Below are 175,973 nucleotides of genomic sequence, written 5' to 3'. Positions count from 1 at the left end.
ACCGAAACGCCCGCCTCATCCGAGGCGGGCGTTTTGCGTTTCAAAGTCGCTTTCCTTACCGGATGGTCATGATCCGGCCAAAGGGAGGTAAGGCGAGGCTTGGCACAGTCCCCTCCTGTCTCAGAAGAGGGGAGGGGGCTTCGTGCCGATCCAAGCTCAAGCGGCTTTCCCGCGCATTCCCGACCACGTATCGTCCGGCCCCATGCGTCTTCTCATCATCGAGGACGACCGCGAGGCGGTCTCCTATCTCGTCAAGGCTTTCAAGGAAGCCGGTCACGTGCCGGACCATGCGGTCGATGGGCTGGATGGCTATGCGATGGCGCGGGAGGGCGATTACGATGTCCTGATTGTCGACCGCATGTTGCCGAAGCTCGACGGATTGTCGCTGGTTCGGTCCCTGCGCGAGCAGGAGGTCACGACGCCGATCTTGATTCTCTCGGCGCTCGGGCAGGTTGACGACCGGGTGAAAGGCCTGCGGGCCGGCGGCGACGATTACCTACCGAAACCCTATGCCTTCTCCGAGCTGCTCGCCCGCGCCGAGGTGTTGGCGCGGCGCCGTGCATCCACACCCGGCACCGCCGAGGCGACCTCCTATCATGTGGGGGATCTGCATCTCGATCGCCTGTCGCACCGCGTCACCCGCGGCGGCCATGAAATCCTGCTCCAACCGCGCGAATTCCGTCTGCTCGAATATCTCATGCGCCATGCCGGGCAGGTCGTGACCCGCACGATGCTACTCGAACATGTCTGGGACTATCATTTCGATCCGCAGACCAACGTCATCGATGTCCATGTCTCGCGCCTGCGGGCCAAGCTCGACAAGGATTTCGACACCGCCCTGATCCATACGATCCGCGGTGCCGGCTATATCCTGCGACCGGACGATTCCTCCCGCTCGTCCGACACGCCGTGAGCGAGGCCGACGGTCTGCCCGCGCGCATCCGGAACCTGTTCCGGACGACCGCCTTCAAGCTGTCCTTCGCCTATCTGGTCGTCTTCGCCACCTTCGCCTTCCTGGCTTTGGGCTATGTCGCCTGGAATGCGAGCCGCGTGCTCGACGATCAGATGGTGTCGACCATCGAGGCCGAGATCAACGGCCTGTCGGAGCAGTACAAGGCCGGAGGTTTGCGCCGGCTGATCTCCGTCGTCGAACGCCGGGCCGGCGAACCGGGAGCCTCCCTCTATCTGGTGACGACGGCGGCGGGAGAGCGCGTCGTCGGCAATGTCGGAGCGCTCGCCGACGGAACCCTGGCCCAGCCCGGTCAGACCGAGGCCGCCTATGCCCGCAGCGGTCAATCCGACGTGCTCGACCGCCACGCCATCCTGCAGGTCTTCGTTCTCCCCGGAGGGTTCCGCCTCGTCGTCGGACGAGACGTGGAGGAGCGTGACCGCCTGCGCTCCATCATCGCGACGACCTTCGGCTCTTCCGTGGCCCTGGTCGTCATCCTCGGGGTCGTCGGGGGATGGTTCGTGGCCAGCCGCGTTCTCCGGCGAGTCGATGCCATGACGGAGACGACGCGCCGGATCATGGCCGGCGACCTCGATGGGCGGCTCGCGGTGGCCGGAAACGGCGACGAACTCGATCGCCTGGCGAGTAATCTCAACGAGATGCTCGAGCGTATCGGTGAGTTGATGCGCGGCTTGCGCGAAGTCTCCGACAATATCGCCCACGATCTCAAGACCCCGCTCACCCGGCTGCGAAACCGCGCCGACGAAGCGCTTCACGGCGCCGATACGCCCGAGCAATTGCGTGCCGCCATGGAGGGCGTCATCGAGGAGAGCGACGGCCTGATCCGGGTTTTCAATGCCCTGCTGATGATCGCGCGGCTGGAGGCCGGAAACGCACAGGAGATCATGGCCCGGTTCGATCTCGGCCTCGTGGCGCAGGGGGTGGGCGAACTCTATGAGGCGCTGGCGTCCGAGCGGGGGATGGAACTGGCCATCGAGGCGCCCGAAGGGCTCATGATCCGTGGCAACCGCGAACTCGTGGGCCAGGCCCTCGCCAACCTCATCGACAATGCGGTGAAATATGGCGGCACCGGCGGAACGGTGCGTGTCACCGCCGAAGAGCGCGGATCCGGCATTGCGGTCATCGTTTCCGACAATGGTCCGGGCATTCCCGAGGAGGCGCGCGGGCGCGTGCTCGGCCGGTTCGTCCGCCTGGAGGAAGCGCGCTCGCTGCCGGGATTCGGTCTAGGGCTCAGTCTCATCAATGCGGTGGTGCGCCTTCATCAGGGCACGCTCGCGCTGGAAGACAATCGGCCGGGACTTCGCGTCGTCATGACCCTCCCGGCCTGAAACTGCCTTACAAAACTTACCGTCACCGTCGTCCCTCGCTCACCGCACAACGACGCAGCGGGAGTTTTTTTGAGAGATACAAAGCAGGTTCGCGTTTGCGAGCCCATGCTCCATCTGGTGATCGACATCCGACGGATGGAACCGACGGCCTGTGTCCGTCCCGACCCCCTTGCCGATTCTCGAAAGGTCCGCTCCCAGGTTGTCGAGGCAAAGGCCAACGACCGGGTTGGGGTGGATTTCAGAATGTCAGCTTGCTGACGTGGATCTTGAAAGGCCGACGTTGTTCGAACGCAGACTTGAGCTTCCCGCCGGGCGTTTGCTCAGGCGAGCGCTGCAAGCTTAAGCGCATGGTCTCGTATGTTCGGGGGCCATGCCGTCATGTGGCTGGCAAAGCCTTTGGCATCCCCGGCGAACAGCGCCCGGATTGCCTCCTCAAACCCGGGTAGATCGCCCGCCAACGCTGAGAGGAAGCGGTATGCGGCCTCTTTCGCTGCCTTCATCCGGGTTTGCCCACCATCTGCCCTCCGCGCTTCGTCAACGAGGCGCCTCAACGCTTGCGATGCGCCGCCCGGCTGGGAGGCAAGCCACTCCCAATGACGGGGAAGCAGCGTCACCTCGCGAGCGATGACCCCGAGCTTCGGGCGACCACGGTTCCTTGGTGCACCATCGGGATCCGGTCGGCTCTCGACGGTGCCCGCGGCGTCTCCCGCATCCGCGAGTTCGGCGAAACGTGCGACGATCTCCGCCTCGGTTCCACGCAGATCGAGGTCAATGACGGCGCCCGTCCTGTCGTCGAAGGTCAAGATCGGATCGCCTTCTTCCGCCGCCTGCGCTTTCATGGCGAGAGCCACGTCTATCAAGCGACCGCTGGCGAACCGCCGCACCCCCACAAACGCGGTGAACGTCCTCATCTGGTCTTCTGACATGGCACCTCCATCCTGACCGTCATAGCCACAGCGAACCCTTGTCGTCAATTTTACCCGGATGATATTGCGCGTAAGTATCGGCTTCGATAGCGTCGCTGCCGATCTACGAGGGCATGTGATGAGAACCGAAGACAGAAAGGTGGCTGTTAACGCCTACAAGAAGCGGGAGGTCGAAGGCGGCATCTACGCCGTCCGCTGCGTGGCGTCCGGTGAGGTTTGGGTTGGTGGGTCGCCCGACCTCTCCAAGATCCAGAACCGCCTCTGGTTTACCCTCCGGCAGGGCATGAACACGCACCGTTCGCTCCAGATCGCTTGGAATGCGCATTGAGCAGAGGCGTTCAGCTTCGAGATCGTCGAGCGGTTGGATGCTGAAGAGATCGGATACGTCCGCGACCGAGTGATGAAGGAGCGTCTTCTCCTATGGGCAGAGCAGCTTCGGGCTGTCCGGATATGAGCACAGAACCCAGTCCAGCACGTTTGACGGCCAACGGCGTCACCCTGGCCTATGACAGCTTCGGAGACGAGGCGGCTGAGACGATCCTTCTGATCGCGGGGCTCGGCACGCAGATGATCCGCTGGGCCGTCCCCTTCTGCCGCGAGTTGGTGACGCGCGGCTATCGTGTCGTGCGGTTCGACAACCGGGACACAGGACGCTCGACCCACTTTACCGAGCACGGCGCGATGGATTTCGCGGCCTTGGCCGCGACGCTTGCTGAGGGGCGACGGCCGGAACTCGCCTACACGCTCGACGACATGGCCTCAGACGCGCTCGGCTTGCTCGATGTCCTGTCCATACGCCGAGCCAACGTCGTCGGTCGCTCGATGGGCGGCATGATCGCCCAGATCATGGCAAGCGAGCACCCGTCCCACGTTCTCTCGCTTACCTCGATGATGTCGAGCACAGGCAACCCGTGTCTGCCACCGGCCGCGCCCGACGTGTTGGCAATGATGATGCGTCCCGCTCCCGATCCCGTCTGGGACGAGGCGGGCTTCCTCGATCACGGCGTCACCTTCGCACGCCGCATTGCTGGCACTGCTCATCCGTTCGACGAAGGGGGCTTCCGCGCTCTCCTCCAGGAGGAGATTCGGAGAGGCCGTGCGCCGGGTGGGTTCGGACGACAGGTCGCGGCGGTTGGGGTGGCTGGCGACCGTCGCTCACGGCTTGCCGCGATCACGGCGCCGACACTCGTCATTCACGGGACGGACGATCCTCTCTTTCCTCCTGCCTGCGGCGAGGACACTGCAGCTTCAATCCCGGAAGCGGAGATGATGTTGATCGCCGGGATGGGCCATGATCTGCCGCCATCCTTGTACCGAGCCATTGCCGATGCGATCGAGCGAACCGCTCGTCGTTCGGCCAGCTCGGCATCAGGAGGGTAGAAGAGTACCATCTCGAGGGTTCGAACGACCGCTTTCGAGAAGGCAGCCGCGCCCATCCTATGACGTTGTCGGGTCGAATACGGAACGTCCGATTCCGGGCGGAGAGCGAAAGCCCGCTTCCCACCCATCGCGGATGCTCAAGGCGGGCACCATCCGTCAGATTTCCACCACGAGCTTGAGCTTTTGAAGTGTCGCGCGTTTTCTGACGTAAAATCAGTGCCCGCTTTTGCTGAACCCGCTGAGCCGGGAAAGGACAGCCTGTGACCGAGGAAGCGCCTTTGACCCAGCGCCTGACGAGGGCGCCCGTCCTGATGGATCCCGAGCGTGCGGCGGCACGGCTCAAGGAGGTCGAGGCCGCGTTCGGCCATCTCGACGAGGCGGGACGAGCGCTGCTTCTCGGCCTCGCCGACCATTCTCCCTTTCTATGGCAGCGTGTCGTCCGAGACCCCGGGCGCGTCGCCGCGATGCTGGATCGACCGCCCGAACGCGTGGTGGCCGACCTCATCGCCCGGCAGCGCTCTGCCGCACGCCAGGAATCCGGAGAGGTCCGCGATCTCGACGCCGTTGCCGCCGAGCTTCGACGCAACCGCGGTGATCATGCCCTTTTGGTGGCCCTCGCCGATATCGGCGGGCTCTGGCCCCTGGCGACGGTGACCGAGGCGCTCTCCGATTTCGCCGATGCCTCCGTTCATGCAGCAGCCGAAGCTCTTTTGTTGCAGGCGGCCGAAGCCGGGCGGTTTCACCCCCATGACGTCGCGAACCCGCAGCTCAAATCCGGCCTCGTCATCCTCGGCCTCGGCAAGCTCGGGGCCGGTGAGCTCAACTATTCCAGCGACATCGACCTCGTCGTGTTCTTCGATCCCGATATCGCGCGGTTGAAGGAAGGCCTGGCTCCGACGCCGTTCTTCTCCAAACTCGCGCAGGGGATCGCCAAGCTGCTGCAGGAGCGCACTGCCGAGGGTTACGTCCATCGCGTGGATTACCGCCTGCGCCCCGATCCCGGATCGACGCCGACGGCCATCTCGCTGAACTCCGCCTATCTCTATTATGAGAATCTCGGCCAGAACTGGGAGCGCGCCGCCTATATCAAGGCGCGCGCGATCGCCGGCGACATCAATGCGGGCGAACACTTCCTGGCGGGCTTGCGGCCCTTCGTCTGGCGCAAGTATTTCGACTTCGCCTCCATCGCCGACGTCCATGCGATGAAGCGCCAGATCCATGCCGTGCGCGGGCACGACACGATCGCGGTCGCAGGGCACGACATCAAGCTCGGGCGCGGCGGCATCCGCGAGATCGAGTTCTTCGTCCAGACCCAGCAGCTCGTCTTCGGCGGGAGACGGCCGGACCTGCGCGGCCGCCGCACCATCGCTATGCTGGCGGCGCTCACCGAGGAGGGCTGGATCGACGGCACTGCGCGCGACGAGCTGGGGCAGGCCTACGATTTCCTGCGCACCATCGAGCACCGCCTGCAGATGGTGAATGACGAGCAGACGCAACGATTGCCGACCGAAGAGGCCGGCCTCGAGAGCTTCGCCCGTTTCGCCGGTTTCGCCGATGCCAAGGCCTTCGAGACGGAACTGCTCCATCACGCCCGGCGCGTGCAGGCGCATTATGCCCTGTTGTTCGAGGCGGAACCGGACCTGTCGGCTTCCGTGGGAAATCTCGTCTTCAGCGGGACGGACAACGATCCCGCGACCCTCGCCACCCTCCGGACCCTGGGGTTTGCCGATCCCGAGCGCGTGGCCGAGACGGTGCGCGGCTGGCATTTCGGTCGTCGCCCCGCTGTGCGCACGGCGCGTGCCCGCGAGGTTCTCACCGAGCTCGTCCCGGCCTTGATGCAGGCGCTCGGCGGCACGCCAAACCCCGATGTGGCCCTGGATACCCTCGACCGCGCCTTCGCGCGGATGCCGGCGGCGGTGGAACTCCTCACCATCCTGCGCTCGAACGATCGTCTGCGCCTGCTCTTCGCCGACCTGTTGGGAAGCGCTCCGCGCCTGGCCGAGACCGTCGCCTTCAGTCCCCATGTCCTCGACACGGTCATCGACCCGGCCTTCGTCGTGCCGAAGGTGGATGCCGAGGACATCGCCGCGCAGTATCACGGGCTGGTCGGTAAGCCCGCGGCCTATGAGGATTTCCTCGACCGCAGCCGGGACGCGGCGCGGCAATTGCGTTTCGTCACGGGGGCGCGACTGCTCACGGGCATCCTCTCGCCGCAGGCGGCGGGGCGGGCCTATGCCGGTATCGCCGATGCCGTCGTGGCGGCAAGCCTCGATGCGGTCTCACGCCAGTTCTTCGCCGAGCATGGAGAGGTGCCAGGCGGGCGCTGTGTGGTCCTCGGCCTCGGTCGGCTCGGCGCCAACCAGATGACGGCGGAATCCGACATCGACCTCGTCGTGCTCTACGATTTCGATGCGGAGAACCGGACGAGTCTCGGGCCGAAGTCCATCGACGCGGTCATGGCTTACAACCGGTTGACGCAACGCCTCGTCGCGGCGCTGACCGCACTGACCCGGCGCGGCGGTCTCTACGAGGTCGATCTTCGCCTGCGTCCCGGCGGCGGGCAGGGGCCCGTGGCGGTGCAGATGCGGAGTTTCCTTCCCTATCAGCAGGAGGAGGCCGATCTGTGGGAGCACATGGCGCTCACCCGAGCCCGGGTCATCGCCGGGGATCGGAGTCTCGGCGACGAGGTGATGGGGCAGATCCGGACCATCGTCGGGATGAAGCGCGAGACGGCGGAGGTCTTCCGCGCGGTTCGCGACATGCGCCAGGTCGTGGCCAGTGAGAAAGGGTTTGCGGGGCCGCTCGATCTCAAGCTGGCCCCCGGAGGTTTGCTCGATCTCGACTTCATGGCCCAGGCCCTGACCCTGGCCCATGCCGAGCGCCATCCCGGTCTCGTCGGCCTCGATGCATCCTCCGTCTTCGCCGAGGCTGGTAATCGGGGCCTTCTGCCGGTGAACGAGGCGCGGCGGCTCGGCGAGGCCTATCGCCTCTTCGACGACGCGCTCCATTGGCAGCGTCTCATGGGCGAGGCGGCATCGAAGGCGGGCGCGTCGGTGGCGCTGACGCGGCTCGCCATCGCCATGGGCCTGCCGGATGCCGCGACCCTGGCGGCGGAACTCGATGAACGCCGGGCCGAGGTCAGATCGATGTTCGAGCGCCTGCTCGGTTGAGCCTCGCAGGCCCGCTTTCGCGGGCCTGCCGCACCGGAATCGGACCCATCTACCGCTTCGTCGTAAATCGCGTCCGATGGCGGTCGAAAGGGGGGTGCTATGGCGGTGATTTCAGAGGAGGCCGCGCGCCTTGGCCAGGGCCACGAGGTCGTGCTGCGGCCGGGCACCAATATGCTGGATCACCTCCGCCGCCGCCAAGGCTCCGAGCCGGGCGCTCGACACGTTGTCGAGGCCGCGGGCATGGCCGGCGAGGAAACCCGCCGCGAACAGGTCTCCGGCGCCGGTCGTATCCACCACTTCGGTCACCGGCGCGGCCTCGATGGCGCGGATCTCACCGCCCTTCACCACGATCGCGCCCTCGGCAGAGCGGGTGACGAGGCCGAGGAGATGCATGCCGCGCTGGTTGCGCTCGTCGCGCAAAGCTTTGATGGCCGCTTCTTTGTTGTCCGTCTCGTAGAGGCTCTTCAGCTCGCCAATATTGGCGAACAGGATATCGATGCTGCCGTCGCGGATGAGGCCCAGGAACTCCTCGCGGTAGCGGCCGACGCAGAACGCATCCGATAATGTGAGTGCGACGGCGTTGCCGGCATTGTGGGCGATCTTGGCGGCCTTGCGGAAAGCTTCCTTGGCCGCCGGCGGGTCCCAGAGATAACCTTCGAGATAGACGGTGCGGGCGCTCGCCACGGTGGCCTCGTCGACATCGGCCGGAGACAGACCCTGGCAGGCGCCGAGATAGGTGTTCATGGTGCGCTCGCCATCCGGCGTCACCAAAATGAAGCAGCGGGCGGTGGCAGGCCCTTCCAGCGCGGCCGGCACAGTGAAGGAGACCCCCGTCGCCTTGAGATCATGGGCGAAAAGCCCCCCGAGCTCGTCGTCGCGGACCTTGCCGATGAAGCCGGTCTTCGCGCCGAGGAGAGCCGCGCCCACCGCGGTGTTCGCGCCAGAACCGCCGGAAACGATGGTGGCCGGTCCCATCACCGAGAACAGGCTCTCCGCCCGGTCCTCGTCGATGAGCTGCATCGCGCCCTTAGGGACGCCCTGCTGTTCGAGAAACCCATCATCCGTCCGCGCGATCAGGTCGACGATGGCATTGCCGAGGACGAGAAGGTCGAGGGGAGCGGACATCGGACATCCTGTCTGGCGCTGGCGATGCCGCAGGCTGTGGCATCGCACCCAAGGAGGGTCAAGCGAGGGAAGGCGTCACGGGTCCGCGAAGCCCCCACTATTGCAGCGATTTCACCTCACACTGCGCGTAGTCGCCGCTCGCTATTACATAGGCATTCAGCGCCTTCACATAGGCCTCGGCCAGGGGACGATAGGCCGCGATCTGGAGATTGTAAGCCTTCACCGCGTCGTTGAACGTGTATGCCTCCCAGCCGGGGCATCCTCCCTTGGCATCGAGGCAAGCCGGCTTGGCGGGGGCGGTCGGCTTCGTCGGGCGCGTCGCCGGGTCCGGCGGAACGGCCTTCGCGCATTCCGCCATGGCGAAGGACGGGAGAAGGGCCGTCAGAATGAGAGCCGCTCCAAGAAGCCTGACACGCATCACTGGAAACTCCTCACGTTCCAAACGCCCGCACCAAGAGGGCGCTGAGCTTGTGCGCGAGGGATTCGCCGGTCGCAAGCGCTCAACTCGCCTGGACCGCTTCCCGCCCGGACTGATGGGGGACAGGCCTGCCCTTGCCGCCTCTGGTCATGGCGGGACGCATCACGTTGAGCAGGGGCAGAGCGATGCCGGTGACGAGCACCCACCAGGCCGGGCGCAGGCCATCGTAGAATTCGAGATTGGCTCCGAGCACCGCGCTGGCGGGCACGCCGCTCTTGAACCCATACCACGCCGCCTCCACCAGGGCGGTGACGAGGGAGGCCGCGATGGCGAGGCCGAACAGGGTGATCGCGTTCATCGGCAGGCGGAAGCGCTGCATTCCCCGCCAGCCCATGAGCAGAAGAAACAGACCCGTCCAGTAGACCGGCGCCGACACGTCGATCTTGGCCTGAAGGAAGTAGTGGAACAGGCCGAGCACCGCGATGACGTAGACGGTTTTATGCAGGCGCGGCCAGGCTTTGCCGAGACGGCGTATCATCCCGTCCGTGGAGGTGATCCCCAATACGGTGAGACCGAGCAGGGCCACGAAGCCTATGGTGAGGTAGAACCGCGAGACGATCTCGCTCACCACCTTCGACAGGATGAAATTCTGGTCCACGACATAGAGACCGAGATGGACGAGCCCGTAGGCAAGGACGGTGAGGCCGAGCATGCGCCGGACCAGGATCAGCTTCGGATAGTTCGCGATCCGCCGCAGCGGTGTCACTGCGAGCGACAGCAGCAGGAAGCGCACTGCCCACTCTCCTGTGCTGTGAATGAGGGCGGTGATCGGCTTTGGCCCAAGGGCGTCGAGCCCATAGGCGGCGGCGAGCCAGAGGCCTGGCGCCAGCGCGAACAGGAAGGTCGCGAGTTTCAGGCCCGAGACACGACCGGCGCGGTCACGCCAGGGAGCGGAGAAAGCGGGTGTGGCAGGCATGAAGGTCCGTCAGCGGAAAAGTCTTCACCCTCAAATAGGCGAGCGTGGGGACGATATAGGGTGGCCAGTCACACGTTCGCGCGAGACTGCCTGTTCCATTCGTATGGCTTCCGCCGAAGGTTACCTCTCCACCGTGCCGCTGCGGCGCATCCGTGGGGCCTCCCGTCGCCGTGCCTGGCTGTGATAAACCCCGTGATGCCCCAGCCAAAGCCGCGAAACGTGTTCATGCCAGCATCCGCCTTGCCCGACCCGATCGATGCCATGAGCGCCGAGGAGGCTCGCGCCGAGCACTCTGCCCTGTCAGAGCAGATCGCGGAGGCAGACCGGCTCTATCACGGAGAGGACGCACCCGAGATCACGGATGCGGAATACGATGCCCTCCGGCGCCGCCTTGAGATGATCGAGACCCGCTTTCCGGATCTTGCCGGCACCGGACAGGCAAGCGCCTCCGTCGGCGCAAAGGCCTCGGAAAAATTCGCTAAAGTTCGGCATGCGGTGCCGATGCTGTCGCTGGGGAACGCCTTCGCGGATGAGGAGGTCCACGATTTCGTGGGCCGGGTCCGTCGCTTCCTTAACCTGCCCGATGAGCCGCTTGCCTTCACCGCCGAGCCCAAGATCGACGGCCTGTCCCTCTCCCTACGCTATGTCGAGGGTAAGCTTATCACGGCGGCCACCCGCGGCGATGGCGAGGTCGGCGAGGATGTGACCGCGAATGCGAGAACCGTCTCGGGCATCCCAGAGGTGCTGGCTGGGACGGGTTGGCCGGAGATCTGCGAGGTACGCGGCGAGGTTTATCTCTCGCACGGGGATTTCGCCGCCATCAACGCTCGCCAGGAAGCGGCAGGGAAGGCGCTTTTCGCCAATCCGCGCAATGCGGCGGCTGGGTCCCTGCGCCAGCTCGATTCCCAGATCACCGCCTCGCGGCCGTTGAAATTCTTCGCCTATGCCTGGGGTGAGATGTCGGAGATGCCGGAGACGACGCAGCACGGCATGATCGCGGCCTTCGCCTCCTGGGGATTCGCGGTGAACGACCGCACAGTGCTCTGCGCCGACGCGGATGCCATGCTGGCGCATTACCGCACGATCGAGGAGGATCGCGCCGGCCTCGGCTACGACATCGACGGTATCGTCTACAAGGTCGACGATCTGGCTCTTCAGCGACGCCTCGGCTTCGTCTCGCGCAGCCCGCGCTGGGCGCTGGCGCATAAGTTTGCGGCGCAGAAGGCCTTCACGATCCTCGAGGCCATCGAGATCAATGTCGGCCGGACCGGGTCCTTGAATCCGCTCGCGCGGTTGAAGCCGGTGACGGTGGGCGGTGTCGTTGTTTCGAACGCGACGCTTCATAATGAAGGCTACGTCCAGGGCGTTGGCGGGGACGGCGAGCCGATCCGCGACGGTCGCGACATCCGCGTCGGCGATACGGTCATCGTGCAACGTGCCGGCGACGTGATCCCGAAGGTGATGGATGTCGATCTTGCGCGGCGGCCGCCGGATTCGAAGCCCTATGTCTTTCCGGAGACCTGCCCCGCCTGCGGCAGCCGCGCCGTCCGCGAGGTCAATCCACGCACCGGACAGCGCGACGCGGTACGCCGCTGCACTGGCGGGCTCATCTGCCCGGCGCAGGGACTGGAACGCTTGAAGCATTTCGTCTCGCGCAACGCCTTCGATCTCGAAGGCTTCGGCCAGACCTATATCGAGGTGCTGTTCGAGGCCGGACTCATCAAGCAACCCGCCGACCTGTTCCGCCTGGAATTCGCGCCGTTGAAGGAGGCCATCGTCGCCCGTCGAGAAGCGCTTTCGGCCGAGCGTCGCGCCGAAGGTGAGCCGCCACCGAAAAAGGCGAAGAAGAAGGGGGACGACGAGGACAAGGCCATTAAGAACCTGCTCGCCTCCATCGACGAGCGCCGCAGCCTGGCCCTCAACCGGTTCCTGTTCGCCCTTGGCATTCGCCATATTGGCGAGTCCACCGCCAAAGCCCTGGCCAAACGCTTTCCGGATATGCCGAGCCTGATGCAGGCCCTTGCCGCCGCTGCCGCCGCTCAAGCTGGACCGGACTGGCTCGAACTCTCGGCGGTACCGAGGGTTGGGCCGACGACGCGGGACCGGTTGCTCGAATTCGGTTTCGTGGGCGAGGCGGAGGGCAGCGAGATCGGGACGGGCCGGCGCCCGACTACGGCGCAGCGGGCTAACCTGATCGCCCATTACGGCGACGAGGCCGCCGTGGAAGCAGCCGTCGCCCGCGCCCGTGACCAGCGTCCGGGCGATCCCTATCGGGTCTTCGCCGACGATGGCGAGATCGGCCCCGTGGCCACCGATTCCCTCATCGCGTTCTTTGCCGAACCGCACAATGCCGATGCGGTCAACGCCCTGCTCGGAGAAGTGAAGACCGAGCCGATGGCGGTGGCCGCCACTGCGACCGCTTTCGCCGGCAAGACCCTTGTCTTCACCGGCACCCTGGAGCGCATGACCCGAGGCGAGGCCAAGGCCACGGCTGAACGCCTCGGCGCCAAGGTCTCGGGCTCCGTCTCGGCCAAGACGGACCTTGTCGTCGCGGGGCCCGGCGCGGGCTCAAAGCTGAAAGATGCCGAGAAGCACGGGGTCAAAGTGGTGAGCGAGGAAGATTGGATCGCCATGGTGGAGACGGCGTGACGACGCTCGCCATCGATTTCGAGACGGCCAACGAACGGCGCGACAGCGCCTGCGCGGTCGGGCTCGCATGGATCGAAGGTGGTGCGGTGGTCCGGCGTGAATCACGCCTGATCCGGCCACGTGAGATCCGGTTCTCGCCGGGCAACATCCGGGTCCACGGTATCCTGCCGGCTGATGTCCGCAGGGAACCTGAGTTCCCGGATGTGATGGCAGAGTTCCTTCCCGACCTCTCGTCCGGGCTGGTACTCGCTCACAATGCCGGCTTTGACATGGGTGTGCTCCGTGCCTCGCTCCACGCCTATGGCATGACCGTTCCAGCCTTCGCTTCGCTCTGCACACTTCAAATCGCGCGAAAAGTGTTTCCCGCACCGGAGGGATGCGGCCTCGGCAAGGTCGCCGCCCGGCTCGGTATCCGTTTCGAACATCACGATGCGGGTGAGGACGCCTATGCCTGCGCGGAGATCGCCCTCGCTGCGGCGAGGCAGCACAAAGCTCCCGACATCACTGCCCTGGCGAGGGCGATCCACCTGCCGGTCACCCGACTGCCGGCCGGATATGTCGAACGGGAGACAAGGTCGTTCGAGTCACCCGTCTCGCCAATCGGGGCGATGCGGTTCTCCGTGCGGGGTAGCAGCGGCAATCTGTACGCGGTGACCCTGGAGGACCGCCCGAGCGGCCCGCGTCTGCGATGCACCTGTATGGCGGGACGCTACGGTGTCACCTGCCGCCATACCAAGGCGCTTCTCGTCGGCGACATCACCGATCTCGTATCGGGCAACCACGCGGACGTGGTCGTCCTCAGCCGGATGTTCGACGAGGCCGCGATACCGCGACCCCGGGACATGTGACCGTTCAGATGACCTTGAGCAGGGCGTCGACGCCGGAAATCTCGGTCTTGGCCGGGGATTCTTCGACGTTCAGGACGCGCACCACGCCGTCATCCACCAGCATGGAATAACGCTTAGAGCGCGGTCCGAGACCGAAGCCGGCCCCGTCCATGTCGAGGCCGATGGCCTTGGCGAACTCGGCATTGCCGTCGGCGAGGAACTCGATCCCGTCGGCATTGCTGGCCTTCTGCCAGGCTTCGAGAACGAACACGTCGTTGACGGAGGTCACCGCCACTGCATCGACGCCGCGTGCCTTGATCTCTTCCTGCTTCTCGACGAAGCCGGGCAAGTGGTTGCGGTGGCAGCTCGGCGTGAATGCGCCTGGTACGCCGATCAGCACGATACGGCGCCCCTTGAAGATATCGTCGGTGGTCTTAGCCTCGGGGCCCCCGGCGCCATTCACGCGAAAGGTCACCTGTGGAAGGTGGTCGCCAACCTGGATCGTCATCCGTCGTCTCCTCAGATCGCCTGGAGCCCATGCCCGGTCTCGATGACCGAGTTCTGACACCACGACGCGCGAGAGCTCATGGGCCAATGGAGCCATGATGGCCCCCTATAGGTGGAAACGGTCTAGCCCGAGCCCAGGGGCGTGTCGAGGCGAGCCTCTGAGAAGCGGGGTCCGTCCACATTCCATTGACGGAGGGCGATCGTATCGAGCGGGTACGGATAGGTCGTCGTCCTCAGCCCAGTCGGGTTCGAGCGAAAAGCGGGATGTGAAAGGTCGTTCCGGTTTCCCGAACTAGCACGGGCTGAAAATCCATGGGGAAGGATGATGATTCAGCCCTTCCCGACGCCGTGGACCTCCAACTCCCCGCTTCGATCCTTAGGTCATCGAAGCTTAGGAACTGCGAATTTTCCAGCGATGCATCCTTCACGCGCCGCCGCTTCAGCAGGGACAGGGAGGTCGTCATCCTTCTTATCGATGGGCTGGATCGCATCCCCGCTGGACAAGCCATCACGCCCAGGTAGCATGATGCGATGCGACATGATCCGGTCTCCGCCTATCTCGACGGTCAGTTCCTCGTGGCGATGCCCGGCCTCACGGACGAGCGCTTCGCAAGGTCTGTGATCTATCTCTGCGCCCATTCCGCCGATGGTGCGATGGGGATTATCCTGAACAAGCCGGCCAGCGACCTGAACATGCCCGACCTCCTGGTCCAATTGGACATCGCCAGTGAGGGCGACGCGATCCGCCTGCGTGAGAAGGTGGGCCATATTCCGGTGCTCATGGGCGGTCCGGTGGATGCCAAGCGCGGCTTCGTGCTTCACACCGACGACTTCCACATCGATCAGTCGACACTCATCATTGATGATGGGATCTGCCTCACCGCGACCGTGGAGATTCTACGGGCCATCGCGAACGGGGCGGGGCCTGCCAGCGCAGTTCTCGCCCTCGGTTATGCAGGGTGGCAGGCAGGCCAGCTCGAGAGCGAGATTCTCGCCAATGGCTGGCTCAACTGCCCCGCAGACCCAGAAATGATCTTCAATGCCGCGCTCGAAACGAAGTACGAACGCACTCTGCGCAGCAACGGTATCGACCCGGCAATGCTATCCTTCAGCGCAGGGCGAGCCTGAACGGATCGGCTCGTATCGCTTCATTCTCCGATCGGCGAACCGTCACTGTCTGGGTTCATACCCTCCACCGGCGGCTTCGCCTTACGCGGCCTGGGCATCGTGCTCGCGGTCGGTGTGCTCGTATTAGCGCCAAGCCTTGCCGCGAGGGAAAGTGCCCGCGCCTCGGTGAAACGTACGTTGCAGAAGCCGTGGGCGCCCTCCCGGGCATAGGTCCGGCACGTTTGCTCACGGTCGGAGGAGAAAGCCGCCTGTTCGGTGACGATGGTGCGGACGTCCTGCCCGCGGGCGCGCTGGGTCATCACCTTATAGTTATCACGCACAGCCTTGTCGGCGACGCCTCGTCCAGAGTCGAATTCGGCGGAGCGAGGGATTAGGGTCGCTGCTGCAGGACCCCATAGGCCGCCCGGATTGGTGGCGCAATCTGCCGATGCGAAGCTGCAGACACGGCCACCGCTAATCGGTGTCACCAAGACGCTGCCTTCGAGGATTTCGAACCGAAGCGGGCATTCACCGCCCGTGATCTCGTAGCGCGCCACGCCCTGGGGACGTCCCTCGGAGGAAAGAGAGATCGGCGAGCCCCCGGATAGCGGTACCTTGCAGGTCTCGCTCGGCTGCGAAATCTTGGTGCCGGGCAAGGTGATCCGCGCGGTGGCCGCATTGCCAGCCTTGTCGATCTTGAGGCTGCCAGTCAGGCCATTGAGCAGGAGTTCCTGGCCAAGGATGTTGTCGTCGCTCGGTGTTTTCAGGACGACGGGGCGCGGGGGCGTAGGGGCCGGCCTTGGAGCTTCAGGGGCTGTTTCTCCTGGTGCGCCCGGCGGCAGCAACGTCCCCGGCTGAGGCGCTCCGGCCGGAGGTACCCCGCGAGGTGGTACTGGAGGCTTAGCCGCCTTGCCGATGCCGAACAGCTCCTCGAAAAAGTTCTGCGCCCCGGCTTCGTTCGCCGGAAGGGCGACGAGAGGCAGGACGAGGAGTGCAGGGAGCAGGTGGAAGGCGCGGGATGGACGCATCAAGTCTTTCATGCCTTTGGAGCTCTCGGCACCGGACTGGTGAACGGTGAATGTGCGTCGGGCTCTCGTTCTTGCATCAACTGTTTCGAAACCCTGATGTCACATCCGGGGCTGATGCTTTCGCCGACAAACTGACTTTTGACCCGCTTTGACGGCCCGGAAGCCCGTCTTCCACGTTCCAGACTAGCATGTGATGGGTGGCGCGGACGTGGCGTCCCTGCAACATTTTTGAGATCCATGCTGCCGAATATCGATCATCCCCCGTGCAAACATCCCGATTCGCGAAGGAGATAGGATCGGCGTGGCAGTTCGGAACGCTTCGCCTTGCGGCTCCGCATCACCCTTCTTATATCCGGCGGGACGCGGGATTAAGACCTGGATTGGCGCGTTTCAGGCGCTCTGGCTGGTTCGAATTCCGCTCTCACAATCTTTCGTTCTTCACCGCCATGGGCCGGGCCGCTTCGGGGCTCGGCGGTCTGCTTGACCAAATGACATGAGAGGGATCCCGCCATGGGTAAAGTAATCGGCATTGATCTGGGCACCACCAATTCCTGCGTGGCCGTCATGGAAGGCACGCAGCCCAAGGTCATCGAAAACGCGGAAGGCGCGCGCACCACGCCGTCGATCGTCGCCTTCCTCGACGACGGCGAGCGTCTCGTCGGCCAACCGGCCAAGCGTCAGGCCGTCACCAATCCGGAACACACGTTCTTCGCCATCAAGCGTCTCGTGGGCCGTACCTACGACGACCCGATGACGCAGAAGGACAAGGGTCTCGTGCCCTACAAGATCGTCCGCGGCGACAATGGCGATGCCTGGGTCGAGGCCGACGGCAAGAAGTATTCTCCCTCGCAGATCTCGGCTTTCACGCTTCAGAAGATGAAGGAGACTGCTGAGGCACACCTCGGTCAGCCGGTGACGCAGGCCGTCATCACGGTCCCCGCCTATTTCAACGATGCACAGCGTCAGGCGACCAAGGATGCCGGCAAGATCGCCGGCCTCGAAGTCCTGCGCATCATCAACGAGCCGACAGCGGCCGCCCTGGCCTACGGCCTCGATAAGAAGAAGACCGGCACGATCGCAGTTTATGATCTCGGTGGCGGCACGTTCGATGTGTCGATCCTCGAGATCGGTGACGGTGTGTTCGAGGTGAAGTCCACGAACGGCGATACCTTCCTCGGCGGCGAGGATTTCGATAACCGAGTCGTCGAGTACTTGACCTCCGAGTTCAAAAAGGAGCAGGGGATCGATCTGACGAAGGACAAGCTCGCCCTTCAGCGCCTCAAGGAGGCCGCTGAGAAAGCGAAGATCGAGCTGTCTTCGGCTACTCAGACCGAGATCAACCTGCCTTACATCACGGCCGACGCCACGGGGCCTAAGCACCTCGCTCTGAAGCTCAGCCGCGCCAAGTTCGAGTCCCTGGTCGACGACCTCGTCCAGCGCACGATCGAGCCCTGTCGCAAGGCTCTCAAGGATGCGGGCGTCTCGGCTTCCGAGATCGACGAGGTCGTGCTCGTCGGCGGCATGATCCGCATGCCTAAGATCCAGGAGGTCGTGAAATCCTTCTTCGGCAAGGAGCCCCACAAGGGTGTCAATCCGGATGAGGTCGTGGCCATCGGTGCGGCGGTCCAGGCCGGCGTGCTCCAGGGCGACGTCAAGGATGTGCTGCTTCTCGACGTGACCCCGCTGTCGCTTGGCATCGAGACGCTGGGCGGTGTCTTCACCCGTCTGATTGACCGCAACACCACGATCCCGACGAAGAAGTCGCAGACCTTCTCGACGGCCGAAGACAACCAGAACGCGGTCACCATCCGGGTCTTCCAGGGTGAGCGCGAGATGGCGGCTGACAACAAAATGCTCGGCCAGTTCGATCTGATGGGCATCCCGCCGGCCCCGCGCGGCATGCCGCAGATCGAGGTGACCTTCGACATCGACGCCAACGGCATCGTCAACGTGACGGCCAAGGACAAGGCGACGAACAAGGAGCACCAGATCCGCATTCAGGCTTCGGGTGGTCTGTCGGATGCCGATATCGACCGGATGGTGAAGGACGCCGAGGCCAATGCCGAGGCGGATAAGAAGCGTCGTGAGTTGGTCGAGGTGAAGAACCAGGGCGAAAGCCTGATCCACGCCACCGAGAAGTCGGTGAAGGAGTACGGCGACAAGGTCTCGGCCGACGACAAGGGCGCCATCGAGACCGCTATGACTGCCCTTCGCACGGCCCTCGAGGGTGATGATGCCGAGGTCATCAAGTCCCGCACCACGGATCTGATGCAAGCTTCCATGAAGCTCGGTGAGGCGATGTACGCCGCCAGCCAAACGCCGGAAGGCGGGGCGGATGCCGCTGCCGGTGAGGAGACTAAGAAAGACGATGTCATCGACGCCGACTTCCAGGAAGTCGATGACAAGGACCAGAAGAAGCGGGCATAAGGCGCACGCTGCATGCGGGGCCGGAGTGATCCGGCCCCGCATCACGTCTGGTTACCGACAATGGCGTGATTCCCGTGACGATGGGTGAGATCCGCCGGGGACTTTTGAGGACGGGGAATGTCGAAGCGGGACTACTACGAGATTCTTGGGGTCTCAAAGACCGCGACCGACGGCGAGATGAAGGTCGCCTTCCGCAAGCTGGCAATGACCTATCACCCGGATCGCAATCCGGGGAATGCGGAAGCAGAACTCAAATTCAAGGAAATCAACGAGGCCTACCAGACGCTCACCGATGGGCAGAAGCGCGCGGCCTACGATCGTTTCGGTCATGCTGCCTTCCAGCAGGGGGGAGCGGGTGGCCCCGGATTTGGAAACGAGTTCGGCGACTTCATGTCGGACATTTTCGATAATTTCTTCGGTGATGGTCGAGGGGGGGCAGCAGCCGGCGGCGCGCGAGGCGGTCGCGGTGGCGCGACCCGTGAGCGCGGCGCAGACCTGCGCTACAATCTAGAGATCTCTCTTGAGGATGCGTTCGCCGGCAAGACCGAAACCATCACGATGGCGACGGCGGTAACCTGCGAAGTCTGCTCCGGCAGCGGTGCGAAGGCCGGGTCCAAGCCGAAGCCCTGCCAGACCTGCGGCGGCTACGGCCGCGTGCGGGCTGCCCAAGGGTTCTTTGCCATTGAGCGTACCTGCCCGGCTTGTCACGGGCGCGGAGAGATTATCGATAATCCGTGCGGTAATTGCTCCGGCGCGGGGCGCGTCACACGGGAACGCACGCTGTCCATCAACGTCCCGGCGGGGGTGGATGACGGTCTGCGCATCCGTCTGGCTGGAGAGGGCGAGACGGGACTGCGAGGTGGGCCTGCAGGCGATCTCTACGTCTTTCTGTCGATCAAACCGCATACCTTCTTCCAGCGCGATGGTGCCGATCTTTTCTGTCGCGTCCCGATCTCCATGGTGACAGCCGCTTTGTCGGGCGAAATCACTGTGCCGGTGATCGATGGTTCGCAGACGGAAGTCCGTATCCCCGCGGGGACGCAGACCGCCAAGCAGTTTCGCATAAAGGGTCGTGGCATGCCGGTCCTGCGGTCGCGGGATGTCGGCGATCTTTATATTCAGGTCTTCGTAGAGACCCCGCAGAACTTATCGAAGCGTCAGCGCGAGCTCCTCCAAGAATTTAATAGTACGGCCTCCGAAGAGAACCACCCTGAGAGCGCAGGCTTCTTTTCTAAGGTGCGGGACTTCTTCGACGGTCTCAGCGGGGCAGCCCGCTCGTGACCGGCGTCTTCATCCGCGACGGCGGATCGAAACGGGCTCTTCGCCGTTGTAGCTGTGGCGGTGTTGCATCGCCGCCGCGAGCACGCTCCGCCCTTCCTGATGATACGAGGCTTGTGTCTTGACGGACATCGCTCTTTTGTCGTCTAGCCTTAGCCTCCCACGCGTGATCTGAGGATAGTGGATCTTGTTGCCGCTACGCCGACCCAGCGCCAAAGCCTACGCCGCTACCGGTTCTGTCCGTGAACGGCGGGAGCCGCTGGAGGATGAAGCTCGCTTCCTGCGCTCTTGGTTCGAGAGGCCGCTCGTTACCGGTTCGGTGACGCCGTCGGGCAAGATGCTCGCGCGGATGATGGCATCCTATGTCGATCCTCGTACGCCGGGCCCCGTGATCGAACTCGGACCCGGTACCGGTCCGGTGACCGAGGCACTCATCCGCCGGGGCATCGAGCAGGAACGTCTCGTGCTCGTGGAGTACAATCCGGATTTCTGCAAATTGCTGCAGAAGCGTTTTCCTCGCGCTACGATCCTGCGCGGCGACGCCTACAACATGAAACAGACGATCGGTGAGTTACTCACTTCAAAGGCCGCGGCAACTGTCTCCAGCCTGCCGCTGTTCACCAAACCTCTCGAGCAACGTCTCGATCTTCTCAATGCCGCGCATACGATGATGCATCCGGGTTCGCCCTTCGTGCAGTTCACTTATGCGGTGGTGCCGCCGATCCCCGAACGCTGCGATGCCGGGAGCTATACAGCCAGCCGCTCGAGCCGTGTTTGGCTCAACCTTCCGCCAGCACGGGTCTGGGTTTACCGCCGTCCCTGAGTCATTGCTGCCGAACGTTGGCTGAAGAGCCGGCTCATCCACGGTTCAGCCCATCGCTCCTACGGTCTGGCTACAGCGCCGGGATCGCCCTGGCGTAGCAATCGACGGAGGCTGACATGGCGTTTCGCGCATTCGCACATCGGATGAGAGGTTGGTTTGCCGCTGCGGCCCTCGCCGTCGGCGTTGTTGGCATGTCACCGGGCATCGTTCAGGCAGCACCCCTTTCCCCTTCCGTAGCCTTGGTCGATCCGGCACAGGCCGGTATCGTTCCTGTTCAGTACGGTTGGGGCGGGCACCATCACCATCACCATCGTAGGCACCATGGCTGGGGTGGACATCATCGCCATGGCTGGGGCGGGCACCGTGGGCACGGCTGGGGCGGTCATGGTCATCATGGATGGCGCCCGCGACATCACGGTTGGGGCCACCATCACCATCACGGGCATCGCCACGGCGGTTACTATCGCTTCTAGTAAAAAAAGCCCCAGCGGGCTCGTCCGCTGGGGCTTCTTCTTGGTTTCCCATAGGACCAATCTATCCCATTCCAGGGCTTAAAGAATTTCGCCTTCGGCATGGGCATCGGTGCCATTCACGACACTCGCGTTCTCTGGCGAGGCCGGCCAGTTCTTGAACTTAAACGGCGCGGGCCGTTCCTCTTTCAGCGCCAGCCGTCGTGCTCCTCAAGCGATCCGTTGGGCAATGTCCGGAGGCGGTTGAGGGGCATCGGGGGCGATCCGGTAGGCAGCACGGAGGGCTACTTCAGCGGTATCGGCCTGGGCTTCTGTCCGCGCATGAATGATGCCGAGGAGATCGGCTGTATCTCCCGGGCGGGCGAGTGATGAGAAGCCGACTGCCGGGTCGATATCGTCTTGTGGCCGGGTACGGCCGCCGCCGAGTGAAATGACGGCAAGCCCGAGTTTGCGAGTCTCTACCCGAGCGACTGTACCGGTCGTGGTCATCTTCACCCGGCGGATCACCGGTGCGACGGAGCAATATTGGTCGGTTTTTTCGATGAAATCCGCAGGCCCCCCCAACTCAGCCAGCATCCGTCCGAAGATTTCGAGCGCCCGTCCGGAGTCGCGTGCCTGCTCGACCCTGCGGGATGCGTCGTCGAAATCCTTGGCAAGGCCGCCCAGCATCAGCATCTCGGCACAGAGCGCCACGGTTACGGCATGGAAGGCTGGTTCACAGGAGCGACCGGCGAGGTAATCCACCGCATAGGAGACTTCGAGGGCGTTGCCGGCAGAGGAGGCCAGGGGAGCGTCCATGTTAGTGATAAGCGCGACGGTTTTCAGCCCAGCGCCCTTGGCGACGGTAACGATGCTTTCTGCGAGAGCCTGTGCCTCCTTCGTCCCCGCCATGAACGCTCCGGAGCCCGTCTTCACATCCATCACGAGACCGTCGAGCCCGGCCGCGAGCTTCTTCGACAGGATCGATGCCGTAATCAGGTCGAGGGATTCGACCGTGCCGGTGACGTCACGGATGGCGTAGAGCCGCCGGTCCGCTGGAGCTAGGTCGGCCGTCTGTCCGATGATGGCGCAACCGACGGAGTGGGTGACGCTGCGGAAACGATCGAGGCCGGGTGTCGCGTCGTAGCCGGGAATGCTCGCGAGCTTATCGAGGGTTCCGCCGGTATGGCCCAGGCCGCGGCCGGAGATCATCGGTACGTAACCACCGCAGGCAGCCACCATGGGTGCCAGAGCGAGGCTGACCGTATCGCCGACGCCGCCGGTGGAGTGCTTGTCAAGCACCGGGCCGGGCAAATCCCAATCCAGCACTGAGCCCGAATGAGTCATCGCCCGCGTTAGGGCCACGCGCTCGGCCAGTGACAGGCCACGGAAAAACACGGCCATGGCGAAGGCGGCGGCCTGCCCCTCGGTCACCCGCCCATCGGTGAGACCGGAGATGAAGTCGGCGATCTCGGCATCAGCGAGAATGCGTCCATCCCGCTTGGCCCGGATCAGCTCCTGCGGCAGCATCAAGCGTGGCCTCCGAGGCTCGCAGTCAGCGCGTCATGTAGGCTGCTCGCCCCAATGCGGAAAGTCTGCGGCTCGACCCAGCCCGGCCCCATGATCCGGTCGGCGATGGCGAGATACAGAGCGGCATCGGCCACGGTTCGCAATCCGCCCGAGACCTTAAATCCGACAGGGCGATCGCTGTCCCGGATGGCGGCGAGCATCGCCTCCGCGGCCTCCGGCGTTGCGGAGATGACGCTCTTGCCCGTTGAGGTCTTGAGGAAATCCGCCCCCGCGGCGATGGCGAGGCGGCTTGCCTCGGTGACTTGGCCGAGCCCCGGCATCGCTCCGGATTCGAGGATCACCTTGAGAATGGCGCGCCCTGCAATCTCCCGCACGGCCTCAATCATCCCTGCCGTAGTCCTCGTGTCACCGGCAAGGTACGCCCGATAGGGTAGGACGAGATCGATCTCATGCGCGCCGTCATCCAGCGCTTCGGCAGTATCCTCCACCGCGCGCTCGATATCCGTGCCTCCGGCTGGGAAGTTGATCACCGTGGCGATACGCACCGGAGTCCCGGCCAGCAACTCGACGCAGCGCCCGATATGCTGGGGCCAGACGCAGACAGCGGCAACACGGCTTGCCCGGGCCTTGCCGCAGAGCGTCGCTATGGCCTGATCCGAACAAGAATCGCCGAGATCGGTGAGATCGAGAAGGGGCAGCGCGCGTCGCGCAACGGCGGTTTCGGAATGATGGGGATCGTCGCTCATGCTCTTTCCTACAGCCGTGCGACGAACGCGTCGATGAGACGGGCGAGGTCGAACGCGGCAGCGACGGCCGCGCGCTTGGTCTCGTCGTGGTGCGGATCGCCGTCTCCGATACCGGCGGCAAGGTTCGTAACCACCGAGATGGCCGCGACCCGCAGGCCGAAGAAGCGGGCGAGGATCACCTCCGGAACTGTCGACATGCCCACCAGATCGGCGCCGAGGCGCCCCGCCATACGGATCTCGGCCGGAGTCTCGAAGCTTGGCCCCGAGAACCATGCATAGACTCCGTGATGCAAGGGAATCCCGCATTCCCTTGCCGCTTCGTGGAGGGTTTCGCGCACAGCCGAATCATAGGCGCCGACAAGGGGGACGAAACGACCATCACCCGTCTCGCCGATCAGCGGATTGAGGCCCGACAAATTGATGTGGTCTGCGACAGCCACAAGGCTGCCCGGGCCCGCCTGCGCCATCAACGATCCAGCCGCATTGGTGAGGAGTAGGAGCGGGACGCCAAGCGCCTTTGCAACCCCTAGAGGCACCTTCATGACGGCGGCGTTGCCGGTTTCGTAGGCGTGGCTCCGTCCTTCGAAAACCAGCACCCGTCGCCCGGAGAGGCGCCCAGCATGGAGGGTGCCGCCGTGACCGGTCACGCCAGGGGAGGGAAAGCCTGGAATCCCCGAATAGGCGAGGGAGATGCTGTCTTCGAGCTTGCCGGCGACCAGCCCGAGGCCCGTGCCGGTGACGATGGCGGCATCGTAGGGCCCGCCGAAACCGTGGCGACGCACCGTGTCGGCGGCGAGGGAGATGGTTGTGTCAGACATCGGCGCACGGCTTGGTACGGTGCAGATTGTCCGGCCCGAAAGACTGAGGGAGTAGTGCCTCCAGGGTGAAGCTGTGTCGGATACCCTCCGGGCCGGCGATGTGGATCGGCGTTCCGGGCTCCGCGAACTCCCTGATGCGCTGGCGGCAGGCGCCGCATGGCGTCACCAGAATTGGGCCGTTGCCTGTGATGAGGATGGTGGCGATGGCGCGTCCGCCGGCCGCGATCATCGCGGCGATGGCGCCCGCCTCGGCGCAGGTGCCGACGGGATAGGCCGCGTTCTCCACGTTGCATCCGGCATGCAGGCGGCCGTGCTCGTCCCTCAGGGCGGCGCCGACGGAAAAGTTCGAATAAGGCGCGTAAGCGCGGGCCTTCGCCGCGCCGGCGGCATCGAACAGAGCAGCGAGATCCGCGTCGATCGTGTCCGCCATCGCATGGGGTCCGGTAGGAGGATTCGACGGCTGTTAGAACAGGAACGCGACCGGCCTGTCGAGCGCCATCGGACGTCATCAAGCGCCATCGACACGGCGCCGGCGCGATCCTAGAACCCTCTTTCGATAGTCGCAGTTGAAAAGCAGGCGAGACATGCTGGGTCGGTTCGAACGCAAGGCCTCCGGCGAGGCGACGGTGGAGTACGGCGACGGCACCATGCGCGTCGTCAAGCCCGGAAGCTTCGTGCGCTGCGCGGTCACCGGCGAGCCGATCGCCCTCGACAATCTTCGTTACTGGAGTGCCGAGCTCCAGGAGGCTTACATCACGCCCGAAGCGGTGATGAAGCGTCTGGCCGAGCTCGGTCGTTCGGCGGGCTGAACATCTCGACGACGCGGCTCACCTGCGCAAGCAGTAGGCTCTCGTCAACGAACCGAAGGGTCACGCCGAGCGCCGTCACCCCCGCGGCGAAATCCGCGGGCAGGCGCACAATGTCCTTCTCCGTCGTTACCAGCATCGCGCCCAAAGCCTGGGCCCAAGCCGCAAGGCCAGCGACATCCGCGGCGCGATAGGGGTGGTGATCCGGGAAGGACCGGGTCTCGACTAGGGTCGCTCCGGCCTCCACCAGCGTATCGAAGAATTTCCGCGGCCGCCCGATCCCTGCGAAGGCGAGCACGGGCTTTCCCGCAACCGCAGCGGGCACTGTCGGGACCAGCTTGGCTCGATGGACCGGCAAGCCTCGCGACGCCGCCTCCATTGTTAGAACCTCGCCCCGGCCGCCATCGCCGATGACGACGAGGCCGTGGACGTGACGCCATTGCCGCGAGAGCGGTGCGCGGAGAGGACCTGCCGGAAAAGCGAGGCCGTTGCCGATTCCGCTGACGGCGTCGACCACGGCGAGGGAAAGGTCCTTGGCGAGACTCGGATTCTGGAGCCCGTCATCCATCACCACCACGCCGGCACCGAGCACGCGGCAGAGTTCCACCCCGGCAGGCCGGTCGCGGGCCAGGATCGTTAAAGCGCTGCCGGCTAGCAGGAGTGGCTCGTCGCCGACATCCGCCGATCCATGCCGAGACGGATCGACGGCGATCGGCCCGGTCAGACGTCCGCCGTAGCCACGGGTCAGGAAGGCTGGCTCCAGGCCAATTCCCCGCAGCATCGCTGCCAAGGCGAGAGCGGTCGGGGTCTTGCCCGCGCCGCCAAGGGTGAAGTTGCCGACGCAGATGACGGGGCAGGCCGCCTTGTTGCCGGCGCGGTCCATGCGGGCGGCGACGCGCGATCCGTAGATTTCCCCGAGCGGCGCCAGCAATCGGCCGAGGGGATGGCCGGGCAAGTCCCAAAAAACCGGGGCTCGCATCAGGAGGCGATCAGGGCGGAGAGTTTCATCTGGGCGATGAATGGATCGAGGATCGCAAGGGTGCGTTCCACCGCCCCTTCGAACGGACGCAAGGCGGCATTTCCGGCATCGGCCATGGCGCGGGACCGTCGGGGGTCGAGGAGGAGTGCGCCGACAGCCGCTGCCAGCTCCCCGGCATCCGCCACCATCAGGGCCCCGCCGGCCTCGTCCAGGGCGTGGTAGACCTGTGCGAAGTTCTGCACGTTCGGCCCATGCAGAATCGCCGCATCGAGACGGGTCGGTTCGATCGGATTCTGGCCGCCGCGCTGCGTCATTGAACCTCCAAGGAAGACCAGCGGCGCGAGGCGATAAAACAGACCCAATTCCCCGAGCGTATCGGCGACATAGACGTCGATGTTGCCGTGGGGGCGACCGCCGCGGGAGCGAAGCGTGCTTCGAAGCCCGAGGGCGGAGGCGCACGCCGCCACGTCCTCGCCGCGCTGGGGATGACGCGGCACCACCACGGTGAGAAGATTCGGCACTCTCTCCTGCAAGGCGGCGTGAGCTTCGGCGATCGTAGCATCCTCGCCAGGATGCGTGCTGGCCGCGACCCAGACCGGACGGTCGCCGATGACGTCGCGCAGATAGGCTAGCTGCTGATCGTCTGCAGGGGGAACGGCCGAATCGTATTTCAGGTTGCCGGCGATGCTCACGCGCGGTGCGCCGAGCCTTTCGAAACGCTCGGCATCGTCCCTGGTCTGCGCGAGGCAGATGGCGATGCGCGAGAGCAGGGCTTCGGCGGTGCGCGGCGAGCGAACCCAGCCCTTGAACGACCGCTCCGACATGCGGCCGTTGACGAGGAGCAGCGGGATGCCGCGCCGGTGCAGGGCGATGACGGTGTTCGGCCAGATCTCCGATTCCGCCACCAGCGCCAGGTCCGGATGCCAGTGATCGAGGAACCGTTCGATCCAGCGCGGCGCGTCGAGGGGCATGTATTGATGGACCGCGCCCGCGGGCAGGCGCCGCCCGATCAGTTCGGCGGCGCTGCGCGTCCCCGTCGTGACGAGGACGCTGAAGCCCCGCGCGATCATGCCGTCGACCAATCCGACGAGCGAGAGGGCCTCGCCCACGCTCGCTCCGTGCATCCAGACCAGGGAACCGCTCGGGCGGGCTCGTCCGGCAAGGCCGCGACGCTCAGGCAGGCGCCCGGGATCCTCCTTGCCCTGGCGGGAGCGCCAGGCCAGAAGGCCCGCCACCGCCGGTTCACCGACATAGAGGCCGAAGCGATAAGCCCGGAGAGCGATGGTGAGCGGGGGAGCCTTCACGAAAACGGCCCGAGGGCCAGCGACCCGGCCACCGGATCGACGACCCGGTCCGGGCGGCCGACGAGGGTGTAGGCCCGATCGTGAACCCGGTTCATCTCGTTCTCCAGGCGCTGACGCAAGCGCTCCAATTCCTCCGGATCGACGTCGCGCGGGACGAGGACCGGTTCACCGAAGACCATGGCGCCCCTGCCGAAGGGCAGCCCGAAACAGGCCTTGTCCCAGCTGTCGAAGCGCAGATGCCGGCTCGTGACGACCGCGACGGGAATGACCGGCCGACCGGAGAACCGCGCCAGTGTCAGGATGCCGAGATCGCAGCGGCGTGACACCTTCGGCACGTCGGCGCTGAAGGCGACGCTCTCGCCATCCTTCAAAGCCCGGATCATGGCGCGCAGCCCTTCCGCGCCGCCTTTCGCCTTGGCATCCCGCACGGCGCGTCCGCGTGCCCCGGAGGCCCGGATGACGCGGACACCCATCCGGGTGAGGGCAATGGTGTTGATGTTGCCATCCGCCGACCGCGAGATGATCGTCGCGATCCTGTCCTGCGGGCGGCGCATGAACGAGATCATCGTATGCTGACCGTGCCACATGCCGGCGATGAACGGCGATTTCCCGTCGAGCCAGCGGTGCGGCTCGGCCGGTTCGACCGTGAAGCGGTTCGTCGCGCGCACCAAGCGCAGATAGTGGAAGGCGACGAAGCCGAGGCTTTTCTGAACCGGTGGCGACCGGCCGACGCGTTTGAGAAGGCTCATACACTCGGTTCCGCGGGCCGGACGTTCGGCCCTTCGTCCGGTCGGCCCTCAGGGCGCACGCGCGGCCGGTTGCGTCGTCTGCGCATCCGCCGAACGGCGCTCGCTCGGGAGCATGGCCGGTCCCGCGTGGTCTAGCGCCGTTCGAATTACCGGCGCAACCTCGCCGGGGCGGGCCCGACCTCATCCATTCGACGGAACGGCCATCATGTAAGGGAGGAAGCACCGTATCGGAGCGCCGGCGCGGTCCTCTATGACGTGCGGGCTTACGCCGTTGCGATCCTGGATTCGAAGGCGCGAGCGACGATTTGCGAGGCTTGACGCGGCAGCCGCCAGTGGCGAAGGCGAGGCCCTCATCCGAAACGGAGACCGATGTTTCGCCTCGCTCATCTCACCGATCCGCATGTCGGCCCTATCGCACGTCCTCGCTTGCGCCAGCTTTTGGGCAAGCGCGCCACCGGCTATGTGAATTGGCGCCGCGGGCGCAGCCGACACCACGACATGGAGATCCTCGCGGCGCTGGTGGCCGATCTGCGGACGCAGCCCCACGATCACATCGCCTGCACCGGCGACCTGTGCAACATCGGTCTGCCGAGTGAGTGGTCGACGGCTAAGGTCTTCCTCGAAGCGCTCGGCGCTCCAGACGATGTGAGCTTCGTTCCGGGCAATCACGACGCCTATGTGCGCGGCTCACTCGAAGGGCTGTTGAAGGCGTGCCGCGCCTGGACCTCCGGTGACGATGGCACCGACGGCATCTTCCCCTATCTCCGGCGCCGTGGACCGCTCGCCCTGATCGGGGTCTCGTCCGCGATTCCCACCAAGCCCTTCGTCGCCAGTGGGCGCCTCGGCCCTTCTCAGATCGAGGCTGTCGAGACCATTCTGAAACGGCTGGGCGCCGAGCCCGAACCACCGTTTCGCGTGGCGATGATCCATCATCCGCCGCAGCCAGGGGGGGCGTCGCCCGGGCGCGAATTGAAGGACGCGGATGCGTTCACGGCGATGATCGCGCGTGCCGGCGCGGACCTGATCCTGCACGGGCACAACCATGTGGGGAGCATCGCCTTCGTCGAAGGCCCCGGTGGTGCCGCCGTCCCGGTGGTCGGAGCGCCTTCGGCCTCGGCGGTGTCGCACGGCGGCACCTTGCACCGCCGCGCGAGCTATCATGTCTATACGGTCAGAAAGGCCGACAACCGCTACGTGATCGAAGCCAAGGAACGCGGGTTGACGGAGGCCGGGGCGATTGCCGACCTCCGGGTGTTGCAGCTGACGCGAAGATGACCGCTCACCTGCCGGCGATGCCGGATCAGGCCGTCAATCCCACCAGGGGGCGCTGGGCCTGGCGGGAGATGCTGGCCTGATACAGCTCTGCCTGAAGCCGCGTGAGGCCGCTCACGAGGGCCGTCGGACCCCGATAGACCGTATAGGTGCCGTCATGGGTCGGTTTGACGTGGATCGTCTGGGACATGGACTGTCTCCCGGCCTCGAGGAATCGGTCGATTCATTCTTTCGGAGTAGGTAGTGTTAATCGGGCGTTCATCCGCCGCAAGTGTGGCAGACGCCTATTCAGTCTACATTCGTCATTGCATCGCACTCCGACCCGAGCGGTGCTCACTCACCTCCGGCACAAGAACACTTTCACGATCAACGACGGACAGCAGATTGGTGCGTCGCACAACGATGCATATTCCGCGTCGGTAGCGCCCTGTGCTCAGGCCGATTTGGGCAGTGGCGAAAACTCTTACGGATCATGAGAGCGACCTGACGGTCCACCCTGCGCTGAGCAAGCTGCCGGGCGGAGGCCTCGTCATATCGATGCGGATGAAGCCGTGAGGGGATCACGTAGGCCGCTGCCGGCGAGGTGCGGCGATGGGCTGTCAGAACACCACTGGAAACGACATCGTCACTACCGTGCCGCGCTCGAACCGCGACGCGATCTCGAACTCGCCCGACCAACCCATGACGATCCCCTTGACGATGGCGAGGCCTAAGCCGGTGCCCTGACCCTCGGTCTTTGTGGTGAAGAAAGGATCGGTCGCACAGGCAGCGACCTCTTCGGACATGCCACACCCATCGTCGATCACCACGAGCTGAAGGCATGGCACCTCGGCAGGACCCGCGGTGAAGCGCCGGTTGCAACGGTCGACCCGCACCGTGATGCGCGATGCCTCGGCCTGCATGGCGTTCTGAACGAGATTGAGCAGGATCTGGGTGACCTCGCTCTCCGTGGCGAGAACCGGGCTCTCGGTATCCCGAATCGCGACATCGAGAGGCGGACGCAGCATTGGCTGGAGGAACGCGCAGGCATTCTCCACCGCATGGCCCAAGGATATGGCTTCGGGTACCCTGCGCTCCTGTCTGACATAGGCCAGGATGTTGCGGATGACCCCGACCGCCTGATCGGTGCAGGCGAGGATGGTTTCGAGGTCTGCCCGCTCGGGCGCATTCGCCTCGAAATCCGCGAGCATGATCTCCGTCATGCCATGGACCGGCTGAAGCAGGTTATTCAGTTCGTGCGCCACCGAGCCGACCATCTGGCCGAGGGTCTCGAGGCGCTGACGCTCCCGTTCCGTTCGCTTGCTCTCCTCCTGCCGCTGCCGTTCAAGCAGTTCGAGCTTGCTCCCGAAGGCAATGGCCGCCGCGATGGCCAGGGCGCTCAGACAGGCCGACATCCGGCGGATCATGGCCGGCTCGCTGATGGCGATTCCCATCTCCGAGAGGGATAAAGTGGCCCCCTCGTGAAGGCCGACAATGTCTTCGAGCGAGACACCTGTCGCGATGGCCTCGCGGCCAAGCTCCTCGATATCGACGAGAGCGGCCTCCCCCTCGGTCATCACGTAGGAGGCCATCCCAGCGGCATATCGGTCGAGGAAGGCCTTCACACCACGACTCCGTCGAAGGCGACGCAGAGGACGGAGCAATCGTCGCTCTCGCATCCGAAGCGCGCGAGCAGGCAATCCGCGAGCCTTTGTGGTTCGTCGCGAAACCGCCAGCAGGTCTCGTCGATATCCACGTGCCGCAGGCCGTCGCTCCATAGAACCAGCACATCCGCCGGATCGAACGCGAATGTGAGGGGGCGGATCGCTCGGATTCCCGCCCCGACGATGCCTGCGGCCCCGTCGAAGCGCCGCGTTCGAGCGCCGAATATCCCGCCCTGAATGTTGCCGACCCCCGCAACGGTCAATGTCATCGCGGCAAGGTCGATCTGCACGAGGGTGGCCGCCACGCCCCGTGTGCGCACGATCGCCCGATCGGCCCGTTGCATCCGTTCGGCCAGGCCGAGGCCGGAAGAATCCTCCACGGCGGCCATGAAGGATTCGGCGGCGAGCCGCGCGGAGGTGCCATGCCCGAGGCCGTCCGCCACGGCGATGAGCGTCGCGTCATTCTCCCGCCACCAAGCGACGACGTCACCGCAAGCGGTCTCACCCGGGAATGAGCGCAGGGACGAGGCGATCTTCATATGCGGGTCAGGCTGCAGGCGATGCGGGTTCCCTCGCCGGGACGCGTCGTCACCGCGAAGGTGTCGACGAGGCGCCTTGTCCCGGGCAACCCGCATCCCAGGCCTCCGAGGGTCGAGTAGCCATCCTGCATGGCCAGAGCGAGATCGGGTATGCCGGGGCCGTCGTCCTCTGCGGTGAAGCCGATGGTTGGAATACCGTTCACCAGCGCGGCTATCAGGTGGATGACGCCGCCACGGTCGGCATGGAGGACGAGATTGGTCGCGATCTCGGACACCGCCGTGGCGAAGCCATAGGCCTGCACCGTCTTGAAGCCATGTCGGCCGGCTATATGCCGCGCGGCCCGCCGGGCCTCGGCCACGTCGATCTCCGCGATGATTCGGAACGTCATCGTTTCGAGGGGGGCCTCGTCCGGACGTTCGGATCCGATGGGCGTCGTCATGTATGCCGCACCATCTGCGCCCGGATCATGGTTCGTCCCGGCCGCGTCTCCACGACCATGTCGTCCATCAGCCTGAGGACGGCGGACATGCCGAGACCGAGTCCTCCGCCGGTCGAGAAGCCCGGGGTGAGGGCGGCGGTCACGTTGTCGATGCCGGGTCCCCGATCCTCGATTTCCAGCACGATGGTGCGGGTCAGGGCCGCCACCTGTGTGGTGATGCGGCATTGGCCACCGCCGGCGTATCGCAGGGCGTTGCGGGCCAGTTCGGAGATCACCGTGGCGAGGCGGGTCTGATCGACGGTGCCGAGCCCTATGTTCCGGGCTGCGTCCCGCCCGGCCTGACGCGCGATCAGGATGTCTTCCTGTCCGTGAATCTCCACGACCGATACCAGGATCGCCGACGTCTCGTCGGAAAATTCAGACCTCAGGTGGTTCGTCACGATGACCTCCGCGGGTGGCCATCGCCCTCTGAACCTTCGCGACGCCGCCTTCGAGGTCGAACGCCGTTTCCATCTGAATCAGGTTCTGGCCCATCTCCACCAGAGTCAGCGCCACGGCGGGGCGCATGCCGACGAGTACCGCGACACCGCCCATGATGCCGACCATCTTGGCGGTCTCCGACAGCACCCGCGCCATGTACGAATCCACTACGTCGACGGCGGTGATGTCGATGACGAGCCCATCCGCGCGGTCGTCACGGAGCAGGGCCAGCGCATCGATCTGCAGATCCATGACCTGCTGGTCCGTCAGGTCGGCGGGCAGGGAGGTCAGCAGGACGCGGCCGAGCTTCAGGATCGGGACGCGCATCAGAACCCCGCCTTGCTGGGTGGTGCCTGGCCATCGGCGGAGAGCAGGCGGAAAGCTTCGCCGAGGCCGGCCCGCAAGGTGCCGCGGGTGATCATGCTCGTGAGGTTCACATCGAGCTTCACCAGGGTCTGCGCCGCATCCGGGCTGATGCCGGTGACGATGACCTTGGCGCCCAGAAGGCGCGCCGCCTCCACGGTCTTGGTGAGATGGAGGGCGACGCGGCTGTCGATCACCGGTACTCCCGTCACGTCGAGGATGGCGATGTGGGCTTCCTCCCGCGTCAACGCTTCGAGCAGCCATTCCATGATCTGTCGCGCCCGCTGTGTATCGACGATGCCCACGAGCGGCATCAGCACGATGTGGCGCCAGATCGGCAGGGCCGGTGTCGCAAGGTCGAGAAGCGCACGGCTCTGGCGCTCGATCAGCCGCTCGCGGGTCTCGACGAAGGCCGAGAAGGTCACGAGGGCAACTCTGTCCACCGTGGCATCCAAGTGCGCGAGAGTCTCGAGGAGTTCGGACGAAAGACCGCCGGCTTCGCGCTGGATGACCGCGCTGACGACGGGTTTGAGCGACATGACGAGGGTCGCGGTCTGGGCGGGGGTGTAGCCGTCCCGAGCCCGCGCCGAGCTGATGATGGTGGCCTGTGAGGCGACCTCGCGGAAGCTGTCCTCGGTTCCTTCAATGCCGCTGAGGAAGAACGCCGTCAGCGCGTCGAGAAAGGCGGCGAGCTCGATCCGCAGAACGCGGGGTGAAGCACTCGGTGTCACGCCGGCACCGCGATCGTCGCGTAAACGCTCGATCCATGAATCGATCACCGCATCGCGGTGCTCCGACAGGATACGTCCGAGACTGTGCATCAATTCACTCCCTTCAGACGGGCGGCGAGCAGTTCCGTCACGCAGTTCAAGAGCTCTTGCATGCCCACGGGCTTCATCAGCACGCGGTCGGCTCCGGCCCGGATCGCCTCTTCGGTAGAGAAGAGCTGGGGCATCCGTGGCGCCCCGCCCGTGATCGCCACCAGGGGAAGCGGCCGGGTGCGCGATTTCACGTGCTGGATCAGCGTCAATCCATCCTGTCCCGGCATCCAGAGATCGGTCACGATCAGGTCGAATAAACCCGATCCAAGCGCCTGTTCCGCTTCGCCCACGGAACCGCATTCGGTCACCAAATGACCGCCGCGTTCGAGGAATTTGCGGATGGTCCGCCTGACGACAGGGATGTCGTCCACCACCAGGACGGTTGCCATGCGCGCGTGATCACTTTCTGCTTGTAGACGGTACCAGCGGAGCCAAGAGACCGGACGTTAATGTAGGTTACCATTATCCCGCTCTAGGCGCAGCACGGTGACCCATGGTTTGTGGCTCAGGCCCCATGCGTTTCATATGCAGGGAGCCTAGAAAAGCTCGATCTCGTCGCCGCCTCCGACAACGAGTTTGCGCGGTGGAGATGGGCCATCGGCGTTCGCCACGGCGGCGAACTGATCGAGATCGGGCAACTCGCCCGTGGACTGGGCGGCGTTGCCCAACGCATCGAGATTGTGGCGTGCCGCCGCGAAGATCGTCTCGAGATGTTCGAGACGCTGGCGCGTGACATCCTGGAACTGAATCGAAGCCATAAGCTCGACCACCGGCTGAGCGATGCGTGCGCTTTCGTCCTGAACCTTCACCAGTGTGTCGCGCTGATGCGAGATCAGTCGCTCCATGTTCTCGGTCAGGTCCGATATTGCCGTCGAGATCTTCCCGAGTTCCACACGCTCACCCGCGATGCGGTGACTGACGAGGGTCGTCAGGTTTTCCCGAATCGAGCCACGCAGCGTCATCAAACCCTCGTTGATGCGGGTCGCCGCCTGATCGGAGGCTTGCGACAGCTGCTTGACCTCGGATGCGACAACGCCGAAGCCGGCCCCGAACTCCCCAGCGCGCGCCGCCTCGATAGCGGCGTTGAGAGCGAGGAGATTCGTCCGCCTTGCTATGTCGCGGATACCGCCGACCAGGCCGCTCAGTTGATCCGTCGCGGTTTCCACGTCCTCGAGCCGGACGCGGCACTCTTCGATGTCCCGATCACGGCTTTCGAGAAAGGCCGCGATCAGGTTCCGGTTCGTCACGAGTTGCCGGTCGGTCTCCTCCACAATCTCGATCACGCGGGTGTTGGACCCGGACGAATCGAGGAAGCTCAGAAGGTCCGACATGGCGATGTCGACCGCTCGCAGGCTCATCATGATGTTGTAGGCCGCCGCTTCGGTCTCGGATGTCACCGAAGCGGTGTCACGCGAGGCCCGCGCGAAGAGCTGATCGTAGACGCCGAAATGCTGCGTCAAGGCATGGTTGAATGGCGGAGGCTCGGTGCCGGACGGCCCGTCCGGCGCCTCCTCACCCGCCTTCGCCTCAGCCTGCTCATGGACATCGTCGTCGGCGGCAAGGGCGGAAGCAGGATCGTCGGTTCGACGGCGGGACAGACGTGTCGCAGTGGAAGCCAGCCACGTCGTCGCGAACCCTGCCGCCGCGATGGCGAGGAGGGCCGGGGTGAGGCCGAGCGTGGGCAATCCGGCCGCGCCGACGACGAGGGCCGAAAATCCGGCCGCGAGCGGTGCGATTCGCTCCGGCGGTGGAAGGATGGCTTCCCGCCTCATGATTCAGGCGCCCGGCACGAGCTGGCGAATGACCTTGATGAGAGCGGTCGCATCGACTGGTTTCACAATCCAACCGGTGGCTCCGGCCGATTTAGCCTCGTTCCGTTTGTCCTGCTGCGACTCCGTCGTCAGCATCAGGATCGGCGTGAATTGAAGGCCACGAAGCTTACGCACACGGCGGATCAGCTCGATCCCGTCCATCGCGCCCATATTGAGATCGGTGATGACGAGAGAAGGCTTGGTTCCGGTCTTTAAAGTCTCGAGGGCCTGCTCACCGTTCGCTGCTTTGACAACGCCGAGTCCAGCTTTGGTCAGGATTCCCTCGATGCTCATGAGCATCGTAGGGGAATCATCGACGATCATGATGGTCGCTGCCATGAATGCTCCTTAGACAAATTATAGAAGTCGAGTTCAGACATAATTTTCTGGAAACCACTCAATAGGTGGCAAATCATTGATTAGTGGTTTCATTGTTCCAGATCCATCTTCTTTTCCCCAGCGCATCTCAGGATAAACGGGTATCAAAGGCCTGATCGGGGTTGAGTTCAGGCCAGAGTCCCCCCAGTTCATCCGCCAGCACGCGATAATCGGCCGCACCACGACTGCGCGGGGCGTAATCGTGGATTGGCCGCCGGGCAGCGAAGGCCTCCGCGAGCTGAATGTCGGATCGGATCCCGCTGAGCAGGCGGTCGAAGCCGAACTCTGTGCCGACATCCTGCAGGGTATCCCGGTGATGGCTCGTGCGCGGATTCAGCATCACGGGAAGCAGGCCCGCCAGCGTCAGCCCCGCATTCACCGTCGTGGCGATCCGGAAGAACAGTCGCGTCAGTTGCCGCACGCCTTCGGCTGACAAGGCGTGGGGGATCATTGGGATCAGGACGCTATCGGCGGCCGCCAGGGCATTGACCAGGACCATGTCGAGAGAGGGCGGCGTATCGAGGATGACGAGATCGAACCGCTCGGCGATGGCGGGGGACCGTAAGTTACGTCGCAGAGCCGAGACACTCCGGTCGGCTACGCCCGTCCCGTCGAAGAGCGGGTCGGCGGGCGCCACCGCGACATTGGCCGATACGCTCGGCCGGATGGCCTCCTCGAGCGAGAAGCCCGTCTTGGAGAAGATGTGATGCGCCGTCGGCTCGTCCCGACCCGCCACCACGCCGAATCCGAGCCCGGCATGCCCCTGTGTGTCGAGATCGACGAGCAAGATGCGATGGCCGCGTGCCCCCCACTCCGCCGCGAGGTTGACAGCCGTCGTGGTCTTGCCGCTGCCTCCCTTCCGGTTGGAGATGGCGAGAATGGCGGTCACCTGTCGGCTCCGATCCCGCTGAGGAACGGCATGATTGCCTGGGCGAGCGTGGGATCCGACGGCGGCGCGATGCTGGCCGGCCGTGCGGCCGCCAGCACTTGGAGCAGGGCCGTGTGCAGGCCGGCGCATTGCGTCAGCACGACCTTGGGCACCTTGACCCGGCCGAAGAAGGCCTGGAGGTCGAGGGCTTCCTCCACCGAGCAATGACCTTCGAAATGCACGGTCGTGCGAGCAATTCTCAGCGGCATCAGAGCAATTCCTTGAGGTCCAGGATGAGCAGGACGCGGCCGTCTCCCAGGAGCGCGGTCCCCGAATAGCCCCGCATGCCCGCCAGGGCGCCCTGGAGGGGCTTGAGGATCACGTCCATTCCCTCGCGGAAATCGTCGATGACGAGGCCCACATGACGGCCGTCGATCTGGCAGACGAGGACCGCCTCCTCGGCTTCCTCGTCGCTGCTCCGCTGGCGCGCCGGCACGCCCAGCAGGGTCGACATCCGCATCAGAGGGATGACGATGTCGCGCAGGACAAAGGCTTCGGCGCGCTTGATCCGCTGGATCCGGCTTTCCGGCACCCGGACCGTCTCGGCGATCATGTCCATGGGCACGCCGTAGACGCCATCCGCGGCCTCCACGACCATCACCCGCGTCACCGCCATGCTGAGCGGCAGTGTGAGTCGGGTGGTGGTGCCTTCGCCCAGGCGCGATGTCACGGAGACACGGCCGCCGAGCTTCTCGACCGTGGTCAGCACCACGTCCATGCCGACGCCGCGACCGGACAGGTCAGAGATCTCTTGCGCCGTGGAGAAGCCCGGCCTGTAGATCAGGTTGATCGCCTCCTGATCGGACAGGCGGCCGGCCTCCTCGGCATCGATGACACCCTTCTCAATCGCCGCGGCGCGGATCCGGGCCGGATCGATACCGCGCCCGTCATCCTGCACCTCGATGACCACGCCGTCGGCTTCCTGGCGGGCCCGCAGACGCAGGCTCGCCGTGCGTGCCTTGCCGGCGGCCTCGCGTATGTCGGGCTGCTCGATGCCGTGATCGAGGGAGTTGCGGACGATATGCAGCAGCGGGTCGCCGAGCGCTTCGATGATCGTCTTGTCGGCCGCCGTGTCTTCCCCTTCCACGGACAGGTCGATCTGCTTGCCGAGCTTGCGGGCGAGATCGCGTACAAGACGTGGGAATCGATCGAAGATGTCCGAGACCGGAAGCATCTGGACCTGCATGATCGCGCCCTGCATCTCCTGCGCGAGGCGGTCGATGACAGCGTATTGCTCCTTGATCTCCCGCGACATGTCACGGGAGCCGTAGGTTTCCTCCGCCCGTTTGGCCAGGAAGGGCAGGCTGTTCTTCGAGACTACGAGCTCGCCGATCAGATTCATCAGCAGATCGACTTTGGCTTGCTCGACCTTGAGGGTCTTCTGCGGCGCGCGCACCTCCGAAGCTGCATTCCGTGCGGCTCCGTCCGGCACCGGTGCGGTACTCTTTGGGAGATCGGCAGCCTTCGGCAGGTCGGTTGCCGAGGTAATCGAGGGGAGTGGATCCGAGGGGGGGAGGGTATCCGGCGTCCCACCGCTTTCGAGCACGTCCAGGAAGATCAGGAGCGGAAGCGTCGAGCGGCTCTCATGAGTATCGACGATCGCCTGCTGGAACGCATGACGTTGCGCGTCCAGGCCGAGGCCGACGAGCAGGTTGCCGACCACCGCCGCGACGGAGGCCAGCCGAATCTCGTCATACCCGTCCTTGCCGAGGGCTTGCCGCTGGCCCGCAAGAATGCTGCGTGCCACCGCGCCGTTGGGGCCGTCCAATAGCGTAGTCGGAGCCCCCGACGCAGTAGCGGATACGGTGGAATTCCCTACGCCGCCGAAACGCCCGGTTCCGGCCGCGTCGATCAGGGCGCGGACGAGGTCGTGGTCCGGAGCGGTGGCGGAGGCTGCGTCTTCGAGCCAGGAAAGGGCGTCGTTGCGCCATAGACCCGGCCCGGTGAAGCTCCGAAGCGTCGCCGCGCTGGCACGGATGGCCGCGAGATCGCCCGCGGCGTGCTGGGCCGAGGCGGCCTCGTAAAAATCGTCCCAGACCGGTCCGTCGCTCGGCTCGCCGGCAATCTGGACGAGGTCACGGGCAGAGACCGGACTGAACGAAACCTGATCCAGCTCGTAGCGTATCGCCTGCTCCACCTCGGTCCGGGGGGCGTCCGTGAGGATGTGGAAGCGTAGGTTGCAATGGTAGGGGTCGAGATCAGCTACCGGTCCCCAGGGCGCCACCGCCTCGATGGTGAAGGCCATGGCCTCGGGAACCTGGAGGGCGGCCTGAAGCGGGTCGGTGCCCGCATAGAAGCAGCCAGGGTCGGGCTCGTAGCACAAGGCCAGAACGGTCGCGCCTCGACAGGCACGACGGAATCCCTCCCGAAGGGATTCCACGGGCAGGCGATGCAGCCAGATCGGCGGCGCTTCGGCCGGCAGCGTTGCGTCAGCCGTCGTGGCGGTTTCCGGCGAATCCTTGGAGGCGACCCGAGCACGCAGGCCCGATGCCATCCGGCTGGCTACGCCATCGGCATCGGCGGGAAGCTCGGCGTCGCCTTCGAGACGGTCGACCCAAAGGCTGACCTGGTCCAGGCTGTCGAGCAGCATGTCGACAAGGCTCGAATCGAGAACGATTTCCTGCGCCCGAACCGCACCGAGCAGATCCTCGGCGGCGTGGACGAGACGGGTCAGCGCGGTCGCGTCGAACAGCCCCGACGACCCTTTCAGGGTATGGACGGCCCGAAACACTTCATTGATCGCAGGTCCGTCCTGCGGGTTCTTCTCGAGCCGCAGCAGGCCGCCGGCGGAGGCCTGCAACAGTTCCCGCGCTTCCGGAATGAAGCGCTGCAGCAAGGGGTTGTTACGGCTCGGGTTGCTCATGCCGCTGCACCGGTGAGAAGGCGGGCGGTCTGGACCAGAGCGACGGGATCGGCGGGCTTCACGAGGTAGAGGTTGGCGCCTGCATCATAGGCTCTGGCGGCATCCTGGTCACCGGCTTCGGTACTGATCGCCACCACGGGAATCGCCCGTAGTGCCGGCTCGTTCCGAAGGCGAGACAGCAACTCGTAGCCGTCCATCTTCGGCATGTTGATGTCGACGATCAGCATGTCGAAACGGCCGAGAAGCGCCCGCTCCAATCCCTCGAATCCATTCGCCGCCTCCTCGACGACGAAGCCCGCCCGGCTGAGCACGTCGCGGTAGAACATGCGCATCGTCGCGCCGTCCTCGACCACGAGGATCTGTTTCTGTTCGGCGCTCATCTCAATCGTTCCCGAGAGGCTTCTGATAGACGATCGTGTCGCCGAATTTGCGCGGCTGAAACATCGACGAGATCCGGCTCATGCTCTCGGAATGCCCGAGGCAGATGAAGCCGCCCGGCGACAGGCAGTCGTAGAGTGCTTCGACGGCCAGCCGGCGCGACACGTCGTCGAAGTAAATCAGAAGGTTACGACAGAAGATGACGTCGACGGCGCGGTAGCGGGTCGTATGTAGGGGGTCGACGATATTGGCGATGGAGAAGTCGACGGATTCGCGTAACTCCTCGCGGAGTTGGAAGCGATCCGGTCCGACACTCTGGAAATACTTCGCACGCAGAGCCGGAGTGAGCCGGTGCAGCGAGCGCTCGCCGTAAATGCCCTGGCGTGCGTCGTTCAGCACGCGGGTATCGATGTCCGAACCCCTGATCTCGATGGCGAAATCATCGGCCCGCGACCAGTTCTCGATGATCTGGATCGCGACGGAATAGGGTTCTTCGCCGGTCGAGCACGGCATCGACCAGATCCGCAGGGTATCGCCGATCTTACGCGAGCGTGCGATCTCCGGCAGCATGCCCTGGACCAGGGCATTGAACTGATAGTCTTCGCGGAAGAAATAGGTCTCGTTCACCGTCATGATGTTGACGAGGCATTGAAGCTCCTCGCCAGAGGCCTGGAAGCGAACCAGATCGAAATAACGCCGGAAGCTTGTGCTTCCCGTCTTTTCCATACGGTCATACAGGCGCTTCTCGACGAAGTACCCTTTCTTGTCGTTGAATAGAATGCCTGTCCTACGATAGAAGAACTCGAAGAAGATGTTGTATTCTTCTTCGCTGATCGGAGGGTGCCCCTGTCTCATCGTCATGGCGCTGGAGAGCGGCATTACAATCCTCTGATCCGGCGGATCACGGCCGAAACCGCGAACGCAATGAAGGGGACGTCAGGGAAACGGCCGGGGAGGGCTTCCAGCGCGGGAATGGCGTGTTCGGTGCCGATCTCGGCCAGTCCCTCGACTGCGGCCGCGCAGACATTCACGTGCTCGTCCTCGGCCACGACCTGCGTCAGCCAAAGCGGCGTGCTGGGATGCGGCAGGAGGCTCACGATGTTCACGGCGAAGATGCGCACGTCGCTATCGGCATCGGCGAGCAACTCGGCGACGAACGGCTCGACCTCGGACGGCATCTCCTGAAGCGCCTCGATGACGGCATTGCGCAGGCCGGTATCCTCGCTGCGCAGGAACGGCAGCAGGCCTTCCACCACGCGCTCGGATTTCAGCCGAATGAGAGACGTGACGATGGCGCTCCGGACACTGAGGGCGCTCTCCACTGCCAGCCGATCGCATAGCAGCGGCACTGCTTCCGGGACCGCGCCGAGGGTCCGAGCGGCACCGCGACGCGCCGAAGCCTCCAGGGAGGCGAGTTCGAGGCTCAGCGTCGCCAGATCGATGGTGGACGCCGTCGCCTGCGTGTCGCCGAGTGCGGCGGGTTTCCTCAGTGCCATCCTAAGCTCCCTGGGCTCGAAGGCCGGCCTGTGGCCGAAGCCAAGCGGTGAGTTGTGCGGCGATGGCGTGGCTCGGCAGCACCATGCTGGCGCCTCCGAGCTTGATGAGCTCGTTCGGCATGCCGAATACGACGCTGGTGTCGGCATCCTGCGCGATGGTCAGGCCGCCGCGCTGGTTGATCCGGGCCATGGCCTCGGCGCCGTCATTGCCCATGCCGGTGAGCTGCACGCCGATGAGCTGCTCGGCCGGAAAATGATCGAGGGCGCTGACGACCAGGCGGGTGACGCTCGGATGCCAGAGATGATCCTGAGACTGGGGCAGCGGGGTCGCCGAATGACCGGTGCCGCGCTTCGTCACGACGAGGTCGGCGTCGCCCTTGGCGATATAGATTGTCCCTGCCGCCAGCGGCGTCTGGCGCGCCGCCTCGACCACGGACATGGCGCAGAGCTCGTTCAGGCGCCGGGCGAAGACGCCGGTGAAGCTGCCGGGCATGTGCTGGGCCACCAGGACCGGCCAGGGGAGATCGGCAGGCAGAAGCGGCAGGATTTCCTCCAGCACGCTCGGGCCCCCGGTGGAGACGCCCACCAGGATGAGGCCCATGCGGCCCCGCGCGCCGGCCCGTACGCGGTTCGAGACGCTGTCGACGGGAGCCGAAGCGGGTGCCGGGCGCCTTGCCCCGATGCGCTGGCGCAGGCCGAGGCTACGCCGGATCCGCACCCGTGCAGCACCGCGGATCTTGGTGAGCAACTCGTGGTGGATGCGGTCGATCGACAACGAGATCGTACCGCCGGGCTTCTGGACGAAGTCCACGGCACCGAGCCGCAACGCCTGGAGGGTCGTCTCGGCGCCTTCCTCGGTGATGGAGGAGACCATCACCACGGGGCGCGGGTAATCGCTCATGATCCGGGAGAGGCAGGTGATCCCGTCCATTTCCGGCATGTTCACGTCGAGGGTGATGACCTGCGGGTCGAATTCCTCCAGGCTCGCCAGGGCCTCGACGCCGTTGCGTGCGGCACGGACGATGAAATCGCCCTGGCCTTCGAGCAACTGGGTCAGATGCCGGCGCATGAGCGCGGAATCGTCGACGATGAGCACCTTGATCATGCAACTGTCTGACGGATGAGGTGAAAAGGAGCAGAAGCGCAAGAACGGCACGATCCGAATTCGTGGATCGATGTCCCGTCCCGCGAAGGTCAGCCATGCCCGGGACCGACCGTCATCCGACGCCCATCGAGGGCGGCCGAACGACGGGCGGATTTCCGGAGCCGCCGGGACCGTGAGGCCGGTCCCGGCCGCGTATCAGTGCGTAACCTGTCCGATGGAAGCCGCTTCGTCGGTGTCCAGAAGCTGCAGGATATCCAGCAGCAGGATCATCCGCTTCTGATCCTCGAGGTTGGCCACCCGGCGGATCAGTCGCTTCTGCGCATCCGAGAGGTGAGGGGCATCTCCGATCACCTTGCCGGAGATACGCATCACCTCGGACACGGAATCCACGATGAAGCCCGTGCGCACGTCGCGGATCGTGAAGACCATGATCCGCTGGCGGTCGCTGCGGTCGGCCTGGGCAAGGTTGAAACGCCGCCGCTGGTCGATCACCGGCAGGACGACGCCCCGGAGGTTGATGACCCCCTCGACGAAGGCCGGTGCGCGGGGGATTCGGGTCAGCTCGTCGGGGACGCGGACGATCTCCTGCACGGCTTCGATCGGGACGCCGTATTCCTCGTCCATCAGGCGGAACACCACGAACTGTTCCTCGTCGAGGCTGTCCTGGACCGTCTCCCGCTCAGAACCGGTGCTGGTGCCCATCATCGTCTCCCCGGCCTTCACGGCCAACCGCAGATCGGCGGTGTCGAACATCCGCCCCGCCGAGAGGACCGAAACCAGGCGCTTGCCACCCTGAAGGCGGCAGATCGCCTGGATCTCGTCCATTGTGCCGTCATGGCTGAGAAGGGTCGGCATGGCCTCCACGAGGCTGCGGTTGACCCGCAGGACCTCCTTGACGCTGTCCATCACGACGCCGACCGAAAAGCCGGACTCACCGCCGAGGGACACCACCACCACCTTGTCGGTGCCGCTGAACGCTTTCGCGGGCAGGCCGAACATCTCGCGGAGCGAGACGAGCGGCAGGAGTCGGTTCCGCAGGGTGATCACTCCGAGCACATGGCCGGGAGTGTTCGGGATCTGAGTCACGTGCTCGGGGAGCTGCACGATCTCCTGCACCTGCTCGATGGGAAAGGCGTATTCCTGCCCGGCCACCTCGAAGCTGACGAGCTGGTCCTCATCGACCACCGCGTCGACCGATACGGAGACGGATGCCGTCCCGTCCGAGCCGATGAGGCCGCCCGCCGAAGACCGCTGGGCAGCGATGGAGCTGAACTCCCGCTGCACCAGCTGCACCGAGTCGAGGATCATGACCATCGATCCGCCCTTGGCGTCCTTGATCATGCCGGTGAGCAACTCGGTATCGACGGTGCCGCGGAGCGAGGAGGCGGGCTCGATCCGCTCTGCATCCACGGTCACCACATTGGCCATCCGATCGACGACGAAGCCGATCGGACTGCCCTGGTCGAGCACCACCACGCGGGTCGCGTCGTCGTGGAGCACCGGCGGGAAGTTCAGCACGTCCCGGAGGTTGAGGACGGGTAGGACCGTGCCCCTGAGGTTGGCGAGGCCGAGGAGGGAGCCCGGGCTGAGGGGGACTCGGACCACGGTCGGGACCCGGATGATCTCCTGGACATCCGAGAGGGAGACGGCGAACATCTCGGTCTCGATGTGGAAGATCACGAATTGCCGCGCTTCCGTAAGTGCCGCGTCCGAGACCGGCGGCGGGGCGGCGCGAGCCGCTGGAGGCGCGAACTTGGCCTCCAACGTTTCTAACGCCTGGGCAACTGCTGGTGCCATGGGGGTATCGTCCCTTCGAGAGAGCTCGGTTCAGGCGGCCTGGAGCTCGTCGGCGAGGGAGGCGATCTCTTCGATGGCCGCGGCGAGTTGTTCGGCGCCCTTGGCCTGCTCGCGGGCCGCGTTGCCGGCTTCGCCCGAGGTGCGCACCGCCTGCTGGGCCGCCGCCGCCACCTGCTCGACGGCGGTCTGAACCTCCGTCACCATGCGGACGATCCCGTCCGAGCCGTTCAGGATCTCGCGGTTGCCGGTGATGATGTCGCCCATCTCCTTGGCTACCAACTCCAGGTTCTTGGAGATGATCGCCGACTTCTCCACCTCGACGACGGCCGCGTCGGCGATTTCCTGGATATCGCCGCGCACGAACACGACCGTGTCCTGAATCGCCTTGACGGTATCCTTGATCCGCTCGGCATTCTCTGCGGAATCCCGGGCGAGGTTGCGGATATCCGTCGAGACCACTGCGAAGCCCTTACCGAACTCGCCGGCCCGTGCGGCCTCTACGGAGCCGTTGACGGCCAGCATGTTGGTCTGGATCGAGACCGTGGTGATTGCATCGACGATCTTGTCGATGCGGCGGCTGACCTGTTCCAGGGCCGCGATCTGATCACGGCTGAGGCGACCGGCCTCGACGGATTTCTGGATTCCGCTCACCATCGTGTCCACCAGGGACTTGTTGTCGGTCAGGATGTCGGCGATGGACTGCGCCTTCTCGACCGCAGCCGTCGCGAAGGCGCGCGATGTCTGGGTCCGCCGCTCGATCTGGGTGATCGCGGCGGAGGATTGCTGGGTGGCCGCCGATTGCTGCTGTGCGCCCTTGGTGATCTGGTCCAGGGCGGTCATGATCTGGGTCGACGCCCGGTTGATCTCTTCCACGGCGCTGGACAGTTCTTCCGCTGCGGAGGCCACCTCTTCGGCGCTCTTGCCGATATTGGCGCTGCTCTTGAGCTCTTCGGCGAGTTCGGAGAGCTCCTGGGACGCCTGTTCGCTCTGCGACAGGGCCGTCGTCTGCTGCTCGATCATCTTGGCGGCCTCCTGGCAGGCGGAACCCTGCTCTTCGGCCGCCGCCGCGATGATCTCCGCGCCCTTCTGAGACTCCTTGGCGGCGATGCCCGATTCATCGGCCGCCTTCGCCATATCGCGGCACCCGGTGATGATCTCGGCCATGTCCTGACGGATGCGCTCGAGCTGCCCCGTCACGGTCACGCCCTTCTCGGCCTCGCTCCGCGAGGAGGCGGCCGAGCTACCGATGCCGTCCGCCACGATCTTCACGTCGCGCTGGATCTGGGCGACCAGCTCCTGGATGTCCCGGGCCGACTTCTCGCTGGTTTCGGCCAGGGTCCGTACCTCGTCGGCGACGACAGCGAAGCCCTTGCCGTGCTGGCCGGCGCGGGCCGCTTCGATCGCCGCATTGAGGGCGAGTAGGTTGGTCTGATCGGCGATACGCGCAACGGCTTTGACGATCTCACCGATGGTGGTCGCCTGCCGGTCGAGTTCCTCGACAATCTTGACGGAGGCTTCCTGGCGCTCGGATGCCTTGGCGATGGCCGCGATGGTGTTGCCGATCTGGCCGGCGGTCTCGGCGAGCAGGGCGGACAGGTTCTCGGTCTTACGAAGGGGCAGATCGGCATTGTCCTTGGCGGCGAGAATCAGGATTGCCCCTTGGTTCACCGCTTTCATGGTCTCCTGCGCGGCGCTGGCTGCCTCCTCGGCTCCGACGCCGATCTGCTCTGCGGCCTTGCGCAGTTCTTCCGCGGCCGAAGATGCCTCGGCGACGCCGCTGGACAGCTGCGAGGTCGCCGAGGCGATCAGCTCCGCAGCCTTCTGCTGGCGTGCGAAGGTCCGCGCCTTGCGCTTCTCGGCTTCCGCCACGAGATGCGATTTGGCCGGAGGCGAATGACCCTCATCCCGCATGCCATGGGAGACGGGCAGAGCGCGCATCGTCGCCTTCTTCGCAAGAGCCATCTGAGTAAGACCTTCCCAATGTAGCAAGCGGTTGGGAAGGCTCGCTTCTGCTGAAGGCGCTCCAAACCCAAGATAAATTTGAGATTTCCCGGTGGGCTGTGGTCGGAACCAAAATTTACTTAAGTAATGTTCCGTTCCAGCGCGATCTAATTGGCCTATATGAATTAAAAAACAGTTAATGCAGGCATTAAGCTCGCTTAATGGAACTCCGATAGGCAAACGTATTCAATTTGCTGAAATATACCTGTAAATAGTATCCCGCACGACGCATAATGGTGACATTAGATATCGATTGCCGATTTGGTTTGACGGGTTCCTCGGATTGAGGATCGCAAAGCGTTAATTCGCCAATTTTGCTTCGCGATGAGGCTGAACCGCCTCTACGAATTGCTCGAGCTTCCGCACAGAAACGCGACGTCAACGCATGCGGCGAGTCAGCCGACCTGTTTCATCATGTAATCCGTTGGGCATGCCAGAACGGGGCTGACCATGCGACCTTCTGGCTCATCATTCGAATGCGGGATGCAGACCGCCGGCGCGGACATGCGGAGCATGTCGTTGGCGATATCGAACAGGTCCGCACGTTGACCGACGTGAACCGGGATCGGCCAGCACCGTACCAAAGCGCAGCCCCTCCGCCCTCAGGCGATCGAGTTCCGACTGAGCGATCTCGCCCTTGCTCCGTGGCGCGGTCGCGGGCTCGGGCCCGCCCGCCCGCCCGCACCGCTGCGAATTGCTCGTCCACGCTTGCGGAAGGAAGAGGCGCAAGCCCACCGGCACGGCCACCTCGCCCTGTGCCAGGGTGAGCGAGACCAGAGACTGACAGTTGGCCTGCTTGCCCAGCGCGCCGCAGTCTTGTCGCGCCACCCCGACCGAGCGCGTGCCCTTCTTCGGCAGGGCGGTGTCGTCGATCACCACAGGCATCGGGGCCGCCCACCAGCCGATCCGCCTGGCGGCCCAGTTCCCTCCAGAGCCGCCCGCAGTCCCAGGCCGAGCTGGCGATGAAGTGCTGCAGCTGATCGTGGCCCGGCAGCCCGAGGCGCGCCGCCATCGGCTGCAGGCTCTTGCGATCACCCGGACCGAGCAGGCCACGCAGGTAGAGCGGCGCCCAGGTCCTCCGGGTCTTGCGGCCCCATCACCGCCAGGAACGGCGCCAGCCACGCATCGAGCTCGTTTGTCCCTTGGCGATCCTGATCCACCGCTGCCTCTCGAACCATCAAGGATGACAACGCGTTGCGACCGGTCAAAATGCCCAGGTAGCGCTAGGAGATGGGAGCTGAACTTAGGTGAGGAGGAACCCGAAATCGTTCGCATCCAGCGACGAGGCGGCAACATCATGAAGGATGATCTTGTTGCCTGACCCAGCGCCGTCGAAGGTGATGAGCGTACTCGCTCCGCCATTCAGTCCGCCGATGTTAATATCAGTGAAGCTGTTGACGAGGGCTGACACGTCAAAATGGTCTGCGCCTGACTCAAAGCCATAGACATTGTCGCGTCCAAAGTTCGCTTTGAAAGTGAAGGTATCAACCCCTGCGCCGGCATAGAGTTTGTCGCTCCCGGTGCTACCGTCAATGACCGTGTCACCCGCGCCGGCCGTGATCGTGTCGTTACCCTTGGTGCCCGTCACCGTAGCGAGCGTCGTTTCGGCATTCTGTACAGCGATCGCGACTTTCGTACTCACACCAGACATATCGAGGGTCAGCGCATCGCGCACATAGACCGTCTCGATCTCCTTGAAGTTCGTGTCGGTGAACGTGAAGGTTTCGATTCCTAGAAGGAAGAGCTTGTCGTTGCCGGCATCCCCCTGGACCAGCGTCGGCGCCTCGATGACCACCAGCCTATCGTCGCCGACTCCCGCGACCAGCGTGTCGGAGCCAGCGTCTCCGCGCAGGGTATCGTTGCCCTCGCCTCCAAAAAGCCGGTCATTTCCCGCCCCCCCAGCGAGGACGTTGGCCGTCGCATCGCCCGTCAGCGTATCCGCGTTCTGGCTTCCGCGAACGTTCTCGATATCGGTCAGGCTATCGCCTTGCGCGTCACCCCCGCTGTAGGAGCCCGTCGCCAGATTGACGGTCACACCGAGGAGGGAATGCTCGTAGCTCGCCGTGTCGCTGCCACCCGCGCCGAAAAGCTGGTCGGCTTTCGCGCCGCCTTCGAGCACATTGGCCGTCGCATCGCCCGCCAGAACGTCTTCGTATCGACTGCCGCGAAGGTTCTCGATGTCGGTCAGGATATCGCCCTCAGCGTCGCCACCGGTGTTGGCCCCCGTCGTCAGATTGACGGTGACACCGAGAAGGGAATGCTCGTAGCTCGCGGTATCGCTGCCACCCGCTCCGAAAAGCTGGTCGGCTTCCGCTCCGCCTTCGAGGACGTTGGCCTTTGCATCGCCTGTCAGGAAATCTGCGTAGCGACTGCCCCAAACGTTCTCGATGCTCTCAAGGATGTCGCCTTCTGCATCCCCACCAGTGTTGACCTTGGTCGTCAGGTTCACGCCGACAGAAAAGGCTGACGTCTCGTAGCTCGACGTGTCGATACCGGCGCCACCTCGGATGACGTCGGCGCCATTGAGACCTTCGAGGATATTGTCACCCGCATCGCCGACCAAGATATCGAGGAAACGAGTGCCGACGGCGTTCTGAACGTCGATGAGAGTGTCATGAAAAACGAAGCCTGTCCTATTGTAGGCTTCGCGTTCGTCAAGAAAGACCTCGACCCCTAAAGTGTCGGGCTCGTTCGGCCCATCATAACCTATATAACTGGCGGTATTGTTTCCGGCACCGCCTCGAATGATATTGGTGCCGAGATTGCCGACCAAGGTGTCGTCACCGCCGCCGCCATTCAATACGTCGTTGCCTGAGCCACCGTATATGAAGTCACCAAGTTTACTGCCTTGCAGAACGGAATCGCCAGTCCTGTCGTTGTAGAAGAGCAATAAAGGTCCTACTTCATCGGCAACATTTATCTGCGCGCCGCCGCTTGGATAGGTATATTTTACTGAAGGGGTTCCCCCTAATGATAAGCCCAGGAACCCGCCGACGAAGCCTACCTTGAGAGGCGCGTCTATATTTGAGTCTGGATCGGCGCTATTGCTCAAAACAATCAAGTTTTTGAGGCGACCGTCGTCCAAAATTGCTAATCCCGCCTGGCTCATAGTGTAAAATCCTATCTCGGCGCAGTTCAGGCGCACTAATTTTTCTGAATATACAGACCTCACAATGGACAAATTTGCACCAAGCGCCCGTCGTCACGGTCGCTTCACAGGGAAATCCAGATTGTGATCCGATCATCAAGGCACTGTTCAATTGCTTGCACACATGCCTATGTCGGAGGAGGGGATACAATGAGGGCTGAGACGCCAGGAATAGAGAAAGGCGGTTCGATCAAGCAAAATTTGATGGTGTGCCTAAATTGATCCTCTGGGTTTTCTCGCAAATTGTAAGGCCATCAGAGAAGCTTGGCGTGGCCCCTGGATCGTTTTGTGCACTGCTGACGTTTCTTGTGGTGCGTTACAGCATGAGTGTGCCGCAATGCTGTCGTTGCTCGAAGCCGCCGAAGACGCATTGACTGCCATGGCGCATGCGGAGAGGAAAGCCATCGATCTTCGCTTGCAGATGTCTCCAGACGAGGACGGAGTCAGCTTCTGGGCAGCCGTGGCCAAGCTCTATGCCTGGGATCAGGCGAAGCCTGTAGAGGTCCCTGAGGAATGCGCCTTTTAGAGCGCCTAACAGAACCGTTTGATCTGGTTGAGAGTGATGAGGCTGGTCGCGAGGCTGGTGAAGGCCTCGTAGATGTCTGCACGTCGCTCGTAGCGGACGGGCAAGCGGCGGAAGCGGTTGAACCACGCGTGGGTACGCTCGACGACCCAACGATGCCGACCGAGTTTCTCGCTGCTTTCGATACCCTTCCGCGCGATGCGCGGGACGATGCCCCGCGCCCGGCACTCATGGCGGCGGGGTCGGGCATCGTAGGCCTTGTCGGCGTGCAGCTTGTCCGGACGGCGTCGCGGTCGCCCTCGTCGACCACTCCGCAGAGGCGGAATGGCATCGAGGGTGGCCGCCATCATGACGGTGTCGTGTCTGTTGGCCCCGCTCAGGCAGAAGCCGAGCGGCGTGCCGCGCGCGTCGGTGACGAGGTGGCGCTTCGTGCCCGGCTTCCCCCGGTCCGTCGGGTTCGGGCCGGTGGCAGGCCCCCTTTTTTAGCCGGGACAGACGCGCTGTCCAGGCAAGCCCGGTTCCAGTCGATCTCACCCGCTGCGTGCAGGCGCTCCAGCAGCACGTGATGCAGGCGGCTCCATACGCCCGCCGCTTGCCAGTCCCGCAGCCGCCGCCAGCAACTCATGCCGGAGCCGCAGCCCATCTCGGCCGGTAGCATCTCCCACGGCAGACCCGAGCGCAGCACGAACAGGATGCCCGTCAGGGCGGCCCGGTTCTCGATCGGACGACGCCCGCCCTTCGGACGGGGCCGAGGTGGCGGGAGGAGCGGAGCGATCTCATCCCAGAGATCATCGGGGAGAAGCGGTCTGGCCATGCCAAACCAACGCTGAACTTCCAGCTTCGTGCCGTTCTGTTAGACGCTCTTAATATTGGGCTATGACAGCCCATATATGAGTAAGGAGCGCCGCCAGCTTGGCCCGCATCTGTATGGCCTTGATGGCAACTCGCTCGGAGCAGGGCTTTCTCCCCTTCACTCTTACTGTCGCCCATCGAGCCTGCCTAGCATCGCCGTAGCGTCTTCCTCTGCTGCGATCCGCGATCGAGCGTATCGAGAACCCTTGGACCATCGATGGTCTGGGCGTCACCAACGTTCGTTCTCAAGTGGTCATCCTCTTCGGCCTGCGGATCACGGATCACGGGTGGCGATGGCCGATCGGATGACGATCTGACGTTGGGTAATGTTGCACCATAAGGAAAGCGACACGTAGGCCGACTATCGAGAGTTTTATGAGCGCTGTACGGCCGATGGCGTGAGGGTAATGTGATCGGCCCCATTCGGTGGCTCAGGATCGAAGTTAGTGCATCGTCGGTCTGGAGTTGACCCGCTTTGTGGTCCACGGCCTATGCAAGTTCTCGGGCTATGACAGCTTGGTCGGCGAAGGCTCGGGGCGTCAAGCCGCCCAGGGCCGTATGAGGTCGGTCATCGTTGTAGTGGCACCTCCAGTCCTCGATGCGCTCACGGGCATCAGCCAGCGACAGGAACCACGAAGCGTTCAGGCATTCCGCTCGTAGGCGGCCGTTGAACGACTCGATGTAGGCGTTGTCGGTCGGCTTGCCTGGTCGTGAGAAGTCGATCTCGACCCCGTTCAGATAGGCCCACTGGTCGAGCATGCGCCCGGCGAACTCCGGTCCATTATCCACCCGCAGGCTCTTGGGCCGACCTCGCAGCCGGCCCAAGGCATCCAGAGCCTCGGTCACCTGGAAGGCGCGGAAGTTGGCTCTCGGTGTGAGCGAGAGCGCCTCTCGCGTATGGCAATCGACAACGGTCAGGATCCGGAATGGACGACCATCGAAGAGGCGGTCGGACATGAAGTCCATGGCCCAGACCTCGTTGGGTCCACCGATCGCCGGTCGCCCCTGACGGTAGCGCCACGCCCGCTTGCGTTTGGGCAGCTTGGACCGGATCGACAGCCCCTCATCCCGGTAAATCCGGTAGGTTCGCTTGTGGTTCACCTCCCAGCCCTCCCGTCGCAGCAGGATGTGCAGCCGCCGATAGCCGTAGCGCACCCGCGCGGCGGCCAGTTCCTTCAACCGCATCCGCAGCGCGACCTGAGGGTCCGAGCGCTTCCTGTAGCGCTGGGACGAACGGCCGAAGCCGGTAGCCAGACAGGCCCGACGCTCGCTGATGTCGTAGACCACCTGCAGGTGACCAGCGACCTCACGGCGAGCGGCGGGCCTCACCACTGATCCTTCAGGACATCCTGAAGCATCGAGCGGTCCAGCGTCAGGTCGGCGACCAGTCGTTTGAGCTTGCTGTTCTCGTCCTCCAGCTGCTTGAGCCGTCGGATCTCAGGCACGCCCATGCCGACGAACTGCTTCTTCCAGCGGTAGAACGTCGGCTCAGAGACACCCATCTTCCGGCAGACCTCGTCCACCGTCGCGCCGTTCTCCGCCTACCGCAGGGCGAAGGCGATCTGTTCGTTCGTGAAGCGTTTGCGAGGCATGGCATCCACCCTCCTTCAGGGTTCAGGATGCCCGAAAAACTTGCGCTCAGCGCGGACCAGTTTGATGGGGCAGGGTCGCTGGCCCCTAGGCCATACCTCAGGGCGGACCACTTCGATGGAGGCGGATCACATGGACGGTCGCCGCTTTAGCAATCCAGACTTCGCTGAGAGTCTTAAAAAGATTGTCCAGAGCTAAAAAGATTAGATTGGCGCACGTAAATACTTGGTACGCACTACGGAAATCGAACCCGCCTCTCTAGCGTGAAAGGCTAATGCCCTCACCGATAGTCGAATGGCGCTAAAGGGATTCTTCGCTGTGAATGCAAGTAAAAGCCGATTTATTGGCGCTCCCTAGGGGAATCGAACCCCTGTTTTCGCCGTGAGAGGGCGACGTCCTAGACCGCTAGACGAAGGGAGCGCATATAGTCCTAGTACACCGCTAGGACTACTCTTACTAACAACACGAAGTCAACTCCCTTGGATAGGACTTTGGCAGCCAACCTTCGGCCCGCAGGCATCGATGGTAGGGATACCAACCCTAACCCCTTGAACCTACACACATGGCAGGATGATTAGGGGTATCAAGACGTCCTAGACCGCTAGACGATGGGAGCTTTCCGGGCGGCTGGCGATCGTATAGCGACGGTCGGGCGGGGGAGCAAGGCCTCCCGAGCGCTTAAATTTCATCGGCATCGAAAGAGATCATATCGTGCAAGAACCGCAGGACCGCCGTGTCGTCCTCGACCTGGACGCACAGGCGGAGCGCATCGACAGGGCGCTCGCCCGCGCGCTGCCGGACGTATCGCGTTCGCGGTTGCAGGAGCTGATCCGTACCGGTCAGGTGAGCAAGGATGGAATCGTCGTTCTGGACCTCTCCCTGAAGGTCAGCGGAGGTGCCGTCCTCGACGTGACGATTCCTGCGCCGGTGGATGCGACGCCGATGGCGGAGGCCCTCGATCTCGCTATCGTTCACGAGGACGACGACCTGATCGTCATCGACAAGCCGGCGGGGCTGGTGGTTCACCCGGCGCCCGGTCACGATGCTGGAACCCTTGTGAATGGCCTCATCGCTCATTGCGGCGAGAGCCTGTCGGGGATCGGCGGTGTACGGAGGCCTGGTATCGTGCACCGGCTCGACAAGGACACGAGCGGTCTCCTCGTCGTCGCCAAGAACGATCTGGCCCATAAGGGGCTCACGGCGCAGTTTGCCGACCATGGCCGTAACGGACCGCTGGAGCGTGCGTATCTCGCCCTGACCTGGGGAGCGCCGGAGCCCCGGCTGGGCACGATCGACGTCGAGCTCGCGCGCAGCCAGCGCAATCGCGAGAAGATCGCCGTCATGCGCCCGGGGGAGGGCCGTACAGCCATCACCCATTACGTCGTCGAGGAGATCCTGGACGCTGGCGCCGAAGTCGCCCTCGTCCGTTGCCGGCTCGAGACCGGACGGACGCATCAGATCCGCGTCCATCTCAGTCATCGCGGCCATCCGCTTCTCGGCGATACGGTCTATGGCAACGCCTTCAAGACCAAGGCCGGCCGACTTGGCGAAGCGGCGCGGGCCAAGCTCGAAGCTTTGGGTCGGCAGGCGCTTCACGCTGCCATATTGGGTTTCGAGCACCCACGCACCGGCGAGGTGCTGCGGTTCGAAAGCCCGATCCCGCCGGATATGGCTGCCCTCATCGCTGCCTTGCGGGGACCATCGAAGCCTTGAGGAGCCGAGCAGCGACCCCAGGTACTCGAACGGAATCGTCGATTCCCGTCACTGTTGCGGAGTTGCGCCTGTCAAGGATGGCCGGCAAACAGGTGTGCGGGCGCACCCCGGCCCGCGGCCTTTCGTGTCACCTTCGAGCCATCGGCTCACTGGTGCGTTGTTAGCCACGTTCGAGTCACGGACCGCTACCGCACCGTTTTCTTTCCGGGTAGGCTCGGGGAGTGGGACGGTCGGCTCATAGAGCGGCGGTTCGTTTCTGGTCTGCCCGGATGGGGGACCTTGTAGGGAGAGATGACTATGGCAGGCGCACTACCCGTGCTCGCCACCGAAGGTGGACTTTCGCGCTACCTCGATGAGATCCGCAAGTTTCCGATGCTCGAGCCGAACGAGGAGTTCACGCTTGCCAAGAGCTGGCGTGAAAAGGGTGACCGCGATGCGGCGCACCGGCTCGTGACATCGCATCTCCGACTCGTGGCCAAGATCGCCATGGGTTACCGTGGTTATGGCCTTCCCATCGGCGAAGTCGTGTCCGAAGGGAATGTCGGCCTCATGCAAGCGGTCAAGCGGTTCGAGCCGGACAAGGGCTTCCGGCTCGCCACCTATGCTATGTGGTGGATCAAGGCTGCGATCCAAGAGTACATTCTACGCTCTTGGTCGCTGGTGAAGATGGGCACCACCGCAAACCAGAAGAAGCTGTTCTTCAACCTCCGTAAGGCCAAGGGCAAGATCTCCGCCCTGGATGAAGGGGATCTGAAACCCGATCAGGTGGCTCAGATCGCGGTCAAGCTCGGCGTGCCCGAGCAGGACGTGATCGACATGAATCGCCGCCTGTCCGGCGATACCTCCCTCAACGCTCCCCTCCGCGAAGAAGGTGAGGGTGAGTGGCAGGATTGGCTGGTGGACAACAGCCCGAGTCAGGAAACCGTGCTCGCCCGCGAGGAAGAGGGCCAGAACCGGCTGACCGCCTTGCGCGATGCGCTGTCGGTCCTGAACCCGCGTGAGCGTCGCATCTTCGAGGCGCGCCGACTTGCGGACGACCCGATCACCCTCGAAGACCTGTCAGGCGAGTTTGGAGTCTCGCGCGAGCGCGTCCGACAGATCGAGGTTCGAGCCTTCGAGAAGATCCAGGAGGCAGTGAAACGCAACCTCGCTACCCGCGAGGCCCCGCGGGCGGCCGCTCACGCCTGAAGTTTCCTCCGAGGGGCACTTATTAGAGAGAAGGCTGGTTTCGCTGATGCGGAACCGGCCTTTTTTTTATCGTGTGCCTATCGACGCCATTGCTCGAAGGCCGAGCGGATGACCTGATTGCCCGAAGTGCCCTTCTCGAAAGTCAGGACGCCACGAGGGCCCGAGACGAACTTCATCGGTAGGTCGAACCAGTTGCGATGCTCCAACAGGTCGGCGTTCCGGTCTACATCGGCCTGAAGCGAGGACAGGCCGATTAGGAAAAGGTTCTCCTTGACGCGTACCGGCAGGCCCGAGACAGGCGATCCCCGGCCCCCTTCTTCATCCTTCGCACTCAGAAGGCCGACATCCTGCACCGCATGCGTATCCCCGGCGGGGCTGGTGGTGGTGAAGGCAAGTTCGATGGTGTGGGACGCAGGAAAGGTGGGATCGAGGTTCCGTCGGATCGTCATCACCAGCGACAGGCCAGCATCGGCAAAGGTCACACGCCCCCGGATCACGGTCTCCAGTGGCTGGCCCTGTTCGCCATTCATTGCCTCGAGACGCCAGACCACCATGCCCTGGAAGGTGATCGGCTGTGCATTTCCGCCCGCTGTATTCTCTTCGAAAAGAACGGCTCGCTGTGCGACTGCCACATCGGGCTGGGTCGGTGCCTTGCCGGCATCCGGCGTTGCCGTCGTCGGGCGGGCGGGAGCCTGACGAGAGGTCTGGTCGCGTCGCTCCGGGAGGGCGGGAGCGTCACCGCCGATCCGATCTGCATATTTCGATGCCGCCGGATCGGACCCCTCCTCTTGTGTCTCCGTGATTCCAGGCTGCAGGTCCGAAGGTTTGTCGCGAAGCATGAAGGCCGCTACCGCGATGAGCCCGACGACGACCAGGAGAACGCTTCCCACGAAGACATTCCGGAGAAGGCGAGGGCGGCCCTTACGCGGGGCGACGACGTCGATCCGTGGACGATGCCGCGCATTCGAGGAATCGACAGGCATGCCCGCCGCGTCACGCTCGGCGGGCGGCGCTTCGATCGATGGTTCTATGGGTGATTCCGACTCCGTGGATTGACCAGATGGCGTCTCAGCGCCCGAGGTCATCTTCGCAGCGTCTCGCGCAGCCTTCCGGTCGGCGACCCTGTCGGCAGATTTCGCCTTCCGCGGCTTGATCGGTAAGACCGTAGCAGGGCCGTCTGAGACAGGCACCTGTTCCGCTGCCGGGGGAAGAGACTTGGGTGGCGACGCGTCTGCGTTTGCAACACGCGAGCGATCCGGCCGCGAGGGCCGAATGCCCAAGTTTGGCTCAGGTGCGGGCGGCAGGGTCGGTTCGGCGAAGTCGCGCTTGGTCGGTTCCGGTAATCGATCCGGAGCCGCCGCTTCCGGCAGAGTGTCGCGCTCCTCGGGGGCAACGAAGATCGGCGGCACGACATCGTTGGCCGCGGTGGCCGGCGGCTCGCCAAATTCGTTCTCGACCCGTTCGATGGCGGTTTCGAGGGCTTTGCTCTCGAGGTCGATGTCGGCTTCGGATAGCGGTGGTTCGAGCGACCGTAGCTGTCCGATCAGAGCGCCGCGCGCCCGGTCATAGACCGCCTTACGCAGGGCGGGAGACCGATCCGGCATCGCTTGAAGCGCTCGTGCCAGCAAAGGGTAATAATCGGCCATCGAACCTCGGTCCGCCCTGTTCTCACCGTCCAGATATGGGCGCCCGGCGGGGCGCGACCGCATGATCCGCGATGCCTGTCCCTCGAACGAGGCACCCACCAGCCCTACAGCGCTTGATCACTCGGGAAACTGCCACCGGTCGCCTTGTCGCTACCCCAAGTACTGAAGCCTCAGCCGGACGCTCAATCCTCGAAGGGATTGTGCATCAGGATGGTGTCGTTGCGCTCCGGCGACGTCGAGAGCAACGCCACGGGTGCCCCGATCAGTTCTTCGATCCGCCGTACATACTTGATTGCCTGGGCGGGAAGATCGGCCCATGAGCGCGCACCCGCGGTGGTGCCGGACCAGCCTTCGATGATCTCGTAGATCGGCTCGACCTTAGCCTGTGCCGCTTGATTGGCGGGCAAATGGTCAAGAACCTGGCCATCGAGGCGGTACCCGGTGCAGACCTTGATCTCCTCGAACCCGTCGAGGATGTCGAGCTTGGTCAAGGCGATGCCGTCGATGCCTGAGGTTCGGACGGTCTGGCGCACCAGAACGGCGTCGAACCAGCCGCACCGACGTTTGCGCCCCGTATTGACGCCGAATTCGCGGCCTTTGGCCCCGATCGTTTCGCCGATTTCATCGAACAGTTCGGTCGGGAACGGGCCTTCGCCCACGCGCGTCGTATAGGCCTTGGCGATACCCAGCACGTAGCCGATCGCGGACGGCCCCATGCCGGAGCCAGTGGCGGCCTGGGCGGCGACGATGTTGGAGGAGGTGACGAACGGGTAGGTGCCGTGATCGACGTCGAGGAGGGCACCCTGCGCGCCCTCGAACAGGATGCGCTTGCCCGCCCGGCGTTCGTCGTCGAGGAGCTTCCACACGGTGGTGGCGTAGGGGAGGATCGTCGGCGCGATCGCCTTCAGTTCTGCGAGCAACGCGCCGGCATCGACCTCGTCGATCCCAAGACCGCGGCGGAGGGCATTGTGGTGGGTGAGCACCCGCTCGATCTTCGATTCCAGCGTGCTTTCGTCGGCCAAGTCGACCACGCGGATGGCCCGACGGCCGACCTTGTCCTCGTAGGCGGGGCCGATACCGCGCTTCGTCGTGCCGATCTTGAGACCGGCATTGGACGTCTCGCGGAAATGGTCGAGTTCCCGGTGAAGCGGAAGGATCAGCGTCGCGTTATCGGCGATGCGGAGGCTCTCGGGCGAGATCTCGACGCCCTGCGCCTGAAGCCGGGCGATCTCGTCCACGAGGTGCCACGGATCGACCACGACGCCATTGCCGATCACCGAGAGCTTTCCGCCCCGGACAACGCCGGAGGGGAGAAGCGCCAGCTTGTAGGTCACACCGTCGATGACCAGCGTATGCCCGGCATTGTGGCCGCCCTGAAAGCGAACCACGACGTCGGCCTGCTCCGAGAGCCAGTCGACGATCTTACCCTTGCCTTCGTCGCCCCATTGGGCGCCCACGACGACGACGTTCGCCATTCACTTCAACCTGTCCGGTGCCCGCGTGGAAACGCCCCGCCGCGAAGGCGGGCCGACACGCATCTCCGGGGTCTTTCCGCGATCCCAGGCCGGAAATCAAGCAAACCGCGCCCGAAGGCTTGGGGCGCGCCCAATTCCTAGCGCGCTTCCGTCCCCGGTTCGCGGCCCGGCAACTGGCCCGGCTTGATCACCGGCATGCCGCTGTTCTCGGACTCGGGAGGCTTGACCACCAGGCCCGGGGCGGAATTACCGGGCGGCGTGATGACGCCGTCGTTCTTCTCGAGCTTGTCGCTCAAGGTCGAGCCGCCGGTCCCTTCCTCGGACGGACGAACCTTCTCCGGCACCGTCTCCGTGGAGGGCGGGATGTTCGGGGAGGTGTCGCGCCCTTTCAGCGGTGCATCGGGCGACTGGGCATAGGCGCCCGACGCCGTCAGGGCGAAAGCGAGCAGTGCGGCGTGACGAAACGGTGTCGGCATCGATGTCCCCCAGAAAGTCGGGAGACAAACCGCTCCGGCGGCGATGCAGTTCCTATGGCGGCGCCGGATGCCGGATGAGACCGGCCCGCCCTTATGCCCCGGCCATCTCCAGATAAAGTGCGCGCAGACGCTTCGTCAGCGACCCCGGCTTGCCGTCGCCCAGTTGGTGACCGTCGATGTCGATGACGGGCATGACGAAGGCGGAAGCGCTCGTGTAGAAGGCCTCCTGCGCCGCGAACGCCTCCTCCACGGAGAACAGCCGCTCCTCGATCGTCAGGCCTGCTTCCTCGGCAAGGCGCATGACGGCGAGGCGCGTGATGCCGGGCAGCAGGGCGGTGGAGAGCGGGCGGGTGACCACCTTTCCGCCGGTGATGATGAAGGCGGTCGACGAGGAGCCCTCGGTGACGAAACCGTCCTCCACCATCCAGGCCTCCGCGACGCCGGCCTTGGCCGCTTCCTGCTTGGCCAGAACCTGGGCGAGGAGCGCCACCGACTTGATGTCGCGCCGCTTCCAGCGAATGTCGGGGACGGTGATGACCTTGGCGCCCCGCTCCGCCAGCGGGTTCCTGGCCACCGTCTTGGCCTGCGTGAACATCACCACGGTGGGTTCGGTCTCGGCCGGCGGGAAGGCGAAATCCCGCTCGTAGGCGCCCCGTGTTACCTGCATGTAGACGAGACCCTCGTCGACGCCGTTGCGGCGCACCAGTTCGGTCTCGAGCCGGATCCACTCTTCGGTCGGGTAGGGATTGCGAATGCCGATCTCGCCCAGCGACCGGTCGAGCCGGGCCAGATGCGCCGCGTTGTCCACGAGACGGCCGCCGAGGACGGCCGACACTTCATAAATGCCGTCCGCGAACAGGAAGCCTCGGTCCATGATCGACACGGTCGCCGCCTCGAAAGGCACGAACTTGCCGTTGACGTAGACGATGCGCGACATGGAATTCTCTCTCGATCCGGACTGACGCGGCCACCTCGCCGCTACGCGATCCGCGAAGCACGAAATGTGCTCCGCGGATCACCACGTTGGGTTACGGTCCTGGCTCAGGCCGTACCGAAAACGCGCGAAAAAATCGTGTCCACGTGCTTGAAATGGTAGCCGAGGTCGAAGCACTCCTCGATCTGCTCAAGGCTCAGCGACGCGGTGACGTCCGCATCGGCCTTCAACAGGGTGAGGAAGTCGCCCTCGCCGCGCCAGACCGGCATGGCGTTACGCTGGACCAGGCGATACGCGTCCTCGCGCGACACGCCCGCTTGCGTCAGAGCCAGCAGCACCCGCTGCGAGTGGACGAGGCCGCCGAGCTTGTCGAGGTTGCGCTGCATCTGCTCGGGGTAGATCAGCAGCTTGTCGATCACGCCGGTCAGCCGCGCCAGGGCGAAGTCGAGGGTCACCGTGGCGTCGGGGCCGATCATGCGCTCCACCGAGGAATGCGAGATGTCGCGCTCGTGCCAGAGCGCCACGTTCTCCATGGCGGGGAGGGCGAAGGAGCGCACCATGCGGGCGAGACCCGTCAGATTCTCGGTGAGGACGGGATTGCGCTTGTGCGGCATGGCCGACGAGCCCTTCTGGCCCTCGGAGAAGAACTCTTCCGCTTCCAGAACTTCCGTGCGCTGCAGGTGGCGTACCTCGATGGAGAGACGCTCCACCGAACTCGCGACGACGCCCAGGGTGGCGAAGAACATGGCGTGGCGGTCGCGGGGGATGACCTGCGTGGAGACCGGCTCGGGGGTGAGGCCCATCGCCTTGGCGACATACTCCTCCACGCGCGGGTCGATGTTGGCGAAGGTGCCGACGGCGCCAGAGATCGCGCAGGTGGCGACTTCCTCGCGGGCGGCGACGAGACGGGCGCGGGCGCGCTCGAATTCGGCATAGGCCTGGGCGAGCTTCAGGCCGAAGGTCACCGGCTCGGCATGGATGCCGTGCGAGCGACCGATGGTCGGGGTCAGCTTGTGCTCGAAGGCCCGGCGCTTGATCGCGGCGAGAAGCGCATCGACATCTTTGATCAGGATGTCGGCGGCCCGGACGAGCTGCACGTTGAAACAGGTGTCGAGGACGTCCGATGAGGTCATGCCCTGGTGCACGAACCGCGCATCGGGGCCGACGATCTCGGCCAGATGCGTCAGGAAGGCGATGACGTCATGCTTGGTGACCGCCTCAATGGCGTCGATGCGGGCGACGTCGAAGACCGCGTCGCGGCCCTTTTCCCAGATCGTCGCAGCAGCTTCCTTGGGCACGACGCCGATCTCGGCCAGCGCCGTGGTGGCGTGAGCCTCGATCTCGAACCAGATGCGGAAGCGGCTTTCGGGTGACCAGATCGCCGTCATTTCGGGGCGGCTATAGCGGGGGATCATGCGACGCCTCGGGCAGGACGGGTTGGAGTGATGAGGCTGGCGCCTAGCATGAGCAGAGGCTGCGCTCAACGCGACGTCACAGAAGCGCTCTGTATGAAGTGATACATTTATGCATCGCAGTGGCGAAACCAGAGGCGTCCGAATAGCCGAGCTGATGCACTGACGACGGGATTTCCATCGCATGTCCTGAAACTTGGGCGATATTCTGGAATAATTATTAAAAGATTCCAAAATCTAGATCGTTGTCAAACTGGCCGCAACCGGTTGCCGATCAATTTAGCGTGTCTATTAGACAAATAGCATCTGCATGATGAGCGGAATATATCGCTATTTATGCAGAATATTGCAAATATAACTGAGGCGCACCGATGCACCCCTTTGCCCGCCTACGTCTGATCACGGTTCTAACAGCCGTACCTTTCATGTCGGACGTGCGGGCAGCCAAAGCACAGGCAGATATTCCCGATTCCGGTCATCATGCTGAAGTCACGTTAGACCAGCTCAATGTCGAGGGAACAGGGGGACATACTACAGGCTACCGCGCCAACCGCAGCCGGAGCGCGACGAAGACGGACACCCAGCTGATCGACACCCCGCAGGCGGTGACGGTCGTGACGCGCGAGCAGGTCCAGGATCAGGGGTTCCAGGGCGTCACCGAAGCCCTGCGCTACGTGCCCGGCGTGTTCCTGCACCAGGGTGCCGGCAACCGGGACGAGGTCGTGATCCGCGGTCAGCAATCCAGCGCCGATTTCTACGTCAACGGCATGCGCGACGACGCGATGTACTACCGCGATCTCTACAACGTCGAGCGGATCGAAGTGCTCAAGGGACCGAACGCAATGATCTTCGGTCGCGGCGGCGGCGGGGGCGTCGTCAATCGCGTGCTCAAGGACGCCACCGGAACTCCGGTTCGGGAAGTCATCCTTCAGGGTGGCCAGTATTTCAATAAAAGGGTGGCCGTGGATGTCGGCGACCGGGTCTCGGACAGCGTGTTCTTCCGCCTCAACGGAATGTTCGAGGATAGTGGCACCTATCGTGACCACGTCGATCTGCGGCGCTGGGGCATCAATCCGACGGCGACGATCCTGCTCGGGCCCGAGACCACGCTGAAACTGTCCTACGAGTATTTCCACGACGACCGGACGGCGGATCGCGGCATCCCGTCCCAGCTCGGGCGGCCCTATCGGTATCGCGACAACATCAGAACGTTCTTCGGCAATCCCGACCTCAGCTACTCCCGCGTGGATGCACATATCGCGACGGCGGTTCTCGATCACCGCTTCGCCTCGGGCGTCGAGATGCGGAGCCAGTTCCGCTACGCCGATTACGCCAAGGCCTATCAGGTCGTGTATCCGAGCATCCGCGCCGGCGGTGCGGTGAACGCCGCCGGGGCGACCGTCGATCTCAGCGCGTTCAACAACGACACGCCGAGGACAAACTTCTTCAACCAGAACGATTTCACGTACAAATTCGCCACGGGGCCGCTGGCCCATACGCTGCTCGCGGGTTTCGAACTCGGCAAGCAGGAAGGCATCACCTACCGGGAGGAAGGCTTCTTCGCGACGACCGGAACGCAGACGCTGACCGTCAATCCGCTCTCACCGGTTTCGCGAGTCCCCGTCAGTTTCCGCAACCTGGCTTCGTCCTCCAACAGCCGCTACGACCTCGGACTGGCTGCGGTCTACGTCCAGGATCAGATCGAGATTGGCCCCCATGTCCAGGTGATCGGTGGCCTGCGCTACGATCATTTCGATTTCTCCTCGACGGACCGGCGCACCAACGTCACCAATTCCCGCATCGACGATCTGCTGTCGCCCAGGGTCGGATTGGTGTTCAGGCCGGTGGACAGCCTCGCCTTCTACGGCAACTACAGCATCTCCTACCTGCCATCCGCCGGCGACCAGTTCAGCGCCCTGTCCGAAGGGCTCGCCATCGCCGAGCCTGAGCGGTTCGAGAACCACGAGGTCGGCGTGAAATGGGACGTCTCGTCGACTCTCCAGCTCACCGGCGCGCTCTACGATCTCGACCGGTTCAACCAGCGGCTCGCCGATCCGAACCGCCCCGGCTTCTTCCTGCTGAGCGGCCAGACCAACGCGAAGGGTGTCGAGATCGGCGCCAACGGCTTCGTCACCGATTGGTGGCAGGTCGCGGGCGGCTATGCCTTCACCGATGCTCGCATCGTCAGCGGGTTCAGCTCGGCACTCATCGTTCCGGGCAACCATGTCGGACTGGTGCCGTTCAACGCGGTCACCTTATGGAACAAGTTCGCTGTCACGCCGTCCTTCTCGTTCGGCGTCGGCGCGATCCACCAGACCCATACGTTCGCGGCAGCCGACAACACGGTCAGGCTCCCAGGCTACACCCGCTTCGATCTCGGCCTCTTCTATCAGGTCACGGATCTGGTGCGGGCGCAGATCAACATCGAGAATCTTTTCGACCGGGGCTACATCGCCACGGCGGACGGCAACAACAACATCAGCCCGGGCGCACCGAGGATCATTCGCGCTCAGGTGATCGCCAAATTCTGACGCGTGGTTCGCGTCGACGCCGCTCCGGTGAGCGATCGGGGCGGCGGACTAATCCACCCGCTGCCAGCCCGGCCCCATCAGGCGCTCCTGAGGCCGGAAGCGGGCCTTGTAGTCCATCTTGCGCGAGCCATCGACCCAATAGCCGAGATAGAGATACGGCAGGCCGAGAGAGGCGGCTCGGCGGATATGCTCGAGGATCATGAACGTTCCGAGCGAACGCTGGGCCTCCGCCGGATCGTAGAAGGAATAGACCATCGACAGGCCATCGGAGAGGACGTCCGTCAGGCAGAGAGCTACGGTCGGCCCCGTACCCCGCCCGTTGATCGCCGTGTCCGGGCCTCGTCGGCGATAGGCCACGAGATGGGTGTCCACATGGCTGTCCTCGATCATCATGGCGTAGTCGAGCACGGTCATGTCGACCATGCCGCCATCGCCATGGCGCGCGTCGAGATAACGGCGAAAGAGAGCGTATTGCTCTGAGGCAGGACGATTGGGCTCCGGATTGCCGACGAGATCCGCGTTCCGCTGGAGGATGCGGCGATGGCTCGCCGAAGCGACGAAATCCGACACCAGAACTCGCACGGAGATACATGCCCGACAGGTCTCGCATGCCGGGCGATAGGCTATGGTCTGCGAGCGTCGGAAGCCGCCCTGCGTGAGGATCTCGTTGAGGTCACGGGCGCGCCGACCTACGAGATGGGTGAACACCTTCCGTTCCTCCTGACCCGGCAGATAAGGGCAGGGCGAAGGTGCCGTCAGATAGAATTGCGGGGTGTCTCGGGGATGGCTCGTCACGCTTGCAGCTGACCTCGGGGCCGGCGGGAGCGTTCCCCGCACTCAATGAGTGTACCCGCCCCGCGCCAGGTCTCAAGTGGGTGAACGTCGCGGTATCTCATTTTCAGCGTGAAGGCTGGCATGGTCGGCCCGCCGAGCGTATCACCGCGCCCGGGTGGGGAGCGACCGTATTTCGGAGGCAATTCAGGACGAAATCATCCCATGTCGTGACGGGGCTGATGTCGGTGAGTTGAAACACGATAGCAAAATTCTCACGGGAATTGTGTTCGTCGCCATCAGCGGGGGCAAGATCGTGACGCGACATCGGAGGATCGCGAGATGACCGGCATGCGACTCGGACGCGGTCGATCTACTTTTGCAAGACTGGACAAGGAATTAGTCAGATCAGCTCCCTCCAACTAACGCCGATGCGCTACGATCCGCCGAGTGCCGCGAAGGCCCATTCCTTCGGGGATGCCGCTCGATCGGCCGATTATACGCATCACGTCATCGTTATCTTGATCGTCTCGTTCATCGCCCGGCTGGTCGCGGTGCGGTTTCTCGACCTTACCTTCATGGAGACATACGGTGCCGTCGTCGCGAGGAACCCGTCGATCTCGTTCTTCGACCAGCCACCCCTGACATGGTGGACGATCGCCGGTGTCATGCGTCTGTTCGGATCCGACGATGCAGTGATCGTGCGCCTCCCATTCCTGGTGATGTCGGTGGTTTCGGGGTGGTTGATCTATCTGATCACACTGCGGATCTTCAATTCGCGTGCCGGTCTCTACGCTGTTTGCGCCTACTCCCTGTCCCCGCTTCTCGGATTGTCGGATGGGAGTCTGGCCCAGACGAACGGGCCGATGACCCTTTTCATCCTCGCCGCCCTGCTTGCCTTCCTTCACATCGATTTCGGCGCCCGAAGACTGCAGGACAACGGGATCTGGTTTGCCTGCGCCTTCCTGTTCGGTTGTGCCCTTGCCTCGAAGTATCTCGCCGTCCTTCTTGTGCCGGGCCTTCTCGTCGCAGTTGCGAGCCAAGCCGAGGGAAGGCGCTGGCTCCTTCGGCCGGCCACCTATTTCGGCCTCGTCTTCCTGTTGGTGCCGCTCCTTCCGGTCATCATCTGGAATGCGGAGCACGGCTGGGTTTCGTTCCTGTATCAGGGTGCGCGCGCCGAAGGGAACGGGAGCGTGAACTTCACGAGAGCGTTCCGCTGGACCCTGACACAGGTAATGATCGTCCACCCACTCGTATTATTTCCCGCTTTCTACATGCTGTATCGAAGCCTGAGAAACGGCCCGAGGGAGGCAGGACCCTGGCTTCTCGCCTGTCTCGCGGCGCCCGTTCTTCTGTTCATTCTCGGTGTGATGGTGTGGAGCAGCCATCCGCTGCGCGGCTATCACTGGGCGTCCATGGGGTATCTTCCCCTGCTGCCGCTCGTAGGCGCCTGGGCGGACGGCCTCGCAGCCAGCGACCGGCCGGACGCCGCACGGCGCTGGCTCGCGACGCTGGCCGCGACGACGATCCTGGCGATCGGCCTACTACTGCTACATGCCTTTACCGGCTGGGCCGAGCGGGTCGCTCCGGCTAAAGCGTTCCGAAACCAGGATCCAATCCTCCTGGAACTCTACGATTGGAGCGATCTTCCCTCCGCGCTGACCGCTCGCGGTGTCGATCCCGCCCGCACCTTCATTGCCGCTACTCGTTGGGAAGATTGCGCCAAGGCCTTCTATGCCATCCGACAGCAGTTCCACAGCCTGTGCCTCGCCGGGGACAATATCCACTTCACCTATCTCGCGGATCCGGCGCGCTTCAGGGGTATGGATGCCATCATCGTCGACAGGTATGCCAATCCCGATGCAATCCGGTATAATCTCGACGGTCATTTCGAGACGTTCTCGGAGGACTCGCCCATCCGTCTGACTTTCAATGGGCGCAAGATGCACGATCTGAAGATCGTCCGGGCGAGCCGTTTCGATGGTACCTGGCCGAAGCCCAGGATCGGCGCGAAAGGCCGCCAGTGACTCTCACTTTGCCCCAGGCGACGTTCGCACCCGATGCGGATCGGCCTCTCGTCACGATCGTCATCCCGACATTCAACGAGCGGGATAACATCGCGGTCATCTGCGGCCGGATCGCCGCCTCGCTCGACCGACATCCGTTCGAGGTGATCGTCGTCGACGACGATTCCCCGGATGGCACCTCAGCCGTCGTCGAGAGCTTGGCCAAGGCCGATTCCCGGATCAGAATCATCACGCGGACCGGCCGACGCGGGCTGGCGGGAGCCTGTATCGAGGGGATGCTCGCGGCGCGGTCCGAACTCGTCGCGGTCATGGATGCGGACCTCCAGCACGAGCCTGCGACCCTCGTGCCAATGCTCGACCTGATGGCGTCGACCAAGTGCGACATCGTCATCGCCAGCCGCTATGTCGACGATCCCGACGTGGCGGCCTTTTCGTCCGTCCGACAAGCCTTGAGCAATGCCGGCAACCGTCTGGTACGCGCTCTGCTGCGGGTCCAGACCAGCGATCCCATGAGCGGTTTCTTCCTCATGCGCCGAAGTATTGTGGTGAAAGCCGAGCCGCGCCTGAGCCGCGACGGCTTCAAGCTTCTCGCGGACATCCTCGTTCAGGGCGGGCGGGCGATGAAGATCGAAGAGGTTCCCTACGTCTTCGGGCCCCGGCTTACCGGGCAAAGCAAGCTCGACGAGAGGGTTCTCTTCGACTTCGCCGTCCTTCTCATTGCGAAATCCGTCTTCGGAGCACTTCCAACGCGGTTCGTCTCCTTCGCCCTGGTCGGTGGCCTAGGTGTCATTGTCCATCTGGCCCTTCTGGGGCTGATGCTATACGCCCTGAACGATAATTTCCTGCTGTCTCAGACTGTTGCCACGCTTGGCGCCATGACGGCCAATTTTTTCCTGAACAACGTCCTGACGTATCGGGACCAGCGGATCGTCGGGATCGACCTGCTGCGAGGGCTTGCGGTGTTCTGCCTGTCCTGTTCCTGCGGTGCGTTCAACAATATCCTGGTCGCACACCTCATATATACAGCGACGGGCATCTGGTGGCTGGCTACGGGGGTGGGCATCCTGGTGGGGGCCGCCTGCAACTACGTATTGTCGGCCCTCACGGTCTGGCGGCGCTTCGACAAGCGGCAAGATCGGGAAAAGCCGGCGCCTGAGGGAGACGCCGTTCTATCGAAGGGCGGCGGAGACATCGGTATCGCGCAGCCCCCTTACGTCTCGCGGTAGGGACGAACTCCTCCTTGGACCTCGTCCCCCGGTGTGATCAGAGCCGTACCACCGCGAGGCCGACGAGAACGTCGTGACCCAGGCGCCGGTCCGACCTCATGAGCCCGAACAGGATATCGACGAACCACAGTAGGAACGTCGAGATGGCGACGTAGAACAGCAGGGCGTGGATGGCGGCGGTGAGGAGATCCACCCTCAGGCCGCTGGCCGGAGTCACCACACGAAGGCCCATCATCCGCATGCCCCAGGTGCTTTGGGCGGCGCCGCCCACCGTCACCGCGCTGTAGAGGATGCCGCTGGCGGGAAGGATCGCGAACAGGGTCCAGCCGAGCCCGAAGGTGAGCACCCCGAGCACCGTGATCGCCAGGGTGAGGAGCGCGGTGAAGCCCAGGATGAAGAGGATGTCGAGGAGATAGGCGACGAAACGTGCGCCGAGGCTCGCCCGCACGAAGGGCATCGGAAGGTTGCTCGGAAAGCCGGACCCGAAACGCTCGGCATAGCCTGCGGGGTCGTAGCCTGGGGGCGTGTTGAGCATGGCCGGTAGCCTTTGAGAGGGGAGACGATTCTCCTTCATGGGAAGACATGGGAGGACCCATGCCTTCACTCAAGGTCACATGGGCTTCGCTGCCACTCCGTCAGGCGGATTGCTCGATCACACCGCGCCATCCCAATCCGCGATACGTCTCGTAGCCAGGCGTCTCGTGGAAGGCGACGAGGCGGCCTGCTGCATCGATGTAGCTTCCCTGGCTCTGTCCATCGGTGCGGAGGGGATAGCGCTCGGTGAGGAGGCCATTGCCCTTGGAACAGGCGATGACGCGGTTCTCGGCATCGAGCAGCATGACACGGCTATGGGCCCGCTCCGCCGGCGCGAGGCGGACACCCTCGACGATGGTGCGTGCCTGCGGCTCCCAATCGAAATGGATCGCGAGAAAGCCGATCGCCTTGCCGTTCGTCTCACCACCTGCTCGCACGGAGGCGACATAGGTGGCGCTCTGTGCGCCGTTGAGCGCGGCGACCCGTGCCACGTTGGCCACCGCGAAGTCATCGCCCGAGGCTAGCGGCTTGGCGCGGGCGAACCACGGCTCATGGCTCACATCCTGGCCGACCACATCGAACCGGTCGGGCCGGCCATTGGCAATGACCTTGCCGTCGAGGCTGCACAGCCAGAGATCGAGATAGACCGTGTAGGCGGAGAGGATGACTCCGAGCCGGTGCGAGGCGTGTTTCCGTGCCGCTTCTGACGGGGCGAGCGCGCACTCGACGACCGCAGCATCGGTCGCCCACCACCTTACGTCGCATGTGCGCTCATAGAGGTTCCGGTCGATGATCTCGACGGCGTTGAGGGCAAGATCGATACAGCGGGCCGAGCGGGTCTCGCTGGCGAGATGCTCCACGGCCTGCGTCAGGTTGTCGACACCGTCCCCCAGGGCGTTGCCGAGGCCTGAGACGAGACCCTCGATCTCACCCGCAACGGTGCGGACCTCATTGGCGACGACGGAGAAGCCGGCCCCCCGTTCCCCCGCATGAGCGGCCTCGATGAGGGCGTTAAGGGCCAGCAGATTCATGCGCCGGGTGATGGACTTGATCGATCCCACGCTGCGGTGAGTGAGGGCTTTCAGCTGCTGGGTCGACGTCTCCACGAGCATCGAAAGACTGTCGGCTGGATGATCTGCCTCGTTGAGTTTTGTCGCCATCGCATCCTCAAAATGGACCGCCCAAGCTCAGCGCTTGGTATTTAAATATCGATTCAAGATCGAGATTGGCCGGCAGGCGACTGCGAACGATTCGAGGTCTGCCGGTCAGAGACAATCCTGTCGCCTCCCCAAGGAAACCTAAGCAATAAGAATGCCAGGGCCGCGCGAATGCCTAGCGCGCCGGCACGGGGTCGTTTGCTTCGGAATCTAATGTTTCGAGATAGTATTTCTTAAGCATGAAAAGCGCTCCGCCCGACACCGCCTTGTGGTCCATGCGGACGCCGATGAGACCCGCGCCGCCGTCGAACAGGCAGTCGATGCGGTGCTGGCGTTGGCCCAAAGCGTAATCGACGCGCACGCTGTCGGGCGCCGATCCACGGCCGACATGGAGCAGACGGGGCGGGAGGTCCGATGCCACCAAGGCAGGGAGCGTTCGCCGGCAGGTGGTGATCCGCTGCCGGTCGATGGAGCTGTCGCAGCCTGCCAGGAAGGGGGCGACCAGAAGCAGGAGCGCAGCAGGGCCGATGACGGCCCGTCGGCGCATTTCAGAGGCCGTCGCGCAGGCGTTCGGCCACACGGGGGGCGTAGTAGGTCAGGATGCCATCGGCGCCAGCGCGTTTGAAGGCGAGGAGGCTCTCCGTCATGGCACGGGTGCCGTCGAGCCAGCCGTTGAGGGCGGCGGCCTCTATCATCGCGTACTCTCCCGAGACTTGGTAGGCGAAGGTCGGCACGCCGAACTCGTCCTTAACTCTCCGGATGATGTCGAGATAGGGCAGGCCGGGCTTCACCATCACGGAATCGGCACCTTCGTCGAGGTCGAGGGCGACCTCTCTGAGGGCTTCGTCCGAATTGCCCGGATCCATCTGATAGGTGCGCTTGTCGCCCACCAGGGCCGCCGTCGTGCCGATGGCATCGCGGAACGGGCCGTAGAAGGCACTGGCATACTTCGCCGCGTAGGCCATGATCTGGACGTCGCGGAAGCCGGCCTTGTCGAGGCCGCTCCGGATCGCGCCGACGCGACCGTCCATCATGTCTGAGGGGGCGATGATGTCGGTTCCCGCCTCGGCCTGGATCAGGCTCTGCTCCACAAGGAGCGCCACCGTCTCGTCGTTGAGGATGGCCCCGTCCTCGATCAGGCCGTCATGGCCGTGGCTGGTATAGGGATCGAGGGCGACGTCGGTCATCACGCCGATCTCGGGTACGGCCTTCTTCACCGCACGCACCGCGCGGCAGACGAGGTTGTTGGAGTTCAGGGATTCCGATCCGGTCGGGTCGCGCAGGGCGGGGTCGGTATAGGGAAAGAACGAAATCGCAGGGATTCCGAGCCGGGCCGCGCGCTCGGCGTCGCGGACCACCTCGTCCACGCTGAGGCGCTCCACCCCCGGCATCGAGGCGATGGGCTCGCGTCGGCCGGTCCCCTCGATGACGAAGAGCGGCCAGATAAGATCATCCACCGTCAGGGTATTTTCCCGCACCAGGCGGCGCGACCACTCCGCCTTGCGGTTGCGACGGGGGCGCTGCGTGATGCTCAGCGACGCGGCGGAACTCGCCTTGGCCGTCTCGATGGCGAGGGGACGCGGGGTCGGGGTCGCTTCGGTCATGGTCTTCGTCTCGAATGCTCGTCGCGGGCGCGTCGGAGCCGGCCTAACACATCCCCAAAACTCTTCGAAACCCGGGCCGATCGCCGCTCCCCGGTGGACGGCGCATGTTGACGGGTCTCGGCAGAGTTCGTCTAAGCGACCGGGCGAGCGTGGCATGTCCCGATGCTCGCACCACGGACCACGTGGAAACCCGCGAGCCCCCCGAGGGGCGAGACAGCCCCCGGCGGAGGCCAACCGGAGACGATGGATGACAGGCGCAGACGAGCCGGAGATCCTGTTCGAGCGGCGCGGCGAAGCTGGCCTCATCACTCTGAATCGGCCTAAATCCCTGAATGCGCTCACCTTCTCCATGTCGACGGCGATGTATCGCGCCCTAGCCGAATGGGAGCGGGACGACAGGATCACCCGCGTGGTCGTCCGTGGCCGGGGCGGCCGGGCCTTCTGCGCCGGTGGTGACATCCGCCAGATCTACGACCTCGCGCGCCAGGGGCTGGACGAGGAGGTGAGGCAGTTCTGGCTCGCCGAGTACCACCTCAACGCTTATGTGAAGCGCTATACCAAACCTTACATCGCCCTGATCGAGGGGATCGTGATGGGCGGCGGGGTCGGGCTGTCCCTGCATGGCAGCCATCGGGTCGCCTCGGAGCGCTACGCGCTGGCGATGCCGGAAGTGGGAATTGGGTTCTTTCCGGATGTGGGAATGACTCATGCGCTGCCGCGCCTGCCCGGTTACGCGGGACATTATCTCGCCCTCACCGGCGCCCGGATCGGTGCCGGAGATGCCCTCGCTCTGGGGCTCGCCACCCATCATTCGGCGGCGGAAAACTTCGACGCGATCACGGATGACCTGGCCGAAGGCAGCGTCATCGGACGGGCTTTCGACCGCCACGCGACCGCCTTTCAGGAGGTTGGGCCGATCACGTCGCATGGCGGTACGATCGAGGCCTGTTTCTCCGCCGGCAGCGTCGTCGAAATCCTGGCGAGACTCGATTCGGACGGGTCGCCCTTCGCCACGGAGGCCGCCGCATTGATGCGCACGCGCTCCCCGCATTCCCTCTGCATCGCCCACGAACAGATGAAGCGCGGCCTCGCCATGGATTTCGCCGAGGCGATCCAGGCGGAGTATCGCCTGGCCATGCGCGCCATGCACTGGCACGACTTCCGGGAAGGGGTCCGCGCCGTGCTCGTGGACAAGGACAACCGCCCGGACTGGCGACCCGCAACCCTGGCCGAGGTGGACCCGGCGGCGATCGCCGAGGCCTTCACCGAACTGCCCGATGGCGACGCGCCGAAGTTCGATGGATCAGAAAGGATCTTATCATGAGGGGACTGACCAAGGTCGGTGCGACGCGGGACGGGCGCGGGCGCGCCAGCGAGATGGCCGGCGACCGGATCGAGCGGTCGCCGCGTGCACCGCAGACGGGCTGGGACGTGGTTCTGGTCTGGTTCATGCGCCTGACGGCGATGTTCTGGCTGGCAAAGGGCGTCTCTACCTGGGCGACGATCCTCGATATCTTTCCCGGAGCCCGTCCTTTCGAGGCCGAACCCCTCGGCCGCCAAGCCGTCATCGTCTATTTCGCGGTGATCGACTTCACGGCGGCGATCGGGATGTGGCTGACCAGCGCCTGGGGCGGTGTGGTCTGGTTGTTGGCCGCCACGAGTGCCGTCACCCTGGCGATCCTCACTCCGCATCTGCTGCCGATGTCGGTCCCGTCCCTTGCTGCGCATGCAAGTATCATTGTGGTCTACTTCGCTTTGTCTTGGGCTGCGGCTCGCGAGGTCAGGTAAACAACACCTTACTGGATTACTTTCATTTTGCATTTACCGACAGAGGTAAATCGCATATTCATCCTATCGCTTAAATCGTCTTTCATCGGTCACTCGTAAATTGGCTTCATAAGCGGTGCCGAACACCACGGCGCCCGAGCAAGAACCCTGACGAGGCAATCAGATGAAGTCCCAGTCCGCCAAGGTGATCGAGACCAATACTTCCACCGAGACCACCCCGGTGCATGGATCCTATCTCGAAGCGCTGCATCTCGTGGAACGGCTCCACCGCCGCCTGCTCGATGTGATCAAGGACGAGTTCGAGCGCCGGGGTCGCGAGGACGTCAACAGCGTCCAGGCGCTGCTGCTCTACAACATCGGCGACAAGGAACTGACGGCCAGCGAGCTGCGGACGAAGGGCTACTATCTCGGCTCCAACGTCTCCTACAACGTCAAGAAGCTCGTCGAGGCCGGCTACCTCCACCACGCCCGGTCGAAGACCGACCGCCGCTCGGTCCGGATCAGCCTCACCGACAAGGGCCGGTCCATCCACGACATCATCCAGGGCCTCTACGACAAACACGCCCGGACCATCCAGCCGATCGGCGGCATCTCCGACGACGATTTCGGGCGCCTCAACGTCGCCCTGGGCCGTCTCGAGCGCTTCTGGACCGACCAGATCCGCTACCGCCTCTAAGCAGGGTCCCGTTGGCACGCCAACGCTTCACGCTGCTCAACTCCTCGATGTGTCGCAGGTTTTTATCGCAGAACCGGCGGCCACTTCTGCGAAACCTGCTTAGGACGACAGAGATGGCGAATCGCCGGGAACGAGATATGAACCGGGGCGGCCAGGCATGACCGGAGGCCGCCCCGCGCGCAGCAGGTTCCGATTGGTTTCCTGGGGCCGAGCCTCGCTATCCAGTACCGAAGGCGTGCCGAACCGAAGGACAATGAAGCGATAGCCGCAGAGCCCTCACCAGACTCGCTGCAAACTATATTACCCTGAATCGATTTAGGCGGTTCTGTTGAACGTTCCTAACCCGCAGTGGGAAATTCTTGATTGAAGCTTGTTTGGTGCGCTCTGAGCAAGCTAATCAGGTATGATGACCGTCTCGATTCCAACTCTACAACTGACCGAGCTGATCGTCTTCATGACGTGCGGGCTCGTGTTCGTATACGGCTGGTTTCTTCGTAGAGATGAGTTCTCATTCCTCTGCTTCGGATCGAACTATCTGATCAGCGCCGCGATAACAGTCGGCTCCGACGACTTCGGCCGCTACGGGAGTTGGCTTTCTTCGTTGGGTTGGTCGCTGACGGCTTGCATGTTCTGGGTCGGTTTTCGGGTGTTCGACGGGCGAAGACCTCTGACGCCCGTCATGGCCGTCCTGACCTTGCTGCCGGCTCTCCTGCATGTCGGTCTGGCGGCGATCGGTCGGGATGCCGAGACGGTCAATACGGTGAGTACGCTGGCTTATGCGCAGCTTGAGGCCGCGATAGCCATTTACGTGCTTTCGACCTCGCGGGGATCGGCCATACGGCGCATCGCAGGCCTTGCGCAGGCTGCCATCGCCGCTGCGCTCTGTCTGCCGATCCTGCCGTTCTCGCCCAACGTCGAGCAACTGACGGTGGTGATCGTTGCGATCAACGATCATGTGACGTCGATCGTGCTCACGACAGCGATCCTCGCCCTTCAGTCCGAGAGGGCCTATGCGGCGTTGGAGCAGATTGCGAATCACGATCCCCTGACCGGCGCCCTGAACCGCAAGGGCCTCGATCGCGAACTCAAAAAAGAGCGGAAGGTGGCCGGGGTGATCGTCGCCGATCTCGACCACTTCAAAGCCATCAACGATCGATTCGGCCACGCCGCCGGAGACGACGTTCTGCGCGAGTTCGTCAAATGCGCAAAGTCGGTCCTACCGGAGGCGGCTATTCTCGCTCGCCTCGGCGGCGAGGAATTCGTGATCGTCCTTGAAGGGCACGATCGCCACGCGACTGTCTTCCTCGCCGAACGCCTTCGCTTCACACTTCAAGACAAGCCGATCACATGGAACGGTCACTCGATTGCGGTCACGGTCAGCCTCGGCGTCGAGATGACGGATGACGGAGCGCAGGTCGTGGCTGCTATCGAACGAGCGGATGCAGCTTTGTACAAGGCCAAGATCAGCGGGCGGAATCGGGTCCAAGTCGTATGAGCGCCAATGCGCGGCTCGTCGCAGATGATGCCTCGGAGTGCCGAACCGAACCGTTCGATCTGGTCGAGCGTGACGAGGCTTGCCGCGAGGCCTGTGAAGGCCTCGTGGATGTCGCGAAATCGTGTTCCCTCGCGTAGCTTTTGGCGGCGCAGTACGAGGACCGGCTGAGGTCGGGAAGATAGCTCTGCCGTGGCCGACCCGATGACGGGGGTTGCCGGGCGTACCCCGCCAACCCAGTCATCGTCCAAAATCGAGACCAACCCGAATTCGTCTCGGGACAATCGAACGTTCGGCCCGTCGTTACGAAGGCTGCTCCTCCCCGACACGCTCTTCCTCCTCGGAAAGAGCGGGAATGTCGTCGGCATCGTCTCCGACCAGTTCATCGAGTTCGTCGATCAGGTCGTTCACCTGATCTTCCGTGGCGAGGATACGGAAGATCTCCCCGTCCACGGTCTCGATGGTCAGTCGATAGCCTCCCGCCGTCTCGTCGGTGAGGACGCGAGCCAGCTTTTTCGTCAGTGTCATGCGAGTTTCCTATCGTCAGGCATCGCCCGACCCCTCTCGTCACACCGTTCGACGTAACGAGGGAGGTCGTGCGAACGGGTTCGGCCGAGGGTCAGATCAGGTCGGAAAAGACGCGATGGGACCAGGCCGCGAATGAGGCGGGACGAGACGGGGCCTGCTGCATTTCGGCCCGTGCCGGTTTCGGGCGTCTCGGACCGGGCGTCGTTTTCCCCTGCCGCTGGGGCTTGGGAGGGCCGCCCACCGCGTCCCGTTCGAAGAGCAGGCAGGCTCCGTCCTCGTCCGAGATCCAGCCGCGATCCGCCCAGCCGATGAAGCGGCCGTCATAGGCGTAGACCTTGTCATCGTGGATGAAAGCCGCGGCCTTGCCGTTCCAGAGATAGAGCGAGTGCCCGTCGTGGCAGAAAACCGCCTCGCCGCCATCTCTGTCGAAGAACTCGATCATGGACGGCTCAAACCCCGATCTGGCTGTTGTGTAGCGTGCGGAGGTCGACGTAGCTCATGGTCTCGCTGCTCCAGGTCGGTCCGTCATCGTCGTGCAGCCTCTTGGCGAGCGGCTTGTGCTTGTCGCCCTGATAGACCCCCAAGATGACGGTCTGGCCATCGGTGTCGTCGCTCTCGATCCGGTAGTGCGGCTGGACTTTCGATCCGACCCGGCTGAGGCGAACACGCAGCGTCGGGTTGCGCGTCTGGTCGGGGACCATGTTGAGGTAGACGCCTTTCAGATATTCCAGACGCTCGGCTTTCCGGCCGGCGAGATCCGCGATGGAGACGTTCTCGGCGAGCAGGTCGGGTTGGTTCATGATGGATCTACTTTCCAATTGTTGTGATGGCACGTGGTCCACCCGCAGAGACTGAATGCATCGACGCGCGATGTTCCCTGCGGGGGCGTTCGTCCTTGGGTGTGACGTGGACTTTGTTAGGCCGGCACTCGAATGTCGGCATGAGGGGCAGGGCGGCGCTGCCATCCACGCCGCGAGATTTCGCGGTGCGGGGGCTACGATATTCAAACATCTCGCAGGTTGCGCAGCCCTCTTCCCCAGCGGATCTCGGGCCTGCCCGAGATCCGTCGAGCTTGTGGGGTGGAGGTGGGGCTGGTTGGGCGACCCTCAAGCTGCGGAGGCAAGCGGCGCCACCCCCAATCCTGACCTTTTCCCACAAGGCGGAGAGGGAGGCGTTTTGCCTGCACAAGTAGATGGGGGAATACCGTCTCCTTGCAGCAGAGGGAACCCGTCGCCACTATTGTCGAACACGCTTGGATGAAGCGAACGGCGTTTGAGTCGCTTTGCGAAGCCGGTAGGCGCGTGCGGCGGCGGAAGGCCGATATCGATCTGCGTCAGTGCAAGGTCGGCGGCGGTTCGAGGAACGCGCGCATGCCGTCACCTTCCTCGGCGGCCTCGATGAACGCGTCGAGGGCATCTTCGTCGGAGGCGAAGGTGGTGGCCCAGACCGTCGACCAACCCGTCTGATCGATGACTTCGAGTGTCCACGGATCCTGCGTGCCGGCGAAGCGATAGACGTTCACGGTCACCGTGATGCCGTCCTGGGTCGCCCGTCCTGTGAGGTCCGAGAATTCCATGGCTGGCATCTCGCGGGTCATGGGGTGTTTCTCTCGAATGACGAGTTCACCGCAGGGACCCGAACGTGTCCCCATCTCATGAGCCGAAGTGACCATCCTAGCAGAGTTCTCGGCGGAACGGTCTCGTAAAGTTCACCCTTGCGGCGAGACCAGTGACGTCGACATTCCGATGGGTGACGTGACTGACGATCTCTGCACCGACCCGATCCCCGGTCCCGAGCGAACACGAAAAAAGGCGGCATTCCCGATGGAATGCCGCCCCTTCAAATCGCTTCAGGGAGCGATCGACTTGGTCGCGATCGACTTAGTTAAAGGTGTCGATCTCAGCCGACTCGTAGCTGGTGACTTCCATGCCGACGCACACTTCCTGAACGATGGGGGCAGACCACGTCATGACGTTTCTCCTGGTTGGTAGTGATGAGGCTTGGTGACACGGGCCCGTGAGGGCGCCGATCCCTCAGTTGAAGGGATCGATTTCCGCCGACTCGTAGCTGGTGACTTCCATGCCGACGCAGATTTCCTGAACAACGGGGGTAGACCATGCCATGGCAGAACTCCTTCGTGTCCGACGCCCTCAACATAAGCAATGAGTTGGGCGCAATACAAGCGGGCACGAGACTTATATTTTTCATATGATGAATCGTAAGGGCCGAATTTCCCCCGATAAGAGGCCGATTTTCCTTCTTTAGGGAACTATGATGCAGGATTGTGCTCCGTCGGTGCGCGATCCCGGCCCCGGCGCTGCCCATTCCGAACGTCGAAACGGCGGCTCCCACGGCCGTCCCGGCCATCCCGCCGACAGGTCTGAAAGACAGGAGGAAATTCATCTTGACGCGCCCCGTGGCGGAGCGCATGGGGGCGCCGCCGACGGCTTCCCCTCGGCGATCCGCATGTGCGCATCGCAGGTGGAGGCTTTGGAGCCCGAATTCCCCATCCATGCCCAGCGACAGTCCCACCGATCCAGCCCGCCCGGCCGATATCGTTCTGACCGCCTGAGGCCCTGACGGGTTCACGCGCGGCTCACCGCGATCCGGCCGAACACGGCCCGATCGCACTCCTCCCCCGAGGTGAGCCCATGAACCAGATCGCCCCCTTTCCGACCAAGATCGATCCCTCCGTGCTGGCCGCCCGGCTGTCGGACGAACGCGCGCCCGACATCGTCGAGGCGCTGAACGAGGAGGCACCCGAGGTCGCCGCCGCGATCCTGCTCGGGCTGCCCCATGACCGGGCGGTGGAGGTGCTCGACCAGCCGGAACTCGACCTCGCCGCCGACATCATCGAGATGCTGCCGCGCGACCGGGTCGCCTCCTACCTGTCCGGCATGTCGGCGGACCGGGTGACGGACGTGTTCCGCGAGATCGAGGAGCCGGGCCGCTCCGATCTGAGGGCGCGGCTCGATGCGGAGACGCGCGGCACGATCGACCGGCTCAGCGCCTATGGCGAGGAGAGCGTGGGCTCGCTGATGACCACGGAATTCGTCAGCGTGCCTGGCAACTGGACGGTGCAGCAGACCCTCGACCATGTCCGCACCGTCGAGAAGACCCGCGAGACAATCTACGCGATCTTCGTCCTCGACCCGCGCACCCAGGCGCTGACGAAGGCCGTGCCCCTGCGCCGGCTGATCTCCGGCAATCCCGACGACAACGTCCTCAGCGTCGCCGCTGGCCGGCGGCCGCTCGCCGTCTCGCCCACCGCCAGCCGCGAGGAGGCGGCGCGGCTGATCTCGAAATACGACCTGCTGGCCCTGCCGGTGGTGGATGCGGTGGGCCACCTCATCGGCATCGTCACGGTCGACGACATGATCGACGCCATGGTCGAGAAGCAGACCCAGGACGTGCAGCGCTTCGGCGGCATGGAGGCCCTGCCCGAGCCCTATATGGATATCGGCTTCGGCACGATGATCCGGAAGCGCGCCGGCTGGCTCTGCGCCCTGTTCCTCGGCGAGATGATGACGGCCACGGCGATGCAGGGGTTCGAGGGGCAGCTGGAGAAGGCCATCGTCCTCACCCTGTTCATCCCGCTCATCATGAGTTCGGGCGGCAATTCGGGCAGTCAAGCAACCTCGCTCCTCATCCGCGCTCTGGCGCTCCACGAGGTCCGCCTGCGCGACTGGTGGCGGGTGGCCCTGCGGGAAGTGCCCACCGGGTTGCTGCTGGGCGCCATCCTGGGGACGATCGGTGTCATTCGCATCGTCGTCTGGCAGAAGGCCGGCCTCTACGATTACGGCGAGCACTGGATGCTGGTGGCGGCGACGGTGGGGGCCGCCCTGGTCGGCATCGTTACCTTCGGTTCGCTGACGGGATCGATGCTGCCCTTCGTGCTCCAGCGGCTCGGCTTCGATCCGGCGACCGCCTCCGCGCCCTTCGTGGCGACGCTCGTCGACGTCACCGGCCTCGTCATCTATTTCTCGGTGGCGATGCTGATCCTGCGCGGCACGCTGCTCTGACCCTCATCGATCCTCCCGAGCGGGTTGCACCCGGGAGGAGACGACGCCTCAGGCCGGAACGCGGCCGTCGGGGGTGTAGCGGTCGACGGCCTGCGGCAATTCCCGCGACAGGCGGGACAGCAATTCCTCGCGGGTCAGTCCCGTCTGCTGCGCGAGGGTCGCCAGGATGTCCGGGCCGATGGCCTTTTCGAGGTTCTGGGGCGCGATTTCCTGGTTCGGACCCTGGTTGACCCAGGACGACGCCGTCTCGCCGTGGCCGTTCTGGGTGAACCGCTCGACGAGTTCGTTCAAGCCACCGCCGAGGAGGCCGCCCGCGCCCGCACCGCCGAGGGCGCTTCCCAACTGGCCGAGGATGCCGCCGAGCCCGCTTTGATTGAGGCCGCTCTGGCCATCGGTGACGGCTCCCGGCGTGCCCGGAGCCGCGCTCTTGTTCGACGTGCCGCCCAGGAATTCGGCGATCTTGTCCCTGTTCTGGTAGCCCGCCACGGCGAGCAGGCCCAGCAAGGCGGTCATGGACGGATATCCGCGGCTCATGCGCTGTCTCCCTTGAGGTTCGCCGCCGGCTCATCGGCGAGGCGACGCTGATCAACGTGCATGTGGCGCTTACCGATGCATCGCGCCGCCGGAACGGGCACAATCATGGATCAATGGCGCGCTGCACATAAAACTTCTCTGCCCGGCGGTTGTCCGCCGCGACCCGCGCATTACGTCGCAAGCGAAGCTGTTCGGTGAGGGAACCAGAGCACCGCGGACAGCCTTCTCACCGCAGGCGGGTGCGACTCCGCCGCGAGGTTTCCCAATGAGCGAGATGGCGGTCTGATGCGGCGCACACACGACATGAACTTCGGTGCCGCCATCGCGGCGGACGGCGTGCGCTTCGCCCTCTGGGCACCCACGGCCAAGGACGTCGCCCTCGTGGTCGACGGGGCCGAGCATCCCATCCCCGAGGCCGGCGAAGGCTGGCGCCGCACCACCGTGCCGAATGTCCGCGCTGGCGCCCGCTACGGTTTCCGCATCGACGGCGACCTCGTGGTGCCGGATCCCGCCTCGCGCTTCCAGCCGGACGACGTGTCGGGCCTCAGCGAGGTCATCGACCCGAAGGCGTTCGACTGGAGCGACGGCGAATGGACGGGCCGCCCCTGGGAAGAGGCCGTCCTCTACGAGCTGCATGTGGGCACCGCCACGCCGGAGGGCACCTACGCCGCGCTGGAGGCCAAGCTCGAGGACCTGACCCATCTCGGGGTCACTGCCATCGAGCTTCTGCCGCTCGCCGATTTCAAGGGTACCCGCAACTGGGGCTATGACGGCGTGCTGCCCTACGCGCCGGACGCCGTCTACGGACGCCCGGACGAGCTCAAGCACTTGATCGACACAGCACATTCGCTCGGGCTGATGGTGTTCCTCGACGCGGTCTACAACCATTTCGGCCCGGCCGGGAATTACCTCCACGCCTATGCCAAGACCTTCTTCACCGAGCGTCATCAGACGCCCTGGGGCGCCGGCATCAACTTCGACGGCGAGACCAGCGGCAAGGTCGTGCGCGACTACTTCATCGAGAACGCGCTCTACTGGCTGGAAGAATACCATTTCGACGGCATCCGCTTCGACGCGGTCCACGCCATTCTGGACGATTCGCCGAAGCACTTCATCGGCGAGCTCGCCGAGACCATCCGCGCGCGCCTGCCCGGCCGGCACATCCATCTCGTCCTCGAGAACGAGGCCAACCAGGCCCGCTGGCTCGAACGCGACGACAAGGCCCAGCCGCTCCAGCACACGGCGCAATGGGCCGACGACCTCCACCATTGCTGGCACGTGCTGCTGACCGGCGAGGATGCGGGCTATTATGTCAGCTTCGCCGACAAGCCGGTGGACCATCTTGCCCGCTGTCTCGCGGAAGGCTTCGCCTATCAGGGCGAGCCGTTCCCGAGCCTCGACAACCACCCGCGCGGCGAGCCCTCTTCCCATCTGCCTCCCTCGGCCTTTGTCACCTTCCTCCAGAACCACGATCAGGTCGGCAACCGAGCGCTTGGCGAGCGGTTGAGCGCGCTCAGCGACCCCGACAAGCTCAGCCTGGCCAGGGCCGGTTTCCTGCTCGCTCCGCAGATCCCGATGCTGTGGATGGGCGAGGAATGGTCGGCCACGACGCCGTTCCTGTTCTTCGTCGATTTCGCGCCGGACGAGGAGCTCAACAAGGCCGTGCGCGAGGGGCGCCGTCGCGAGTTCAAGAGCTTCGCGGCCTTCGCGGACGACACGTCGGTCATCCCCGATCCCACGGCGGAACAGACCTTTGTCGATTCGAAGCTCGACTGGTCCGAGCCGGAGCGGCAGCCCCATCGCGGTGTCTGGGCCGACACCCGCAACCTGCTGCAGATCCGGCACCAATCTGTCGTGCCCCTGACGAAGACGCAATATCTCGGGGCCGACGTGACCCGGCCGTCCCCGGATTCCCTCGACGTGACGTGGCGCTATGCGGGGGGCACCCTGCGCTTCGTCGCCAATTTCGGCGCGGATCCCCTCGCCGTCGATTCCCATGGAGGTCAGGTGATCTGGTCGAACGGTCATACGGGCAGCGAGATCGAGCTTCCCACCTGGACGGGTATCGTGCTGACGGGAGCCGCCCGATGAGCCGCGATCTCGAACGCCTGGCCGACCTCCTCGGCATCGCATCCGGCTATACCGACGCGTTCGGCCAGCCCGTGGCGACCGATATCGAGACCCGGCGCGGCATGGTCGCCGCCCTGGGCTTCCCGGCGAGCAACGACGACGAGATCGCGAGCAGCCTCGCGGAGGTCGAATCCGTCCGGCTCGGGCTCGTCCCGTCGCTGAACCCGGTCGAAGCGCGGCGTGCCTCGACGATCCCGCTTCAGGCCGCGGAGGCGCACGGTGCCGTGTCGTGGCGCCTCGTCGACGAGCGCGGCCTCGCGCGGGAGGGGAGGGCGTCGATCACGGGCGCTGGTGAACCCCGTATCGAGTTGCCGCCCCTGACGCCGGGCTACCACCGGCTCACCGTGGCGCTCGGCGAGCGGAAATCGGAAGCCTGGGTCATCTCCGCGCCGCAGCGTTGCTGGCGCCCCGCCGCCTATGCCGACGAGGGCGCGCGGGATTGGGGCCTCGCCGCGCAGCTCTACGGCCTGCGCTCGCCGCACAACCTCGGCATCGGCAGCTACGCTGATGCGGGCCGCGCCGCGCGCGATGCCGGCATTCGCGGTGCCTCGTTCTTGGGCCTGAGCCCGGTCCATGCGCTGTTCGAATCGGACCGCAGCAAGATCTCGCCCTATTCGCCGTCCTCGCGCTTATTCTTGGAGACCCTGTTCATCGAACCCGGCGCGCTGCCCGGTTTCACCAATTCGCGTGCCGCCGCGCTACTGGCGGACAAGGCCACCGACATCGCTGGCCTTCAGGCCGCGACCCTGGTGGACCATCCCGGCATTTGGGGCGTGCTGTCCCCCGTGCTGGAGGCGTTCTGGCAGGAATCCCCGGCTCGCGCGGGGCAGGACCCCGCCTTCTCGGCCTTCCGCGAGGAGGGCGGGGCGGATCTCGAAGCGCACGGGACGTTCGAGGCCCTGTCGGCCCATTACAAGGCGCTTGGCGCCTATTGGTCCGGTGACTGGCCGGAGGAGATGCGCCGCGCCGGGACACCGGCGGTGGAGGCGTTCGCGATGGCCCATGCCGAGGCCGTCACCTACCATATCTGGCTGCAATACCTCGCCGATCGCCAATTGGCCGATGCGTCGAAAGCCGCTCTCGAAAGCGGGATGCGCCTCGGCCTCTACCGCGACCTCGCCGTCGGCGCCGATCGCGGCGGGTCGGAAGTCTGGTCGCATCCTGAGCGCTTCGCCAATGGTGTCTCCATCGGTGCGCCGCCCGATCTGCTGGCGCCCAAGGGCCAGGATTGGGGCCTGCCGGCCTTCCACCCCCTCGAAATGGAGCGCAACGGGCTCGCCGCATTCCGCGCCCTGGTCCAGGCGAACATGCGCCATGCCGGTGCGATCCGCATCGACCACGCGTTCCAGCTCGCCCGACTCTTCCTCATCCCGATCACCGGATCGGCGAAGGACGGGGCCTATGTCGCCATGCCGTTCGAGCCCATGCTCGCGGTCCTGCGGCTGGAGAGCCACCGGGCCAAGTGCCTCGTCATCGCCGAGGATCTCGGCACCGCGCCGGAGGGCTTCTCCGACGCGCTGATGCAGGCCGGCATTCTGAGCTACCGCATCCTCGCCTTCGAGCGTGAGCATGGCGGCCGGTTCAAGGGGCCCGGCGCCTATCCGCGCGATGCGCTGACGGCGATCACCACGCATGACCTGCCGACCTTCGTCGGCTGGTGGCGCGGCGTCGATACCGACACCCGCCAGGCGCTGGGCCTCTACGACGCCGAGCGGGCGGAAGCGGAGCGGCGCGAGCGCGTCACCGAGCGCGCCCGCCTCACCGAGGCTCTGGCCTCCGAGCAATTGCTGCCGAGCTACGACGTGCCCGAGACGGCGCCGTTCGAAGCGGCGGCGCGCTACCTCGCGCGGGCGCCCTCGATGCTGACGGCGGTGCAGTACGAAGACGTCATCTCGGAACTGAGCCAGGCCAACGTGCCGGGCTCGACGGAGGGCTATCCGAACTGGCGGCGCAAGCTCGACCGGAGCCTGGAGGCCATCGCGGCGCCGGGCGGTCCGCTGGCAAAGCTCGCCGCCGCGCTGTCGGCCGAGGAACGCGGCCCCCGTTCGGGGGCGGCGCGTCTCGCCTCGCCGCCGCCGCGCGCCACCTACCGGCTGCAGTTCCACAAGGACTTCACCTTCGCCGATGCCGAGCGGATCGTGCCGTATCTGGCCAAACTCGGCATCAGCCACGTCTATGCTTCGCCGATCCAGAAGGCGCGGCCCGGCTCGACCCATGGCTATGACATCGTCGACCATTCGACGATCAACCCGGAACTCGGCGGCGAGGAGGGCTTCGTCCGCTTCACCGACGTGATGCGGAAGCACGATCTGAAACTGCTCCTCGACATCGTGCCCAACCATATGGGCGTCGGCGGCGCGGACAATCCGTGGTGGCTCTCCGTCCTCGAATGGGGTGATCTCTCGCCGCTCTCGCATGCCTTCGACATCGACTGGCAGCGCCAGGGCGCGCGCAACAACCTCGTCATCCCATTCCTCGGCGACCGCTATGGCGAGGCCCTCGAACACGGCACCCTCGACCTGAAATACGATGCCGCCGCCGGCGCCTTCAGCGTCTGGCATTACGAGCATCAATTCCCGATCTGCCCGCTGCAATATCCCTCGATCCTCAACCGCGCCCTGGCGGCGCATGGCGAGATCGGCGACGACGCGGCGGCAGAAGTTCTCGCCGTCTCCGAGCGGCTGCGTCTCATGAGCGAAGAGACGAATGCGGAGCGCCGCCGGGGCTTCCCGGAGGAGGCCGACGGCCTCAAGCGCCGGCTCGCCGACGCGGTGGAGGCCTCGCCGGCCATCGCCAAGGCCATCGACCGCACGCTGACCCTGCTCAACGGTTTCGAGGGGAGGCCCGACAGTTTCGGGCCGCTCCACCGGCTCCTCGAGCAGCAATCCTACCGTCTCGCCCATTGGCGCGTGGCGGCGAGCGACATCAACTACCGTCGCTTCTTCGACGTTAACGGCCTCGCGGGCCTGCGCGTGGAGAAATCCGACATCTTCCACCGCTCGCACGAGACGGTGTTCCGCCTCATCTCCGAGGGGCGGATCGACGGGCTGCGGATCGACCATATCGACGGTCTCGCCGACCCGCAGGGTTATGCGCGCGCCCTGCAGAGCGCGGTCGGCCCGGGCTTCTACGTCGTGGTCGAGAAGATCCTCGAACCCGGCGAGAAGCTGCGGCCCTGGCCCGTCGCCGGAACCACCGGCTACGACGTGCTGAACCAGCTCGACGGAATCCTGGTGGATCAGGAGAAGCACACTAGGATCACCCGGTTCTATCGCTGGGCCACCGGCATGGACGAGCCCTACAAGGCGCAGCTTCGGGCGGCCAAGGCGGAGATCCTCGAGATCAGCTTCGCCAGCGAGCTCGAAGTGCTCACCGCCGACCTGAAGCGGATCGCCGATGCGGACCGGCGCACGCGCGATTTCTCGGTGAACGCCATCCGCCGCGCGCTGATCGAGATCATCGCGCGCTTTCCCACCTACCGCTCCTACCTGCCGGGCGATCTCGACGAGAGCGACGTCGAGGGCGAGGATATCCGCCTGATCGAGGGCGCGGTGGCAAAGGCCAAGCGCTGGAGCGCCCTGCCGGACAGGTCGGTCCACGATTTCGCCTCGCAGGCTCTGCTGGGGCGGGTCGATTCCGGCGGGCCGGGGCGTCCCGATCCCGCCGTCATCCTGCGGTTCCGTCGCCGGTTCCAGCAGCTGACCGGGCCGGTCATGGCCAAAAGCCTGGAAGACACGTTGTTCTACCGGTTCTCGGAACTCCTCGCCCTCAACGAGGTCGGCGGCGATCCGGGCGAATACGGGATCGATCTGGAGCATTTCCACGCGCTCCAGGCGGCGCGGGCCCGCGACTGGCCGAACGCCATGATCACCACGGCCACCCACGACACCAAGCGCGGCGAGGATGCGCGCTCGCGCCTCCTCGCCTTGTCGGAGATCCCGGAAGTTTGGGCCGAGGCCTGGACCATCCTCGGCCAATCGGCCCGCACGCATCTCACCGCCATGGAGGAGGGCCCCGCGCCCGACGCCAACGACCAGTGGATGTTCCTGCAAGCCATCCTGGGCGCCTGGCCCTTGGAATTGCTGGACGGGGACGACGAGGCCGCCATCGCGGAATTCCGCGAACGTCTCGACGCGTACTCTGAAAAGGCCCTTCGCGAGGGCAAGCGCCGATCGAGCTGGGTCAATGTGGACGAGCAGTACGAGGCGGCGGTCAAGCGGTTCTTCGCCGGCCTGATCGCGCCGGGCGCGAAGTTCATGACGCTCATGCGTCCGATCGCGCGCCGGCTCGCCCATCTCGGCATGATCGCCGGCCTCGGCCGGACGGTGCTGAAGACCACGCTTCCGGGCTTGCCCGACGTGTACCAGGGGACGGAATTCTGGGACTTCTCCTTCGTGGACCCGGATAACCGCCGCCCCGTGGATTACACGGCCCGTGCCGAAGCCCTGAACGGGAGCGCCGACATCGCCGGCTTGCTCGATCACTGGCCGGATGGGCGGGTCAAGCAGGCGACGCTCGCGCGCCTCCTTGCCGACCGTGCGGAGCGACCCAGCTTCTACGCGGATGCCGACCATCTGGCGGTGACCGCAGAAGGCCGGTTGAGTGCTCATGTCATCGCATTCACACGGTCCGATGCCACAAGCGGGGAGGGCGACCTTCTCGTCGCCGTGCCGCGACTCGTCTCCGGCCTCGTCGGCGATGCGGCATGGTCGGGCGAGGCCTTCTCCGGCACCACCTTGCCGGTGCCGGCGGAGAGCTGCTGGGTCGACCTGATGTCGGGGGCCGAGGTGCAGCCGGAGGGAACATCGGTCGATCTCGGCCGGTTGTTCGCGCATTTGCCCTACGCAGTCCTGAAGCGGATCGCCTGAGCCCGAGTTCGGGACGGCAGCCGAACCCTGAAGGGCGGTCCTCGATGGGGACTGCCCATCCCCACCTCACCCGCCGCCGCGCGGGAGGCTCCTTCGGGAGACGGGGACACGCTATTCTAATGAACGGAGTACGCATGAACGCGCCGAGCCCAGCCAAGATCTCCGCCGCGCGGACCGAAGCCGGAACCGTGGCGCTGCCTGCGGGCCTCGCCCCCCGGGCCGAGGGGCCGCGCATCTACAACCTGTTCCCCCTCCTCGTCGGAAAGGTCTCGGCCTGGACGGCGGAGCTTCCCCGCATCGCCGGGATGGGGTTCGACTGGATCTACCTCAATCCGTTCCACCAGACCGGCGGCTCGCGCAGCCTCTATGCGGTCTCCGACCCGGAAAGGCTCGACGAGCGGTTCCGTGACGATGACGGCACCTCGGACGACGAGCAGATCCGCCGCTTCTGCGCCGCCGCCACCTCGCACGGCATCCGGGTGATGACGGATCTCGTCATCAACCACACCGCCAAGGACGGCCCCCTGGCGCGGGAGCGGCCGGACCTGTTCCTGCGCGACGAGGCCGGCAACATCGAGAGCCCGGCGGCCGTCGACCCGGACGATCCGTCGATCCGCACGGTCTGGGGCGACCTCGCCGAGCTGAACTATCATTCGGCCGGTGCTCGTGAGGAGCTGACCCGGCTCTGGGCCGGCTACATCAACCGGATGCAGGATCTCGGTGTCGGCGGGTTCCGCTGCGACGCCGCCTACAAGGTGCCGCCGGATGTCTGGCGCTCGCTCATCGGCGCCGCCAAGGCGCTGGAGCCCGATTGCCTGTTCGCCGCCGAGACCTTGGGCTGCACCTTCGAGGAGGCCCAGGCCACGGCCGGCGCCGGGTTCGACTACCTGTTCAATTCCTTCGCCTGGTGGGACTTGAAGGCGCCGTGGGCGCTCGAACAATACGACCGCCTGCGCGTGATCGCCCCCTCCATCGCCTTCCCCGAGAACCACGACATGCCCCGCCTCGCGGGCGGGCTTTCCGGTGGGCCGGACGCCATCGCGCGTCGGCTCAAGGCGCGCTACGCCCTGGCCGCGTTCTTCTCGGCCGGCGTGCTCCTGCCCATCGGCTACGAATGGGGCTACCGCCGTGCCCTGCACGTGGTCGAGACCAATCCGGATTCCCGCGAAACCGATACCGGCATCGACATTTCCGGCTATGTCGCGGCCATCAACGCCCTGAAGGCCAGCCTCGCTTCCGCCAATGTCGAGGGAGCGCAGTCGCGGATCTCGGCGCCGGATGCGGCCTATGTGGCGCTGCTGAAATTCGATACCGGGCACGGTGCCTCCGCGCGCCACGCCACCCTCGTCCTGTTCAATCCCGGCCCCGTGGCGGTGGCGGTGGATGCCGGGCCGCTGGTGGCCCGGACGGGCGGGATGCTCGGCCGCTTCAAGGACCTCACCCCCGAGGCGGAGCCGATCGAGTTCCTCCCCGGCACGAGCCTCGACCTCGCGCCCGGAGAGATCCGCATCCTCGCCGCCGAGCGGCGGGTGGTGGCAAAGCCCCCGACACCTTCGACTCCGTCGGGCCAAGGTCGCGTCGTCATCGAGGCCGTCTCGCCCGAGATCGACGGGGGCCGTTCCCCGGTCAAGCGCGTGGTCGGCGAGCAGGTGGCGGTCTCCGCCGACATCTTCAGCGACGGCCACGAGATCATCGACGCCGCGATCCTGTCGCGCGTCGTCGGCGAGGAGGAGTGGCGCCGAGACCGCATGGTGTTCGTGGACAACGACCGCTGGAGCGGCTCCTTTCCCCTCGAACACAATGCCCGCTACGAATTCACCATCGAGGCTTGGCGCGACGCCTTCTCGTCCTGGATCCGCGACACGCTGAAGAAGCGGGATGCGGGCGTCGACGTGCGCCTCGAGACCATCGAGGGCGTCAGCTTCGTGCAGGGGGCGGCCGACCTCGCCACCGGGCCGGACCAGGCCCGGCTCCAGGCCATCGTCTCGGCCCTGGGGGCGGAGAAAACCGGATCGGCAGCGCAGCTCGATCTCATCCTCGCGCCTGAGACCGCGTCCCTGATCCGCAAGCATGCCGACCGGGTCAACCGTTCGCGCTACCCGGTGAACGTGCCGGTGATCGCCGATCGCCTCGCGGCCCGGTTCTCGGCCTGGTACGAGATCTTCCCGCGCTCGCAATCCATGGACGTCAACCGCCACGGCACGTTCGACGACGTGATCCGGCGTCTGCCCGAGATCCGCGAACTCGGTTTCGACGTGCTCTACTTCACGCCGATCCACCCGATCGGGAAGACCAACCGCAAGGGCAAGAACAACACCCTCACGGCGCTCGAAGGCGATGTCGGCTCGGTCTACGCGGTCGGTTCTGAGGCGGGCGGGCACGAGGCGGTGCATCCCGAACTCGGCACCCTCGACGATTTCCGCCGTCTGGTCGCGGCCAGCCACGCCTACGGCATGGAGATCGCGCTCGATTTCGCGATCCAGTGCTCGCCCGACCACCCGTGGATCATGAACCACCCGGAATGGTTCGAGTGGCGCCCCGACGGCACGCTGAAATTCGCCGAGAACCCGCCGAAGAAGTACGAGGACATCTCCAACGTCCACTTCTACGGCGGCGCGCTGCCCTCGCTCTGGATTGAGCTGCGCGACATCGTCATGGGCTGGGCCGAACTCGGCGCCCGCATCTTCCGCGTCGACAACCCCCACACCAAGCCGATCCCGTTCTGGGAATGGATGATCGCCGAGGTGAATGCCCGCTATCCCGACGTGATCTTCCTCGCCGAGGCCTTCACCCGGCCGAAGATGATGAAGAAGCTCGCCAAGGCCGGCTACCAGCAGAGCTACACCTACTTCACCTGGCGCAACACGAAGCAGGAGCTCATCGACTACTCGACCGAGCTCGCCGGCGAGATGGGCGAGTATTACCGGCCGAATTTCTTCGCCAACACGCCGGACATCAATCCCGTCTACCTCCAGACCAGCGGCCGCGCGGGCTTCATTGTGCGGGCGACGCTCGCGGCGACGCTGTCCTCGGTCTACGGCATCTATAACGGCTTCGAGATGTGCGAGGCAGCACCTTATCCTGGCAAGGAAGAATATCTCAATTCAGAGAAGTACGAGCTGAAGGCCTGGGATTACCATGCGCCGGGCAACATCCGCGCGCACATCATCAAGCTCAACCGCATCCGGCAGGAGAACCCCGCGCTCTGGGACTTCCGCAACATCACCTTCACGGCGGCCTATAACGACCAGATCGTCGCCTACGCCAAAGCGACGCCCGAGGGCGACAATTGCATTTTCGTGATGGTCAATCTCGATCCGAAGAACCGTCAGGAATGCACCTACGAGGTACCGCTCTGGCTCCTCGGAGAGCCCGACCACGGCGCCGTCGAGGTGGAGGACCTGCTGCTCGGCTACAAGTTCGAGCTGCGCGGCAAGTCCCACCGCATCGCCCTCGATCCGGCGGAGCGGTCCGTCATCGTCTGGCGGCTGCGCGCACCCCAGCGGGTTGCGGAGTAGCCGCCCGCGTGTCAGCACAAAACTTCGAGTTTTCAGCCGTCCGTCGCGTTGTCGCCCAGAAGCTGGTGCCAAAGCTGCGGCCGACGCGGCCAAGCCCTTCGTTTCGGCGAAGGGCGCGCGCCGCGAAGCCGAACACGCCCTTGAACCCGACGCATGAGGCAACGACGCGATGATCGATCGTAGCGATCCGCAATGGTACCGTGACGCCATCATCTACCAGATCCACGTCAAGTCGTTCTTCGACTCGAACAACGATGGGATCGGCGATTTCGAGGGCCTGACGCAGAAACTGGATTATGTGCGGGACCTCGGCGTCACCGCCATCTGGCTGATGCCGTTCTATCCGTCGCCCCTGCGCGACGACGGCTACGATATCGGCGATTACCGCGACGTGAATCCGTCCTACGGGACGATGGAGGAGTTCCGGAAGTTCGTGGAGGCCGCGCATGACCGTGGCCTGCGCGTCATCACCGAGCTCGTCATCAACCACACCTCGGACCAGCATCCCTGGTTCCAGCGCGCCCGCGAGGCGCCGGCTGGCAGCCCTGAGCGCGATTTCTACGTCTGGTCGGACACCGACACGCCGTATTCCGACACGCGCATCATCTTCCTCGACACCGAAACCTCCAACTGGACCTGGGACCCGGTCGCCAAGCAGTATTTCTGGCACCGGTTCTACAGCCACCAGCCGGATCTCAATTTCGACAACCCCGCCGTGCTGGAGGGCGTGATCGAGGTCATGCGCTACTGGCTCGATATGGGCGTCGACGGCCTGCGCCTCGACGCGATCCCCTACCTGATCGAGCGCGACGGCACGAATTGCGAGAACCTGCCGGAGACCCACACGGTCATCAAGGCGATCCGCGCCGCGCTCGACGCGAGCTATCCCGACCGCATGCTGCTTGCGGAAGCCAACCAGTGGCCGGAGGAAACCGCGCAGTATTTCGGCGACGGCGACGAATGCCACATGGCATTCCACTTCCCGCTGATGCCGCGCATGTACATGGCGATCGCCCGCGAGGACCGGCACCCGATCACCGACATCATGCGCCAGACCCCGGAAATCCCCGAGGGCTGCCAATGGGCGATCTTCCTGCGCAACCATGACGAGCTCACCCTCGAAATGGTGACGGCGGAAGAGCGCGATTACCTCTGGTCGTTCTATGCCGCCGAGCGCCGCGCCCGCATCAATCTCGGCATCCGCCGCCGTCTGGCTCCGCTGCTGGAGAACGACCGCCGCAAGATCGAGCTGATGAAGTCCCTCGTCCTGTCGATGCCCGGCACGCCGGTGCTCTACTACGGCGACGAGATCGGCATGGGCGACAACATCTATCTCGGTGACCGCGACGGCGTGCGGACCCCGATGCAATGGTCTCCGGACCGTAACGGCGGCTTCTCCCGCGCCAACCCGGCCAAGCTCTTCCTGCCTTCGGTGCAGGACCCGATCTACGGCTTCGACGCGATCAACGTCGAGGCGCAGACCCAGTCGCAGACGAGCCTGCTGAACTGGACGCGCCGCATGATCGCGATCCGCAACAACTCGGTCGCCCTCGGGCGCGGCGGCATGCAGTTCCTGTATCCGACGAACCGTAAGGTGCTGGCCTGGATCCGCGAGTTCGAGGGCGAGCGCGTCCTCTGCGTCGCCAACCTGTCGCGCGCGCCGCAGGCCGTGCAGCTGGACCTGTCCGAGTTCCGCAGCGCCGTGCCGATCGAGTTGACCGGCGGTTCGGAATTCCCGGCCATCGGCGAGTTGCCCTACCTGCTGACCCTGCCGTCCTACGGGTTCTACTGGTTCTCGCTGAACGCGGCGAATGCCGGGGAGATCGGCCCGCAGCCGGAGACACCGGAGCTCTTCACCCTGGTCCTCACCGGCGGTGTCGAGACCCTCATGGCCGGCCGCGAGCGGACCGCCTTCGAGCGCACCGTGGCCCCGCGCTTCATCGGCACCCGTCGCTGGTTCGGCGCCAAGGGAACCCGCATCAAGTCGGTCTCGGTGATCGACAGCGCCACCCTCAAGGATGCCGGCGGCTTCACCCGCTTCCTGCTGCCGCGCGTGGCGGTGCATCTCGCCAATGGCGAGCGCCAGGATTACTTCGTGCCCCTCGGGGTCGATGAGGGCCGCGAGGACGAGACGCTGCTGTCGCATGCGGTCGCCCGCGTCCGTCGCGGACCGCGCACGGGCCTCCTGTTCGGGGCTTCCGCCTCGCCGGCCTTCTCGGTCGCCCTGATCGACGGCATGCGCAACGGCGTCGAGTTGCCGACGGAGACCGGCAAGCTCGTCTTCTCCCATACCTCGGCCTTCGATCGCGATGTCGCCGTGGATCTGGCGGAAGTCCGCAGCCTGAACGCGGAGCAGAGCAACACCTCGATCGCCATCGGCTCGAAGATGATGCTCAAGCTCCTGCGCCGCATGCAGACGGGGGTGCATCCCGAGATCGAGGTCGGCCGGTTCCTCACCGAGCAGGCGGGCTTTGCCAACACTCCGGCCCTGCTCGGCGTCGTCGAGCACGTGGACGGGGACGGGACACGGACGGCGCTCGCCGTGCTTCAGGCCTTCGTGCCGAACCAGGGCGATGCCTGGACCCTCATGCTGGAAGGTCTGCGTCGCGACTTCGATACCGTCGTGCTCGCTCCCGAGAGCGAGGCGCCGGAGCCGACCGAAGCCTTCGCCCCGCATCTGCGCTGGGCCGAACTCCTCGGCCGCCGCACCGCCGAGCTCCACAACGCCTTCGCCATCGAGACCGACGACCCGGCCTTCGCGCCCGAACCGTTCACGCATGACGATCTGCGCGACCTCGGAGAGGATGCACGCCGGATGGGCGAGAGGGCCTTCCGTGCCCTCGACGCCCTGGCGGGCCGCACCTCCAGCACGGCGATCACCGAGCTGGCCGGTCGCCGCCGCGAAGTCGAGCTGTTGATCGAGGACATGACTTCGCGTCCGCCGGTGGGAGCAACGAAGACCCGGATTCACGGGGACTTCCACCTCGGCCAGGTTCTCGCCTCCGAGAGCGACCTCATCATCATCGACTTCGAGGGTGAGCCCGCTCGCCCGGCCGATGAGCGCCGCGCCAAGTCGACGCCGCTGCGCGACGTCGCCGGGATGCTGCGCTCCTTCGCCTATGGGGCCGAGACGGTCACCCGCGAGATCGCGGCGCGGTTCGCGGATTCGGAAGACCGGGCTCGCAACGCGTCGATCGCCTGGCGTGGCATGATCGATGCCGCGTTCCTCGATGCCTACCGCGGCGTGGCCTCGACCAGCCGTGCGGCGGTGACCGACCCGGAGACCGAGACGCGGCTGCTCGCGCTCTCGCTCCTGGCGAAGGCGCTCTACGAGGTCGATTACGAGGCCAATAACCGGCCGGATTGGATCGAAATCCCAGCCCGTGGGGTTCTCACAATTCTGGACGACACCAAGAGAGGCGTTTGAATGACGGATATCGACGAGAGCCTGGCGAAGACGTCCGAGCAGGAGCGGAAGCGGTCCGAACGGATCGCGGCCCGCTCGGCCGCGTCGGGGAGTTCCCGCCAGGCCGATGCCGATACGTCGACCGTTCAGGGCGTCCATCCGGACGCGGTCGCCGCTGTGATGAGGGCGGATCACGGCGATCCGTTCTCGGTGCTCGGCCCTCACCAGATCGGCCCCGGCCTCTGGGAGGTGCGCGTCATCCTGCCGGAGGCGAAGTCGGCCTCCCTTCTCACCGCCGGCAAGCGCATCCCGTTCGAGCGGCGTCATCAGGACGGGTTCTACGTCGCCCGGGTCGAGAGCCAGGGACGGCCGCTCTATGAGCTGGCCGTGGAAGGTTGGGACGGCACCGAGCGTCCGCGCCACGACCCCTACAGCTTCGGCTCATCGCTGCATCAGCAGGATATCGACAACCTGCGCGAGATCGGCAGCGACGTGACCTATCGGGTGCTCGGCGCCCAATCCATGGAGCTCGATGGCATCGCCGGGTTCCGCTTTGCGGTCTGGGCCCCCAATGCCCGCCGGGTGAGCATCGTCGGCGATTTCAACGAGTGGGATGGCCGACGCCACCCGATGCGGCTCTGGCAGAATGGCGGCATCTGGGAGTTGTTCGTTCCGGGCCTCGCCGCAGGAGCCCATTACAAGTTCGAGATTCGTGGGGCCGACGGTTCGCTGCTACCGCTGAAGGCCGATCCCGTCGCCTTCGCGGCGCAGAAACCGCCGGAGACTGCTTCCGTGCTCCAGGGCACGAACGCGCCCGTCTGGAGCGACGACAAGTGGATGGCGACGCGGGGCGAGAAGGATCCGCGCCACACCGCCATCTCGATCTACGAAGTCCATCTCGGCTCCTGGGCGCGCGTCGCCGAGGAAGGCAACCGTTACCTGACCTACAAGGAGTTGGGCGAGCGCCTGATCCCCTACGTCAAGGAGATGGGCTTCACCCATATCGAGATGCTGCCGATCACGGAATATCCGTTCGACGGCTCATGGGGCTACCAGCCGGTCTCGCTCTTCGCGCCGACGAGCCGCTTCGGCACGCCGGACGATTTCGCGGCCTTCGTCGATGTGGCCCACGAGGCCGGAATCGGCGTGATGCTGGATTGGGTGCCGGGGCACTTCCCCCTCGACGCCCATGGTCTCGGCCAGTTCGACGGGACGCATCTCTACGAACATGCCGACCCGCGCCAGGGCTTCCACCAGGATTGGGGCACCTACATCTACAATTTCGGCCGTACGGAAGTGTCCAGCTTCCTCGCCGCCAATGCCCGGTTCTGGCTCGAACACTACCATCTCGACGGCCTGCGCGTGGATGCCGTCGCCTCCATGCTCTACCTCGACTATTCGCGCCGACAGGGCGAGTGGATCCCCAACCAATACGGCGGCAACGAGAATCTCGACGCCATCAACTTCCTGCGCAAGACCAACGAGGCGACCTACAGCCACGCGCCGGGCACGATGACGATCGCCGAGGAATCCACCTCCTGGCCGGGCGTGTCACACCCGACCTATACGGGCGGCCTCGGCTTCGGCTTCAAGTGGAACATGGGGTGGATGCACGACACCCTGGAATTCATGTCGAAGCAGACGATCCATCGCCGCTATCACCACCACGACCTGACCTTCGGCCTGCTCTACGCCTTCTCCGAGAACTTCATCCTGCCGCTCTCGCACGATGAAGTCGTCCACGGGAAAGGCTCGCTTCTGGACAAGATGCCGGGTGACCGCTGGCAGAAATTCGCGAATCTGCGCGCCTATTTCGGCTACATGTGGGGCCATCCGGGCAAGAAGCTGCTCTTCATGGGCGGCGAGTTCGGCCAGCAGAAAGAGTGGAACCACAACCAGAGCCTCGACTGGCACCTGCTCGACGATCCTCTGCATCGCGGCGTGAAGGATCTCGTCCGCGACCTGAACCGCCTCTACACCTCCACCCCCGCGCTCCATGTGAGGGATTGCGAGGCCGCCGGCTTCCAGTGGCTGGTCTCCGACGACCAGGACAACAGCGTCATTGCCTGGGCCCGCAAGGGCAAGTCACCGGGGGAGGTCGCGGTGGTGGTCTCCAACTTCACGCCGATTCCGCGTGAGGGATACCGGATCGGCGTACCGGAGGCGGGGTTCTATCGCGAGGCGATCAACTCGGATTCCGAGCGCTACGGCGGTTCGAATGTCGGCAACATGGGCGGTATCCAGGCCGAAGCCGTGGAGAGCCACGGCCAGCCCTATTCGCTGGTGCTCTCGGCGCCGCCGCTCGGGACGATCATCTTCGTGCGCGAGGGCTGAGATCGCCTCGTGTTTTAAAGATGCCATGAGTAAGGGCGCCGGTTCGATGAACCGGCGCCCTTTTGTGTTGGAGGCTGTTTGATCGGATTGCTTAGCAGATGCTGAGGGGAAAGTCGATCATCCAAACCGACCACCTCATCTCGAGGCGCCGGAGCGTAGCGGAGGCTTTAAGGGAGCCCTCCAGAGACCGAAGCGATCCCTGGAGGGCTCCTTCGAGGCCGCTGCGCGGCACCTCAGGATCAGGTAAAGCTTTGGAAGACAATGCAAATCGGCTGTTCGGACGCTAAGATCGGTCGGAGACCGACTCTCAGACAGCCTGGGCGCGAAGACCACCACCATTCCCCAACGCCCGGGCGTAGAGCGCCGAGTAATCCATGGCGGCGCCGTCCCAGGTGAAGGAGCGGGACATGGCGCGGCGGCGCATGGCGTTGAGGCGCTTCTTCTCGCCGAACGTGTCGAGGGCGCGGCGGACCGCGCCGAGGAAACCCGTCTGTGACGCTTCACCGAAGGTGAAACCGGTCACGCCGTCCTCGACCGTGTCGGCGAGGCCGCCGGTGCGGCGCACGATCGGCAGCGAGCCGAAACGCTGGGCGTACATCTGTGCGAGTCCGCAGGGCTCGAAGCGCGAGGGCATCAGCAGGAAGTCGCTTCCGGCGAACATCCGCCGCGCTTCCTTCTCCTCGAACCCCACATGGACCCCGACGGCATCCGGATGGCGGCGGGCGAGGTCGCTGAGCGCGGTCTCGAAGCGGCGCTCACCCTCGCCGATGACGACGATCTGACCGCCCTCGGCCACGATGGTCTCGGCTGCGCTGAGGCTGAGGTCGATGCCCTTCTGATGGACGAGGCGCGAGACGATGGCGAAGAGCGGGCCGCGCGATACGGCGAGGCCGAACTTCCGGCGCACCGTCTCGGCATTGGCGCGCTTGCCCTTCCAGTCGTCCGCCTCGAACCGAGTGGCGAGGTGGGGATCGGTGCGCGGGTCCCAGCTCTCGTCGATCCCGTTGAGGATGCCGGCGAGGCGCCCCTGGGCGGCGCGCGTGCGCAGCAATCCGTCGAGGCCGCAGCCGGATTCCGGCATCATGATCTCGCGGGCATAAGTCTCGCTCACCGTGGTGACGTGCGAGGCGTAGTAGATGCCGGCCTTGAGGAAGGAGAGATGCCCGTAGAACTCGCAGCCATCCATCTGGAAGGCCCCGTCCGGGATGCCGAGGCGACCGAGGGAATCACTCGGGAACAGGCCCTGATAGGCGAGATTGTGGATCGTCAGCACGCTGGGGACGCGCTGCCCAGTCCATTCGAGATAGGCGGGGGCGAGCGCCGTCTGCCAGTCGTTGAGGTGAAGCAGGTCGGCCGACCAGGACGGGTCGACCCCGCCGGTCAATTCCGCAGCCGCGAGGCTGAGGCGCGCGAAGCGCAGGTCGTTGTCGCGGAAATCCCCCTGCGCGTCGCCATAGGGCGTCCCGTCGCGCTGGTAGAGGTCGGCATTCAGGATGATGTAGACCTTGAGGCCGTCACCCGTCTCGATGAGGCCGAGATCGCAGGGCGGGATGCCGGCATGGCCGCGCAGATGGGCGACGACGGGGATGTGATCGAACCGGTCCACCACCTGGCGATAGCCGGGGATGAGCACGCGGACGTCGTAATGGCGGCGGAGCGACCGGGGCAGGGCGCCGGCGACTTCGCCCAGACCGCCGGTCTTCACGAAATCCGACATTTCCGGGGTGGCGTAGAGGATGCGCGGCTGGAGCGAGAGGCTCCGGATCACCTCGGCATCGGCCGCGCCGGAGGCGAAAATCGGCGAGGCGAGATCGGCACTGGAGGTGGTCGTCGCCGGCATATGATGGAGACCTCTAGGGCAGATCGTGCTCTTCGCGATGCACAACTCAAGCCACTGGGTCGGTTAATACTACGTTCAGTTTGCTGCGGCGCGGGGAAAATGTCGCGCCGCGATAGTTTTTTCGGCCTCCCTCAGCGTGGGAGGTTTCAATCCGGGTGTTTGAGCAGGATCACGCCCTCGTTTCCGGCCATGTCGAGCACCTCCGAGGCACCGATATCGGCTCGCCCGGGATGGGTGGAGAGGAGAACGCTCCAGCCTGATTCGCCCGCCAGAGGGAACCGGACCGGTGACGCCGAGAAGTTCAGTACGATCCGCACGGTCTCGCCGGCCTCCATCCTCTCATAGGCGAGGACGTGTTCGAGCCCGTCCGTATCGAGCCGGCGGTAGCTTCCCACCGCCAAAGCGGGATAGGCGCGACGGAGATGCAGAAGCCTCCGGTAGAGGGTGAGGATCGAGGTGGATTCGTCGCGCAGGGCCTCCACATGCCGCCTGTCCCGGTCGGCGCTCAGGGGAAGCCAGGGTTCGGCTTCGCTGAAGCCGGCATGTTCGGTGTCGTCCCACTGCATCGGGGTCCGTTCCGGGTCGCGGCCATGGCCCGGTTCGTTGAAGCCCCAGGGGTCGCGCATCCGCTCCGGCGGGATCTCCACATGGGCAAGGCCGATCTCGTCGCCGTAATAGACCGTGGGCGTGCCGCGAAGCGTAAGGAGGAGGATCGCCGCGATCCGCGCCTGCGCCTCGCCGATCCGTGCGGCGATGCGGGGCTGGTCATGGTTGCCCAGCACCCAGTTCGGCCATCCGCCCGGGGGCAGCGCCTCCTCGTACTCGTCCACCAGGGCCGCCACGGCATCGGCCTGCCACGGGGTCTGGATGAGCTGGAAGTTGAAGGGCAGATCGACGCCGGTCAGACCGGGGCCATAATAGGCCACCAGCCGCTCGATCGGCAGATAGATCTCGCCGATCAGCACCCGGTCGTCGTAACCGTCCAGCACGCGGCGCATGCCGGCGATGATGTCGAACACTTCCGGGCGGTCGGCGGAATAGACCTGATCGAACCGGTTGATCTCCGGCTGTTCGGGATGGAAGGCCGGGTTCGCCGGATTGTCGCGAAAACCCTCGTCCTTCATCAGGTGCCAGATCACGTCGACGCGGAACCCGTCGATCCCCCGGTCGAGCCAGAAGCGCAGCACGTCGTGCATCGCTTCCCGCACCGCCGGATTGCGCCAGTTCAGGTCCGGCTGCTCGGCCAGGAAGGCATGGTAGTAATACTGGCCGCTCGCCTCGTCGAAGGTCCAGGCCGGGCCGCCGAAATTGCTCAGCCAGTTGTTGGGCGGTCCGCCATCCGGCGCGGGATCGCGCCAGATGTACCAGTCCCGGCGGGGATTCTCGCGCGACGCGCGGCTCTCCGTGAACCAGGGATGCGCGATGGAGGAATGGTTCGGCACGAAATCGAGGATGACCTTGAGCCGCCGGGCATGGGCCTGGGCGACCAGCTCGTCCAGATCGGCGAGGCTGCCGAAGAGCGGGTCGACGCCGCAATAATCGGCGACGTCGTAGCCGTAATCGGCCATGGGCGACGGATAAATCGGTGAGATCCAGACGGCGTCGACGCCGAGCCAAGCGAGGTAATCGAGGCGGCGCGTGATGCCGGCGAGATCGCCGACACCGTCGCCGTTGGTGTCCTGGAACGAGCGCGGATAGACCTGATAGACGGTCCCCCGCTTCCACCAGACGGCTTTCGCCAGATCCGGAAAAGTCGTCTCGCCTGACGTCATCCGTCCCCCGGTCTGACCCGATTCACGCCCCGATGGCGGTAACAGCCTAGCCTGCGCGGGCGCATCAAGCGACCCCGCCGTGGCTGTGTCCGCCTCATGGCGCACCAGCGCTCATCTGCCGCATTCATGAAACCTTCAGCGCGAAATGGTCTCATTCCCGCGCTGTTTCGATGTGAGGTTGGCGAATCGCGAGGATCGGGCGCGGGCAGCGGGACCGCTTGGTCCCATGGGCCGACCTCATCGATATCGCCATCGCCGAGCGGTCACCGCCGGAAGAAGCGGGTGGCGAAATCGGCGTCGCGGCAGCGACACTATGGGGGAACGAGACCATGCTGAACGAAATCCTGGCCGCCTCCGCACGGAGTGACGAGACCGGCACGCGCGCCGCAGCGGCGGAAGCGCCGGCCCGGCCGGGCTGGACCGCTCCCGCCAAGCCCGCTTCCGGCGACCCCGTGGCGGATCTGCGCGAAGCCATCCTCGCCAAGCTCGCCTATGCCATCGGCAAGACCCCCGAGACCGCTCGCGAGCGGGACTGGTTCGCCGCCACCGCCCTGGCCCTGCGCGACCGGATCGTCGACGCTTGCATGGACGGCAGGTCCACGAGCATTCCCAACAAGCGGGTCTATTACCTCTCCCTCGAATTCCTCATCGGCCGGCTCCTGTCCGACGCCATGAACAATCTCGGCCTCGTCGACACGACCCGCCGGGCCTTGCGCGATCTCGGCATCGATCTCGGCGACGTCGAGGCGGCCGAACCGGACGCGGCGCTCGGCAATGGCGGTCTCGGTCGTCTCGCCGCCTGTTTCATGGAGAGCATGGCGAGCCTGTCGATCCCCGCCATCGGATACGGCATCCGCTACGATCACGGCCTGTTCAAGCAGTCCCTGGAGGATGGCTGGCAGAAGGAAGCGCCGGAAACCTGGCTCGCCGAGGGCAATCCCTGGGAGTTCGTCCGGCCCGAGGCGACCTACACGATCGGGTTCGGCGGCCATGTCACCATGTCGGCGATCTCGGACGGCGTGATCCGCCGGCACTGGCACCCGGCCGAGACCGTGCGGGCCGTGGCCCATGACGTCCCCGTGGTCGGCTGGCGGGGCAAGCACGTCAACACGCTGCGGCTCTGGAAGGCGGAGGCGGAATCGCCCCTCGAACTCGCGCAGTTCAACGGCGGTGACCATGTGGGCGCGGTGGCGGCCCGCTCCAAGGTCGAGGCGATCTCGCGGGTGCTGTATCCGAGCGATTCCTCCGAGACCGGCCAAGAACTCCGCTTGCGCCAGGAATACTTCTTCACCTCGGCCTCGCTGCAGGACCTCGTTTCCCGGCACGTGGCCGAGCGTGGCGACCTGCGCTCGCTGCCCGACCATGCCGCGATCCAGCTCAACGACACCCATCCGGCCATCGCCGTGCCGGAACTGATGCGCATCCTCCTCGAGGATCACGGCGTGACCTGGGAGGATGCCTGGCACATCACCACCAACACGCTGAGCTACACCAACCACACCCTCCTGCCGGAGGCGCTGGAGACCTGGCCGGTGGAGTTGATGGAGCGGCTGCTGCCGCGCCACATGCAGATCATCTACCTGATCAACTGGATGCATCTCGAAGAGCAGGGACGCCACGGCAGGGCCGATGCGGCGCAGCTCGCCTCGGTCTCGCTCATCGACGAGGCCAACGGCAAGCGCGTGCGGATGGGCCATCTCGCCTTCCTCGGCGCCCGCCGGGTGAACGGAGTCTCGGCGCTCCACACCGACCTGATGCGTTCCACGGTGTTCAAGGACCTCCACGCCCTCGACACCGACAAGATCGTCAACAAGACCAACGGGATCACCTTCCGGCGCTGGTTCCACAACTGCAACCCCGAGCTGACGAAGCTCGCCGTGGAGGTGGTGGGCGAGCGCGTCCTCGACGATCCCGAGGCGCTGCTGGGGCTGGCCGATCACGCCGCCGATCCCGCCTTCCAGGCCCGCTACTCCGCCATGCGCACATCCCGCAAGGAGGCCCTCGCCAAGGTGGTGGCCGAGAATACCGGCATCGTCATCGATCCGTCGGCCCTGTTCGACACGCAGATCAAGCGGATCCACGAATACAAGCGCCAACTCCTCAACGTCATCGAGACCGTGGCGCTCTACCAGGCGATCAAGGCCGAGCCGCAGAAGGACTGGACGCCGCGCGTCAAGATCTTCGGCGGAAAGGCGGCGCCGAGCTACGTCCAGGCCAAGCTCATCATCAAGCTCGCCTGCGATGTCGCCAAGCTCGTCAACAGCGACCCGGATATCGCCGGCCGGCTCAAGGTGGTGTTCCTGCCGAATTACCGCGTCAGCCTCGCCGAGGCGATCATCCCCGGCTCCGACTTGTCGGAGCAGATCTCCACCGCCGGCATGGAGGCTTCGGGTACCGGCAACATGAAGCTGGCGCTGAACGGCGCGCTCACCGTGGGCACGCTCGACGGCGCCAATATCGAGATCCGCGACCATGTGGGGGCGGACAACATCTTCATCTTCGGCCTCGACGCGGCCGGGGTGCAGAAGCGCGCTGCCGAGCCGGATTACGCCGCCCGGGCCATCGCGGCCTCACCGCGCCTCGCCGCTGCCCTCGATTTCATCGAGGCGGGTGGGTTCTCGCCGGAGGAGCGGGGCCGCTTCCAGCCGATCGTGGACGACCTGCGCCACAACGACCGCTACCTGCTCACCGTCGATTTCGACGATTACTGGCGCGTCCAGCGCGAGATCGACGCCGCCTGGATCGACAAGGCGAGCTGGTGGAAGAAGGCCATCCTCAACACCGCCCGGATGGCCTGGTTCTCCTCCGACCGCTCCATGCGCGAATATGCCGACGACATCTGGCGGGTGAAGGTGGGGTGAGCCGGAAGGCTCAACCCCACCCGCCGGGTGGTCGAAGGCCGACGCAGGGGCTCCGCCCGGAAGGACCCTGCGGGGCCGACTTGCGTCGGTCTGCTTGCACGCCGTCACAGACGACGTCGTCCCGGTCGCGTCGATGCCCCGAAGAGGCCGGTCGCGCCGGCCGCCATGCGCGACCGGTCTGGGGTCGCGGACGGAGACGAACCTCCGTTGCCGCGGAAGGGGGGCGCTTTCGGTGCCTACCCTAAGAGAATCGTCGCCTTCGACAGCGTGCTCCATATCCCCCAGGCAATGGGCAGGCCGACGGCGACCCAGGCGAGAACCGCGAGCGGCGTGACGCCGCCGCGGCCGATGCCGAAATCGCCGACCCCGCCCGGCAGAGCGGCGACCGCGTCCTTCGCTACGGCGGCACCGCCCTTCGCTGCGGCACCGAGTTCAGCGTCGCTCATGAACCAGCGCGCGGCCAGCGGACGGACCAGCAGATTCGCCACGAAGCCCGCCGCCAGGAAACCGGCGAGGATGTACATGGTCCGGGTGTAGAGCGCCGCGCCCTCGAGGCCCGCATCCACCTGAGCCTGCCGGATCGCCGTGACCACGAAGGGACCGACCACGCCCGCCGTCGACCAAGCGGTGAGCAGGCGCCCGTGAATGGCGCCGACGAACTGCGTTCCGAAGATGTCGGCGATGTAGGCTGGGATCGTGGCGAAGCCGCCGCCATACATCGACAGGATCACGCAGAAGAACGTGACGAACAGCGCCTTCGAAACGATCGACGCCGCCCAGGGCGCGCCGGCATACAGCAGGCATCCGAGGACGAAGAAGGTCGCATAGGTGACCTTGCGACCGATCTTGTCCGAGATCGACGCCCAGAAGAAACGGCCGAGGATGTTGAACAGCGACAGCAATCCGACGAAGCTGGCCGCTACCGCCGCGATTTGCGTCTTCTGGCCGGCATCGAGCTCCCCGAAGCCGAGGCCCGGCAGGCCGATCAGCGCGCCGCCGAAGATTTCCTGCAACATCGGTGAGGCGAGCGCGAGGACGCCGATGCCGGCGGAGACGTTGAGGCAGAGGATCGCCCATAGCAGCCAGAATTGCGGGGTCTTGTGGGCCTGGTCCAGATGGACGTGGCCGGAGCTGATCATCGCGCTCTTCGCTGCCGGCGCGGTCCATCCCTTGGGTTGCCAGCCGGCCGGCGGCACGCGGTAGCCGAACGCGCCGCACAGCATCGCCACGATGTAGATCCCGCCCATCACCGAGAGCGTCTGCCAGACGCCGGCCGAGTCCGGTGTCTTGAAGGTGTTGATGAGCAGCGTGGCGAGCGGCGAGCCGATCATGGCGCCGCCGCCGAAGCCCATGATGGCCATTCCCGTGGCCATGCCGCGCCGGTCGGGGAACCATTTCACCAGGGTGGAGAGCGGGGAGATGTAGCCGAGCCCGAGGCCGATGCCGCCGAGCACTCCCATGCCGATCCAGACCAGCCAGAGCTGATGCAGGTAGACGCCGAGGCTCCCGATCAGGAAGCCGCCGCCCCAGCACAGGGCTGCAGCGAGGCCGGCCTTGCGCGGGCCGGCCCGCTCCAGCCAGCCGCCGAACACGGCGGCCGAGAGGCCGAGCATCACGATGCCGATGGAGAAGACGATGACGAGGTCGCTGACGCGCCAGTCGCAGGCGGTGGTGAACAGGGAGGTGGCGATGCTCATGTCCGGACAGGCCGCCGGTGCCGTTCGCCCGATACTGAGCGCCCGGGACAGCGGTAGCCAGAACACCGACAATCCGTAGGACATTCCGATGCACAGATGGATGGCCAGCGCCGCGGGAGGCACGAGCCACCGGTTGAACCCGGGCTTGGCGACCGTGGCCTCACGTGAGAGCCAGTGCGGGGCGGCCGCACCCGCGAAGGACGCGTCACCGATACGTATGTTCATGAGGCATCTCTCATCCAGACCGAAAGGTGGCCTGGCCCTCGGGATTAACACAGGTTTATAAACGTATTGCTACGCTATGGTGTGATCCCGGGGTGAGGGTTGTATGCCGCTCGGCCGCCGCGTGGCCGGAGGATGCGTCTGCGCCTCCCTGAAGGGCCATCGTCCGGCGAACGGGGGGCTCATGTCCGCCACGGAGCGAGGGAGCGTCTCGTTTACGGGTGCCCTTGCGCTACGGTTGCCGCATCGGAATCCCGCTCGACGGAGCAGGACGACCGGGTCAGATCCGGCACGCGCCTTCGAGCGCCGTGTTCTCGGCCTCGGTGAAGATCCGTGAGCGGATGAGGAAGCGCTTGTCGCGGCCGTTCTCCAGCGAGAACATGCCGCCGCGGCCGGGCACCACGTCGAGGATCAGGTGGGTGTGCTTCCAGACCTGGAACTGAGGCCGGCTGATCCAGAAATCGGCGCCGGCCACCTGGCCGAGATGGACGTCGCTGTCGCCGGTGAGGAAATCTCCCACCGGGTAGCACATGGGCGACGAGCCATCGCAGCATCCGCCCGATTGGTGGAACATCACCGGGCCGTGCTCGGCGCGCAATTCCTCGATCAACGCGATGGCGGCCGGTGTCGCCGTGACCCGCAGGGGCGTTCCGTCGGCGCCGACCTGATCGGCGGTGGTCGCTTCGGTCGTGCTCATGGAACGCTCCCTCCCGTCATGTGACCTCGGCCGGGGAATGTCCCGAGCCGAGGTGTTCGTTCACGCCGCCTTCTTGGCAGCGGCCTCGCCGTAGAACGTGCCGCCGGCCTCCGCCATGCGCAGGACGTTCTCCGGCACTGCGAAACGCGACCCGTGCTTTGCCTCGAGGCCCTGGGCCAGGGCCACGAACGCTTTCGCACCCATGAAGTCGATGTAGGACAGGGCGCCGCCGGTGAAAGGGGCAAAGCCGAAGCCGAGGATGGAGCCCACATCGGCCTCGCGCGGATCCGTGATGACGCCTTCGCCCACGGTGCGGGCGGCCTCCAGGGCCTGAACCACCAGCAGCCGCTGCTTCAGCTCGGTGAAATCGACGTCGTCGGGGTCGATTCGCGTGGTCTGGAGCTCTGACAGGCCGGGCCAGAGCTTCTTCGAGGCGCCTTCCGGATAGTCGTAGAAGCCTTTCCGGTTCTTGCGGCCGAGCCGGCCCTCACCCTCCACCAGGGTCGTGAGCAGAGCCTTCTGAGCGGGATCGATCGCCTCGGCGCCGAGCTGCGCCTCGGTGGCCTTGACGATCTTCAGGGCGAGGTCGACGGCGACCTCGTCGGTGAGGGAGAGGGGCCCCACCGGCATCCCGGCCTGGCGGCCGGCATTCTCGATCATGGCGGCGGGGATGCCCTCGATGAGCATCTTGTGGCCCTCGTACAGATAGGCGCCGACGCAGCGATTGGCGAAGAAGCCCCGGCTGTCGTTGACGACGATGGGCGTCTTCTTGATCGCGCGGACGTAGTCGAGGGCGGTGGCGAGCGCGGCGTCGCCGGTCTGCTCGCCCTTGATGATCTCGACGAGCATCATCTTCTCCACCGGCGAGAAGAAGTGGATGCCGACGAAATTGCCCGCGCGCCGCGACGCCTTGGCAAGGCCCGAGATCGGTAGGGTCGAGGTGTTGGAGGCGAAGATCACGTCCTCGCCGATCACGGCCTCGACCTTGGCGATGACCTCGGCCTTCACCTTCGGGTCCTCGAACACCGCCTCGATCACGAGATCACAGGATGACAGGTCGGCGTAATCGGCGCTGGTGGTGATGCGCGCCAGCAGGGCCTCACGGTCGGCGGTCTTGGCGCGTCCCTTGTTGATCTGGTCGGTGACGAGCTTGTGGGCGTAGGCCTTGCCCTTCTCGGCCGCCTCGATGGACTGGTCGAGGAGGATCACCTCCATCCCCGCATTGGCGGTGACGTAGGCGACCCCGGCCCCCATGAAGCCGGCGCCGACGACGCCCACCCGCTTCACGCTGGTCTTGGCGATCTCCTTCGGCCGGCGCGCGCCCTTGTTCAGCTCGCCCATGGAGATGAACAGCGTGCGGATCATCGCCGCCGCCTCCTTGGAGCGCAGGATCTTGGCGAAGTACCGGCTCTCGACCCGCAGGGCGAGATCCATCGGCAGCTGCAGGCCCTCGTAGACCGAGGCGAGGATGGCCTTGGCGGCCGGATAATTGTCGTGGGTCTCGCGACGGTAGATCGCGTTGGCCGGGGGCCAGATCATCATGCCGGCGGGCGAATAGACCTTGCCCGAGGGGGCCTTGAACTTCGGCTGGTCCCAGGGGGCCACGGGCGAGCCGCCGGCCTTGATCCAGGCCTTGGCCTTCTCGACGATCTCGTCTTTCGGCGCGACCTCGTGGACGAGGCCCATGTTCTTGGCCATGAGAGGACGGATCTGCTCGCCTTTGAACAGCATCTGCAGGGCGTCGCCGGTCTGCATCAGGCGGGGGACGCGCTGGGTCCCGCCTGCGCCGGGGAACAGCCCGACCTTGATCTCGGGCAGGCCGACACGGGTCTTCGGGTCGTCGGACAGCACCCGGTGGTGACAGGAGAGCGAGAGTTCGAAGGCGCCGCCGAGGCAGATGCCGTTCACCGCCGCCGCGAAGGGCTTGCCGCAGGTCTCGAGCTTGCGGAAGACCAGGGTGAGCTTGCGCGATTCCTCGAAGAAGTGGCGCATGGCCTCCTCCTCGCCCTTCTCGGCTTTCAGCTTCTCGTAAGCCTGGCCGAGGCCCTGGAGCATGGTCAGGTCGGCGCCGCCGGAGAAGTTGTCCTTGCCGGAGGTGATGACGCAGCCCTTCACATCGGGATCGGCCACCACGGCGTCGATGACCTGATGCAGGTCGCTCATCACCTCTTCGGTGAAGACGTTCATCGAGCGGCCCGGCATGTCCCAGGTCGCGAGGGCGATCCCGTCGGCATCGACGTCGTAGCGGAAATTCGTGAGATTCATTTCTGACCCTCGAAGGTTCGACGAAGGAATCGTATCCATTAAGGCGATCTAAAACCTTCCGATGGATAGTTTTCCGAGAAAGTTCAAAGTCTTAACATGGGATAGAGTTGATGGCGTCGAGGAAGGCCTGCCAGGGATGTCGTGATGGCGTCGATCTCGATCTTGATTTTACCATGGCTTTTCAACCGATCGTCGATACCAGGGTCGACCGGATCTGGGGCTACGAAGCGCTCATCCGGGGCCCGGAAGGCCAGTCCGCCGGATCGATCCTCGGGCAGGTGACCGAAGCGACCATGTACCGGTTCGATCAGGCCGCGCGGGTGCGCGCCATCGAACTCGCCGGACGCCTGTTCCAGGCCGACGACGACACAAGATTGTCGATCAACTTCATGCCGAACGCCGTCTACGAGCCCGCGGCCTGCATCCGCTCGTCCCTGGAGGCGGCGCGCCAATTCGGCTTCGCTCACGAGCGGATCATGTTCGAGTTCACCGAGAACGAGAAATTCCGCGACATCGCGCATCTGCAGCGCATCGTCGACGAGTATCGCCGGCAGGGCTTCCTGACGGCCCTCGACGATTTCGGCGCCGGCTTCGCCGGGCTCAGCCTGCTGGCCAACTTTCAGCCGGACCTGATCAAGATCGACATGGACCTGCTGCGCGGCATCGACCGGGACCGGGCGCGGCAGGTCATCACGGCGGGCATCCTCTCGATCGCCCGGCAACTCGGCATCGAGGTCATCGCCGAGGGAATCGAGACGCAGGCGGAATTCGCGACCATGCGCGAACTCGGCGCGAATCTGTTCCAAGGCTATTATTTCGCCCGTCCCCAACTCGAAGCCCTCCCGAGCGTTTCCGGCTTCGAGGCGCGGGAGCCGCGCCTCGACCTCGCGTCCTAAGGCGGGGCGAAGCCCCTCCCAGTCTTCGCGCTTTACTTCGCGCCGGTCTCTACTTGGCGCCGGGCATCGGCGGCATCGGAGCGGCCGGCTTGTCGCCGGCCGAGGCGATCGCCAACATGTTCAGGATCTTGGTGACCGCACCCTGCGAGATGACGGTGACGGTCGAGGCCGGGTCCGAATTGATCGTCTGGAACTTCTGGTAGATCTTGTCGTCGTAGATGCCGCTGAGGTGCTTGAGCTCGTCGATGTTGAACTTCTCGGCATAGGCCTTGGAGAGACCGTCGATCATGACTTCGCGCTGCTTCTCGAACTCGGCGCGGACTTCCTTGCGCACGGCCTCGGCCTTGTCTTCCGCCATCGGCTGCACGGTCTTCTCGAGAGCTCCGGTGAAGCCGGTTTCGAGGTTCTTGATCAGCGTCTTCTGAACCAGATCCTTGGCGATCGTGACCCGGTCGGACATGTCGTCCGCGCGGGCGGCGAGCGGCGCCATCAATGCCGTGGTCAGCATCATGGTGGCGAGAATGCGTGTCATCTTGGCGTGTCTCCCGATGTTGTCTTTGCGCCGCCGGTTCCGGCGGCGGGAGCGCGCCGTCTAACAGCGTTTCGAAGGGTTTGGGAGGCGGGACCGGCGAAAGCCCGCCCCGGCCCGGTTCTACACCCGCTCGATGATCGTGGCGGTGCCCATTCCGGCGCCGATGCAGAGGGTCACGAGGGCGCGCTCCTTGCCCGTGCGCTCCAACTCGTCGAGGACCGTGCCGAGGATCATGGCGCCGGTGGCGCCCAGCGGATGGCCCATGGCGATGGCGCCTCCATTGACGTTCACCTCGGACGGATTGAGCCCGAAGGCCTGACAGAAGCGCAGGACCACGGCGGCGAACGCCTCGTTGACTTCGAACAGGTCGATATCGGCGATGGTCATGCCGGCGCGGGCCAGCACCTTCTTCGTCACGTCCACCGGTCCGGTGAGCATGAGGGCCGGGTCCGAGCCGATATTGGCGAAGGCGCGGATACGGGCGCGCGGCTTGAGGCCGGCCCGCGCGCCGGCTTCCTTCGAGCCCACCAGCACGGCGGCGGCGCCATCGACGATGCCCGAGGAATTGCCGGCGTGATGGACGTGGTTGACCATCTCCACATCGGGATGCGCGTCGACCGCCACGGCGTCGAAACCGCCCATCTGGCCCATCTGGACGAAGGAGGCCTTCAGCCCGGCCAAGGACTGCATGTTGGTGGAGGGACGCATGTGCTCGTCGGTGTCGAGCAGGGTGATGCCGTTGACGTCGCGCACCGGGACGACGGAATTCCTGAACAACCCGTCGGCCCAGGATTTCGCCGAGCGCTTCTGCGATTCGACCGCGTAGGCGTCGCATTCGTCGCGGCTGAATCCGTATTTCGTGGCGATGAGATCGGCCGAGACGCCCTGCGGCATGAACCAGGATTTGATGGCGATGGCCGGGTCCACCGGCCAGGCCCCGCCGGAGGCGCCGAGGCCGACGCGGCTCATGGATTCGACGCCGCCGCCGACCGTCATGTCGTGCTGGCCGGCCATGATCTGGGCCGCGGCGAAGTTCACCGCGTCGAGCCCGGAGGCGCAGAAGCGGTTGATCTGCACACCGGGGACATGGGTGCCGTAATCCGCCACCAGGGCCGCCGCCCGGGCGATGTCGCCACCGGCCTCACCGACGGGATCGACGCAGCCGAGGATGACGTCGTCCACCTGCCGCGTGTCGAGCTCGTTGCGCTCCTTGAGGGCGCGCAGGGCCGTTTCGGCGAGGCGCAGGGCCGTCACCTCGTGCAACGCGCCATCCGGCTTGCCGCGGCCGCGCGGCGTGCGGACGTGATCGTAGATGAAGGCCTCGGGCATATGCGTTTCCCTGTTGTCCGCTCCTGCGGAGCGACGGCTTTCAAAGTCTGCTCTCGGTCTCGCCGTCATTCCGGGGCCGCGAAGCGGAGCCCGGAATCCAGATCCGCGAACACATCCAAGGTTTGTCGCGTCGGCGGTTCTGGATTCCGGGCTCGCTCTGCAAGCGCCCCGGAATGACGTGGTGAACTGAAAGTCTGTCGTCCGCTCTAAAACGCCTCGGCGCTCAACGCCATGGTCGTGTCGGCTCCGGCCTTGATCCGCACCAGCCGCAGGGCGGTCTCGGGAAGCGTCCGCTCCATATAGAACCGGCCGATGACGAGCTTGTCGGCCATTTCCGGTGACGGGCCTTGCGCGATGCGCGCCAGCGCCGCCTTGGCGATCCGGCCCCACATGTAGCCCATGGCGACGAGGCCGAGGAGGTGCATGTAGTCGGTGGCGCCGGCCCCGGCATTGTCGGGCTTGGAGAAGGCGTTCTGCATGAACCACATGGTGGCGCCCTGGAGGTCGTTCAGGCCGGCCTGGAGCGGGCCGGTGAACGGCTTCATCTCGGCCTCCTCGTCATGGTCCTTGATGAAGGTCTGGACCTCGGCGAGGAAGCTCATCATCGCCCGGCCGCCATCCTTGGGTAGCTTGCGGCCGATGAGGTCCATGGCCTGAATGCCGTTGGCGCCCTCGTAGATCATGGCGATGCGGGCATCGCGCACGAATTGCGACATACCCCATTCCTCAATGTAGCCGTGCCCGCCGAAGAGCTGCTGGGCCGCCACCGCGTTGTCGAAGCCCTTGTCCGTGAGCACGCCTTTCACCACCGGGGTCATCAGGCCCATATGGTCCTCGGCCTTCTGGCGCTCGGCCGCATCGTCGGAGCGATGGCCGATATCAGCCTGAAGCGCGGTCCACAGCACCAGCGCGCGGGCAGCCTCGTTGAAGGCGCGGATTCCCATCAGGGTCCGGCGCACGTCGGGATGGACGATGATCGGGTCGGCCACCTTGTCCGGCGCCTTGGCGCCGGTGAGGGAGCGGCCCTGGAGCCGGTCCTTCGCGTAAGCCACCGCGTTCTGGTAGGCGACCTCCGACTGGGCAAGACCCTGGACGCCCACCGCGAGGCGCGCTTCGTTCATCATCACGAACATCGCATTGAGACCGCGGTTCTCCTGGCCGACGAGCCAGCCCTTCGCGCCGTCATAGTTCATGACGCAGGTGGAATTGCCGTGGATGCCCATCTTGTGCTCGAGAGAGCCGCAGGAGACGCCGTTGCGCTCCCCCACCGAGCCATCCTCGTTGACGAGGAATTTCGGCACCACGAACAGCGAGATGCCCTTGGTCCCGGCCGGCGCACCCTCGATCCGGGCGATGACGAGGTGGACGATGTTTTCGGACAGGTCGTGCTCGCCGGCCGAGATGAAGATCTTGGTGCCCGTGAGGCTGTAGGACCCGTCGCCGTTCGGCACCGCCTTGGTCTTGAGGAGCCCGAGATCCGTGCCGCAATGGGGCTCGGTGAGGTTCATCGTACCGGTCCAGGCGCCTTCCACCATCTTGGGCAGATAAGTCGCCTTCTGCTCCTCCGAGCCGTGGACGAGGAGGGCCGCCATCGCGCCCTGCGTCAGGCCCGGATACATGGCCAATGCCAGATTGGCCGAAGAGGTGAATTCCGAGATCGCGGTGTTGATCGTGTGCGGCAGGCCCTGGCCGCCATATTCCTCCGGCACGGAGATGCCCATCCAGCCGCCCTCGGCATAGGCGTCGTAGCCGGCCTTGAACCCGTCCGGCGTGGAGACGCTGCCATCCGCCTGGCGGGTACAGCCCTGCCGGTCGCCCACGGCATTGAGAGGGGTGAGCACGCCCTCGGCAAGCTTGGCGCCCTCGACCAGAACCGCCTGGATCAGGTCGGGCGACGCATCCGCGAAACCGCGCAGGTTGTTGCGTCCATGGAAGGCGAAGACGTCGTTGAGGAGAAACTGAACGTTCTCGACCGGTGCACGATAACTCGGCATCTCGTCTGTCCTCCACCCGCTTGATCGCATGCCCGATTCGGCCTCTCAGCCCCGGCACGCTTGATAGTTCATATATAAACTATCGCCGTGCGGAGGGAAAGGGGCACCGTCCGCGAGACGTCGACGATAACATAAGGCCAGTTTGGCACAGGCCTTAACCGCCTGTTTACCAAGAGTGCGAAATGTCAGCGGCAATCGATCCGTTTCGCTGCCGCTGCGACACCTCTGCGTTGCACACTGACAAACCGGATTGGGTCACGGACCTCGCTGCCCCGGGTTTGACGATGAAACGCAACGCGACGCTCAACCTGGAAGAGTTCGACCCGGAAATCCTCGATGCCGCCCGCGATGTGGCGCGTCGCGCAGGGGTGCCGGTCGAGACCTGGATCGCGTCGATCGTCACGCCGGACCAGAAGCCCAAGGCTCGCCGCCGCCGCTTGACCTCGTCGATGCAGCATCAGACCCGCCCGCTCGTCGACGTTTCGAGCAGCGCGCCGTCACCCGCCGAGGCCAATCCCGCATCCGTCGAGGCCGATCACGCACCCGTCGACGCCGCGGAGGCCGTCGTCACCGACGGCGCTGACGTCGTCTCGGCCCCCGTCGTCTCGGCTCCTGCACCGGACCCGATCGCGCCCTTCACGACCTCCATCGCCGAGATGATGCGCCGTCTCGACCAGATCGATCATAAGATCGCCCAGGATCACCAGATCTCGCAGGAGACGGCGACGCGGACGATCGAGGAGATCGAGGCCCGGATCAGCACGGTGCTGGATGCCGGCCTCTCCCCGGCGGCACAGATGGCCGAGCGTCTGGCGCAGATCGAGCGCCGCATGGTCGAACTCGGCGAGCAGCTGGCCTCGCCGCGCCCCATCGGCCGGCGCGGCCGCCCTGTCGAGGTGGAGCTGCGCGACGCGGTGGCGGAAATCCGCCAGCGTCAGCGCGAACTCGATTCCGACTCGGCCACCGCCGAGCAGAAGCCCGCCGCCGCGGCGACACGGGCGCCGTCGCCGGCGCTCTCCGAATTGCAGGCCGAGACGAGCCGTCTTCGCGAATCGATCACCGGCCTCGCCACGGGCCGCGACGTCGGTGCCCTCGAACAGGCGATGCACTCCCTCGTCACCGGGGTCCAGCGCGCGCAGGAGCCCTCCGACCTCGCCGCCATCGCGGCCCCCATCGAACTGATCCGCGTTCAGGTCGCCCGTCTCGCCGACGATGTGGCCGAGAACGTCCATGCCCGCGTCGCCAGCGACGTCGAGCGCCTCGCGGCGAAGGTGGACGGGGCGCTCAGCAGCAGCGCGCCGGGCTTCGCCGACCGTGACGAACTCGGTAACCTGTTCCGCGAACTGGACGAAATCCGCCGCCTGATCGGTTCGCTCGCCGGGCCGGAGCGGATCCAGAGCCTCGCCCAGGGGCTCCAGGCGATCAGCGCCCAGATCACAGAATTGCAGGGCGGCGTCGGCGGTGACGGAGCCAACATGGCCGAGCTGCGGCCGTTGCTCGAAGAGATCCGCCTCGGCCTGCGGACCCCGCCTTCGGGTGGGATCGAGGAACAGATCCAGGCGATGGGCGCCAAGCTCGACGCGCTGCGCGAAGGCGGCTCCGTCGGCGGCGGCAGCCATTCGGACGAGATCATCGTGCGGATCGACGCCCTGGCCGACAAGGTCGAGCGGGTCAGCGTCAATCCGGTCGGCGACCTGATCGGCCGCCTCGAGGATCTCGGCGAAACCCTGCGCCGGCCGGTGATTCCCGGCGGCGACCTCGCCTCGATCCACGGCATGCTCCACGACCTCGCCGACAAGCTCGACCGGGTGGGAGGCCCCGCCGGACCCCGCGCCGAAGGTCTCGACGTGCTGGAGAAGCAGGTTCTGGCGCTGGCCAGCCGCATCGACACGCGCGACGCGGACCCCGCGATCGCTGGCCTCGAGCGGACGATGTCCGACCTGCTCGGCCAGGTCTCGGCTTTGCGCGAAGAGGTTCCGATCGAGGCCGCCGTAGAGCGCGCCGCACGCAATGCCGTGGCCGAGAGCATCGGGACCACCGGCGAGACGGGCGAACTCGGAATGCTCCGGGCCAGCCTGGCGGATCTGCGCGCCCAGCAGACGGCCTCCGAGCAGCGGATGCAGGCGACGCTCGACGGCGTCCATTCCACCCTGGACAGGCTCGTCGGCCAGCTGGGCGTCCTGGCCGAGGCCGGCCCGCTCGCCGCCGGCCGCTCCACCTCGTCTCACGACCTCGCCGAGCGGCTCGGAATCGCCACCGGCCGCGTGGACGAGCGGGCCCCGATGCAGGCGGGCGCCATGATCCGGCGGGCCGAGCCCTTGCGGGTGAGCCCGACGGCCCAATCCTTCGAGCTCGGTCGCGTCACGGACGAGCCGCTGGAGCCCGGCGCCCGCCGTCCCAGCCCCGACCGGTCCGCCGAGAGCGGTTCGGACGCGATCAAGCCGACCGAGAGCGACATCAAGACGAGCTTCATCGCCGCCGCGCGGCGTGCGGCGCAGGCCGCGCAGAACGAGGCCGCGATCGCGGCCCGCTCGCCCGAGATGCAGCGTCGCGGTGCCTCCGACGACGCCCTGGAAACCTCCACCCCCGGGCGCGTTGCGCGTCTGCGCGCCGAATTCGACAAGCGTCGCAAGCCGCTCCTCCTCGGCCTCGCCGCCATCGTCCTCGCGCTCGGTGCATTGCAGGCCATCAACTCACGGCGTACCGCGACGGATGTGTCGGCAGCCCAAATCGCCGAAGCGCAGGCCGCCCCAGGCCAGCCCTCGGACAGCGCGGCCAAAACCGATACGGCCAATGCCGACACGGCCAATACCGACACGGCCAAGGCTGACGCATCGAAGGCTGACGCATCTCCCACCGACACTGCCAGGGTCGCCGCGGATACGCCTGCGCGGCCGGACCCGGAAACCACCCAGTCGATCTCCGAGCCGGCCTCGTCGAAGGCCGTCCCGACCCTGACCGAATCCTCGAGTCAGCCGGCCCAGCGTCCGGTGCCGAAGGTCGCCGCCCTCGGTAATCTGGCGGGCGATCTCGGGGCGGTGCCGACGGGGCTCGCGCAGCTTCGCAAGGCCGCTCTCGAAGGCGATGGAGCCTCCGTCTACGATCTCGCCGCCCGCGCCCTCGAAGGCCGGGGCATGCCCCGCGACTTCGCGGTGGCGGCAAAGCTGTTCGAGGCCCTGGCCGAAGTCGGCTACGCCCCGGCGCAGTACAAGCTCGGCGGCCTCTACGAGAAGGGCTCGGGCGTGGTGCGCGACCTCGCCCAGGCCAAGCTCTGGTACGCCCGCGCGGCGGAACAGGGCCATGCCCGCTCGATGCATAACCTTGCCGTGGTCTACGCCGAGAATCCGGCGGCGAACGGCAAGCCGGATTACACCACGGCTTCACAATGGTTCCGGCGCGGCGCCGAGTACGGCATGCGCGACAGCCAGTACAACCTCGCCGTCCTCTACGCGCGGGGCCTTGGGTTGCAGCAGGATCTGGTCCAATCCTACCTCTGGTTCTCTGCCGCTGCGGCCCAGGGCGACGACGATGCGGGCCGGAAGCGCGACGATGTCGCCGCCAAGCTGGCGCCGAAGGATCTCGTGGTGGCGCAGAAGCTCAGCGCCGCCTTCAAACCGAAGGCATCGGTGGCGGCCGTCAACGAGCCTCCCGCGCCCACCGGCGCCGGCGTGGATGGGTCGATGAGCCTGATCGGTGCACCGCCCCCCGCCACACCGGCTCCGACCGCGCCGCGCCGCACCACGGGTGCGTGACACACCGGTCGCATGCGGACATGGACTGCGCGTGATAGCGACGCGCGTAGCGTCGACGCGGGCGGAGCGAAGTCGAATCGACGTTCCTGTTCAGAGCGTTACCTGAACCTGGACGTGAGTCGATCCGTCGGCGGCTCTGGATCGGCGGGGCGTTTCGCGCGGCGAGAACCGTGTATAGTCACGGCAGATGAGATCCTGGCCGCGGATCGCGGACGATCGCGGGATCACGGACCAATGGAGCCGGAGATTAGATGGCGCGTGTGACGCCCATACCGACATCAGCCCTCGTTCTCGGCGTCGCCGGCCTCATTCCCTTTCTGGGGTTCGCAGCTCTTTCCCTCAGCGGCAGCGATGGTGGCCTCGGCAATGTCGGGCTGGCCCCACGCACCATCCTCTCGACCTATGGCGCGGTGATCGCATCGTTCCTCGGCGGCATCCGCTGGGGTGCGGCCGCGTCCGGCGGAGCGGGCGGGCGCGACTACGTCATCGCCATCCTGCCCTCCCTCATCGCCTGGGCGGCCCTGGCCTTCCCCATGCCGTGGGACCTGCGCGTGCTCGGCCTGCTCGTCCTCGGCTGGGGCTTCGTCGATCTCGACCTCGTCCGGCGCGGCCTCGTGCCGACCTGGCTCGGACGTCTGCGGCTCATCCTGTCGGTCGTGGCCGGCTGCGCGCTGCTGATCGCGGCCTGAGCTTTCAGGGCCGGTCGGGGCCGAGCCGCGAGAGGTAGCGCTCCGCCTCGTCCCAGGTGTCGGCCGTCCCGGAAAAGCCCACATAGCCGTCGGGCCGAACGAGGATCAGGCGGTCGCCTTCGGGCGGGCGTCGCGGCGTCGGTTCGAGCAGGGCGGGATACCGCGCCGCGAAGCTCGCTCCCCGTGTCGTATCCGCCGCGTAGAGGACGAAGAGCGGCACCGGGCCGGAGCCGGCGGGCAATCCGTCATCGTGCTCCGGGGCCCAGCGCTTTCCCGCCTCGGGGCCGTGAGAGAGCGGGCTGTCGGTATAGGCGATCTCCACCTCGCTCATTGTCGCCGCCATCTTGTCCTGTACGGCGTGGAAGCCGAGCATGAACCGGAGCGCGAGGTTGCGGAATCCCTGCGCCACGGGATTCGACAGGGTCGCCATGTCGGTCAGGCGGGCGGCATTGCGCAGCACCATGTCGCCGACGGCGCTCCGCTCGGGGCTGTAGCTGTCGAGGAGCGAGGGCGTGGCTTGCCCCCGCTCCACCATCGCCAGTTTCCAGGCAAGGTTGATGGCGTCCTGCATGCCGGTATTCATGCCCTGGCCACCGGCGGGGCTATGGATATGCGCCGCGTCGCCGGCCAGGACCGCGCGCCCCTGCAAATATTGCGAGACCTTGCGCTCGTTGATGCGGAAATGCGTGAGCCAGACTGGATCGACGACACGAAAGCCGCCCGCGCGCTGGTCCACCAGGGCCTGTACGTCGCCGAGGGTCGGGTCCGGGCGCGGATGCGCCGGATCGGTCTTGCCGACCTGCGCGATCACCCGCGCGCGGCCGCCGGGGATCGGGAAGACCACGAGCGGCCCATCCCGGTGGAGATAGGTCGCGATCTCATCGCCGGGCGGTGCGTCGTCGCCCTCCACGCGGATATCGGCGAGGAGCCAGTCGTCCCCCTGCGCCTCGCCCGCGAAGGCGAGATCGAGCCCGTGCCGCACGGTGCTGTGCGCGCCGTCGCAGCCGATGAGCCGGGATGCCGAAATGGCCTCCTCGGCACCGTCCGCGTGGCGCAGCGTCGCTTCGATATGCTCGTCACCCGTCACGAAGCTCACGAGTTCCACCTCGCGCTCCACCGCGACGCCGAACGTGGCGAGATGCTCGATCAGCAGGCGCTCGGTCTCCCGCTGCGGGATCATGAGGGCGAAGTTGTAGCTGCTGGCGACGGCGTCGAACCGGATATGGCCGAGGATGCTGCCGGCGCTGCGCAGGGCCGCTCCATGGACGCGCAGACCGGCATCGAGGAAGGCCTGCCCGCAGCCCATCCGGTCCATGAGTTCGAGGGTGCGCGGCCAGACCACGAGCGCCTTCGAGGTCTGCGTCGGCTGCGGGCTCTTGTCGATCAGGCGGATGCCGATGCCGTATCGGGCGAGTTCGGCAGCGAGGGTGAGGCCGACCGGGCCGGCCCCGACGATGAGCGCTTGAAGCATGACCGTGCCCTGGCTCCGCTGCGATTCACATTCGCATTCGCCGCCATTGTATCGGAGATTAGATCACCCTCGGTAGAGACAGACCTCCCTGCCAGGAGGGTATGGGGCGACCACCATTCCGGGCCGGGGGTAGCGATGGAGTCCAAGACGACCGCGTGGTGGCCTCCGATCGGTTGCGGACTGGTCTCCCTGCATGCGGGCCTGATCGTCTCGTTCGCCCTCGGCCGCCTCCTCACCTGACCGAAACGCGACCTCATCCTTCGAGGCCTCCGCTGCGCTGCGGCGCCTTGCAATAGCGACTTGGATTATGGTCGCCGTGTTCCGTGAGGAATGCCCCACCCCGGATGGCCGTCCGGAGTGGGGCGGTCGGCCGTCGGATCGTTGGCGCCTGAGCCTTTTGGCTGCTCCTGAGCAAGATCGCGGTCGGCCTCTTCATCGAACCCGGATGGTTGCCTGAACGTCGTGGTTCGCTTGCAAGGCAGGGTCGACGAAGATGACACACAGTAGCACGAAGACCGGTCCGGCCGTAGCCGGGATCGATGTCGGCAAGGATTGGCTCGACCTTGCCGTCGACGGATGCGACGAGCGTTGGCGCCTGCCCAACACCGGTGAGGGGCGGGCCGAACTCGTCGCGGTGCTGATCCGTCTCGGGATCGGCCGGGTCGGCCTCGAAGCCTCCGGCGGCTATGAGCGCAGGGCTACCGCTGCCCTGCGCGAGGCGGGCCTCGACGTGGTCCTGTTCCAGCCCCGGCAGGTCCGCGCCTACGCGACCTTTCGCCTGCGCCGGGCCAAGACCGACGCCATCGATGCCGGACTGATCGCCGCCTGCACGGCGGCTCACGGACCCGGCAGGCCAGCCCCCGATCCGCGCCTGGTCGCCCTGGCCGAGCCCCTGCGCCTCGTCGAGCAGATCGACGAGGACGTCGTCCGCCTCAAGACACGGCGGGAGGCCTATCAAGACCCGCGCATCCGCGAGCACATCGCCATCGAGATCCAGCGTCTCAAGGCCGAGCGCGCGGCGCGGATCAAGGCCCTCGTCACCGCTCTGCGCGCCCATGACGATCTCGCCCGACGCCTCGACCTCGTCCTCAGCGTTCCCCGCATCGGGCCGCGCACCGCCCTCACCCTCATCGTGCGCATGCCCGAACTCGGAGACCTCTCCCGCGAGCAGGCCGCAAGCCTCGCCGGTCTCGCCCCCTTCGATCACAGCTCCGGCCGACATCAGGGCCAGCGCCGCATCGCGGGAGGACGCGCCACCGTTCGAACCGCCCTCTACGCTGCAGCCCTGCCCGCCGCCTTCCGATGGAACGACGCCCTCGTCCGACTCTACAAACGCCTCAAGGACGCCGGAAAATCCCACCAGAAAAGTCTCGTCGCCTGCGCCAGAAAGCTCCTCACTTACGCAAACACCGTCCTCGCCAGAGACACGCCATGGCAAAAGACTAATGGTTGCTCAGGATGAGGCGATTGGTTGGGATGGTCCATACTCCCCGGGTCGTCGACCCATGAACCCGATCGACGACGCCCTTAGATCGGAGAGTGCCCCCATGCCGCCATCGTCGCTCGGTAGCGATGGCCGGGCAGGATTTGCCGCGCGGGACGCCCCAGCGGCGATGGCGTTCCTATAAATATTTGACATAACACGATTTTTCCCGTTGCGACCAACGGCGGCGTTTTTGCAATGCAGGCGTGTGTCACTGGGAAAGTCGTGCCGCCATGTCCATCGGTCTCAACGGAATATCCGCCCCGGGAGCGAGCTACCCCGTCCGCACGACACCGTCAGGATCGACGGAGGCGTCGGCGAAGGACGACTTCCTGAAATATGCCAAGATGACGCCCGCCGAGAAAATCCGCGAAGAGATTCTCAAGAAGATGGGCCTCACGGAGGAAGCGTTGGCCGGGATGCCGCAGAAGGAGCTCGAAAAGATCAACCAGGCGATCAAGGAAAAGATCGAGGAACTGGTGAAGCAAGGCCGGGAGAAAGTCGTCGGAGCCTTCGCCGACATCAAGGCCTGAAGAGACGGCACGCGGCCGGGTGGCGCTCAGTCCCGCGCCAGCATCGCCTTGCCGATGGCGAAGACCCGGCCGTCTCCCAGGAGATGCGCGGTGAAACCAGCCGGAAACAGCGGATCGAAGGCCGGGTTGCGCACGTTGAGGCCGCCCGCATAGGCACCGAAAGCCGGCATCACCAGGCGTTTCCCGTCGGTGACGAAGCAGCGGCGCCGAACCGCGCGGCCGCGCATGGCGACCTTGCCGCAGGGATGCAGATGCCCGGCGATCTCGCCCTCCGGCGCATCCGGCAGAGGCTCGTGCCGCAGGGTGAGTCCACCGAGCGCCAGCGTCTCGGCATAGCGCCCGCCGACGCCTTCCGAGACGGCATGGTCGTGGTTGCCGGCGATCCAGACCCAGTCCCGGCCTTCCTGCAGGGCGGCGATCATGGCCCGGTCGCCGGGCTCCATCCGCTCGGGGCCGCGCGCATCGTGGAAGGAATCGCCGAGCGCGACAACGCAGGCCGGGTCGAAGCGGACCACCGCCTCGTGGAGGCAGGCCAGGGTCTCGCGGGTATCGTAGGGCGGCAGGAACTGGCCCGAGCGCGCGGCATAGGCCGAGCCCTTCTCCAGATGCAGGTCAGAGACGATCAGGGTCCGGTGCGCGGCGAGCCACAACCCGCCGCAGAGGTCGAGGGTGAGCGCTTCGCCGGCCAGCGTCAGGCCGGGGGTCTTGATGGTCCGTTCGAGTTTCTGGCCGAGCGCCAAGATCGCATCCTCTAGTCCGGGAAAAGGGCGCGTCACCCGAGCGCTTCTTCGAGAAGCTGCGCCTCGGCCTCCGCCAGGATCTCGTCCGCGCCCTCGCCGTAGACCTTCTCGCGCCCGATTTCGAGCATGACGGACACGGAGAGCGGCGAGACGCGGTCCAGCGCCTTGTGGGTGATTCGCCCCTGGATGCGCCTCAACATCATGCCGAGGCGGGCCACGTCGAGGAGTCCGGTTGCCGCATCCTGCCGGGCGGCGCGCAGAAGCAGGTGGTCGGGCTGGTGCTTGCGCAGCACGTCGTAGACGAGGTCGGTGGACATGGTGACCTGCCGCCCGGTCTTTTTCTGGCCCGGATAGCGCCGCTCGATCAGCCCAGCGATGACGGCGCATTGGCGAAACGTGCGCTTCATCATCGAGGATTCGTCGAGCCAGGCTTCGAGATCGTCACCGAGCATGTCCTCGGCGAACAGGGCGCCGAGGAAGCCGGGCTCGCGGGCGATGGCCTCGCTCACGTCGCGGGTCATCCAGATGGCGATGCCGTAATCGTTGGCGGCAAAGCCAAGGGGACGCAGGCCCGCCCGTTCCAGGCGGCGGGTGAGCAGCATGCCGAGGGTCTGGTGAGCCAGCCGTCCCTCGAACGGGAAGGCGGTGAGGTAATGGCGCTTCGCCCGGGGGAACGTCTCCACGAGGAGGCCGTCGGGCCCTGGCAGGATCGAGCGGCTGCGCTGCTGGACGAGGTAATCCGCCACCTGTTTCGGCAGCCGGTCCCATTCGAACGGGTCGGCGATGAGGGCGCGCACGCGGGCGGCGAGGAAGGTCGAGAGCGGAAACTTCGCTCCCGCATAGGACGGGATCGCCGGGTCGGTGCCCGGCCCGGCCTTGCTCGCCAGGGCCTCGTCCTCGGACAGGCCCTCGAAGCGCAGCACTTCCCCGGCGAAGAGGAAGGTGTCGCCCGGCGTCAGGGTATCGGCGAAATCCTCTTCGATCTCGCCGAGAACGCGCCCGCCCTTGGGCAGGATGGCGCCCGGTTTACCTCGGACGCCGCGCGCGAGGCGCACCTTCACCTTGGCGGATTCGACGATGGTGCCGACATTCATGCGGTATTGCTGGGCGATCCGCGCATCGCGCACCCGCCACAGCCCGTCCGGCCCGCGCAGGATCTTGGCGAACCGCTCATAGGCACGCAGCGCGTAGCCCCCCGTCGCCACGTAATCGACGACGGCCTCGAAATCCTCCCAGGACAACGTCGCGAAGGGCGCGGCCGAGACGATCTCCTCGTAGAGTTGCAGCGGATCGAACGCATCGGCGCAGGCCATGCCGAGGACATGCTGGGCGAGAACGTCCGGCGCGCCGAGTCGGGCATCCGGCGTGTCCTGTGCGGCTTCCTCCACCGCGTCGAGGGCGGCCTGGCATTCGAGGATCTCGAAGCGGTTGCCGGGGACGAGATAGGCTTTCGACGGCTCGTCCATGCGGTGGTTGGCGCGCCCGATCCGCTGCATGATCCGACTGGCCCCCTTGGGCGCGCCGATATTCACGACGAGGTCGACATCCCCCCAATCGATGCCGAGATCGAGGGTCGCGGTGCAGACGATGGCCCGCAATTGCCCCGCCGCCATGGCCGCCTCCACCCGCCGCCGCTGGCTGGCATCGAGGGAGCCGTGATGGAGCGCGATCGGCAGCGACGCCTCGTTGATGCGCCAGAGTTCCTGGAAGGTGTACTCGGCCTGGAGCCGGGTGTTGACGAAGACCAGCACCGTCCGGTGCGCCTCGATCAGTTCGTAGATCGCCGGCATCGCCTGACTGGCGGTGTGGCCGGCCAGCGGCAGGGTCAGGCCGGTATCGAGCAGGTGGAGGTCGGGTGCTGCCCCGCCTTTCACGACGACGAGGTCGGCCATGGCATCACCTAACCCTCCCCCCTCTGCGGGGGAGGGTGGCCCGCGAAGCGGGTCGGGAGAGGGGAGCGCCGGTTCCGGAGAGGTCGCCCCCTCTCCCGCCTGCTCCGCAGGCACCCTCCCCCGCAGAGGGGGGAGGGTCATCGAGCCCTGCGGCACCAGATACCGCCTCAGATCGTCCGGCTCGCGCACGGTGGCGGACAGCCCGATGGCGATGAGGTTCGGGCTGAGGCGGTGGAGCCGCGCCAATCCGAGCGACAGCAGGTCGCCCCGCTTCGAGGTGACGAGGGCGTGCAGCTCGTCGAGCACCACGCAGGAGAGGGTGGCGAACAGCTCGGACGCCTCGCGATGGGCGATGAGCAAAGCGAGCTGCTCCGGCGTCGTCAGCAGGATGTCGGGCGGGCGCTCGATCTGGCGCGTGCGCTTGTGGGAGGGCGTGTCGCCGGTGCGGGTCTCGACCCGGATCGGCAGGCCCATCTCGGCGATGGGCGCTTCGAGATTCCGGGCGATGTCCACCGCGAGCGCTTTCAGCGGCGAGATGTAGAGGGTGTGGAGCCCCCGCGCTTTTCGCGATGGCGCGCGCTCGGACAGGGCGACGAGGCTCGGAAGGAAGCCAGCCAGCGTCTTGCCGGCCCCTGTCGGCGCCACCAGCAGGGCCGAGCGCCCTTCGCCGACGATGCCGAGGAGCTCGAGCTGATGCGGACGGGGCGCCCAGCCGCGCGAGGCGAACCAGGCCTCGAACGGCGCGGGAAGCCGGCCCTCAGGCAAGGATCGTCAAGCCAGAGCCATCAGGAACCGGTCGATCAGTTCGAGGGCGCGTCCGGTCATCGCACCGGGATAGCGCACGAAGATGTGGCAGCCGCCGGGATAGATCGCGGTATGGCCGCCATTGCCGGCCGCCGCCCAGCGGGACGACATGTAGAGCGTGTCGTCGAGCAGCGGATCGTGCGTGCCCACCGAGAACAGGGCGGGCGGCAGGCCCTTCAGATCGGCATAGAGCGGCGACACGTCGGGCCGGCGCCGGTCGATGCCGTCGCGGACGTAATCGTTGGCGAAGGTGGTGAGGTCCTTGGTGTTCACCACGAGGCGGGTGTCGCCCCAGTTGCGGACGCTGGGGGTCAAACCGAGATCGAAGAACCCAGCATTGAGGTTGGCGCCGCGGAAGGCGCGGGGCAGGTTGTGCCGGTCGCGCAGGCGCAGCAGGGTCATGACCGCCAGATGCGCGCCGGCCGATTCACCGCCGATGGTGAGCGCCGAGATGCCGAACTCGGCCTTGCCGGGGCCTGCGAGCCACAGGGCCGCCGCCTCGCAATCCTCCAAAGCCGCCGGATAGGGATGTTCCGGGGCAAGGCGGTATTCCACCGACAGGCAGACGAAGCCGCAGGTATCGGCGATCCGCTCCAGCCACGGATCCTGCTCGTCGGCGGCGCCCCAGACCCAGCCACCCCGGTGGATGTGGAGGTAGGCTCCGCGGAGGTTCTGCCACTTCTTCGCGTCCGGGCGGATGACCCTCAGAGAGAGCGGGCCACCCGGGCCGTCGATGACCACCGTCTCGGCCCGCGCGCTGCGCGGCATCGCCGGAGAGGCCTGGGTTCCCTGCCGGCGGCGCGCGCGCACTTCGGAAAGGGGAATCGACCAGGGATCGGCCTGGGCCGCATGGGCCGCGATTATCTCGGCGTTCAGGCGGTGGGTCTCCGGATCGATCGTCGCCGGGTCGAAGAGGGCGTGGTCGATCATGGAACGGTTCGTCTCATCCAGTGTGGGGCCGAAGCAGCGTTCGGGCGGGAGGGTCGAATGTGGGCGAAGCCCGCACCGATGCCAGTCGCCTTGCCGGCACGAGACGGCCTAACGCCCCAATGGACAGACGGTTTCGTTCGGGTGTGTCGCATCGGTCACGCTTCCGCCGGGTTCGCCGGCTTCAGAGAAGCCGATGAGGCCCCATATGTCCGAGAGAGTTCGGCCGTCGGACCACGGCCAGAGGATGACAGCATGATCGTCGACAACGACCCCCGCCGACAGGGACCGTACCAGGGCCGTCCCCCGGTCGGCAGTGGCTATTCCGATGGAGAACCGCGTTCGGCCCTGCGCCGCTTCCTCGGCGGCTCGCCCATGGCCGTGCTGGTGAAGCTGCTGTTCCTGTCCATCCTCGTCGGCGCCATCATGGCGATGCTGGGTGTCACGCCCGGCCTGCTGTTCTGGCACATCTACGATGCGGGCCGCGCGCTCATCGATCTTGGATTCGAGACCTTCCATGATTTCGGCCGCTGGATCCTCGCCGGTGCCGTTGTGGTGGTGCCGCTCTGGCTGCTGTCGCGGTTCCTGTCGGTGTCGAAATAGCCAGGCCGGAACGCATTCTACCGAGGAACATGAAAAAGGCCGGCGTTTCCGCCGGCCTTTTTCAGTTCGAAGCGTGTCGAAGACGATCAGCGCTGGACGATGACCTTCGCGCCGACCTTGGCGCGGGTGTAGAGATCGGCCACGTCGTCGTTGGTCATCCGGATGCAGCCAGACGAGACGGCGGTGCCGATCGTCTCCGGCTCGTTGGAGCCGTGGATGCGGTAGATCGAGCCGCCGAGATACATGGCGCGGGCGCCGAGCGGGTTCTCGATGCCGCCCTTCATGAAGCGCGGCAGGTCGGGACGACGGCGCAGCATCTCGGCCGGGGGACGCCAATCGGGCCATTCCCGCTTCATCGTGATGGTCTGGGTGCCGCCCCAGGTGAAGCCGGGACGACCGACGCCGACGCCGTAGCGCAGGGCCTGACCGCCGCCGAGCACGTAGTACAACCGGCGCTCGGCCGTGGAGACCACGATGGTGCCGGGAGCGTAATTGCCGCCGAAGGCGACCTGCTCACGCTGGATCGCCGACATCTGCGGCACGGCCGAGGCCATCGGGTCGGCAGGGTTGAGCGAGGCGTTGGCGGTGGGCACCGCCACGACGGCGGGGGCGGGCTCCGCCTGCGGACGCACGCGCAGCACCAGCGCGTTGTCCAGGGGCTGACGGGTAAGCGGGTCGATCTCATAGGCGGCGGCGGGCGAGGCCCAGACACCAACCATGCAGACGAGCCCGGACAGGGCGGGGGCGATACGGCGCATCAAAGCCTCTCGAAGGCAGGCGAAACGTTGGGGAAACACGGTCGGTAACGCAACGCAGGATACCGTTTTCCGATCGCCAAGACGTAAACGCTGCCGCCCCAAAGCCAAGCTGAATTCGCGATGAAGCGATGGTTGTGGCGGGGTCGTGACTCCGTGGCCACAGTGTGGCGGCTTAGCCGTATTCGCAGGGATTATTATTAGGGGACCCTGTCAGCCGGGAACAATATCCGACGCGGCGGAACCGGACCCGCGTCGGACGTTCGAATACGCCAGATCAGACCGCGTCGAGGCCGAGGTCGATGATCGGTGCGCTATGCGTGATCCAGCCGCTGGAGACCAGGTCGACGCCGGAGGCGGCGATGGCGCCCACCGTCTCACGGTTGATGCGGCCCGAGGCCTCCGCAATGGCGCGTCCGTCGATCATCCGCACGGCCTCGCCTAGCTGGTCCGGTGACATGTTGTCGAGGAGCACTGCATCGGCGCGGACCGACAAGGCCTCGGCCAACTGATCCAGCGTGTCGACCTCGATCTCGATCTTCACGAGATGCCCGGAATAGGCCCGTGCCCGTTCGATGGCGGGAACGATCCCGCCGGCCACGGCGACGTGGTTGTCCTTGATGAGCACGGCGTCGTCGAGGCCGTAGCGGTGGTTGGAGCCGCCCCCGGCCCGGACCGCGTGTTTCTCCAGGGAGCGCAGGCCCGGCGTGGTCTTGCGGGTGCAGACGATCCGAGCCTTGCCGTGCGGCCGTGCGGCCTCCACGAGTCCTGCCGTGGCGGTGGCCACGCCGGACATCCGGCACAGGAGGTTCAGCGCCACGCGCTCGGCGGTGAGGATGGCGCGCGCCGGACCGTCGAGCCGGATCACCACATCACCGGGGGAGACCCGCGCGCCGTCGCCGCGTTCGACGATGACCGACACAGCCGGATCGATCAGCGCGAAGGCGATGATGGCCGCATCGACGCCGGAGATCACCCCATCCTGCCGGGCGGCGATGACGCCGGAGAGGCGGGCATCGACGGGCACGATCGCGTCGGTCGTGATGTCGCCGGCGCGGCCGAGATCTTCGAGCAAAGCCGCGCGGACGATCGGCTCCACGAGGAGACGGGGGAGGGGGACGAGACGGGCATCGCTCATGGGTTCGCTCGTAGGAGGCTCGTTGAAAGGGGGGCCGAATGTCCCGGTCGCCGGGTCTAAACCGGAGCGACCGCATCGGCCGAGACGGTCTCCGCCATCCGCCAGACCTCGGCCAGGGTCACTTCGCTGTGCCGGGCGGGTGCCTGGTCCGGGTGGTCGCTGCGCCAATGGGCGCCTCGGCTCTCCAGGCGGGACAGGGCGGAGGTCGCGACCATCAACCCCGTGAGGGCAGAGTCGGAGCCCTGCCTCGCCGCCGGCGCCAGATGGCGCACAGCGTCGGTCAGGCCTTCGGCGTCGCGCACTACCCCGACATCGGCCTCCATGATCCGGCGGATCGCGTCGTGATCGGCGTCGTCACGCCGGCACGGCTCGGCGATCGAAGCCGGACCCGGGGCGGCAACGGAGGCAACGGCCTCGGCGATCCAGGGGGCGAAGGCCATCGCCTCGAGGAGCGAATTGCTGGCGAGGCGGTTCGCGCCGTGCAGTCCGGTGGAAGCGACCTCGCCGCAGGCGAATAGGCCGGGCACGGTGCTGGCGCCGGTGCCGTCCACCTTGATGCCGCCCATATGGTAATGCGCGGCCGGCCGTACGGGGATCGGCTGGCGCTGCGGGTCGATGCCGGAGGCGGCGCAGAGGCCGGCCACGGTGGGGAACCGCGTCGCCATGCGGGCGCCGAGGGCACCACGGCAATCGAGAAACACCTCGGTGCCGCGCCGCCTGGCCTGGAAGATCGCCCGGGCGACTACGTCGCGGGGAGCGAGATCGCCCCCGGCGATACCGGCCATCACCGGTTCGCCCTCGCTGTCGATCAACCGCGCGCCCTCGCCGCGCAGGGCTTCGGTGGCGAGCGGCATCGGGTCCAGTCCCACCGAGATGGCGGTGGGGTGGAACTGCACGAACTCCATGTCGCGCAAGGTCGCCCCGGCGCGCGCCGCCAGCGCCAGCCCTCGGCCGGTGGCGCCGCGCGGGTTGGTGGTGGAGGCGTAGAGGGAGCCGAGCCCGCCGGTGGCGAGCACGACCGACCGCGCTTCGAGCCGCACCGAGGCACCGTCGCGCTCGCAGATCAGGCCGGCGACTGCGCCGCTCTCGTCCTGCAGCAGGCCGCGGACATTGGCGACCAGGATCTCGATGGAGGGCGTCACCGCGACGACCTTCAGCAGCGTATCGAGCACCATCCGCCCGGTGGAATCGCCGCCCGCCCGGACGATGCGGCGGCGCGAATGCGCCGCTTCGAGGCCGAGCGCCAGGGCGCCGGCGGCATCCCGGTCGAAGGGCGCGCCGAGGCCGACGAGCCAGTCGATCAGGCCGGGGCCGGCTTGCGCCACCCGCAGAGCGACGGCCGGGTCGGTGAGGCCGGCGCCAGCAGCTTCCGTGTCCGCCGCATGCAGTGCGGCGGCATCGTCCTCGGCCATGGCGGCGGCAATGCCGCCCTGCGCCCAGCCCGTCGCCGTGCCGCTTCCCAAGGGAGAAGCGGTGACAAGGGTGACCGGGCGAGGGCTGAGCCGCAAGGCCGTGGCGAGACCGGCGACGCCGGCTCCCACGACGATCACACGGTCCGAGCCGGGGAGGGTGAAGGAGAACGGGGAGTGCGCGTTCATCGCGGACGCACCGCGAGCATGCGCTCCACCGCCGCGCGGGCGCGCTCGGCGAGTTCCGGCTCCACCGTCACCTCATGGGTGAGGGTCTCCAGGGCGTGGCGGATGTTCCGGAGCGACATCCGCTTCATGTGCGGACACAGGTTGCAGGGCTTGATGAACTCGATGTCCGGGTTCGCGACGGCGATGTTGTCGCCCATGGAGCACTCGGTCACGAGCACCACCTGACGCGGCCGCTTCTCTGTGACGAAGTTCATCATCATCGCGGTCGAACCCGAGAAGTCCGATGCCGCCACCACGTCGGGCGGGCATTCGGGATGGGCGATGACGGTGACGCCGGGATAGCTCTCCCGCACCTCGTCGATATCGGCGGGGGTGAACTGCTCGTGGACCTCGCAATGGCCGGCCCAGGTGAGGATCTCGACCTCGGGCACCAGAACCTGGACGTTCTGCGCCAGGAACTCGTCGGGAATCATCAGGACGCGCGGCGCATTGAGCGAGCGCACCACGTCGACCGCGTTGCCGGAGGTGCAGCACACGTCCGATTCCGCCTTCACGGCGGCCGAGGTGTTGACGTAGGTCACGATCGGCACGCCGGGATACTTCTCGCGCAAGCCCCGCACGTCGGCGGCGGTGATCGAATCGGCGAGCGAGCACCCGGCCCGCATGTCGGGGATCAGGACGGTCTTGCCCGGATTGAGCAGCTTGGCCGTCTCCGCCATGAAATGGACGCCGGCGAGCACGATCACGTCGGCATCCACGTTGATCGCCTCGCGGGCCAGCGCCAGGCTGTCGCCGACGATGTCGGACACGGTGTGGAAGATCTCGGGCGCCTGATAATTATGGGCGAGGATGACCGCGTTGCGGGTCTTCTTCAGCTCCAGGATCGCCGCGACGTCGTCGGCCAGGGCCGGCCATTCGATGGCCGGAACATGCCGGCTCACGCGGGCGTAGATATCGGGCAGAGGCAGGGTCGAAACCCGGTCGATCGGGAAACTCGTGGCCGCCATGGTCGCGTCCTCAATTATGCTCAATCTGAGCATTGTGCCGACTAACGTAGGCGTGTGAGATACGCTTGTCTAGATATGCTGAGCCTGAGCATATTCATTTTGCATTGCGATATTGTGCAAACGTCATCCTCGGCCACCGCCGTCCCCTCCCTTGTGAGCGAGCGCGATAGTTCCAGATCGCATACAGGAACAAGGACGTTCAGAGGTCGAGTGCCGGTTCGGTCCGATAGGCACGATGCAGCAGGGCGGTGAGTTCGTCGGATCGCGGCAGGCTGACGGTGCCGATGGACGATATAGCGACGGCGGGCGTCCATGAATTCATCGCGACGGCTCCGGCAAACTCGTGGAGCCCGTCCGCCGCTACGACCGCCTCGCGCTGGGGGACACCGAGGGCGGTCAATCGACGGCGGACAATTCCCATCGTGACCCCGGCCAGGATGTCGGCCTGCGGCCATGTCACTGACACTCCGTCCCAGAATGCCAGGTTCCAGATCGTCGCTTCGCCGATCCTCCCCTGACGATCGACGAACGCGGCATCATCGAAGCCCATCCGGGCAGCCTCGCGCAGGAGATGGGTCTTTGCCGATTCGCCCACATGCTTGACCTCCGGGCGCCAGCGCTCATGCGGCGTGAGGGCCAGTTTCAGCCGGCCGACGGGGCCGTCGCTCGGCGCAAAAGTCCGCACCAGGATCGAGAATATTTCCGCTGCGCCGCCGAGGCGGAACTCGCCGTTGCGCGAGAACACTGTCGCGGTGAGCGACAGGTCGCCGGGGGCGTCCGCGATGGCGATCCGAAGCGCGTGTCGTATTCGCTCCTCAGGAAGGGTGCAGCCGAACAGCGCTTGCGACCCGTCTCGAAGGCGCTCCAGATGAAGGTCCAACCCTCTCACGCGCCGGTCACGGACCTGCATGGCGGTAAAATGCGCGAACCCGGCGAAGGCAAGGGGGGCGAGGTCGGAGATCGTGGCGATCCGCCCGTCGATCCAGGCACGGGTGGCGAAGACGTCTGTCATGGGAAAGCGCTCTCGACTGGTTTCCATCGAAGAGCCGCAGCCTTAATCCGTGACAGCACTGTCAGGGTCAACGGCCAATGCGGATCGGGACGCTATCGAAGCGCATGGGCGTCAGCGTGCGCATGCTGCGCTATTACGAAGGGGAGGGGCTGCTCGCGCCGGAGCGCACCGCCTCCGGGTATCGCGATTACACGCCGCTGGACGAGGACACGGTTCGGCGGATCAGGACGCTCGGCGCGGCCGGAATGACCTTGCCGGTCATCCGCGTGTTCCTGCCCTGCGCGCTCGCCGGGCGCGGCGCATTCGAACCCTGCGACGAGCTTCGGCAAACGTTGCGCCGGCACATCGGCGAGGTGGACGAGCGCATCACGGCGCTCGAGACGAGCCGCGCCATGCTGGAATCGATACTGGCGGCAATGTAGGCCCTACCCGCGATTGCCGCGTCGCCAGGGCCGACACGCGATGCCTCAGGGCGACCGTCGCGAAGGGGTCAGCCGGAACCCCGGCGCGGGGCGCTCCAGCAGCACCTCGCGGCGGAAACGGACGAGGCGGGCAGGCCGCCCTGCGGCGCCGCTGGTGACTTCGTCGGTCTCCTCCACCAGCCCCTGCTGGGCCACGAGTCGACGAAAATTCTGCTTGTGGAGATTGGCGCCCGACAGCGCCTCCACGGTGCGCTGCAGCTGGAACAGGGTGAAGGTCGGCGGCATCAGCTCGAACACCACGGGGCGATACTTGATCTTGCCACGCAAGCGTCCGATCGCCGTGGCGAGCACCCTGCGGTGATCGAACGTCATGGGCCGGCCCGTCGTGGCGAATTCGGTGGCATTCGCTTCCCCGGCCTGGCCCCGCGCTTCTGGGATCAGACCGGCCTCGAACAGGAGTTCGTAGCGTTCGAGCACGCGCTCCTCGTTCCAGGCCCCGCCGCCGATGCCGAAGGTGAGGCCGAGCCTGTCCTCACGCCGCCGCCTGACCTTGGCATCGGAGGCCCCGGCGGCCCAGGCCAGGAGCTTGGCCTCGATCTCGTCCAGGGTCCCGGGCCGGCCCGCGCGCCAATCCTCCCAGGGAAGGAAGGCGTACCAATTGTGCCACGACGCCTCGGCGAGCGCCGCCGACCGCATCTCGCGGACCAGAGCGAGATAGGCCACGGACAAAGAGTGAAGGCCGCCCGAATCGTCGCCTTGCCGGTCTCGGTCTCCGAACGTGTAGAGCTGCTCCACATAGCCGAGGCGCTGCTGGGTCTGGCGCTCCACCCAGGCGCGCAGACCGCGTTCCAGGGTCGGGTGCTCCGGAACCAGGGGACCGGACGGCAATCCGGTCTCGCGGCTCGCGGCCTGGCCCGGCACCTTCACGGTGAGGGCGCGCGGCTCGCCATCCGTCGCCGCGACGATGACGGCGACGAGCCCGACCGCCGACGGATTGGGAAGCGCATCGGCCGCTTCCGCTGCAAATCCGTCCTGCCCCCTCGTCACCTGTCCGCCCCCCGGTCCGTGAATGGGTCTCATGGCAGATTGCCTGCCGGAATCAACGCGCGAAACGATGCGCGCGTCGCCTCACACCTTGGCGGGTACCGGCCGCGCCGGGTTGCCGACGACTGTCGCGCCGGGCGCCACGTCGCGGGTGACGACGGCGCCGGCCCCGATGATCGCATGGTCGCCCACCGTGACGCCGGGCAGGATCAGCGCGCCGCCGCCGATCCAGACATTGCGGCCGATGGCGATGGGGCGTGCGAATTCCAGCCCGGCCTCGCGCGCCTCCGCCTCGCGGGGATGGTCCGCCGTGAGGAGTTGGACGCCCGGCCCGATCTGTGTCCGCTCGCCGATCGTCACCGTGGTGCAATCGAGGATGACGCAGTTGAAGTTCAGGAAGACATGCGCCCCGATGCTGATGTTGAAGCCGTAATCGCAATGGAACGGCGGCCGGATCACCGCCCCGTCGCCGACATTGGCCAACGTCTCGCGCAGCAGAACCCGGCGCTCGTCGGCGGGGCGGCCGAGCATGGCGTTGTAGCGCGCGAGCCAGACCTGGCAGGCGCGCAGGTCGGCACCGAGTTCCGCGTCGTCGGGGTGGTAGAGTTCCCCCGCTATCATCTTCTGCTTCGGCGTGCGCCCGGCTTCGGTGGTCATGCCAATCTCCGTGCTTCGTCGAGGCGGGGAGTAGGCCGATGGGCCAGGGCCGGCAAGCGAAGCGGTGCGGATCGGCTTTGCGTGGCACGGCCACCCGTTTAGATTGCCGCCGCTCGAACCTGGGCGCTGGGGCTTACCGGAGGAACGACGTGATCGGACGCGACACCGCCTTGGGCTCGACCGTGCCGGTCGACGTGAGGCTCTACGGTATTCTCGACGTGGACGTCTGTGGCGATGACGGCGACGACCTCGCCGATATGGCGGCCGAGGCCGTCTCGGGCGGATGTACCCTTCTTCAATACCGGGAGAAGTCCATCGAGAACGCGCGCGAGTCGCTGGCGCGCATCCGCGCCATCCGCGCGGCCATCGCGGGCACCGGGGTGCCGCTCCTCGTCAACGATCGCTGCGATCTCGCTCTGGCTGCCGAGGCCGAGGGCGTGCATCTCGGCCAGTCGGACCTGCACCCGGCGGATGCGCGGCGCATTCTCGGCCCACGCGCCATCATCGGACTGACTCTCAAATCGGCGGCTCAGGCCGACGAGCTTTATCGCCTGCCCGTAGATTATGCCTGCATCGGCGGCGTCTTCGCCACGACGAGCAAGGACAACCCCGACCCGCCGGTCGGGCTCGACGGTTTCTCGCGCATCGCCTTCCGGGCGCGCCTCGCCCGGGGCACAGGTTTTCCGGTGGGGGCCATCGCCGGGATCGACGGCAGTAACGCCGCCGCCATCATCGCGGCGGGCGCCGACGGCATCGCCCTGATCTCCGCACTGTTTTCCGCCGAGGAGGTGGAGGCGCGCGCCAGGGACCTGCGCTTCCGGGTGGATTCGGCCCTCGCGGCGAGGGGCGCGGCCGTCTAGAGCTGCGCCCGACCACGTTGGGTCGGGGCACATCTCGAGACCTTTGTTTCGCCGTGCTCTTTTTCGCCGAACCGGCATCCGCTTTGGCGGAGAGCGCTCTCGGCAGCGAGCCAGGCGAATGAGCGGTAAAATTCTCTAAGTCTCTGTTCTAAAATCATTTTCAATCGGGCCGGATTCCCTCGTTCCGGACGATGGTTTAGGGTTGCCGCAACGCAAGGGACGAGACACGCCATGACACCCATCGCCGTGACCATAGCGGGCTCCGATTCCAGCGGCGGCGCCGGTATTCAGGCCGATCTCAAGACCTTCGCGGCGCTCAAGGTCTACGGCGCAAGCATCATCACCGCCCTCACGGCGCAGAACACCCTCGGCGTGCAGGCGATTCACGACGTGCCGGCCGATTTCATCGCCGCCCAGATCGATAGCGTCTTCTCCGATCTCACCGTCAAGGCGGTGAAGATCGGCATGCTGTCGAAGCCCGCGGTGATCGAGGCCGTGGCTGCCGGACTTACCCGTCATGCGTCCGGCATCCCGATCATCCTCGATCCCGTCATGGTGGCGACGAGCGGCGATCGTCTCATCTCGGACGACGCAGTGGACGCCATGCGCCGGCACCTCCTACCCCTCGCCGACCTGGTGACGCCGAATCTGCCCGAGGCCGCGACCCTGATCGGAGCCCCCGTGGCGCAGAGCGAGAACGAGGCGGTGGTGCAGGGACGCAAGCTGCTGGCGATGGGGGCCCGCGCCGTCCTCATCAAGGGAGGCCATGCGGAGGGCACGGAGAGCGTCGATCACCTCATGAGCACGGACGGGACCCTGCGGCGCTTCGCATCGGCGCGCCTCGACACCCGCAACACGCACGGCACCGGCTGCACCCTGTCCTCGGCCGTGGCGGCGGGCTTGGCCCGTGGCCTCTCCCTGACGGAGGCCGTCACGCAGGCGAAACGCTACGTCACCGCAGCCATCGCCGCGTCCAATTCCGTGACGGTGGGACGAGGGCACGGACCGGTCCATCATTTCCACGCCCTTTGGCACTGACACGAGGGAGAAGTTGGCCTCCTTCGCCTTGCATCGGATGCCTGATTGCGTTTGAAGTACCGCACGATCGTTCGATGTACGGAACGACGCGATAGGTTCTGGGACAATGCAAGATCAGGCGACGACGCCCGAACGGGGACGGCAGCGGGATATCCTGAACGGAGCACAGGTTCTCTCGGGCCAGCTCGGCAAGACCATCCAGCGGCTGCGCAAGGCCTACAACCTCTCACTCTCCGAACTCGCCGAGCAGTCCGGCGTGGCGAAATCGATCATCAGCCAGATCGAGCGCAACGAGACCAACCCGACCCTGGCGACCATCTGGCGCCTGAGCCAGGCCCTCGACGTCTCCATCGAACGCGTGCTGGCCACCAGCGACGAAGAGCCGTTCATCGAGAAGACGTCGCGCGCCGACACGCCGATCCTGCTCTCCGACGACGGCAAGATCCGTCTGGCGATCGTCGGCTGGATCAAGACGGTGGAATGGCTGCAATGGTACGAGGTCACGGCCGATCCGGGCGGCGTCCTCGATTCCGATCCGCATCAGCGCGGCTCGGTGGAATCCCTCACCGTCACCGAGGGTTCGCTCGAAGTCGAGGTGGCCGGCACCTTCCAGCGGGCGCGGGTGGGCGAGACGCTGCGCTATCGCTGCGACAGGCCGCACACGGTGCGTTGCGTCGGCACTGAACCCGCCAAGGCGATCATGGTCGTGATCATGAAAGCGGCGGTGATGGAGTAGGGGCGCCGAGCGTCCTTGCCCGTCTCGACCTGCGGTACTCCACGGGGAGTACCGCGACGCGACGGTCAATGCCCGGAATTGACCCAGCGGACGATGTCGGCGAGCACGACGCTCAGAGCGGCATCGAGACCGACGGCGGCGTTGCCCGCCTCGACCTTGGCCACCGGCACGCGCGCGGTGAAGATGCGGGCGGCGACGACCTTGCCGGTGCCGTCGGTGATGAGCTTGGCCGAAATGTCCACCACCGCTTCGCCCGAGCCGGACGCGATGTCGAACGCGCGGATCTCGCTGATGAGCGCGTAATCGGCCACGATCTTGTCGCCGGGGCGGCTCACGGATTTCAGGCGTCCGGAATTCTCGAGGCTCTGGATCAGCCGTGTCTGGACGAGGCGCGGCAGGCGGTCGGCCCATTGTCCGCCGCCGAGGAACGAAAGGGCGCCGCCGGCCTGACGAACGATGATGCGATCCTGCTCGAAGGGCTGGAGGCCGACAGGCTCGGCCACCGAGATCGACCGCGCCGCCACGCTCGGCCGGCCGGAACTCGGCAGGGCGGCGAGGTCGAAGGTCATGGGCGCGCCGCCGCCACAACCGCCGAGCAGGGCGGAGAGGCAGGCGAGCGCCAGGGCATGCGAGCGAAACGTCATCCGAAGGGCCTGGAAACCTGTGCAGCGCTGCAAGAAGCGCAACCGTAAACTACGCCATAGCGGTTTCCGTGCCGTGACGCCGGACACATGCGGCTAGGCTTTGCCGGGTTCAGCGGCCACCGTTGTATTCTGGCAACGATGGCTTGCCGCCGAAGATGACCTGCGACGGGTCGCGCTCCAGGCTCTTCACCGTCCGGTTCAGGGTGTTGAGGGTGCGCTGGCCGTCCGAGGAGAGGGCTTCGACCTCGCGCCGTCCGGTCCCGCTGAGACGGCTGAAGCTCGACGCGATGGTGGAGGTGCGCTTGTCGAGATTCTCCGACAGGGTGCGGAAGGCCTTGCCGGCATCGCGCACGGAGATCGCCGCCTCACGGACTTCGGCGAAGGTGCTGCTCCCGGCCTGGCCCGAGGCGGAGCCGAGGAAGCTTTCGGCCCCCTTCAGCACGTTGTCGACCCGGTCGGCCGAGGCGTTGAGCTTGCCGGCAAGCGAGCGCGCGTCCTTCACCGCACCCTCGATGTCGGGGCTCGCGGTGCTGAGCGCGGCGGAGAAGCGCTCGGCATTGTCGATGACGCGGTTGAGCTTCTGCCCGTCGATGGCCTTCACCAGCGAACTCACCGCAGGCCCGGCATCGTTCAGGGTCTTGGAGAAGGATTCGACGTTGGCGAGCGTTCGGGTGATGGCGCCCTCGTTGCCGGCCACCAGCTTGTCGAGGCGCTGCAGCACGTCATCGGCGCGCTGGGCGATCTGCTTGGCCGCCGCCATCATGTCCTGGATGTCGGAACTGTCGGCGAAGATCGTGGGTGTCTGGTCGCCCGAACCCGGCGTCAGGGGCGGCGAATCGGCGTTGCCGCCGGAGAGCGAGATGGTGGAGACGCCGGTCAGCATCGCGGAATCGAGGCGGGCCCGGGTGTCGGCGCGCAGGGGCGTGGTCCGTTCGACTTCCACCATCGCGACGACCCGGCGAGGGTCCTGCGGCAGCAGGCGGACATCCATCACCTCACCGACCTTGATGCCGTTGAAGGCCACGGTCGAACCCTTGGCGAGGCCGCCGACGCTGCCGGAGAAGACGATGCGCACACTCTCGCGCACCTGACTTCGCGATCCGCCCTGGAGCCAGAACACGAAGCCGAAGGCCGCCACGACGACCGCGAGTGTGAAAGCCCCGACGAGGGCGTAGTTCGCACGAGTCTCCATCGGATCAGCGATACCTCGGCGTGGCGGGGCGAGTGCGGTGCGGGGACGCACACGGTGCGCGAGCCCCGATCGATCGCTGGGCTATGTGGCGCACGGCTCCGCTCGGGTGTCGCGCAGATGGGATGAGGGGCATTCCAGCCGATTGGCTCGGCGCAGGCTCCCTTATCGGGGGCGCACCGGGACGCGCCGATTCGCCCGAAGGCGTTTCACAAGACTCGGATGTGTCGGCATGGAGCACGGCGAGGCTCCCTCTCCTGGAAGGAGAGGGTTGGGGTGAGGTGCGGTCCATCTCCGGAGAGATCGCACACCTCACCCTGTCCCTCTCCTTCCAGGAGAGGGGACCCGCGATGCCCTCGAATCGTGTCCGGACTCGGATCGGTATGACACGGGCTCCGGTCCGACCGAACGGCGCCCGCATCGTCAGGACGGCGTTAGGCGGTTGCATGCCGGCCTCCCTGCGGGACGATCGCGCGGGCCCGCTTGCCGTGGAAATACGAGCGCAGCCAGGGGTGATCGCTCGCCAGCATGGCGTCGATCGGCCCCTGCGCGATGATCTGGCCGTCGCCGAGCGCCGCGATGCGGTCGCAGGCCGTGTAGAGACTGTCGAGATCGTGCGTCACCATGAAGACGGTGAGCCCCAGCGTCTGTTTCAGGGTGGCGACGAGTTCGTCGAACTCCCCGGCGCCGATCGGGTCGAGGCCCGAAGTCGGCTCGTCGAGGAACAGGATCTCAGGGTCGAGGGCGAGAGACCGGGCCAGCGCCGCGCGCTTGATCATGCCGCCCGACAATTCCGAGGGGAGCTTGTCGGCGGCATCGGGCTTCAGGCCCACCATCTCGATCTTGAGGCGGGCGAACTCGTCGAGCAGGCGCTCGGACAGGTTCAGGTGCTCGCGCATCGGCATCTGGATGTTCTGCTTCACGGTGAGCGCCGAGAACAGCGCACCCTGCTGGAACAGCACGCCCCAGCGCTGCTCGATCTGCCGGCGGCGGGCCATGGTCATGGTGTCGACGTCCTCGCCGAACACCTCGATCGTGCCGGAGCGCTTCGGCACCAGGCCGAGGATCGTCCGGGTGAGGACCGACTTGCCCTGGCCGGACGGGCCGACGAAGCCGAGGATCTCGCCGCGATAGATGTCGAGGTCGAGCCCCTTCATCACGATCTTGCTGCCGAAGCCGACCACGAGGTCGCGCACGCCGATGATGACGTCGCGAGGTGGGGCGCGGTCGAACGGCGCGGGGGGCGGGGACATCTGGTTCACGGCGATCAGAAATCGATGGCCGCGAAGAACACGGCGAAAAGTCCATCCAATACGATGACCATGAAGATAGACTTCACGACTGAGGCCGTGACGTGACGTCCGAGCGATTCTGCCGATCCTTCGACGGCGAAACCTTCGATTGTCGCGATGATGCCGATGATGAGGGCCATGAACGGCGCCTTGATGAGGCCGACCGCCACGTGGTGGAAGGACACGGCGGCCTGGAGCCGCGCCAGGAACGCGTCGATCGTCATGCCGCCGTAGAGCGAGGCGGTGAGGCCGCCCCCGGCCAGGGCCGCCAGCGAGGCGAGGAAGGCGAGGATCGGCAGGCCGATCACCAGCGCCAGGATGCGCGGGACGATGAGGATCTCGATGGGATCGAGGCCCATCACCCGCAGGGCATCCACCTCCTCGCGCATGCGCATCGAGCCGATTTCGGCGGTGAAGGCCGAGCCGGAGCGCCCCGCCACCATGATCGAGGTGAGGAGCACGCCGAGTTCGCGCAGGATGAGCAGGCCGATCAGGTTGACGACGAAGCTCTGCGCCCCGAAGCGCTGAAGCTGAAAGATGCCCTGCTGCGCGACGATGCCGCCGACCAGGAACGAGATCAGCATGATGATCGGTACGCCCCGAAAGGCGACCTGTTCGAGCTGGTTGACCAGGGCCGTGCCGCGGAAGGTGCTCGGCCGCGAGGCGACGCGGATACAGGCGGTCACCACCTCCCCGAGGAAGGCGAGGCCGCTGACCATGTCGGATTTCGCGCCCACGACCCGGATTCCGAGATCGTGCAGGAAGCCCATAAGGCGGCCGCGTTTGGGCGGGCCGGCATAATCCTCGTCCGGCAGATTCATTTCGCCGAGCAGGATACGGTGCTCGGCCGTGGCCCCCGCATAGGCGAGGCGACCGCCCGCGGCTTCGATCTCACCACGGGTCCGCTCCAGGACCCAGGCGCCGAGCGTGTCGAGCCGCGCTACCTTCGACAGGTCGACGAGGATGGGAGCACCCTTTGCATCGCTGGCGATGCGCGCGGCGGCCCGCTCCACGGAGGCACCCTGATCCGCCGTCCAGCGACCGCTCAAGACCACGCGTCCACCTTCGCCGAGAAACTCGGCTTCGGCGGCGTCAGGGTTCGGCTTGGCAGCAGCGTGGCGCACGAAGCGCGACTCCCGGTTCATGCGCAACTAAAACGCAGATCAAGGTTACGGATTGGTCAAGACCCGCGACAAGCGGCGGAGTGCTGACCTACAAACGGGGCGGTGTGAAGGGGGCAAGTGTCGCTGCTCTCGCGGAAAGTGACACGAGGCACAGGCCGGACAGGGCGAGCGGCGCCATCAGGGCGAAAGCGAGCGAGCCGCCGCCGGCCTGGTAGGCGACACCGCAGAGAATCGTCGCGCTCGCCGAGGCGCAGGCATTGACGGCGCTCGACATGCCCTGGGCCCGCCCCCGCGCCCCATCGGGCGCGAAGGCCGAGATCGCCGTCATGGCGCCGAGCTGAGTCGCCCCGAAGCTGAATGCGTGGAGGGTCTGCAGGAACAGCGCCGGAACGAGCTCGCCGCCGATCAGGGACAGGCCGACGACACGGATGAGGGACGCGGCGGCGCCGAGGCCGATGAGCCGGAACGGCGTACGCCAATGGGCGGGCCAGCGCCCCACCGTGGCGAAGAAGACGATCTCGGCGGCGACGCCCGTCGCCCAGAGCACGCCGATCCACGAGGACGAGATCCCGCTGGCCTGCCAATGGATGCTGCCGAAGGCGTAGGTCGCCGCGTGGCTCGCCTGGATTGTCGCCTGTGCGCCGATGCAGAGCCAGAGCACGCGGGGCAGCTTCGGGCGTGTGCCGGGCGCGATGCGCGGCTGCGCCACATGAGCTTCCACCGGGCTGGCGAAGATGGTGGCCGCGGCGACGAGGGCGAGGCCGGTGAGGAGGACCGGCACGGCGAGGCGTTCCCCCATGGCGCTGAGGGCCGCCCCGCCGAGCAGGCTGGCGATGAGGAAACCGATGGACCCCGCCATGCGGATGCGGGCGTAGTCGAGCCGCTTGCTGTGCCGCACGGCCGCGAGGGTGAGGTAGTCGATGGTCGGCACCAGTGGCGCTCCGGCCGCCGCGTTCATGGCGACGAGCACAGCGAGGATGGGCCAGCCGATGGCGGCACCGGCGGGCATCAGCGCATAGGTCGCCGCCACCGCCACGCTGCCGGCCAGCAGGAGACGGCGCGCGGCCACGCCCCGGTCGATCAGCCCCACGAGGGGAGCCGTGGCGATGATCTTCATGGCGATGGGCAGCGCCAGGAGGGCGCCGATGATCCGCGCATCGAGGCCGAGCGCCTTCAGCCAGACCGGCATGAACGGCATGGCGATGCCGATCTCGACGAAGACGACGGCATAGAGCAGCGACAGACGCGTCGCGTTCGGCTCCGTCGGAGAGGATTGAGACAAGGGGGACCGCTCGATCGAGGGGCGAAGCGACCTCAAGCCGAAGCGTTGCCGGCCGCTGACGATGATTCGACCCGTAAAGGGGGCGTTAAAACCATCGTGTCAATCTACTGGTGCTGGTACCCGCGACTTCGCGCAACGGCGCGAGGCACCATCGAGGACACGAGTTCTATGTCTGTCATGCGTTCGCTCACCCCGGTCGATGAGTCGGAATACGACCGTATCGAAGCGGCGATGAGCGAGAGCGAACGCGGCCGCTGGTTCCTCGCCGAATATACCAGGCGCAACCGCAGTGCCGATACGGACATGCTGCTCGGCGCCATCTCTCGCCTGGAAAGCGCGGTGACGGCGGATCGCCCCTCCGACCGGGAAACCGAGCGGGTCGGACGCATGCGCGGCGACCTGATGGACATGGCCCACGCCATCGCCAGAACCAAAGCCGAGATCGCGGCGATCAGCACCGTGGATCAGGACCATAGTCGCCTTGGCATCGCCTCCGTCGCCCTCGACGCCATCGTCCGGGCCACCGAGCGCGCGACGTCGGACATCCTCGGCGCTGCGGAAGAAGTCCAGGAGACCGCCTGGACGATGCGCGAAACCGGCGCGGATGCGACGATTTGCGACGTGCTCGACCGCCGGGCAACCGAAATCTACACCGCCTGCTCGTTCCAGGATCTGACGGCGCAGCGCACGGCCCGGATCATCCATACCCTGCGCTACCTCGAAGAGCGCCTCGCGGCGATGATCGCGATCTGGGGCGGCGAGGTCGAGGCGATCCCGCCGGCGCCGGGCTCGACGGCGGCGACTGTCGCCCAGGACCTCGACCAGAGCGATGTGGACCGGTTCATCGACATGGATTCCGGGCGATCGGAGAGCGTTCGGGAAGCGAAGGACGACGTGACGGGGGAGATGGAGGCCGTCGTCGAGGAGCAGGCGGAAGAGCCGATGAGCCCGGACCTGCCGCTTTCCTCCGCCACGGAGACGGCGGACGAAGACGCCCCGTTCACTGAGCCGCACGCATCCGAGGCGGGCGAGGATGTTGTCGCCGAGGACACCGTCGCCGAGGACACCGTCGCCGAGGACGCTATCGCCGAGGATACGAGCGAGCCTTTCGACGACGAGCCGGCCGACGATGTCGTTTCCGACGACGAGAGCACCGAGGACCGGGCGACGTCACCGGCTTCCGAGAAGACCGACATCGCCACGGCTTTCGCAGATATCGACGGACTGAGCGAGAAAGAGAAACTCGCCCTGTTTTCCTGAGCGAGACGAATGCCCCGCGCGCATCGTCGACGGCACTGATAAGAGGGCCGTCATGGCCCTTCACCTCCTGAAGCTCTGCGTCGGACCCGCGACGATCGAGGACCTCGAACAACGCATCGCCCGCAACCGGGACGACGCGTTGCAGGCGGGGCGCGACCCGTCCACGTTCCACGTGACCCGAATGGTGCCCAAACGTGCCTCGGCCATTGCCAGGCAGGGCTCGATCTACTGGGTCATCAAGGGCACGCTGTGCTGCCGCCAGGCCATCACGGCCATCGAGCCCTTCACCGATACGGACGGCGTCGGCCGCTGTCGCCTCGTCCTCGATTCGGTCGTGGTCCCGGTCAATCCGCGCCCATGCCGGCCCTTCCAGGGCTGGCGCTACCTGACGGTACGGTCCGCGCCGGCCGATCTCGACATGCGCCGCGCCGACGGCCTCGCCGACATGCCCGAATCGCTGCGACGCGAGCTCTCCGTCCTCGGCCTGATCTGACCTTATTCACCCTCACCGTGATCCGGCGACGGAGCGGTGATGCCGCCCCGTCGCCGAAGGATGTCAGGCCCCTTCGAAGCGGCCGCTCGCATGGGCGAGCATCGTGTAGACCTTGCCCGTCTCCGAGGTGAGGTAGGCATCGGCACGACGCGAGTCGCGGTCGTTTTTCGAGACTTCGCCGAGGAGCCGCTCGAACTCGCCGACATAGCGGTCCACCGTGCGGCGGAACTCGGCATCGGCCGCGTAGCGCCGGCGGATCTCCTCGAAGGTCTGCCGACCCTGCGCGGTGTAGAGACGGCGATCGAACAGGTTCGGCTCACCGCGACGGTAGCGCTCCCACAACTCCACAGCCGTCTGATGTTCGATCATCTTGGCGATGTCGTTGGAGATCGTCTCGAGGGCGGTTCGGCTGCGGTCGACGGCCGCGCCCTTGCCCGCTTCCAGTTTCGCGGAGCCGGCCTTGGCGGGCTCCGCCTTGTTGGAGCCGGCCTTGGTCGCGTCCGGCTTGGCCTGACCGTTGGGACCGGCGGCCGCTTTCGCCGGATCGGCCCCATCCGTGTCGTCGTCGAGGGAGGCGCGCGTCAGCAGGTCCGACAGCCAGCCGCGATTGTCGCGTCCCGACGGGGCACCCGCACGCGCAGTCTCGCCGGGACGTAGGGCGGGCTGGTTGCCGGCACGGGCCGCCGGGGCGGAGACGATCGTCATCTGCTGGGTCGGGCGAGCGTCGGACGACTTGTCCTCGCGGGCCTTCGGCTCGGAGGGCTTTGCGGCGACCGGTGGCGCGACCGGGTTGGCCCCATTCTGCTTCGGCTTGGCCGGAGCGGGTTCCGAGACCTGCACGTCCTGTTGCTTGGCGGGCTGGACGTCCGCCTTGCGCGGGGCAGGGGCCACCGCCTCGGTCACGTCGACGCTGCGCCGCGAGCGGGAGACGAGCGAGGACAGCTCGTTCAACGCCTTGATCTGGTCGGAGACGACCCGACGCATCTCGCTGGTGGCTTCCTGGGTCTCCCGGGGGATTTCCAGAACGCCGCGCTGCAGGTCCGCCCGCGTCGCTTCGAGTTCGCGACGGATCTCCGCCGCCATCTCGCGCATCCCCGCCACCGAGTCGCCGAAGCGGCCGGCCGCGCTCTCGAACACCGTCATCATCTGCTCGGATGCGCCGGAGATCGCCGTGCGAACAGCGGTCGCCGTCCGCTCGCCTTCGCTGCCCGCATCCTTGCGCAGACCTTCGAAGGCTCCGGTCACACTGGCGCCCGCGCTTTGCGCCGCATCGGACAGGCTGCTGGCGATGCCCCGTGCCCGCTCCTCGGCGGAGCGAAGGGTCTCGGCCATCTGCGTGTCGAACCGCGCGGTCTGCTCCTCGAGGACGCCCGACCGCGCCTCGATGCGGGTCAGCACCTCTTCCACCGCCTTGTCGCGGCTGGCGAGAAGATCGACGAGGCGCGTCTCGACGGTTTCGAGCGAGCCGGCCGCGTTGGTGAGCGTGCCGGAATGAGCGCGGGCGATCTCGGTGAGCGAGGTCCCGCGGGCATCGAGCGAGGCGGCGAGGTCGGCCGCATCGCGCAGGGCGCCCTCGGCGACGGCCTTCAGCTGGTCGACCTGTTCGGCGACGCTTCTGCTGGCGCGCTCCGTCTCGGTGCCGATGGCGGAGAGCGTCGCCTGCACCTGCTCGACCCGACCCGACAGGCCGTTCTCGATGGCGCCGAGATTTTCTCCGGCATCGGTGACGAGTTCGCGCAGGGCCGAATTCGCCCCCTCGACCCGGTCCAAGACGCCAGCGAGTTCGCTGCGGAGACGATCGCTCGCCTCGTTGAGGCTCGCCAGCGCACGGGAGGCGCCACCGTCGATGGCTGCCAGCAGGGCATTCCTGGACGCCTCGGATTGTTCGGCGAGGTCCCGAACACGATCACGCAAGGTGTCGGCGAGGGGCTTTGCGCTCTCGTCGAGGATACGTGCGATCTCCTGATTGCGCTCGCCCAGGGAGGCGACGAGCTGGGAGGCCGGCCCCTCGACGATCTCGCGGAGGCGCTCGGAATGCGTCGCCATCGCCTCGACCATATGGGTGCCGCGCGTGTCGATCGTCTCCACGATCGATCCCCCACGCTCCTCGATCGCGCGAGTGATGGTCTCCGCGCTCTCGGCGAGCCGGCGGGCCAGGGACTGCCCGCGCGCCTCGATCAGAGAGGCCAGGGCGGTCGAGCGGCGATCGAAGCCGGCGACCATGTCCTGGTTGCGCCCGTCGATGAGGGCGGCCACGGCCTCGTTGCGCTGGTCCAGAGCCGTTGCGAGCGCATCGGCATGGGCCTGGGCGAGGGCGGCGTGGCGGTTCACCCGCTCGTCGAAGGCGGAGAGCATCGTCGCGCTGCGCTCGTCGACCAGGGCCGCATAGGCGTCCTGGCGGTCGTCGAACGCATTGGCGAGAGCATCGCCGCGTGACGCGACGAGGGAGGCGAACACCTTCATCCGGCTGTCGATCCGGTTCGTGAAGGCCTCGCTGCGGGCATCCACGGCCTGGGTCAGGGCGGCGCCGTGGTTGTCGATCGCATGAGCGAAAGCGGTCGCACGGCTGTCCACGAGCTGGTCGAGGGCGCGCAGGCACTCGTCGAACAAAGCTGCGATGGCCTGCGTACGGGCATCGACCGACTGAGTCAGCGACTGGCCCTGATCGTCCACCGTGCGGGTGAACGCGCCGGTCCGGTCTTCGACGAGATCGGTGAGGGCACGCATCCGCGCGTCGAAGACATTCCCGATGGCCTGAGCGGTGGCCTCGACGGCCTGGCTGAGGGACGTGCCGCGATTGTCGATGGCCTGCGTCAGATCGGCGGCGCGGTTGTCCACGAGGTGGTCGAGGGCGCGCAGGCGCTCGTCGAAGACGGTCGCGATCGACTGGGCGGTGGCCTCGACGGCCTGGCTCAGGGAGATGCCGCGATTGTCGATGGTCTGCGTCAGATCGGCGGCGCGGTTGTCCACGAGATGGTCGAGGGCACGCAGGCGCTCGTCGAAGACGGTGCCGATGGCCTGGGCACCGGCCTCGACGGCCTGGGTCAGAGACGTGCCCTGATGCTCGATGGTACGGGCGAACGCCGCCGCGCGGTCGTCCACCAGGGTGTCGAGGGCGCGCAGGCGCTCGTCGAACAGCGTCCCCATGGACTGGGTGCGATCGTCCACCGCCTGGTACAGGGTGCTGCCCTGCATCTCCATGGTACGGGCGAATTCCGCTGTCCGGTTCTCCACGAGGGCGTTGAGCTCGCCCAGGCGCTCGTCGAAGAGGGCGCGCAGGGAGCCTGTGTGGTCGTCGAGGGACCGGGTGAGGTGTCCGCCGCGGTCGTCCACCGTCTGGGCGAAGTCCGCCGTCCTGTTCTCCACGAGGGCGTTGAGCTCGCCCAGGCGCTCGTCGAAGAGAGCGCGCAGGGAGCCGGTGCGGTCGTCGAGGGACCGGGTGAGGCTGCCGCCGCGCTCGTCCACCGTATGGATGAGTTGCGTGGCGTGGTTCTCGATCAGCTCGTCGAGGGCGCGCAGGCGCTCGTCGAACAGCGTGCTCAGCATGGCCGTGCCGGCATCGACCGAGCGGGTCAGGACGGAGCCCTTCGTGTCCAGCGTGTGCACGAAATCGGCCGAACGGTTCGCCACGAGGGTGTCGAGGGCCTGCATGCGGTCGTCGAACAGAGCGCCCATCGCGTGGGTCCGGTCGTCGACGGTCTGCGTGAGGGCCGTACCCTTGGTGTCGATGGTGCGGGCGAAATCGGCCGAACGCTCCGCCACGAGGGCGTCGAGAGCCTGCATGCGGTCGTCGAACAGGGCACCCATCGCGTGGGTCCGGTCGTCGACGGTCTGCGTGAGGGCCGTGCCCTTGGTGTCGATGGTGCGGACGAGTTCGGCCGCGCGGTTCTCCACCAGATCATCGATCGCCCGCAGGCGCTCGTCGAACAGGGCGCTCAGAGCGTGGGTGCGCGCATCGACCCGGTCGGTGAGGGCTTCGGCGCGGCTATCCACCAGGCCGTCGAGGGCGGTGAGGATGTCGTCGAACAGGGTCCGCAGCCCGTGGGTGCGGGCTTCCACCGATTCCGCGATCCTCGCGCCGCGACCGTCCACGAGTTCGTCCAGGGCGCCGATGCGCTGGTCGAACAGCGCGACCAGGTCGCGGGTCCGGGCTTCCACCGCGCCGGCCGCGCCGCCGAGGCTGGCTTCGATCGTGTCGACGAAGGTCCGGCCATGCTGGCCGAGCGAATCGTGCAACGGAGCCAGCCGGTCTTCGAAGCTGCTGGCGAGCACCTGGGAATGATCGTCCAGCATGGTCCGGATCTCGTTGGTCCGGTTGTCCAGGAGCTGGTGGACGGTGCGCACGCCCTCGTCGAGCAGACTGCCGATATCGGTGGTCCGCGTCTGGAGGGTAGAGCCAAGGCGGCCTTCGCCTTCGCTGAGCAGACGGTCCGCATCGGCGACGACGTCGCGCAGGCGGGCGATGATGGTGTCGCCGCGCTGTTCCAGAAGCTCCGCAAGGGAGGAGCCGCCGCGATCGAACAGCTGCGCCAGTTCGGTGATACGGGTGCCGAGGGCGCCGAAGACCACGCGTCCCTTCTCGTCGAGCTCCTGGCCCATGGCGGCCGTGCGCTCGTCGATGAGGGCGGCCAAGGCTTCCGCGCGGTGCGAGAAGGACGAGCGGATCGCCTCCGCCTGTCCGGCCAGCGCCTCGTTGGCATGGCCCGTGCGGCTCTCGATCATCTCGACGAGTTCGCGGGTCCGGTTGGCGAGATCCTCGTCCACGGCGCGGGTGCGGCTCTCGATGAGGCGGATCGCTTCGAAGGCCTGGGAGCCGAAGGTCTCGTCGATCAGGCGGCTGCGCTCTTCCAGCGCGGCGGCGATGGTGTCGAGACGCCCGACCACGCTGGTGTCGAAGCGGCCGACGCCCTCTTCGATGCGGCGGGACAGGTCGGTCGCCTGCTGCTCGAAGCGCTCAGCGATCTCGGTGGAGCGGCTGCCGAGGGTATCGCCCAGGGCCAGGCTGCGGCTGGCGATGTCCTGCGCCATGCCGTCGGCGCGGGCATCGAGGGTCTGGACGAGATCGCGGCTACCCTCGACCATGATGCGCGCCATCTCGCCGGTGCGCAGGATCAGGGCCTCGTTGAGGGCGGTGGCGCGAGAGCCGAGCTGCCCGTCGATCTGGCTCACCAGATGGGTGAAGGTCTCGCCGATCTCGGCGGAGCGCTTCACGGAGCGTTCCTCGAGGGCGCCGAGCTGGCTCTCCACGGTCTCGCGGGCTTCGCGGGTGCGCTCGGCGATGGTGTCGGCGACCGCCTTGCCCTGCACCGTGATGACGCGGTCCATCTCCTGCAGCTGGCCGGTGACGGTCTCGCTGAGGGTGGAGGTGTCGCGGGCGATGCGGTCGGCGAGGATATCGCCGCGCGCAATCGTCTCCTGGAGCGCCGCAAGGCGGTCGTTGAGCACGGTGTCGATGGCCTTGGCGCGGCTTTCCGTCGTGTCGGCGAAGGTGGCGCCGCTCTGCACGAGGGCGTCGCTGACGCGGGCGCTCTGGGCGGTCACCGCCAGAACGATCTCGCGGCCGGTATTTGCGAGCTGGCCATGCGCCTCTTCGGCATGGGTGGTGATGAGGTCGGTGAGGCCACGGCTATGCGTGCCGAAGGAAGCCTCGACATCCTTGATCCGGGCGGCGAGTTCGCCGCCGACATTCTCGGCCGCCCGAGCGATCGCGCCCGTCGCCTCGGTGGCGCGGCTGACCAGGGTCTGGTCGATTTCGGACAGGGTCCGGCGCAGGGCCTCCATCGCGTCCTGAGCGCGCCCACCCACCTCTCCGCTGAGGCCGCTGGCAGCCTGCTGGAGGAGCTCGGCGGCTTCCTGTGTGCGGGCGGCGAGCTCGGCTGAGGTGGCGGACAGGCGCTGCTCGAAGATCTGCACCGCTTCGACCGTGCGGGCTTCGAGTTCGCCGGTGGCGCTCGCCGAGGAACGGCGCAGGGCCTGGGCGGCTTCCGCCGTGCTGGCGCCAAGGCTCACCGTGGTCTCTTCCGCGCTGCGGCGGAAGATGTCGGCGGCCTCGCTGGTCCGCGAGCCGATCTCGCTGGCCAGGGTGTCGAGGACGGCGCGCAGGCTCTCGATCGCGGTGCCGGACTGGGAATCGAAGGTGCTGCCGAGAACCCCGAAGGCTCCGGTCAGGGTGAGGGTCGCGTCCTCGACACGCTGGGTGACGAGACCGCCGACCTGCTCGCCGGCCTTGGTCAGGCGGCGGATGCTGGCATTGACCACGGAGGCCGTATCCTCGCCGCTGCTGCGGAGCGCGGCCGCTGCCTCGGCCGACCGGGTGTCGATCTCGCCGTTGAGGCCCGCCACGGTGCCCCGGAGGTTCTCCACCGTGCCCATGGCCCGGGTCTCGAAATGGGTGCCGAGGGCCGCCAGGGCCGCATCCATCGCCCGCGCGGCCTCCTCGGCGCGCTGGGTGACGAGATCCCCCACGCGCTCTCCGGCGGAGGTCAGGTTGCTCTCGAGCGAGCCGCCCTGGACGGTGAGGGTTTCGTGCAGGCGGTTGGCCACCGTATCGATGCGCTCGGCCAGAAGACCGGCGCGATCGTCGATCCCGCTGCCGGCGGTCTCGATCGACCGGATGAGGTCGTCGCGCAGGGCCGTGGTCCGGGCCGCGAACGTCTCGACGATTCCCTCGGATGCCTGGGCCAGACCCGCCTGCGCTTCGCGGGTACGGGTTTCGATGGTCTCGGATACGCCGCTGCCGGCAGCTTCGATCTCAGCGCGAAGGGCCGCGCCCCGAGCGGCGATGTCGTCGGTGATGGTGGCGCCCGTGGCGGCGAAATGCTCGCGGAGCGCCGTGCCGGTCTCGGCGAACCGGGCGGTGATCTGGCCGCCGGTGTTGGAGAAGGTCGTGGTCAGTTCGGTGCCACGGGCGAGGAACGTGTTTTCGAGGCCGCGCGCGGATTCCTCGAAGGCCTGGCGAACTTCGCTGCCCTGGCGGTTCAGGCTTTCGATCACCTCCATGCCGGTCTGGGCGAGGGTGCGGGCGACTTGGCCGGCATTGTCGGCCAGCGTCGCGGTGAGCATGCCGCCGGTCCGCTCAAAGGCGAGGGTGACGTCCGCCGCGCGGCTTTCCAGGGATTGCGTCAGGGTGTTGCCGACTTCGGTCAGGCTGCTGCGCACACCTTCGCTGGTGCTGGCGAGGCGCTGCACCAGGTCGTCGCCACGGTCGGTGACGAGGCCGACCACGCGGTCGCCGGCTTCTCCGAGGGCCGCCGTGATGGCGTCGCCACGGTTGCCGAGCGCCGAAGTGATGGCGTCGCCGCGCGCGTCGAGGGCGCCGGTCACCCGTTCGCCGGCGCCGGTCACTGCGGCGACGATGCGTTCGGCCGCGCCATCGAGCTCCTGCGTCAGGTTCTGGTGCGACCCGGTGATCGCGCCGCGAACGCGCTCCGCATTGGCGACGATGGATTCGCGCTGTGCGACGAGCTCGTCGACGAGGGAGCGGATGCGGATCTCGTTGTCGGAATAGGCCCGCTCCAGGGTCGCGATCTCGCCGCGAACCAGGGTTTCCAGTTCGCCGGCACGGGCCAGCGCCCGCTCGACGCCGTCGCCCACGGCCGCGACCTCACGGCGGACCGTCTGCGACATGGTGAGGACGGCATCGGTGGAGAAGTTCTCGGGTTCGGCGAGGCGGATCGCGACTTCGCCGACGGCGCGGGCCACGAGGCGCATCTCCTGCGCACGGACGGCGAGCATCGCCATGATCGCGAACAGGACGATGGGGCCGACGATGGCGGTGGCGCCGACGGCGGCCTGAAGCGCCGTCATCCCGGCGAAGAAGCCCTTCAGCTCACCTCCCGACTGATTCCAGGCGAGGGCGAGGAGGGCGGCGAACCAGACAGCGGAGACGATCGCGGCGACGATGTAGGGCGTGCCGGACGGCCGCACGCGCAGGGTCTGCTGCAGGATGCCGATGTTCTGGCGGTCGTCATTGGCCACCATGGAGCGGTCCGGCGGCAGCAGACCTCCTTCGCGGCGCGGCCGGTTGCGGTCCGGCGGCGGCAGGTCGGAAGCGAGGGGCTGGTCGAGATCGAGGCGAGGGGGCGCGAGGCGGCCACCCTGCTCGCTCAGCAGATCGTTGTCGCCCACATCGGGAAGCCGCGGCTCGACCCGGGGCTCCGCCGCCTGCGTCGAGGGAAAGTCCAGGTTGAGGGCCTGCTCGATGGCGGAAAGAGCCGCCTCGGCCGGGTCCTTGAGCTTCTTTTCCGTGGCCATTCAACGCCTCGTTACGCAGATCGTCGAAGCCGGCCGCACCCGGTGATCGACGACATTTTTACCAATTTACCAAGGAAGTTTAGACCTCGGCGCGAGACCCGGATACCCGAGTGGATCGAACCGTCCAAAAAACCTTAACGGAATGGTTACCAAGCTTGGCGCCGGTTTCATTCCGTCGGCATTCTGCATGATGCCCCAAGGCTTAAACGGAAGCGAACGATCTCGGCCGCTCCTGTGGATAGACTGGTCGAGTCGGGCCCGATCGCCCGGTTCGGTTAAGGCGAGGAGACCCGTGACCCCTCTGATTGACCATGCCTACCTCTCCGAACAGACATTCGGCGACGTCGACCTCGCCCGCGAATTGCTCGGGCTCTTCGCCGGCCAGTGCCGCCGGCTGATGCCCGGAATCGCCGACGCGGATCTCGATCCGGACCGGCGGGCCGACCTCGCCCATACGCTCAAGGGCTCGGCCCTCGGCATCGGCTCCGCGCCGGTCGCCGACCTCGCCGCGTCCATCGAGGATCGCCTGCGCGAGGGGAGGGAGGTTCCGGTGGAGACGGTCGCCCGCCTCGACGAGGCGGTGACGGCCACCCTGGCGGAAATCGACGCACTTGGCTGATCTTGCCACGCTTGAAGGGAACGGGACGGCATCTGCGACGTAAGCGCAGGAATGTGGGGCGATAGGTCCGGTGACGCTTGCATTCGATGGGCCGCGCCTTCAAGGCAGTCGCGCTGCACAACCGGCCACAGACGTGTTGTCCGAGCCTGGAGTCTTTGATGCCCAAGATCACCTACGTCGACCATGCTGGTACGGCCAGGACCGTGGAAGCCGACGTAGGATCGACCGTCATGGAAGCGGCGATCCGCAACAATGTGCCGGGCATCGATGCCGAATGCGGCGGCGCCTGCGCCTGCGCCACCTGTCACGTCTATGTCGATGCCGATTGGGTCGATGCGGTCGGGCCGGCCGAACCGATGGAGCAGGACATGCTCGATTTCGCTTCCGACGTGCGTGCGACGTCCCGCCTGTGCTGCCAGATTCGGATCAAGCCCGAACTCGACGGGCTGAAGGTCATCACGCCGGCTCGCCAAGGCTGAGCGGACGACGACCGAGGCTTTCGCTGAAGCGCAGCAGATACTCGTCGGGATCCTGAACCAGGAATTGCCTGACGCCGACTTCCGTCTCACCGACCCGGTACCAGGCCTCGTGGGCTGGCCGGAACAGAGGCCAGGGCACGGCGTCCAGGGCCGTCAGGATCGGATCGAGAGCGTCCACCGCGATCTGGAAGTTGATCCCGCGACCGAGCGGAGGTTCCAGGGGGCCCGTCTGCCAGTTCCCGTTGACGAGGTTGAGCATCACCTGTGCTCCACCCCGCTCGATATAGGCGAAGCCGTTCTCCGGCCGGGCATAGGCCACCGCGAACCCGAGCGCCCCGCACCAGAAGGCGAGCGAGGCGGGAAGGTCGCGGATGTCGAGTTCCGGAACGAGCGGGCTGAACCCGCCCTGGGGCATCCGGTCGTCCGTCATCTCACCAGGGACCGCATGGCGCCGTCGATCCCTTCGAGGTTCAGCGGGAACATCCTGTTCGCCACGATGCCACGGATCATGCCGATCGACTGGGTATAGGCCCAGTGTTCGGTGGGAACCGGGTTGAGCCAGACCGATTTCGGAAATCGTTCCAGCACCCGCTCCAGCCAGACCTGGCCCGTCTCCTCGTTCCAATGCTCCACGGAGCCACCCTGCATGACGATCTCGTAGGGGCTCATGGAGGCGTCGCCGACGAAGACGACGCGGTAATCGGCCGGATAGGTACGCAGGACGTCTAAAAGCGGGATCGCCTCGTCGTGGCGCCGGCGGTTCTCCTTCCACACGCGCTCGTAGGGGCAATTGTGGAAGTAGAAATGCTCCACATGCTTGAATTCGGCGCGGGCGGCGGAGAACAGTTCCTCCGCCAGGGCGATGTGCCAGTCCATCGAGCCGCCGACATCGAGGAAGAGCAGCAGCTTCACGGCATTGCGCCGCTCCGGCCGGTGGCGAACATCGAGATAGCCCTTGTTGGCGGTCTCGCGGATGGTGCCGTCGAGATCGAACTCCTCGGCCGCGCCGGTGCGGGCGAAGCGCCGCAGGCGGCGCAGGGCGACCCGCATGTTACGCGTTCCGAGCTCGACGCTGTCGTCGAGATCTCTGAATTCGCGCTTGTCCCACACCTTCACCGCGCGAAAATTCCGGTTGCCGTCCTGGCCGATGCGGATGCCTTCGGGGTTGTAGCCATAGGCGCCGAACGGTGAGGTTCCCCCGGTGCCGATCCACTTGTTGCCGCCCTGATGGCGTTCCTTCTGCTCGGCGAGCCGCTGTTTCAGCGTCTCGAACAGCTTGTCCCATCCGAGCGCCTTGAGCTCCGCCTTCTCGGCATCGGTGAGGTACTTCTCCGCCAGCTTGCGGAGCCATTCCTCGGGGATCGCCGTCGATTCCGTGGCCTCGCCCAGGGTCTCGATGCCCTTGAACACGGTGCCGAAGACCCGGTCGAACCGGTCGAGATGGCGCTCGTCCTTCACCAGGGCCGCGCGGGCGAGAAGATAGAATTCTTCCACGCTCTTGTCCGCGAGGTCGCGGTCCAGGGCGTCGAGCAGCATGAGATGCTCCCGCAACGTGACGGGAACCTTGGCATCGCGCAGGGCCGTGAAGAAATGCAGCAGCATGGGCGGAGAACGCGCGATCCCGGCGCTCGGGTCAAGGCCACATCCGCATCGGTGGGAGCGCGTCCCGGTGCCACGGTTCGTGGGCCAATGTCGTGAGCCGGATAACGGAAATAATCTTGAATTCAGTAGGATATGCGGCGCGCTTTCGTCGTTCGGCGCCGACGAAGCTGGGTATAAGTCGGGAATTCTGTTGATATCGCCGCAAACTGTGTTCGTTGCACCTTCAACACTGTCATTGGAATCAAACAGCTGAGAGGCAGAGTGAACGTCAAGTCAGGGCCGGGGTATTTGGCAGAGTAAGGGTGGACGTTATGGCGCTCGTCTTGCGCTCCTTGAGTGATTTCAAGCGGTTTCTGGCGAAACCGGGCGCGACGATTCAGATCGTAAGGAACACCTTCATCGAGCGCCAGCCAGCCTCGTTCCAAGAAGCCTATCGCCAGAAGGGCATGTACGAACCGCGCACTGTCCAGGCGATCTCGAAGAAGGCGGCGGTCTTCGCCATCAAGGGCCATCCCTCGACGGTCTGGCTCTATTGGGACAAGGGTACGCGCAACTGGCGCTATTCCGGCGATACCCTGGCGGTCCCGCTCAATACCGGCGTCGGCCCGCCCGACGAAATCATCTATCGCTGTAGCTTCTCACCGGGATCGGAGCCGAAGGCTCGCGCTCCCGCTCGTCCCCGCGCCAAATCCAGCGATCCGGCGCCGGCGGCGCCGACGGATCAGCCGAAGCCGACCATGCCCGAGCGCGGACAGGGCCGCTTGTTCTGATCCCTTGCCGTACCGCTCGTCCCAAGCACGATTCCTGATCGACTAGCCCGCATCGCCCAGTCAGCACCATGTCTTCGACCAACGTCGATAGCTGAGGCTACCTCGCTTGCAGGCCATCGCAAGAGCATTCGTTGGTCGATCCGCCGGATTTAAGACGCGCGTTAGAATTATCCACTACTCCGACGTCATTGGTACGGCGGTTCGTATGGAACGATACGCTCCGCCAGATCGATCAGGCGCTCTTTGCGGGTTGCTCTTCTTTCGACGGTGCTTCCCGAGCTTCCATCACCTTTCCTGCCTCGAGGTTCTTGCCCACGGTGCGCCGCGCGCGGAACGCCGGCCTGACCTCGGTCTCCTTGCGCTTGAGCATGGCGCGGTACTCGTCGCGCCGCTCGTGGATCGAGGCGATGACGAGGCCCATGGGGACGCCCACATCCACCAGTACGGCTTCCGAAAGCTGCAGGGACGCTTCGATGGTCTCGGGCACGGCGTCGTCGACGCCCAGTTCGTAGAGCGCCGTTGCGTGGCGGGCGTCGCGGGCGCGGGCGACGATGGTGATGTCGCGGCGCTCCGCGCGCGCCGCTTCCACCACAGCCTCCACGGCCCTCGGGTTGTCGAGGGTGACGACGAGGGCGCGGGCATTGGCGATGTCGCAGCGCCGCAGCAGTTCCGGGTTGGAGGAATCGCCGAAATAGACCGGGTTGCCGAGGCGGCGGTGCTCGGAGACACGTGCCGCGTCCGCATCGAGGGCGAGATACGGGATCTTGTGGCGGGCCAGCATCTCGCCGACCTGCCGTCCGACGCGGCCGTAGCCGGCGATGATGACGCGGTTCTGCTGCTTGTCCGGCACCGGCTCGGCGCGGGCGCGGCCGAGATTGGAGCGGGACATCCGCTTGCCGAGACGGCGCGCGAGGCTCGCCAGCCCTGGAATCGCGATCATCGTCACCGTCGTGACGATCAGCGCCGCCTGGCCGAGGCCATCCGGTACGAGCCCGCCCGCGATGGCGCCGCCGATGAGGACGAAGGCGAATTCGCCGCCGGGGCCGAGGAGGAGCGCCGCTTCGAGCGCGACGCCGCGCTGGATGCGGAGGAACCGGGCCGCCACGAGGATCACCGCGCCCTTGATCAGGATCAGCCCGATGGACAGGCCGAGGATGGTTTTCGGCGCCGCCATCAGCTGGGCCGGGTCGAGGTTCATGCCCACGGAGACGAAGAAAACCCCGAGCAGCAGCCCCTTGAACGGATCGATCGTCGCCTCGATCGCCCGGCGATACTCCGTCTCCGCCAGGAGCAGGCCGGCGACGAAGGCGCCGAGCGTCATCGAGAGGCCGCTCGCCGCCGCCGTCAGGGCGGTCGCCACGATGACGAGGAGGCAGGCGGCCATGAACAGTTCCGGCGAGCGGGTCCGGGCCACGAGCTGGAACAGGGGCCGTAGCGCGAGGCGGCCGGCGACCACGATGAGGACGAGGGCGATGGCCGCCTGTCCGAGCGCCAGGGCCAGCGCGCCGCCGACATCCGCCCCGTCGCTGCGGCCGAGCACAGCGATGGCGAACAGCATCGGCGCCACGGCGAGATCCTGAAACAACAGCACGGCGAAGCTGGCGCGGCCCGCGGGCGTGTTCAGGCGCTTCTGTTCGGCCAGGACCGGCAGGACCACGGCGGTGGAGGACAGGGCGAGCGCCAGGCCGACGATGACGGAGGCGGCCAACGGCACTTCGAGGGCGAACAGGATGATGCCGATGACGAGGGAGGAGGCCAGCACCTGGGCCGATCCGAGCCCGAAGACGAGGCGGCGCAGGGTGCGGAGCCGCTCCCATGACAGCTCGACGCCGATCATGAACATCAGGAAGATCACGCCGAATTCGGCCAGATGCGCGATCTCGGACCGGTTGCCGATGGTGAAGATCGAGACCCATGGCACCGTGTCGGCCAGTCGCCCCAGGCCGAACGGCCCGAGGATCGCGCCCGCTCCGATGAAGCCCAGCACCGGACTGATGCGCAGCCGGTGGAACAGCGGCACCACCACGCCCGCGGTGACGAGAAAGATGATCGCTTCCTTGTAGGATCCGGCGTGAACGTCCGTCATCGAGCTGGGCAATCTCCCGAGAGTGGTGCGCGCGACGCTGGCCGAGACGGGGCAGCCGAAGTTCTGCACAGGGAACTCCGGCCGCGGGAATCCATCGGGTCGCCGGCAGCGAGGAGAGCATGCAAGCCCATGTACCGCCTGGGCAACCTGCTTTTTGCCGGCCCATGCGGATTTCATCCCTCGCCGTACTCAGCCATGCATGCGGGACGCGCTGGCGCGGAAGGGGTTTTGCGCTGCGATACGGAATGGCGCAAAAACGGCACAATGGCCGCATAGGGCGGAACTTAACGATCGGTTAAGCCCCAGCTTACCTCACGGTTTGTTGCGTCGTTCGTCGCGTTTCTTGAAGACACGAGTGCCTCATGCGAAAGTCGCCGCCCAACCGGGATGTTCAGCGCGAACGACGTGACTGGATCCGTGAGTCCGAGCGCTGGACGCACGAGCGCCATCTCGAGAAGGGCTACCGGATCAAGTGGGGCTATGTCGGGATCGCGTATCTCGTCGAGTTCATGGTCATCGGCGCGTCTCTCTGGGGCGCCTGGCTGTTCGCCGGGGTCTACAGCGACGGGGACGACAAGGCCTTCTACTTCATGCTCCTCGCGCCGCTGGTCTACGCGGCGGTGGAACTCTGCCGCGTGCCGCTGGGCATCCTGGCCCGCACGCAGCGCTCCTACTTCATCCGGGCGCTGGCCATCGTCGGCATCATCTTCGCCGCAGGCGTCACCACCAAGTCGGTGTCGCAGCTCGGCGAGATGATGTTCCACCCGCGCCTCATGGATGCGGCCAAGGCCAAGACCGCCCTCAAGGACGCGCAGGCCGACCGCTCGACCATCGACAACCGCATCGCCGCCGCCGATGCTCGTGTGGCCCAGTACACGACGGAACTCGACCAGATCGAGAAGCGCGCCGCCGAGAATGCGAGCCAGCTTTCGGCCTTGCCCGCCCAGCGCTGTGAGCGCGTCTCTGGCACCAACAGCAAGGGCCAGCGCTATTCCAACCTGAAATGCGTCACCGATCCGCGCACCGCCACCCTCAATGCCAGTGTCGGCAAGGCCGGCGCCGACCGGGCGGTGGTGACGAAGTCCCTCGAAGAGGCCCGCAGGGCGCGGGCCGAACTCGACCGCGGCGTTGCCGAACGCAAGGTCGCCGATGCCGAGCAGGCCTATCGCAATTCGGTGAACCGCTCGCAACTCCACTCCTTCACCGCCATGGTCTATGGCGTCGATCCGATCGACGTGACGGACGCGCAGGTCCACGCCTTCCTGCGCATCTTCGTGTTCGTGCCGGCCCTCTGCGCCGCCTTCGCCTCGACGATCCTGGCGCTCTGCGCGGTCTCGGTGCGCAAGACCTTCATGGACGAGGACGATCTCGGCGCGGCCGTGAACCTCGAGGCGACGCCCTACATGCTCGACTCGATCACCGATTCCATTCGCCAGGAGATGGGCCTGGCGCCGCCAAAGCCCGTGCGCGACGTGACGCCAACGGGTGAAGTGATCCCGCTGGACCGCCGCACCCCACCTAATATCCACATCCCGCCGGCGGCTAATGCGGGAGCCGGCGCATGAGCATCCATGCATCGGGGACGCCGGAAAACGTCGTCCTGGCCCAGAGCGTCAACGGCCGGCTCCGGGCCGAGACGAGGATCACCGCCGCGCGCGCCTTCCTGTTCCGGGCCATTGGGGCGGGTGCTTTCGCGGCGCTCGCCGGCATCGGCATCGGCGCGGCGTCCTATGGCTACGCCTACATGAACCAGTTCGACTCGGCGGCCGAGAAGATCGCCGCCGCCATGCAGGCCGCGCTGTCCGACGTGACGCTGAAGACCAAGGGCGAGGTGACCCTCACCGACAACGTCCTAAAACTGGAAGGCGGCCCCGTCCGCTCCTCCCCGTCGCCGACCCAGGCCCAGCTCGGCAAGGACGCCGCCCCCGCCTCCAAGGCCACGGTGAACACCACCTTCACGGTGTTCAAGCAGGTCCCCTACATGGACGGGCAGATCGTCACCGGCTGGAACTTCCGCGCCAACGAGGAAGTGCCGTTCCAGCAATATTGCTACTTCTCCCGCCGGACCAACGAGGCCAAGGGCCAGGTCGAGATGAAGATCGATCTCGCCATGGACGGCAAGGTTCTGCCGCAGCCGCAGAAATCCGACGTGAACCTCGCGATCCTGGCCTCGAACTGCGTGTGGAGCGACGGGAAGTCGCTCTGAGGGCTCTACGCTTCAGCCGAATTTCGGTAGTGGGAGGGCACCCGTCGCCATCCCGCTTCGGGGAAGCGCGCATCGGCTGCTCCGCAGAGGCTGAAGCTTCCCAATGGATGAAGCCGCAACAGAAAGCCGACGCCTCATGCGCTTTACCGGTACCGCCGATTACGTCGCCACCTCGGACCTCACCACCGCGGTCAACGCGGCCATCGTGCTGGAGCGGCCGCTTCTGGTGAAGGGCGAGCCCGGCACCGGCAAGACCGTGCTCGCGGAGGAAATCGCCAAGGGGCTCGGCGCGCCGCTCCTCACCTGGAACGTCAAATCCACCACCAAGGCGCAGCAGGGCCTCTACGAATACGACGCGGTCTCGCGCCTGCGCGACAGCCAGCTCGGCGATCCGCGCGTGTCGGAGATCGGCAACTACATCCGGCGCGGCAAGCTGTGGGAGGCGTTCACGCATCCCGAGCGTCCGGTTCTCCTCATCGACGAGATCGACAAGGCCGATATCGAGTTCCCGAACGACCTGCTGACCGAACTCGACCGGATGGAGTTCCATGTCTACGAGACCGGCGAGACGATCCGCGCCGAGCGCCGCCCCATCGTCATCATCACCTCGAACAACGAGAAGGAACTGCCGGACGCGTTCCTGCGCCGCTGCTTCTTCCACTACATCAAGTTTCCCGACGCCGAGACGCTGAAGGCCATCGTCGAGGTGCACTTCCCCGGCATCAAGCATCGCCTCGTGGAGGAGGCCCTGCGGGTCTTCCTCGAGACGCGGGAGGTGCCGGGTCTGAAGAAGAAGCCCTCCACCTCGGAATTGCTGGATTGGCTCAAGCTCCTCGTGTCGGAGGATGTCTCGCCAGAGACCCTGCGCGAGCGCGATGGCCGCAAGCTGATCCCGCCGCTCCACGGCGCGCTCCTGAAGAACGAGCAGGATGTCGACCTCTTCGAGAAGCTGGCCTTCATGATGCGTCGCGAGGGAAGAGGGGGCTGAAACGGGCGGGTATCGAGCCGCGCCGTCATCCGGAGCGCCGGAGGCGAGCCCGGGATCCAGAGCCGTGACGATGCCAGGAATGGGCCGGACCTGCGTTTCTGGATCCTGGGCTCCGCAACGCGGCCCCAGGATGACGCGGGGACATGAAACAGGGCGTCGCCATCGAGGCCGGGCCTTGGGATGAGCGAAGGCAGGCCCGGATAGGGCCGACATGTCATCGGAGGATTGTCCATGAAACTGAAGAAACTCGGCCGGACCGGCCTCGACGTGTCGCCGCTCTGCCTCGGCTGCATGACCTATGGCATTCCCGAGCGCGGCCCCCATCCCTGGACCCTACGCGAGGAGGAGAGCCGCCCGCTCATCCGGCAGGCGATCGAACTCGGCATCAACTTCTTCGACACGGCGAATTACTATTCCGACGGGACCAGCGAGGAGATCGTCGGGCGCGCCCTCAAGGACTTCGCCGACCGCGACAGCGTCGTGCTCGCGACGAAGTGCTATTATCCGCTGAAGGACCAGCCCAATGCTGGCGGCCTCTCCCGCAAGGCGATCTTCGCCTCCATCGATGCCAGCCTGAAGCGGCTCGGCACCGACCATGTCGATCTCTTCCAGATCCATCGCTGGGATTACGGCACGCCCATCGAGGTGACGATGGAGGCCCTCCACGACGTGGTGAAGGCCGGCAAGGCCCGCTATATCGGCGCGTCCTCGATGTACGCTTGGCAATTCGCCAAGGCGCTGTTCACCGCCGATCTCCATGGCTGGACCCGGTTCTCGACGATGCAGGACCATTACAACCTCCTCCACCGCGAGGAGGAGCGCGAGATGCTGCCGCTCTGCGCGGACCAGGGCATCGGTGTGCTGCCCTGGAGCCCGCTGGCGCGCGGGCGCCTGACCCGCGACTGGGACGAGGGCAGCGCGCGCCAGGATTCCGACGAGGTCGGCAAGCGGCTCTATGCCTCCGCAGAGGAGGCGGACCGCGCCATCGTCGGCAAGGTAGCGGAGATCGCGCAAGCGCGGGGCGTGTCGCGGGCGCAGGTGGCTTTGGCCTGGGTGATCCAGAAACCGATCGTCACCGCGCCGATCATCGGGGCGTCGAAACCCACCCACCTGACCGATGCCGTGGCGGCGCTCGACCTCGCGCTCGATGCCGACGAAATCTCCGCCCTCGAATCGCTCTACACGCCGCACCCCGTCGTCGGCTTCCAGTAAGGTCCATCCTCCATGCGCCGCCTGATGCTCCTGCGCCACGCCAAGTCCGACCGTTCGCCGGGCGTGCGCGATATCGACCGTCCGCTGAACCCACGCGGATTCAAGGCGGCGCCGCAGATGGGGGCCTATCTCGCGGCGCAGGATCTGATCCCCCAGAAGGTCGTCGTCTCTCCGTCCTTGCGGACGCGACAGACTTGGGAGGGCATGTCCGCCGCCCTCGGCAATCCCGAAACAGAGATCGTCGACGCGATCTACGAAGCGCCGGAAAGTGCGCTGCTCAAGGTCATCCGGTCGACGCCCGCCGAGATCCGGACCCTGCTCATGATCGGGCACAATCCCGGGCTGCAGGATCTCTCCCTCGATCTCGTGGGCGACGGCCCCCGCGAGGCGAGGGCGCGGCTCTCGGTGGAATTTCCGACCGCGGCGCTCGCCATCATCGATATCGAGGGCGATGCCTGGACCGAGTTCCGCCCCGGCGCGGGCCGGCTCGAACGGTTCGTGACGCCCAAGGGCCTCGACCGCGATGACGCCGCCTGAGCCTATGTGGCGAGATTGAACGGATCACCGGCTGGGCCGTTGCTCAGTGCCATGGCCCGCCACCGCTGATCCCGTGTTCGTCACCACGCTTCTTGTCCTGACATCCCTGATGCCGCGCATGGGTATCGGCCTCGACGCCGTGAAGTCCGGCGTCGCGCGCGCGGAATCTGCCGTGGCGATGGTAGCCCCTCCCTCCGAGGCCCCGAGTTTTCTCGCCAGCGAGAGGGCGGTGTCGAACTGGCGGGCGGAAGCGGGGACGGCCCTGCGTCCCGCTTCGCTGGCCCTGGTCGCCCGCTACGCGCCGGTCCCGCCCGCTTTCGTGGCGCGCTGCGTCAAGCTCAACAATTACTGGTGCATCAAGAGCGCCCGCTGGCGGGGCGAGATCGGCAGCGATGCGGAGGGCCATACCGGGTTCGCCAAAGCCGGCGACGGCGCCGACGCGGCGGCCCTCCTGCTCCGGCGCTATTATCGCGAGTTCGGCCGCCGCAACGCCCTGTCCATCGTCCGCCGATGGGCGCCGGCGGAATGCGCTGTTTCGAGCGCCGGGGTTTCGGGCGGAAAGGTCTCCACCGGTCTCGCACCGCTCGGTCTCGGCAAGACCCTGCGCGCCCGCTACCTCGCCCGCCATGCACGGGGAGGAATGCGCAAGCCCCGCATGGTCGCGCGGGGCGGGCCGCTGCGGGTCCAGCCCTGGTCGCCGCTGGCGAGGATGGCGGGCGCGCAAAAGCCGAGGCCCGTCCGTGTCGCGGGGGCTGCCGAGACGATCGGCCGTCCGGCGATCACCCCGATCATCGCGAGTCCGTCCGAGACCGGGGCGACATCGCCGTCCGCCCGGCTGGCGGACCGGTTCGCGGCGGAATCCGCGGTTTTGCCCGCCCTCGCGGCTGGACTACCGGGTCTACGGCTGCAGGATCTGGCGGCACCTGCGCCCCTCTGCGGGAACGACGAGGTCCGTATCCGCAATTACGCCACCCGGATCGCCGCCAGCGTCGGCCTCAAGATCGAGGACGATCTGGCGTTGTTCGATGCGGATGGTCGGCCCTCGCCCCGTCTCGCCCCGGTGATGCTCGCCATGTCGGCGGTGGAACTCGGCGTGCTGCGGGCGGGGCCGGATCTGGTCGAGGCCGCCATCGGACGGCTCGTTGCAGCCCAGGTCGATCCCGGCGCGGTGGACCGATGACGCGTCCGGTTCTTGCGTTCGCTTGACGCGCGCGCCACCTCACCCCTGCATTCGCCACCCATCCTCCCCCTCCGGCCAAACGAGACCCTCGCTTCATGATCAGCTTCGCCTCGCGCGCGGGCTCCGCGATCCAGGCCTTCGCCGAGGCATCGAGCGATCTCCTGATCCAGCCGACCCTGAGGCTCGGCGTCACCGGTCTCGCGCGGTCGGGCAAGACAGTGTTCACCACCGCGCTGATCCATCATCTGGTGGAAACCCATGCGCTGCCGGCCTTCGCCCCGGCGCATGAGGGACGGCTGCGCCGGGCCCGCCTCGTGCCGCAACCCGACGACGACATTCCGCGCTTCCCCTACGAGGATCATTTCGCGGCCCTGACGGAGCAGCGCCTGTGGCCGCGCTCCACCGACCGGATCAGCCAGTTCCGCCTCGCTATCGAATACGAGCGCAAGGGTGGCTGGCGCTCCGGGCCGGGCACGCTGATGCTCGACGTGGTGGATTATCCCGGCGAATGGCTTCTCGACCTCGCGCTGATCGACCAGAGCTACGCGGAATGGTCCGCCGCCACCATCGCGGGCACCCGGCGCACCGGGCGCGCCGCCATCGCGGCGCCCTGGCTGGCGGTGCTGAAGGATCTCGACCCGTCCGGCCCCCTCGACGAGGTCGTGGCCGAGCGGGCGAGCATCGCCTTCACCGCCTATCTCACCGCTTTGCGCGCCGGGCCGGAATCGGTGGCGACCACGCCGCCGGGCCGCTTCCTCATGCCCGGTGACTTGGCCGGATCGCCGGCTCTCACCTTCGCGCCCCTCGACGCGCTGCCGGAGACCATCGTCCCGAACAGCCTCGCGGGGCTCATGGAACGGCGGTTCGAGGCCTACAAGGCCAAGGTCGTGGAGCCGTTCTTCCGCAACCACTTCCAGCGGGTGGACCGGCAAATCGTCCTCGTGGACGTGCTCGCCGCCGTCGATGCCGGGCCGGCCGCCCTCGCCGAGTTGGAAGAGGCGCTCGACACCGTGCTCCTCAGCTTCCGGATCGGCCGCAACACCATCCTGTCGCGCCTGTTCGCGCCGAGGGCGGATCGCATCATGTTCGCGGCCACCAAGGCAGATCACCTGCACCAGACCAGCCATGACCGCCTGGAGGCATTGCTGCGGCTCCTCGTCTCCCGCGCCATGCGCCGGACCGAGGCGGCCGGTGCCCGCGTCGGCACCGTCGCCCTCGCCTCCGTACGGGCCACGCGGGAGACCACCGTCCACGATGACGGCATGACCCTGCGTGCAGTCTCGGGAACACCCGAGGCGGGAGAACACGTGGGCGACGAGATTTTCGACGGGCGGAGCGAGGCGGCGGTGTTCCCCGGTGAGTTGCCCTCGCGACCCGAATCCGTTCTCGACGGCGCGGTCCCGCCCGGATCGCTCCGCTTTCCCCGCTTCCGCCCCCCGCTGATCCGGCCCGACGCCCATGGCCGCCCCGGCCACCTGCCGCAGATCCGCCTCGACCGGGCGATGCAGTTCCTCATCGGCGACAAGCTGACGTGAGCGCCGCCGCCCATCCACCCACCTCATCCCGAGGTGCCGCGCGAGCGGCCTAGAAGGAGGGTTCCAGGCTTCGCTGCGCGAACTGGAGTGCTCCTTCGAGGCCTCCGCTCCGCTCCGGCACCTCAGGATGAGGTGGGTGGATGGGGGAAGGCTGGTCTCGCAGTTTGCCTATTACGCCTCAGACAAGGTCCGCCCATGACCTCTCCGAACCGTCCCCGCGCCTTCCGCATCCCCGCCGCCGAGCCGGCCGAGGGACTGGAGGGCATCGTTCCGCCGCCGGTGCCGCCGAACGCGGTCAGGATCGTCGAAGAGCCGTTCGAGATCGTCGAGGCGGCGGACGGCACTGCCGTGCCGGTGGCTCCGAAATCCCGGGCGCCCTGGCTGTCGGTGCTGATGCTGGCTTTGGGCGGCCTCGTCTCCCTCGCGGTCGGCCTGTCGCTGGAGCGGATGATCGCGGACCTGTTCTCCGCCGCGCCCTGGCTCGGCGGCGTCGCCCTGGCCCTGCTCGTCCTCGCGGCCATCGCCTTCCTCGCCCTGGTGATGCGCGAGCTCGCGGGCATCTGGCGCGAGCGCCGGATCGAAAAGCTGCGGGCGAAGGCCATCGAGGCTATCGCCACGCGGGATCACACCGGCGCGCAGGCGGTGGTCGCCGAGCTTTGCGACCTCTACGCCACGAGGACCGGACTCGCGGCCGGCCGCCAGCGCCTGAAAGCGCTGGGCGATACGATTCTCGACGTGGACGACCGCATCGGGCTCGCCGAGCACGAACTGCTCGAACCCCTCGACCGGCAGGCCCGCAACGCCATCGCCTCGGCCGCCAAGCAGGTCTCGGCGGTGACGGCGCTCAGCCCGCGCGCCATCGTCGACGTGGCCTTCGTGGTCTTTGCCGCGGTGCGCCTCCTGCGCCAGATCGCGACAATCTATGGCGGGCGTCCGGGCTTTCTCGGATTCCTGCGTCTTGCCCGCGCCGCCTTCGCGCATCTCACCGTCACGGGCGGGATGGCGGTGGGCGAGAGCATGATCCAGCAGGTCCTTGGCCTCGGCATCGCCGCGCGGGTCTCGGCGAAGCTCGGCGAGGGCGTGCTCAACGGCCTGATGACCGCCCGGTTCGGCCTCGCCGCCCTGGCCGTCTGCCGCCCGCTTCCCTTCGTCAGGGAAGAGCCGCCGCGCCTGTCGGATGTGGCCGGGGAGTTGCTGAAGCCGATGGGCGGGGCCGAGAAGGCGTGAATCAGAGCCCCTTGAGGAAGCCCGCCAGGCGCATCAGCCCTTCGGGCCAGGGACCATGCCCGCTCGCCACGTTGATGTGGCCGGATTCACCCGCATCGACCAGGGCGGAGCCCCAGGAATAGGCGAAGTCCTCGGCTCGGTCATAGGCGCAATAGGGGTCGTTGCGGCTCGCCACCAGCAAGGACGGGAAGGGCAGGGGATCGCGCGGCACGGGCGCGAAATCCGTGACGCTGGATGGCAGGTTCGGCGTCTGCTCCACATCCGGGAACGCCACCAACAGGGCACCCCGCACCTTGCCCTCGGGGAAGGCGGGCGCGGCCTGCACGGAGGCGACCACGCCGAGGCTGTGGGCGATGAGGATCACCGGCCGCGTCGCCGCCTCCACCGCCTCGACGATACGCGCGCGCCAGGAGCCGGCTTCGGGATGGTGCCAGTCCTCCTGCTCGACGATGCGGGCATTGGCCATGCGGGCGGCCCAGCCGGCCTGCCAATGGCCGTCTTCCGAGCCTGCGTAGCCGGGGAGGATGAGGATGTCGCAATCGGCGAGCTTCATGCTGCCCCGATAGCGGCTCGCTCGCGCGGCGTCGAGACGGATGGGGGGAATTCGGCAGGCATCGCCGCGTTGGGTAAAGGGCCTCCACGCTTCGAGAGGTGGCGGCCCATCATTTTCATCGAGGGCCCGCGCGGATCGAGGTTTCCCGCGTTAGCCGAGTGTCGCGCTCAGGCGTGCCCAGGAGAATGCACATGACGAAGCTCTTCATCGCCAATATCCGCGCACCCAAAGGTTTTCGCCCGCTGGTCACGGTCCGGGCTGCCGCCGAGGGCGAGGCCAAGGTCTTTCTCGCCGCGGCCTATCCAGACGACGAGATCGTCGATGTGGTCGAGCCGAGCGACTGGGTCAGCGATGCCGATACCGGGTCCGCGCCCGGCGATATCCGCGAGCATGCCGGTGTCGAATGGCAGGCCCCATAAAGCCTCAACGAGACGAGGGGGCGACGGCTTCCCCTCGCTGCCGGCGCGGCTTTCGTCGGCCATGCACATAAGATCACGGCCGTCCCAGACCATAGGCCAGCGCCGACACGGCGATGAGGAAGGGCGTCCAGAAATGGACCAGGCCCAGGCTGCTCCACACCGTGAACCGCTCGTTGCAGCCGGTGGTGTTCATCGCGCATCCCAGGGGGACGAGGTAGAAGAACCAGAAAGCCGTCGCCACGAGCAACGCCAGGCCGAAGATCAACGCGGCGATCCGCATCCTGGCCCTCCTCCCGCACACAGACGCCCTTCGGCATCGGGGTGTCGCGCACTGCCGAACGAATCAATTTCGGTAAGACCGGATGCCGTCACGTCTTATGGGCCTTCCCGCAGGGCATCGACGGCGTGACCGGCGAGGTTTGCCCCCAGGAGCCGCTCCGCGTCGAAGCCCCCCAGCGGCCGAAGGCGGCCGGGCAGGTCGGCGATGTCGCGCTGCCGCCGGAGGGCGGCCTCCCGCGCTGTTGCCAGGGTGACGGCCTCGAACCGGATCGGATCGCCCGGCCGGCTTTGGGCGAGGCGGCGCAGATCGGCCGAGATCACCGTCGCGATCTTCGGATAGCCGCCCGTGGTCTGCCGATCCGCCATCAGCACGATGGGCAGGCCGTTGCCCGGCACCTGAATCGAGCCCATGACGGTGGCGTCGGAGACGATGTTGTAGCCGCCCGCGCCATGGGCGATGGCCGGCCCGTCGAGCTGGTATCCCATCCGGTCGGCGCGATGCGACACGGTGAAGGTCGAGCCCAGCAGCGTGTCGATCCCGCCTTGGGTGAAGCGTTCGGCCTGGGGGCCGAGCAGGACGCGGATCGGTGCATCCCGGTCGAGGGGAACGGCATCGATGGTCCGGTCACCCAGTGCGGTGCTCTCCATCGCGGCGAAGGTCAGATGGTCGCCGGATTGGAAGAGCCGGCCCTCGACGCCCCCGATGCCCGCGCGGAGATGGAGTGAGACGCTGCCGAGCACGGCACCCGCTTCGAACCCGCCGGCCACGGCCAGGTAGACGAACACTCCCTCACGCGCCGGGTCCACGATGAGTTCGGCGCCTTCCGCCAAGGTCGCGGTGCAGTGTCCCGCAAGGGGTGCGCCGTCGATACGCAGCGTGCAGGGCGCGCCGGCGCAGGCGAACCATCCCTGTCCCGCCTCCACGACGAAGCGGCCGCCGCCGAGGCCGAGTTCGAGGACCGGCGCGTCGGGGGCATTGCCCACCAGCGCGTTGGCGGTCGCCATGGCGAGGCAGTCCATCGCCCCGGAGCCGGAAAGGCCGTAGCGCTGGTAGCCCTGCCGTCCGCCATCCTGGAGGCTGAGCGCGCCATGGCATCGGCGGATGACGAGACGCCCGGTCACGGCGTTGTCTCGCATTCGACGATGCGCTCACCGGCGCGCGCGGCCCGGTCGAGTTCGTCCCATCGGTCGGGCTCGATGGGCAGGAAGCGGATGGCGTCGCCGGGCTCGAACAGGAAGACCGGGTCGCGGCCCGGCAGGAAGGCGCGCACGGGGGTCCGCCCGAGGAGATGCCATCCGCTCGGGGCGGCGATGCTCGCCACCAGAGCCTGCACGCCGCCGATGGAGATCGTACCGGCCGGCGTTACCGGCCTCGGGCTTTCCCGGCGCGAGAGAGCGAGGCTCGGGTCGAGACCGGAGAGATAGGCGAAGCCCGGCAGGAAACCGTTCATGGCCACCCGGTAATCGGCTGCGGCATGCCGGGACACGACCTCGTCGGCGCTCAACCCATGATGGGCGGCGACATCGGCGAGATCGATGCCGAAGGACCCGCCATACACCACCGGTATGCGCCAGAGCCGGCGCGGTGTCGTCTCGGTGGAGACCGTGCCGATCAAGGCGAGGACCACGGATTCGATCTCGCTGGGCTCGGCCGCGCAGGGATCGAGATGGACGGTCAGCGAGCGGTAGGTGGGGACGGCTTCGACGAGCCCGGGAATGTCGCCATCCCGCACGGCGCGGTCGAGGGCCAGGACCATCGCGTTGGCCTCAGGGTCGATCGTCTCACCGAACTCGATGGTGACCGCAGTGTCGCCGCACCAAAGCAGGCGGGGCTGAGGGGCTGACACGGGTCGCGGGGCCTCGCTCGACGCAATCTCCGTCGGCCCCGGGGGCAACCCCGATTCCGACACTCGCTCCAGTCCGAACACAAAAGGGGCGGCGCTGTCGAGCGCCGCCCCTCTTCCGTCGCGAAATTTGGCTCGGAAACCTGCCCTCAGTGCTGCCGCACCGGCGGCACATCCGGCTTGCGGAACGGCTCGGAACCGCCCTGGGTCGTGGTGTTGAGATTCTCTGGGTCGAGCGCGCTCTCCACGAACTCGCGGCCACGGTCGGCGAAGTCGCGGGCGTAGCGGATGCCCTGGTCCTTCACCTCGTCGGACCAATGTCCCACCGTCTCGTCCTCGCGGCGCGTCCTGGGAAGCAGGGCGCCGAGGAGCATTCCCGCCGCAAGGCCGACGACGCCGACGAGAAGCGGATTCTCGGTGACGAACTGCTCGACATTGGTCTTGCCGCGGTCGAGGCGCTGGCTTCCGCGCTCGGCGAACTCGCCGATGCTGCGACGGCCGGAGCGGTGGGCGTCCGACGCCCATTCACGGGCGTCGTCATAGGTCCCGGACGCGCGGTCGAGCAACGATTCCGCTTTGTCCTTGACAGTGTCGCGGGCGTCGAGGGCTGCGGCCTTGGCGCGGTCCGCATAGCCCTCGGCTTTCGACTGGGTATCGTCGGCGAGGTGGCCAGCCTGGTGGCGGAGGTCGCCGGCCGTGGTCCGTGTTTCGCTGCGTGCACGGTCGGAGATGTCGTGAAGCGAACGGGCGGTCTCGTCGCCGTGGGGGAGGTCGGCGGAGACGGCGATATCCTCGGGGAGGGAGCTCTTCGGCCCGCCCGGAATGCTGCTGGAACTCATGGATGCGACTCCTGTCGAATGGGGATGGGGCGGCGATGCCGCTGCCGGATCAGTCGGGTGTCGATCGGCCCGTGATGGCTCAGATCTGGTTCGCTTCGGCCAGGTCCTTCACGGGCTGGCGGGTCGGCTGGTCGGGGTCGTAGGCCTTCGCGGCCACGCCCGGCGTCACCGGCAGGGCACCGTTGGGATCGATGACCGGACGCTTCGTCAGCGTCTGCCGATCCTTGCCGGTACGATGCAGAAGCCAGCCGATGCCGGCCGCGATGAGCAGAACGGGGACCGGGTTGCGCCGTATCGCATCGAGAGCGCCGTCATAGGCACCGCTCAGCGGGGTCCGGCGGACATTGCCCAGCATGTCGTCGACGATGCTCGGGACAGAGAGCCTGTCCTGAATGCGATCGATAGTCTGATCGAGGCGGGCACGGCTCGCCTCGATGTCCTTCTCGAGATCGTTCAACGATTCACTCATCCCGAAACCCTTTCCGACAACGCACGCGCGTCCTGGCGCATCTGCCGTGTCGTGCGGGTCGGCGCCAGGGTGGAGAGTGACATGGTGCTCCGCCCGATCAGGGCGAAGACGATGGCGATGACCAGAAGCGCGCCGCCGACGATGAGAGCGGACAAGGCTTCCGAATGCACCACCGTCGCGAGCCATTTCACCAGGGCGTCCACGAGAACGAACAGGGCGACGACCCCGAAGACGCCGGCGCCGACCATCAGCGCGAGGCCGATGAACAGCGTGCGGACGTTGCTCGTCATCTCGTTGCGAAAGAGCGCCATCTCCTTGCGCGCGAGTTCGCTGGTCTCGCGCAGGGCATCGCCGACGAGGCTTTGAATGCTGGATTGAGGGGCGTTCGACATGGCGCCCGCCTAGCTTCGGAAGGAATTGCGGGCATCGCGGTCATGCGCGATGCTCGACGACTTGATGAAGCGCGAGACGACGAAGCCGGTCACGAAGGTGGCGACGGCGACGGCCACCGGCGCACGGCGGGCGAAGGCTTCCGCCTCGTCGTAGAACTCGGCGAAGCTGCGGTTCTCGATGGAGGAACCGAGCTGTTCGAGTCCCTCGGCGGCGCTGTCGAAGAACGCCTTGATGTTGGGCTGCTCCTCGAAGGACTTGCTCGAATCCCGCAGGCCCTGCGCCAGGTCGTTGACGGACTGGGCCGCGTCGCCTTTGCGGCGATCGGCATAGTCGGTGGCATGGGCGCGTGCGGCGGCGACGAATCCCCGTCCACGCTCGACGGCCACGTCGGCGATGCCCTCGACATCGCCCTTCAGCGTCCGCCAATCGCCGGTCGGAGTAGCAGCCTCGCCGGAGCCGATCCCGGGGGCGTTCGCCGCGGATGCCGGGCCAGTGGGTTGATTTGCGTTCACGCGCATACTCCTCGATCACTTGTGGTCTGTGTCACCTGTGGCTCTTCAACATCACGGAAACAGACGCGGTTCCGAAGGGAATGCGCTGCGTATGCAATGCCTGGACGGTGGCGCTGCCAACGGTCGGAACCGCCGGCCCGGCGGGATTCACCTAAGCTTACGTTGGGTGCCGGACCGGGCCTATTCCGGCGCTCGACAGCCGCCGAACCGACCAGCGATCCACCGCCGAACCGACATTCATGGTGCTGAACTCTGGCCGCGGGCGGCGCGGTCGGCTAGGTTGGTCGGCGGATTATCAACATACGTAGCCGTATCCGACGGATCACCGCCGGGTTACGCGCGTTGACTGTCGGAATCATCCTGTCCGGTGCGCCCATGGTGCGCCGCACGCTGAGGACCGGAGCCCGCTGAGTGGCACGCCTTGTCATCGTATCGAACCGTGTGGCCATCCCTGAAGACAGCGGGAAATCCGTTGCCGCGGGAGGCTTGGCGGTCGCCGTCAAGGAGGCCTTCACGTCCTATGAGGGACTGTGGTTCGGCTGGAGCGGCAAAGTCGTCGAGGATCCGTCCGAAGAACCCGAACTGATCGATCGCGGTCGCGTTCAATACGCCGTGGTCGACCTGTCGCCTCAGGATCACCGGGAATATTACAGCGGGTTCGCCAACCGTGCGCTCTGGCCGATCATGCATTACCGGCTGGGCTTGGGGGCGTTTTCCCGTTCGGATTATGCCGGTTACCAGCGTGTGAATCGAACCTTTGCGCGGGCTCTCGCCAAGCTGATCGAGCCGGACGACATCATCTGGGTCCACGATTACCACCTGCTTCCGCTCGCATCGGAGCTGCGCGGCCTCGGGATCGCCAACCCCATCGGCTATTTCCACCACATTCCCTGGCCCGCCGCGGACGTGTTCAACACGCTCCCCGCCAGCGGTGACCTTCTGCGCGGCATCGCCGATTACGACCTGATCGGACTGCAGACCGACCCGGACGTTCACAACCTGTCGCGCAATCTCATCGACGAATTGCGGGCCATTCCGCTCGGCGGCGGGTCGCTGATGGTCGATGGGCGCCGGACGCGCATCCGCAGCTTTCCCATCGGCATCGATGTCGCCGGGTTCAAGGAGGCGGCGGAGAATGCCGGCGCCAACAAGACTGTCCGCGAGACCATGGCGGGCCTGCGCACCCGCAAGCTTCTCATCGGCGTCGACCGGCTCGACTATTCCAAGGGCGTGCCTGAGCGGATGGAGGCGGTGGACCGCTTCTTCGCCTCGAATCCCGACCAGCGCGGCAACGTCGTCTACCTCCAGATCACGCCGAAATCCCGCACCGAGGTGCCGGAATACGAGGAACTCAGCCGCGAGGTGAACGAGACCGTCGGCGAGATCAACGGCGCTCTCGGCGAGCCGAACTGGACCCCGATCCAGTACGTGACGAAGGCCTATCCGCGTCCTGTCCTCGCGGGTCTCTATCGCGCCGCCCGCGTCGGCCTCGTCACGCCCATGCGCGACGGGATGAATCTGGTCGCCAAGGAATACATCGTCGCCCAGACGGCGGACGATCCGGGCGTGCTCGTGCTGTCGAAATTCGCCGGCGCGTGCCGGCAGCTGCCCGAGGCCCTTCTCGTCAATCCCTATGACCGGTTCGAAGTGGCGGAGGCGATCCGCACGGCGCTTTACATGCCACGCGGTGAGCGGATCGAGCGCTGGAAGCCCATGGTCGAGCGAATGACGCGCGAAGATGTGGATTGGTGGGCGCGGAATTTCTTGACGGACCTGGAGAACTTCCGCACCGTCGAGCGCGAGCCACCCCGCGCCGCTGCTGCCGCAGAGTAGCCCCCCGTCGTCCTGCTAACGGCGGGGCGAGCGGTACCGGCCAATCAGGCCGGTTGCGGGACAGGGCTCCGGGGTACCGTTCTTGCGTGACCCGCGCCGACGACCGGCCCGCATTCGTTGGGCCTATGCACCTGCGAAAGGCCTCCATGATCGGCATCGACGAAGGCGTACCCGGGCCTCTCGGGGCGCATTTCGATGGTCGCGGTGTCAATTTCGCGCTGTTTTCCGAGAACGCCACCGGTGTGGACCTGTGCCTGTTCGAGCCGGGCGAACGCCACGAACATCGCGTCATCCCGCTCCCCTGCCGCACCGACGACGTCTGGCACGGCTATCTGCGCGGCGTGTTTCCGGGCCAGCTCTACGGCTACCGGGTGCACGGCCCCTGGGACCCGGCCAACGGTCATCGTTTCAATCCGGCGAAGCTCGTTCTCGACCCCTATGCGCGCGAGATCCATGGCCGGATCCGTTGGCACGATTCCCTCTACGGGCACCGTCGCGGCCTCCAGCGCGAGGACCAGATCGACCGGCGCGACAGCGCGGCCCTCATGCCGCGCGGCGTGGTGACGGCCCCCGACCTGCCCGAACTCGCGATCACGCCGATCCGTCGTCCCCTCGGGCAGACCGTGATCTACGAAGCCCATGTGAAGGCGCTGACGCAGCTTCACCCGGCGATTCCCGAGGCGGAGCGCGGCACCTACGCCGCCCTGGCCCATCCGGCGATCATCGAGCACCTGTTGAAGCTGGGTGTGACGGCGATCGAGCTTCTCCCGATCCAGGCCTTCGCCGACGACCGGTTCCTGGTGGAGAAGGGGCTGGTGAATTTCTGGGGCTACTCGCCTCTCGGCTATTTCGCGCCGGAGCCGCGCTATCTCGGGGCGGCCGGGGCCGGCGGTCTCAAGGCGGCGATCCGCGAACTCGCCGCCGCCGGAATCGAGGTCATTCTCGACGTCGTCTACAACCATACCTGCGAGGCCGATCATACCGGACCGACCCTGTCGTTCCGGGGCATCGACAATGCCAGCTATTACAAGCTCAACCCGGAGAACCGTCGGCAGGAGATCGACTGCACCGGTTGCGGCAACACCCTCGATCTCGACCACCCGCGGGTCATGCAGCTCGTCCTCGACTCCCTGCGGCATTGGGTGACCGCCTATGGTGTGGCGGGGTTCCGCTTCGATCTCGCCACCAGCCTCGGGCGCACGCCGCACGATTTCACCCCCAGGGCGGCGTTCTTCCAGGCCATCGCGCAGGATCCGATCCTGTCGCGGGCGAAGATGATCGCGGAGCCGTGGGATATCGGCATGGGCGGCTACCAGCTCGGCGCCTATCCGCGCGGCTGGGCCGAGTGGAACGACCAGTTCCGCGACGGTGTCCGCGCCTTCTGGCGCGGCGACCATGGCATCCTGCCGAAGCTCACGCAGGCCCTGTCCGGCTCGCGCGAGATCTTCTCCGGCTCCGGCCGTTCGCCTTTGGCCAGCATCAACTACGTGGCGAGCCATGACGGCTACACGCTGGCCGACGTCGTCGCCTTTGAGGAGAAGCACAACCACGCCAACGGCGAGGACAATCGCGACGGCCACGGCCACAACCTCTCGCGCAATTACGGCGTCGAGGGGCCCACCGACGATCCGGCGATCCTGAGCCTGCGCGCGCGGCAGAAGCGCAACCTTCTGGCGACGACCTTTCTGGCCCAGGGCGTCCCGATGCTTCTGGCCGGCGACGAGCGCTCGCGGAGCCAGAATGGCAACAACAACGCCTATGCCCAGGACAACGCGATCAACTGGGTCGATTGGGAGAACGATCCGGATCCCGGCCTCACGGCCTTCGTCGCCAACCTCACGGCCTTGCGCCGCGAGCAACCGGCCCTGCGCCGCCTGACCTTCCTGACCGGTGCCGTGATCGGGGAGGGACCTCTCCGCGACGTTCACTGGCTCTCGCCCTGCGGTGCCGAGATGGACGACGAGGCCTGGGCCGACGGACACCGGCAGGCCTTCGGCATGCAGATCGGCAACGATCTACCGAGCGCGGACCGCCTGCTGATCCTCATCAACGCTGCCGAGGACGCGATCGATTTCACCCTGGCCCCGGTGATCGGCGGGCCGTGGATGGTCGTGTTCGACACGACCCGGCCGACGGGCGCGGTCCCGGCCGGCCAGGCCTTGTTTCCCCCCAATGCGCGCCTGCGCCTCGATCCCCGTTCGCTCTATGTCCTGCGCGGAAGACAGGCCGCGTCCTACGAGATCTGAGGGAAGGGGAGGCGGTCCGGTCCGGTCGCTCCCGTCCCGATCAACGGTCGTCGACGCCGCGCCAGGCCGGACGGCGATCCGTCTCGGCCAGGGTGTCGCGCGACGAGCCGGCGAGAGATCCCGCCACCTGCCGGACCAAGCCGTCGGTGGCCTGGCTCAGGGCCTTCTCGCGCGCATCGGCCGGCAACGCTCCCCAGGCGACGGAGACGGATTTCTCCAGCGACGGCGCCGCAATGCGCGCGGCGAGGTCGGGATCGTCGCGGTGGGCGGCGAGGTAGGAGAGGGCGCCGATGGCGAGGCAGACGCGGATGAGGAACGACATGGGCTTTCCGGACTGGTTCGGTGTCGGCCGTGAGCGGGCCCGTGCGACCGAGCCTCCGCGCAGAACGTAAAGCCCCCATCACGCACGCCCTGAAATCCAGAACCATGGTGAACATGGCTTTGCCAGCACCCTTCAGCGAACCGGCATGTGGTGCCCGGCCCTGTGGATAGCGGGCGATGTGCCCCGAAAGGGACCTTCCGCCGAATAGGCTTGGTTACGGACCGGAAAGCATCCGCGAACAATCGGAGGGGTCTGCGCAACACTCGCTTAAGTCGGGTCTGC

General features: G+C 66.1%; 144 protein-coding genes, 1 tRNA gene and 3 pseudogenes. 56 read left to right on the top strand and 92 right to left on the bottom strand.

What is annotated here, in order from left to right; translation table 11 throughout:
- The first annotated feature begins 202 nt into the window (after positions 1–202).
- Both ACYQR9_RS24260 and ACYQR9_RS24255 read left to right on the top strand, forming a co-directional pair.
- Complete coding sequence (locus tag ACYQR9_RS24260) at positions 203–913, top strand: response regulator transcription factor (protein WP_056429667.1); 711 nt, start codon at positions 203–205, stop codon at positions 911–913.
- Entirely contained in the window at positions 910–2,298 is a 1,389-nt protein-coding gene (locus tag ACYQR9_RS24255; protein ID WP_461228305.1) for a sensor histidine kinase, read from the top strand. Before ACYQR9_RS24260 ends, ACYQR9_RS24255 begins: the two co-directional genes overlap by 4 nt.
- A gap of 320 nt (positions 2,299–2,618) precedes the next feature.
- Here the strand turns inward: ACYQR9_RS24255 and ACYQR9_RS24250 are convergent, their stop codons facing one another.
- Positions 2,619–3,224 (bottom strand): DUF2239 family protein, encoded by a 606-nt coding sequence (locus ACYQR9_RS24250; protein ID WP_461228304.1) that lies wholly within the window; start codon positions 3,222–3,224, stop codon positions 2,619–2,621.
- Positions 3,225–3,342: 118 nt separating this feature from the next.
- Between ACYQR9_RS24250 and ACYQR9_RS24245 the strand changes: the two are divergent.
- The 3 genes and pseudogenes from ACYQR9_RS24245 (at position 3,343) to ACYQR9_RS24235 (ending at position 7,774) form a co-directional block, all read left to right on the top strand.
- Positions 3,343–3,678: pseudogene (locus tag ACYQR9_RS24245) on the top strand (GIY-YIG nuclease family protein).
- On the top strand, positions 3,675–4,604 hold the full coding sequence (locus ACYQR9_RS24240) for an alpha/beta fold hydrolase (RefSeq protein WP_461228303.1): 930 nt from the start codon (positions 3,675–3,677) through the stop codon (positions 4,602–4,604). The pseudogene ACYQR9_RS24245 and the gene ACYQR9_RS24240 overlap by 4 nt, the downstream one beginning before the upstream one ends.
- Positions 4,605–4,915: 311 nt before the next feature.
- The gene (locus tag ACYQR9_RS24235) at positions 4,916–7,774 is read left to right on the top strand and encodes a bifunctional [glutamine synthetase] adenylyltransferase/[glutamine synthetase]-adenylyl-L-tyrosine phosphorylase (protein ID WP_461229889.1); all 2,859 of its coding nucleotides are present in this window, start codon (positions 4,916–4,918) and stop codon (positions 7,772–7,774) included.
- A 111-nt stretch (positions 7,775–7,885) separates the two neighbouring features.
- Here ACYQR9_RS24235 and ACYQR9_RS24230 read toward each other — a convergent pair whose 3' ends face one another.
- From ACYQR9_RS24230 to ACYQR9_RS24220, 3 genes are all read right to left on the bottom strand, one after another.
- Entirely contained in the window at positions 7,886–8,899 is a 1,014-nt protein-coding gene (locus tag ACYQR9_RS24230) for an adenosine kinase (RefSeq protein ID WP_461228302.1), read from the bottom strand.
- Between the two features lie 97 nt (positions 8,900–8,996).
- Positions 8,997–9,317: a hypothetical protein gene (locus ACYQR9_RS24225; protein ID WP_461228301.1), complete on the bottom strand. Its 321-nt coding sequence runs from the start codon at positions 9,315–9,317 to the stop codon at positions 8,997–8,999.
- A gap of 82 nt (positions 9,318–9,399) precedes the next feature.
- Positions 9,400–10,293, bottom strand: a complete 894-nt coding sequence (locus tag ACYQR9_RS24220) for a protein-methionine-sulfoxide reductase heme-binding subunit MsrQ (RefSeq protein ID WP_461228300.1) — start codon at positions 10,291–10,293, stop codon at positions 9,400–9,402.
- Between the two features lie 225 nt (positions 10,294–10,518).
- On the opposite strand from ACYQR9_RS24220, the gene ligA reads away from it, so the two are divergent.
- Both ligA and ACYQR9_RS24210 read left to right on the top strand, forming a co-directional pair.
- On the top strand, positions 10,519–12,942 hold the full coding sequence (gene ligA / locus ACYQR9_RS24215; protein WP_461228299.1) for an NAD-dependent DNA ligase LigA: 2,424 nt from the start codon (positions 10,519–10,521) through the stop codon (positions 12,940–12,942).
- Entirely contained in the window at positions 12,939–13,790 is an 852-nt protein-coding gene (locus ACYQR9_RS24210; protein ID WP_461228298.1) for a 3'-5' exonuclease, read from the top strand. Before ligA ends, ACYQR9_RS24210 begins: the two co-directional genes overlap by 4 nt.
- 4 nt (positions 13,791–13,794) lie before the next feature.
- On the opposite strand, the gene ACYQR9_RS24205 is transcribed toward ACYQR9_RS24210, so the two are convergent.
- The gene (locus ACYQR9_RS24205) at positions 13,795–14,277 is read right to left on the bottom strand and encodes a peroxiredoxin (protein ID WP_056429647.1); all 483 of its coding nucleotides are present in this window, start codon (positions 14,275–14,277) and stop codon (positions 13,795–13,797) included.
- Positions 14,278–14,807: 530 nt separating this feature from the next.
- On the opposite strand from ACYQR9_RS24205, the gene ACYQR9_RS24200 reads away from it, so the two are divergent.
- Positions 14,808–15,404: a YqgE/AlgH family protein gene (locus ACYQR9_RS24200; protein ID WP_461228297.1), complete on the top strand. Its 597-nt coding sequence runs from the start codon at positions 14,808–14,810 to the stop codon at positions 15,402–15,404.
- A 20-nt stretch (positions 15,405–15,424) separates the two neighbouring features.
- Here ACYQR9_RS24200 and ACYQR9_RS24195 read toward each other — a convergent pair whose 3' ends face one another.
- Complete coding sequence (locus tag ACYQR9_RS24195) at positions 15,425–16,411, bottom strand: hypothetical protein (protein WP_461228296.1); 987 nt, start codon at positions 16,409–16,411, stop codon at positions 15,425–15,427.
- A 510-nt stretch (positions 16,412–16,921) separates the two neighbouring features.
- Between ACYQR9_RS24195 and dnaK the strand changes: the two genes are divergently transcribed.
- From dnaK to ACYQR9_RS24180, 3 genes are all read left to right on the top strand, one after another.
- Positions 16,922–18,838, top strand: coding sequence for a molecular chaperone DnaK (dnaK, locus tag ACYQR9_RS24190; protein ID WP_056429641.1), 1,917 nt, complete (start codon positions 16,922–16,924; stop codon positions 18,836–18,838).
- Between the two features lie 117 nt (positions 18,839–18,955).
- On the top strand, positions 18,956–20,119 hold the full coding sequence (gene dnaJ / locus ACYQR9_RS24185) for a molecular chaperone DnaJ (RefSeq protein WP_056429639.1): 1,164 nt from the start codon (positions 18,956–18,958) through the stop codon (positions 20,117–20,119).
- Positions 20,120–20,303: 184 nt separating this feature from the next.
- Positions 20,304–20,939 carry a class I SAM-dependent methyltransferase gene (locus ACYQR9_RS24180; RefSeq protein ID WP_056429636.1) on the top strand — a complete coding sequence of 212 codons (636 nt, stop codon included), beginning with the start codon at positions 20,304–20,306 and terminating at the stop codon, positions 20,937–20,939.
- A gap of 194 nt (positions 20,940–21,133) precedes the next feature.
- Here the strand turns inward: ACYQR9_RS24180 and ACYQR9_RS24175 are convergent, their stop codons facing one another.
- The 5 genes from ACYQR9_RS24175 to cdd all read right to left on the bottom strand — a co-directional run bounded on the left by ACYQR9_RS24175 (position 21,134) and on the right by cdd (position 24,912).
- A complete protein-coding gene (locus ACYQR9_RS24175; protein ID WP_461228295.1) occupies positions 21,134–21,391 on the bottom strand; it encodes a hypothetical protein in 258 nt (85 codons plus the stop codon).
- Between the two features lie 228 nt (positions 21,392–21,619).
- A complete protein-coding gene (deoA, locus tag ACYQR9_RS24170) occupies positions 21,620–22,921 on the bottom strand; it encodes a thymidine phosphorylase (RefSeq protein ID WP_461228294.1) in 1,302 nt (433 codons plus the stop codon).
- Positions 22,918–23,664, bottom strand: a complete 747-nt coding sequence (deoC, locus tag ACYQR9_RS24165; protein ID WP_461222440.1) for a deoxyribose-phosphate aldolase — start codon at positions 23,662–23,664, stop codon at positions 22,918–22,920. The genes deoA and deoC overlap by 4 nt, the downstream gene beginning before the upstream one ends.
- An 8-nt stretch (positions 23,665–23,672) precedes the next feature.
- Positions 23,673–24,482 (bottom strand): purine-nucleoside phosphorylase, encoded by an 810-nt coding sequence (locus ACYQR9_RS24160; protein WP_461228293.1) that lies wholly within the window; start codon positions 24,480–24,482, stop codon positions 23,673–23,675.
- On the bottom strand, positions 24,475–24,912 hold the full coding sequence (cdd, locus tag ACYQR9_RS24155) for a cytidine deaminase (protein ID WP_461228292.1): 438 nt from the start codon (positions 24,910–24,912) through the stop codon (positions 24,475–24,477). The genes ACYQR9_RS24160 and cdd overlap by 8 nt, the downstream gene beginning before the upstream one ends.
- Positions 24,913–25,066: 154 nt before the next feature.
- Between cdd and ACYQR9_RS24150 the strand changes: the two genes are divergently transcribed.
- The gene (locus tag ACYQR9_RS24150) at positions 25,067–25,291 is read left to right on the top strand and encodes a DUF2093 domain-containing protein (RefSeq protein WP_056429621.1); all 225 of its coding nucleotides are present in this window, start codon (positions 25,067–25,069) and stop codon (positions 25,289–25,291) included.
- Here the strand turns inward: ACYQR9_RS24150 and lpxK are convergent.
- From lpxK to ACYQR9_RS24135, 3 genes are read right to left on the bottom strand one after another with little or no spacing between them, the layout of a single operon-like run.
- Positions 25,236–26,267 (bottom strand): tetraacyldisaccharide 4'-kinase, encoded by a 1,032-nt coding sequence (gene lpxK / locus ACYQR9_RS24145; RefSeq protein WP_461228291.1) that lies wholly within the window; start codon positions 26,265–26,267, stop codon positions 25,236–25,238. The two genes, ACYQR9_RS24150 and lpxK, sit on opposite strands and share 56 nt — an antisense overlap.
- Positions 26,267–27,571 (bottom strand): 3-deoxy-D-manno-octulosonic acid transferase, encoded by a 1,305-nt coding sequence (locus tag ACYQR9_RS24140; protein WP_461228290.1) that lies wholly within the window; start codon positions 27,569–27,571, stop codon positions 26,267–26,269. Before ACYQR9_RS24140 ends, lpxK begins: the two co-directional genes overlap by 1 nt.
- Positions 27,568–28,320, bottom strand: coding sequence for a lysophospholipid acyltransferase family protein (locus ACYQR9_RS24135; RefSeq protein WP_207413267.1), 753 nt, complete (start codon positions 28,318–28,320; stop codon positions 27,568–27,570). Before ACYQR9_RS24135 ends, ACYQR9_RS24140 begins: the two co-directional genes overlap by 4 nt.
- Positions 28,321–28,689: 369 nt before the next feature.
- On the opposite strand from ACYQR9_RS24135, the gene ACYQR9_RS24130 reads away from it, so the two are divergent.
- A complete protein-coding gene (locus ACYQR9_RS24130; protein ID WP_461228289.1) occupies positions 28,690–29,595 on the top strand; it encodes a metallophosphoesterase family protein in 906 nt (301 codons plus the stop codon).
- 25 nt (positions 29,596–29,620) lie between these two features.
- Here ACYQR9_RS24130 and ACYQR9_RS24125 read toward each other — a convergent pair whose 3' ends face one another.
- The 21 genes and pseudogenes from ACYQR9_RS24125 to ACYQR9_RS24025 all read right to left on the bottom strand — a co-directional run bounded on the left by ACYQR9_RS24125 (position 29,621) and on the right by ACYQR9_RS24025 (position 49,744).
- A complete protein-coding gene (locus tag ACYQR9_RS24125; RefSeq protein ID WP_200919205.1) occupies positions 29,621–29,782 on the bottom strand; it encodes a hypothetical protein in 162 nt (53 codons plus the stop codon).
- A 409-nt stretch (positions 29,783–30,191) separates the two neighbouring features.
- The gene (locus tag ACYQR9_RS24120; RefSeq protein ID WP_461228288.1) at positions 30,192–31,196 is read right to left on the bottom strand and encodes a sensor histidine kinase; all 1,005 of its coding nucleotides are present in this window, start codon (positions 31,194–31,196) and stop codon (positions 30,192–30,194) included.
- On the bottom strand, positions 31,193–31,774 hold the full coding sequence (locus ACYQR9_RS24115; RefSeq protein ID WP_461228287.1) for a SpoIIE family protein phosphatase: 582 nt from the start codon (positions 31,772–31,774) through the stop codon (positions 31,193–31,195). The genes ACYQR9_RS24120 and ACYQR9_RS24115 overlap by 4 nt, the downstream gene beginning before the upstream one ends.
- The gene (locus ACYQR9_RS24110) at positions 31,771–32,214 is read right to left on the bottom strand and encodes an ATP-binding protein (RefSeq protein WP_461222446.1); all 444 of its coding nucleotides are present in this window, start codon (positions 32,212–32,214) and stop codon (positions 31,771–31,773) included. The genes ACYQR9_RS24115 and ACYQR9_RS24110 overlap by 4 nt, the downstream gene beginning before the upstream one ends.
- On the bottom strand, positions 32,211–32,654 hold the full coding sequence (locus ACYQR9_RS24105; RefSeq protein WP_461228286.1) for an ATP-binding protein: 444 nt from the start codon (positions 32,652–32,654) through the stop codon (positions 32,211–32,213). Before ACYQR9_RS24105 ends, ACYQR9_RS24110 begins: the two co-directional genes overlap by 4 nt.
- Positions 32,632–33,021, bottom strand: a complete 390-nt coding sequence (locus tag ACYQR9_RS24100; protein WP_461228285.1) for an STAS domain-containing protein — start codon at positions 33,019–33,021, stop codon at positions 32,632–32,634. The genes ACYQR9_RS24105 and ACYQR9_RS24100 overlap by 23 nt, the downstream gene beginning before the upstream one ends.
- Positions 33,021–33,878 carry an STAS domain-containing protein gene (locus ACYQR9_RS24095; protein ID WP_207413257.1) on the bottom strand — a complete coding sequence of 286 codons (858 nt, stop codon included), beginning with the start codon at positions 33,876–33,878 and terminating at the stop codon, positions 33,021–33,023. The genes ACYQR9_RS24100 and ACYQR9_RS24095 overlap by 1 nt, the downstream gene beginning before the upstream one ends.
- Positions 33,878–34,252 carry a response regulator gene (locus ACYQR9_RS24090; protein ID WP_461228284.1) on the bottom strand — a complete coding sequence of 125 codons (375 nt, stop codon included), beginning with the start codon at positions 34,250–34,252 and terminating at the stop codon, positions 33,878–33,880. The genes ACYQR9_RS24095 and ACYQR9_RS24090 overlap by 1 nt, the downstream gene beginning before the upstream one ends.
- Before the next feature lie 162 nt (positions 34,253–34,414).
- Complete coding sequence (locus ACYQR9_RS24085; protein WP_207413255.1) at positions 34,415–35,650, bottom strand: methyl-accepting chemotaxis protein; 1,236 nt, start codon at positions 35,648–35,650, stop codon at positions 34,415–34,417.
- Between the two features lie 3 nt (positions 35,651–35,653).
- Positions 35,654–36,028, bottom strand: a complete 375-nt coding sequence (locus ACYQR9_RS24080; RefSeq protein ID WP_461228283.1) for a response regulator — start codon at positions 36,026–36,028, stop codon at positions 35,654–35,656.
- Between the two features lie 127 nt (positions 36,029–36,155).
- Complete coding sequence (locus ACYQR9_RS24075; protein ID WP_461228282.1) at positions 36,156–36,956, bottom strand: ParA family protein; 801 nt, start codon at positions 36,954–36,956, stop codon at positions 36,156–36,158.
- Positions 36,953–37,204, bottom strand: a complete 252-nt coding sequence (locus ACYQR9_RS24070) for a hypothetical protein (RefSeq protein ID WP_056424942.1) — start codon at positions 37,202–37,204, stop codon at positions 36,953–36,955. The genes ACYQR9_RS24075 and ACYQR9_RS24070 overlap by 4 nt, the downstream gene beginning before the upstream one ends.
- Entirely contained in the window at positions 37,204–39,858 is a 2,655-nt protein-coding gene (locus tag ACYQR9_RS24065) for a chemotaxis protein CheA (protein ID WP_207413251.1), read from the bottom strand. Before ACYQR9_RS24065 ends, ACYQR9_RS24070 begins: the two co-directional genes overlap by 1 nt.
- Positions 39,855–40,238 (bottom strand): response regulator, encoded by a 384-nt coding sequence (locus ACYQR9_RS24060; RefSeq protein WP_311274943.1) that lies wholly within the window; start codon positions 40,236–40,238, stop codon positions 39,855–39,857. Before ACYQR9_RS24060 ends, ACYQR9_RS24065 begins: the two co-directional genes overlap by 4 nt.
- 1 nt (position 40,239) lies before the next feature.
- Positions 40,240–41,115, bottom strand: a complete 876-nt coding sequence (locus tag ACYQR9_RS24055) for a CheR family methyltransferase (protein ID WP_461228281.1) — start codon at positions 41,113–41,115, stop codon at positions 40,240–40,242.
- Positions 41,115–41,732, bottom strand: a complete 618-nt coding sequence (locus ACYQR9_RS24050; RefSeq protein WP_461228280.1) for a HEAT repeat domain-containing protein — start codon at positions 41,730–41,732, stop codon at positions 41,115–41,117. The genes ACYQR9_RS24055 and ACYQR9_RS24050 overlap by 1 nt, the downstream gene beginning before the upstream one ends.
- Position 41,733: 1 nt before the next feature.
- Positions 41,734–42,837 (bottom strand): chemotaxis-specific protein-glutamate methyltransferase CheB, encoded by a 1,104-nt coding sequence (cheB, locus tag ACYQR9_RS24045; protein WP_461228279.1) that lies wholly within the window; start codon positions 42,835–42,837, stop codon positions 41,734–41,736.
- 195 nt (positions 42,838–43,032) lie between these two features.
- A complete protein-coding gene (locus ACYQR9_RS24040; protein ID WP_461222455.1) occupies positions 43,033–44,634 on the bottom strand; it encodes a chemotaxis protein CheW in 1,602 nt (533 codons plus the stop codon).
- A 30-nt stretch (positions 44,635–44,664) separates the two neighbouring features.
- Positions 44,665–46,596 (bottom strand): methyl-accepting chemotaxis protein, encoded by a 1,932-nt coding sequence (locus tag ACYQR9_RS24035; RefSeq protein WP_461228278.1) that lies wholly within the window; start codon positions 46,594–46,596, stop codon positions 44,665–44,667.
- A 597-nt stretch (positions 46,597–47,193) separates the two neighbouring features.
- A pseudogene (locus ACYQR9_RS24030) lies at positions 47,194–47,813 on the bottom strand (IS701 family transposase); the annotation flags it as partial.
- Between the two features lie 65 nt (positions 47,814–47,878).
- A complete protein-coding gene (locus ACYQR9_RS24025) occupies positions 47,879–49,744 on the bottom strand; it encodes a hypothetical protein (protein WP_461228277.1) in 1,866 nt (621 codons plus the stop codon).
- Positions 49,745–50,120: 376 nt separating this feature from the next.
- Here ACYQR9_RS24025 and ACYQR9_RS24020 point away from each other — a divergent pair, with 376 nt between their 5' ends.
- Entirely contained in the window at positions 50,121–50,309 is a 189-nt protein-coding gene (locus tag ACYQR9_RS24020) for a hypothetical protein (protein WP_207411625.1), read from the top strand.
- A 5-nt stretch (positions 50,310–50,314) separates the two neighbouring features.
- Here the strand turns inward: ACYQR9_RS24020 and ACYQR9_RS24015 are convergent.
- The 3 genes and pseudogenes from ACYQR9_RS24015 to ACYQR9_RS24005 form a co-directional block, all read right to left on the bottom strand.
- Positions 50,315–51,120, bottom strand: a protein-coding gene (locus ACYQR9_RS24015) for an IS5 family transposase (RefSeq protein ID WP_461226995.1) whose coding sequence is annotated in 2 segments (ribosomal slippage) — positions 50,315–50,790 and positions 50,790–51,120 — 807 coding nt in all. Because the reading frame shifts where the segments join, the coding sequence is not laid out codon by codon here.
- A gap of 527 nt (positions 51,121–51,647) precedes the next feature.
- A pseudogene (locus ACYQR9_RS24010) lies at positions 51,648–52,750 on the bottom strand (IS3 family transposase).
- A 342-nt stretch (positions 52,751–53,092) separates the two neighbouring features.
- A tRNA-Glu gene (locus ACYQR9_RS24005) sits at positions 53,093–53,168 on the bottom strand.
- 291 nt (positions 53,169–53,459) lie between these two features.
- Here ACYQR9_RS24005 and ACYQR9_RS24000 point away from each other — a divergent pair.
- Both ACYQR9_RS24000 and rpoH read left to right on the top strand, forming a co-directional pair.
- Positions 53,460–54,461, top strand: a complete 1,002-nt coding sequence (locus ACYQR9_RS24000) for an RluA family pseudouridine synthase (RefSeq protein ID WP_461222458.1) — start codon at positions 53,460–53,462, stop codon at positions 54,459–54,461.
- Positions 54,462–54,758: 297 nt separating this feature from the next.
- Positions 54,759–55,649: an RNA polymerase sigma factor RpoH gene (gene rpoH, locus ACYQR9_RS23995; RefSeq protein WP_207411627.1), complete on the top strand. Its 891-nt coding sequence runs from the start codon at positions 54,759–54,761 to the stop codon at positions 55,647–55,649.
- 77 nt (positions 55,650–55,726) lie between these two features.
- Here the strand turns inward: rpoH and ACYQR9_RS23990 are convergent, their stop codons facing one another.
- The 5 genes from ACYQR9_RS23990 to purB form a co-directional block, all read right to left on the bottom strand.
- Positions 55,727–57,295: a histidine kinase gene (locus tag ACYQR9_RS23990; protein WP_461228276.1), complete on the bottom strand. Its 1,569-nt coding sequence runs from the start codon at positions 57,293–57,295 to the stop codon at positions 55,727–55,729.
- Positions 57,296–57,477: 182 nt separating this feature from the next.
- Positions 57,478–58,770 (bottom strand): adenylosuccinate synthase, encoded by a 1,293-nt coding sequence (locus tag ACYQR9_RS23985; RefSeq protein WP_207411629.1) that lies wholly within the window; start codon positions 58,768–58,770, stop codon positions 57,478–57,480.
- A 137-nt stretch (positions 58,771–58,907) separates the two neighbouring features.
- Positions 58,908–59,246: a hypothetical protein gene (locus ACYQR9_RS23980; protein WP_056252164.1), complete on the bottom strand. Its 339-nt coding sequence runs from the start codon at positions 59,244–59,246 to the stop codon at positions 58,908–58,910.
- Between the two features lie 91 nt (positions 59,247–59,337).
- Positions 59,338–60,183 carry a D-amino-acid transaminase gene (locus tag ACYQR9_RS23975; RefSeq protein WP_461228275.1) on the bottom strand — a complete coding sequence of 282 codons (846 nt, stop codon included), beginning with the start codon at positions 60,181–60,183 and terminating at the stop codon, positions 59,338–59,340.
- A 104-nt stretch (positions 60,184–60,287) separates the two neighbouring features.
- The gene (purB, locus tag ACYQR9_RS23970; protein WP_461228274.1) at positions 60,288–61,595 is read right to left on the bottom strand and encodes an adenylosuccinate lyase; all 1,308 of its coding nucleotides are present in this window, start codon (positions 61,593–61,595) and stop codon (positions 60,288–60,290) included.
- 368 nt (positions 61,596–61,963) lie between these two features.
- Here purB and ACYQR9_RS23965 point away from each other — a divergent pair, with 368 nt between their 5' ends.
- Positions 61,964–64,123 carry a TonB-dependent receptor gene (locus ACYQR9_RS23965; RefSeq protein WP_461228273.1) on the top strand — a complete coding sequence of 720 codons (2,160 nt, stop codon included), beginning with the start codon at positions 61,964–61,966 and terminating at the stop codon, positions 64,121–64,123.
- A gap of 48 nt (positions 64,124–64,171) precedes the next feature.
- Here the strand turns inward: ACYQR9_RS23965 and ACYQR9_RS23960 are convergent, their stop codons facing one another.
- Positions 64,172–64,918 carry an arginyltransferase gene (locus tag ACYQR9_RS23960; RefSeq protein WP_461228272.1) on the bottom strand — a complete coding sequence of 249 codons (747 nt, stop codon included), beginning with the start codon at positions 64,916–64,918 and terminating at the stop codon, positions 64,172–64,174.
- A gap of 407 nt (positions 64,919–65,325) precedes the next feature.
- On the opposite strand from ACYQR9_RS23960, the gene ACYQR9_RS23955 reads away from it, so the two are divergent.
- Positions 65,326–66,921 carry an ArnT family glycosyltransferase gene (locus ACYQR9_RS23955; protein WP_461228271.1) on the top strand — a complete coding sequence of 532 codons (1,596 nt, stop codon included), beginning with the start codon at positions 65,326–65,328 and terminating at the stop codon, positions 66,919–66,921.
- Entirely contained in the window at positions 66,918–68,147 is a 1,230-nt protein-coding gene (locus ACYQR9_RS23950) for a glycosyltransferase (RefSeq protein WP_461228270.1), read from the top strand. Before ACYQR9_RS23955 ends, ACYQR9_RS23950 begins: the two co-directional genes overlap by 4 nt.
- Positions 68,148–68,184: 37 nt before the next feature.
- On the opposite strand, the gene ACYQR9_RS23945 is transcribed toward ACYQR9_RS23950, so the two are convergent.
- From ACYQR9_RS23945 to hemB, 4 genes are all read right to left on the bottom strand, one after another.
- Positions 68,185–68,682 carry an RDD family protein gene (locus tag ACYQR9_RS23945; protein WP_461228269.1) on the bottom strand — a complete coding sequence of 166 codons (498 nt, stop codon included), beginning with the start codon at positions 68,680–68,682 and terminating at the stop codon, positions 68,185–68,187.
- Positions 68,683–68,782: 100 nt separating this feature from the next.
- A complete protein-coding gene (locus tag ACYQR9_RS23940) occupies positions 68,783–69,841 on the bottom strand; it encodes a methyl-accepting chemotaxis protein (protein WP_461228268.1) in 1,059 nt (352 codons plus the stop codon).
- 172 nt (positions 69,842–70,013) lie between these two features.
- Positions 70,014–70,385: a hypothetical protein gene (locus ACYQR9_RS23935; RefSeq protein WP_056429290.1), complete on the bottom strand. Its 372-nt coding sequence runs from the start codon at positions 70,383–70,385 to the stop codon at positions 70,014–70,016.
- Between the two features lies 1 nt (position 70,386).
- Positions 70,387–71,442 (bottom strand): porphobilinogen synthase, encoded by a 1,056-nt coding sequence (gene hemB / locus ACYQR9_RS23930; RefSeq protein WP_056429287.1) that lies wholly within the window; start codon positions 71,440–71,442, stop codon positions 70,387–70,389.
- Positions 71,443–71,689: 247 nt separating this feature from the next.
- Here hemB and ACYQR9_RS23925 point away from each other — a divergent pair, with 247 nt between their 5' ends.
- The 4 genes from ACYQR9_RS23925 to ACYQR9_RS23910 all read left to right on the top strand — a co-directional run bounded on the left by ACYQR9_RS23925 (position 71,690) and on the right by ACYQR9_RS23910 (position 75,401).
- Positions 71,690–72,766 carry an enoyl-CoA hydratase/isomerase family protein gene (locus ACYQR9_RS23925; RefSeq protein WP_461228267.1) on the top strand — a complete coding sequence of 359 codons (1,077 nt, stop codon included), beginning with the start codon at positions 71,690–71,692 and terminating at the stop codon, positions 72,764–72,766.
- Positions 72,763–73,230 carry a DUF6163 family protein gene (locus ACYQR9_RS23920; RefSeq protein WP_056454291.1) on the top strand — a complete coding sequence of 156 codons (468 nt, stop codon included), beginning with the start codon at positions 72,763–72,765 and terminating at the stop codon, positions 73,228–73,230. The genes ACYQR9_RS23925 and ACYQR9_RS23920 overlap by 4 nt, the downstream gene beginning before the upstream one ends.
- Before the next feature lie 163 nt (positions 73,231–73,393).
- Positions 73,394–73,906 (top strand): transcriptional regulator LdtR, encoded by a 513-nt coding sequence (gene ldtR, locus ACYQR9_RS23915; RefSeq protein ID WP_056429280.1) that lies wholly within the window; start codon positions 73,394–73,396, stop codon positions 73,904–73,906.
- A 403-nt stretch (positions 73,907–74,309) separates the two neighbouring features.
- Positions 74,310–75,401, top strand: a complete 1,092-nt coding sequence (locus ACYQR9_RS23910; protein ID WP_461228266.1) for a GGDEF domain-containing protein — start codon at positions 74,310–74,312, stop codon at positions 75,399–75,401.
- 300 nt (positions 75,402–75,701) lie between these two features.
- On the opposite strand, the gene ACYQR9_RS23905 is transcribed toward ACYQR9_RS23910, so the two are convergent.
- From ACYQR9_RS23905 to pqqA (ACYQR9_RS23880), 6 genes are all read right to left on the bottom strand, one after another.
- Positions 75,702–75,926 carry a hypothetical protein gene (locus ACYQR9_RS23905; protein ID WP_056429276.1) on the bottom strand — a complete coding sequence of 75 codons (225 nt, stop codon included), beginning with the start codon at positions 75,924–75,926 and terminating at the stop codon, positions 75,702–75,704.
- 91 nt (positions 75,927–76,017) lie between these two features.
- Positions 76,018–76,368: a 4-fold beta flower protein gene (locus ACYQR9_RS23900; protein ID WP_207411641.1), complete on the bottom strand. Its 351-nt coding sequence runs from the start codon at positions 76,366–76,368 to the stop codon at positions 76,018–76,020.
- 7 nt (positions 76,369–76,375) lie between these two features.
- Positions 76,376–76,726, bottom strand: coding sequence for a hypothetical protein (locus tag ACYQR9_RS23895; protein WP_056429271.1), 351 nt, complete (start codon positions 76,724–76,726; stop codon positions 76,376–76,378).
- Between the two features lie 533 nt (positions 76,727–77,259).
- Positions 77,260–77,523, bottom strand: coding sequence for a hypothetical protein (locus tag ACYQR9_RS23890; RefSeq protein ID WP_461228265.1), 264 nt, complete (start codon positions 77,521–77,523; stop codon positions 77,260–77,262).
- A 283-nt stretch (positions 77,524–77,806) separates the two neighbouring features.
- Entirely contained in the window at positions 77,807–77,896 is a 90-nt protein-coding gene (pqqA, locus tag ACYQR9_RS23885; RefSeq protein WP_018042171.1) for a pyrroloquinoline quinone precursor peptide PqqA, read from the bottom strand.
- A 63-nt stretch (positions 77,897–77,959) separates the two neighbouring features.
- On the bottom strand, positions 77,960–78,049 hold the full coding sequence (gene pqqA, locus ACYQR9_RS23880; protein ID WP_056429267.1) for a pyrroloquinoline quinone precursor peptide PqqA: 90 nt from the start codon (positions 78,047–78,049) through the stop codon (positions 77,960–77,962).
- A gap of 528 nt (positions 78,050–78,577) precedes the next feature.
- On the opposite strand from pqqA (ACYQR9_RS23880), the gene mgtE reads away from it, so the two are divergent.
- Positions 78,578–79,948, top strand: a complete 1,371-nt coding sequence (gene mgtE, locus ACYQR9_RS23875) for a magnesium transporter (RefSeq protein ID WP_056429265.1) — start codon at positions 78,578–78,580, stop codon at positions 79,946–79,948.
- Positions 79,949–79,996: 48 nt separating this feature from the next.
- On the opposite strand, the gene ACYQR9_RS23870 is transcribed toward mgtE, so the two are convergent.
- The gene (locus ACYQR9_RS23870; RefSeq protein ID WP_461222469.1) at positions 79,997–80,482 is read right to left on the bottom strand and encodes a YidB family protein; all 486 of its coding nucleotides are present in this window, start codon (positions 80,480–80,482) and stop codon (positions 79,997–79,999) included.
- Between the two features lie 285 nt (positions 80,483–80,767).
- Here ACYQR9_RS23870 and treZ point away from each other — a divergent pair, with 285 nt between their 5' ends.
- The 5 genes from treZ to glgB all read left to right on the top strand — a co-directional run bounded on the left by treZ (position 80,768) and on the right by glgB (position 96,738).
- The gene (gene treZ, locus ACYQR9_RS23865) at positions 80,768–82,573 is read left to right on the top strand and encodes a malto-oligosyltrehalose trehalohydrolase (protein WP_461228264.1); all 1,806 of its coding nucleotides are present in this window, start codon (positions 80,768–80,770) and stop codon (positions 82,571–82,573) included.
- A complete protein-coding gene (locus tag ACYQR9_RS23860) occupies positions 82,570–87,480 on the top strand; it encodes a malto-oligosyltrehalose synthase (RefSeq protein ID WP_461228263.1) in 4,911 nt (1,636 codons plus the stop codon). The genes treZ and ACYQR9_RS23860 overlap by 4 nt, the downstream gene beginning before the upstream one ends.
- Before the next feature lie 134 nt (positions 87,481–87,614).
- Positions 87,615–90,998, top strand: coding sequence for a maltotransferase domain-containing protein (locus ACYQR9_RS23855; RefSeq protein ID WP_461228262.1), 3,384 nt, complete (start codon positions 87,615–87,617; stop codon positions 90,996–90,998).
- 169 nt (positions 90,999–91,167) lie between these two features.
- Entirely contained in the window at positions 91,168–94,425 is a 3,258-nt protein-coding gene (treS, locus tag ACYQR9_RS23850; protein ID WP_056429253.1) for a maltose alpha-D-glucosyltransferase, read from the top strand.
- Positions 94,426–96,738 (top strand): 1,4-alpha-glucan branching protein GlgB, encoded by a 2,313-nt coding sequence (gene glgB / locus ACYQR9_RS23845; protein ID WP_461228261.1) that lies wholly within the window; start codon positions 94,426–94,428, stop codon positions 96,736–96,738.
- Between the two features lie 307 nt (positions 96,739–97,045).
- On the opposite strand, the gene glgA is transcribed toward glgB, so the two are convergent.
- Positions 97,046–98,578 (bottom strand): glycogen synthase GlgA, encoded by a 1,533-nt coding sequence (gene glgA, locus ACYQR9_RS23840; RefSeq protein ID WP_461228260.1) that lies wholly within the window; start codon positions 98,576–98,578, stop codon positions 97,046–97,048.
- A gap of 146 nt (positions 98,579–98,724) precedes the next feature.
- Positions 98,725–100,350, bottom strand: a complete 1,626-nt coding sequence (locus tag ACYQR9_RS23835; RefSeq protein ID WP_207411651.1) for an alpha-amylase family glycosyl hydrolase — start codon at positions 100,348–100,350, stop codon at positions 98,725–98,727.
- A gap of 329 nt (positions 100,351–100,679) precedes the next feature.
- Here ACYQR9_RS23835 and ACYQR9_RS23830 point away from each other — a divergent pair, with 329 nt between their 5' ends.
- A complete protein-coding gene (locus ACYQR9_RS23830; RefSeq protein WP_461229888.1) occupies positions 100,680–103,211 on the top strand; it encodes a glycogen/starch/alpha-glucan phosphorylase in 2,532 nt (843 codons plus the stop codon).
- 236 nt (positions 103,212–103,447) lie between these two features.
- On the opposite strand, the gene ACYQR9_RS23825 is transcribed toward ACYQR9_RS23830, so the two are convergent.
- The 3 genes from ACYQR9_RS23825 to ACYQR9_RS23815 form a co-directional block, all read right to left on the bottom strand.
- A complete protein-coding gene (locus ACYQR9_RS23825; RefSeq protein WP_461228259.1) occupies positions 103,448–105,133 on the bottom strand; it encodes an OFA family MFS transporter in 1,686 nt (561 codons plus the stop codon).
- A gap of 277 nt (positions 105,134–105,410) precedes the next feature.
- The gene (locus ACYQR9_RS23820; protein WP_207411653.1) at positions 105,411–105,827 is read right to left on the bottom strand and encodes a DUF779 domain-containing protein; all 417 of its coding nucleotides are present in this window, start codon (positions 105,825–105,827) and stop codon (positions 105,411–105,413) included.
- Between the two features lie 60 nt (positions 105,828–105,887).
- Complete coding sequence (locus ACYQR9_RS23815) at positions 105,888–108,092, bottom strand: 3-hydroxyacyl-CoA dehydrogenase NAD-binding domain-containing protein (protein ID WP_461228258.1); 2,205 nt, start codon at positions 108,090–108,092, stop codon at positions 105,888–105,890.
- A gap of 110 nt (positions 108,093–108,202) precedes the next feature.
- Here ACYQR9_RS23815 and ACYQR9_RS23810 point away from each other — a divergent pair, with 110 nt between their 5' ends.
- Positions 108,203–108,988 (top strand): EAL domain-containing protein, encoded by a 786-nt coding sequence (locus ACYQR9_RS23810; protein WP_082470028.1) that lies wholly within the window; start codon positions 108,203–108,205, stop codon positions 108,986–108,988.
- Positions 108,989–109,037: 49 nt separating this feature from the next.
- Here ACYQR9_RS23810 and ACYQR9_RS23805 read toward each other — a convergent pair whose 3' ends face one another.
- From ACYQR9_RS23805 to ACYQR9_RS23795, 3 genes are all read right to left on the bottom strand, one after another.
- A complete protein-coding gene (locus tag ACYQR9_RS23805) occupies positions 109,038–109,520 on the bottom strand; it encodes a DUF2059 domain-containing protein (protein WP_461228256.1) in 483 nt (160 codons plus the stop codon).
- A 120-nt stretch (positions 109,521–109,640) separates the two neighbouring features.
- Complete coding sequence (locus ACYQR9_RS23800; RefSeq protein ID WP_461228255.1) at positions 109,641–110,849, bottom strand: acetyl-CoA C-acetyltransferase; 1,209 nt, start codon at positions 110,847–110,849, stop codon at positions 109,641–109,643.
- Between the two features lie 206 nt (positions 110,850–111,055).
- The gene (locus ACYQR9_RS23795) at positions 111,056–112,843 is read right to left on the bottom strand and encodes an acyl-CoA dehydrogenase C-terminal domain-containing protein (protein ID WP_461228254.1); all 1,788 of its coding nucleotides are present in this window, start codon (positions 112,841–112,843) and stop codon (positions 111,056–111,058) included.
- Positions 112,844–113,127: 284 nt separating this feature from the next.
- Between ACYQR9_RS23795 and ACYQR9_RS23790 the strand changes: the two genes are divergently transcribed.
- Both ACYQR9_RS23790 and ACYQR9_RS23785 read left to right on the top strand, forming a co-directional pair.
- Entirely contained in the window at positions 113,128–116,595 is a 3,468-nt protein-coding gene (locus ACYQR9_RS23790; RefSeq protein ID WP_461228253.1) for a tetratricopeptide repeat protein, read from the top strand.
- 251 nt (positions 116,596–116,846) lie between these two features.
- Complete coding sequence (locus tag ACYQR9_RS23785; RefSeq protein WP_056426211.1) at positions 116,847–117,284, top strand: DUF3429 domain-containing protein; 438 nt, start codon at positions 116,847–116,849, stop codon at positions 117,282–117,284.
- Positions 117,285–117,288: 4 nt separating this feature from the next.
- On the opposite strand, the gene ACYQR9_RS23780 is transcribed toward ACYQR9_RS23785, so the two are convergent.
- Positions 117,289–118,755, bottom strand: coding sequence for an FAD-dependent monooxygenase (locus tag ACYQR9_RS23780; protein ID WP_461228252.1), 1,467 nt, complete (start codon positions 118,753–118,755; stop codon positions 117,289–117,291).
- A gap of 493 nt (positions 118,756–119,248) precedes the next feature.
- On the opposite strand from ACYQR9_RS23780, the gene ACYQR9_RS23775 reads away from it, so the two are divergent.
- Both ACYQR9_RS23775 and ACYQR9_RS23770 read left to right on the top strand, forming a co-directional pair.
- The gene (locus ACYQR9_RS23775) at positions 119,249–120,217 is read left to right on the top strand and encodes an IS110 family RNA-guided transposase (protein WP_461227982.1); all 969 of its coding nucleotides are present in this window, start codon (positions 119,249–119,251) and stop codon (positions 120,215–120,217) included.
- Positions 120,218–120,471: 254 nt separating this feature from the next.
- Complete coding sequence (locus ACYQR9_RS23770; protein WP_056426204.1) at positions 120,472–120,771, top strand: hypothetical protein; 300 nt, start codon at positions 120,472–120,474, stop codon at positions 120,769–120,771.
- A gap of 26 nt (positions 120,772–120,797) precedes the next feature.
- Here ACYQR9_RS23770 and pdeM read toward each other — a convergent pair whose 3' ends face one another.
- Genes pdeM through ACYQR9_RS23755 form a run of 3 tightly spaced genes read right to left on the bottom strand, consistent with a single transcriptional unit; the run spans position 120,798 to position 125,137 of the window.
- Positions 120,798–121,511: a ligase-associated DNA damage response endonuclease PdeM gene (gene pdeM, locus ACYQR9_RS23765; RefSeq protein WP_311276424.1), complete on the bottom strand. Its 714-nt coding sequence runs from the start codon at positions 121,509–121,511 to the stop codon at positions 120,798–120,800.
- A 32-nt stretch (positions 121,512–121,543) separates the two neighbouring features.
- Positions 121,544–124,168 (bottom strand): ligase-associated DNA damage response DEXH box helicase, encoded by a 2,625-nt coding sequence (locus ACYQR9_RS23760; RefSeq protein WP_461228250.1) that lies wholly within the window; start codon positions 124,166–124,168, stop codon positions 121,544–121,546.
- Between the two features lie 6 nt (positions 124,169–124,174).
- Positions 124,175–125,137 (bottom strand): alpha/beta hydrolase, encoded by a 963-nt coding sequence (locus tag ACYQR9_RS23755; RefSeq protein ID WP_461228249.1) that lies wholly within the window; start codon positions 125,135–125,137, stop codon positions 124,175–124,177.
- 252 nt (positions 125,138–125,389) lie between these two features.
- Here ACYQR9_RS23755 and ACYQR9_RS23750 point away from each other — a divergent pair, with 252 nt between their 5' ends.
- Positions 125,390–125,737, top strand: a complete 348-nt coding sequence (locus ACYQR9_RS23750; RefSeq protein WP_056452303.1) for a DUF6460 domain-containing protein — start codon at positions 125,390–125,392, stop codon at positions 125,735–125,737.
- An 86-nt stretch (positions 125,738–125,823) separates the two neighbouring features.
- On the opposite strand, the gene ACYQR9_RS23745 is transcribed toward ACYQR9_RS23750, so the two are convergent.
- From ACYQR9_RS23745 to ACYQR9_RS23725, 5 genes are all read right to left on the bottom strand, one after another.
- Positions 125,824–126,495, bottom strand: a complete 672-nt coding sequence (locus ACYQR9_RS23745; protein ID WP_056426189.1) for a L,D-transpeptidase — start codon at positions 126,493–126,495, stop codon at positions 125,824–125,826.
- A 274-nt stretch (positions 126,496–126,769) separates the two neighbouring features.
- Entirely contained in the window at positions 126,770–127,630 is an 861-nt protein-coding gene (gene nadC / locus ACYQR9_RS23740) for a carboxylating nicotinate-nucleotide diphosphorylase (RefSeq protein ID WP_461228248.1), read from the bottom strand.
- 56 nt (positions 127,631–127,686) lie between these two features.
- A complete protein-coding gene (locus tag ACYQR9_RS23735; RefSeq protein ID WP_461228247.1) occupies positions 127,687–129,228 on the bottom strand; it encodes an L-aspartate oxidase in 1,542 nt (513 codons plus the stop codon).
- The gene (gene nadA / locus ACYQR9_RS23730; RefSeq protein ID WP_461228246.1) at positions 129,225–130,235 is read right to left on the bottom strand and encodes a quinolinate synthase NadA; all 1,011 of its coding nucleotides are present in this window, start codon (positions 130,233–130,235) and stop codon (positions 129,225–129,227) included. Before nadA ends, ACYQR9_RS23735 begins: the two co-directional genes overlap by 4 nt.
- Positions 130,236–130,434: 199 nt before the next feature.
- Positions 130,435–131,247 (bottom strand): aminotransferase class IV family protein, encoded by an 813-nt coding sequence (locus ACYQR9_RS23725; RefSeq protein ID WP_461228244.1) that lies wholly within the window; start codon positions 131,245–131,247, stop codon positions 130,435–130,437.
- A 77-nt stretch (positions 131,248–131,324) separates the two neighbouring features.
- Here ACYQR9_RS23725 and ACYQR9_RS23720 point away from each other — a divergent pair, with 77 nt between their 5' ends.
- Positions 131,325–131,669, top strand: coding sequence for a MerR family transcriptional regulator (locus tag ACYQR9_RS23720; protein WP_461228243.1), 345 nt, complete (start codon positions 131,325–131,327; stop codon positions 131,667–131,669).
- 45 nt (positions 131,670–131,714) lie between these two features.
- On the opposite strand, the gene ACYQR9_RS23715 is transcribed toward ACYQR9_RS23720, so the two are convergent.
- Positions 131,715–132,749 (bottom strand): NUDIX hydrolase, encoded by a 1,035-nt coding sequence (locus ACYQR9_RS23715; RefSeq protein WP_461228242.1) that lies wholly within the window; start codon positions 132,747–132,749, stop codon positions 131,715–131,717.
- Positions 132,750–132,797: 48 nt separating this feature from the next.
- Positions 132,798–133,370 carry a sugar O-acetyltransferase gene (locus tag ACYQR9_RS23710; protein ID WP_420604708.1) on the bottom strand — a complete coding sequence of 191 codons (573 nt, stop codon included), beginning with the start codon at positions 133,368–133,370 and terminating at the stop codon, positions 132,798–132,800.
- 152 nt (positions 133,371–133,522) lie between these two features.
- Between ACYQR9_RS23710 and thiE the strand changes: the two genes are divergently transcribed.
- The 3 genes from thiE to ACYQR9_RS23695 all read left to right on the top strand — a co-directional run bounded on the left by thiE (position 133,523) and on the right by ACYQR9_RS23695 (position 136,004).
- Positions 133,523–134,230 (top strand): thiamine phosphate synthase, encoded by a 708-nt coding sequence (thiE, locus tag ACYQR9_RS23705; RefSeq protein ID WP_461229887.1) that lies wholly within the window; start codon positions 133,523–133,525, stop codon positions 134,228–134,230.
- A gap of 231 nt (positions 134,231–134,461) precedes the next feature.
- The gene (gene thiD, locus ACYQR9_RS23700) at positions 134,462–135,268 is read left to right on the top strand and encodes a bifunctional hydroxymethylpyrimidine kinase/phosphomethylpyrimidine kinase (RefSeq protein ID WP_461228241.1); all 807 of its coding nucleotides are present in this window, start codon (positions 134,462–134,464) and stop codon (positions 135,266–135,268) included.
- 106 nt (positions 135,269–135,374) lie between these two features.
- Entirely contained in the window at positions 135,375–136,004 is a 630-nt protein-coding gene (locus ACYQR9_RS23695; protein ID WP_056426161.1) for a helix-turn-helix domain-containing protein, read from the top strand.
- A gap of 65 nt (positions 136,005–136,069) precedes the next feature.
- Here ACYQR9_RS23695 and ACYQR9_RS23690 read toward each other — a convergent pair whose 3' ends face one another.
- From ACYQR9_RS23690 to ACYQR9_RS23670, 5 genes are all read right to left on the bottom strand, one after another.
- The gene (locus ACYQR9_RS23690) at positions 136,070–136,648 is read right to left on the bottom strand and encodes an ABC-type transport auxiliary lipoprotein family protein (RefSeq protein ID WP_461228239.1); all 579 of its coding nucleotides are present in this window, start codon (positions 136,646–136,648) and stop codon (positions 136,070–136,072) included.
- A gap of 109 nt (positions 136,649–136,757) precedes the next feature.
- Positions 136,758–137,840: an MlaD family protein gene (locus ACYQR9_RS23685; RefSeq protein WP_056426158.1), complete on the bottom strand. Its 1,083-nt coding sequence runs from the start codon at positions 137,838–137,840 to the stop codon at positions 136,758–136,760.
- 431 nt (positions 137,841–138,271) lie between these two features.
- Positions 138,272–139,090: an ABC transporter ATP-binding protein gene (locus ACYQR9_RS23680; RefSeq protein WP_207411670.1), complete on the bottom strand. Its 819-nt coding sequence runs from the start codon at positions 139,088–139,090 to the stop codon at positions 138,272–138,274.
- Positions 139,091–139,104: 14 nt separating this feature from the next.
- Complete coding sequence (locus tag ACYQR9_RS23675; protein ID WP_461228237.1) at positions 139,105–140,274, bottom strand: ABC transporter permease; 1,170 nt, start codon at positions 140,272–140,274, stop codon at positions 139,105–139,107.
- Positions 140,275–140,341: 67 nt separating this feature from the next.
- The gene (locus tag ACYQR9_RS23670; protein WP_461228236.1) at positions 140,342–141,535 is read right to left on the bottom strand and encodes an MFS transporter; all 1,194 of its coding nucleotides are present in this window, start codon (positions 141,533–141,535) and stop codon (positions 140,342–140,344) included.
- A gap of 168 nt (positions 141,536–141,703) precedes the next feature.
- On the opposite strand from ACYQR9_RS23670, the gene ACYQR9_RS23665 reads away from it, so the two are divergent.
- Together ACYQR9_RS23665 and ACYQR9_RS23660 are read left to right on the top strand one after the other, a co-directional pair.
- Positions 141,704–142,795, top strand: coding sequence for a hypothetical protein (locus ACYQR9_RS23665; protein WP_461228234.1), 1,092 nt, complete (start codon positions 141,704–141,706; stop codon positions 142,793–142,795).
- Between the two features lie 52 nt (positions 142,796–142,847).
- Positions 142,848–143,288: a DUF1489 family protein gene (locus ACYQR9_RS23660; protein ID WP_461228233.1), complete on the top strand. Its 441-nt coding sequence runs from the start codon at positions 142,848–142,850 to the stop codon at positions 143,286–143,288.
- Between the two features lie 63 nt (positions 143,289–143,351).
- Here ACYQR9_RS23660 and ACYQR9_RS23655 read toward each other — a convergent pair whose 3' ends face one another.
- Positions 143,352–151,541 (bottom strand): apolipoprotein A-IV repeat region-like domain-containing protein, encoded by an 8,190-nt coding sequence (locus ACYQR9_RS23655; RefSeq protein ID WP_461228231.1) that lies wholly within the window; start codon positions 151,539–151,541, stop codon positions 143,352–143,354.
- Positions 151,542–151,833: 292 nt separating this feature from the next.
- Here ACYQR9_RS23655 and ACYQR9_RS23650 point away from each other — a divergent pair, with 292 nt between their 5' ends.
- Positions 151,834–152,160: an Hpt domain-containing protein gene (locus tag ACYQR9_RS23650; RefSeq protein ID WP_461228230.1), complete on the top strand. Its 327-nt coding sequence runs from the start codon at positions 151,834–151,836 to the stop codon at positions 152,158–152,160.
- A 158-nt stretch (positions 152,161–152,318) separates the two neighbouring features.
- Complete coding sequence (locus ACYQR9_RS23645; RefSeq protein WP_056426135.1) at positions 152,319–152,639, top strand: 2Fe-2S iron-sulfur cluster-binding protein; 321 nt, start codon at positions 152,319–152,321, stop codon at positions 152,637–152,639.
- Here the strand turns inward: ACYQR9_RS23645 and ACYQR9_RS23640 are convergent.
- Positions 152,617–153,069, bottom strand: a complete 453-nt coding sequence (locus ACYQR9_RS23640) for a bleomycin resistance protein (RefSeq protein WP_207411676.1) — start codon at positions 153,067–153,069, stop codon at positions 152,617–152,619. The genes ACYQR9_RS23645 and ACYQR9_RS23640 overlap by 23 nt on opposite strands.
- Entirely contained in the window at positions 153,066–154,241 is a 1,176-nt protein-coding gene (locus ACYQR9_RS23635) for a vWA domain-containing protein (protein WP_207411677.1), read from the bottom strand. Before ACYQR9_RS23635 ends, ACYQR9_RS23640 begins: the two co-directional genes overlap by 4 nt.
- 311 nt (positions 154,242–154,552) lie before the next feature.
- Between ACYQR9_RS23635 and ACYQR9_RS23630 the strand changes: the two genes are divergently transcribed.
- A complete protein-coding gene (locus tag ACYQR9_RS23630; RefSeq protein WP_207411678.1) occupies positions 154,553–155,011 on the top strand; it encodes a hypothetical protein in 459 nt (152 codons plus the stop codon).
- 232 nt (positions 155,012–155,243) lie between these two features.
- Here the strand turns inward: ACYQR9_RS23630 and ACYQR9_RS23625 are convergent, their stop codons facing one another.
- The gene (locus ACYQR9_RS23625) at positions 155,244–157,097 is read right to left on the bottom strand and encodes a cation:proton antiporter domain-containing protein (RefSeq protein ID WP_311276313.1); all 1,854 of its coding nucleotides are present in this window, start codon (positions 157,095–157,097) and stop codon (positions 155,244–155,246) included.
- Between the two features lie 362 nt (positions 157,098–157,459).
- Between ACYQR9_RS23625 and ACYQR9_RS23620 the strand changes: the two genes are divergently transcribed.
- The 8 genes from ACYQR9_RS23620 to ACYQR9_RS23585 all read left to right on the top strand — a co-directional run bounded on the left by ACYQR9_RS23620 (position 157,460) and on the right by ACYQR9_RS23585 (position 165,982).
- Positions 157,460–158,662, top strand: a complete 1,203-nt coding sequence (locus ACYQR9_RS23620) for an ATPase (protein WP_461228229.1) — start codon at positions 157,460–157,462, stop codon at positions 158,660–158,662.
- Positions 158,659–159,303, top strand: coding sequence for a hypothetical protein (locus tag ACYQR9_RS23615; RefSeq protein ID WP_056149950.1), 645 nt, complete (start codon positions 158,659–158,661; stop codon positions 159,301–159,303). Before ACYQR9_RS23620 ends, ACYQR9_RS23615 begins: the two co-directional genes overlap by 4 nt.
- A 136-nt stretch (positions 159,304–159,439) precedes the next feature.
- Positions 159,440–160,291 (top strand): AAA family ATPase, encoded by an 852-nt coding sequence (locus ACYQR9_RS23610; RefSeq protein WP_461228228.1) that lies wholly within the window; start codon positions 159,440–159,442, stop codon positions 160,289–160,291.
- Between the two features lie 231 nt (positions 160,292–160,522).
- Entirely contained in the window at positions 160,523–161,503 is a 981-nt protein-coding gene (locus ACYQR9_RS23605) for an aldo/keto reductase (protein ID WP_461228227.1), read from the top strand.
- A gap of 12 nt (positions 161,504–161,515) precedes the next feature.
- Complete coding sequence (locus ACYQR9_RS23600) at positions 161,516–162,040, top strand: SixA phosphatase family protein (protein ID WP_461228226.1); 525 nt, start codon at positions 161,516–161,518, stop codon at positions 162,038–162,040.
- 73 nt (positions 162,041–162,113) lie between these two features.
- A complete protein-coding gene (locus tag ACYQR9_RS23595) occupies positions 162,114–163,220 on the top strand; it encodes a hypothetical protein (protein WP_461228225.1) in 1,107 nt (368 codons plus the stop codon).
- A gap of 95 nt (positions 163,221–163,315) precedes the next feature.
- Positions 163,316–164,755: a YcjX family GTP-binding protein gene (locus ACYQR9_RS23590; protein ID WP_461228224.1), complete on the top strand. Its 1,440-nt coding sequence runs from the start codon at positions 163,316–163,318 to the stop codon at positions 164,753–164,755.
- Positions 164,756–164,950: 195 nt separating this feature from the next.
- Complete coding sequence (locus ACYQR9_RS23585; RefSeq protein ID WP_207411687.1) at positions 164,951–165,982, top strand: YcjF family protein; 1,032 nt, start codon at positions 164,951–164,953, stop codon at positions 165,980–165,982.
- 1 nt (position 165,983) lies between these two features.
- Here ACYQR9_RS23585 and ACYQR9_RS23580 read toward each other — a convergent pair whose 3' ends face one another.
- Positions 165,984–166,535: an RBBP9/YdeN family alpha/beta hydrolase gene (locus ACYQR9_RS23580; protein ID WP_056426103.1), complete on the bottom strand. Its 552-nt coding sequence runs from the start codon at positions 166,533–166,535 to the stop codon at positions 165,984–165,986.
- Between the two features lie 191 nt (positions 166,536–166,726).
- Between ACYQR9_RS23580 and ACYQR9_RS23575 the strand changes: the two genes are divergently transcribed.
- The gene (locus ACYQR9_RS23575; RefSeq protein ID WP_461228223.1) at positions 166,727–166,954 is read left to right on the top strand and encodes a hypothetical protein; all 228 of its coding nucleotides are present in this window, start codon (positions 166,727–166,729) and stop codon (positions 166,952–166,954) included.
- A 73-nt stretch (positions 166,955–167,027) separates the two neighbouring features.
- Here the strand turns inward: ACYQR9_RS23575 and ACYQR9_RS23570 are convergent, their stop codons facing one another.
- From ACYQR9_RS23570 to ACYQR9_RS23540, 7 genes are all read right to left on the bottom strand, one after another.
- A complete protein-coding gene (locus ACYQR9_RS23570) occupies positions 167,028–167,234 on the bottom strand; it encodes a hypothetical protein (protein WP_311276321.1) in 207 nt (68 codons plus the stop codon).
- Positions 167,235–167,329: 95 nt separating this feature from the next.
- Positions 167,330–168,370: a 5-oxoprolinase subunit C family protein gene (locus tag ACYQR9_RS23565; RefSeq protein WP_461228222.1), complete on the bottom strand. Its 1,041-nt coding sequence runs from the start codon at positions 168,368–168,370 to the stop codon at positions 167,330–167,332.
- A complete protein-coding gene (gene pxpB, locus ACYQR9_RS23560; protein WP_461228221.1) occupies positions 168,352–169,080 on the bottom strand; it encodes a 5-oxoprolinase subunit PxpB in 729 nt (242 codons plus the stop codon). The genes ACYQR9_RS23565 and pxpB overlap by 19 nt, the downstream gene beginning before the upstream one ends.
- Positions 169,081–169,226: 146 nt before the next feature.
- Positions 169,227–169,916, bottom strand: a complete 690-nt coding sequence (locus tag ACYQR9_RS23555; RefSeq protein ID WP_461228220.1) for a hypothetical protein — start codon at positions 169,914–169,916, stop codon at positions 169,227–169,229.
- A 79-nt stretch (positions 169,917–169,995) separates the two neighbouring features.
- Positions 169,996–170,385, bottom strand: a complete 390-nt coding sequence (locus tag ACYQR9_RS23550) for a DUF3618 domain-containing protein (RefSeq protein ID WP_207411692.1) — start codon at positions 170,383–170,385, stop codon at positions 169,996–169,998.
- Positions 170,382–170,777, bottom strand: coding sequence for a phage holin family protein (locus ACYQR9_RS23545; RefSeq protein WP_461228219.1), 396 nt, complete (start codon positions 170,775–170,777; stop codon positions 170,382–170,384). Before ACYQR9_RS23545 ends, ACYQR9_RS23550 begins: the two co-directional genes overlap by 4 nt.
- A gap of 9 nt (positions 170,778–170,786) precedes the next feature.
- A complete protein-coding gene (locus ACYQR9_RS23540) occupies positions 170,787–171,296 on the bottom strand; it encodes a hypothetical protein (protein ID WP_461228218.1) in 510 nt (169 codons plus the stop codon).
- A gap of 405 nt (positions 171,297–171,701) precedes the next feature.
- On the opposite strand from ACYQR9_RS23540, the gene ACYQR9_RS23535 reads away from it, so the two are divergent.
- Positions 171,702–173,123, top strand: coding sequence for an alpha,alpha-trehalose-phosphate synthase (UDP-forming) (locus tag ACYQR9_RS23535; RefSeq protein ID WP_056426081.1), 1,422 nt, complete (start codon positions 171,702–171,704; stop codon positions 173,121–173,123).
- A 146-nt stretch (positions 173,124–173,269) separates the two neighbouring features.
- The gene (gene glgX, locus ACYQR9_RS23530; RefSeq protein WP_461228217.1) at positions 173,270–175,369 is read left to right on the top strand and encodes a glycogen debranching protein GlgX; all 2,100 of its coding nucleotides are present in this window, start codon (positions 173,270–173,272) and stop codon (positions 175,367–175,369) included.
- Positions 175,370–175,409: 40 nt separating this feature from the next.
- On the opposite strand, the gene ACYQR9_RS23525 is transcribed toward glgX, so the two are convergent.
- A complete protein-coding gene (locus ACYQR9_RS23525) occupies positions 175,410–175,691 on the bottom strand; it encodes a hypothetical protein (RefSeq protein WP_424753377.1) in 282 nt (93 codons plus the stop codon).
- Positions 175,692–175,973: the final 282 nt, after the last annotated feature.

Source organism: Methylobacterium sp. CM6241, from assembly GCF_054817845.1.
Note: the sequence above shows the minus strand (reverse complement) of the source record. Positions and strands in the feature narration are given on the sequence as shown.

Coding starts and splice junctions, on each gene's coding strand:
- ACYQR9_RS23905 (WP_056429276.1), bottom strand. CDS start 75,926: ATGACACTGACGAAAAAGCTGGCTCGCGTCCTCACCGACGAGACGGCG.
- ACYQR9_RS24100 (WP_461228285.1), bottom strand. CDS start 33,021: ATGCGCGTCCCGATCCTGAAGCTCGGCCGCGTCCTGCTGACCTCCCTG.
- ACYQR9_RS24260 (WP_056429667.1), top strand. CDS start 203: ATGCGTCTTCTCATCATCGAGGACGACCGCGAGGCGGTCTCCTATCTC.
- ACYQR9_RS23590 (WP_461228224.1), top strand. CDS start 163,316: ATGATCAGCTTCGCCTCGCGCGCGGGCTCCGCGATCCAGGCCTTCGCC.
- deoC (WP_461222440.1), bottom strand. CDS start 23,664: ATGAGCGACGATCCCCATCATTCCGAAACCGCCGTTGCGCGACGCGCG.
- ACYQR9_RS23940 (WP_461228268.1), bottom strand. CDS start 69,841: ATGGCGACAAAACTCAACGAGGCAGATCATCCAGCCGACAGTCTTTCG.
- ACYQR9_RS23605 (WP_461228227.1), top strand. CDS start 160,523: ATGAAACTGAAGAAACTCGGCCGGACCGGCCTCGACGTGTCGCCGCTC.
- ACYQR9_RS23615 (WP_056149950.1), top strand. CDS start 158,659: ATGAGCATCCATGCATCGGGGACGCCGGAAAACGTCGTCCTGGCCCAG.
- ACYQR9_RS23625 (WP_311276313.1), bottom strand. CDS start 157,097: ATGACGGACGTTCACGCCGGATCCTACAAGGAAGCGATCATCTTTCTC.
- ACYQR9_RS23540 (WP_461228218.1), bottom strand. CDS start 171,296: ATGCGCGTGAACGCAAATCAACCCACTGGCCCGGCATCCGCGGCGAAC.
- ACYQR9_RS24220 (WP_461228300.1), bottom strand. CDS start 10,293: ATGCCTGCCACACCCGCTTTCTCCGCTCCCTGGCGTGACCGCGCCGGT.
- glgA (WP_461228260.1), bottom strand. CDS start 98,578: ATGCCGGCGACGACCACCTCCAGTGCCGATCTCGCCTCGCCGATTTTC.
- ACYQR9_RS23640 (WP_207411676.1), bottom strand. CDS start 153,069: ATGACGGACGACCGGATGCCCCAGGGCGGGTTCAGCCCGCTCGTTCCG.
- ACYQR9_RS24195 (WP_461228296.1), bottom strand. CDS start 16,411: ATGCGTCCATCCCGCGCCTTCCACCTGCTCCCTGCACTCCTCGTCCTG.
- thiD (WP_461228241.1), top strand. CDS start 134,462: ATGACACCCATCGCCGTGACCATAGCGGGCTCCGATTCCAGCGGCGGC.
- ACYQR9_RS23680 (WP_207411670.1), bottom strand. CDS start 139,090: ATGTCCCCGCCCCCCGCGCCGTTCGACCGCGCCCCACCTCGCGACGTC.
- treS (WP_056429253.1), top strand. CDS start 91,168: ATGATCGATCGTAGCGATCCGCAATGGTACCGTGACGCCATCATCTAC.
- ACYQR9_RS23725 (WP_461228244.1), bottom strand. CDS start 131,247: ATGACAGACGTCTTCGCCACCCGTGCCTGGATCGACGGGCGGATCGCC.
- ACYQR9_RS24050 (WP_461228280.1), bottom strand. CDS start 41,732: ATGGCACTGAGGAAACCCGCCGCACTCGGCGACACGCAGGCGACGGCG.
- ACYQR9_RS23660 (WP_461228233.1), top strand. CDS start 142,848: ATGGCCCTTCACCTCCTGAAGCTCTGCGTCGGACCCGCGACGATCGAG.
- ACYQR9_RS23685 (WP_056426158.1), bottom strand. CDS start 137,840: ATGGAGACTCGTGCGAACTACGCCCTCGTCGGGGCTTTCACACTCGCG.
- ACYQR9_RS23635 (WP_207411677.1), bottom strand. CDS start 154,241: ATGCTGCTGCATTTCTTCACGGCCCTGCGCGATGCCAAGGTTCCCGTC.
- ACYQR9_RS23825 (WP_461228259.1), bottom strand. CDS start 105,133: ATGAACATACGTATCGGTGACGCGTCCTTCGCGGGTGCGGCCGCCCCG.
- ACYQR9_RS24160 (WP_461228293.1), bottom strand. CDS start 24,482: ATGTCTGACACAACCATCTCCCTCGCCGCCGACACGGTGCGTCGCCAC.
- ACYQR9_RS23890 (WP_461228265.1), bottom strand. CDS start 77,523: ATGACCCGCGAGATGCCAGCCATGGAATTCTCGGACCTCACAGGACGG.
- ACYQR9_RS24085 (WP_207413255.1), bottom strand. CDS start 35,650: ATGAGGCGGGAAGCCATCCTTCCACCGCCGGAGCGAATCGCACCGCTC.
- ACYQR9_RS24035 (WP_461228278.1), bottom strand. CDS start 46,596: ATGGCTCTTGCGAAGAAGGCGACGATGCGCGCTCTGCCCGTCTCCCAT.
- ACYQR9_RS23945 (WP_461228269.1), bottom strand. CDS start 68,682: ATGCTCAACACGCCCCCAGGCTACGACCCCGCAGGCTATGCCGAGCGT.
- ACYQR9_RS23555 (WP_461228220.1), bottom strand. CDS start 169,916: ATGAGTTCCAGCAGCATTCCGGGCGGGCCGAAGAGCTCCCTCCCCGAG.
- ACYQR9_RS23800 (WP_461228255.1), bottom strand. CDS start 110,849: ATGCCCGAGGCCTTCATCTACGATCACGTCCGCACGCCGCGCGGCCGC.
- ACYQR9_RS23990 (WP_461228276.1), bottom strand. CDS start 57,295: ATGGCCGATTATTACCCTTTGCTGGCACGAGCGCTTCAAGCGATGCCG.
- ACYQR9_RS24040 (WP_461222455.1), bottom strand. CDS start 44,634: ATGGCACCAGCAGTTGCCCAGGCGTTAGAAACGTTGGAGGCCAAGTTC.
- ACYQR9_RS23820 (WP_207411653.1), bottom strand. CDS start 105,827: ATGAGCACGACCGAAGCGACCACCGCCGATCAGGTCGGCGCCGACGGA.
- ACYQR9_RS23775 (WP_461227982.1), top strand. CDS start 119,249: ATGACACACAGTAGCACGAAGACCGGTCCGGCCGTAGCCGGGATCGAT.
- ACYQR9_RS23810 (WP_082470028.1), top strand. CDS start 108,203: ATGGCGTCGAGGAAGGCCTGCCAGGGATGTCGTGATGGCGTCGATCTC.
- ACYQR9_RS24230 (WP_461228302.1), bottom strand. CDS start 8,899: ATGTCCGCTCCCCTCGACCTTCTCGTCCTCGGCAATGCCATCGTCGAC.
- ACYQR9_RS23910 (WP_461228266.1), top strand. CDS start 74,310: ATGATGACCGTCTCGATTCCAACTCTACAACTGACCGAGCTGATCGTC.
- purB (WP_461228274.1), bottom strand. CDS start 61,595: ATGATCCCCCGCTATAGCCGCCCCGAAATGACGGCGATCTGGTCACCC.
- ACYQR9_RS23795 (WP_461228254.1), bottom strand. CDS start 112,843: ATGCCGAGTTATCGTGCACCGGTCGAGAACGTTCAGTTTCTCCTCAAC.
- ACYQR9_RS24135 (WP_207413267.1), bottom strand. CDS start 28,320: ATGAGCCTTCTCAAACGCGTCGGCCGGTCGCCACCGGTTCAGAAAAGC.
- ACYQR9_RS24125 (WP_200919205.1), bottom strand. CDS start 29,782: ATGTCCCAGACGATCCACGTCAAACCGACCCATGACGGCACCTATACG.
- ACYQR9_RS24110 (WP_461222446.1), bottom strand. CDS start 32,214: ATGACGACGCCCATCGGATCCGAACGTCCGGACGAGGCCCCCCTCGAA.
- ACYQR9_RS23985 (WP_207411629.1), bottom strand. CDS start 58,770: ATGGCGAACGTCGTCGTCGTGGGCGCCCAATGGGGCGACGAAGGCAAG.
- ACYQR9_RS23645 (WP_056426135.1), top strand. CDS start 152,319: ATGCCCAAGATCACCTACGTCGACCATGCTGGTACGGCCAGGACCGTG.
- ACYQR9_RS23805 (WP_461228256.1), bottom strand. CDS start 109,520: ATGACACGCATTCTCGCCACCATGATGCTGACCACGGCATTGATGGCG.
- cdd (WP_461228292.1), bottom strand. CDS start 24,912: ATGGCGGACACGATCGACGCGGATCTCGCTGCTCTGTTCGATGCCGCC.
- ACYQR9_RS23620 (WP_461228229.1), top strand. CDS start 157,460: ATGCGAAAGTCGCCGCCCAACCGGGATGTTCAGCGCGAACGACGTGAC.
- pqqA (WP_018042171.1), bottom strand. CDS start 77,896: ATGACGTGGTCTGCCCCCATCGTTCAGGAAGTGTGCGTCGGCATGGAA.
- cheB (WP_461228279.1), bottom strand. CDS start 42,837: ATGATCAAGGTGCTCATCGTCGACGATTCCGCGCTCATGCGCCGGCAT.
- ACYQR9_RS24065 (WP_207413251.1), bottom strand. CDS start 39,858: ATGAGCAACCCGAGCCGTAACAACCCCTTGCTGCAGCGCTTCATTCCG.
- dnaK (WP_056429641.1), top strand. CDS start 16,922: ATGGGTAAAGTAATCGGCATTGATCTGGGCACCACCAATTCCTGCGTG.
- ACYQR9_RS23975 (WP_461228275.1), bottom strand. CDS start 60,183: ATGTCGCGCATCGTCTACGTCAACGGCAAGTTCGTGCCTTTCGAGGCG.
- ACYQR9_RS23965 (WP_461228273.1), top strand. CDS start 61,964: ATGCACCCCTTTGCCCGCCTACGTCTGATCACGGTTCTAACAGCCGTA.
- ACYQR9_RS23925 (WP_461228267.1), top strand. CDS start 71,690: ATGACAGGCGCAGACGAGCCGGAGATCCTGTTCGAGCGGCGCGGCGAA.
- ACYQR9_RS23675 (WP_461228237.1), bottom strand. CDS start 140,274: ATGAACCGGGAGTCGCGCTTCGTGCGCCACGCTGCTGCCAAGCCGAAC.
- ACYQR9_RS24020 (WP_207411625.1), top strand. CDS start 50,121: ATGCTGTCGTTGCTCGAAGCCGCCGAAGACGCATTGACTGCCATGGCG.
- ACYQR9_RS24055 (WP_461228281.1), bottom strand. CDS start 41,115: ATGCCGCTCTCCAGCGCCATGACGATGAGACAGGGGCACCCTCCGATC.
- ACYQR9_RS23980 (WP_056252164.1), bottom strand. CDS start 59,246: ATGCCGACACCGTTTCGTCACGCCGCACTGCTCGCTTTCGCCCTGACG.
- ACYQR9_RS23750 (WP_056452303.1), top strand. CDS start 125,390: ATGATCGTCGACAACGACCCCCGCCGACAGGGACCGTACCAGGGCCGT.
- glgX (WP_461228217.1), top strand. CDS start 173,270: ATGATCGGCATCGACGAAGGCGTACCCGGGCCTCTCGGGGCGCATTTC.
- ligA (WP_461228299.1), top strand. CDS start 10,519: ATGCCAGCATCCGCCTTGCCCGACCCGATCGATGCCATGAGCGCCGAG.
- treZ (WP_461228264.1), top strand. CDS start 80,768: ATGCGGCGCACACACGACATGAACTTCGGTGCCGCCATCGCGGCGGAC.
- ACYQR9_RS23580 (WP_056426103.1), bottom strand. CDS start 166,535: ATGAAGCTCGCCGATTGCGACATCCTCATCCTCCCCGGCTACGCAGGC.
- ACYQR9_RS23610 (WP_461228228.1), top strand. CDS start 159,440: ATGCGCTTTACCGGTACCGCCGATTACGTCGCCACCTCGGACCTCACC.
- mgtE (WP_056429265.1), top strand. CDS start 78,578: ATGAACCAGATCGCCCCCTTTCCGACCAAGATCGATCCCTCCGTGCTG.
- ACYQR9_RS23735 (WP_461228247.1), bottom strand. CDS start 129,228: ATGAACGCGCACTCCCCGTTCTCCTTCACCCTCCCCGGCTCGGACCGT.
- nadA (WP_461228246.1), bottom strand. CDS start 130,235: ATGGCGGCCACGAGTTTCCCGATCGACCGGGTTTCGACCCTGCCTCTG.
- ACYQR9_RS23830 (WP_461229888.1), top strand. CDS start 100,680: ATGCTGAACGAAATCCTGGCCGCCTCCGCACGGAGTGACGAGACCGGC.
- hemB (WP_056429287.1), bottom strand. CDS start 71,442: ATGACCGAAGCGACCCCGACCCCGCGTCCCCTCGCCATCGAGACGGCC.
- lpxK (WP_461228291.1), bottom strand. CDS start 26,267: ATGCGAGCCCCGGTTTTTTGGGACTTGCCCGGCCATCCCCTCGGCCGA.
- ACYQR9_RS24080 (WP_461228283.1), bottom strand. CDS start 36,028: ATGGCAGCGACCATCATGATCGTCGATGATTCCCCTACGATGCTCATG.
- ldtR (WP_056429280.1), top strand. CDS start 73,394: ATGAAGTCCCAGTCCGCCAAGGTGATCGAGACCAATACTTCCACCGAG.
- dnaJ (WP_056429639.1), top strand. CDS start 18,956: ATGTCGAAGCGGGACTACTACGAGATTCTTGGGGTCTCAAAGACCGCG.
- ACYQR9_RS23630 (WP_207411678.1), top strand. CDS start 154,553: ATGGCGCTCGTCTTGCGCTCCTTGAGTGATTTCAAGCGGTTTCTGGCG.
- ACYQR9_RS24115 (WP_461228287.1), bottom strand. CDS start 31,774: ATGAAGATCGCCTCGTCCCTGCGCTCATTCCCGGGTGAGACCGCTTGC.
- ACYQR9_RS23525 (WP_424753377.1), bottom strand. CDS start 175,691: ATGTCGTTCCTCATCCGCGTCTGCCTCGCCATCGGCGCCCTCTCCTAC.
- ACYQR9_RS23900 (WP_207411641.1), bottom strand. CDS start 76,368: ATGATCGAGTTCTTCGACAGAGATGGCGGCGAGGCGGTTTTCTGCCAC.
- glgB (WP_461228261.1), top strand. CDS start 94,426: ATGACGGATATCGACGAGAGCCTGGCGAAGACGTCCGAGCAGGAGCGG.
- ACYQR9_RS23935 (WP_056429290.1), bottom strand. CDS start 70,385: ATGCGCCGACGGGCCGTCATCGGCCCTGCTGCGCTCCTGCTTCTGGTC.
- ACYQR9_RS24130 (WP_461228289.1), top strand. CDS start 28,690: ATGTTTCGCCTCGCTCATCTCACCGATCCGCATGTCGGCCCTATCGCA.
- ACYQR9_RS23710 (WP_420604708.1), bottom strand. CDS start 133,370: ATGACCACCGAAGCCGGGCGCACGCCGAAGCAGAAGATGATAGCGGGG.
- ACYQR9_RS24025 (WP_461228277.1), bottom strand. CDS start 49,744: ATGAGCCAGGCGGGATTAGCAATTTTGGACGACGGTCGCCTCAAAAAC.
- ACYQR9_RS23955 (WP_461228271.1), top strand. CDS start 65,326: ATGCGCTACGATCCGCCGAGTGCCGCGAAGGCCCATTCCTTCGGGGAT.
- ACYQR9_RS24095 (WP_207413257.1), bottom strand. CDS start 33,878: ATGCACAGTCTCGGACGTATCCTGTCGGAGCACCGCGATGCGGTGATC.
- ACYQR9_RS23570 (WP_311276321.1), bottom strand. CDS start 167,234: ATGCGGATCGCCGCGTTGATCTTCGGCCTGGCGTTGCTCGTGGCGACG.
- ACYQR9_RS23755 (WP_461228249.1), bottom strand. CDS start 125,137: ATGATCGACCACGCCCTCTTCGACCCGGCGACGATCGATCCGGAGACC.
- ACYQR9_RS23770 (WP_056426204.1), top strand. CDS start 120,472: ATGTCCATCGGTCTCAACGGAATATCCGCCCCGGGAGCGAGCTACCCC.
- ACYQR9_RS23835 (WP_207411651.1), bottom strand. CDS start 100,350: ATGACGTCAGGCGAGACGACTTTTCCGGATCTGGCGAAAGCCGTCTGG.
- ACYQR9_RS23585 (WP_207411687.1), top strand. CDS start 164,951: ATGACCTCTCCGAACCGTCCCCGCGCCTTCCGCATCCCCGCCGCCGAG.
- ACYQR9_RS23550 (WP_207411692.1), bottom strand. CDS start 170,385: ATGAGTGAATCGTTGAACGATCTCGAGAAGGACATCGAGGCGAGCCGT.
- ACYQR9_RS23565 (WP_461228222.1), bottom strand. CDS start 168,370: ATGCGAGACAACGCCGTGACCGGGCGTCTCGTCATCCGCCGATGCCAT.
- ACYQR9_RS23815 (WP_461228258.1), bottom strand. CDS start 108,092: ATGAATCTCACGAATTTCCGCTACGACGTCGATGCCGACGGGATCGCC.
- ACYQR9_RS24205 (WP_056429647.1), bottom strand. CDS start 14,277: ATGACGATCCAGGTTGGCGACCACCTTCCACAGGTGACCTTTCGCGTG.
- ACYQR9_RS23855 (WP_461228262.1), top strand. CDS start 87,615: ATGAACGCGCCGAGCCCAGCCAAGATCTCCGCCGCGCGGACCGAAGCC.
- ACYQR9_RS23745 (WP_056426189.1), bottom strand. CDS start 126,495: ATGCGCCGTATCGCCCCCGCCCTGTCCGGGCTCGTCTGCATGGTTGGT.
- ACYQR9_RS23720 (WP_461228243.1), top strand. CDS start 131,325: ATGCGGATCGGGACGCTATCGAAGCGCATGGGCGTCAGCGTGCGCATG.
- ACYQR9_RS23860 (WP_461228263.1), top strand. CDS start 82,570: ATGAGCCGCGATCTCGAACGCCTGGCCGACCTCCTCGGCATCGCATCC.
- ACYQR9_RS23600 (WP_461228226.1), top strand. CDS start 161,516: ATGCGCCGCCTGATGCTCCTGCGCCACGCCAAGTCCGACCGTTCGCCG.
- rpoH (WP_207411627.1), top strand. CDS start 54,759: ATGGCAGGCGCACTACCCGTGCTCGCCACCGAAGGTGGACTTTCGCGC.
- ACYQR9_RS23655 (WP_461228231.1), bottom strand. CDS start 151,541: ATGGCCACGGAAAAGAAGCTCAAGGACCCGGCCGAGGCGGCTCTTTCC.
- ACYQR9_RS23895 (WP_056429271.1), bottom strand. CDS start 76,726: ATGAACCAACCCGACCTGCTCGCCGAGAACGTCTCCATCGCGGATCTC.
- ACYQR9_RS23575 (WP_461228223.1), top strand. CDS start 166,727: ATGACGAAGCTCTTCATCGCCAATATCCGCGCACCCAAAGGTTTTCGC.
- ACYQR9_RS23870 (WP_461222469.1), bottom strand. CDS start 80,482: ATGAGCCGCGGATATCCGTCCATGACCGCCTTGCTGGGCCTGCTCGCC.
- ACYQR9_RS23785 (WP_056426211.1), top strand. CDS start 116,847: ATGGCGCGTGTGACGCCCATACCGACATCAGCCCTCGTTCTCGGCGTC.
- ACYQR9_RS24235 (WP_461229889.1), top strand. CDS start 4,916: ATGGATCCCGAGCGTGCGGCGGCACGGCTCAAGGAGGTCGAGGCCGCG.
- ACYQR9_RS24240 (WP_461228303.1), top strand. CDS start 3,675: ATGAGCACAGAACCCAGTCCAGCACGTTTGACGGCCAACGGCGTCACC.
- ACYQR9_RS23920 (WP_056454291.1), top strand. CDS start 72,763: ATGAGGGGACTGACCAAGGTCGGTGCGACGCGGGACGGGCGCGGGCGC.
- pqqA (WP_056429267.1), bottom strand. CDS start 78,049: ATGGCATGGTCTACCCCCGTTGTTCAGGAAATCTGCGTCGGCATGGAA.
- ACYQR9_RS23780 (WP_461228252.1), bottom strand. CDS start 118,755: ATGCTTCAAGCGCTCATCGTCGGGGCCGGCCCGGTCGGCCTCACCCTC.
- ACYQR9_RS24070 (WP_056424942.1), bottom strand. CDS start 37,204: ATGCCGCTGAGAATTGCTCGCACGACCGTGCATTTCGAAGGTCATTGC.
- ACYQR9_RS23665 (WP_461228234.1), top strand. CDS start 141,704: ATGTCTGTCATGCGTTCGCTCACCCCGGTCGATGAGTCGGAATACGAC.
- ACYQR9_RS23690 (WP_461228239.1), bottom strand. CDS start 136,648: ATGACGTTTCGCTCGCATGCCCTGGCGCTCGCCTGCCTCTCCGCCCTG.
- ACYQR9_RS24060 (WP_311274943.1), bottom strand. CDS start 40,238: ATGAGCGCCGAACAGAAACAGATCCTCGTGGTCGAGGACGGCGCGACG.
- ACYQR9_RS23695 (WP_056426161.1), top strand. CDS start 135,375: ATGCAAGATCAGGCGACGACGCCCGAACGGGGACGGCAGCGGGATATC.
- nadC (WP_461228248.1), bottom strand. CDS start 127,630: ATGAGCGATGCCCGTCTCGTCCCCCTCCCCCGTCTCCTCGTGGAGCCG.
- ACYQR9_RS23545 (WP_461228219.1), bottom strand. CDS start 170,777: ATGTCGAACGCCCCTCAATCCAGCATTCAAAGCCTCGTCGGCGATGCC.
- ACYQR9_RS23790 (WP_461228253.1), top strand. CDS start 113,128: ATGAAACGCAACGCGACGCTCAACCTGGAAGAGTTCGACCCGGAAATC.
- ACYQR9_RS24250 (WP_461228304.1), bottom strand. CDS start 3,224: ATGTCAGAAGACCAGATGAGGACGTTCACCGCGTTTGTGGGGGTGCGG.
- ACYQR9_RS24200 (WP_461228297.1), top strand. CDS start 14,808: ATGCGACATGATCCGGTCTCCGCCTATCTCGACGGTCAGTTCCTCGTG.
- ACYQR9_RS23715 (WP_461228242.1), bottom strand. CDS start 132,749: ATGAGACCCATTCACGGACCGGGGGGCGGACAGGTGACGAGGGGGCAG.
- ACYQR9_RS24225 (WP_461228301.1), bottom strand. CDS start 9,317: ATGCGTGTCAGGCTTCTTGGAGCGGCTCTCATTCTGACGGCCCTTCTC.
- ACYQR9_RS24150 (WP_056429621.1), top strand. CDS start 25,067: ATGCTGGGTCGGTTCGAACGCAAGGCCTCCGGCGAGGCGACGGTGGAG.